Source organism: Clostridium simiarum, from assembly GCF_018919175.1.
GTDB classification, from domain to species: domain Bacteria; phylum Bacillota; class Clostridia; order Clostridiales; family Clostridiaceae; genus Clostridium_L; species Clostridium_L simiarum.
Window position 1 is genome coordinate 1 of record NZ_JAHLQL010000006.1, and the last position, 164,142, is coordinate 164,142.

152 protein-coding genes, 7 pseudogenes and 1 riboswitch are annotated in these 164,142 nt (G+C 30.5%); of the genes and pseudogenes, 124 read left to right on the forward strand and 35 right to left on the reverse strand.

Going from position 1 to position 164,142, the window contains the following annotated elements; genetic code table 11:
* On the forward strand, positions 1-187 hold a 187-nt coding region (locus KQI89_RS14455; protein WP_425514092.1), incomplete at its 5' end, for an NADPH-dependent FMN reductase family protein.
* A 240-nt stretch (positions 188-427) separates the two neighbouring features.
* Here KQI89_RS14455 and KQI89_RS18180 read toward each other — a convergent pair.
* A pseudogene (locus tag KQI89_RS18180) lies at positions 428-618 on the reverse strand (IS256 family transposase); the annotation flags it as partial.
* Between the two features lie 1,455 nt (positions 619-2,073).
* Here KQI89_RS18180 and KQI89_RS18070 point away from each other — a divergent pair.
* The 10 genes from KQI89_RS18070 to KQI89_RS14510 all read left to right on the forward strand — a co-directional run bounded on the left by KQI89_RS18070 (position 2,074) and on the right by KQI89_RS14510 (position 13,944).
* Entirely contained in the window at positions 2,074-3,987 is a 1,914-nt protein-coding gene (locus KQI89_RS18070; protein ID WP_216457652.1) for a BglG family transcription antiterminator, read from the forward strand.
* Between the two features lie 282 nt (positions 3,988-4,269).
* A complete protein-coding gene (locus KQI89_RS14470) occupies positions 4,270-4,578 on the forward strand; it encodes a hypothetical protein (protein ID WP_216457653.1) in 309 nt (102 codons plus the stop codon).
* 204 nt (positions 4,579-4,782) lie between these two features.
* Complete coding sequence (locus tag KQI89_RS14475; RefSeq protein WP_343216381.1) at positions 4,783-5,097, forward strand: PTS sugar transporter subunit IIB; 315 nt, start codon at positions 4,783-4,785, stop codon at positions 5,095-5,097.
* Between the two features lie 40 nt (positions 5,098-5,137).
* Complete coding sequence (locus KQI89_RS14480) at positions 5,138-5,458, forward strand: PTS sugar transporter subunit IIA (protein WP_216457655.1); 321 nt, start codon at positions 5,138-5,140, stop codon at positions 5,456-5,458.
* A gap of 160 nt (positions 5,459-5,618) precedes the next feature.
* Positions 5,619-6,989, forward strand: coding sequence for a PTS sugar transporter subunit IIC (locus tag KQI89_RS14485; RefSeq protein ID WP_216457656.1), 1,371 nt, complete (start codon positions 5,619-5,621; stop codon positions 6,987-6,989).
* 21 nt (positions 6,990-7,010) lie between these two features.
* Complete coding sequence (locus KQI89_RS14490; protein ID WP_216457657.1) at positions 7,011-8,363, forward strand: GH1 family beta-glucosidase; 1,353 nt, start codon at positions 7,011-7,013, stop codon at positions 8,361-8,363.
* Positions 8,364-8,559: 196 nt separating this feature from the next.
* Positions 8,560-10,056, forward strand: a complete 1,497-nt coding sequence (locus tag KQI89_RS14495; protein ID WP_216457658.1) for a rhamnulokinase — start codon at positions 8,560-8,562, stop codon at positions 10,054-10,056.
* 14 nt (positions 10,057-10,070) lie between these two features.
* Positions 10,071-11,852: an L-fucose isomerase gene (locus tag KQI89_RS14500; RefSeq protein WP_216457659.1), complete on the forward strand. Its 1,782-nt coding sequence runs from the start codon at positions 10,071-10,073 to the stop codon at positions 11,850-11,852.
* A 12-nt stretch (positions 11,853-11,864) separates the two neighbouring features.
* Positions 11,865-13,235: an alpha-L-fucosidase gene (locus KQI89_RS14505; protein ID WP_216457660.1), complete on the forward strand. Its 1,371-nt coding sequence runs from the start codon at positions 11,865-11,867 to the stop codon at positions 13,233-13,235.
* Between the two features lie 67 nt (positions 13,236-13,302).
* Complete coding sequence (locus tag KQI89_RS14510) at positions 13,303-13,944, forward strand: L-fuculose-phosphate aldolase (RefSeq protein ID WP_216457661.1); 642 nt, start codon at positions 13,303-13,305, stop codon at positions 13,942-13,944.
* Positions 13,945-14,462: 518 nt separating this feature from the next.
* On the opposite strand, the pseudogene KQI89_RS18185 reads toward KQI89_RS14510, so the two are convergent.
* A pseudogene (locus KQI89_RS18185) lies at positions 14,463-14,594 on the reverse strand (IS3-like element ISBce13 family transposase); the annotation flags it as partial.
* Between the two features lie 19 nt (positions 14,595-14,613).
* The gene (locus tag KQI89_RS18190) at positions 14,614-14,748 is read right to left on the reverse strand and encodes an IS3 family transposase (protein WP_216457662.1); all 135 of its coding nucleotides are present in this window, start codon (positions 14,746-14,748) and stop codon (positions 14,614-14,616) included.
* A 53-nt stretch (positions 14,749-14,801) separates the two neighbouring features.
* Here KQI89_RS18190 and KQI89_RS18195 point away from each other — a divergent pair, with 53 nt between their 5' ends.
* The 6 genes and pseudogenes from KQI89_RS18195 to KQI89_RS18075 form a co-directional block, all read left to right on the forward strand.
* Positions 14,802-14,942, forward strand: a complete 141-nt coding sequence (locus KQI89_RS18195; RefSeq protein ID WP_216457784.1) for an IS3 family transposase — start codon at positions 14,802-14,804, stop codon at positions 14,940-14,942.
* A 198-nt stretch (positions 14,943-15,140) separates the two neighbouring features.
* On the forward strand, positions 15,141-15,704 hold the full coding sequence (locus KQI89_RS14525; protein WP_216457663.1) for a DUF4352 domain-containing protein: 564 nt from the start codon (positions 15,141-15,143) through the stop codon (positions 15,702-15,704).
* A gap of 119 nt (positions 15,705-15,823) precedes the next feature.
* Positions 15,824-15,952, forward strand: coding sequence for a LexA family protein (locus tag KQI89_RS14530; RefSeq protein WP_216457664.1), 129 nt, complete (start codon positions 15,824-15,826; stop codon positions 15,950-15,952).
* 190 nt (positions 15,953-16,142) lie between these two features.
* Positions 16,143-16,379, forward strand: a complete 237-nt coding sequence (locus KQI89_RS14535; protein WP_216457665.1) for a hypothetical protein — start codon at positions 16,143-16,145, stop codon at positions 16,377-16,379.
* Between the two features lie 87 nt (positions 16,380-16,466).
* Positions 16,467-16,742: pseudogene (locus KQI89_RS14540) on the forward strand (DUF3990 domain-containing protein); the annotation flags it as partial.
* Positions 16,735-17,067, forward strand: a pseudogene (locus tag KQI89_RS18075) (hypothetical protein); the annotation flags it as partial. The pseudogenes KQI89_RS14540 and KQI89_RS18075, both read left to right, overlap by 8 nt.
* Before the next feature lie 112 nt (positions 17,068-17,179).
* Here KQI89_RS18075 and KQI89_RS18200 read toward each other — a convergent pair.
* Positions 17,180-17,428: an IS3 family transposase gene (locus tag KQI89_RS18200; protein ID WP_216457786.1), complete on the reverse strand. Its 249-nt coding sequence runs from the start codon at positions 17,426-17,428 to the stop codon at positions 17,180-17,182.
* A gap of 77 nt (positions 17,429-17,505) precedes the next feature.
* On the opposite strand from KQI89_RS18200, the gene KQI89_RS14550 reads away from it, so the two are divergent.
* A complete protein-coding gene (locus KQI89_RS14550; protein WP_216457666.1) occupies positions 17,506-18,174 on the forward strand; it encodes a flavodoxin family protein in 669 nt (222 codons plus the stop codon).
* Positions 18,175-18,323: 149 nt separating this feature from the next.
* Entirely contained in the window at positions 18,324-18,590 is a 267-nt protein-coding gene (locus KQI89_RS18205; RefSeq protein ID WP_216457787.1) for an IS66 family transposase, read from the forward strand.
* A 104-nt stretch (positions 18,591-18,694) separates the two neighbouring features.
* Here KQI89_RS18205 and KQI89_RS14560 read toward each other — a convergent pair whose 3' ends face one another.
* Positions 18,695-20,140: a pyridoxal phosphate-dependent decarboxylase family protein gene (locus KQI89_RS14560; protein WP_216457667.1), complete on the reverse strand. Its 1,446-nt coding sequence runs from the start codon at positions 20,138-20,140 to the stop codon at positions 18,695-18,697.
* 146 nt (positions 20,141-20,286) lie between these two features.
* On the opposite strand from KQI89_RS14560, the gene KQI89_RS14565 reads away from it, so the two are divergent.
* Positions 20,287-21,177, forward strand: a complete 891-nt coding sequence (locus tag KQI89_RS14565; protein ID WP_216457668.1) for a LysR family transcriptional regulator — start codon at positions 20,287-20,289, stop codon at positions 21,175-21,177.
* 321 nt (positions 21,178-21,498) lie between these two features.
* Here KQI89_RS14565 and KQI89_RS14570 read toward each other — a convergent pair whose 3' ends face one another.
* Positions 21,499-22,890 (reverse strand): sensor histidine kinase, encoded by a 1,392-nt coding sequence (locus KQI89_RS14570; protein ID WP_216457669.1) that lies wholly within the window; start codon positions 22,888-22,890, stop codon positions 21,499-21,501.
* A 1-nt stretch (position 22,891) separates the two neighbouring features.
* Positions 22,892-23,596: a response regulator transcription factor gene (locus KQI89_RS14575; RefSeq protein ID WP_216457670.1), complete on the reverse strand. Its 705-nt coding sequence runs from the start codon at positions 23,594-23,596 to the stop codon at positions 22,892-22,894.
* 150 nt (positions 23,597-23,746) lie between these two features.
* Here KQI89_RS14575 and KQI89_RS14580 point away from each other — a divergent pair, with 150 nt between their 5' ends.
* The 9 genes from KQI89_RS14580 to KQI89_RS14620 all read left to right on the forward strand — a co-directional run bounded on the left by KQI89_RS14580 (position 23,747) and on the right by KQI89_RS14620 (position 30,421).
* Complete coding sequence (locus KQI89_RS14580; RefSeq protein ID WP_216457671.1) at positions 23,747-24,502, forward strand: ABC transporter ATP-binding protein; 756 nt, start codon at positions 23,747-23,749, stop codon at positions 24,500-24,502.
* Positions 24,499-25,218, forward strand: a complete 720-nt coding sequence (locus KQI89_RS14585) for an ABC transporter permease (protein WP_216457672.1) — start codon at positions 24,499-24,501, stop codon at positions 25,216-25,218. Before KQI89_RS14580 ends, KQI89_RS14585 begins: the two co-directional genes overlap by 4 nt.
* Positions 25,215-25,985, forward strand: a complete 771-nt coding sequence (locus KQI89_RS14590; RefSeq protein WP_216457673.1) for an ABC transporter permease — start codon at positions 25,215-25,217, stop codon at positions 25,983-25,985. Before KQI89_RS14585 ends, KQI89_RS14590 begins: the two co-directional genes overlap by 4 nt.
* Before the next feature lie 19 nt (positions 25,986-26,004).
* Complete coding sequence (locus tag KQI89_RS14595) at positions 26,005-26,295, forward strand: hypothetical protein (RefSeq protein WP_216457674.1); 291 nt, start codon at positions 26,005-26,007, stop codon at positions 26,293-26,295.
* Positions 26,296-26,605: 310 nt separating this feature from the next.
* A complete protein-coding gene (locus KQI89_RS14600) occupies positions 26,606-27,493 on the forward strand; it encodes an AraC family transcriptional regulator (RefSeq protein WP_216457675.1) in 888 nt (295 codons plus the stop codon).
* Positions 27,494-27,774: 281 nt separating this feature from the next.
* Positions 27,775-28,533: a class I SAM-dependent methyltransferase gene (locus KQI89_RS14605; RefSeq protein ID WP_216457676.1), complete on the forward strand. Its 759-nt coding sequence runs from the start codon at positions 27,775-27,777 to the stop codon at positions 28,531-28,533.
* Between the two features lie 163 nt (positions 28,534-28,696).
* Positions 28,697-29,257 carry a TetR/AcrR family transcriptional regulator gene (locus KQI89_RS14610; RefSeq protein ID WP_216457677.1) on the forward strand — a complete coding sequence of 187 codons (561 nt, stop codon included), beginning with the start codon at positions 28,697-28,699 and terminating at the stop codon, positions 29,255-29,257.
* A gap of 79 nt (positions 29,258-29,336) precedes the next feature.
* Positions 29,337-29,999, forward strand: a complete 663-nt coding sequence (locus KQI89_RS14615) for a hypothetical protein (RefSeq protein ID WP_216457678.1) — start codon at positions 29,337-29,339, stop codon at positions 29,997-29,999.
* A gap of 2 nt (positions 30,000-30,001) precedes the next feature.
* A complete protein-coding gene (locus KQI89_RS14620) occupies positions 30,002-30,421 on the forward strand; it encodes a DUF2871 domain-containing protein (protein WP_216457679.1) in 420 nt (139 codons plus the stop codon).
* A gap of 229 nt (positions 30,422-30,650) precedes the next feature.
* On the opposite strand, the gene KQI89_RS14625 is transcribed toward KQI89_RS14620, so the two are convergent.
* Both KQI89_RS14625 and KQI89_RS14630 read right to left on the reverse strand, forming a co-directional pair.
* Complete coding sequence (locus tag KQI89_RS14625; protein ID WP_216457680.1) at positions 30,651-31,265, reverse strand: YitT family protein; 615 nt, start codon at positions 31,263-31,265, stop codon at positions 30,651-30,653.
* Between the two features lie 40 nt (positions 31,266-31,305).
* Positions 31,306-32,022, reverse strand: a complete 717-nt coding sequence (locus KQI89_RS14630; protein WP_032120964.1) for a ribulose-phosphate 3-epimerase — start codon at positions 32,020-32,022, stop codon at positions 31,306-31,308.
* A 267-nt stretch (positions 32,023-32,289) separates the two neighbouring features.
* Between KQI89_RS14630 and KQI89_RS14635 the strand changes: the two genes are divergently transcribed.
* Positions 32,290-32,775 (forward strand): PTS sugar transporter subunit IIA, encoded by a 486-nt coding sequence (locus KQI89_RS14635; protein ID WP_216457681.1) that lies wholly within the window; start codon positions 32,290-32,292, stop codon positions 32,773-32,775.
* Between the two features lie 253 nt (positions 32,776-33,028).
* On the opposite strand, the gene KQI89_RS14640 is transcribed toward KQI89_RS14635, so the two are convergent.
* Positions 33,029-34,573, reverse strand: coding sequence for a BglG family transcription antiterminator (locus KQI89_RS14640; protein ID WP_216457682.1), 1,545 nt, complete (start codon positions 34,571-34,573; stop codon positions 33,029-33,031).
* Positions 34,574-34,666: 93 nt separating this feature from the next.
* On the opposite strand from KQI89_RS14640, the gene KQI89_RS14645 reads away from it, so the two are divergent.
* From KQI89_RS14645 to KQI89_RS14675, 7 genes are all read left to right on the forward strand, one after another.
* Positions 34,667-36,046: a Sapep family Mn(2+)-dependent dipeptidase gene (locus KQI89_RS14645; RefSeq protein WP_216457683.1), complete on the forward strand. Its 1,380-nt coding sequence runs from the start codon at positions 34,667-34,669 to the stop codon at positions 36,044-36,046.
* A gap of 133 nt (positions 36,047-36,179) precedes the next feature.
* Positions 36,180-37,787, forward strand: a complete 1,608-nt coding sequence (locus tag KQI89_RS14650) for a PTS transporter subunit EIIC (protein ID WP_216457684.1) — start codon at positions 36,180-36,182, stop codon at positions 37,785-37,787.
* Positions 37,788-37,793: 6 nt separating this feature from the next.
* Positions 37,794-38,309 carry a hypothetical protein gene (locus KQI89_RS14655; protein ID WP_216457685.1) on the forward strand — a complete coding sequence of 172 codons (516 nt, stop codon included), beginning with the start codon at positions 37,794-37,796 and terminating at the stop codon, positions 38,307-38,309.
* Between the two features lie 167 nt (positions 38,310-38,476).
* The gene (gene pdxA, locus KQI89_RS14660) at positions 38,477-39,484 is read left to right on the forward strand and encodes a 4-hydroxythreonine-4-phosphate dehydrogenase PdxA (RefSeq protein ID WP_216457686.1); all 1,008 of its coding nucleotides are present in this window, start codon (positions 38,477-38,479) and stop codon (positions 39,482-39,484) included.
* A 19-nt stretch (positions 39,485-39,503) separates the two neighbouring features.
* On the forward strand, positions 39,504-40,745 hold the full coding sequence (locus KQI89_RS14665; protein ID WP_216457687.1) for a 6-phosphofructokinase: 1,242 nt from the start codon (positions 39,504-39,506) through the stop codon (positions 40,743-40,745).
* 197 nt (positions 40,746-40,942) lie between these two features.
* Positions 40,943-42,334: an RNA-dependent RNA polymerase family protein gene (locus tag KQI89_RS14670; protein ID WP_216457688.1), complete on the forward strand. Its 1,392-nt coding sequence runs from the start codon at positions 40,943-40,945 to the stop codon at positions 42,332-42,334.
* A gap of 177 nt (positions 42,335-42,511) precedes the next feature.
* Positions 42,512-44,515: a reverse transcriptase domain-containing protein gene (locus KQI89_RS14675; RefSeq protein ID WP_216457689.1), complete on the forward strand. Its 2,004-nt coding sequence runs from the start codon at positions 42,512-42,514 to the stop codon at positions 44,513-44,515.
* A gap of 71 nt (positions 44,516-44,586) precedes the next feature.
* On the opposite strand, the gene KQI89_RS14680 is transcribed toward KQI89_RS14675, so the two are convergent.
* Entirely contained in the window at positions 44,587-45,699 is a 1,113-nt protein-coding gene (locus tag KQI89_RS14680; RefSeq protein WP_216457690.1) for a DUF6076 domain-containing protein, read from the reverse strand.
* 289 nt (positions 45,700-45,988) lie between these two features.
* Between KQI89_RS14680 and KQI89_RS14685 the strand changes: the two genes are divergently transcribed.
* The 5 genes from KQI89_RS14685 to KQI89_RS14705 all read left to right on the forward strand — a co-directional run bounded on the left by KQI89_RS14685 (position 45,989) and on the right by KQI89_RS14705 (position 50,676).
* Entirely contained in the window at positions 45,989-47,089 is a 1,101-nt protein-coding gene (locus KQI89_RS14685) for an AAA family ATPase (RefSeq protein WP_216457691.1), read from the forward strand.
* Positions 47,090-47,308: 219 nt separating this feature from the next.
* Positions 47,309-47,638, forward strand: coding sequence for a plasmid mobilization protein (locus KQI89_RS14690; protein WP_216457692.1), 330 nt, complete (start codon positions 47,309-47,311; stop codon positions 47,636-47,638).
* Complete coding sequence (locus tag KQI89_RS14695) at positions 47,638-48,651, forward strand: relaxase/mobilization nuclease domain-containing protein (protein ID WP_216457693.1); 1,014 nt, start codon at positions 47,638-47,640, stop codon at positions 48,649-48,651. The genes KQI89_RS14690 and KQI89_RS14695 overlap by 1 nt, the downstream gene beginning before the upstream one ends.
* Before the next feature lie 13 nt (positions 48,652-48,664).
* Positions 48,665-48,925: a hypothetical protein gene (locus tag KQI89_RS14700; protein ID WP_216457694.1), complete on the forward strand. Its 261-nt coding sequence runs from the start codon at positions 48,665-48,667 to the stop codon at positions 48,923-48,925.
* 104 nt (positions 48,926-49,029) lie between these two features.
* Positions 49,030-50,676 (forward strand): recombinase family protein, encoded by a 1,647-nt coding sequence (locus tag KQI89_RS14705; protein WP_216457695.1) that lies wholly within the window; start codon positions 49,030-49,032, stop codon positions 50,674-50,676.
* A gap of 183 nt (positions 50,677-50,859) precedes the next feature.
* On the opposite strand, the gene KQI89_RS14710 is transcribed toward KQI89_RS14705, so the two are convergent.
* Positions 50,860-51,513, reverse strand: a complete 654-nt coding sequence (locus KQI89_RS14710; protein WP_216457696.1) for a transaldolase family protein — start codon at positions 51,511-51,513, stop codon at positions 50,860-50,862.
* A 265-nt stretch (positions 51,514-51,778) separates the two neighbouring features.
* Here KQI89_RS14710 and KQI89_RS14715 point away from each other — a divergent pair, with 265 nt between their 5' ends.
* The 29 genes and pseudogenes from KQI89_RS14715 to KQI89_RS17780 all read left to right on the forward strand — a co-directional run bounded on the left by KQI89_RS14715 (position 51,779) and on the right by KQI89_RS17780 (position 85,176).
* Entirely contained in the window at positions 51,779-52,918 is a 1,140-nt protein-coding gene (locus tag KQI89_RS14715; RefSeq protein ID WP_216457697.1) for an iron-containing alcohol dehydrogenase, read from the forward strand.
* Positions 52,918-53,721, forward strand: a complete 804-nt coding sequence (locus tag KQI89_RS14720; RefSeq protein ID WP_216457698.1) for an HAD family hydrolase — start codon at positions 52,918-52,920, stop codon at positions 53,719-53,721. The genes KQI89_RS14715 and KQI89_RS14720 overlap by 1 nt, the downstream gene beginning before the upstream one ends.
* 393 nt (positions 53,722-54,114) lie before the next feature.
* Positions 54,115-54,251: pseudogene (locus KQI89_RS17775) on the forward strand (C45 family autoproteolytic acyltransferase/hydrolase); the annotation flags it as partial.
* Between the two features lie 108 nt (positions 54,252-54,359).
* Entirely contained in the window at positions 54,360-55,214 is an 855-nt protein-coding gene (locus KQI89_RS14725; RefSeq protein ID WP_216457699.1) for an AAA family ATPase, read from the forward strand.
* Between the two features lie 261 nt (positions 55,215-55,475).
* Positions 55,476-55,604: a hypothetical protein gene (locus tag KQI89_RS17945; protein WP_281418328.1), complete on the forward strand. Its 129-nt coding sequence runs from the start codon at positions 55,476-55,478 to the stop codon at positions 55,602-55,604.
* A complete protein-coding gene (locus tag KQI89_RS14730; protein ID WP_216457700.1) occupies positions 55,579-56,133 on the forward strand; it encodes a GNAT family N-acetyltransferase in 555 nt (184 codons plus the stop codon). Before KQI89_RS17945 ends, KQI89_RS14730 begins: the two co-directional genes overlap by 26 nt.
* A 254-nt stretch (positions 56,134-56,387) precedes the next feature.
* On the forward strand, positions 56,388-57,866 hold the full coding sequence (locus KQI89_RS14735; RefSeq protein WP_216457701.1) for a spore germination protein: 1,479 nt from the start codon (positions 56,388-56,390) through the stop codon (positions 57,864-57,866).
* Complete coding sequence (locus KQI89_RS14740) at positions 57,863-59,029, forward strand: Ger(x)C family spore germination protein (RefSeq protein WP_216457702.1); 1,167 nt, start codon at positions 57,863-57,865, stop codon at positions 59,027-59,029. Before KQI89_RS14735 ends, KQI89_RS14740 begins: the two co-directional genes overlap by 4 nt.
* Before the next feature lie 4 nt (positions 59,030-59,033).
* The gene (locus KQI89_RS14745; RefSeq protein WP_216457703.1) at positions 59,034-59,228 is read left to right on the forward strand and encodes a hypothetical protein; all 195 of its coding nucleotides are present in this window, start codon (positions 59,034-59,036) and stop codon (positions 59,226-59,228) included.
* A 17-nt stretch (positions 59,229-59,245) separates the two neighbouring features.
* Positions 59,246-60,340 (forward strand): GerAB/ArcD/ProY family transporter, encoded by a 1,095-nt coding sequence (locus KQI89_RS14750; RefSeq protein ID WP_216457704.1) that lies wholly within the window; start codon positions 59,246-59,248, stop codon positions 60,338-60,340.
* A 548-nt stretch (positions 60,341-60,888) separates the two neighbouring features.
* Complete coding sequence (locus tag KQI89_RS14755; RefSeq protein ID WP_216457705.1) at positions 60,889-61,212, forward strand: ArsR/SmtB family transcription factor; 324 nt, start codon at positions 60,889-60,891, stop codon at positions 61,210-61,212.
* 16 nt (positions 61,213-61,228) lie between these two features.
* A complete protein-coding gene (gene arsD, locus KQI89_RS14760; RefSeq protein ID WP_216457706.1) occupies positions 61,229-61,600 on the forward strand; it encodes an arsenite efflux transporter metallochaperone ArsD in 372 nt (123 codons plus the stop codon).
* A gap of 20 nt (positions 61,601-61,620) precedes the next feature.
* Positions 61,621-63,366 carry an arsenical pump-driving ATPase gene (gene arsA / locus KQI89_RS14765; protein ID WP_216457707.1) on the forward strand — a complete coding sequence of 582 codons (1,746 nt, stop codon included), beginning with the start codon at positions 61,621-61,623 and terminating at the stop codon, positions 63,364-63,366.
* A 95-nt stretch (positions 63,367-63,461) separates the two neighbouring features.
* Positions 63,462-63,878, forward strand: coding sequence for an arsenate reductase ArsC (locus tag KQI89_RS14770; protein ID WP_216457708.1), 417 nt, complete (start codon positions 63,462-63,464; stop codon positions 63,876-63,878).
* A 42-nt stretch (positions 63,879-63,920) separates the two neighbouring features.
* A complete protein-coding gene (arsB, locus tag KQI89_RS14775) occupies positions 63,921-64,976 on the forward strand; it encodes an ACR3 family arsenite efflux transporter (RefSeq protein WP_216457709.1) in 1,056 nt (351 codons plus the stop codon).
* Between the two features lie 454 nt (positions 64,977-65,430).
* A complete protein-coding gene (locus KQI89_RS14780) occupies positions 65,431-67,095 on the forward strand; it encodes a ribonuclease J (RefSeq protein ID WP_246583133.1) in 1,665 nt (554 codons plus the stop codon).
* An 874-nt stretch (positions 67,096-67,969) separates the two neighbouring features.
* Entirely contained in the window at positions 67,970-69,676 is a 1,707-nt protein-coding gene (locus tag KQI89_RS14785) for a methyl-accepting chemotaxis protein (protein ID WP_216457711.1), read from the forward strand.
* Positions 69,677-70,156: 480 nt separating this feature from the next.
* A riboswitch (cobalamin riboswitch) is annotated at positions 70,157-70,348 on the forward strand.
* Between the two features lie 545 nt (positions 70,349-70,893).
* On the forward strand, positions 70,894-72,057 hold the full coding sequence (locus tag KQI89_RS14790) for an ABC transporter substrate-binding protein (RefSeq protein ID WP_216457712.1): 1,164 nt from the start codon (positions 70,894-70,896) through the stop codon (positions 72,055-72,057).
* A 58-nt stretch (positions 72,058-72,115) separates the two neighbouring features.
* Positions 72,116-73,144 (forward strand): FecCD family ABC transporter permease, encoded by a 1,029-nt coding sequence (locus tag KQI89_RS14795; RefSeq protein ID WP_216457713.1) that lies wholly within the window; start codon positions 72,116-72,118, stop codon positions 73,142-73,144.
* Entirely contained in the window at positions 73,141-74,334 is a 1,194-nt protein-coding gene (locus KQI89_RS14800; protein ID WP_216457714.1) for an ABC transporter ATP-binding protein, read from the forward strand. Before KQI89_RS14795 ends, KQI89_RS14800 begins: the two co-directional genes overlap by 4 nt.
* A gap of 162 nt (positions 74,335-74,496) precedes the next feature.
* Positions 74,497-75,093, forward strand: a complete 597-nt coding sequence (locus KQI89_RS14805; RefSeq protein ID WP_216457715.1) for an MptD family putative ECF transporter S component — start codon at positions 74,497-74,499, stop codon at positions 75,091-75,093.
* Positions 75,093-75,815 (forward strand): energy-coupling factor transporter transmembrane component T, encoded by a 723-nt coding sequence (locus KQI89_RS14810; RefSeq protein WP_216457716.1) that lies wholly within the window; start codon positions 75,093-75,095, stop codon positions 75,813-75,815. Before KQI89_RS14805 ends, KQI89_RS14810 begins: the two co-directional genes overlap by 1 nt.
* 9 nt (positions 75,816-75,824) lie before the next feature.
* Positions 75,825-77,279, forward strand: a complete 1,455-nt coding sequence (locus KQI89_RS14815) for an ABC transporter ATP-binding protein (RefSeq protein WP_216457717.1) — start codon at positions 75,825-75,827, stop codon at positions 77,277-77,279.
* A gap of 33 nt (positions 77,280-77,312) precedes the next feature.
* A complete protein-coding gene (locus tag KQI89_RS14820; protein WP_216457718.1) occupies positions 77,313-78,272 on the forward strand; it encodes a helix-turn-helix transcriptional regulator in 960 nt (319 codons plus the stop codon).
* Between the two features lie 158 nt (positions 78,273-78,430).
* On the forward strand, positions 78,431-80,197 hold the full coding sequence (locus KQI89_RS14825) for an ABC transporter ATP-binding protein (RefSeq protein WP_032120988.1): 1,767 nt from the start codon (positions 78,431-78,433) through the stop codon (positions 80,195-80,197).
* On the forward strand, positions 80,187-81,920 hold the full coding sequence (locus KQI89_RS14830) for an ABC transporter ATP-binding protein (RefSeq protein WP_042439190.1): 1,734 nt from the start codon (positions 80,187-80,189) through the stop codon (positions 81,918-81,920). The genes KQI89_RS14825 and KQI89_RS14830 overlap by 11 nt, the downstream gene beginning before the upstream one ends.
* 306 nt (positions 81,921-82,226) lie before the next feature.
* Complete coding sequence (locus KQI89_RS14835; protein ID WP_216457719.1) at positions 82,227-83,054, forward strand: TraX family protein; 828 nt, start codon at positions 82,227-82,229, stop codon at positions 83,052-83,054.
* 14 nt (positions 83,055-83,068) lie between these two features.
* A complete protein-coding gene (locus KQI89_RS14840; RefSeq protein WP_216457720.1) occupies positions 83,069-83,755 on the forward strand; it encodes a response regulator transcription factor in 687 nt (228 codons plus the stop codon).
* On the forward strand, positions 83,737-85,176 hold the full coding sequence (locus KQI89_RS17780) for a HAMP domain-containing sensor histidine kinase (RefSeq protein ID WP_216457721.1): 1,440 nt from the start codon (positions 83,737-83,739) through the stop codon (positions 85,174-85,176). Before KQI89_RS14840 ends, KQI89_RS17780 begins: the two co-directional genes overlap by 19 nt.
* Before the next feature lie 381 nt (positions 85,177-85,557).
* Here the strand turns inward: KQI89_RS17780 and KQI89_RS18080 are convergent, their stop codons facing one another.
* On the reverse strand, positions 85,558-87,612 hold the full coding sequence (locus KQI89_RS18080; RefSeq protein WP_216457722.1) for a methyl-accepting chemotaxis protein: 2,055 nt from the start codon (positions 87,610-87,612) through the stop codon (positions 85,558-85,560).
* Between the two features lie 734 nt (positions 87,613-88,346).
* Between KQI89_RS18080 and KQI89_RS14855 the strand changes: the two genes are divergently transcribed.
* The 4 genes from KQI89_RS14855 to KQI89_RS14870 all read left to right on the forward strand — a co-directional run bounded on the left by KQI89_RS14855 (position 88,347) and on the right by KQI89_RS14870 (position 91,403).
* Positions 88,347-88,919: a GNAT family N-acetyltransferase gene (locus tag KQI89_RS14855; protein WP_216457723.1), complete on the forward strand. Its 573-nt coding sequence runs from the start codon at positions 88,347-88,349 to the stop codon at positions 88,917-88,919.
* Between the two features lie 106 nt (positions 88,920-89,025).
* Complete coding sequence (locus tag KQI89_RS14860) at positions 89,026-90,081, forward strand: serine hydrolase domain-containing protein (protein ID WP_216457724.1); 1,056 nt, start codon at positions 89,026-89,028, stop codon at positions 90,079-90,081.
* Positions 90,082-90,097: 16 nt separating this feature from the next.
* Complete coding sequence (locus KQI89_RS14865) at positions 90,098-90,547, forward strand: GNAT family N-acetyltransferase (protein ID WP_216457725.1); 450 nt, start codon at positions 90,098-90,100, stop codon at positions 90,545-90,547.
* A gap of 244 nt (positions 90,548-90,791) precedes the next feature.
* The gene (locus KQI89_RS14870) at positions 90,792-91,403 is read left to right on the forward strand and encodes a histidine phosphatase family protein (RefSeq protein WP_216457726.1); all 612 of its coding nucleotides are present in this window, start codon (positions 90,792-90,794) and stop codon (positions 91,401-91,403) included.
* Between the two features lie 161 nt (positions 91,404-91,564).
* On the opposite strand, the gene KQI89_RS14875 is transcribed toward KQI89_RS14870, so the two are convergent.
* The 3 genes from KQI89_RS14875 to KQI89_RS14885 all read right to left on the reverse strand — a co-directional run bounded on the left by KQI89_RS14875 (position 91,565) and on the right by KQI89_RS14885 (position 94,862).
* The gene (locus tag KQI89_RS14875) at positions 91,565-92,644 is read right to left on the reverse strand and encodes a PLL family lectin (RefSeq protein ID WP_216457727.1); all 1,080 of its coding nucleotides are present in this window, start codon (positions 92,642-92,644) and stop codon (positions 91,565-91,567) included.
* A 596-nt stretch (positions 92,645-93,240) separates the two neighbouring features.
* On the reverse strand, positions 93,241-94,218 hold the full coding sequence (locus tag KQI89_RS14880; RefSeq protein WP_216457728.1) for a hypothetical protein: 978 nt from the start codon (positions 94,216-94,218) through the stop codon (positions 93,241-93,243).
* A gap of 107 nt (positions 94,219-94,325) precedes the next feature.
* A complete protein-coding gene (locus KQI89_RS14885; protein WP_216457729.1) occupies positions 94,326-94,862 on the reverse strand; it encodes a hypothetical protein in 537 nt (178 codons plus the stop codon).
* A gap of 302 nt (positions 94,863-95,164) precedes the next feature.
* On the opposite strand from KQI89_RS14885, the pseudogene KQI89_RS14890 reads away from it, so the two are divergent.
* The 4 genes and pseudogenes from KQI89_RS14890 to KQI89_RS14905 form a co-directional block, all read left to right on the forward strand.
* Positions 95,165-95,314: pseudogene (locus KQI89_RS14890) on the forward strand (helix-turn-helix domain-containing protein); the annotation flags it as partial.
* A gap of 1,027 nt (positions 95,315-96,341) precedes the next feature.
* Positions 96,342-97,619 (forward strand): radical SAM/SPASM domain-containing protein, encoded by a 1,278-nt coding sequence (locus KQI89_RS14895; protein WP_216457730.1) that lies wholly within the window; start codon positions 96,342-96,344, stop codon positions 97,617-97,619.
* Between the two features lie 563 nt (positions 97,620-98,182).
* Positions 98,183-100,006 (forward strand): ABC transporter ATP-binding protein, encoded by a 1,824-nt coding sequence (locus KQI89_RS14900; RefSeq protein ID WP_246583134.1) that lies wholly within the window; start codon positions 98,183-98,185, stop codon positions 100,004-100,006.
* Positions 100,007-101,803 carry an ABC transporter ATP-binding protein gene (locus KQI89_RS14905; protein ID WP_216457731.1) on the forward strand — a complete coding sequence of 599 codons (1,797 nt, stop codon included), beginning with the start codon at positions 100,007-100,009 and terminating at the stop codon, positions 101,801-101,803.
* A gap of 355 nt (positions 101,804-102,158) precedes the next feature.
* Here the strand turns inward: KQI89_RS14905 and KQI89_RS14910 are convergent, their stop codons facing one another.
* Positions 102,159-102,425, reverse strand: coding sequence for a hypothetical protein (locus KQI89_RS14910; protein WP_216457732.1), 267 nt, complete (start codon positions 102,423-102,425; stop codon positions 102,159-102,161).
* A gap of 586 nt (positions 102,426-103,011) precedes the next feature.
* On the opposite strand from KQI89_RS14910, the gene KQI89_RS14915 reads away from it, so the two are divergent.
* Positions 103,012-103,644 carry a HutD/Ves family protein gene (locus KQI89_RS14915; RefSeq protein WP_216457733.1) on the forward strand — a complete coding sequence of 211 codons (633 nt, stop codon included), beginning with the start codon at positions 103,012-103,014 and terminating at the stop codon, positions 103,642-103,644.
* Between the two features lie 460 nt (positions 103,645-104,104).
* Here the strand turns inward: KQI89_RS14915 and KQI89_RS14920 are convergent, their stop codons facing one another.
* A complete protein-coding gene (locus KQI89_RS14920) occupies positions 104,105-104,476 on the reverse strand; it encodes a phage holin family protein (protein WP_216457734.1) in 372 nt (123 codons plus the stop codon).
* A gap of 322 nt (positions 104,477-104,798) precedes the next feature.
* Here KQI89_RS14920 and KQI89_RS14925 point away from each other — a divergent pair, with 322 nt between their 5' ends.
* The 4 genes from KQI89_RS14925 to KQI89_RS14940 all read left to right on the forward strand — a co-directional run bounded on the left by KQI89_RS14925 (position 104,799) and on the right by KQI89_RS14940 (position 107,804).
* Positions 104,799-105,239, forward strand: coding sequence for a hypothetical protein (locus KQI89_RS14925; protein WP_216457735.1), 441 nt, complete (start codon positions 104,799-104,801; stop codon positions 105,237-105,239).
* Positions 105,240-105,532: 293 nt separating this feature from the next.
* Positions 105,533-105,808 carry a CD3324 family protein gene (locus KQI89_RS14930; RefSeq protein ID WP_216457736.1) on the forward strand — a complete coding sequence of 92 codons (276 nt, stop codon included), beginning with the start codon at positions 105,533-105,535 and terminating at the stop codon, positions 105,806-105,808.
* Between the two features lie 515 nt (positions 105,809-106,323).
* Complete coding sequence (locus KQI89_RS14935) at positions 106,324-107,052, forward strand: MBL fold metallo-hydrolase (protein ID WP_216457737.1); 729 nt, start codon at positions 106,324-106,326, stop codon at positions 107,050-107,052.
* Between the two features lie 317 nt (positions 107,053-107,369).
* Positions 107,370-107,804 (forward strand): N-acetyltransferase, encoded by a 435-nt coding sequence (locus KQI89_RS14940; protein WP_216457738.1) that lies wholly within the window; start codon positions 107,370-107,372, stop codon positions 107,802-107,804.
* A gap of 66 nt (positions 107,805-107,870) precedes the next feature.
* On the opposite strand, the gene KQI89_RS14945 is transcribed toward KQI89_RS14940, so the two are convergent.
* The gene (locus tag KQI89_RS14945) at positions 107,871-108,329 is read right to left on the reverse strand and encodes an Lrp/AsnC family transcriptional regulator (protein ID WP_032121009.1); all 459 of its coding nucleotides are present in this window, start codon (positions 108,327-108,329) and stop codon (positions 107,871-107,873) included.
* 260 nt (positions 108,330-108,589) lie between these two features.
* On the opposite strand from KQI89_RS14945, the gene KQI89_RS14950 reads away from it, so the two are divergent.
* Both KQI89_RS14950 and KQI89_RS14955 read left to right on the forward strand, forming a co-directional pair.
* A complete protein-coding gene (locus KQI89_RS14950) occupies positions 108,590-109,915 on the forward strand; it encodes an MATE family efflux transporter (RefSeq protein WP_216457739.1) in 1,326 nt (441 codons plus the stop codon).
* 200 nt (positions 109,916-110,115) lie between these two features.
* A complete protein-coding gene (locus tag KQI89_RS14955; RefSeq protein WP_216457740.1) occupies positions 110,116-110,871 on the forward strand; it encodes a GNAT family N-acetyltransferase in 756 nt (251 codons plus the stop codon).
* Positions 110,872-111,145: 274 nt separating this feature from the next.
* Here KQI89_RS14955 and KQI89_RS14960 read toward each other — a convergent pair whose 3' ends face one another.
* Entirely contained in the window at positions 111,146-112,558 is a 1,413-nt protein-coding gene (locus tag KQI89_RS14960; protein ID WP_216457741.1) for a LysM peptidoglycan-binding domain-containing protein, read from the reverse strand.
* Positions 112,559-113,083: 525 nt separating this feature from the next.
* On the opposite strand from KQI89_RS14960, the gene KQI89_RS14965 reads away from it, so the two are divergent.
* The 9 genes from KQI89_RS14965 (at position 113,084) to hypE (ending at position 121,665) form a co-directional block, all read left to right on the forward strand.
* Entirely contained in the window at positions 113,084-113,530 is a 447-nt protein-coding gene (locus tag KQI89_RS14965) for a cytochrome b5 domain-containing protein (RefSeq protein ID WP_216457742.1), read from the forward strand.
* A 15-nt stretch (positions 113,531-113,545) separates the two neighbouring features.
* Complete coding sequence (locus KQI89_RS14970; protein WP_343216384.1) at positions 113,546-114,430, forward strand: hydrogenase small subunit; 885 nt, start codon at positions 113,546-113,548, stop codon at positions 114,428-114,430.
* Positions 114,431-114,445: 15 nt separating this feature from the next.
* Positions 114,446-115,852: a nickel-dependent hydrogenase large subunit gene (locus KQI89_RS14975; protein WP_216457743.1), complete on the forward strand. Its 1,407-nt coding sequence runs from the start codon at positions 114,446-114,448 to the stop codon at positions 115,850-115,852.
* A gap of 1 nt (position 115,853) precedes the next feature.
* Positions 115,854-116,309 (forward strand): hydrogenase maturation protease, encoded by a 456-nt coding sequence (locus tag KQI89_RS14980; RefSeq protein ID WP_216457744.1) that lies wholly within the window; start codon positions 115,854-115,856, stop codon positions 116,307-116,309.
* A 65-nt stretch (positions 116,310-116,374) separates the two neighbouring features.
* Entirely contained in the window at positions 116,375-116,629 is a 255-nt protein-coding gene (locus tag KQI89_RS14985) for a hypothetical protein (protein WP_216457745.1), read from the forward strand.
* A gap of 7 nt (positions 116,630-116,636) precedes the next feature.
* Positions 116,637-118,922, forward strand: a complete 2,286-nt coding sequence (gene hypF / locus KQI89_RS14990) for a carbamoyltransferase HypF (protein ID WP_216457746.1) — start codon at positions 116,637-116,639, stop codon at positions 118,920-118,922.
* Position 118,923: 1 nt separating this feature from the next.
* Positions 118,924-119,151, forward strand: a complete 228-nt coding sequence (locus tag KQI89_RS14995) for a HypC/HybG/HupF family hydrogenase formation chaperone (RefSeq protein ID WP_216457747.1) — start codon at positions 118,924-118,926, stop codon at positions 119,149-119,151.
* Positions 119,138-120,265 (forward strand): hydrogenase formation protein HypD, encoded by a 1,128-nt coding sequence (gene hypD, locus KQI89_RS15000; protein WP_246583135.1) that lies wholly within the window; start codon positions 119,138-119,140, stop codon positions 120,263-120,265. The genes KQI89_RS14995 and hypD overlap by 14 nt, the downstream gene beginning before the upstream one ends.
* A gap of 410 nt (positions 120,266-120,675) precedes the next feature.
* Positions 120,676-121,665 (forward strand): hydrogenase expression/formation protein HypE, encoded by a 990-nt coding sequence (gene hypE, locus KQI89_RS15005; protein ID WP_425514094.1) that lies wholly within the window; start codon positions 120,676-120,678, stop codon positions 121,663-121,665.
* Between the two features lie 195 nt (positions 121,666-121,860).
* On the opposite strand, the gene KQI89_RS15010 is transcribed toward hypE, so the two are convergent.
* Positions 121,861-122,826: an anti-sigma-I factor RsgI family protein gene (locus KQI89_RS15010; protein WP_216457749.1), complete on the reverse strand. Its 966-nt coding sequence runs from the start codon at positions 122,824-122,826 to the stop codon at positions 121,861-121,863.
* Positions 122,819-123,505 carry an RNA polymerase sigma-I factor gene (sigI, locus tag KQI89_RS15015; protein ID WP_216457750.1) on the reverse strand — a complete coding sequence of 229 codons (687 nt, stop codon included), beginning with the start codon at positions 123,503-123,505 and terminating at the stop codon, positions 122,819-122,821. Before sigI ends, KQI89_RS15010 begins: the two co-directional genes overlap by 8 nt.
* 226 nt (positions 123,506-123,731) lie before the next feature.
* Between sigI and KQI89_RS15020 the strand changes: the two genes are divergently transcribed.
* From KQI89_RS15020 to KQI89_RS17790, 4 genes and pseudogenes are all read left to right on the forward strand, one after another.
* Positions 123,732-124,826 carry a DUF5667 domain-containing protein gene (locus KQI89_RS15020; RefSeq protein ID WP_216457751.1) on the forward strand — a complete coding sequence of 365 codons (1,095 nt, stop codon included), beginning with the start codon at positions 123,732-123,734 and terminating at the stop codon, positions 124,824-124,826.
* A 445-nt stretch (positions 124,827-125,271) separates the two neighbouring features.
* Complete coding sequence (locus KQI89_RS15025) at positions 125,272-125,901, forward strand: HAD family hydrolase (RefSeq protein WP_216457752.1); 630 nt, start codon at positions 125,272-125,274, stop codon at positions 125,899-125,901.
* Between the two features lie 183 nt (positions 125,902-126,084).
* Entirely contained in the window at positions 126,085-126,684 is a 600-nt protein-coding gene (locus KQI89_RS15030) for a nitroreductase family protein (RefSeq protein ID WP_216457753.1), read from the forward strand.
* Positions 126,685-126,823: 139 nt separating this feature from the next.
* Positions 126,824-126,919: pseudogene (locus tag KQI89_RS17790) on the forward strand (IS1/IS1595 family N-terminal zinc-binding domain-containing protein); the annotation flags it as partial.
* A gap of 128 nt (positions 126,920-127,047) precedes the next feature.
* On the opposite strand, the gene KQI89_RS15040 reads toward KQI89_RS17790, so the two are convergent.
* On the reverse strand, positions 127,048-127,848 hold the full coding sequence (locus KQI89_RS15040; RefSeq protein ID WP_216457754.1) for a YhfC family intramembrane metalloprotease: 801 nt from the start codon (positions 127,846-127,848) through the stop codon (positions 127,048-127,050).
* 755 nt (positions 127,849-128,603) lie between these two features.
* On the opposite strand from KQI89_RS15040, the gene KQI89_RS15045 reads away from it, so the two are divergent.
* The gene (locus tag KQI89_RS15045) at positions 128,604-128,840 is read left to right on the forward strand and encodes a hypothetical protein (protein ID WP_216457755.1); all 237 of its coding nucleotides are present in this window, start codon (positions 128,604-128,606) and stop codon (positions 128,838-128,840) included.
* Positions 128,841-128,890: 50 nt separating this feature from the next.
* Positions 128,891-130,108: an NAD(P)/FAD-dependent oxidoreductase gene (locus KQI89_RS15050; RefSeq protein ID WP_216457756.1), complete on the forward strand. Its 1,218-nt coding sequence runs from the start codon at positions 128,891-128,893 to the stop codon at positions 130,106-130,108.
* Between the two features lie 155 nt (positions 130,109-130,263).
* Here the strand turns inward: KQI89_RS15050 and KQI89_RS15055 are convergent, their stop codons facing one another.
* From KQI89_RS15055 to KQI89_RS15070, 4 genes are all read right to left on the reverse strand, one after another.
* A complete protein-coding gene (locus KQI89_RS15055) occupies positions 130,264-130,887 on the reverse strand; it encodes a hypothetical protein (protein WP_216457757.1) in 624 nt (207 codons plus the stop codon).
* A 988-nt stretch (positions 130,888-131,875) separates the two neighbouring features.
* Positions 131,876-132,910 (reverse strand): YeiH family protein, encoded by a 1,035-nt coding sequence (locus tag KQI89_RS15060; protein ID WP_216457758.1) that lies wholly within the window; start codon positions 132,908-132,910, stop codon positions 131,876-131,878.
* A gap of 360 nt (positions 132,911-133,270) precedes the next feature.
* Entirely contained in the window at positions 133,271-134,224 is a 954-nt protein-coding gene (locus KQI89_RS15065; RefSeq protein ID WP_216457759.1) for a 4Fe-4S dicluster domain-containing protein, read from the reverse strand.
* Between the two features lie 35 nt (positions 134,225-134,259).
* Positions 134,260-135,885, reverse strand: coding sequence for an FAD-dependent oxidoreductase (locus KQI89_RS15070; protein ID WP_216457760.1), 1,626 nt, complete (start codon positions 135,883-135,885; stop codon positions 134,260-134,262).
* A 165-nt stretch (positions 135,886-136,050) separates the two neighbouring features.
* On the opposite strand from KQI89_RS15070, the gene KQI89_RS15075 reads away from it, so the two are divergent.
* The 4 genes from KQI89_RS15075 to cobA all read left to right on the forward strand — a co-directional run bounded on the left by KQI89_RS15075 (position 136,051) and on the right by cobA (position 140,734).
* Complete coding sequence (locus KQI89_RS15075) at positions 136,051-136,974, forward strand: LysR family transcriptional regulator (protein WP_216457761.1); 924 nt, start codon at positions 136,051-136,053, stop codon at positions 136,972-136,974.
* Between the two features lie 112 nt (positions 136,975-137,086).
* Positions 137,087-138,304 (forward strand): glutamyl-tRNA reductase, encoded by a 1,218-nt coding sequence (hemA, locus tag KQI89_RS15080; RefSeq protein WP_216457762.1) that lies wholly within the window; start codon positions 137,087-137,089, stop codon positions 138,302-138,304.
* 55 nt (positions 138,305-138,359) lie between these two features.
* The gene (gene hemC, locus KQI89_RS15085) at positions 138,360-139,247 is read left to right on the forward strand and encodes a hydroxymethylbilane synthase (protein WP_216457763.1); all 888 of its coding nucleotides are present in this window, start codon (positions 138,360-138,362) and stop codon (positions 139,245-139,247) included.
* Complete coding sequence (cobA, locus tag KQI89_RS15090; protein WP_343216385.1) at positions 139,244-140,734, forward strand: uroporphyrinogen-III C-methyltransferase; 1,491 nt, start codon at positions 139,244-139,246, stop codon at positions 140,732-140,734. Before hemC ends, cobA begins: the two co-directional genes overlap by 4 nt.
* 548 nt (positions 140,735-141,282) lie before the next feature.
* Here cobA and KQI89_RS15095 read toward each other — a convergent pair.
* From KQI89_RS15095 to KQI89_RS15110, 4 genes are all read right to left on the reverse strand, one after another.
* The gene (locus KQI89_RS15095; RefSeq protein ID WP_216457764.1) at positions 141,283-141,594 is read right to left on the reverse strand and encodes a hypothetical protein; all 312 of its coding nucleotides are present in this window, start codon (positions 141,592-141,594) and stop codon (positions 141,283-141,285) included.
* A gap of 58 nt (positions 141,595-141,652) precedes the next feature.
* Entirely contained in the window at positions 141,653-142,054 is a 402-nt protein-coding gene (locus KQI89_RS15100) for a hypothetical protein (RefSeq protein ID WP_216457765.1), read from the reverse strand.
* 62 nt (positions 142,055-142,116) lie between these two features.
* Positions 142,117-143,421, reverse strand: a complete 1,305-nt coding sequence (dnaB, locus tag KQI89_RS15105) for a replicative DNA helicase (protein ID WP_216457766.1) — start codon at positions 143,419-143,421, stop codon at positions 142,117-142,119.
* Between the two features lie 3 nt (positions 143,422-143,424).
* On the reverse strand, positions 143,425-144,321 hold the full coding sequence (locus KQI89_RS15110; protein WP_216457767.1) for a DnaD domain-containing protein: 897 nt from the start codon (positions 144,319-144,321) through the stop codon (positions 143,425-143,427).
* 300 nt (positions 144,322-144,621) lie between these two features.
* On the opposite strand from KQI89_RS15110, the gene KQI89_RS15115 reads away from it, so the two are divergent.
* From KQI89_RS15115 to KQI89_RS15145, 7 genes are all read left to right on the forward strand, one after another.
* The gene (locus KQI89_RS15115; RefSeq protein WP_216457768.1) at positions 144,622-145,044 is read left to right on the forward strand and encodes a GNAT family N-acetyltransferase; all 423 of its coding nucleotides are present in this window, start codon (positions 144,622-144,624) and stop codon (positions 145,042-145,044) included.
* 854 nt (positions 145,045-145,898) lie between these two features.
* Positions 145,899-147,050, forward strand: a complete 1,152-nt coding sequence (locus KQI89_RS15120) for a hypothetical protein (RefSeq protein ID WP_216457792.1) — start codon at positions 145,899-145,901, stop codon at positions 147,048-147,050.
* 105 nt (positions 147,051-147,155) lie between these two features.
* Positions 147,156-148,073: a restriction endonuclease gene (locus KQI89_RS15125; RefSeq protein ID WP_216457769.1), complete on the forward strand. Its 918-nt coding sequence runs from the start codon at positions 147,156-147,158 to the stop codon at positions 148,071-148,073.
* 17 nt (positions 148,074-148,090) lie between these two features.
* The gene (locus KQI89_RS15130) at positions 148,091-149,134 is read left to right on the forward strand and encodes a DUF4365 domain-containing protein (protein WP_216457770.1); all 1,044 of its coding nucleotides are present in this window, start codon (positions 148,091-148,093) and stop codon (positions 149,132-149,134) included.
* 210 nt (positions 149,135-149,344) lie between these two features.
* Positions 149,345-149,950, forward strand: coding sequence for an SMI1/KNR4 family protein (locus KQI89_RS15135; protein WP_216457771.1), 606 nt, complete (start codon positions 149,345-149,347; stop codon positions 149,948-149,950).
* A 137-nt stretch (positions 149,951-150,087) separates the two neighbouring features.
* Positions 150,088-150,756, forward strand: a complete 669-nt coding sequence (locus tag KQI89_RS15140; RefSeq protein ID WP_216457772.1) for an exonuclease/endonuclease/phosphatase family protein — start codon at positions 150,088-150,090, stop codon at positions 150,754-150,756.
* Between the two features lie 472 nt (positions 150,757-151,228).
* The gene (locus tag KQI89_RS15145) at positions 151,229-152,341 is read left to right on the forward strand and encodes a DNA cytosine methyltransferase (protein WP_216457773.1); all 1,113 of its coding nucleotides are present in this window, start codon (positions 151,229-151,231) and stop codon (positions 152,339-152,341) included.
* A gap of 29 nt (positions 152,342-152,370) precedes the next feature.
* Here the strand turns inward: KQI89_RS15145 and KQI89_RS15150 are convergent, their stop codons facing one another.
* A complete protein-coding gene (locus KQI89_RS15150) occupies positions 152,371-153,030 on the reverse strand; it encodes an HNH endonuclease (protein WP_216457774.1) in 660 nt (219 codons plus the stop codon).
* 148 nt (positions 153,031-153,178) lie between these two features.
* Entirely contained in the window at positions 153,179-154,219 is a 1,041-nt protein-coding gene (locus tag KQI89_RS15155; protein WP_216457775.1) for a hypothetical protein, read from the reverse strand.
* A gap of 235 nt (positions 154,220-154,454) precedes the next feature.
* On the opposite strand from KQI89_RS15155, the gene KQI89_RS15160 reads away from it, so the two are divergent.
* The 5 genes from KQI89_RS15160 to splB all read left to right on the forward strand — a co-directional run bounded on the left by KQI89_RS15160 (position 154,455) and on the right by splB (position 157,607).
* Positions 154,455-154,904 carry an NUDIX domain-containing protein gene (locus tag KQI89_RS15160; protein ID WP_216457776.1) on the forward strand — a complete coding sequence of 150 codons (450 nt, stop codon included), beginning with the start codon at positions 154,455-154,457 and terminating at the stop codon, positions 154,902-154,904.
* Positions 154,905-154,957: 53 nt separating this feature from the next.
* The gene (locus KQI89_RS15165) at positions 154,958-155,179 is read left to right on the forward strand and encodes a hypothetical protein (RefSeq protein WP_425514093.1); all 222 of its coding nucleotides are present in this window, start codon (positions 154,958-154,960) and stop codon (positions 155,177-155,179) included.
* A 426-nt stretch (positions 155,180-155,605) separates the two neighbouring features.
* Complete coding sequence (locus KQI89_RS17950; RefSeq protein ID WP_281418331.1) at positions 155,606-155,734, forward strand: hypothetical protein; 129 nt, start codon at positions 155,606-155,608, stop codon at positions 155,732-155,734.
* An 81-nt stretch (positions 155,735-155,815) separates the two neighbouring features.
* Positions 155,816-156,412, forward strand: a complete 597-nt coding sequence (locus KQI89_RS15170) for a DUF6512 family protein (protein WP_216457777.1) — start codon at positions 155,816-155,818, stop codon at positions 156,410-156,412.
* A gap of 172 nt (positions 156,413-156,584) precedes the next feature.
* Positions 156,585-157,607, forward strand: coding sequence for a spore photoproduct lyase (splB, locus tag KQI89_RS15175; RefSeq protein WP_216457778.1), 1,023 nt, complete (start codon positions 156,585-156,587; stop codon positions 157,605-157,607).
* Between the two features lie 285 nt (positions 157,608-157,892).
* On the opposite strand, the gene KQI89_RS15180 is transcribed toward splB, so the two are convergent.
* Positions 157,893-158,054 (reverse strand): hypothetical protein, encoded by a 162-nt coding sequence (locus KQI89_RS15180; protein WP_216457793.1) that lies wholly within the window; start codon positions 158,052-158,054, stop codon positions 157,893-157,895.
* Positions 158,055-158,708: 654 nt separating this feature from the next.
* On the opposite strand from KQI89_RS15180, the gene KQI89_RS15185 reads away from it, so the two are divergent.
* The 7 genes from KQI89_RS15185 to KQI89_RS15215 all read left to right on the forward strand — a co-directional run bounded on the left by KQI89_RS15185 (position 158,709) and on the right by KQI89_RS15215 (position 163,576).
* Positions 158,709-159,152: a GNAT family N-acetyltransferase gene (locus tag KQI89_RS15185; protein WP_246583136.1), complete on the forward strand. Its 444-nt coding sequence runs from the start codon at positions 158,709-158,711 to the stop codon at positions 159,150-159,152.
* A gap of 228 nt (positions 159,153-159,380) precedes the next feature.
* Positions 159,381-159,554, forward strand: coding sequence for a MerR family transcriptional regulator (locus KQI89_RS17795; protein WP_246583137.1), 174 nt, complete (start codon positions 159,381-159,383; stop codon positions 159,552-159,554).
* A gap of 217 nt (positions 159,555-159,771) precedes the next feature.
* Positions 159,772-160,239: a tRNA (N6-threonylcarbamoyladenosine(37)-N6)-methyltransferase TrmO gene (gene tsaA, locus KQI89_RS15195; RefSeq protein WP_216457779.1), complete on the forward strand. Its 468-nt coding sequence runs from the start codon at positions 159,772-159,774 to the stop codon at positions 160,237-160,239.
* A 746-nt stretch (positions 160,240-160,985) separates the two neighbouring features.
* On the forward strand, positions 160,986-161,225 hold the full coding sequence (locus KQI89_RS15200) for a hypothetical protein (protein ID WP_216457780.1): 240 nt from the start codon (positions 160,986-160,988) through the stop codon (positions 161,223-161,225).
* 69 nt (positions 161,226-161,294) lie between these two features.
* Positions 161,295-162,353 (forward strand): alpha/beta hydrolase, encoded by a 1,059-nt coding sequence (locus KQI89_RS15205; protein ID WP_216457781.1) that lies wholly within the window; start codon positions 161,295-161,297, stop codon positions 162,351-162,353.
* Positions 162,343-162,606 (forward strand): hypothetical protein, encoded by a 264-nt coding sequence (locus tag KQI89_RS15210; protein WP_216457782.1) that lies wholly within the window; start codon positions 162,343-162,345, stop codon positions 162,604-162,606. The genes KQI89_RS15205 and KQI89_RS15210 overlap by 11 nt, the downstream gene beginning before the upstream one ends.
* A gap of 622 nt (positions 162,607-163,228) precedes the next feature.
* On the forward strand, positions 163,229-163,576 hold the full coding sequence (locus KQI89_RS15215) for a TIGR04076 family protein (protein WP_216457783.1): 348 nt from the start codon (positions 163,229-163,231) through the stop codon (positions 163,574-163,576).
* 336 nt (positions 163,577-163,912) lie between these two features.
* Here KQI89_RS15215 and KQI89_RS15220 read toward each other — a convergent pair whose 3' ends face one another.
* Positions 163,913-164,074 (reverse strand): hypothetical protein, encoded by a 162-nt coding sequence (locus KQI89_RS15220; RefSeq protein ID WP_167403014.1) that lies wholly within the window; start codon positions 164,072-164,074, stop codon positions 163,913-163,915.
* Positions 164,075-164,142: the final 68 nt, after the last annotated feature.

Sequence of the window (164,142 nt, forward strand, 5' to 3'; positions counted from 1 at the left end):
TGTAAATGCTGATATTTCAACGCACTATGTAAGGACAGTTCTTTCATTTATGGGAATAACAGAATTACATGTTATAAAAGCTCAGGGGTTAGATATTAAAGGAAACCATAGAGCTAAAATAATTGAGGATGCAAAAGAAAACCTAAATAAATTTAGATCTTCTTGTATTAAATCTAATTTAAAGTAATATAAAGTAAATTAATCTAACATAAGTATAATTTTATTAAATACAGTTTTCACCATAAAAGAGAGAATAGATAGATTTGTGTAATTATCATTTTTGTCATTTAAATATTACTGGAAATTTTCATTTCCAGTAATATTTTTTTCTATTTAAGAAATACTAATAATGTTTTTTATTGTCATTTTTAATATCTCAATTAAATCGAATAGTATGCATAAAAATTATAAAAAGTACAGGCTTTTTTTAAGCTAATTCATCTTTTAGCTGATCTTCAAATATTATTGATAGCTCCCCAGTTATGAGTAGGTTGACTCCACTATTATCTCCATAGTAGCTAAATAAACACACTTATTTAAAGATTCATCAGTTGACGCCTTATAAACCTCCTTTAAATCCTTCATAAATGCTTTCTTATCCTTTGAAGCTATATATTTTTTAGCAATGATTATTTTATCTTTAATTGAGGGTTCGCTTTTTTTAACAAGTCCTTAAGAATTGCTATTTCTAAATCCTTTTCTCCCAGTATCTTTTTAAGAGTACCATTTTTTTGTGTAATTTCTGTTATCTCTTGTTTAAAGCCATTTTTCCATCAATTAAAGCTTTTCTTTCTGGTTTTACTTTTATGGTGTCTTTCTCTTTTGAATCCCTAATCCATGTAGTTATTGTCGATTTTGAAATTCTATCTTTTAGTTTACCATTAATAAAGGTGTTTTCTTATACGTTTTTTAGAATATTGAATAGTTACTCCAAAATAAAAAATGTAGTATATTGTTATAAAAGCAAGAATATTAGCATGTTTTTAAGAATTAAGAAGGAAAAATTATTATTGTGTAGAATGTAAATGTTAATATGATAGCATTTAATAAATAGTAATTCATAAAATCTAGTTAATAAATGTCAATAAAAAATAATTATTATTTCTATGAGTTTAAAAAAGGGTAACTCTAATAAATATTTTGACTAACTGTCAAAATATAAAGTTATTTTTATAGAATTATACTACGCAGCTAGGTCGCATTCCGTTTTGTGATAATTCTTTTGGTGTTCTCCTAGTGTGATGATTTCAAGCTCTTTTTCATCACGAAGGATAGCAAATACAATATTATAAACTTTATGAATAACAGTTTCAAGAGTCACCACTTTAGGCTTGTTCTGACCTTTCAAAAGATAGCAATCTGGAAGTACAGGTTGACATGCTAATTTTTCTACCATTAAACTTACTAGATTGTTTTGCCTATGGATCAAAATCAAAATAAACAAAAAGTTGTTTGGGTAATGGTATTATACTTGTTATTGGTATATGTAAGTACAAATGGAGTAGTCAGCTTGATAGAATCAATTATTTACTTTTTGGATGGATTTAAAAACACATCTGGAGAAGTAGATTTTTCCAATAAAGTTAATGCTGTATTTGTAGTGATTTTCGAAAAAATTTTCAAATATTGAAGAAATATCATTGGGAGTTCACCTTGAAGTTTATTTATATAAGCAGAATGGTTGTCCATCAGATCATAATATTCCCTTGAAAGAGTTCTTAAATTAAGGGCAAGGTACGATGGCATAAGGGAAATTTTCAAATCAATCTTTAAGCCTATTAAGATAGCTTTTTTTATTTTAGAAACAGCTAAGTTTAAGGAATTTAAATTAGAATGTAGGATTTTAAAGGGTTTTCCTACAAATGTTTGGTTGGAAAGTGCAATAGACATCTATCTTTGAAGGTTATACTTTATGAAAAGTCTAGAGTCTATCAGGAGCCATCAGATATATTAAATTGTAGGAGTAACATCTGATGAAGGAAGAGATCCCTCATCAGATGTTACTTATTTTAAAAATTTATTAAGAAAAGAATAGCACTTAGCGGCTATATCTTTATACTAGGAGGTATAAGGGTGTTTTCAAAGCGTCAAAAGCAAATTATATTATATTTAATTAAAGCAAATGAAGTAGTAACATCCAAATGGATTGCAAAGGAATTAGGTTTAAGTGATAGAACTATTAGAAATGAGATAAAACTTATGAAAGATGGTTGTTCTTTAATAGGGATATCCATTACATCAATACCAGGGAATGGTTACAAAATCAATATTGAAGATGAACAGTTATTCAAAAGTAAATTTGAAAAGTCTATAGGTAAAGAAGAGTATAATAGTACTATTGATTTTTCCTATAAAAAGAACCGAGTGGAATACTTAGTGAAGCGATTTTTATTGCAAAATAAAGGTGTAAAAATAGACGAACTGGTAGATGAACTTTTTGTGTCCAGATCTACCATACAGAAAGATTTAAAAGTGGTAAAGCAAATATTAAAGAAATATAAATTAAAATTAGTAAACCAACCTTATCGTGGCACATATGTTGAGGGAAATGAATATATGAAAAGGATTTGTTTATCCAATTATATATCTAATGATAGTGGTGTATTAAATGTTGATAACGAAACATTTAAATTATTTGAAAAAATTAAGGAGGTTATTATAGAAAAAGTAAATAAATATGAGGTGGAAATTTCAGATATAGCTCTTCATAATTTAACGACTCATATTATGGTAGCGTGTAAAAGAATTGAAGAAGATTCAATTGTAGAAAATTTAAACGATTATTTAGTAGAGAAGTATCCTTTGGAAAAGGGTGTAGCTCATGAAATTGTGCAGGAAGTTCAGGAGTATACTGGGTTAGTATTTTCTAGTTCGGAGATAGATTATATTATTCTTCATTTATTAGGTACTAAATTATTGTACAAAGATAATTTCATTGAAAATAAGGAATTCGATGATGCAAGAAGCATTGTTCAATGTATGTTAAAAAAATTAGAGACAGAATTTAATTGGCAATTAAAAGATGATAGAGAATTTATTCAAGCATTAACTTTACATATTCGTTCTGCTATAAATAGATTGAAATGTAGTATGAACATAAGAAATCCATTATTAAATGATATTAAAGTGAAATATCCTATTGCACTAGATGGGGCTATTATTGCTAGTAAATGTATAGAAGAATATCTGTCTTTAAATGTGGGGGAGAATGAGATTGCTTATATTGCTGTACATATTGCTGCTGCGTTAGAGCGAATTGAGATGACGCAAAATAAAATAAAAAAAGTTATAATTGTATGTGCTTCTGGAGTTGGGAGTGCAAAATTGTTGTTTTATCATTTAAAAAAAATATTTGCACATGAATTAGAAATTGTAGATTCAATTAATTATTACGAATTAAGAGAATACAATTTATCCTCAATTGATTTTATAATTAGTACTATTCCAATCAAAGAACCTATAGGAATACCTGTGCAAGTAGTTAAAACTTTTTTAGAAGAAGAAGATATAGATAACATTAAAAGTAAAATATATTTAGGACCAGAACATAAAACATCACTTTTTTTGCATCATTCCAGGGTTTTTATTCATAAAGAATTTGATAATAAGGAAAGTGTTTTGCGATTTATGTGTGAAGAATTATATAAACAGGGATTGGTACCAAAAAATTATATAAATTTAGTATTAGAAAGAGAAGCAGTAGCATCTACTGGTTTTGGGAATTTAGTAGCTATTCCGCATCCAATAAAACCAGTAACAGAAGAAGCATTTTGGACTATATGTACGTTAAAACAGCCAATCTTATGGGAGAATGATCAGATGGTGCAATTTATATGTTTATTGAATACTCCTAAAGAGGTAAAAGAAAATCTTAATAATATGTATGAGAAGTTGATTTTTGTTATAGAAGATAAAATGTTTGTTGAAAAAATAATTAAAAGTGATTCTGTGGATGAAATTATTAATATTTTAGATACTGGTATATAGGATAGCTATTTTTATAATGTATCAAGCGTGTTGCTATACAAAAAATGAAATTTAAAACATATAAAATGAGGTCATCTATGTTAAAATGATTTGTCACAACACAAATCAGAATAAGGAGAATAACCTCATGAAAAAGAGCAACACGATAATAGACATAATGTAAGTACTTTTAACTAAAGAAGAAGTTAAGGAAGTTTGTGATGCCTTAGAATACAAAGATACTTCTGAAAAATTAACTATATATTATTTAATTAAATTTTTGTAGCGGCAGCTATTGGTGAATTGAAAAGCTTTAGGTATGGTGCTGAAAATAGCCATAAATATGGATTAGAAACAGTAGATTATCCTACTATTTCTAAAAAATCTAACAATGTAGATTACATAATTACTAAAAAGCTTCTTGATATTTTAGTAAAAAAGTGCAATCGTGATACTCAAGGAATTTTAAAATTACCTAAAGATTTGTTGGCTATTGATTCAACAACAATTACTGTTGGAGAAACTCGTTTAAAATGGACAAAATATAGGGTACAACGTTCTGGAGTAAAACTACATGTAGCATTTAATGTTAATCAAATGATGTCTGTCTAAATAGAAGAAACAATAGTAAGGATAATAATGTGTTGAAAGTATTGGATAATCAATACGCTTGATAATATATGTATTAAATTTTTTATTTCATTAAGGTAAACGTTTCCGCAACTCAACGGAAAAACATTGAGTTCAAAGTAGAATATTTATAAGTTATACTAAGACCATAAGATAAACTAATATAAGATGATAAGGAGAATGTATATGAAAACTATTATGTTGGTATGTGCAGGTGGGATGAGTACAAGTTTATTAGTAAACAAAATGAAAAAGACTGCTGAAGAACGAAATATAGATGTAGATATTTTTGCAGTTTCAGCTCCGGAAGTTGATAATGCAATAGAAAAGAAAAATGTTGATGTAGTATTGTTAGCTCCACAAGTAAAATATATGAAAAATCAATTTGAAAGTAAGTTAAAAGAAAAAAATATTTGTATGGATGTGATTAATATGCAATATTATGGAATGATGAATGGAGAGAGAATACTAGAACAAGCTTTGGAATTAATTGATATGTAAGAGTTACTAATTAAAACTTTCGTAAGTGGGTGAATATACAATGGTAGACGAAAATATGGATATGATTGCTTTTTCAATTATAAGTAATGTAGGTAATGCAAAAAGCTTAGTCATGGAGGCTTTTTATGCTGCAAAAGAAGGGGATTTTAATTTAGCAGAAGAGAAATTGGAGGAGTCAAAACAATATTTTTTAGAAGGTCATAAAGTTCATGCATCATTAATACAAAAGGAGGCAAATGGAGAAAAAGTACAAGTATCACTTATATTAATGCATGCTGAAGATCAATTGATGAGTACTGAAACCATTGCAGAATTAGTTAAAGAGATGATAGAAATGTATAAAAGGTTTGACACTAAGTAAATTACAAAGTAGTAGGGGGTGTAGAGGAAAAGACGAAATTATAATTTACAGAATATTCAAAATATATAAATGAAAAATATTATAAGTTCATCAGGGACTTTTCCCTCATTTTAATAAATATATGAATATCGTAATTATAAAGAATTGGAGGTATGTACAAATGAGTCAAAAAAGTACTATTATGTCTAAATTTACAAAGTACTTAGAAGAGAAATTAGTGCCAATAGGGGAGAAAATATCATCCCAAAGACATCTTAGAGCAATAAGGGATGGAATGGTGGCAGCAACACCACTAACATTACTTGGAGGAGCAATTTTAATTATAAGTTCTCCACCAGTAAATCTTGAGGTAATAAAGCCAACAAATTTTTTCTATAAGTTTTTAATTACTTGGAAGAAATTCGCAATGGAAAATGGGATGAATTTAGAGTTGCCCTTTAGAATGTCTATGGGGATAATGGCACTTTTCATAGCTATTGCTATTTCGTATAGTTTGGCGAAATCCTATAATATAGATCCCCTTGGCTCTCTTATCGTTTCAGCTGTTACATTTTTAGTAGTAGCTGCGCCATCTAATTTGGGAGTAATGTCTAAAACTATTGGTAAGGACATGGTTGGAGCTAAAATTTTAGAAAATCAATCCATACTGATTCCATCGCATTTTCTTGGCGCAGAAGGAATTTTTACCGCTATTATTATTGCTATTATAACAACTGAGATAACACGTATATTGAAACAAAAAGGATTTGTTATTAAAATGCCAGATTCTGTACCGCCAGCAATAATGGCGTCTTTTGAATCTATTATTCCCTTAGCCGTATCTGTTATTCTTTTTTTCCTTGTTAGTTTAGGTATTGAATCAATATCAGGTATGCTTATCCCTGAATTAATCATGAAGGCAATACATCCATTAGTAGGTGCTGTAGATTCACCTGGTGGAATTATTGTAATATCTATACTTACTCAATTATTATGGGTAGTAGGATTACATGGATCTAGTATTGTAACTGGTGCTGTTGGTGTGTTTGAATTAGGAAATTTAGCCAATAATGCTAATCTAGTATCATTAGGTAAAGAGGCTGCGTTTATTTATACAGAACCTTTCCGAGCATTTTTTATGATAATAGGTGGGGCAGGAGCAACCATGGGATTAGTTATATTATTATTAAGAAGTAAATCAGCTCAATTAAAGAATTTGGGGAAATTAGCCATTATACCTTCTATTTTCAATATTAATGAACCAATTATATTTGGAGTACCGCTAGTTTTAAATCCTATTCTTGCTATACCATTTGTTATAGTTCAAATAGTAAATGGTTTAATAGCATATGGAGTTATGAAGATGGGTATTTTAGGAAAGACGTACTTAGCAGTACCATGGACTACTCCATCACCAATAGGCGGGTTTTTAGCAACTATGGATTATAAGGCACCTATTATTATTATATTACTTATAGTGTTGGATATTATAATATGGTACCCGTTTTTTAAAGCGTATGAAAAACAGTTGCTTGAAGTAGAGAGTAAATAATATTAAAAAGGAGATAGTGAAATGAAATTAGAATTTCCAAAGGATTTTCTATGGGGATCGGCAACAGCTTCTTATCAAGTTGAAGGGGCTGTTCACCAGGATGGAAAGGGAATAACATCATGGGATGAATACTACCATATGCCAAATAGGGAGTACAATGGTGATATTTCTACTGATCACTATAATAGATTTAAGGAAGATATTAAATTAATGAAACAAATTAATCAAAAGACTTATCGTTTCTCCGTTTCCTGGGCACGAATATTACCAAATGGTAAGGGGGAAATCAATAAAAAAGGATTGCAATTTTATGATGATTTAGTAGAAGAATTACTAGAAAATAATATTGAACCGAACTTAACACTGTATCATTGGGATATGCCCCAGACGCTTATGGAAACTGGTGGTTGGTTAAATAGAGAAAATATTAGTCATTTTGAAAATTATGCAAAGATTTTATTTTCACATTTTAGAGGTCGTGTAAAACTGTGGTCAACAATAAATGAACCTGCGTCTGAGGTTATTGAAGGTTATATTCAAGGGACACATCCTCCATTAAGAAAAAATTATTCAGAAGCTTTACAGGTTGCTCATCATTTTAATTTGGCACACGCTAAAGTTGTTAAGCTTTTTAAAGAAATGAATATGGAGGGGAAAATAGGTATAGCATTAAATCCATTACCTATTCATCCGGCATCTGATAAAGAAGAAGATAAAGTTGCAGCAGAAAAAGCCTATGCATTTCATTCTGATTGGTATATTGCTCCAATTATGGCAGGTAAGTATCCTGAAAAAATGTTTAAAGAATGTCAAAGAAAATATAAATCACCGCGTATTCAACCGGGAGATATGGAGCTTTTAAGAGATGCTAAAGTAGATTATTTAGGAATTAATTATTATATGAGAAAGGTTGTTGCTCATAATCCTGATTCTACTGGCAATATTGATGATACATTTAAATATGTTCGAGTAAAAGATGGGAACTATACTGACTGGGGATGGGAAATATACCCAGAAGGATTATATGAACTTTTAAGTAAGATTCAAGATGATTATGGTGAAATTGACTTTTATATCACTGAAAACGGTATGGGCTTTTATGATAAAGAACAAGAGAATGGTGAAATTATTGATAATGATAGATTAGATTACATAAAACAACATATTATTCAAGTGCATCGTTGCTTGAAAGATGGTATTTCTGTAAAAGGTTATTATGTTTGGTCCGCCATAGATCTATTATCTTGGACTAGTGGTTTTGAAAAAAGATATGGATTAATCAAAGTGGATTTTAAAACATTAGAAAGAAGTATCAAAAAAAGTGGTGTCTGGTATGCTAAATTTATAGCTGATAATTTTATGGAATGCAATTAATCAATAAAAATAGATACTCTTTTATTATTGAATCTTAAACTTATACATTAAAATATAGCTAATCTAGAATTGCAAAATTGGATTTTTAACTAGATTAGCTTATTCTTTTTATATTTAATAGGAGCATACTATAAATTTGTTATATAGATTATTTTTTAGAGGACAGAATAAATTAAATATGAAAAAAGGTGATTTTATGAAAAAGGTCTTAGCTATTGATATGGGTGCTACTTCTATAAGAGGTGTAATAGGCTATATAAATGAAAAGAAAATAGTATTAGAAGAAGTGATGAGATTTAGACATAGTATTATAGAAGTTGATGGAAGATTGCGTTGGGATTGGAACAAGATAAAATCTAATATTATTGATATTTTGTTGAATTCACAATGTCAGAATTTAAGCAGTGTTTCTGTAGATACATGGGGAGTGGATTTTGGATTACTTGATAAAGAGGGAGAGCTTTTAGAGTGTCCCTTATCTTATAGAGATCCTAGAAATACAGAATTTTTAAAAAAAACATTAAAAAAAATATCACCTATGTGCTTATATAAAATCACAGGTAATCAAATAATGGCCATTAATACTTTATTTCAGTTAGAGGCTATTCGTAATAATAATATAGAGCTTTTTCATAAAATTTATAAAGTAGTGTTATTGCCTGATTTGATAAATTACTATTTCACAGGAAAAATATATGCTGAAAAAACTATAGCTTCTACAACGCAACTGTTTGATCAAAACAATAAGACATGGAATTATGAATTAATTAAGAATTTAGGATACAACGAAAATATATTTCCTAAAGTTATGGAAAACTGTGAAATAATAGGGAATACAAAAGAGTCACCTATAGAAGTTCTTAATAATATGGATCTTCAGGTTGTTTCTATAGCCTCTCATGATACTGCAAGCGCTGTGGCAACTACAAGAGCTTTTTATGATGAAAAGTGTATGTTTTTATCTTGTGGAACTTGGTCGTTGCTTGGAGTATGCACTGATAAGCCTGTTATAAATAAATATACGTTTGATAATCAATTAACGAACGAAATTGGGTTAAATAATAAGAATTTATTTTTTAAGAATATAACGGGATTATACTTTCTTGAAAGAACTATAGAAGAGTTAGAAAGTATAAAAGAATACACATATGCTGAAATTAGTGAAATTGTAGATAAAAGTTCTGAATTTAAATCTATTATATATATGGAGGCAGATTCAGTTGGGGTAAATGATAAAGTAAGTGATTATATAAGAGAATATGCACAAAAAACTAATCAATATATACCAAAAACTGATGGTGAAATATTTAGAATCATTTATGAAAGTTTGGCTTTTAGATATTATGATGCAATTCAAGATATAGAAGAATGTCAAAACACTATATATGATTCAATTCAAATTATAGGAGGCGGCTCTAAGTCTAATGTGCTTTGTCAAATGACTGCTGATATTACAAATAAAACTGTTGTGGCAGGACCTGTTGAGGCTACTGCATTAGGTAATGTAGTAACTCAATTGATTAAATTAGGTGAGATATCTGATGTTAGACAAGCACATGATTTAATAATAAACTCTTTTGAATATAAGATTTATAAACCTAAAAATCACCATAGATGGATGAGAGCGTATGAAAAATATAAAACTTTAAAGAAAGAATTTTTTATGTTAAATAGTAATAATATTTCGAATTAATTGAGGAGGGTATTATGAATAATCCAAAGATAGGAATTAGACCAACAATTGATGGTAGATGGGGCGGTGTTAGAGAAAGCTTAGAAGAACAAACAATGGGAATGGCAAGGGCGGCTAAAGAACTAATAGAAAGTAATTTGAGATATGCTAATGGAGAAAAGGTAGAGTGTATTATTTCAGAGACAACTATAGGAGGTGGTGCAGAAGCAGCAAAATCTGAAGCATTATTTAGGGCTAACAATGTTGTTGCTACTCTTACTGTAACTCCTTGTTGGTGCTATGGTACGGAAACAATGGATTTAGACCCAAGCACTATTAAAGCCGTTTGGGGGTTTAATGGTACAGAAAGACCTGGTGCAGTATATTTGGCAGCAGTAATGGCTGCTTATGCACAAAGAGGGATACCTGCTTTTTCAATCTATGGGGCACAAGTACAAGATAATGGAGATAAAGATATTCCAGAAGATGTGAAGGAAAAAATCTTAAGGTTTGCAAAAGGTGCTATAGCTGTTGGAACTATGCGAGGTAAGTCTTATATAAATCTTGGAGCTGTTGCTATGGGCATTGAGGGGTCTAATATAGACGCTGCTTTTTTTCAAAAGTACTTAGGTATGAGATGCGAATGGGTTGATATGACAGAGATATTAAGAAGAATTACTCTTGAAATTTATGATCATGAAGAATATGAAAAAGCTCTAGCGTGGATAAAAGAAAATTGTAAAGAAGGATATGATGTTAACTCTGGCAAGGTATTTCCTGAAATAATTAAAAAATCAAAGGTTATAGCTCCAGAGAAGGATTGGGAGTTTATAGCAAAACATGCTATTATCGTGAGAGATATTTTAGAAGGTAACTCAAAGTTAGCTAAAATGGGATGGCATGAAGAGGCCTTGGGAAGAAATGGACTTGCAGGGGGATTCCAAGGTCAAAGAATGTGGACTGATTGGCTTCCAAATGGAGATTTTACTGAAGCGATATTATGTTCAAGTTTTGATTGGAACGGAGCAAGAAAACCAATACCTTTTGCAACGGAAAATGATACCTTAAACGGTGTAGCTATGATGCTGGGATTTTTAGTAACAAATAAAGCACCACTATTTTCAGATGTTAGAACATATTGGTCACCAGAATCTGTAGAACGAGTTGCTGATAAAAAACTTACAGGACTTGCAAAGAATGGTATAATTCACTTGATTAACTCTGGAGCCACAGCTTTAGATGGAACAGGAGCAGCTAAAGATGAGAATGGAAATGGAGTTATTAAGGAATGGTGGAATTTAACTGGTGAAGATATAAAAGATTGTTTAGATAAAACTGATTGGTGCAGGGCAAATTATGAATACTTTAGAGGTGGTGGATTTTCTTCACATTTCAAAACAGAGTCTGAAATGCCAATAACTATGATAAGGGTTAATATTGTTGAAGGAGTTGGACCAACCTTACAAATAGCAGAAGGACATACTGTGATTCTTGATGATGATATACATAAAATATTAGATCATAGAACAGATAGGACTTGGCCAACTACTTGGTTTGCACCAAGAATAGGTGCCAAAGGTTTTGAAACAGTATATGATGTTATGGCTAAATGGGGAGCTAATCATGGGGCATCAGTATATGGACATGTAGGAAGAGATTTGATAACTCTTGCCAGTATGTTAAGAATTCCAGTCTCTCTGCATAATATTGAAGATGTTGACATATTTAGACCACATTCATTTGGTGGATTTGGAACGAAAGATTTAGAAAGTGCAGATTATAGGGCTTGTGCAAGTTATGGCCCATTATATAAATAGCGGAGGTATAAGATGGAAGAGAAGAAATATTTACCTAACTGGGAATCATTAGATGGTAGGGAGATGCCTCAATGGTTTAATAATGCTAAATTTGGTATTTTTGTTCATTGGGGAGTTTATTCAGTTCCTGCATGGAGAAAATTAAATGATGAAAGATTTGGATCATATGCTGAATGGTATTATGCAAGCGTATATAGCGATTATAAGAATAATAATGATGATTTTCATGAAAGAATATATGGAAAACACTTTGAATATAGAGAGTTTGCTAAAAATTTCAATGCAGAATTATTTGATCCAGAATTATGGGCAGATATGTTTTATAACGCAGGAGCGAAATATGTGGTGTTAACATCAAAACACCATGAAGGATATTGTTTATGGCCAACTTCAAACAAGCATAAGGTTAATTGGAGAGTAACTGATGTTGGCCCAAATAGGGATATTCTTGGTGATTTATCTCAGGCAGTAAGAAATAAAGGAATGGAAATGGGTGTTTATTATTCTATAATAGATTGGGAAACTAATAAAAGCCATAGACCTGATAGTGGATATTTTGTACCAGAAAAGGATAGAAAGAAATATGGTATAGAGGAATCAAAATATGTTGATGAAATATTAATACCTCAATTAAAAGAATTAGTTAATATTTATAAACCATCTTTGATTTTTACAGATGGTGGAGAATGGGACTTAACAGAAGAAGAAAGTAAAGTTAAAGAATTTATGGCGTGGCTTTATAACAACGCTTCTAATAAAGATGAGGTTGTTATGAATGATAGATTTTGTGTTGGTATGCCTGGAAATCATGGAGATTATTATAGCACAGAATATAGAGATATAGACGGATTTGAAAATATTCATCCATGGGAAGAGAGTAGGGGCATAGGCAAATCATATGGATTTAATAGGGCAGAGAATCTAGAAAGTTATAATACTTCCGAAGAACTAATACATGAATTGGTGGATATTGTATCAAGAGGTGGTAATCTTCTATTAAACGTAGGACCTACAGCTGACGGTAGAATTCCAGTAATACAACAACAAAGGTTACATGATATAGGTCAGTGGCTAAAAGTTAATGGAGAATCAATTTATTCAACAAGACCCTCAAAAGTGTTAAAATCTGAGGAAACAAATATTTATTTTACAAAGAATGAGGATAATAAATGTATATATTGTATTTTAAGTAAATGGTACGATGAAAATGTAACTATTTATTCTAATGAAAAAGTTAGCGTTAAGAGTATAAAGCTTTTAAGTTATGAAGGAGACATATCATTTGATCAAAATGAGAACAAAATTATTATTAAAACTCCTATAATAACTCCTAATACATATAATAACAAATATGCACATGTGTATAAAATAGAATTAGATTAATTATGTAAAACTAATCTATAAAAGACGGTATAGAATCTTTTCAGTAATTAAGGAAGGAAGAAAAACTATGTTAATGGAGAAGGAAAGACTAGAGCTTATAGAATTTGGAAAAAAGATGGTAAATTGCAATTTAACAAAAGGAACTGGTGGAAACTTAAGTGTTTATAATAGGGAAAAGGGTATGGTAGCCATAACACCATCAGGAATTGATTTTTTTGAAATTAAACCTGAAGATATTGTAATTTTGGATATTGACGGAAATATACTAGAAGGTAATAAGAAACCATCAAGTGAATTAGACATGCATATGATATTTTATAGAAATAGAGAAGATATAAATTCAGTGATTCATGCACATACAACTTATACTACGGTTCTAGCATGTTTAAGATGGGATTTGCCAGCAACTCATTATATGATTGCTGTTGCAGGTAAAGATGTGAGATGTGCTGATTATGCAACATTTGGTAGTAAGGAATTAGCGGAAAATGCATATGAAGGAATGAAGGATAGGAAGGCTGTAATCTTAGCTAATCACGGAATATTAGCGGGGAGCACAGATTTAGCTAATGCTTTTAATATAGTTGAAGAGATTGAATATTGTTCAGAAATTTATTATAGAGCAAAAAGCATAGGTAACCCTACTATATTAGATAATAATGAAATGAAATTGATGGATGAGAAATTCAAGTCTTATGGACAAAAATAAATATATTAGGGTAAAATTAAAAAGGTAAGGTCAATAAAGGACATTTTCAAACATATATAGATCACTTAATATAATAGTAATTGTAGATACTTGAAAAATATAGCCAATTAAGTAGGTGTATTCTGCTTAGTTGGCTATTTTATTTTTATATGAGGAAAAGAAATTAGTAAAATTACGAATTGTTTATGTAAAAAAGTGCAATGATTAAGTCGCGCCTCAAAGTTAAGGAAGGGATTAGGTGTTGATTAAAAGTTTCTTTGTATATTTTTTACAATAAATATATTATAATGTGAGCATAGTGAATGTAAAAAGTTAGGGAAATTTGAGAGTAATAAATGCCTCAATAAAAATCATGAATGTGTAGCAAAGCATACTATAAGAGGTATTGGATCTATGTCAACATCTTAGACAGGATTTTCCGAACGAAGTTAAGAAACTTTCTTAAATCTATCTTCACATCACTCAGAGGTTATATAGCTAATGCTGCTATGGATTCTTTTTCTGTTATATAAAGATTATATGTACTCAAAGATTGCTAAGTGGGCAACATTAAAGTCATAATATGTTACTAGGTTTACCTCCTCTTTTTTAGTGAGGTATTAAAAGACTCAATACAGGCTATCATAAGGACAATCTTTAGCACTAAATGAATGAGTGAAAATTTTAGACTCAGATATATATTAATCTATATGTTCTTTTTACACTTATTTTTATAGCTTCTGCATCTAGCGCTTGTTGTATCTTTGGTGCTCCGTAACGTCCCTTACTAACGTTGTATATGTCAAGGATTTTTTCTTTAAGCATCTTATTTTCTTTTGATCTATTGTTATCCTTGTGCTTAAGATGTATATGGATCTATAAAAATTACTAAAGCTATAAATAAAGAAAGTAAGAAACATATTAATCATAAAAGAATAGAACGTATCATGCAGGAAAATGGCATAAAATCAAAGGTTTCAAAGAAATTTAAAGTTACTATTAACAATGAAATAATATGATAATCTACGAAAAAGCTAGAAATAACGAGTTTAAGGTGGCTAGTTTATTGGGGAAAGGGCAGATGTATTAAAAATAAGTAGTAGAGGGTAGTTCTTAGGGTTTCTTAAGAGCTATCTTCTTTTTAACACAATTATGGACAAATTGTAAAATTATTGTTACAATGTAAGTGAATTTGAATTTATGGGAGGGATTTGGGTATGAAGAAACCAATATATAAGAAATGGTGGTTTTGGGTTATTGTTGTTATAGTTATAGCTGGAATAGGAGGTTCTGCCGGAAATAAGAAAGATGAACCTAAAAAAGTAGATGAAGCTACTTCAGCAAAAACAGAGGATAAAAAGAAAGATGATAAGAAGAAAAAAGAACCACAAGTATTCAATGTAGGTGATGTGGTAGAATTAAAAGATTTTAAAGTTACTGTAAATAAAGTATATACAGTAGAAGGAAATGAATTTTCTAAACCTAAAGAGGGAAATGAATTCTTAGCTGTAGATTGTACAGTGGAAAATATATCAGATAGTGAAAAAACAATCTCTTCCATTATTATGTTTAAAGTTGTTGATAAAGACGGAAGAGCTGTAGAATATTCTATTATGGGTCAAACTGCGGCTAAAGCTGGGCAAATGGATGGGACAGTAGGCGCAGGGAGAAAGCTAACAGGAGCTTACGTAGTAGAAGTGCCAAAAGGAACTACAGGATTAGAATTAGAATTTGATAGTTCTTTCTTATCTAGTGGACAAATAGTGATTAAATTAAATTAAATTAAATTAAATTAAAACAAAAATAACCTCGGTTAATCCGGGGTTGTTTTTTATACTTTATATGCGAATATATATTCGATATAATGGGTATAGGAAATATAAATAGTGAGGTGAGATTTATGGAACTAACTAAAAAAGAGCAAAATATTTTAAACACAATAAATAACTACATAAAGCAAAATGAAATACCGCCTACAATAAGGAAATTAGGAGATATAACTGGATTGAAATGTACATGGCTAAGATAAAAGATAAAGGGCAGAGGGAGCATTATAAGAGCTTTATGAAATACATGCTGCTATAAGTAATGATGAGGAAGATAAGTTAAAAGAAATAGAAGAAATATTACTAAATGGTGGAGATGTTAGTAAAGTATTGTAATATATTCCTAATGTACTGTATAATGATATTATATATTGCATTTGAGAGGGAATTATAATGAAATGTCTTAAATGTGGAAGTGAAAATGTTAATGTGCAAGCAGTAACACATGTTAAAAATAAAAAGCATGGTGTTATTTATTGGTTATTTATTGGATGGTGGTTAGAATTAATAATGTGGCTATTCTTAACATTACCATGGTTAATTATTAAAATATTTAAACCTAAAAAAATAAGAAGTAAAATACATAGTCAAGCGGTTTGTCAGACATGTGGCAAAACTTGGAGAGTTTAAGCACCTATGTTAGGTGCTTTTATTATGTATAAAAATAATATAATAAAAAAGAAGCTAGTAAATAATCATATGTAATATGTAATTAAAGTTAAAATATTAAAATTTGAGAATATGACTGATGAATGGTTAGATTTTATTGCAGCTTGTAGAAGTGGATTTGTACATGATTATGATATAGTAGAAGGCCCAATGGCAGATGATATTGTTTGGAATTATGTAAATGATTTTTTAGATGGAGACATTACTAGAAAAGTTTTTTGGGAGTTAGCAAAGTTTAAATATCCTACTCATCAAATAAGCCTTCATACTTTAAAAGCGTTAGACTGTCTTAAATTTGAAAGGATTGAAATTATAAATGAATGATACTGAAAAAATAAATTATTTTATGTTTGTTCAATCATAGAATTTATAGGAAGAAAGACGAAAAATAGAAGATCAACTATTGTAAAAATACTTGGAAAGAAGGAACTAAATAGGCAACTAGAACTTGCTGATGTTAATCATTGTTTATCATTTGAGCAAGTAGCAGATGAGATAATAGAGTATTTTAATATCCAAGAAGGTGATTTTGATTCAGTAGGGTTGCTTATGCAAATATAAGGTACCAAGCTTCCAAGCAATAGGCAAAGAATATCAAAGATTAATAATAGATGTAAGTTCAGAACAATATAATATAGTAGATGTGCTATTAGCGTTCACTTCATAGCATGCCCTATTATTTTTCTAATATAAAGATCCATAACTGAAGCTAAATATTACCAGCCATCTTTAATTGTGTGGATGTAGATTATGGCAGTAACTCATTTCTCAGTAATAGTGTTAGTAGAGAAATCTCCTTTTAAAACGTTTTCTTTACCCTCTGTTTTGCTTTTACTTGTTGCAGATTTAAACCTTTTTACAACTATAGATTTTATGACTAACTTATTCATAAAGCGCTGAGTTCTATTTAGACTTATAACTATACCTTTACCCCTAAGTGTCTTATTTATCCTTGGTGCTCCGTAAGCTTTATCGCTTTCTTCAATGATGATTACAAGTATAAAAGGAATTTACAAATAATTGAATGGAATCATAAAGGATAAGTAATTAAGCAAGAATAATAGTGTGAGATAAGGAGATGGGAAAAATGGGTGTTGTCTGTATGTCTGCTTCAAATATAAAGCACTCAAAAAATAATGGTACTTCAATAAAAGCATGCAAACTAGTGAAAAAAATAATAAATAAAAGAGGAGCAAATAGTATAGATGTTGAGATAATTTCACTTGTTGATTATGATCTTAAGCCTTGTATTGGATGCGGAGAATGTTTTTATAGTGATAATTGTGTCTATGATAATGATTTTAATCATATTTATAGTACAATAGTAAAAGCAGATGCCTTATTCATTGTTTCTGCTCATTATGCTCCGATACCAGCAAAACTATCAATTTTTCTTGAAAAAGTAGAGCAACTTGCATTTTTGAAGAGATTTAATGATGAAAATTATCGTTCTCCATTATTTGATAAACCAGTGGGGCTCATATGCCATGGTGGAGGCACTGAGGAATTAATAAAATATTATAAAAGCCTTGTTTTAGATCCAATTTATAATGCCTTATCATATCCAGTAGAGATGAAGATTATTGGAGTTAGCAAAGAGCAGCACAATGGAGTTGCTTTTCCTGTAAAAAGTATAAAAAAAATTGAAGAGTCAATATTCCCGGTACAAGAGTATGATTGGAATGATATAGAAAATAGATTAGAACCATTAGTAGATAATGTAATTAAACAAATAAAAGTTGGGAAGAGATCTTGAATAAATTTTCCTCCTATGAGGGAAAGGTAGTGAATTTTTGTAAGGAAAATTAGATAAAAAGGCATCAGTTTTATAACCAAAGACGAAGATAAAGAACCTATCATCATATATGACTACCAAAAGACAGGATTTAGCTCTTGACCTAAGGTATTCTTAAGTGGTTTTCTAGATTTCTTCAAACGGATGGATATAATGGGTATAACAAGGTAGGAAATGTAAAAAGACTATACCTTTTAGCCCATATAAGAAGAAAATATCATGAGGTAATAGTAAATTTAGATAAAGAAGCCCTAAAGAAATCTATAGCAATCATAGGGTTTAATTTTTGCGAAAAACTTTATTCTATAGAAAAGAACTTAAAATATAGATATAGCAAAGATAAAGACTACTATGAAAAACGCTATAAAACTATATAATAGAAAAGTCTGACCTTAAAAGAGAGTAGCCTCTCTTCCGGGTCAGACCTTTGTAGCATCTTCATTAGTTAATCCAATTTATAAAACAGAAGTTATTAAAAGTCTTAACTGCTAATTTTCATTGCTGTCATTGATTGATAAAGCTCTTTGGCATATTCGTTTAGCAAATTGACTGTGTTTCGCATATCACTCTCCGTAGCATCTGGATTAAGTGCACAAATCCTCAAAACCTTTTTACCGTTTAATTCCGTAGTAAAGACACCTGCATAGCCATCATCAATGATTGCTTTAGAGATGTTCTGATTAAGTTCATCTATTTGCTTTTCCGTTAAATCGGAGGGAGCAAAACGGAAATTCACTATGGCAAGCTGTGCATGAGAAAGGATTTCCCAATCTTTTTTCTTTTTTAATTCATCCTCTGCCCACTCTGCAAGCTGAAACCCATGTTCTATTGCGTAACCAATGGCATCTGATCCCATTACCTGTAGAGTAAACCATAATTTTAGGCCACGGGCTGGTCGTGTAAGTTCCATTCCCATATCCCCATAGTTTACTTGACCTTCCTTTGCTTCCAGATCCTTTAGGTATTCTGGATGGGCATTGAAGCTGTTGAACAGATTTGATCTGTCTTTTACTAGAACCATACCGCAGCTATAGGTTTGAAACAGCCACTTGTGGGCATCCCAACTGATGCTGTCTGCAGCTTCGATTCCTTTGAGTAGATGTTTGTATTTCTTTGTTAACAAAACAGAAGCTCCGTATGCACCGTCCACATGCATCCATATGTCATAGCTATGGCATATAGAGGCAATTTCTTGAAGTGGGTCAATACTTCCGGTATTGGTAGTTCCAGCACTTGCAACCACAACAAATGGAATAAGTCCATCTGCTATATCCGCTTCAATAGCTGCTTTTAATTGATTTATATCCATTCGAAACCAAGGATCGGTAGGTATTTTCCTAATTCTAGTATTTGGAATTCCGATAATGCGTAAACCCTTTGCTACAGAACTGTGAGTCTGCTCTGAAACGTAGGCAACCCCTAAGTGTTGTTTTTCCTCTTTCAATATCTTATCACGAGCGGCAGTAAGTGCCGTCATATTAGCCATGGAGCCACCAGACACAAAGAGCCCTCCGGATTTCTTTGTATAGCCGGCCTTTGTACAGAGCCAGTGGATCAAATTCTGTTCTATACAGCTTGCTGCAGAGCTTGTGGACCAGGTTGCAGCATGAATGTTGTAAGCAGCTGTCATAATATCACCTAACCAGGATAGCATGGAGGCAGGTCCTGGAACGAAGCCAAAAAATCTAGGATGATTTGAAAGGGCTCTATATTTATAAACTTCTTCCATCATTTCCGTTACCACCGTATCTATGGGGCATCCCTTAGCGGGTATTTCAATTTTCTTCAGCTTTGAAATTTGGCTTTCATCGGCTTTTTCAATGATTCTGTTAGTAGCTAATTCCCGATTGTCAGCACAAAATCTCTGAACAAAATCTTCAACTGCACGTTGTACTTGATTATTTAATGTCATTTCCTGTTTATTCATTCTATCTTCACCTTACATATCTAATATATTGGATATGTCAAACTAAAACCTTGACATTCCTCATTACCTATAGTAGCATGTAAGCATATATTTGTAAAATTAATAGATTTCATAATATATATTAAAAATATTAATAGGTGGTGCACATGGAGTTTAGAAATATTGCAACCTTTTTAAGGGTAGCAGCAACAAGAAATTTTTCAAAGGCGGCAGAACAACTGGGTTACTCTCAGTCCACCGTCACAATTCAGATACAGCAATTGGAGAAGGAGCTTGGGACACAACTTTTTGAAAGAATCGGCAAACAAGTTAACCTGACACATAAAGGAGAGGCCTTTATTCTTCATGCAAATGAAATCATGAGGGTCACCAACGCAGCCATGACCTTTGCATCTAATGCTGATGTTCCAACAGGGGCTCTTCGCATCGGAGGAGTGGAATCCCTATGTACGGCTATACTTCCGGAACTATTACTACAATTTCATCATCTTTGTCCACAGGTGGAGACGGTTATAAAAACCGCTACCACAGAAGAGCTGATAGATATGATCAAATGCAATGACATTGACCTGCTCTTTACATTGGATCAAAAGGTATACGGTTCAGAATGGGTACGAGCTCTGCAGCAGAAAGAGGACATTGTTTTTGTAACCTCTAGCCGCCATTCCTTTATAGATGGGGAAAAGATTGACCTGAAGCATATTATAAAAGAGCCTTTCATATTGACTGAAAAGGGTGGAAGCTACCGCTATGAACTGGAAAGGATGCTTGCTGCACAGGAGATGGAGATCAGACCAGTGCTTGAAATCGGCAACACTGAAACCATAATCCATATGCTGGAAGAAGGCGTAGGAGTTTCCTTTCTGCCACTGTTTTCTGTAAAAAAAGCAATAAAGCAGGGCACCTTATCACGGATTGAAACTGATATCCCAACAATTCAGATGTGTAGTCAGCTCCTTTATCATAAGAATAAATGGGTGACTCCACAAATGGAGGCATTCATAGAAATAGTTCAAGATTTTTATAAAAGAGAATAGAATAATAGAGTTGCGCACTAAATAATTAGTGTGCAGTTTCTTATGCAAAAAAATAAATTCTAAACTCCAAGGATTAAGCAGTTTATGGCAAAATATTTGAAAGATAAAATTTTATAAAAACATATTTTGTATATTTATTTTTATCTTAATATTAAAATATTATTACGAAATTTTTAAATTGGTTAAACCTTTTTTAATACAAAAGTATTTTGATTAATTTAGTAATGCCACAAGAGGGAAAGGCTACTATAAAACAATTGAAGAAGGGATTTTGAATGCCGCTCTTGTCACAAATAGACAGGCGGCATTCTTTATACATAATCATTCTGATAATGGCAATGTAATAACAGTAGAAAAACCTCCAAAAGAACTATGATTAAATTCTACACTACCATTATGAGAAGATACAATTTGTTTTACAATTAATAACCCTAATCCGTGCTGTTGATGGGTTACATTGTTATCACAAACCATATAATGGGGGGTATTCTTGATTTTTTTAAGTTTCTCATCATCAATGCCTATTCCGTTATCATCAATGCTTATAATACATTGATTATTTACTTGCTTGACTTCAACAAATATCTCACAACCTTTGAGGTTATGGTTTTGTGAATTCTGTATTAAGTTGGTTACAGCTCTTTTTATAAGGGAAGCATCACAATTAATGTTACAGCATATTAAATTTTCCTCTGTATTCCACTCAATAGGATATTTGTCTTGAATATCGGAATTGATAAAATCAACTACTACTTGACGAATAAGGGCAATTGCATTAACTTTTTCAAAATTTACAGGTTGCATATTATATTCCAGTTTAGAAGCAAGATTCAGGTCGTTGATTAAGTTTTTCATACGCTGACTTTGCTTACGGATAAGGGATGCTTTTTGCCTTTCATCTTCACATAGATGTTCAGCCTCTTCCAACTGACCGGCATATCCCATTACCATTGATAGAGGTGTGCGGATATCGTGTGATACTCCTGCAATCCAATTAGCTCGTGCAGTTTCTTTTTTCTTTAACTGGGAATTCTTTGTTTGAAGAATATCCGATGTACTGTTGATGTATGTTGCAATTTCTGACAGTACACCTTTTTCTTTTATATGGACATCCTTTTCATTTGGTAACTCTTCGATAGCTTTTAAAATTGGGTTCACTGATTTAAGCAGCTTTGTGTTTGCAACCATATAAATCAAGAAAATCACAAGGATATTACCAAGGATTACCCCCAAAGCAATTTTAGGAAAATTTGCAATGAGATTATAATCCCAACTGTTATACATATGCTTCCAATAGCTTGTTTTAGGGAAGCCCAGCACTATTAAATTATCGTTGTAATCGCTGGTAAATGTGGGATAAGCTTTTACATAACCACGAGTAAGTGTTGCAATATCCGATATGCTGTACTCCAATGGTATTTCTTCTGGTAGATTGTCAGTATGCCAAATAACTTTTCCCGTATCATTATCAATTAAAATTGCCCAGATACCAATGTCTTTTAAATTAAGATTAACCTCTTCGGATAAAGTGTAACCATTGTCCCTTTGACTTAGACCCTTTGAGGTTTCTTCTGCTATTGTCCAAGGAGAACCGATGCTTGTCTGATTATAACCTATCACAGCCACTGCAATAAAATTAAAAAACAAGATTAAAAAACTGCTTAAAAGTAAGATACCCACAAAGCGTTTGATAAGTTTCGGTACACTTTTCATATTACTTTCCCTCCACTATCAATTTATATCCAAGTCCCTTTATGGTCACCAATGATACAGGTTTTGATGGGCTATCCTCAATCTTTTCACGAATGCGACGAATATGAGCCATCAATGAGTTTTCATAACCAAATGGATTATCTCCCCAGGCTGCTTGGCACAAAGCGTCAATTGTTACGATGCGCCCTGCATTTTTATATAAAGTTAGAAGTAAATCATGTTCCTTTGCAGTTAAAGGAATTACTGTTCCCTTTTTAGTTACTTCTGCTCTTTCAAAATCAATAACACTTGCTTGCAAATTTACAAGGGGATTTTCATTTTTATAGCTTCTTCTAAGTATTGCTCCAATCCTCAAGGTCAATTCCTTTGGCAAGAAGGGCTTAACTATGTAATCATCTGCACCAAGTCCAAGCCCCTTGAATTTATCTTCCTCTTCACCTCGCGCAGTTAAAAACACTATAGGAAAATCTCCAATTTGTTTCAAGTGTTCCATAAGGGAAAAGCCACTACCATCAGGAAGCATAACATCAAGTACAGCTATTTCTGGATTGATACTTGTGGCTAGGGTCATAGCTTCATTTACAGTTTTTGCAGTATATATGTTTTGATAGCCCTCTTTATTAAGAATGTACACTAGCATGTCTAATAACGCCTGTTCGTCATCCACCAACATAATGCGTTTTTGTTTTAAAAAATCATATTCCATAAATTCACCTTCTTTATTTTCGATATTATACCATAGATTTATGTGTTTTTTTCACCCTAGGAAAAATGTAAGGTAGATGTAAGGTAGAGAGAATGTTATCACAAGGTTGGTATCGTAAACTATACTCGTAAACAGAAAGGAGCAAATCAAATGAATATTATTGAAACAAAACAATTAACTAAATCATATGGGACTTTTACGGCGGTGTCAAATGTAGATATGCATATTCGTAAGGGGACTGTTTATGGATTTCTAGGTCCAAATGGGGCAGGAAAATCCACCACAATGAAAATGTTCCTGGGACTTACACAACCCACAAGCGGAACTTTTACCATTGATGGTAAATCACATCCTGCTGATCGTGTTAAGATTCTTAGTGAGGTAGGCTCCTTTATTGAAGCACCTGCTTTTTACGGAAACCTAAGCGGAGAAGAAAATTTAGATATTATACGCAAGATTTTAAAACTACCAAAATCCTCCGTTTCTGAAGCCCTTGAATTGGTAGGGCTTACCCAACACAGAAAGCGACTGGCAAAAAAATATTCTCTTGGTATGAAACAGAGATTGGGACTTGCCAGTGCATTGATGGGCAGACCTCCTATTTTGATTTTAGATGAACCTACAAACGGACTTGATCCTGTGGGTATCCATGAGATTCGTTCTCTTATCCGTTCTTTACCACAACAATTTGACTGTACGGTATTGGTATCATCTCACTTATTGTCGGAAATTGAGCTGATGGCAGATGATATAGGCATCCTAAATCACGGAGAGTTATTGTTCCAGGGAACTTTGGAGGAGTTAAAACAAAATTCAGCCGCAAAGGGCTATCCAACTGATAATTTGGAGGATACATTCCTTGCTATAGTAGAAAATGACAATAGGAAGAGAGGTGTTCGTAGATGAATTTTGTATTGGAATGTAAGAAATTAAAACGAACTGCTTTGTTTCCTGCACTATTTTTAGGAGGTATTTTATCTGCGGCATTTCCCATTATAAATTTGTTTGCAAGAGGGACCTCTTTTGTAAGTTTACCACATCCACCCCTTGAGATATTAGTAAATTCCAATTGGGCAATGATGGTTATGCTAAACAGCTTTTTGATGGTTTTAGGTGCTTGTATCATATATCACATTGAATTTGCTGACAACGCAATTCAGCGTATGGATTCTTTGCCCATAAGACCAAGTAGCTTGTTCCTTAGTAAATTTATTTTGCTATCTGTTGTATTGGTAGTTGTTTTTATCATTGAGGGAATGGCCTTCTTATTTTGTACTTGGAAGTGGTTTGGGGTAATGGAGGACATTATAATAGATTTGGTAAAGTTTGAAATCTATTCTTATCTGTTATCTTTACCTGTACTATCCATAATGCTTACTGTATCTTCCTTCTTCCAAAATATGTGGACAACAGTCGGTATTGGTGTTATCGGAATTTTTGCATCGCAAATCTTGAACAATGTGGATATACTCAGATACTTCCCTTTCTTAATGCCTTATCAATCATCCTTGGGAGAAAGCATTGCCCTGGATACAACACTTTGCATTATTGCTGTTGCGGAAACAATTATGTTTCTCACCTTTGGAATTATATTATCCAAAATTAGGAGGAATGCTCAATGAGTTTTTTGTCACTTTTCAGTGTGGAATTTAAAAAGCTACGACGTTCAAAAATATTCTTAATTTTATTAGTACCCGTTCTTCTTATTTGGATTATGGCTGTTATTAACGCAGATATAAATTTCAGTATGCAAAGGGAGGGTATTTCCCCTGAAAACAGCTTTTTCATTCAGTCTTTTTTAGGGTACGCGGGGTTTATGTTGCCATCAAGCCTTGTTATTATGACTGTCTTGATTTCTCAAACCGAACGAAGCAATAATGGCATCTTAAAAATGCTTTCATTACCAATCAGTGGTGTAAAGTTATGTCTTGCAAAATTCTGCATCTTACTTTCTCTAATGGCAGCAGAAATTCTAATCATGTTTGTGGCATACTTCCCCTCTGTAATGCTTTCTTCTAAAAAATTCAACTATGAATTTATGATTGATCCACTTTATGTGCTAAAAATATGTGGTTTGTTATTTGTGATCTCCATTCCAATGGCGTCAATATATTGGTTAATCAGCGTGCTTCTTAAAAATCCTGTGGCATCTGTGGGCATTGGTTTGGCATCTGTGGTACCTATTGTGCTTGCCATCAATACAGAGTTTTGGTTTGCATATCCCATGTGTTATCCCATGATGACTATTACATCCCAAATGCACAGCTTGGCTATAAATTTAGGTACATTTCCAATTGATTTAATTCCTTGGTTACCTGTGGCAATGGCATTTACTTTCATAGCCCTTGGAATTGCCTGTGCAATATTTGGAAAAGCCGAAAGAAAATAAAATATTGGAGGTATTTACAATGAACAAAAAAATTACACCCTTATCTGTTATTAGCTTTATACTTATTTTTATTCCCTGGACAATTGTTTTCATAAGACAAAATAGTTGGGCGCTAGAATCCCCTGTAGCAGAAATCACAATAGCGATTTATTCCATATTTATTATTGCTGCATTTATTTTTTCACTGGTGCTCTATGCTAAGAAAAAACAGCGTGATATATTGGCAAGTATTGCCGTTATTGTAAATGGTATTTATGCCGCAGGTGCCTCCCTATTTATTTGTATCAGTATTCCTAATTGGATTAAGTAAAAATTTTAAAGAAACTAGGTAAACAAAATGAAGTCTACTAAGATATTATGATAGAAGTCGTAGAGTAAAATCTACGGCTTTTTATTTTGATTTTAAATACTTCTATGTTTTTTAATATTTTAATTAATATTTGGTCTACATATTATGCCGTGAGAATTTTTGGTTTTGAAAGTACCAAATGGGTAGGCTTTATTTTTAAACATGATTTTTTCTATACTTATCAATATTTAGCAATACAGGCACAGTTTATTTTGAAAGTTGCTGTTATAATAAAATTAGTGTATGGAGAAAAGGTAGGTGGAGGTGGACATTGAATTATAGGAAAGATATTGAGAAGTGTATTAAATTCATTGAAGACAATATAAAAGAAAATATTACAATTGAAGAAGTTGCTAATCAATCTGGATACTCTCTCTATCATTTTTGTAGAGTTTTTAGCCTATGCAAGGGTGTGTCTGTTATGGAATATATTCGAAGTCGTAGGTTGTCTTTAGCGGCCACAGAATTATTCAAAGGTAGAAAAATTATTGATATTGCTTTGGAATATAGATTTGAAACACCTAGTGGTTTTGCAAAGGCCTTTCGTAAAGCCTTTGGTTATAGTCCCACACAGTATATGGCACGAATGGCTGGATATGCTGATACAAAAACAATACTTAAAATTGGAGGTTATATTATGAACCCTGTTATTGTAAAAAGACCTGCATTTAAGGTTGCGGGTTATGGAATTAAAACCAATATTACTGGGACCACATATACAAAGGATATGGCATCCTTCTGGAGCAATTATAATGGTGAAAACTTAGAAACAAAAATGTACGAAATTTTAAATCCACCCAAACATGGTGAAGTGGGATTGTGTGTTCCATTATCTGAAGATGGAAATGCAATATATCTTTTAGGGGTAATTGTTGAAGATTTTTCAAAGATAGAGGAAAATATGCTAACAGTAGAAGTTCCAGAAGCTGAGTATGCCGTTTTTACAACCACTCCTGTTGATAGTACAAATGACAAAGAACAAAAGGAATTTGCAAAGATTATTAGAAGCACATGGAAATATATTTTTGAAGATTGGTTTAAAGATAGTGGGTATGTTTATGATGAAAATAAACTTGATTTTGAATTCTACGATGAACGCTGTCATCACAGACAGGACACTGTCATGGAGATTTATGTTCCAGTTAAAAAAGTAAAATAAAGGTAAGTAATCCCTTTATATTTATAATATCTGCTTTCATGGTTATGTTTCTTGCTTATAAAGAAAATTAATTTAAGAAAATTTAAAAAGGATTTTTAAGAAGAATTTTTTTAAGAAAGTGTTTAAAAGAAATTTTTAGAAAAAGAACAGGGTTATTTAATGAATGCAAAATAATAGTTTTAAATATATAGAAAGTAGTTTGTAATTAATGGAAAAGCTTAATATATGATATAGCTTTAAATAAGTATTTAGAATAAATCAAGGAAGAAAGGTGATAAAAGATGTTAAGTTATTATGGTAGATTGTCTTCAGAAGTATATGATATGGATAAGCCTATAGGTCATTCTTTTGGAGATGTGGAATTTTACATGAATAGACTAGAGTCCTGCAAGGGTCCTATTCTTGAACCTGCAACAGGAACTGGTCGCATATTAATTCCTTTTTTAGAGAAAGGACTAAATGTTGATGGATTTGATAGTTCAAAAGATATGCTAAAGATATGTGAGAATAATTGTAAAAAAAGAGGCTTGAATCCTAAACTTTTTCAGGCAAAGATGGAGTCCTTTTCACAAGATACAAAGTATGATGCTATTATAGTGCCAACGGGAACGTTTCTTCTACTACATAAAAGAGAAGATTCAATAAAGGCATTACAAAACTTTTATAAGCATTTATCTAATGGTGGTAGATTAATTGTTGATATATTTTTGCAAACTGACATTTTAGTAGGTAAAGTTTCCACAAAAACTTTGGAATGTTCTAATGGAGATATAATTACATTAGAAAATAAAATTGTAGAGGTTGACTATATAAATCAATATACTATTTCCCATGGCCGATATGAAAAGTGGCGTGAAGGGGTACTTCTACAAACTGAATTAGAGTATTTCCCATTAAGGTGGTATGGAGTAGAGGAATTTAGACTAATACTTGAAAGCATAGGCTTTAAAAATATTGTGATTTCTTCAGATTATAAATTTGGGAAGTATCCAACAAATTGTGAAGAGATAATTACCTTTGAGGCTGTTGCTATTAAATAGAAATAGTGTTACTACTTAGATATTTCCATATAGTTATACCTATGCTGGCACATATCAGAGCTGCTTACCTAGCACTTTTTTCATGAGGCTATCATGAACTTATTTTCTTGACACAGACAAGGTAATGAGATATAATGAACAATGTTCAGTATAGGAGGTGAGGATGATAAATAAGATTGTTACATCCAAGGAAGCAATTCTCGCAGTGTGCAGGGAGCTTGCGGCAGAACATGGTTTACAATCCTTGAACATGCGCAAGGTAGCAGAAAAGTGCAATGTTTCGGTGGGATCGGTCTACAATTATTTCCCCTCCAAGGCGGATTTGATTGCCGCCACTATACAAGATGTATGGCAGAGCATTTTTAATATGGAGAAAATTTGTAAGCAGTCAGTTACTTTTCCGGAATATGTGACATGGATTTTTGAAAGTGTCCAGGTTGGAGTGGCAGAATATCCTAATTTCTTTACCGCTCATTCCGTGAGCTTTGCAAGTTCTGATAAAGGAAAAGCCCGCCAGGTGATGATGGAGTATTTCGGTCACATAAAAGCTGGGATGCTTGACGCATTGCAGAATGACCACAAGGTAAAGCCAGTAGCTTTTTCTGAGGCGTTTACACAGATTGCCTTTGTGGACTTTGTCTTTTCTAGTCTGCTAGCTTTGCTCATGAAGAAGGAAAGTTCCTGTACGATGTTGACAGAAATCATCAAACGCTCTATTTATTAAGTAGTGATTACCCGCCAAAACGGCGGGTTTTCATAAAAACAAAATTGAACATAGTTCAATTACGAAAAGGAGATATTTTATGCAAGCAATTATGGAAACTATATTCGATGTCTTATATCTAACCACCGTGATCACCATTGGAATCATGATGATGAAAAAGAGTAATGGAAATCCCCAATATCGTCTGTTTGGTAGCATGGCTATTACCCTTGGATTAGGCGATTCCTTCCATTTGGTGCCCAGAGCACTTGCGCTTTGTACCACGGGTCTGGAAAACTATACTGCTATGCTGGGGATTGGCAAATTCATTACCTCAATCACAATGACTGTCTTTTACATCCTGTTGTATTATGTGTGGCGTTTGCGTTACAAGGTAGAGGGTAAACAGGGGCTAACCATATTCGTATACGCATTGGCGATTCTTCGAATCGCACTCTGCTTCATGCCGCAAAACGCTTGGACAAGTCCCACTCCGCCTTTATCTTGGGGAATCTATAGAAATATTCCCTTTGCCGCTATGGGCATCATTGTGATCATGCTGTTTTATAAAAGTGCAAAAAAAGCCTCCGATAAGTCCTTTAGGTATATGTGGCTGACAATCGTTTTAAGCTTCGCCTTCTACATCCCTGTGGTACTGTTTGCGGATGCTATTCCTGTTATAGGTGTATTGATGATCCCTAAAACCTGCGCCTATGTCTGGACGGTTCTGATTGGCTATAATGAAATGAAAGGATTGAAATAATTATGAAAAAGCTTATAAACACTGCCTTTATTTATGCCATTGCAGCGATGTTTTGTGGAGTGTTCTACCGGGAGCTCACTAAATTTATGGCCTTTGAGGGGCGCACTACCTTGGCCTTTACCCATCTGCATCTATTGGTGCTTGGCACAGTTATCTTCTTAGTTTTGGCATTGTTCAGTATCCAAACCGATTTGCTGGAGCAAAAGAGGTTCAAAACATTTTTTACTGTTTACAACATTGGCTTGCCTATGATGGTGGGGATGTTTTTTGTACGCGGCATTTTGCAGGTTATGGGAACCACTTTATCCTCAGGTATGAACGCTGCAATTTCCGGTATTGCAGGGGTCACACATATTATTTTGGCCTCTGCAATTGTCCTGCTCTTTCTTTGCCTAAGAAAATCATCTGTTAAAAGCGCATAAATTGATGGTAAAAACCATTGAATAGTGAAATTACTTTTATATATTTTTAAGTTACTTCTCCTACTTATTTTACTATACAAAAAGTACCTACAGACTAAACACTTTTTTATCGGTGTCTAGGCTGTAGGTATAAAGTTATATATTCAACTCTTTTTAGAAAATTTTTTATTATATAGAAGTAGTTTTATATATAAAGACGTTTCAAGATTTAGATATATATTTTATAAATTTAATTTTCTTTTGAGGTTGTTAAATACTTAATGGTTTGAATAATCACCATTAAAGATATAAAACTAAAGATAGCAATCATTATATTTTTTGAAATAATGCCTGAAGCTATTACTACAAAGCCATCTAGGACTAATAGTATTATAGGAACTTTAAAAATTTTAATAAAATGTTGTATAAGTAGGGCTATTAAATCTGTTCCACCAGTTGCACAGTCATGTCTTAAGGCTATTCCAATTGCAATACCTACAAGTAATCCACCGATAATAGCAGCCACTATTAATTCTAAAATGCTATTAATATTACCTAGTCCTTTTGTAATATGTAAAGTTGGAACTATATGCATACAAATAGGAGTTACTAAAGTTATGTATAATGTTTTAATACCAAAACTCTTTCCAAGAAAAATTACTGCAAGTATTAAAAGTGGAACAGAAATACCTAAGGTCATATACTCTATAGGAATTCCAGTAATTGTAGAGAATATAATTGATAGTCCTGTTATTCCACCTGGTGCTAAACCTGTTGATTTAAAGATTAAGTTTACAGCCATTGCAGTTAAAAAAGCTGAAAGAGTGATCCATAAATAATCTTTTATTAGTGATTTATTTTTCATTTGTCCTCCCTATTAAAAAAACTCTCAAGAGAGAGTTTTTTTATTCTAATCCAAATTTTTCTGCTGCTTTATCTATAGCTTCTCTACATTTTTTATAACCATTAACAATTCCATCTGGATCTTTGAATAAAGCAGAAGATAGGACTATAACATCAGGATTACATTCTATTAATTTCTCCATGTTGTCAGCTCTAAGACCACCATCTATAGCTAATTCACAATTTGGATTCTTTTCGTCTATCATTTTTCTCGCTCTTTTAACTAAATCGATGGCACTCTTTCTCCATCCCCAGTTATCTTTTCCATCTGTTTCATCTACTCCGTGAGTAACTATATGAAGACGATCAATATCATAAATTGATTCTTCTACAAAACATAATGGTGTATAACATCCAAGAGTTAAACCAACCTTTATATTTCTTTCACGGCACCAGTTAATTATATAAGCAAGTTGTGCTCCTATAAAGTGTTCAGCAGGTATAATAAGCATGTTTGCACCTGCATCGTATATTTGTTCAATGAACATTTTGTCCATGCTTACTGTATATATGTGACATTCTATTGGGCATTCAGTTTCAGGACGAATACCTGCAATAATTTGATGTCCACCCATTAATTTCATATTTTGAAGATCATGCATATCTGCTGCATCTGAATGAATATAATCAACGCCTGCATCACTAACTTCTTTAACTACATCAGCTATTCTTCCATAATTTACATGAGCTAAACCAGCTGCAATTTTAATATGTTTCATTATATGTACCTCCTTGAAGTTCTTATTTTTTACATCTTAATTTTAAGATAAGGAAAAAATATAATCAATAGCTAGGTTAACTGATAGATAGCCATATTAATAGGGTAATTTATAAACATTAAATAATAGTTTAATTTTTACCACAAATAAAAGGAGGAATACTAAAATATAGGATTGTTGTAATAATAAAACCTTTACAGTATGATAAATAAATAATAATAGGTTATATAAAATATATGAATAAAACTAATAAGGAGATGTAAGCTAATGTTTGATTTTTTAAAGAAGAAAAAGGAAGGTAAGGCCTTAATCGCTTGTACAGATGGGGTTTTAATTGAATTAGAAAAGGTTAATGATCCTGTTTTTTCTGAAAAGATGATGGGGGATGGCTTTGCCATTAAATCAAAAGGAAGTGTATTTTATAGTCCTTCGGATGGAGTAATTTCAATGCTTTTCCCTAGCAATCATGCTTATGCATTAACTTTAGAGGATGGTATGGAAATCTTAGTTCATATTGGAATTAATACAGTGGCAGAAGAAGGGAAAGGTTTTAAATGTAATTTAAGTGTAGGAGATAAGGTGAAAGCAGGAGATGAAATAGTATCTATAGATCGTCCTTATTTAGAAGATAAAGGATACGATTTAACAACAATGATTATTTTTACTAATAAAGAAGCTTATGAATATTTTTCCTGTGAATTTGGTAGAGAAGTTAAGGGGGGAAAAGATATTAGTGCATGTTATAAAGCTTAGAAGGGGCTGTATAAAAAGAGAAAATAATATTTTAACATGCTATAATAAATATTTTAAATAAGCTTATGACTTAAAAAAGAATTACTAGGATCAGAATACCTACTAGCCCAAGGGTTTTGGTTAACTTGCTAAATTTAGAAAGATCAACAATTCTAAGGGATAGTAGCTATTCTTTCACCAATAATTTTGGTTCATTCCATATTCTAATTAGATATGTATTGGTTATGGATCATAACTTACATATTAATTTAATTTATTTTTCAACAGCACCTTCTATATTGTTTAAGGGATCATTTTTCTTGTTGTAGTATGATTTAATAATATCTTTTATTCGAGTAATATCGTAGTCAAATAATAGATTATTTATTATTAAAATAGGTATGTTTTTATTTAAATTAAATTCTATTGTAGATATAATTAATTCAATTTCGTTTAAATTAGCTTCATGTATGGATAAGAAGGTCTCTTGAGAAATAATTTGAATTTCTGGTATTTGAACGGTTAACTTTCTTACCAAAAGATTACTAGCACCAATTCCACCATGACATACAACAATTGTTTTTAGTGGTTTTTTCATACTTTCTAAAGAATTGGCTAAATGTAATGCTAAGTATCCAATTTCATCATCACTAACCTTACAATTATAACGTTGTTCAATTATATCAGATGTTTTTTTCATTATATTAAAAGTATTTTTGTATAATGTTTTAATTTCAGTCATTAAAGGATTTTCAATTTTTATACCATGACGAAATCTTGTTATAGCTGAGTAAAAGTGAGTGTAAAGAGAAGTTTTAAATGTTTCATCTTCATCAAAAGGAAGATGAAATTCATCTTTAAGAGAACTTATTATTTCTTTTGTAAGAGCTTTTGCTTCTTTCTCATCTTCTGGGTTTAAAGTACGATTGTTTTGTAGAGAAATAAAGTAAACCTGTAAATAACGAATGTCCATTTCGCTAAATGTAATATTATACTTATTAGATAATAAATTAGTTAGTTCCATTGTTTCGTTATAGAAAGGCTCATATTTAAGCTCGCTTATAAATTCTTCTGATAAATTTACACTATGATGATCTTGTGCACGAATAAAAGCTACAAAAAGGTGAAGTAAAACCATAATTAGCGGTTGAAATAAAAGAGAGCTTATGTACTTGTTTCCAGAACGTAGTATTAAGTTAATGAATTCTTTATATTCATCGTCTATGTAGTCTATACCAGAAAAAACAAAGGAGCCATCACATTGATAAGTATCGTTTTTTACAATATTTACAAATGTTTCATAGCCATTATCATTTAGCATTAATTCAATTAATAAATTACGAAGGTTTCTTTCTTTACCAGTAATACTAATGCCGTTATTATTTTTCCTATTTAATTTAATTTTATGTTTATCTAAAATAGGAGATAAGGATAGAAGATCTTTGTGAATTGTAGCTCTACTTACATAGAGTTCATTTGCTAGTTCATATACCCTGCAATTTTCTGTACTTGTTATTAAACGCATTGCTAAATATAATTTTCGTGCTTCTGGGGAGAAGTCAATAAGCTTTTTGTTTTTTGATTGAACTAGGTTAAGAGTACGGAGTTTTGAGGTACGTTCACCTTCAATAGTAACGCCAACTCCTGTTTTCTTAATTAGCTTTAAATCATTTTCTTTTAACCATTCTTCTGCTAACTTTAGATCGTTACGTATAGTTTTATTTGATACATTGAGTTCTTTTGAAATAGTATCAATAGTAATGTAATTGTCTGATTGTAGCAATAGATTAACTATATTAAGGATTCTATTATTCGACAAAATAATCACCTCCATAAATCAAACTATAGAGTTTAGTATAAATTTTGTCAAGGTAGATAATTTTCAACTTTATTATAAAAAGGAGAGTTTTATATGAGTAAGTACACAAAAAAAATACAAGAATATAAACAAGAAATGTTAAATAATATTGCCTATTTGGTTGAAGTTCCTTCAATTAGAGATTTATACACTAAAGGGGTAGGTTCACCTTTTGGTGAAAATATTAAAAGAGCTTTTGATCGTTTTCTAGAAATCGCAAATAAACTTGGATTTGCTTGTGAAAATGATGAAGGATATGCTGCCCATGCAGAAATAGGCAAGGGAGAAGAGTATGTAGGAGTTCTGGCTCATCTTGATGTTGTAGATGTTCAAAATATAGAAGAATGGGAAACAGAACCTTTTTCTATGATAATAAAAAACAACAAAATCTTCGGTAGGGGTGTTAATGATGATAAAGGACCTCTAATTTCTGCATTATATGCAGCTAAGATTTTAAATGATATGAATGTTGAATGGAAAAGAAAGGTTAGGATAATAGTAGGGGGCGCAGAAGAAACTACCTGGGAATGTATGGAACACTATTTCAAAACTCATAGCCAACCAACTTTAGGATTTTCTCCCGATGGAAACTTTCCAATAGTAAATGGAGAAAAAGGTATATTGGGTATGAAGGTTTCTTTTAAGGGGGAATATATGGAAGAAGAAATATGTAATATAGAAAGTAGAAATAAAGTAAACTATGTTTGTGATGATCTTAAAGTAGTATTTAAAAGAAAAAATGTAGATAATATACTTTCTTATTCGAAAAATGCAACTGAAATTTCATTAGGAGATAATGAAGTTACTTTAATATATAAAGGAAAGGTTTCTTTATCAAGGAATCCTCAGCGTGGTAAAAATGCTATGTTTTTATTTGTAGGGGACTTTTATGATTTTGATTTCAAAGAAAAGGGAATCGTAAATATGATGAACTTTATAAAAGACTGTTTATTAGATGATTTTTATGGAGAAAAGATGGGCTTATATAGGGAAGATAAGGAAATGGGAAAGAGTTCAATATGTCCAATGACTATAAAGTGGAAAAATGGAAAGGGAGAAATGTCTTTAGATTATCGTTATCCTAAAAACATAGAGCCTTCAAAAATAAAAAATAGGATTTATGAATTAGCTAAGGAATATAAGTTTGATGTAGAAATTGAAAGAGAGAAAAAGCTATTATATGTCCCTAGTGATAGTGAACTTATAATGGCTTTAAAAGAAGCATATAAAAAAGTTATGAATGAAGAAGCAGACACTATTACTAAAGGAGGAGCATCTTATGCTAGGGTTTTAAAAAATGGTGTTGCTTTTGGAGCAACCTTTGATGGAGAGGAACCAAATCCACATATGCCTAATGAAAATATGAGTATTGATTCATTAATGAAAGCTACAGAAATATACTGTGAAGCCTTATATAGATTAGCTTGCAAATAATACATGATAACGATGTCAAAAAGTTGCCATAATATTAGTGAATTATACCTATAGGGTGCTTTATAGAATATAAAAAAATCCTATGATAGAATGAAGTTGTAAAAAATAGATATTAAGAGAGGAGTTAAATAATATGAAAAATATTCAAGCAAAATTACAAACTTTTGCAGGAGCAATGATGGTACCAATAATTCTTTTAGTACTTGTTGGTTTCTTTGTTGGTATAGGTAGTGCCTTTACAAATTATATTTTATCAGAAGGAACAATATTATATAAACTATTTAGTATGATAACTAATCTTGGCTTTATGTTTATGAATAACCTTCAATTATGGTTTGCAGTAGGTATAGCTTTTACACTTGCCAAAAAAGAAAAAGGTTGGGCAGCCTTTGCTGGACTAATATTATTCTTTTGTTTTATATCAAGTATCCAACGTTTTGCATCTTTAAATGGATGGAATGTAGAAACAACATCAGTAAAAGCCTTAATGGCAAATGGTTATAGTGAGCAAGCTGCTTTAAACTTTAACTCATTATGGTCACAATCTTTAGGAATCTTTACTTATAATATGGGTATATTCTCTGGTATTATAACAGGTATTGTAGCAGCTTTCTTACATAATAAATTTGTAGACAAACAACTTCCAGCTATGTTTGCTTTCTTTGCTGGAACAAAATTTGTAATTATTATGGCTGCATTAGCATCAATTCCATTAGCTATTATTTTCTATTATATATGGCCTTACATTGCAAGTGCCCTACAAGGAATAACAGGCTTTATATCATCAAGTGGATTATTTGGAACCTTTGTATTTGGAACATTAGACAAGATGTTACTTCCATTTGGAATACATCACTTAATAGCATTCCCAATTGAATACTCTAAAGTTGGGGGAACAATGGTAGTGGATGGTGTGTTATACGAAGGGGTTAGAAATATAATAAACGGACAAGCAGCAAGTGCAACAGCAACGGGGTATATCACTCGTAACTTTACAAATGGACGTTTATTATTCCAATTAGCTGGATTACCAGCAGCAGCATTAGCTATGTATCATTCAGCTGTTCCAGAAAAAAGAAAGAAAGTTGCAGCTGTTCTTGTGCCAGCAGTATTTACTCTTGCATTAGTTGGTATTTCAGAACCTATTGAATATACATTCTTATTTATAGCTCCATTACTTTACTTCCTAGTGTATGCTCCTTTATGTGGATTATGTTACGTATTAGCAGAAATAACAAAGATATCAATTAATGGTACTGCATTATTCTTCATGATTCCAAACATATTCCAACCACAAAAAGTACATGCTATGTCATTAATATGGTTATTACCATTAATATTCGCAGTATATTACTTTATATTTAAGTTTGCTATTGTAAAATTCAACTTAAAGACACCAGGTAGAGATACTGATTCGGAAGTAAAATTAATGAGTAAAAAAGAATACAACAATATTAAAAAAGGTGAAGAAAAAACTGAAAGTAGAGGTTCAAAAGAAGCTCTAGAAGTACTTATTATTGAAGCTCTTGGGGGAGCAGATAATATTGAAACAGTAACTTGTTGTGCAACTAGATTACGTGTAACAGTAAAAGATGATTCTCTAATAATTGCAGATCAAGATTGGAAAAACAATCTTGAAGCACTAGGAGTTGTACGTGGTAAAAATTCTATACAAGTAATTTATGGCGTTAGAGTAGGTAATATTACTACTGCTGTTAAAGATATATTACAAATTGATTAATAAGTTATGAAAAAGAATAATGAAATTAGGATAAGGTCTAATAGGTTAAAAGAATTTAAGGATTTTAGATTAATAGTGTATGCAAAAAATATGTCTGTGTTTATTACAGTAATTTTCTTGATATATATAGGTTTGCGAATTGGTAACTATAAAGGTGATGTCCATAGACTTTTTACAGAAGTACCAACTAATGTAATTGGTTTCATAGCTAGTGTAGCAAACTTGTACATATGGTTTGAATTAAATAATATAATTCAAGATATAAAATTATCAAAAAATATAGAGACTATCCGTTTAAAGCTTATGATAATGATTGTTGGAGAAGTTATTTTATTTAACTTTGTAACAGTAGGATTATTAGTCTTATCATTAATAAAATATTTTAAATGGAAAGATGTAAAGATAACAGACTTAATTAAAGATATAAAAAGAGAAGGACAAAAATCTTCTATAATATCGTTAACCTTAACATTATTAATCTGTATATTACTAACTTATACTATTATAACAGCAATTAGATAATTGTTAACGATTTAAATAAATTACAACATAACTAGACTGTTAAACTAAAAGTTAGCAGTCTAATTTTTTGAAAGCCATAAAGAATTATAAATTACCATATAAAAAATTAGGATTCTAAATGAATACAATTTTATTATAAAATAATCAATATTAATGGAGATATAAATATGAAGAAGAAAAGCAATCCTATTATTGGAATAACAATTGGAGATCCTGCAGGAATAGGACCAGAAATATGTGTTGAAGCTTTAATGAAAGAAGAAGTATATAAAAAATGCAGACCAGTGCTTATAGGATGTAGTGGAACTGTTAAAAGAGCTATGGATATAAAAAAGTGTAATTTCAAATTAAATGTAATATCAAAGCTTAATGAAGGAAAGTTTGAAATAGGAACTATAGATCTAATAGAAACTGGAGAATATGATTTCCAAAGCATAGAGTATGGAAAAGTTCAAGCTTTAGCTGGACAAATGGCTTATGATGCTATAGCTAAGGGAACTTTGTTAGCTAAGAATAAAGAAATAGACATATTAGATACAGCTCCAATAAATAAGGAAGCTATAAAGCTTATAGGAGTTAAAGAAGCAGGACATACAGAAATAATTAAAGAACTTACAGAATCTAAATACGCCTTAACTATGTTTAATTGTCACAAACTAAGAGTTTTCTTTTTAAGTAGACATTTATCCTTAAGAGATGCTTGTGATTATATAACTAAAGAAAGAGTTCTAGAAAATATAAAACTAATTAATAAAGAGATTAGAGATATAGGAATTGAAAAACCTAAAATTGCAATAGCAGCCCTTAACCCTCATGGTTCTGATAATGGATTATTTGGAAATGAGGAAAAAGAAGCTTTAATTCCAGCTATATTAGCAGCGAAGGAATCAGGAATAAATGTAGTAGGACCTGTGCCGGCAGACTCTGTTTTTCATTTGGGAAAGAGTGGAATATATGATGCTATATTATCTCTTTATCATGACCAAGGACATATAGCTTGTAAAACTTTTGACTTCGATAGAACTATATCATTAACATTAGGATTACCATTTTTAAGGTCATCAGTAGATCATGGAACTGCCTTTGATATAGCTGGTAAAAATTTAGCCCAAGCTATAAGTATGGTGGAATCAGTTATAGTTTCATGTGACTATTGGCGTTTAATGGATAAGTAACCTAAGAGGAGGAATTAAATTGAGAAAGAACTGTTTAGTAGCTCAATCGGGAGGCCCAACAACTGTTATAAATTCGTCTCTTTATGGAGTAATAAGTGAATTTTTATTAAAGCAGCCATCAGGAAAGGTTTATGGAGGATTATATGGAATAGAAGGTATTATAAAAGATAAAGTGATTGATCTATCTTATTATAATGAAGAAACTTTTAAAGAACTTAGAAATATGCCTTCATCAGCTTTAGGCTCTTGTAGATATAAACTTCCTAACATTGAAGTTAATAGTAGTGATTATGAAAGACTAATAGAGATATTTAACAAATATGAAATAGGGTATTTTTTCTATATAGGTGGAAATGATTCTATGGATGCAGTAAGTAAAATTAATGATTATGTTAAAAAAATAGGGTTAGACATAAAGGTAGTTGGAGTACCTAAGACAATAGATAATGACCTTATAAACACAGATCATACCCCTGGTTTTGCAAGTACTGCAAAATATCTTTGTAATACAGCTTTAGAATTATGGTTTGATATAAATTGTTACGATAAAGAATCTGTAATGATAATGGAGGTAATGGGAAGAGATACAGGATGGATTGCAGGATCTACTGGAATACTAAAAGAATTAGTACCAGGTATAAATCAACTTATCTATCTACCTGAACTAGCCTTTGAAAAAGAAAGATTTATAAAAGACGTGAAAGAAAGTCTAAAGAAAAATAATAAACTTTTAATAGTAACTTCTGAGGGTCTTAAAGGAAGTAATGGTGAATACATTAATGTAGACGATAATTGCTATGAAGTTGACTCTTTTGGTCATAAGCAACTAGGTGGAGTAGGAAAATATCTACAAAATATTATTAAAGAATATGTAACTAAAAATGTAAAATTACAAGAAGCTGGAGTAGTACAAAGATGTGCAATGCACTGTTCATCTAAAACAGATCTAGATGAGGCTGAAATGGTAGGAAGGTATGGAGTTATAAGTGCACTAAAAGGTAAGAGTGGATTTATGGTATCTATAGAAAGAAACAGTGATAATAATGAAGATTATAAATCTTTAGCAACTCTTGTAGAGGTTAGTGAAGTTTGTAATAAAGTAAAATATGTTCCTTTAGATTGGATTGATAAGGAAAATAGTAATGTTACTGAAAAGATGAGAGACTATATAAGACCGCTTATTTTAGAAAATGAAGAAGTATTATCAGAAGATGGATTATTAAAGTGTAAAAATGTATATAGATTTAGAATAGAAAATTAACATTTTTATAAATGAAAAGATAGGTATTCTTAAAGCGATTGTTTCACAAGGGACAACTAAAGAAAGCAAACTGAATACGGAAAAACAGTTACCAAATGTAAATGTATGGTAGCTGTTTTGTTGTATTATATAAAAAATAATGTTATAATATTTGGGGTTATTATGTAGAAAAACAACAAAAATGGTGGTGAAGTCTAATGAAGTTAGTTTCTGAAATTACAAGAGCACTAAATCATATTAATGCTCAAATAAAGATTAATGATATGGAACATAAAAAAGATGAAGGCGAAATAAAAATCATCGCTGAACGTGTTTTAACTGACCTCAAAAGTAACTCTTTTAATTTTTCGCAAGCTTCACCTATTATTTTAAAACAAGGAACCAAGAAAAGATTAGCCAAGCGATTTGTTGATGATTTTTCAACAGAGAACATTCTTTGTCAGTGTATCAAGCAAATTCTCGACAAAGAGTTTAAAATCAAGTATCCAAACCGAAATAAAATATCAAAATCTCTATTTAATGCTATTGGTACTATTAAGCATATGTCGGATTTTACGATTGTTAAGTTTGATTTCAAAGATTATTTCAACTCTATATCATCAGTCTATGTTTATGACAAAATTATAAAATCAAATTTAAGTGATCGTTTTAAAAACGATTTAATAAATAAATTTGTTACCGATACCAAATATGCTTTCGCTGGATTACAGACTTCAAATGTAATAGCTGAAATTATAGGGAATTTGTTTGATGAGGAAGTCCTAAAGGATTTTTCATCATTTGGGTTAATTTTCTATGAAAGATATATAGATGATGGGATAATAGTATTAAATGAATATTTGCCTGAAAGCAAATGTAAAGAAATGCTTTTAAACGCCATAGCGGAAGTGTTTCATGACAAATTGATACATAGCACTCCTAACTGCACTACCAAAATGAATGCACAAAAATTTAAATACATAGCCAAAAGAAATATCATTAACAATCAAAAATATACTGTTGATTTTTTGGGTTATGAATTTGTTTTGGAGAAGAAAAGCAATAGTATTGAGGTGAAATACGGAATCACAGATGCAAAGAAAGATAAGTACAAGAAAAGAATAGAGACACTAATCACACTTTTTAGCGATGTTAACTCACCAGATTATAAAAAATTAGAATTGCTTAGACATAGGCTTTTAGCGTTTTCTTGTAGAGAAGTTTATATAACTAAAAAATTTAAATCGGATATATGGAAGGTCAAGGGGTTTATTTCTAACTATGGTGAACTACGCTATTTATTGAACACAGGATTAGTAGAATCCGATACAGAAACCTTCCTAAAAGACGTCATATATGATAGTTTTAGTCGTCTGGGACTTGCGCATCCTTACTTTCTAAAGGGCGATAGTAGAAATGCGTACTCTCTATACCATAATATGTTGCAAAATAAAACTCTTTTATTTGAGCCACACATCGGATATAGTGAGATAGCTTTGTCTAATCTCTGTAAAAAAATTGATATCTCTCTTGTTGACTCATTGGGTCATAGACGAGGCTATGGTACACTTGTGCGAGATTATTTGATAAAAACAAAAGTTGGATATTAAATGACGAAAAGGTAGAGTTTCCCCTACCTTTTCGCAACATTTGCCGTAGCTATGTTCATAAACATATTGTAGCCTAAGGCGTTAATCAATATGCCGATGATGTGTGTACTGCTTACGCAACACTGCAAACTAATTAGGTTTGCTCAATTATTATAACATGCAAGGAGGTATATCGCAATGGGATGGAACGGATTAGAGCGAAATAAATTAGACTTTATTCTTACTGATTTATTACCGGTTGAATTATCTGAACTTTTTTCATTCAAGGAGTTCTATGATTTTTTGAATCAAAAAGAAAACCAGAAAATCTTAACTAAAATTGTTGAAGAAACAAAAAAGAATAAAGCTGTTAATAATAAGAAAATATTTGAAGGTGGCTGGGATACTCAACCGCTAAAATATTCAATCTTAAAAGGCTCTAACTCTCTTAGAAGAATGAGTATTGTGCAGCCCTTGTCGGCAGTAAATTTATATATATTTATTGAAACATATCAAAAAGACGTGTTAAGCTATTTTGAAAAAGAACATTGTTTTTCTTTGAGATATCATAAAAAAAGCAGTGATTTATATTATAAAGGAAAATCAGATCGAGCTGTAAATTATTTTCACCATCAAGCAAAGCGAGCCGGGAAATTGGGAATACAGCAAATGGGAACTTTTTTTAAAACGGTTCCTTTTGAATCTATTAATTCTTTTACTGGATCCCTAAAATGGAGAATGAGCAATTTTCATTACTCATATTACGCTAAAATAGACTACAAGTCTTGTTTTGATAGTATTTATACTCACGCATTTAAATGGATCATTGAAAGAAATGTAATAGACTCTAAAAAGGCCGATCATTCATCTTTATTTATAACAATTGATAGAATATTGCAGAATATTAACGGTAAGTCGTCCAATGGTTTGATAGTTGGACCAGAATTTTCACGAATGATAGCTGAGATTCTCTTACAACATATAGATAAAAAAGTTAAATTGTCCTTAGCAAAAGAAAATATTATTCAAAATAGAGACTTTGCAGCTTACAGATATGTAGATGATATTTTTATTTTTGGAAAATCACAAGACATAGTTGACAAAATAATAGATACCTTTGCTTGTGTGGGACAAGAATACTTGCTTCAATTAAATGAATTAAAAATATTCAAAGGTGAAACCCCTTGCTTGCCTAAGGAGTGGTTGGCAAAAACAAGAAATGTATCAGACGTTTTAAATAATTGGTTTTACAGTAAGCAAGAATATATAAAACAGTCAGATGATGAAAAGCATGTAGTTAAAAAAGATTTTGTATTTATAGACAGAATAAAAGATGATATCACAGTTGTGATTAAAACGCATGAGTCAGATAAAAGAACTATTGTCTCATATTTGCTTTCTACTATTTTCAATAATGTTAGCAGAAAAAAAGAGGGTTGTACTCTTTTTGGATCCAGTGGTCACGGCCGTCCTTTAATGCTACTTGATATGGCTTTTTTTATATATGCATTTTGTCCTTCGTATGAACAGACAAGAAAACTCATATCCATAATCGTATACATTAATAATGAGTTAAATTTTAAAAAAGATGCTGTTGCGAAGAAAAAATTAAAAAATCTGATCAACAGGTATAGCTTTGTTTTTACTAACGGCAATGTTTTTGATTTAATAGATTGGTTTGCATTTTTGTTTGAATATGGAATTACATTAGACATCAAGATTGAGGAAGTAATAATACAAAAGGCTTGTCAGCTAAATGATCCAATCGTTTGGGCTAACCTGTTATTATATTCAAAGTATAATGATACATTTTTCAATGAAATGAAAACAAAGATAGAAATTACTATCCAATCTGAGTTGGAAAAAATTACGGACAAGTCAAAAATGTTAAACAAAGAATTTTGGTTTGTTTTAATATTTCATAATTGCCCCTATATTTCCCCTCCAGTTATAGCAAAAATTGATAGTATAATACAAGGAATAAAACCCGCAATAACAAGTGTTAAACCATCAGATAGAGCAATTAATCTGGTTTATAGCTTTTTACAGAAAAAAGAGGTAGATGGAACTAAACCAGGAAATAGTTTCTTTAACTGGTCAGGAGAAAAAGGTATGGGCGATAAGATTACATACAGAACATATCAGCGAACTATTTTCAAAAAATACAATAAAAAGAATGGATTCTATACCAGTTTAGATTAGAATAGAAAGGGCTGTCCAAACTGGATAGCCCTTGTCGTTGTTGATAACTTAAATGGAGGATCGTAAATATCTTAAAACTTTTCCATCAATTCCTTATACTCAAAATCAGAAAGCTCACCTCTTTGATTTTGCTCCATATAGGAGATGGCCTCAGCTACTTGATTGTTCCATTCATCAACAGATAGCTTGCCACGGTTCTTTCGTGTTTTAAGTCTGTTATAGACCTTGTCGTACTCCTGCTGTGTAGGGGTACGCTTTTCTTTTTTCTGCGTTTCCTTAATGTGAGCACCAATATCACGGCAGGTTTTTGTATCACCAACTTTCTTTTGGTTAGGTGCCATATTGGAACAATAGCAAGTGTTATGTCCCGACAACAGCAAAAAGTATTTGCCACAGTTGTGACATCTGCGTGGACAATGACCATTCATAAGTGCTCTAAAGAAATCCAAGTGTAAAAATGCACCCATGCTTTTAAATACAATGCGTTCAGCAATCAAATACTCTTTTTCATTTTCGGGGTTTCTCATAGGTGCGTATTCTATTCCCACTTCTCTTGTCTGTGTAAAATCAAAAGATAGTATAGGTGGCATAGTCACACGAATTTCATTCAAAAGCTTTGTGTCAGTGAAAAAGCTGTAAACCCCAACAGCGTAATGCTCTTCGTTACGTTTATTTAGCTTTTCAAAATACAAATCAAGCATCACTGAAATATACTTTTTGAAAGCTATGGTTTCATCAATGAAAGAAATTAACATAAATATAAAATGATAAAATACCTCTCCTTGATGTGTGTTTCTGTCTGTCAATGCAGCGAACCCTTGTGGCTTAGTATTAAAGATATCCGCAAGCATGGAGTGCCCAAACTCCTTATCAATTAAATAATGAAATGGCGGTAAAGCAATCTCCAAGTCTAAAACCTTGTTTAACTTGTTCTGTATTTCAGAAACGGTTGCAAGGTCTTTTTTTATGTTTGGATTAAATAAGGTCTTCATTGCAACTACAAGGGCATTGCGACTGTCGTTCATTTCAACTAAATAGTCATCATTTAAATTTAAAATGTCGGTTGTACACTGCCCTAAAGGAATTTTGTTGTCGTTAATTAATATTTGGTTTTTCCAAAACATCAAGGTGAATTCCTGCAATGTATTCACTTTTTCGTTTGTTCCTTTTGTTCCCTCAATCATAAAATTACCTCTTCTGTATCAGATGAATTTTTGAGATGTACCTGACTTTGCGATACACCCCCAAAAGCTATTGAAAAGTTTTTTTAATGTGTTACCATTATTGTATCAGATATATTTGAGAATATCAATCAGTAACTTTGAATCTTGAAAATTAAATGATCGTCTAAAGGTGATACGGTTGCCACGACCTCGAAAGAGCGAGCGACGAAAACGACGGAGAGAACCTCGGTTAGGAACTGCTTTAGGTAGAACGACAACAACAGAATTAATTATCACAGGAGGATTTTATATGACAAATAAACTTGAAACCATGGATGCAGAAACTTTGATGACCACACCACTTGAACAACTCAAATTCATTGTAGATGGGCTGATACCACAGGGTCTTCACATCTTAGCAGGCTCACCGAAAATCGGCAAGAGTTGGCTGTCGCTGTGGATTTGCTTGCAGGTTGCTAAAGGCGAAAAGGTATGGGAATTTAAAACGCTGAAAAGCGATGTGCTTTATCTTTGCCTTGAAGATAGCTTTGCGAGAATACAAAACAGATTGTTTGAAATTACAGATGATGCACCGCCAAATCTTCACTTTGCAATTATGAGCGACACCATTGGAAACGGTTTAGAGATTCAGATTGAAAACTTCATCAAGGAACATTCTGAAACTGGATTAATCGTGATTGATACTTTGCAGAAAGTTAGCAGCAATACATCAGCAAATATAAATCCCTATGCCGCCGACTATGATGACATCAACGCCCTGAAACAAATTGCTGATAAATATAAAATTGCGATTGTTTTGGTTCATCACCTTAGAAAAACTGGTGACAGCGACCCACTCAATATGATTTCTGGCACCAGTGGCATCGCTGGCGAAGCTGATACAAACTTTGTGTTACAGAAAGAAAAAAGAATTGAGAACCGAGCAATGCTTATCTGCACAGGGCGTGACATTGAACAGCGAGAATTGTTTTTGGAATTTAACAAAACCACTTTTCTTTGGGAACTGCGAGAACCAATTGATGTAGAGCAGAAAAAGATTGATGAGGTGATTATTCTTCTCTCTGATTTTATTAAATCGGTTGGCAGTTTTACTGGAACAGCAACGGAGCTTGGAGAAAGTTTAAAACTGGAGTGCAACCCATCTGCACTGAAAAAGAAAATCATTAAGCATATGAGTTATTTAACTGAAAACAACATTACCTATTCTGAAAACCGAACCTTTGAAAGGCGAGAGTTTTCTCTCAGTTATATTCCCAATGACACGATGACGGATGAAAATTCCCCTCAAAATCTCCCGTCTACGTGTCAGCTCCCGTCAGCACAGAGTAATCTCGCCACCGTTGCCCCCTGTTCGCCAACGTGTGAGCCTTTGACGGATATGGTGGGATAGTAACACGAAAACGATACAAAACCGCAAATTAAGCCACCGTTGCGGACAGCTTTGGATTTATACCGATTTTAGATTAGCGGAGGAGCTTTCGGTTACGAATTCCTACCCTTTGGGTAGGGCGAGCATAGCGTCCGCCTATACGGCGGCCACTGCTCGGCGGGAGACCCGCGCCACTTGTTTACGAAAGAAGCATAGTTTAAAGCGAAAGCGAGGAATTAAATGAAACAAGTAAAAGACAGGAATTACGCATTTAGGATAACTGAAAAAGACCTAAATACCATAAAACGAAAAGCCAATAGAGCAAAAATGTCGGTTACAGACTACATCACAGAATCAGCCTTAGAAAAGAAAATTATTATAATTGATGCACTGCCCGAGATAGTAAGTCAGTTAAAAAAGATTGGAAATAATCTTAATCAGCTCACAATGCTCAGCCACCAAGGTGTGATTAACACAGTAAACCTTGATGAAACTGAAGAATCATTAACAGAAATCTATTGGAAAATTAACGAACTTACAAAGGTGGTGGACAGCGATGGCGGTGTTTAGTGCGGTCAAAAATAAGAAACAAACCAAGGGTGCAATGGCTGGGGTGCTCAATTATATCTCTGACAGCAACAAGGTTTACTACAATGACATTCCGCTTCGCACAGGGATTAACTGTAACTATTACAGTGGCTTTGCAGAAATGTGACTCACCAAACAGCAGTACGTACAAGAAAGATGATGGCAGACAGTTTTATCAATTTGTGCAGTCATTTTCTGAAAAAGACGAGGTTACTCCTTTAGAGGTTCATCAAATTGGTTTGGAGTTTGCGCAGAAGCTTTTCCCTGATTTTGAAGTTATGGTTGCTACTCACTGCAACACCAAGTACCCACACAATCACATTGTGGTAAACTCTGTAAGCTTCAAAACAGGCAAAAAGTTACATCAAAACCATGATATTTTAATGGAGCAGCGAATGGTCAATGACCAAATTTGCTTGGCTCATGGGCTTAATGTTTTGGAACCATACCAAAAATTGAAACGAGGACAAGCTATAAAGCAAAAAGAATATCGTGCAGCCGAGCGAAGCCAAAGTTGGAAGTTACAACTTATTGCCGCCATTGAAGATGCTCTTTTATACTCCACCGACAGGGAAAGTTTCATTCACAATATGGAATACGAGGGTTATCAAGTCAACTGGAGTGACACAAGAAAATACATTACCTACACCACTCCCGAGGGTTATAAATGCAGAGATAATAAGCTTCACGATGACGCTTATCTCAAGGAAAATTTACAAAAACTGTTTGATTTCAGACAAGAAACAGGATTTAAACCTATAACCTATGAGCCACCGGAGGGATGGTTGGGTGAAATGCAAAACTATTATGGACTTACCAAAGATGTCATTTCACTGGGCAAAAACCTTGAAAGTATGGGCGATGTTCCGCTACCACTTACCCAAAAGGGTTGGACGGACAGAAAGCAAAAACAGCGTGAAAATCTCAAAAAACTTGCGGCAGGTCACAAAATTCAAAGCGAGCAAGAACAAGATTTTGATATGAGAATGTATTAATGAGATTGATGATATGAAGAATACAGAAAATTTGAATACAGGTTTTTATGGAGAAACAATGCCACTCTTAGCTGAAAAAGACGGTAAAGTCCTGCCGATTTATCGTGATGCAGGAGTGTACATTACAGACGATGAAATCAGAACAGAACGACAAATGAAAATTAATGGCAGACCTTATTATGTGACTTCCATATTCCCAACTTTTTCAGAAAGTACACCTACTGAAAAAATTATCGAGCTTATGGAACTGGAGCTAAATAATAAAGTGGGTTAAAAAGTGATATTGCAATAGACTTAGGCAAACCTTTAGAGTATGATGTTGTTGCGAAAATCGCACACATCGTATTCGGTTTGCCATGAAAGAAAGGAGTCGTAGCAATGGCAAACAATAAATACACAATTTTATATGCAAGACTAAGTCAAGACGATGGCAGCCAAGGAGAGTCCAACAGCATTAGCAATCAACGACTAATCTTGGAAAAGTACGCAAAGGAAAATGGTTTTGAAAATCTAAAATTCCTAAATGATGATGGATATTCGGGAACCAATTTCAACCGACCTGCCTTCAAGAAGCTGATGGAGCTTGTAGAAAACGATGCGGTAGCAACCATTATCGTCAAGGATATGAGTCGATTTGGCAGAGAGTATTTAGAGGTAGGAAGATACACTGAAATTGTATTTCCAAACTATGATGTTCGGTTCATCGCCATCGGCGATGGCATAGACAGCCTCTACGGAAACGATGATTTCACCCCGTTCAAAAATATAATAAACGAGCTTTATGCAAAAGATTGCAGACGTAAAATTCGTGCTGCCAAACGAGCGAAAGCTGAAACAGGTGCTTGGATGGGTGGAAAACCGCCATATGGATATATGCGTGACCCAAAAGATCCGAAAAGGCACCTCGTACCCGATCCTGAATCTGCTGAGATTGTAAAACTAATATTTGCACTTTGTGTCGGAGGTAAAGGTCCTAACCAAATTGCAAAAGAGCTTACAAAAAGAGAAATATTAACCCCTGCCCACTATGAGTATCAAAGGCAAGGTATTAAAAATGGCAATCTTAATCTTGATAAACCATACAAGTGGCACTTAGAGAACATCGTCAGAATTTTAGAAAATGAGGTTTATGTTGGTCACACCATTAGCCTTGTGAATACCACAAAATCCTATAAAAACAAAAAACGAGTGGTACGCCCAAAAGAAGAACAGGTGAAATTTGAGAATACGCACGAGTCATTGGTTGAAAAGAAAATATGGGATATTGTGCAAAAATTGAGAGAAAGCAAGGTGAAACCTGCGCCAATAGATGAACCCAATATCCTTGCAGGAATGGTATACTGTGCGGACTGTGGTAGCAAAATGGACTTGTTTCGTACACGCACCAAGGGTAACAATTACAATAATTTCAAGTGCAGAAGCTATAATAAGAATGGCAAAGAAGCTTGCTCCGCTCAATATATCACTGAAGCAACCATCAAGACAATGGTGCTTGATGACCTTCGTAGAGTGCTACACATTGCAAGAAACCACAGTGATCTATTCGGCAGATACCTCAGAAATAAGAGTAATTCGGAGGTGCAAAAGGAAATCGGTAAGTTGACAAAGCACATTGATATTCTAAAAAAGCGTGATGCCGAATTGCGTTCACTCTTCAAAAGATTATATGAGGACAACGTTCTTGGCAAGATTCCAAATGAGGTATTCAGAAGTCTTAGCGACGATTACCTTGACGAGCAAAAAGAACTACAAGCTACCATTCCCATAAAAGAAAAAGAGCTTGAAAAACTCAAAAGTAGTGTTACCAACATCGATGCTTTTATTGAGAGAGCCAAACAATATCCTGAAATACCGGAGCTAACAGCAGAAATTTTACATCTGTTCATTAGCAAAATCATTGTCTCTGAGAAAGAAGAAAAATACTCACGTACCGCACCACAGAAAGTTAAAATTGTTTATCGTGAGATTGGGCTGATGGATTTGGCAGATACAACAGCGTTAGCCGAGAAACTAAAAATAGCCTAAGAACAGCAAAAGGCAGACAGTTCACTAAAACTGTCTGCCACAATGCAAGAAATCATTAAATTTTAAGTTGTACCACACGACACAGTCGCTAATAGAGTACTTGTCTTTTTATTTTATATTAATTAAATATAAAATAAAAAACTATGGAAACCAAATTTAAATAAGTTTTCCATAGATTTGAAACTATAAATTATTAAGATTTTTTAGGGATTTCCAGTCTTCTTTAAATGTTTTAATACCTGATTCAGTTAAAGGGTGATAAAGAGATTTTATATATAAGTTATAAGGGATGGCTGCAAAATCTATGCCCATTGTAGATAATTTTTCTAATTGATATAAATTTTTTATAGAGGCAGCTACCACCTTTGTTTTGTAATTTTTATCTTTAACAATAGATTGTATTGACTCAATTATTGAAAGTCCATCATGTCCATTATCATCATTTCTACCAATGAACACAAATAGATAATCAGCACCAGCATTAATAGATGCTAAAGCTTGAGCAACATTAAAAATTAATGTCATTGCACTTTTAATACCTTTTTCTTTAAGGTATTTACAAAGTTTTAAGCCTTCTTTTGAAAAGTTTATCTTAATTACAATATTCTTATTTATTTCTTGAATCTTATTAACTTCTTCAACCATATCTTCAAAGGTAGCACTCATAACCTCACCACTTAAGAAATCAAGATTTGTTGAAGAGTACTTCTTTAAGAAGCTATAAAAATTTTCATTGTTTTTTAAATACATTGAAGAATTTGCGGTAATTCCATTAATTCCAAGGGATAAAGAGTCTTTAATTTCTTCATTGTTAGCTGTATCTATAATATAAATCATTAAATAACCTCCCTTACTTTCCACTATATTATATCCTTCTGAAAATGGCATTGTATACAGGTTAGAGCGTATGATTGTTACCACAATGATATGTGAAGATATAACGTTTATTTATAATAGAAAAATAATAAATAAAATGTAAAATTATAGACATATGTTTATAGATTGCCGTATGGATATGGATTTGAATTTATACTTTGGTAAGTAGAGGATAAGAGAATTTATCATTATACTTAAAATATAAATATTAAAGGGAGGATTTATTATGTTTAATTATTATCAACCAACCAAAATACATTTTGGTGCAAGTAGATTAAATGAACTAGGTGAGATTTGCAAGAAATATGGTAAAAGGTGTCTTTTGGTTACAACAGCGGATGCTCCACTACAAAGCCTATATAACAGAACAAAGAAGATTCTAGAAAGTGCTAATATTGAAGTTTTTCATTTTGATAAAGTAGAACCAAATCCAAAAGTAGAAATAGTACAAGAAGGATTCCATATGTTAAAAAAGAATCCAGTAGACTTTGTTCTAGCAGTTGGAGGTGGTAGCAGTATTGATACAGCAAAGGCTATTGCCTTTACAAATGGATTGGAAAAAATAGATTGGGAGGATATATTTAATAAATTTAGCTCTCCATTTGAAGATTATCCTTCTTACAGTAATACAATATTACCTTTAATTAGTGTTCCCACCACATCAGGAACAGGTTCACAAGTAACACAAGCTGCAGTAATAACAAAAGGGGATGAAAAAATAACATTTTTTCACCAGGACTTATTTTCAAAGGAATGTATTATAGATTCAGAATTAACTTTAACATTACCACCAAGAATCACTGCTTCAACAGGCTTCGATGCGTTTACTCATGCCTTTGAAAGCTTTATAAATAAGAGGGCTTCTTTATTTAGTTCAATGGATTCATTAAAAGCAATGGAATTAGTTATCGAAAACTTACCTAAAGTAATGAAGGATCCAAGTAACATAGAATACCGTGAAAAAATGTCTATGGCAGACACTTTAGCAGGAAGAGCTTTAGCAAATTCAGGTGCAGCTGTACCTCATCCATTATCAGAAATAATAGGAGGAATTTCTCATGTTTCTCATGGTGAAGCTTTAGCAGTGGTTTTTCCTCCTTATATAAAACAATCCTTTAAAGAAAATAAAGAAAAATTTAATAGGATAGCTCAGTTATTTAATCCAAATATAGAATTAGATAATGAGGATAATGTTCTTTATAACTACATATGTGAGTTGTTGGAAATTATTGGAATAAGAAAGAAGTTATCTGATCTAGGTGTTAAAGAAGAAGAATTTGAAAAGATATTAAAATCCCCCATTCTTAATCACTTACCATTTGGTTCAAGAGAATATTTAGAAGGAATATTAAAGGAAACATTTTAATGAAAGCTTTTTGTATTGATCTTGATGGAACATTATTAAGAAGTGATAAAACGGTAAGTGATGTTAACAAAGAATCCATTAGAAAAGCAATTAATAAAGGAAATAAAGTTTTTATAGTTACTGGAAGGCCCTATTGTTTTTCAAAATATTTAGCTAAAGAAATTCATAAAGATATAGAAGTTATATCCTTTAACGGAGCTTTCTATGATAAAGGAAAAGATATAATTATAAATTATATAAGTAACGAGGCGCTTATTGAAGCTATTGATATACTAAAGCATTCTAATTGTAAGAGCTTTTTCAAAGGGAAAAACTTATTTTATACAATAGAAGATTATGATGATAGATTTTTATATGACAATATTAATGATAAGGTTTCAGATGAACTAAAAGTAAAGTCATATACTAATTTATCCTGGGATGAAATAGCACATAATGCTAAAGATATTATTAAAATTTTAGTATATTCCTATGATAAAAAAGAAGTTGATAAGATTAGTATAAAACTACAAAACATAAAAGGATTAACTATTAGTAGTTATATGGATATAAGTATAGATATAACTAGTGAAGATATCCATAAAGGACGGGCTGTTAAAGATGTTATGAATTATTATGGAATAAATAAATCGGAAATAGTAGCCATAGGTGATTCTGAAAATGATATTCCTATGCTAAAAGAAGCTGGATATAGTATAGCTATGGGGAATGCAAAAGAAGAAATAAAAGAAATTTGTAATATGATAACATTGTCAAACGATGAAGATGGAGTATCCTATGCCATAGAAAGTATAATAAATTAAAAAGAATTGAAAGATCTACTTATAAATATAAAAGTAGGTCTTTCAAGTCTTTTCAAATTAAGAGAAAACATAAGACTAGTTATATAAAATACTATAAATTTTAAATAAATAGTAATTTTTTTCATATAAAAAGCAGTAAACTCCATTAAGAATTTACTGTTTGATAGTTTAATCGCATTAAAATTAAGAATGTGTAAATTATTTTATGTAAATCTTAAAAATTATATTAGCTAATCCGTTAAGTTGAGGAAATTCATATTATTTTTGTTGTATTAAGGAGATGACAGAAAATTCATATAATTCTTGACATAAAAATTTTATTAAAGTAGCCTTATATTATGAGTTAACCTTAGCTCTCAAATTTAAAATAGGAGAGTGAAATTATGTAACATTCAACATGACCGTAAACAAGGACTTGATACTGTTTGGTCATCATCTATGATTTAACAGATGGTACAATTTTTAGAGTAGAAGGAAATCCTTCACGAAAAGCATTCAAACAAGATAAAAGGTTTAGCCACGCAAAATGAGCATATTCTTTATTTGAAAATTTGAAATAAGAAGATCCAAATGAAGTATTATATAAGCTATAGATGATTATATAATTATTTTAAAGACAAAAGGTAAGGAAGATGATAATGGTTTATTTAAATGTTTTTACATTTCCAAATGATGATATGGAATTTGACTTTTTAATAGAGGAAAAAAGAACGTGCTATGACTCTTTTTATCCATTTAAGATATTATCGAGACATGGTTTTGAAAGAGTTGACTTTGAGCCAATTACGATTTTATATGGTGGAAATGGTTCGGGAAAATCAACGGCATTAAATGTGATAGCAGAAAAGGCAGGAATCAATCCAGATTCTATCTATAATAAATCTAATTTTTATTCAGATTATGTGAACATGTGTGAGATGCAGCTTGAAGATGGCATCCCTAAAAATAGCAGAATTATAACAAGTGATGATGTATTTGATTATATGTTGAATATCCGTAACCTTAACGAAGGAATTGACCAAAAGAGGGAAAAGCTTTTTGAAGAATATTTGGAGGCTAAATATTCCCATTTCCAAATGAAGTCTATAGCAGATTACGAGCAACTAAAAAAAGTAAATACTGCTAGAAGTAAAACGCAGTCACGGTTTATAAGAAATGAATTGATGGATAATGTGAGAGAATATTCAAATGGGGAAAGTGCATTCAAATATTTTATTGAAAAAATTAATGAAAACGGGCTATATATATTGGATGAACCTGAAAACAGTCTTTCTCCAAAACGTCAGATGGAATTAATGAAGTTTATTGAGGATTCGGCACGTTTTTTAGGCTGTCAGTTTATTATATCAACACATTCGCCATTTCTGCTTGCCATGGATGGAGCAAAAATATATGATCTTGATGAAGATCCAGTGGATGTTAAAAAGTGGACAGAATTAGAAAATGTACGCACATATTATGAATTTTTCAGAAGATATGAAAGTAAGTTTTGATGTTGTTCTTTTTTTGTACTTATGATTAGTAGGCGAGGTTAGAAAAAAAATTCCTGATATTACAAATGACCATAGGGAGCGAGAGAAACTAGTATAATCAAATATAATTATGATAACCGAATTTTTAAATAAAAAAATTGATTACTTATTATTATAAGAGGGATGTGTAAATATGAAGTCAGCTTTTTTAATTATTGACATACAAAAGGGAGGTTGTGAATGGAGTGTCACTACTTCAAAATGGTATTGCAGGTGTTGAATATGAAGAAGCAAAAAATGCAGATTATAAGACTAGTAGTTAGTATTGATGCATTGGAATATTTTTTAGAAAGTGCTGGTAAAAATTTGAGAAGGAGTAGAGATTTTGAGGGAACTTTTATTAAGGGGTAAAAGAATTTATTTAGAAACTCTTACAACTAAAGTTGATGCAAAAATGCTTCAAGAAAACATAAATGATATTGAACAAACAAAATATATGTATACAGTTCCATATCCATATACTTTGGAAGATGCAGAAAGTTATTTGAAATATTTAAATTCTATAAGTGATGATTCTTCAATTGAACTTGGAATCTTTGATAATTTTACAGAAGAATTTATAGGAGTTGTATCTTTAGAGAATATCAATCATAATTATGGAAATGGCGAAATTGGGTATTGGATAAGAAAAAGATTTTGGAAGAAGGGTTATGCTAAAGAAGCGACACAAATGCTTATTAAATATGCATTTCAAGAATTAAAGTTAATTAGAATATATGCAACTTTACAAAAGGAGAATACAGGATCTTTAGCTTTATTAACTAATTTAGGGTTTCAAGTAGAAGGGTTAATGCGAAAAAGTGTTAAAAATAAGGGAACCCTAGTTGATAGATATATTTGTTCATTGCTAATAGAAGATTATAAACCTCATTTGAAGTAGTTATGGAGAACCCTACCATAAATAAATGAGCTTTGTAGCCTTAAGAGTTGAAATAACATACTTAAGGCTATTTTTTCACGTAAAAATACCCTATCATAAGTAATAAAATATAATAAGTTTAGCAGTGGAGGATTCCAGAATAATTATATTAGTTAAAGTATAGAACTTGTATAGTTTAAATTAATTTGCGTAATACTATATAAAACACTCCATACATGTAAAAAAATATAAATGATATCAGGGATGGATATATTATGTTTAATTTAAACTCAGAGTTAGAAACAAATTTAAATCAGCTAAAAGCATTATTCCAAAAGGATGATATTGTTAAATTTAGAACTTTTAATAGTAAAGATTCTAAAATACGATGTGGTATTGTTTTTATAGATGGATTGACTGATAAAACCATTATAAATGAAAATGTAATAAAACCTATAGTAAATTCTAAAAATCATAATTCTCTAAAAAGTTGTGAATTATGTAGTTATATTGAGGAGAGCGTTGTTTTATGTGATGAAGTTGAAAAAACTAAAGATGTAAATGTAATAATTACTTCTATTATGTACGGTAAAACAGCTCTTTTTATAGATGGTGTTTTTGGAGCACTTATTTTAAACACTAAAGGAGCACCAACAAGAGCTATTAGTACTCCGCCATCTGAAAATGTAGTAAGAGGTTCCCGAGAAGGCTTTACAGAAAGTATTCTAGTAAATATAAATCTTATAAGAAAAAGGATTCAAGATCCAAATTTAAAGATTGAGTTTAATGAAATAGGGAGAAGAACTAAAACTAAAATTTGTATTGTTTATATTAAAGATATTGCACAGGATGAAATTGTTAATGAAGTAAAAAAGAGATTAGATAATATTGATATAGATGGAATTTTAGAATCAGGGTATATTGAAGAATTTATTAAAGATGAACCTCTATCTCCTTTTAAGACTATAGCCAATACCGAAAGACCTGATGTTGCAGCGGGTAAGCTCTTAGAAGGGCGAGTTGTAATTATCTGTGATGGTACTCCCTTTGTTTTATCCCTTCCATGTTTATTTATTGAATTATTTCAAGCAAGTGAAGACTACTATAATAATTATCTATTTTCTTCGTTTAATAGACTTTTAAGGATCATTTGCTTTTTTTTAACTACTAGTACACCTGCAATTTATGTTTCTGTTGTTGCATACCATCAAGAAATGATACCCACCAGCCTTTTTATGAGTATTGCCTCTTCAAGAGAAGGATTACCTTTTCCAACAATAGTTGAGGCTATTTTTATGCTTTTAACATTTGAAATATTGAGAGAAGCAGGAGTTAGACTTCCACAGCAAATAGGTCAGGCAATAAGCATAGTAGGTGCACTTGTACTTGGAGAAGCGGCTGTGTCAGCAAAATTTATAAGTGCACCAATGGTAATTGTAGTTGCATTAACAGGTGTATCAGGTTTTGCTGTTCCATCTATGTTGGAATCTGTAATAGTTTTGAGACTTCTTTTTTTAATTGCCTCCTTTATATTAGGATTATATGGTTATATTTTTGCTATAATTGGACTTTTTACTTACTTGATGTCAATGAAATCCTTCGGAGTAAACTATATGGAATATACGGATATAATAAGTAAAGAAAATATAAGAGATACAGCTATTAGAGTTCCACATTGGCTTATGAAATATAGACCTAAGTTTATTGTGAAAAACAGAATACGAATGCATCAGAAAAGAAGGGACTTACAATGAAGAAACATAAAAAAATATGCTTTTTTATATTGCTAACACTTCTTTTAAATATTACTGGATGTACTGTTTACACTGAAATAAATAATCTTCCATTAATATTAGGAGTCTCTATTGATAAAAAAAATAATGATAAATATATTTTAACCGTTGAGGTTTTTAAACCAGCAGTATCTTCAAAGGAAAAAAATACTGAAATAAATACTGAAATATTACAAGCAGAAGGACTAACTATTTTGGATGCAATTAGAAATTTAGTTATTAAACTTGGTAAAAGAGCATATTGGACTCATCTTAAAGTTTTTATTATTAGTAAAAATATTGCTGATGAAGGCATTTCTCCTATACTAGATATGTTCAATAGGAATGCTCATATAAGAAAGGAGTTTCCAGTACTTATAGCAAACGATGAAAATGCATACGATATATTTTATAAGGGAAAGGAAAAACTTAAAGAACCTGTATCAATTTTTCTTAATGATACCGTTAAAAGTGTTGATAAGGTTTCAAAATATGATTATGTTAAATTTTATGAACTTATAGATGATATAAGTAGTGAAGGACAAAATCTAGTTTTACCTTTAATTAATATGGACTCTATGGAAGATGAGAAAATTCCATTAGTTTACGGCCTTGCAGTATTTAAAAAAGATAAAATGGTGGGAATATTAGATTCAAATGAAAGTAAAACTTTAAGACTTATTAAAAATAAAGAAAAAGGCGGAGCATTGATTGTACAATGGTCTGAAAATAATGAACAGCAAAATGTAACTCTAGGAATTATAAAAAGTAAAACAAAGCTTCAATTATTATATGATGAAAAGAACCTTAACATAAATATTAAGACAACTAGTATAACAGAAATTGTAGAAATAATGAATTATAAAATAGATGTTTTAGAGGAGAATGGAAGAGAAAATCTCAAAAAGGAAGCTGAAAATAAAATTAAAAAAGATATTGAAACTCTCCTGTTTAAACTTCAACATGAGCTTGAATGTGATGCTATTGGTATTGGAAAAAATATTAAAGAAAAACATCCAAATGTATGGAAGAAATATGAAAATAATTGGTCTAATGCTTTTGTATCTATCCAATTCAACATAAGTGTTGATGTTGAGATTAAGGGAACTGCATCAATATCAGAACAACTTAAGGTGGAGGATTAAAGATATGCTATTTTTAGTGATTGTATTCTGTGTATTGTTAATAATTACTGAAATAATAACCTTGTATAAAACTCAAAAAAAACAAGAACTAAAGGTATACATTATACTAAGTATAATTTTATTAACGGTTTCTTTTTTAGAATATCTTCAGTTGGTTCCAAGACATCTTATAAAAGCTATATCAAAATTTTTTATATAAAATAAGTAAGGTGAGATATGAATGAAAAAATAACAGACAAACAAGGGATAAGTATTATATTTCTAGCGACACTGGGATCCACACTTGTTTTAGGAACAGCAAGGCCTGCGAGCAGAGATGCATGGATTTCTATTATTTTTGCAGTAATAATATCTTTAATTATGGGATTATGTTATGCAAGATTGTTTAGCAATTTTCATGGTAAAAATCTCTTTGAAATATGCCAAATTGTTTTTGGAAAAATATTAGGGAAGATATTTATTATACTATTTATTTGGTATTCTTTACTTATTAATGCTTTTATAATAAGAGATATTGGGGAGTTTATATACATAATTGGAGTAGTACGTATACGAGAAATATCTCAAGTTTTTACAATGACCATAACAATATTATTGTGTATATATATGACAAAGAAAAGTGTCTCTGTTTTGGGAAGATTCTGTGCTTTTTTTCTTCCTTTGGTAGTTTTTATGATAGTATTGGGCTATATTCTATCCTTAAATAATATGTCCCCTAAAAATTTACTTCCCGTTATGTATGATGGTATAAGGCCTATAATTGAGGGAACGTTATCTTCCATAAGCTTTCCTTTTACAGAAAGTATTGTTTTTATAATGATATTTGATTCACTAGAAAATAAATCTTCAATTGGGAAAGTTTTAACTAAAGGTGTGTTATTTGCAGGTATATTGCTTTTTATTATGGCTATATGTGATATTATGATTTTAGGAACTAATACTCTAATTACTTCTTATTTTCCTTCATATACAGCTTTAAAAAGAATTGAAGTAGGAAATTTTTTAGAAAGAATAGAAGTAACTATAATCTTAAGTTTTATATTCGGGGTTTTTGTTAAATCTACCTGTTATTTAATAGCCACCTGTAAAGGAATTGCTACTCTTTTTAATTTAAAAGACTATATTCTTATCTCTACTCCAGTAGGTTTATTAGTGGTTAGCATTTCATATCTCCTTTATGATAATATTAAAGAATTATTAGAAATGACACAATTTGATACTTATAATGGTATATTTTTTCAAATCATACTTTTCTTTATCTTATTTATAGGTGCAGAAATAAAAATTAGGAAGAGGAAAAGTATAAATTAGCTTAGCAATGCTTCTTCATTTATTGGTAATGCAACCACATGGGGAGAAGTGAAAATTAAGTTTGATGAATCACCTGGTAGGGTATCTGCATCTAAAAAGAGCGCCTTTCTGATTGGTAAAACAGTCAGCTAATTTAACCAGTGAGATTATGATCATAGGCTTTGTTAAAGTTAAAATAAATTTAATAAGAAAATTCAAGGATACTAAGATGAAAAAAATCTTGGTATCCTCTTTTATATGGCTCTGTTAGACTTAATTATTCATTTACATTATAAAAAAATGATTTGAAAAATCTTTACTACTATATGCATCCCTGGATGATGGATTTTCTGTGGCTACAATATTATATTAACAAGAAAATGAGGTAAATATAAAATATATTCACATTTAATATTTTACCTGCATAATATAGGGCTATATAGATAAGTATATATATTGCTTTATATATAAGTACTAAATTAATGTTAAAAAACATAGAAAGTATTGACATTATATAGCTGATTAACTATACTGAATATATAGATGATTATCTATATAGGAGGGATTAAATGAATTTAAATTATGATGATAATGCAAAAATTATTAAGGCACTATCAGATAGTAATAGATTAAAAATAATTGATATATTGTCCTGTGGAGAAAGGTGCGCTTGTGATATATTAGAACACTTTGAATTTACTCAGCCAACACTTTCCCACCATATGAAGGTTTTAATGGACTGTGGACTTGTAGAATCTAGAAAGGAAGGATTATGGAGTTATTATTCCCTTAATAATTCTAACTGCAACAAGCTTATTTTATTTCTTATGAATCTTATGACAGATACAGATGATTGTATCTGTAAAGATAAACATAAATGTGAATGTAAATAAAAAGGAGTGAATGAATATGAAAAAAATGATAATTTTTGATCCAGCTATGTGTTGTTCAACAGGAGTTTGTGGACCCTCTGTGGACCGTGAACTGTTAAGAGTTTCTACAGTAATAAATAATCTAAAGAATAATGGGATACTAGTTGAAAGACATAACTTAACTAGTAACCCACAAATATTTGTTGACAACAAGGAAATAAACAAGATATTAAATGAAGGGGGAGTAGAGGTACTTCCAGTTACAATGGTTGATGGGGTTATTGTAAAAACAAAAGCCTATCCAACTAATAAAGAGTTTTGTGAAATTTTAGGTATAGCAGAAGAAGATTTAAAAGCTAATATAAAAAAACCATCTAGTAGTTGTGGATGTAAAGGTGGATGTTGTTAAAACAGAAAAGAGGGATATTAATGTTTAAAAAATTCATTTTAGAAGATTTAAACTTAACAAAATACTTATTTTTCACTGGAAAAGGTGGAGTTGGTAAGACTTCAACAGCCTGTGCTGTAGCAGTAACTCTAGCTGATATGGGTAAAAAGATTATGCTTATTAGCACAGATCCAGCTTCAAATCTTCAGGATGTTTTTAATACAGAATTAAATAATAAGGGAGTTTCTATAAAAGAAGTTCCTAATTTAGTGGTGGCAAACTTTGAGCCAGAAAAAGCTGCTGCTGAATATAGGGAAAGTGTAATAGCTCCTTACCGTGGAAAACTACCAGAAGTAGTTCTGAAAAACATGGAGGAACAGCTTTCAGGGTCATGCACTGTGGAAATTGCTGCATTTAATGAATTCTCCACATTTATAACTGATAAAAAAGCAGCAGAGGAGTATGATCATATTATATTTGATACAGCACCAACAGGACATACGCTACGAATGTTACAGCTCCCATCAGCCTGGAGTAATTTTATTAGTGAAAGTACACATGGGGCTTCATGTTTAGGACAGCTTTCAGGACTTGAAAGCAAAAAAGAAATTTATAAAAGTGCAGTAAGTACTTTAGCTGATAAAGAAAAAACTACGCTTATACTAGTATCACGCCCAGAAGTATCACCTTTAAAAGAAGCTGAAAGAGCTTCTAAGGAACTTCAAGATATAGGAGTAAATAATCAAGTTTTAGTTATTAACGGTGTACTCCAAGAACATGAAGATGATCTTTCTAAGGCTATTTATATTAAGCAACAAAAAGCATTAAAGGATATACCAGAATCACTCAAAACTTTTGAGACTTTTGAAATTCCATTAAGACCTTATAATGTAACAGGCATTGAAAATGTAAGAGCACTTTTAAGGGATAACAATATTAAATATAACAATGAAACATTAAATATTAATAGTATACCTAAACTAAATAATGTAATAGAAGATTTATATAATACTGATAAAAAAGTAATATTTACAATGGGTAAAGGTGGGGTAGGTAAAACTACAATAGCTGCTGCAATAGCAGTAGCATTGGCTAAAAAAGGGAAGAAAGTCCATTTAACAACTACTGACCCAGCAGCCCATTTAAAGTTTGTATTAGATGAAGATTATGGAATTACTTTAAGCCATATAGATGAAAAAGAAGAACTTGAAAAATACAAAGAAGAGGTATTAAGTAAAGCAAGGAAAACAATGAGTGAAGATGATATTGCTTATGTTGAAGAAGATTTAAGATCACCTTGTACTCAAGAAATTGCAGTATTCAGAGCCTTTGCGGAAATAGTTGAAAGATCAGAGCATGAGGTTGTAGTCATTGATACAGCGCCAACAGGCCATACCTTACTGCTTTTAGATTCCACTCAAAGTTATCATAAAGAAATTCAGCGTTCACAAGGAGATATTCCAGAATCAGTTAAGAAGCTTTTACCTAAGCTTAGGAATGAAGAGGACACAGAAGTCATTATTGTAACATTAGCTGAAACAACTCCAGTTTATGAGGCTATGAGGCTTCAGGAAGATTTGAATAGAGCTGATATTCACAGTAAATGGTGGGTTATCAATTCAAGTTTTTATGCAGCAAATACAACTAATGATATTTTAAAAGTAAAAGCAAGCAATGAAGTACAGTGGATTAATAAGGTAAATGAAATATCCAAAGGTAATTTTGCAGTTATAGAGTGGATGGCTGAAGAAGTTAAGGGTGAAAACCTTGGCCATTTAATAAACTAGGTATAATTCCACTACAAAGTCACAACATAAATTTTGTAGTGGAATTTTATAGATACACTTACTTATATAAAAGTAATTATAGGGAGGATAGTTTTATGAAACCAAAGGTAGCATTTATATGTGTTCATAATTCTTGTAGATCTCAAATGGCAGAAGCATTAGGAAGATTATTTGCATCTGATGTTTTTGATTCATATTCCGCTGGAACAGAAACTAAACCACAAATAAATCAAGATGCAGTAAGAATTATAAAAGATATGTATGAAGTGGACATGAATGAAGAGCATACATCTAAATTATTAACGGATATACCAGAAGTTGATATTGTTGTAAAAATGGGGTGTAATGTTGTTTGCCCTTTTTTACCTGCTAAGCATACAGAAGATTGGGGATTAGAAGATCCTACTGGTAAAGGTTATGAAGAGTTTATTAAAATAGCAAAGACTATTGAAGAAAAAATTAAGGACTTATCAAAAAGAATTAAAAACAATGAAATTAATTTAAAGGAATAATTTATATTATAAACTATGAATTTTTATAAAGGAGGATTAATTATGCCTTTAAAAAGTAAAAAAGAAAAGAAAGGCCTTGGAATATTTGAAAGGTATCTTACTATATGGGTAGCACTTTGTATTGTAGTAGGAATACTTATAGGCCAATTTATGCCTATTATACCTGAAACCTTGAATAAATTTGAATACTATAATGTTTCAATACCAGTTGCTATCTTAATTTGGCTTATGATATATCCAATGATGTTAAAAATTGATTTTAATAGCATAGTAGGCGTAACTAAAAAACCTAAAGGGTTAATAGTTACCTGTGTTACTAATTGGCTTATAAAACCATTTACAATGTATCTTATAGCAGCATTTTTCTTAAAAGTTGTATTTAAAGGATTTATTCCAGCAAACCTTGCTACGGAATATTTAGCAGGTGCAGTACTATTAGGGGCAGCACCATGTACAGCAATGGTATTTGTATGGAGCTATCTTACTAAAGGAGATCCAGCATATACCTTAGTTCAAGTAGCGGTAAATGACCTGATTATATTAATAGCTTTTACACCTATTGTGGCATTTTTACTAGGGGTAAGTGATGTTGCAGTTCCTTACGGAACATTAATTTTATCAACTATATTATTTGTAGTCATACCTCTTACAGCAGGGTATTTAACAAGAAAATCTGTTATAAAAAATAAAGGCATAGAATATTTTAATGATGTGTTTTTAAAGAAATTTGATAATGTAACTATTATAGGATTACTTTTAACTTTAGTTATTATTTTTTCATTCCAAGGAGAAATCATATTAAATAATCCACTTCATATTTTATTAATTGCAGTACCACTCACAATTCAAACCTTTTTAATATTCAGTATTGCTTATGGATGGTCAAAACTATGGAAATTACCTCATAATATTGCTGCACCAGCAGGTATGATTGGAGCCAGTAATTTCTTTGAACTAGCAGTTGCAGTTGCAATATCCTTATTTGGATTAAAGTCAGGAGCAGCACTTGCTACTGTAGTTGGTGTTTTGACAGAAGTACCTATAATGCTAACCCTTGTTAAGATTGCAAATAATACAAGAGGCTGGTTTAAAGAGTAATATTATCATAATGAGGTATTTGTCATAGAAAAACTTAAATAATTTCGCACCATCCTAATTTTAGGTGGTGCATTTTTCTTTTAAGGTTGTAGTTAAGAATATATGTAGCATTATAATTTATATACTAAAGTTATTTATAATTATTAATAATATAATGCAATTTATTAGTTTATACTTTATCATGTATATATAGAAGGGATTCAAAAATAGATGAATTAATATAATGTAGAGATTTTTGTATGTGTTTATAAAGTTAGTTTCTGGGAAGACTTATGAAAAGGGCATATTAAGTGGATTTGGTTAAATGCATACTCTCTTACTTTAGCTGATATGGACCACTTAAACTTAGTAAATGATTTAAAAGGTCACATTAAAGGAAATTAAAATAAGGGTATTCAAAAATATTTTGGATTTAGTAGCATATAGAAATAATAAATAATAAGGAGTGAATTTATTGAAAAGTAAAAGCAAAGTAAGGGTTATATCACTAGGAGGTCTTGGTGAAGTTGGAAAGAATATGACCGCCATTGAATGTGATGATGAAATTATTGTAATTGACTGTGGTTTAGCATTTCCCGATGAAGAAATGTATGGTATAGATATTGTAATACCGGATGCAACCTATTTAATAAATAATAGTGATAAGGTAAAAGGATTTTTTATAACTCATGGACATGAAGATCATATTGGAGGACTACCATATATTCTAAAACAAGTGAATGTTCCTATATATGGAACAAAATTAACGCTTGGATTAGTGGAAAGTAAACTGAAAGAACATAATATACTATCAGATTGCAAGTTAAATGTTGTAAAACCAGAGGATGTTATAAAATTAGAAAAGATGTCCGTAGAATTCATAAGAACAAATCATAGTATAGCAGATAGTTGCTCATTAGCAATTCGGACTCCTTTAGGATTAATTGTTCATACAGGAGATTTTAAAGTAGATTATACCCCAATTGATGGAGAAATCATAAATTTAGAAAGATACGCTACACTGGGTAAGCAAGGCGTAATGTTACTTATGGCAGATAGTACAAATTCAGAACGCCCAGGATATACTATGTCAGAAAAGACTGTAGGTGAAAAATTAGACAATATATTTTGGGGAGCAAAAGGTAGAGTCATAGTTGCTACCTTTGCATCAAATATACACAGAGTTCAGCAGATTGCAAATTCATCAATAAAGCAAGGAAGAAAAATTGCCTTTAGTGGTAGAAGTATGGAAAAAATATCACAAGTTGCATTAGAACTAGGATATTTAAATATACCTAGTGAAGTATTAATAGGAATAGAGGAGATTGATAAATACCCTAATAATAAGATTACTATTATAACAACTGGAAGCCAGGGAGAACCTATGTCTGCCCTTACTAGAATTGCCACAGCTACTCACAGAAAAATTAAGATTGAAAAAGGAGATTTATTCATTATTTCAGCATCTCCTATACCAGGAAATGAAAAGTCAATTTCTAATGTAATAAATGAATTATATAGAAAAGGAGCAGAAGTAATTTATCATTCATTAGAAGATGTGCATGTGTCAGGTCATGCTTGTGAAGAGGAGATAAAGCTTATACACAGACTTTTAAAACCTAAATATTTTATACCTATACATGGAGAATATAGGCATTTAAAAAGACACGCTATGATTGCTGAAAACTTAGGCTTAAATAAATCTAATATTTTTATTTTAGATATAGGTGAAGTATTTGAAATTACATCTAAAAGTGTACAGGTTGTTGGTAAAGTTCCTTCAGGAAGAATAATGGTAGATGGATTGGGAGTTGGAGATGTAGGAAATATAGTTTTAAGAGATAGAAAACACTTATCTCAAGATGGAATTATAACGGTAGTAGTGACAATTGACAAGCAAACAGTAAGTGTTATGGCAGGTCCAGACATTGTTTCAAGAGGCTTTGTATATATAAAAGAGTCCGAGGATTTACTAAGAGAAGCACGAAGTTTGATTCAAGTATCATTAGATAAATGTCTTAGCAATAATGTTATTGAATGGTCAGTAATAAAGACCACCATTAGAAATGATTTAGGGGAATTTTTATACAAGAAAACAAAAAGGAAACCATTAATATTGCCTGTTATAATGGAAATATAAGCCTATAAAAATAACTTATTAATAAGGCAAAGTGTTGTGGAGAATATATATTAAAGGAAAAATCACTGTGTCTAAAGGCAAGAACTCTTTTTATAGAGCCAATTGGAGTAGTTTTGAATTACTCCAATTGGCTTTTTTATATTTTTAATATAAAGATAAATACAAATATAAATATAAAAAAACTTTAATTATTTAGGAAAATATTTAATTATATAAAAAATCAACGTAAATTTTAATATTTTATCGAATTATGTTATAATGTACAATTGAATGAGGAATAAGTATTTAAATTGAAATTATAGAATTAAAAACTAACTAAAGAATTCTTTTCATGTAGTGGATAAGAAAACAACAAAAGGATTTTTAATTGATATTTCTAATGAAAAAATAAAAGCGTGGAATGAATTAATAGAAGAAGGTTTTAATATAGCCTAGAGATTAGTTTGCTACAGCTTGTTCTTATTTAAGTTATTTGATTAATACTCCTTTGGATTTAGTAAAGATAGACAAGGTCTTTGTAGATAACATTAAAAATCATAAAACCAAAATTTTAACAAAAGGCGTAGTAAATCTGTCATAAAAAAGTTTTTTACTTTAGAGAAAGTTTCTACCGCGGCTGAACTTTAGAAGGCTTTATCCAAAGATGTCACCGCTTTTTGATGAAATTTTAAATAAGATTTGAGTACTACAGAAAAGTTATAGGATAAACTTTTAGTTATAAGATAACTACTAAAGGAGTAAAAAACTAAAGAGAAGATGAATGTAGCTCTTAATTTAGCTTGTAATGTAGTACAAAATTAATATTATAGGGAACCGCTTTCTATTAAGGATTTTAAAGAATATATTATGTAAAAGGAAGGGAAGAAAATATACAATGTTAAAAAATGTAAAAGTTAAAACAAAATTAATAAGTGCCTTTTTAATAGTATCTATGTTTATAGGTATAGTAGGAGTGGTAGGAGGACTTTCGCTTAAAGATGTAGATAAAGATGCTGAAGAAATGTATAATAACAATCTTCAAAGCATAGATAATTTATTGTCAATAAAGTCTAATTTAGGAGAAATGAAAGGCGAAATTTTAACTATGATGTATGATGAGGATCCATCTGATGTTATAGAAGCAGAAAAAAACATTAAAAATAAGATAGAAGAGTGTTATAGATATTTAGAAGAATATGAAAAACTACCTATGACATCTGAATCAAAAGAAATATTAGAACGATTTAAAATTGATGTTAAAAAAAGTGGAGCTTTAAGAAAAGGTGTAATGGTTGAAGTAAAAGCTAATAATTCTTATGAGGCAAAAAGGCTGTATGACGATATGCAAGCTGTTGAAAAAAATATGATAAATAATCTTGATGAATTTATAGAAATTGATAGAAATGAAGCTAAGTTAGCAAAAGATAATATTAATTCCATATATACTAGATCTAACATGGTTATGATTAGTTTAAGTGTACTTGGTGTTTTAATGGGAATTTTAATAGGCATACTTACAGCAAAAGATATAGAAAAGCCATTAAATAAGATAAAAGATTTAGCAGAGAGGTTGTCATCCTATGATTTATCAACTCCAATTAATCTAACAAGAAAAGATGAATTTGCACAAACAGGTATGGCTTTAAATAATGCACAAGAAAATGTTAAGGCTTTAGTGAAGGTTATTATGGAAAATTCACAGGACATAAGTGCATCCTCTGAAGAACTTTCAGCAACAGCGGAAGAATTATTCTCAAAGGCAGAAAACATCGATCAGGCAATAGTTTCTATTACCTCTGGTACTCAAGAGACAAGCGCTACCACAGAAGAAATCAGTGCATCAACTGAGGAAGTTGATGCTAGTATAAGTGAACTTTCTCAAAAGGCTATGGAAGGAAGTAATAATGCAAATGAATTTAAAGAAAGAGCTACAGTGGTTAAGATCAACAGTGAAAAAGCTATAGAAGAAACAAGAAAATTATATGATGAAAAAGAAAAAATGATGAAAAAAGCTATAGAAGATGGAAAAGTAGTAGATAGTATAAAAGTTATGGCAGATACTATAGCAGGTATAGCGGAGCAAACTAATTTACTTTCACTTAATGCAGCTATAGAGGCAGCAAAAGCTGGAGAACAAGGAAGAGGTTTTGCAGTGGTTGCAGAGGAAGTTAGGAAACTTGCAGAACAATCTGGACAGGCAGTAACAAATATTAAAGAAACTATTGTAAAAGTACAAGAAGCATTTAAAAGCAGTATTGATACAGGAAGTGATATATTAGAGTTCATAAATACAAATGTTCATGAACAATTTAATGCTTATGGAAAAACAGGTAATCAGTATTATGATGATTCGGACTTTGTAAGTAACATGTCAGAGGAAATAGCTGCTATGTCTGAAGAAATTACAGCAACAGTTGGACAGGTAAGTGAAGCAATTCAAAATATGGCTGTTTCTGCACAAAAGTCCAGTGAAGAAGCATTTACAATAAAAGAAGGTATAGATGAAACTACAAAAGCTATAGAGCAAGTGGCATTAACCGCACAAAGCCAAGCAGAACTTGCTGAGAAATTAAATGAAATGATTCAGAAGTTTAAGATTTAAGATATACTTTTACTTTAAAAAGAATTAGGGTGATTTTTTAAGCTACATAGAACTTAAAAGAGGGCCTAGATAATTTTACGTAGTTGATAATTTTATTTTGAAATAAGAAAATCCAAAGGTACTAAGGTTGTAAAATCTCAGTACCTTTGTTTTATGAGCAGTAACTCTTTGATCCTTACAGAGCCTATAAATCCTTTTATGATTAACTATGAGGTTATAATACTTTCTTAAATAAAGTTTTAGAATTATTATAAAAACCTAATCTTTAGTATCTTTCATTACCTCTAAGGAGCAAATAATATTTATACATTCTTAATTAAACCTTGTAATGGTTTGAATTTATAAGTAATTTAGCTATATATGCCTTCCATAAAAACCTATCTTTTAGCATAATAGGTTAATTTATAACATAATAATACATTGACTAAAATTTTGTTAAAAAGTATAATTGTATGGAATACATAGTATTATTTTACAATAGAATAAAATAGAGATATAGGTTCTTCTGTGATAACACAGAAGATTAATAGGGAAACCGGTTAGAATCCGGTGCAAACCCATTGCTGTATTCAGTTACGAATCTCAAATATGCCACTGTGAAAACATTCATGGGAAGGCTTGAGAAGAGGATGATCTGTAAGCCAGAATACCTGCCTATATCTTATGAAGCGGTTAATAGGGTGTCAATGTTAACTGTTAATTTTGTGCGTTGAAATGGGGAACCGCTTAGTAATTTACTAAACGGTTTTTTTATTTATATATTTACTTGTATTAATACAATCTCAAAAGAAAAAGAAAGGCATATGGATGATTTTATGGCATTAATAAAAAATCATGATAAATCCTTTAAACATTTTGTATGATTTAGGTGAAAAATATGTCTGTATTTCAGGAGTTTTAAAAAATGTGAAATTAATACCTGAATCTAAGGAAGAAATAAGGACTCTTCCTATTGACTAGGTTAAAAATATATCTAAAAAACATTACTATGTATCAACCATGGGACAGACTTTTATTAATATTATGACCTGAGGAAAGGAGAGAGTAGGGGAGAACGTAAGGAACATAACCATACTACACAAAAGATAAAGCACTTAAAAAGATGATATAAAGGGGCTGAAACTATGGATGAAGAAGTAAAGGCTTTAGATAAATATTTTAAAGAAGAATTTAATATGACAGCAAAAGAAGCTGTAATCAAATAAGGAGGAATTTTTATGAATATGCTAAAAATAAGAAAAGTTGTAGCAACAGTTGTGTTAGCAGTGGGAACCTTTTCCTTTGTAGGTTGTGCTGCAAAAACTAATACTACTCCAGGGTCTGATTCCAAAGGAGTTAAAAAAGAAAGTCAAGTAAAAAGTAAAGATAATTCAATTAAACATGCAACTAAATTTAATGTGGAGTATTTAGATAATGGAGTTAAGTTAGTAACAGATGGCGCTGACAGGAAGTTACTGTTAGTACCAAAGGAAGGAAAAAAGCCAGAAGGTTATGATGATATTCCAGTTATTAAGACTCCAATAGATAACGCTTTATTATGTTCAAGTATACATACTTCTCTAATAAGACCACTGGATGTATTTGATAGCGTAGGTGGTGTTACAACATACGATGTGGACAAGGGTCATATTGATGAAATAAATGAGAGAATGAAAAAGGGCTCAATTACTTATGTAGGAAAAAATACTGCTTTAGACTATGAATTAATTAAAGCTAAAAAACCAGAAGTAGCATTTATTATATCCACAGATGTAGCAAAATTAGGAGCTAAGTTTGAAGAATTAGGAATACCTTATGTTGTTGAATCTTCATCCTTAGAAAGCCATCCTTTAGGAAGAATGGAATGGATAAAATTCATGTCTCTTTTTTATAATAAAGAAGCTGAAGCTGATAAGTATTTACAAAAGGCAGAAGATACTGTTAAAAGAGTAAGTGAAAAAACTAAAGGAAAAGATAAACCTGTGGTTACAGCTGGAGTTATACACGATGGAAAGTTCTCTATAAGGCTTGGGGGATCATATCAATCAAAGATGTATGATATAGCTGGTGGAGATTATACTTTCAAAGATTTTGAAAGCGATAAGACAGGAGCAAGTTCAATAACTTTTGAGGAATTCTATGCAAAGAGTACTAATGCAGATATATATGTTTTTGAAGGTATGGGAAAATCAAGACCTGAGACTATAAAGGAGTTTGTTAACCAAGCACCTATAATAGAAAATATGAAATCCATCCAAAATGGAGAATTGTGGTCATCACAACCATGGTGGTCTCAATCTGTAGACAAGCTAGATGAAATTATTGAGGATTTAGCAGCAATTTTTTACCCAGAAGAATTCAAAGGGCATGAAGTAAGACACTATTATAAGGTAGCAAAGTAATAAATATAAATTAACAGGAGGGTAAAGTTTTGCCCTCTTTTAAAGTGGAGGAAGAAAAATGGAGAGTAAGGATAGGGCAAGATTTAAACAGGTATTTCTTTTAATAGCTCTTTTAATTATTACGTTTTTTGTATTTGCATTTTGCATTGGATTTGGATCTGTAAAAATAGATTTAAAAGAAGTTATACATATTATTTTTAAAGGGGAAGCCTTTAATACTACAAATAGAGATATTGTTATGAATATAAGATTTCCAAGAGCTTTAGCAACATTAATAGGTGGAGCGGCTTTAGCACTTTCAGGTTTATTACTTCAAATATTTTTTAAAAACCCTATAGTAGAACCCTATGTATTAGGGATTTCCTCAGGATCTACTTTGTTTGTGGCTTTAATAATGCTTGGGGGAATTACTTTAGGGTTTAAAAATCCATCCCCTTATGTATTGGCTTTAGGAGCTTTTTTAGGTGCCTTATTAGTAATGATGCTAGTGGTAGTCTTTGCTGTAAAGGTAAGGGATGTAGTAACCCTTTTAGTTATTGGAATAATGGTTGGATATATTTGTAGTGCTGTTACAAACCTTTTGATAGCTTTTGCAGATAGTGAGAGATTATATGGCTTTGTTATGTGGACAAAAGGAAGCTTCTCAGGTTTTACATGGAAAAATGCAAAGGTGCTTACCACCGTAGGAGTTCCCATGATTATTGCTTCATTTTTCGTAGTAAAACCCCTTAATGCATTTTTAATGGGGGAAGAATATGCTAAAAGCATGGGAGTTGATATAAAAAAGTTTAGATTGATAATTATATTACTTGCTAGTATATTAACAGCTACTGTAACTGCCTTTACAGGGCCTATAGCTTTTATTGGTCTTGCTGTTCCTCATATTTCAAGGATGATTTTTAGAACTTCTGACAATAGAATATTAATTCCAGGTACTGTTATTCTAGGTGCTGTAGTTACCTCATTATGTGATTTGATCTGTAGAACAATTTTTGCACCTATAGAACTACCAATTAGCTCCATAACATCCTTTATTGGAGCTCCTATTGTAATATATCTGATACTTAAAAGGAGGGCCTCACTATGATAACTCTAAATACTGAAGATCTTTATGTAGGTTATGAAAAAAAGGTTGTTGTTAAAGATGTAAATATAAAATTAATAAAGGGAGAAAATTTATGTCTTTTAGGACCAAATGGTGCAGGAAAAACTACTATTTTAAGAACCATAGCTAAACTTTTAAATCCTATAAAAGGAACAGTTTATATAGAGGGAGAGAATATTAAAGATATATCAAATAAAGGGCTTTCAAAGAAAATGTCCGTAGTTTTAACTAATAAGTTTAATGGAGGATTAATGACGGTTTTTGACGTGGTAGCTATGGGTAGATACCCCTATACAGGTTTTTTTGGATACCTAGATAAAAAGGATAGAGAAAAGATTTCTGAAGCTTTAAAAACTGTAAATGCAGAAGATATAGAAAAGTGTGCTTTTGATGAACTAAGTGATGGTCAAAAACAAAAGGTTTTAGTAGCAAGGGCTCTTGTACAGGAACCGGAGGTTATTGTTTTAGATGAACCTACAACACATTTAGATATAAAACATAGATTAGAGCTTATTGAAATACTAAGAAATCTTACAAAAGAAAAGGGAATTACAGTAATATTATCCCTGCATGAAATAGATATGGCATTAAAAAGTTGTGATAAGGTAGCCCTTGTAAATAAGGGGAAAATAATTGCTTATGGAACTCCAGAAGACGTGGTAGATGAGAAAATTATTGAAGAGCTTTATGACATAAAAGAGGCTAATTTTAATAATTTACTTGGATCTATAGAGCTTTCAAATAAGAATGAACCTAAGGCTTTTGTCATAGGTGGTAGTGGCTATGGAGCTTCTATATATAGAATACTTACAAAGTATAATATAGGTTTTTATACAGGGGTTTTACATGAAAATGATATAGATTATGAAATAGCTAGAACTATAGGATTACCTATATTAAAAGAAAATGCCTTTGAAGAAATAAAAGATGAAAATATTAAAAGAGCAAAACACATCATAGATCAGGTGCCTTTTATAATAGATTCAGCTTGTCCAATAGGTCATATGAACAAAAAGAATTTACAATTAATTTCCTATGCTCTAAGTAAAGATAAAAAAGTTTTTAGTTTTAGGACAAAAGAGGAGTGTGTGAAATTATACGGTGAAGCTTATAAAGAAATTGAATGTATAGAATGTATGAATACATTATCAGAAAAACTTATTACTACATAAATTGAAGAGTTGTAGAAGAACTCAGAAATCCTCTTGTAATAATGAGAATTATTATCATAAAGATTATGAAACAGGCTATTTCTTTATGAATAGAGCAGAAAAACTTTTGTATAGATAATATACTACATACAGATGATATTTTTATACAAGGGGGAAGGTTTGATGGCTAGTTCAAGTGAGAAAATGGATTCAAAGGATTTAATCACTACTGGGGTGTTTTGTGTATTGTTTTTTATAGCTACTATGGTTGGAGGTGTGATGTTTGCACCTAATCCTGTGCTGACTTTTTTTACCCCTGTGGCTGTAGCTATTTTTACAGGACCTATTTATATGCTACTAATTCAGAAGGTACCAAAAAGAGGACCAATGATTATTCTTGGCGTCATTATGGGAAGTATGCTTTTTCTCACAGGTATGTTTTGGATATGGGCTATTGCGTGCGTTGTGCTGGGTTTTGTGTCCGGTGAGATTGCAAGGGTAGGAAATTTCAAGAGTTTAAAGCTGAATACTGTAGCATTTATGGTATATTCTCTTAATCCCATTTCATCTTATGTGATGTTGTGGTTAGATAAACAGTCATATGTGGATTATTTGGTAGGTAAGGGAACTGAGGCTCAGTATATGGAAGTTATGGTGCAACATGCTTATGGATGGGTGCTTCCAGCTATGATTATAGGTACCTTATTGGCTTCTTACATAAGTGCTAGTTTAGGTAAGAAGTTAGTGAAAAAACAATTTGCAAAAGCAGGTGTTGTATAATGAATGTGATTTCAATAATGGATGGAGACTCTAAGAGCCGCCTTATAGAGTTAGACCCAAGAACCAAAATATTTGTTTTGGTTCTTTGTAATGTAATCATTTTTTTAGCTCCAAGTATGGAATATGAGATGATATTGATCTTTTCTGCTTTAATATTTGCTGTTTTGTGTGGTGTATATAAGTTTGCACTAAAGATGGGGATTGTCTACGTGGTTTTGATTGGGATACAGTATTTATCGGCTCTTTATTTACCTATAGGTGGGAAGATTTTAATAGTGACTTTTACATCTTTTGCACGGAAACTGTTTCCCTCTGCTGTATTGGGTAAGGCTTTAATTTCTACTACAAAAGTCAATGAGTTTATGGCTGCTATGAATAAATTTAAGGTGCCTAAAAGTATTTTGATACCTATGGCAGTTACTTTGAGGTATTTTCCTATGGCTATGGATGATATAGGAAATATTAAAAATGCTATGAAGGTTAGAGGGATTTTTCCATCCATTGGTGGGTTTCTGAGAAGACCAGAGGAAACTATAGAGCATGTTTATGTGCCTATGATTGTATCAGCATCTAAGATTGCTGATGAGATGTCACAATCTGCTATTGCTCGTGGCATCGATAGCCCTACGAATCGAACTTCTCTAGAGAAAATAGGTTTTGGTACACTAGATATAGTGTGCGGTGTTTACTTTTTAGGACTTTTGATAAAAGTTTTGATGTAGGTGATGAATATGATAAAGATAGAAGATGTGACATATACATACAGTGGTAATAAAGGTGGAGGAGTGAAACATATAAACCTAGACATAGCTAAGGGAGAGTGTGTACTTTTTTGTGGAAAGAGCGGCTGTGGTAAGACCACTATTACTAGGTTAATTAATGGTTTGATTCCCCATTTTTATAGTGGAGAGCTAAAGGGTAATGTATATTTGGATGGAACCCCTATTAAAGATATTAAGATGCATGACATTGCTAGTAGGGTAGGATCTGTGTTTCAAAATCCAAAGACTCAGTTTTTTAATGTAGATGCTAGTAGTGAGATAGCTTTTGTAATGGAAAATTTGTCTTATGCTAGGGAAAAAATAGTGGATAGAGTAAGTGGCGCAGTGACTGATTTGGGACTGGAGGAGTTTTATGACAGGAGTATCTTTAAGATGTCCGGCGGGGAGAGGCAAAAGATAGCTTTTGCTTCTATATATGCTCTTTCACCTGATATATATGTACTAGATGAGCCTTCTTCAAATTTAGATATACAAACCATTGAAGAGATTAGGCGAATACTTATGATGTTGAAAGGTCAAGGGAAGACTATAATTATTGCAGAACATAGACTATATTTTTTAAAAGATGTAGTAGATAGAGTGGTGTATATGGAAGATGGGGTTATTAAGGATGAGTACAGTGGTAATGAATTTTTTAGTCTAAGCCAGAAGGAAAGAGAGCAACGTGGACTTAGGCATTTGGATTTAGAAAAGGTAGAGCTAGACTATAATTTGAAGCCTTGTGGAGAGACTTTTTTAGAAGTGAAGGGATTAGAGCTTTATTATGGAAAGACAAATATTATGAAGGACATCAATTTTCAGGTATCAAGTGGTGAAGTGGTAGGAATTATAGGTAACAATGGACAGGAAAAATCCACTTTGGCAAGAGTTCTTTGTGGTATAGATAAAAAGTATAAGGGTAGTATATGTTATGATGGAGCTAATACTAAACCTAAAGATAGGTTGAAGTTTTTTTATATGGTGCTACAAGATGTGAATCATCAGCTATTTTCAGATAGTGTGGAGGGTGAGTGTGCTCTTGGATATCAGGATGAATGTAATTGTAGTATTGAGGATATGTTAAAAGAGTTAGATTTGTACAAGCATAGAGAAAAACATCCTATGGCTTTATCAGGTGGGGAAAAGCAAAGATTGGTGGTGGCTACCAGTATACTTTGCAACAAAGATGTAATTATTTTTGATGAACCTACCAGTGGACTAGATTTTAACAATATGAAAAGGGTGTCCAAACTTATCCATAAGCTGTCAAAGGCAGGGAAGATAGTTTTTGTGATTACCCATGATTATGAGCTGGTTACTAGTACTTGCCACAAGGTGATAGAGTTTAGGAATAGAAAAATAAGTGATATATATGAGGTTAGTCCTAGCAATCATAAAAAACTTAAGAAGTTTTTTATTGTTTAAGTGGAGGTTACTAATATTAAAAGGAGTTGTTCAATGAGAAGGATGGATGCTGATGAGCAGTTTTTTAAAAGTATACTAGGAAGCATAGTTGATAAAGGAGATGCAGTGGTATACAACATAGCTCCAAATAGAGGATCTGGTAATATGATTAGCTATAATCCTATGGAGGGTATAGAGATTATTTATAATGACTTTACTATGTATGGTTCTATGAAAAAAGGCTTTGAGTTAGATAAGAAATGTATAGAGATTAATTACTGCCTTGAAGGTCATATGGAAGCAGAGTTAGTTAATAATAAATACATATATATGACTAGTGGAGATATTGGCATATTTGGATACAATGTGGATATATTAAATTTTAGTTTTAGTGATAAACATTGCAAAGGTATTACAGTAATGCTCTATTTGCCAGAGGCTATTAATAGTTTAAACTCCTTTTTAGACACTGACGAGTTCAGGGAAGAGGATTTTTTCGATTTTATTTTTCGATCAAATACATGTCTAGTAAGTCATGGCAATGAAAAGCTAGACAATATATTCAAGGCTTTTTACTTGATACCAGTAGAGTATAGAAAACATTTTTTAAAGATAAAGGTGGCAGAGTTAATTCTTAGTTTAATGTCAGATGCTGAGGATACTACTACAGAGGCTGTGTATTTTCAAAAGAATTATGTAGATAAAATCAAGAAAGCTCGTAGGATACTTGTAGATAATTTGGATAGAAAGATAACATTGCCTGAATTAGCGGATATGGTAGGAACCAATGTAACTGACTTAGAAAAGGGATTTAAGGGTATATACGGGAATACTGTGTTTAACTATATGAAAAAATATCGTATGCAAAAGGCTATGGAATTGCTTACTGAAAGTCAATATACAGTGCTTGAAATTTCTCTTTTGTGTGGATATGCCAATAGTAGTAAATTTGCTAAGAATTTCAAAGAGACCTATGGCATGACTCCACTAAAGTATAGAAATTCTAGGAAATAAACCGAAACTGAATATCAATATCAATATGATTTTGAAATGGGCTATTTTTGTTTGTGAGGAGCTGAAAACTTAATACTGATTAAATATACTAAAGGTATCACTAGTGTTTATTAACAATAAGGTACCATGAAAAAGGTATTAAGAAAGAAGGTAAGGACATGAAAAAAAATAAGCAAAAGCCTTTGAAACTTTTGTTTACTTGGTCTGGTAAGGAGAAGTATAAGCTATATGCCGCTATGGCATTGGGTCTTGTAAGTGGAGCATCTATGATGGTGCCTTACATGGGCATATATAAAATATTAGAGAGTTTATATTTAGGTCATTTTACTAGAGAGATAATGATTAAATACAGTGTTACTATACTTTTAGGTGTGTTGATACGAAATATATTTTTATCTATGGGGATTAAATTGTCACATAAAGGAGCTTATAATGCCTTGTATCAGGTTCGTTGCATGGTAATAGAGCATATATCAAAGGTAGGTTTAGGAAATTTAAATGAAAAAGAGTCTGGAGATATTAAAAGAGTCATAAATGATGATATTGAAAAGTTAGAACTATTTTTAGCTCACCACTTGCCAGAGCTTGTGATGTATGCCACAGGTCCTATTGCAGTGTTTATATATTTATTTACAGTGAATTGGGTACTAGCATTGGTATCTTTGATGCCTATACCTATTATCCTATTAATACAGATATATATTTTTAAAAAAATGAGTAATGAAACAGAAAATATAAGTAAGGTCATGGGTAATCTAAATTCTACTATGATAGATTATATTGGTGGTATGAGACTTATTAAAGCCTATAACTTAGGTGAAGATTCTTATACTAAGTTTGCAAATACCATAGATGAACATAGTAGTTTATGGAAAAAAGTATCCTATACTGTAGGTCCTCCATTTGCCACATTTATAGTTATATTGGAAAGTGCTGTTGCATTTTTGATACCAATAGGTGGGTATAAACTTATTCAAGGCACTTTACAGGGTGGAGAGTTTATATTATTTGTTTTTGTAGGCTCCATGTATTTAGTTGAGTTAAGAGCGTTAATGGAATTGGGTTCTAGTTTGTCTCAGGTCCTTAAAGGTATTCATAATGTTATAGAAATATTAAATATACCAAAGCTAGAAGATACAAAAAGGCCATTTCCTAAAAAGCATGATATTGAATTTAAAAATGTAAGTTTTTCTTATGATAAAAAAGTAAATGTATTGAAAAATGTAAACTTTCATATTGAAGGTGGAGAAAAAATAGCAATAGTAGGTAAGTCAGGTGCAGGGAAAAGCACAATTATTCAGTTACTGGCTAGATTTTATGATATTGAAACTGGAGAGATACTTATAGGTAATGAAAATATAAAGGATATAGGATATGGAAACTTACTAGATAATATTTCTATAGTTTTTCAAAAACCTTTTTTAACTAGACAAAGTATACTTGAGAATATCAAAATGGGTACAGAAGCTACTTTTGAAGAGGTAAAGGAAGCTGCTAAGAAAGCTCAAATACACGATTTTATAGAGAGTCTACCTGATGGATATAATACTTTAGTGGGGAACTACGGTTCTAGATTAAGTGGGGGAGAAAAGCAAAGGATAGCTATAGCAAGGGCCATTTTGAAAGATACTCCTATACTTATATTAGATGAAGCAACAGCAGCAGCTGACCCTGAAAATCAGTATGATATAGATATGGCTATTGATAATTTATGTAAAGGCAAAACTGTCCTTATAGTAGCACATAGGCTAAATATTGTTAACAAATGTCATGGTGTAATGGTAGTAGAGGACAATACAGTAAAAGCACTAGGTACTCATAAAGAAGTATTTAGTACAAACAGCTACTATCAAAAAGCTTGGACTGATTACAATAAAGCACGTAATATATCCTATGGATTGAAAGTAGGTGAGCATGTTGGTTAGTAACAATTATATGAAAAAAGGAAGAAAATTTTATACAGCTATGGCTTTAAACTTACTAGAAGGTATATTATCGGGCTCTAGTATTGGGATTATATTTATAGCAATACAGTCCTTGTTTGAAAACAATCTAGATTTGGATAGATTGGTGAGATTAAGTATTTCTATAGGATGTATTTACCTGGTTAGAATTGTTATATATAGCTTTGGATATACTCAAGGTCATGTAGGTGGAGCTGATATGACTAAAGATATTAGACTTTTTTTAGGACAAAAGATGAAACGAATTCCACTTTCTAATTTTTCCAAAAGAAAGAGTGGAGATTATATAAATATTGTAACAAATGATGTAAATAACTATGAGACTATTTTAACTCATAAAGCAGGAGATATACTTAAAAATTCTATTTTGATAGCTTTAATGATAGTTTATTTAATGATGAATAATTTCCTTATTGGAATAATATGTTTAGTAGTAGCTTTAAGTATTATTCCGGTGATGCATTTTTCTATTAAAGTAGTATCTAAATATGGTAAGCTTAAAAATGAAATATTAGCAGAAAACGTTAGTGATGTAGTGGAATATATTACTGGATTGCAGACATTTAAGGCATACAATATGGCAGGGGTAAAAAATCAAAAGACTAGGGAATCTTTAAGAGATATTAGTGATATAAACTACACTTATGAGGCTAAAGTTATACCAGTAGGCACTACATTTAATATGCTTGGAGGACTTATGATGTCAATATCCATCATATTAGCAGGAAGAGCTGTGTTAGATGGAAACTTAGCACCTAGCCAATTGGTAGTACTAGTAGTTATTCCCATGTATTTAGCTAAACTTTTAGGCGTGGTATTTATAGATTTGACATCTTACAAAAATTTAGTTATATCTAAAAAAGCAATTGTAAGTTTAGCAGAGGAAAAAGAGATATTGGATAGCGGTGAAGATTTTGCTCCAAAAGGATATGATATAGATTTTCATGGAGTAAATTTTGAATATGAAAAAGGAGAACAAGTACTTAAAAACATTAGCTTCAAGGCGAAAGAAGGGAAGCTTACAGCTATAGTAGGGGACTCAGGTTCAGGTAAATCTACTATTTTAAATCTTATATCCAAGTTCTATGATCCTAAGTCAGGGGATATATCTATTGGAAAAGTTACAATCAAAAATAAGAGTCCAGAGAAGGTTTTAGAAGTTATATCTATGGTGGATCAAGATGTATTTTTATTTCATGAGACTATTAAAAATAATATTAGATTTGCTCGACCAGAAGCCACAGATAAAGAAATCATAGAAGCTGCTAAAAAAGCAAATTGCCATGATTTTATACAAAAGTTAGAAAAGGGATATGATACAATCATAGGTGAAAATGGAAATCAATTGTCAGGTGGAGAGCGCCAACGTATATCAATTGCAAGAGCTATACTTAAAGATAGCCCAATACTTTTGTTAGATGAGGCCACTGCATCTTTGGATATAGAAAATGAGTTAGCAGTTAAAAAGGCTATACAAAATCTTTTAAGCAAAGACAGAACAGTGATTATGATAGCTCATAGCTTATCGGTAATACAAAATGCTCATAATATATTAGTATTATCTGATGGGCGTATAGTAGAGAGAGGAACTCATGAAGAGCTTATTGAAAACAAAGGCAAATATTACAATATGCTGATGAGTGAGGAAAAGCTTAAGCATGGAGATATGAAATTTTGTATATAGAAAATAAAAGTATATTCTCTCTATATTTATGTTAAGGCAAGGGATATTTCCTTTGTCTTTTTTTATTGGAAATTAAAAAAGCACTATGTTTTTAGGTTCTATAATCCCCATACATTTGGTAATTTTATATAAAAATAAGGGAATAAAGGTATATACCCTATGAAAAACAGTGGTTACATAGGGTAAAAATCAATAAGAACCATTATCTAACTGAAACTTATTAATTTTTATTTTTTTATATAAACTTTATAAATTTTTTATAATTGGGTGCTAGATTGTATGTAGAACTTAAAAGGAGGAATTGAAATGACATTAGAAAAAAGCAAGAAAGGACTTACAGGGTTTCAAATTAAATTTTTAGCCCTTATATTTATGTTTATTGATCATATTAATTATTTTTTTGAATTTACAGGTAAAGTGCCTGTTGTTTTTTCCTGGATTGGTAGATTAGCTGGAGGATTATTTCTATTTACCATGGTAGAAGGCTATACTCACACTTCTAATAAGAAAAAGTATTTTACAAGAATTTATTTAATGTCTGCATTTATGGGAGTTGTAAAATATTTAATTCAAATTATACCGCAGCTTCAAAGAGGAGATGGATTCTATCCTGAAAATAGTATATTCTCAACTTTTGTAATTTTAATTATTATATTTAGGGGAATAGACTATATAAGAGAGAAAAAAATATTTAAAGGTGTTGCGCTTATCTTAGCACCATTTATAATAGCCTATAGCTTTAACTTCTTACCAAGAGCCATGATACCATACGCTTATATGTTAATATCTACTTTAGTGCCTTCTCCATTTTTAGCTGAGGGTGGATTATATGTAATTGCAACTGGGATTATATTATATCTATTTCATAAAAATAGAAAAGTACAAGCCATATCCTATGGAATCTTTGTATTGCTTTGGATGGTAGGTTTACCTTTAATTTATATTAGACCTATTAGTTTAACCCTTATGTTTACACAGTATTATGAGTGGATGGCTGCTTTTGCTTTAATTTTTATGTTCTTATATAATGGAGAAAAAGGTAAGTCTATGAAGAGTTTATTTTATATATTTTATCCTGCACACATATATATACTATATATTCTATCTTTCTTATTATATAGGCTTAAATATTAAAATTTGGAGGGACCATGGAAACTATTCTTATTATCGATGATGAAGCCGATCTTGTTATGATAATAAAAGATGTATTAGAAAATAACGGATACAATGTATTAACTGCATACAATGGTTTGGATGGAATTGAATTGTCTAAGAAAAAACCGGATTTAATAATATTAGATATTATGATGCCTGATATAGATGGTTTTAATGTATGTAACTCCATTCGTGATAATATAAATTGTCCTATTTTATTTTTATCTGCAAGAAATTCAGAAGCTGATAAAATAAAAGGGTTAGCTATTGGTGGAGATGATTATATAACTAAGCCTTTTAGTGTAAAAGAGTTAGTTATGAGAGTTAAAGCTCATTTAAGAAGAGAAAAAAGAGCTTTAAATAGAGAAGATGAGGATTTTTTACAATTTAAAAATTTAAAAATAAACCTTAAGGGAATGACTGTTACAGTTAAGGGTGAAGATTTAAATCTTACTAAAAAGGAATTTGAAATAGTAGAACTTCTGGCTCTTTATCCTGGACAAGTTTTTTCAAAAGAGCAAATATATGAAAAAATATGGGGATTTGATGGCATGGGATGTACCTCAACTGTTACAGAGCATATTAAAAAGATTAGATTTAAAATTTCAGAAATTGAAGAAAGTACTCAATATATAGCTACAGTTTGGGGAGTTGGTTATAAGTGGGACTTAAGACAGTGAAAGACAAGAGTTTAAAACATCAGTTTATATGGGCTTTTATAAAGATAATTGTTATAAGTCTTACTCTATCTATACTAAGTTTTATAATCTGGTTTGAAACTTTTGAATACATTAAATATCCAGCTAACCATTACGAAAGTCAATTACCTAACATCATACAAGAGATTAATGGGAAATATGAGGTTGTTTTGGATAAAAGCTTTGAAGAGGAAATGAATAAAATAGTACCAAAGGAAGGGATCTTATATCAGGTTCTAGATAGTAAGGGTAACTTAATATATGGAAATATTAAGAATCCTTTAATTAAAAATGAAAGAGAATTATATGAAAATCTAAATTCTAATCTAAATTTACAAAATAATAGATTTGCTAGAGTTATACCTGTTTTTAATAAGGAAAATAATATTAAAGGGGCAATCCTATTAGAGTATCAACTTAAAAGTACTCAGAGAACAAAGAATTCCTTAGTATTTAAATTATTTAATTTAGTAATCTTTATACCTTTTGTATACATAGTAACCTTTACGATAATATATTCTAAAAAACTCACTAAGAATATAACAAAGCCTATTAATTTATTAATGGAAGGATCAGAAAAAATTAAGAATAAGGATTTGGATTTTTCTATAAATTATAAGGAAAATAATGAAATAGGAAAACTTTGTGATGCTTTTGAAGATATGAGAGCTAATCTTAAAGAATCTTTAATAAAACAATGGGATATGGAGGAGAAAAGACAAGAAAATATGGCAAGTATTGCCCATGATTTAAAAACTCCTTTAACTATTGTAAATGCTTATTCTGAAGCCCTAATAGATGGTTCAGTTAAGAAGGATAAGTTTAAAGATTATATAGAAGTAATTAAAAGAAATAATGAAAGAGCCTTAATATTATTAGATGATATGAATAAGATATCTAATATTGAAAATCCTAATTTTATTTTAGAGCCTAGAGAGATTAATATTATAGAGTTTTTAAAGGTAAAAGAAAAAGATTATAATCTCTTATGTAAAGAAAAAGGAATTGGTTTTAAAATAGATATTATAGATTTAAGAGAGAAAAATTTTATAGATAGATTTGATATTAAATCTCTAGAGCAAGTATTAGATAATATTATATCCAACAGCATTAGATATACAGAAAAAGGTGAGTATGTAAAATTAGATATACTATGTAGAGATGATGAGATAGAATTTTCTATTGAGGATAATGGAAAGGGATTTACTAATGAGGATTTAAAAAATCTATTTAATAAATTTTATAAGGGAGACAAATCCCGTTCCTTTAAAACAGGACATTCTGGTCTAGGTATGTACATAGCTAAGACTATTGTTGAAAAGCATGGGGGATGTATTAAAGCTGAAAACAATAATCCAAAGGGGGCTATTATTAAATTTAATATAAAGCCAATAAAGAGCTAATATAAAGTAAATAAAAGGATAAGCTTATATATACCAAACATTGAGGGCACTACATTTAACTTAGAATAATTGCACATAAAATTGTAGTTGAAATATAAATCTACAATTTATGTGCAATTAATTTTTCAGGGAAATTCTATTATAGCTAGGTTTTTAAAGGAAGCTCATCTTCATGGCTTCAGATGAGTAAGTGACCACTATCAAGCCATAGGCCTTTGGTACCTGCTTAAGTGATTCACACAAGATCGTAGATCTTGGTTCTCTGCTTAAGCGACTATCACCAAATCATAGATTTGGGATATCTGCTTAGGAAGCTCATCTTCATGGCTTAAGATGATACTCGAAGAGTAAACCACTACCATCAAGCCATAGGCTTAAGTATTATTCGAAGATAAACTTAGAGATTCCCTCATTCATTTTTTCTGCTAATTTTGATAAGGATTCACTAGCATTTGATATTTCTTCTATGGTAGCACTTTGTTCCTGTACTGCTGCACAGGTTTCTTCCGAGCTAGCAGCATTTTCCTCTGATATTGATGACAAATGAAGAACCATCTCTACTAATTCATCTTTTTTACCTATCATTTTTTCGCTAGATTTATTTAAACTTTCCACAATTGACTTCATTTGATCTATGTTACTTGAAATTATTTCAAAGCTTTTATTGGTGCTATATACCCCCTCAGTTTGTGATGATGTCCTATCCTTTACTATACCCATATTTTTCACGGCTTCCTCTGTTTTTGCTGAGAGTTCTTCAATTATTTTTGAAATTTCACTAGTAAAATTATTAGATTGTTCTGCTAGTTTACGTATTTCATCTGCTACCACTGAAAAACCACGTCCCGCTTCTCCAGCACGTGCTGCTTCAATGGCTGCATTCAATGCTAAGAGGTTTGTTTGTTCTGCAATGCTTTTAATCATTTCACTGGCAGTTTCAATTTTTTCTGCACCCTCATTTGTTTCTAAAATAACATGTTGTATTTTTTCTATAGCAGTGCTGTTCTCCTTTGTCTTTTCAATTAAGTCTTTTAGTGTTTCAACTCCTTCAATGGTTTTAAGGTTCACGTCTTCTAAAGCCTGATTTAAATTACCCATCATGTTCTGATTTTCTGTTATAAATTCCCCTAGTGCATTGGCATTTACCGTTCCCTCTTCTGTCTTCTTAGCTTGGTCACTAGCACCTTGTGCAATTTCATCCACAGCTTTTGTTATTTCATTAGACACAAGTTCAGATTGTTGGCTACTTGCAGTTAATTCTTCTGAAGAAGCTGCTAATTGCTCAGAGGTATTGGCTATGTTTTTAATTATTCCTTTAATAGAATCTTTCATTACTTCCACAGCACTTGCCATTTCCCCAAACTCATCTTTTTTATCCAATAATTCTTTAGGGACCTCTTTTGTAAAATCACCTTTAGATAGAGCTCCTAAAATCATCTTAAACTTATCAATTGACTTTATAGAATACTTTGAGGTATTAAATAAAATTATTGCTAAAACACAGAAAACCACAAGTCCAGATACCGCAATGATTATAATATTTTTATATATGCTTGAGTACAGGTTTTCCATAGAAAAGCCTATATCAATTGCACCAATAGTTTCCCCATCTAATACAATAGGAAATGCAACTTCTTGTACAGTAATACCATTAGGGTTGTCATCATCTTTATAATCATATTGTGCTACATAAGTTTTTCCATCTATTACAGCGGTTTTGCTACCAACATCACTACATTCTATTCCTATTCTATCCTTATTTCCATGAGCAGTTGCTTTTAGATTCTTATCTATAAAGAGAGCATAAACCACATTTTCTTCTTTTACTAATTCTTCAACTAAAGTTTGATAACTAAATTTTTTAGTTAAGTTATCAACTTCATTTGCTCGTATACTTATTTGAATAAAACTACCATCAATATTTCTTAAGTAACCATACTTATTATAGTTTTCTGATTCTGTATCTTTTCTTATTTCCTCCATTAGTTCAGGCTTTCCAGTTGTTCTGAATTTTTCTACGGGATGATCTTTTGTTGTCTTCCAGCCTAGATAGGAGTCCACAGTAGAATAAATAATCTCACCCTCTGGGGAATACCAAAATACTTCATTTATCCCTAAAATTTTAACGAAATTTTTTAAAAAATCATTAGTTAAATTTTGTTGGTTTTCCATTATAATTTTTCCAGAAGTTCTAATTTTTTCTTCTAACATTAAATTTATATTTCTTAAAGATTGATTATTGTTTTCCGCCTTTGATGCTATTTGTTTTGCAAGAAGTATTCCGTCATTTTCCATCTGATTTAAAAGACTTTTTTTAATAAACAAAGATGAGACTATACCGATGATTGAAATGGATATAAATATAACTATTAAAGGAATTACAATGAGATTGGTCTTGATTGATGTTTTTTTGGACTTTTTCTCTGATGTTTTCACGATTTTCCACCCCTTTTTAATAGTGCAGGTATTAAAATTTTCCATATTTAATTTTTGACTTTATTTTCACATTACTACAATATTCGATAAAAATTTTATTTTTCCTTTGTTTTTTCTACTATTTATTAAAAATAATAAAGCTTAGTATTGTATCTATATTTTCATGCAAGATTTCAATTAATAATCTTTTTTGTTTTATAAGTTTTATCTAACTTTTAACCTATCTTCATGTATTAAATAGTTTAATTACTTCTTAATTTATACACTTTCGGATTAACAAATTTTCAAAGAGCAAGATCTCTAGTAGAACTTAGTTGGATACTTGGTAGGTATTAGAAATTAAAAAACTTGACAGTATTTTCAGAATAAACTAAAATATAATAGTAGGTAAAATTTATCACACTAGGAGGATTAATGTAATGATTATAATGTTCTACTTTAACATCTAATAAAAAATAGAGTCATAATATCATAGGGATTTTGTAAGTTTTTATGCTTATAAGGTTTATTTATGATGGGCTTAATTATTATTTTATTAGTTAGTAGAACAACATTAATTACAATCCTTTAATTTAATTTCATTTAAAGATTTTAAAGGCTACCATAAGTGTAGCTATCTTAGTCATTGAAATTTTAAGGTTGCAAATGAATGTATGTTCATTTGCAACCTTTTATTATTTTTGGAAGTATATAAAAGAAATAAATTAGTAAAAATTTCTTTGGAGGAAATAATGATGAATAAAAAATGTTTTGATATTTTTCCAGTGTTGGAAACTGAAAGACTTATACTAAGGCAAATAAATTCAAAGGATAGACAAGTAATATTTGAAATATATGGTGATGCTAAGGTGGCGGAGTATGATTGGTTTAGTCCAATTGACAGAGAGGAGAAGGCTATAACATTCATTGAACACTTTAACAAGGAGTTTGAAGCTCAAGAAGAAATAACCTTTGGCATAGTTAGAAAGGAGGATGGAGCTTTTATTGGTTGTTGCTGTTTAGGAGATTTTGATGATGATACTAGTAGAAGTGAGATTGGGTACGTATTAAAGAGAAGAGAGTGGAATAAAGGCTATGCTACAGAATCCGTAAAAGCATTAGTTACCTTTGGCTTTGAAACTATGGATTTAAATAGAATAGAGGCTTTTATAACACCAGGAAATGATGCTTCTATAGCTGTGCTAAAAAAAGCAGGCTTTATTCAAGAAGGAATTGTTAGAGAAAGAGATTTAATTAAAGGAAAATTAGAGGATGGTGTGATTTTAGCTATACTAAAAAGAGATTATTTATCAAATCACATTTTATAAAATACCAGTGTAGATAAGTTCTTTTAACTGTAGGATTAAGAGAGGTGCCATTATAAATAAACTGAACTTTAGCATAAAAAATATTTCATGAGGGGAGAAATTAATTATGAGAGAAAAATTAATAAATATTATAGAAGGTTTAGCAAAGGAAGAGAAGTTTTCAGGAGTAGTATTAATAAATAAAGATAATAAGGAATTTTTTAAAGGTGCTTATGGCTACGCACATAGGGGGTGGAAGATACCTAATGCCTTAGATATAAGATATGGGACAGCTTCTGTTACTAAGGTATTTACAGCAGTAGCGGTGCTCCAATTAATAGAAAAGGGATTATTAAATTTTGATACAAAGATAAGAGAATTATTAGATCTTAGTGAAAGTAAAATACCAACAAATGTGACAATAAAGCATTTACTCATGCATACTTCAGGAATAGGAGACTATTTTGATGAAGATAGTGAGGAAGCAAAAGAATGTATTTTAGGACAGGTTCCGAATTATTTTATAAAAGAAGTATCAGATTTATTACCTTTATTACTTCATAAGGAGCCAGTATTTGAGGCAGGGACAAAATTTAGCTATTGCAATGGAGGATATGTATTACTAGGACTAGCTATAGAAAAAGTAAGTGGCAAAAGCTATTTTGATTATGTTAAAGAAAATGTATTTTTAAAGGCTGGTATGAAGTATTCGGATTTTATTCCACTGAATAAGGTTTCTGATAAAGTAGCGGAAAGTTATATACCTGTAGAAAATAATCAGGGTGAAGTTACTCAATGGAAAACCAATGTGTATAGCATTCCTACTTATGGAGCTCCAGATGGAGGAGCCTTTGTAACTGCAGAGGATTTAATGATATTTATGAGAGCACTTAGAGAAGGAAAACTTTTATCAGAAGAAATGAGTAAAGCAATATTAACACCTCAAGTTACTGAATCTGAAAAGGATGGTAAGTACTTTCAATATAGTTATGGAATATGGTTCTTATCAAAGGAAGATGGTGTAATTCGTATGGAACTTAGTGGAGATGATCCAGGCCTTGAAGCAATGGCTTTTTATTATCCTAAACATAATATTGAGTTAGTGATCTTATCAAACATGGATAATTCTGCCTATGCTTTAACAAGGATTATAAATGAAATGGTTATAAATTCAGAAATATAGAAGGGAGAATATAATTATGGAAATTATATTTAAAGAAGTGAATGTTCATAATTGGGAAAAATGCGTTGACTTGAAGGTTTCAGAGGATCAGAAAAATTTTGTAGCAGCAAATTGGTATTCATTATTACAAGCAAAATTTTATGAGGAGGAAGAGTTATACCCAATAGCTATCTATGATGGAGATACAATGGTTGGATTTTTAATGTATTGTCTAGACATAGAGGAAGGCAGAAATAGATGGGAAATGTGTAGGCTTATGATTGATAAAAAATATCAAGGTAAGGGATATGGAAAGAAAACATTAGATAAACTATTAAATCATATAAGAGAAAAATACGGAAATATAGAATTTTACACAAGTATAGAACCAGATAATATTGTTGCACAAAAGTTATATGAAAGTATGGGCTTTAAAAAAACAGGAGAAATTCTTTGGGGTGAAGAGGTTATGATGGTTCAATTATAAACAGAGTTCTTGGCTTTTAGAGGGAGGTTTCATTCCTAAACTGTTAATTTATATAGAAAAATTCATCTCGGAGGAAGAGTTTGAAGATTATTTTAGCTTGGTTGCTAATGAAAAAGTAATGGAAATGGTTACGGAAAGAGCAATCTAGAGAAATTATTTTGAGGTAACCAAAGCTAAATTTATAAAGGAAGAAGTGGTTATAGAATAGAATTATGAGAATCTAAAAAAGAAGGTGAAGATTTTTATGCTTGAAATTTTAGTTGTAAGACATGGACAATCTATTGCCGACTTAGAGTATAGGCACGAAGGAAGAGCTAATTTTCCTTTAACGGATTTAGGTGTTAATCAAGCTAAGGCAGCAGCAACTTGGATAAAAAATAATTTTCAACCAGAAATAATAATAAGTAGTACTTTACAAAGAGCATATAAAACTGCAGAAATCATTGGGGATGCAACTGGAGCTAAGATTATAAAAGAAGAAAATATTATGGAGTGGAATAATGGACTTCTTGCTGGGCTTTTAAGAGATGAAGCTGAAAAGATTTACCCTATGCCAGATGGAGGGAGAAAGCCACATCATGAATTTGCAGAAAGTGAATCTTATATAAACTTTAGAGCAAGAGCAGAAATGTTTTGGTCAAAATTTATTGAGGAGTACTATAGTTATGACGAAGATAAAAGAATATGCATGGTTTCTCATGGTGGGATGATAAATATGCTATTTGCATCTTTTTTAAATCTACCTATTAACAATAATAGTATTTTAGTTACTGGTGATACAGGAATGCATCTTTGGAGAATAAAAGATAATAGGAAGATTATAGTTTTTTCTAATAGTCTAAAGCATTTGAAATAAATAGTTGAAAACTAAATACTTAAAAAGTAATAAGAGCTTTAGATTCTGATAGAAGACTTATAAAGTTGAATATTACGAAGCAAATTAAAGTAGGCTTAACTTATAAAGTTGCTGACAAATATATTTGCCAGCAACTTTATCTATACAGCTATAGGTTTTTTCTAATTTCTCCAGATATGCCACATTGCATTATCGCGTCCTCTAGCAAATACATCAGTTCTATTTGGACCCCAGGATACTGCAGCAGGCTCAGAGGTTATGTTTCCTCTAAGGTTACGCCAGTTACTCCATCTAGATCCATTCCAGGCCATGGTAATTAGTTGATTGTTTGCGCCTCTTGCAAATACTTCAAGTCTGTTATTTCCCCTAGAAGATACTGCAGGACCTGAAGTTATTCTTCCACCAAGGTTTTGCCAATTACTCCAACGGGAACCATTCCACCAGATTTGCCAAAGGTTATTATTTGTACCTCTTGCAAATACATTAATTCTATTGTTGGCAAAGGAAACTGCAGCAGGAGAGGAGGTAAGTCTTCCACCAAGGCTTTCCCAATCACTCCAACGAGAACCATTCCACCATTTATGCCAAAGAGCATTATCGGTGCCACGTACAAAGGTATCAAGTCTATTAGGTGCCCATGAAGAAACAGCTGGTGAGGAGGTTAATTCTCCACCAAGACTTTCCCAGTTGCTCCAACGAGAACCGTCCCACCATATGTGCCACATTGCATTATCTGTACCCCTTGCAAATACATCAATTCTATTATTTCCCCAGGAAACTGCAGCAGGGGATGAAGTAAGTCTTCCACCGAGGCTTTCCCAGTCACTCCAACGAGAGCCATTCCACCATTTATGCCAAAGAGCATTATCAGTGCCGCGTACAAAGGTGTCAAGTCTGTTACGTGCCCATGAAGAAGCAGCAGGACCGGAAGTTAAAATTCCACCAAGGCTTTCCCAATTACTCCAATTGCCCAAATTTGGAGGAGAAACCATTGGGTTTACAACATTAGATCTTTCCCAAGGGGTCTCATAGCTTCTAGCGTTACTTAAGTAAGAATCAGTTTCTTCTTCATCATTAAAACTATTAAAGTCTTCGAACTCCTCAAACTGATTAACAGCATCAAGATCATCATAGTCATTAAACTCATTAAAGTTATCAAAACTTCTTAGGTAGTCATTTCTAAACCAACAATTATTTTGATTTGTGCAGTAAAGGCAATAAAAAAATGGATTATTATACATGAAAATCTCCTTGTAAATTTCTTAAGGTTTCAAACCTATATCCATATATTTTATGGGTAAAAATTAAAAAGTGTTACACTTTAAAATAAGTTGACGTAATTGCTAATCATTAAGTGTTAAAAGACCTGCTAGTACTAGCTTTCATAGATAAATCCTGTTGTTAACTTCATGGCAATACTAAAGGGAATGGTGGCAATAAATGAAAGGAATTGTTTTTTAAAGGTCTTTGAATTTAAATAAATATAAAGTTAAAAGAATTATAACAATTATAAATGTTAACTGATATAATGTGAAATTAGTTATTATATATGGCTGTGGTATTTTAATATTTAATGCGTGTCCAGTGGAAATTATTGAAGAAACTTGAATATCTTTTATAGGTGATAAATTTACTAAAACTCTTCTTAGATTCTCAGATAAATTTATGGGTATATTAACTAATGGGATTATTGAATAGGTATGTATATTAAATAAAACTAAGATTACAAGTCCAATTAAAGCACCCAAATATCCTTTCCAATAAAATAGAAAATAATGAGGTTATAGTAATTAATACAGTCACATATATGCTTTATAAACATTTTTCAACTCTAAACTCATAGCCCAAACTCCTCAATTATTTTTTTACCATCAATATCTCCATTAAAGTTTTTAGTGGATAAAGAAGGAGTACTAATTAGGTTTTGATCTCCTATTAAGTCATATTCTTTTCCATTTATTCTAAAAGTTAGTTTAGGATTAAATACATATATTTTGTTTTCTTTTATTTTATTTTGGGGAATTGTAAATGGAATCAATAGTGTGACTATATCACTATTCTTAAAATTAATCTTTGTGCTTGGAATAGATTTTGTCACTTCTTCTACAGGTTTTGGATATTTAACATGCTGAGTTATTTCATCAATGTTAATATCTGATATATGTTTATTTATAATTTTTATATTATCACCATCTATTCCGAAGTCCTCAATACCTAAATCTATGTTTATAAGTTCAATATTATTTTCATTAGCATTATCAGTAACATTTCCTAAAGTAATTAATATACCAGAAAAATTTGAATAAGTATTATCTGAGCACATTATTAGTTCCTGAGAAGAATTGTATATAATAGATTCTTTTGTATATTCATTATCTATTACTATATTTAGCGAACCAACACTAAATTCTTCAGTAACATTATCCATATATTTAATAACAAGTTTTTTAAAAATAAAAGTATCTAATTCATTGAAAAGCATTTTGGTATGGATATTTCTAATTTCATAATCAACAAAGGAAGTACTATTTATTTGCCAAGTATGAGCAGGAATGATTCTTTCTTTATGATCTATGATGTACATTTCTTTAATATTATTTTCTTGAGCCATTTCACTGAAGGTATTTTCGTCAAGAAAATTAAATGAAAGTTGAAACTCCTTATTAATTGTTCCGTAAACTGTTCCTAAATATTCCATAGGTGCTTGTTTAAAATGAGGAAATTTAACTTTATCTTTATTAGATTTAAATAGTAAAAATAAGGGTGTGGAAATAATTAAAAGTATTAAAACTAAAAAAGGCATTAGTTTTTTCATTGTTAAGATCCTTTCTAAGCATAATAAAAATTCTAATTAGTAAAATAGAGAATAAATTATAATAATTAAAATTTATTCTCTATATTTATTAGGGGTTATTATATTAATTATAGTTTTACTTTATTGCTAAATGACATATATGACCAGTTTCCATTTACATATTTGGAAGATTGTAATTTACCAATACTCCAATAATTTTCTGTACCATTAGTATAGACATACTTACTTCCATATTGGCATTCATATCTGCCGTAAGGGATTGAAAATGTTGTAGTAGTGGACCAAGTTGCACTAGCACCAATTGATACTTCAAAACCTACATTGGCTTGAGCAATCATACCATTAACTGTGGCAGATTGGCTAGAACTAAGAGAAGTGGATACAGTTCTAGATACGGAACGCTGAATATTGTCTGTAGTTCCTGAAACCCAATTGCTAGCTTCATGTCTCCAGTTAACGTTATCAGCAAAGCTTTTTCTACTTGGTACATATTCATATCCTGATAAACCGGGATCATAGAAAAGCATTTCGGTAGAGCAATTCTCCTCTGGGGTATTTGTTTCAGCATGTACAGTAAGTACATTAAGGCTAGAAATAGTTAAGGCTGTTAATGCTAAAGCAAGTAATTTTTTGATTTTTTTCATTTCTTTTATCCCCCCCTAAATATCTATAAGCAAAATTTACTATATAATAAAACAAATGTAAATAAAATAAGTGAATGAAAATTATACTTTATAATGTGTAAAAAGACAATTATTTTGTGAAAAATGGTATGAAACCTATTAATATAAGCTAAAGCAAACTCCACCTAGAACCAAGAATCACTTACTTAACTATAAGTTAAGTTTTCTGTAGCATATTCAACTATTAATCCATTAGTGTCTAGGATAAAGAACTATATACTAAAGCTATAGGATTCTATACTAGATTTATGGAGTGATAATAGATGGAAAAGTTATTAATAGGTGATGTTATTTATAGATTAAGAAAAGAAAAGGGAATTACTCAAGAACAATTAACAAACTTCATTGGGGTATCAGCAGTAGCAGTATCAAAATGGGAAAGTGGAATTTCATATCCAAATATAACTTTGATATATTATGGAGGTTATTTCTGCATGAATCCTGTACGTATAATTAATACACACCACCCTAATAGACTAATTAATAGATTCCAAAAATTGTGAATAAAATGTTAATTTGAATATTCTGACAAATATATTAAAGGGAAAAGAAATGATTTGAAGAATTATACAATTATGCAAATAATTATTTAATAATGCATAAAAAGGAGGTGTTGTATGATGGATTTAAATTTACAAAAAATATTTGAAGAATTAGAAGTAAATTTTTCAGATGTTGAGGTTGCTGGTCATAATTGTGCTTGCAAAGGCGCAGAGGAAGCACAATAATCACTATACTAAAGTCATATTTTGCATAAATCATTTTAGTATAATTAGTACACATAACTCTAATAGACTGATTAATATATTTTAAAAATGCGAATAAAATGTTAATTCAAATATTCAAGCGAATACATTAAAGGAAAAGAATCCTTTTAAAAAAGTTATACAATTATGCAAATAATTATTTAATAATGCATAAAAAGGAGGTGCTGTATGATGGATTTAAATTTACAAAAAATATTTGAAGAATTAGAAGTAAATTTTTCAGATGTTGAGGTTGCTGGTCATAATTGTGCTTGCAAAGGCGCAGAGGAAGCACAATAATCACTATACTAAAGTCATATTTTGCATAAATCATTTTAGTATAATTAGTACACATAACTCTAATAGACTGATTAATATATTTTAAAAATGCGAATAAGATATTAATTCAAATATTCCAGCAAATACACTGAAGGAAAATGAACATTTTGAATTATTAGATAATTATGTAAGTAATTATCTAATAATTCATAAAAAGGAGGTGTTGTAGGATGGATTTAAGTTTACAAAAAATATTTGAAGAATTAGAAGTAAATTTTTCAGATGTTGAGGTTGCTGGTAATAATTGTGCCTGCAAAGGCACAGAGATGCAATAATAACTATATTAAAGTTATATTTTAAAAAATATTATATATATAATAATTATGATATATATAATAATGTGGAGGTTTAGTTTATGAAACAATCTAAATATAATACTTTTTTTGAATTAGATGATTTAGATCAAGATAAGCATGTTTTATATAATACGTTACATAGAAAATATTTAATTTTAAATAATGAAGATAAATACTTGGTCGATAGTTTATTAACTAATTTAGAAAGGGAAACTTTTAATTTGGAGGAAACTGACTATTTAAAAAAACTAGCAACTATAGGTTCAATAATACCTAATGAATATATTGAATTAAATCAATTGAAATTTCTATATAATCAATATAAATTTAATAATAATGTATTTCATATAATTTTAAATCCAACACTTAACTGTAATTTTAGATGCAGTTATTGCTATGAAGAGCATAAAACTGAAAGTTTTAACGAAGAAATAATGAATCGCATAATTAAATTAGTTGAAAGAAAGAGCAGTGAAGAAAATAAAATTCAAGTTGCTTGGTTTGGTGGTGAACCATTGTTAGAATTTGATAAAATAAAGCATCTTACAGATATGTTTAAAAATATATGTAGTAACAATAATTGCTTATATGAAGCTAAAATTATAACTAATGGATATTTACTTAATGATAAAAATATAAAAAAATTAAAGGACTTAAATATTACTAATGCACAAATTACTTTAGATGGTACGAAGGAATATCATGATAAAAAAAGACATCTACAAAATGGTGAAGGAACTTATGAAAAAGTAAAAGAGAGTTGTATAAATATTCTGAAAAATGATATTAAATTAACATTAAGAGTAAATATAGATGAGGAAAATTATGAAGATATTTCAAATTTATTTAATGTAATACCTGATATTTATAAAAAAAATGTAAATTTTCAAGCAAGCAATTTATTTCAACAAAAAGAAAATCTAAACTTTTATTTATTATATAAAAAGATTATAGATAATGGATTTTCTTTTAATGATAGTTCAAATAGATTAATTAAATGTGAAGCAGCAACCCCCAATGCAGTAACAATATATCCTGATGGAAAATTAACTTTTTGCTCACTCGCTGCAGAAGAGGGTAATTTTTTTGGGAACTTAGATTCCGATGGGCGTATTAAAATAACTAACAAAGAATTATATTATAATTTTTATAGTGTGGACCCTTTTGATACTGAAATATGTAATGATTGCATTGAACTACCTATGTGTATGGGAACCTGTGTGTTTACCAGGTTTAAAAATAAAGGTAAGTGTACTAAAACCGCAGGATTATCATTACAAGATAGAATGAAACTTCATGTTTATAATGATAAACATTTTAAACATGTATTAAAGTAAAAACAAAGATTTAAATAACAGAAAAAGCAAATAGATTTAATTTCAAGTAGACTCATAAGATTTGGTTTATAAAAACAAATCTTATTTTACAACAAAAGGAAAAAAATTATTTTTATATACACTAAAGATAATCGGTACAGCAATAAGATTTGCTTCAGTTTTAGCTACATCTCTTATATCTAACTTAGTTATCCACTTATAATTGATAGATCAAATCAAAAATATCATAGTATTTATAGATTTTATTTGAAGTATATTCATATGTGCATTTTCTGTTTTATTTTATGTAAATGAGAGCATGATATTAATTCAAGTATATATTAACTATACTGCCACAATTATCATCTATATTCTATAGACCTGTTCAGAAAACTATGATACCTAATATTGCTTATAAAATATAGTTAGTGATGACACATTAATTCTTTATAAGTCATCGCCAGCTATATTTTTCAATGTTCAGATTAAATAATTGGTATTCTAAAACACCTACTGTGTACATGCTAGGGTTAGCTACTGTCACTTTACTTTTTAAAGTAAACAAAGAATTGAGGGGGATTATTTTGGGAAGAATTAAAGAAAAAGATAAAAGAAGTCTTATGACGAATATTACCTTTTTAGTTAAAAAAGCATGGATCTTTGACAAAGGATTGTTTGTATATTTTGGATTATATACAATTTTAACAGCAGTGTCACCTTTTATAGGTATACTTGCGCCTAAATTTTTGCTAGATGAATTAATGGGTTCAAAAAGAATAGAGGTTTTGCTAATAATTTTATCTACATTCTTTATTTTATCAGTGATTATAAAGTATTCAGTAGCTTATTTAGGTGGAGCATATTATCCTAAAATGGTTAAAATAAGATTTGAATTTATATCTATAATGCAAAAAAAAAGCATGACAATGGATTTTAAACATACTGAAAATCCTAAAACTTTAAATGATCTGGAAAGTGCATGGAGAGCAGTTAATAACAATGATGATGGAATAGAAGGTGTATTTCACAAACTTTTTTCTTTGATAGGAAGCGGTATTGCTTTTATAGGATATGTTGCCATCGTTGCCACACTAAATCCTTTAATACTTATATACCTTATTGCTAATGTTATAATTACATACTTTTTGACGTTGAGAGTTAAAAAATATGAACACAGCAAAAAAGATGAAATATCTGAATCTAACAGGAAATCAGATTACATTTATAATATAATGTATGATTTTTCCTATGGCAAAGACATAAGAATATATGGCTTTAGCCATTGGCTTTCAAAGAAGTTTCAAAAATTTAAGGATGATAGGGTTAAAATAAATACAAAAATAAAATATAAATATTTTACTGTTTCAGTGATTGATGTAGTTCTTCTTTTACTAAGAGAAGGTTTAATTTATGGTTATCTAATTTTTAGAGTAGTAGATAAAGGTATGGGAATTGGAGATTTCACCATGTATTTTGCAACAATAGGAGGCTTTGCAGCCTGGATGAAGAAAATCATGATTGACCTAGCACACATTCGAGCTCAGAACTTGTATATAAATGATTATCGTGATTATTTAGAGCTTGATGATGAAAATATAAGTCAAAATACAAAACCTATTCCAAATAAGACACCTTATGAAATTGAACTTAAAAATATTTCTTTCAAATATCCAAATAGCAAAAATTATATTTATAAGAATTTATCATTAAAAATAAAAGCTGGTCAGCGGCTTGCCATAGTTGGAGTAAATGGGGCAGGTAAAACTACCTTTGTAAAGCTTTTGACAAGACTTTATGACCCTACAGGGGGAGAAATATTATTAAATGGTGTAAATATTGCTGACTTTGATAAAGAGGAATATTATAATAAGTTTTCAATTGTATTTCAGGAGATAAAAATGCTTGCATTTTCAGTGGCTGAAAATATTGCACTGTCAGAGGAGGATAATATTCACCGTGAAAAGGTTATTAAATGTATTGATAAAGTAGGAATGAGTGAGAAAATTAATTCCCTTGAAAAAGGTATTGATACAAGTGTTTTAAAGATACTTGATGAAACTGGAATAGAATTCTCAGGAGGAGAAAATCAAAGACTGGCCCTAGCACGTGCATTGTATAAAGAAGGGGATATTATTGTACTTGATGAACCTACTGCAGCACTTGATCCAATTGCAGAATACAATATTTACAAGGGTTTTGATGAAATGATAGGTGACAAAACTGCAATCTATATTTCTCATAGACTTGCAAGTACACGATTTTGTGATGTTATAGCATTTTTTGAGGATGGAGAAATTAAAGAATACGGAACTCATGATGAACTTTTAAAGAAAAATGGTAGATATGCAAAAATGTTTAATGTACAAGCAAATTATTATAAAGAAGAAGTTTTAGAGGAGGTTTTATAGATGAAAGTTGACGGAATAAAGGGATTTAAAAAGGACTTTGGAGTTATGATGCATTTTTTAAAGTTATCTTCTAAAATATCTAAAAAGTATATTCCTATTTTATTTATGTCATCCATATTTAAAGCGATAACTCCTTTTATTAACATCATTATGCCTAAATTTATTATAGATGAACTTCTTGATAAGAAAAGAATAGAAGTATTTATTATGTTAGTTGCCATAATTGTAATAGCAAATGCTATACTGAATCTTACTAATAGGTGGCTAGATACCTTAGTAGATATAAAAAATATGGAAGTACTAAATGGCTTTGATTTGCTTGTAGGTAAAAATATAATGAATATGGATTTTGAAAAAATTGAAGATCCAGAGGTTTTAAACTTAAAAGATAAGGCTATATTTCCTTTGCGTAATCAACAAGTTTTAGAACGTATGATAAGGTGTATAGTGGATTCCATTTCTGGATTTATTACTATAATAGCACTTTTGGCAGTAATATCCACCTTGAATTTACTTATAGTTTTTATAATTATATTAATAGTTTTACTAAATTCTTTTTTGTACAAGAAATCTCAGGCAGCCCAGTATAAATTTTATGGGAGTTTAATACCTCTTAATAGGAAATTTGCATATTATTCAAAGATAACTTCGGATTTTTCTATGGGTAAAGATGTGAGATTATATAATATGCACCCACTTATTATGGGGAAAATTAAAGATTATAATAAAGAAAGTATTGATGGATTTGAAAAAATATTTAAATTAATGGGTAAATATAATGGATTAAATGAAGTTAATATGCAAATTCAAATGATAGTTGTTTATGCTTATATGACTTATAAAGTGTTAAAGGATAGTATTGGTATAGGTAATTTCACAATGTATATAAGCGCTACTAACAAATTCAGTAATTCCATATCTGATTTTTTTAAAACCTTTATAGAATTTAGACAGATGTGCAGATATTTAGATTTATATCTTGAATTTGAACAGATAGAGTCTTGTAGAAGTATAGGGGGAAAAAAGATTGAGAATATTGATTCTTGCATAATTGAATTTAAAAATGTATCCTTTAAATACCCTAGAAGTGCAAACTATACATTGAAGAATGTATCTATTACCATAAGTAATGGTGAAAAGCTGTCTGTTGTAGGTCTAAACGGTGCGGGTAAAACTACATTTATAAAGCTTTTAACAAGACTATATGAGCCTACAGAGGGTGAAATACTCCTTAATGGAGTAAATATAAAGGAATATCTCTATGAGGATTATATGAAGCTTTTATCAGTAGTTTTTCAGGATTACAAGCTTATGGCATTTTCTATTAAGGAAAATATCGCTCTAGACCAGCATGAAACTGCTAAAGATGAGGAAATACTTCAGGTTCTTGAAAAATGCGGATTGGGAAAAGCTGTTTCAAAGCTAGACAAAGGAATATATACCTCTATATATAAATCCTTTGATAAGGATGGTATTGAGTTCTCAGGAGGGCAATCGCAAAAACTTGCAATGGCTAGGGCAATATATAAAAATGCTCCTATAGTAGTACTTGATGAACCTACTGCGGCATTAGATCCAATCTCAGAATTTGAAATTTATAGCAGTTTTAATAAACTAATTGGTGATAAAACTACCATATATATTTCTCATAGACTATCAAGCTGTAAATTCTGCCATAGAATAGCTGTGTTTGATAAGGGTGAGATTGTTCAGTGTGGAACTCATAATGAATTAATTAAAAAAACAGGAAGTCAATATGAGGTTATGTATAGTGCACAGGCACAATATTATATATAAGTGAAATTATGGTGAAAAGCTTATAAGATGGGTTACTAATGACGTTAACCAATAAAGTTAAGGTTTTGAAATATTAAATGGATGTAATGAATCTCATTCTTACCTCATAAAGTATACGGCAACCATTGGTGTACAGATTGTACATATATGCACTCATCTAATGGTAAAATGATGTACAAACATGATAGAAGTATTATGGCAAGTAAGTCATCTACAAATATAACAGTCGATTTAGCTATAGAAACACTTACAGAAGCAATGCAAACTCATAAATCTACTGTTGGATTAATTGTAGAATAGAAATAACCCCGATTAACTCGGGGCTATTTCTTTATATATAAAGGAAGGAATAGTCTTATAACCTTGTTGGAGTTTCTAGGAAGTAACCACAATTAGTGCATTGATATACATAGATAGTTACCTTTCCTAAATTAACGTCGTTAGCAACATAGGAGTACTTATAAACGTATTTATGACCAGTACATAACCTATTTACTTCACTCATGCAGGTATGCTTATCTTTTGATGCATTAGGAAGTGTACTAGCAAATGTTATAGTAGAAGTAGAAGCAACTAAAGCACACACCAAAACAGAAAATAAAAGTTTTTTAAATTTTTTCATTTGAAAACCTCCTAAATTTTTACTTCTACATCAGTTTACCATATTTTGTAATTTAATGCAACTAGGTTTTTATACTTTATAGAGAAATATATATGAGATATAGTTAATATATTCTATTTCACAGGATAATGAAAAAGAAAATGGAGTTTAAGATGGTTTTTTATAGGTATGTAAGAAGTTATTAATTAAGGTAGATCTTAAAAATTAGAGTAAGATACCTCTAATCATTGCATTAGATATTAATATAAAAAAACAGTGGAAAGTATAGATATGTGTAGGATTAAAAGGTAAAGCTATAGATACTTGTTGATACAAAAATTAAACATGGATATAATTAATATAAGATGAATCTAAATAATAAGTCAATGTACGGGGCATTTTTGGCTTGTTATTTATTTTACTATAAGTAATCTGTAAAGTGGGCATTAATAAGTGAATAAAATATACTTTAAGGAAGAAATAATAGAGAAATAGATGTGTTATCATGAAAGAGGAAAAATTAATAAAAATAACAAAAGAATAGAAATAAATATTTAGTTGGATATTAATATTCATGAAATAAGGAATCAAGTGGGGGTTAATTTATATGTCTTATAGTATTGAAATAGTTAGGAAAGATAATCAGAAAATAAGTAAGTGGTCTGGGGGTACTACTAGGGAGCTTTTTATATATCCAAAGGATGCAATATATAGTGAAGGTAATTTTAAATGGAGATTAAGCTCAGCGGTGGTGGATGTTGAAGAATCAGTATTTACATCTTTGCCAAGGGTAGAGAGAATTATTATGGTTATTCAGGGAGAATTATTACTCAAGCATGAAGGACATCATACAGTTAACTTGAAGCAATATGAACAGGATAGCTTTAGTGGACATTGGATAACTAGAAGCTTTGGCAAGGTTAGAGATTTTAATTTAATGATGGAAAAGGGCAATTGTGGGAAACTAGAAGTTATCTTTATTAATGAAAATGAAAATATAGACATTGTATGGGAAAAGCATCTAGATAACTCCCAAATAGTTTCTTCAAAGGCTGTAGCATTTTATATGGTAAAGGGAAAGGTTGAAGTGAATTTTCTAAATGGCAAAAAGGAGATTCTATATGAAGAGGATTTATTATTGATTTATGGAGACTTGGGAGATGATTTGACCTTGACGAAGATTAAAAATTCTAGTGAAAAAGCAGAAATAATTAAGGCAGAAGTGTATTATTTGGAATGATTTTAAAGGTAATCGCAGGTTTCTAAACTCTATGAAGAGCTAACACAAAAGCATGAAAAAAATTTAGATAGATATGTTTATCCGATGATTACCCGCTCTTAATACTACCATTTTCTTTAAAGTGGGAATAAAGAGGGGCTACGTCCTTGGATAAAGATTTTTAAGCTTTATAGGGAGTAAAAATTCCCTATAAATACAAGAATTCTGTTTGTAGAGGGAAAAAACAGGATATAATCCAAAAACTATTGATATAGATGGAAGAAATTTTAAAGAAAGGTTATAAAACAAAGGAATTATATAGAAGAAAGAGTGAAGTTAAATAGGGATTAAGGAAATGTTACCTTAATCCCTAAAAATATTATTTTTAATAGAATTTAAATTTTCACATATATAGTTATTATGTTTCTTTAGATAAAAATTTGAACATAGTATTATGAAAGTATTTGATAAAATAGTCAAGCTACATTACTCTTCCAGGTAATATTGCATCTAAGACTCCAATAACTACAGCTGCTAATAATGCACCTATTATAGATACTCTCATATTTGGTACCAAAAATTGTGTTAAATATATTATTATAGCAGCAATAACAAATCCTTTGATGCCCTTTCCTAGAGGGGATGCATCCACTCCCATAAAGGATTCTACTAAAGAATCTAATACAGTTATTACAATTGCAGCTAACAAAAATGACCATAATCCGTTAATAGTAAAACCAGGTGTGAAAAAGGATGTTATCCCTAAAACAACTGCAACTAATATTAATCTTATTATCCAACCTAAAAAACCATTATTTGAACGTTCTTTTTCATGTTCTTTCTCGTTTCCCATGAAGATTCCTCCTTTATAAAATTTTCTTACACATATATTGGCACATATATAGTATGCTCATATAATTTAAAAATATAATAGTTAATAAAAAATATTTACAATTTACAATAGTTTTGGTAATATATTACCAAAGCTAATTACTAATGGTAAGTATTATGAACAGATATACTGTAAACAACCTGAGATATTATCCATAAAAGCACACTTATAGATAATAAAGGATAAGTAAGAAATTTCTTTAAAACCATTAATGATTTATATTGAAACATGATTTAGAGGGAATATGTTATGAATAATGAAATATGAATTAAATGGAGGGTTTATGAAGAGAGGTATAAATATATTATTAGGTGCTTTACTTTTTTGGTTTACCTTAGACATTACAGGGTTTTCTTTAGGAAGCTTTTGCTTAGTTGAAAGTCCTGGTATACTAAGTGGTGATACTGTTTGGTGGATAATTTTTGTATGTTGCTTTATATTATTTTTCTTAAAAGAAAAACAAGGGAAATATGTGTTATCAGTATTTCTTACAGCTTGGATTATAATTCAATATTTTTCACATTGGAATTACACAATCTTTGGGGTAACTGAAAGAAAATTGACAGGGTATAATAAATATTTTGCTAATACATTTCATATTATTCCACCCTCTGATAGTGTACTGATACCGGATTTATATCATATAATACTGCATATATTGATAATCTCGTTATTTGTTTTAATAATAGTAGATATATTTCAAAAAAGAAAAACTGACTTTTAGTTAAGAGTGATATAACATATAATATACTGTAAATCATATTTTACTAAACAATAATATAGTAGGATATTAATAGCTTATTATATATGGACTTACTAAAGATATAATAAGGAGGGAAAATAAATGGGTTATACAACAAAATTTATTCTCGTTTTAGCTCTGGGCAAAGATTACATGGAACAAATAGAACAAGAATTTGTTCAGAGCCTAATTTATTAGATTAATTTAGTGAAAATTGTTTTGTGTGATCTTTGCTTTATTATTTACAAATAATAAAGTGGATAGGAGCAAAGACCATGAAATATGAAAATGCTGAAGAGATACTACCAGAATATATTCTTCAATTGATTCAAGAATATATAGAAGGTGGATATTTATATATACCAATAAAATATGAGAATAAAAAGCTTTGGGGAGAAAATAGCGGTGCAAAAGATGCCTTAAAAAAAAGAAATACAGAGATTTTCAATAAATATAACAAAGGTATATCTGTAAAAAAACTTGCTGAGAGCTATTATCTTACAGAGCATAGTATTAGAAGGATAATTAGAAAAGAAAAAGAAAATATATGATATAACTCGGTATTTACTATTATTAAATTAGTAAATACCGAGTTTTTATATCTATAAATTCTACTATTAAATTAGTAAATACTAAGTTTTATATCTATAAATTCTACTATTAAATTAATAAATACTAAGTTTTATATCTATAATTTTTATTATTAAATCAGCAAATATTAAGTTTCATATTTATAATTTATACTATTAAAATAGAAGACTTTTAGCTTGGGATTTAGTGGTGAAATATGAACAAACTTAATATAGAATCATTTAGGAACTTGAGAAGTCACAGGTAATGGGGTTAATATATTTATGAGAAGGCTATAGGATGGTTAGAAAGAGATTTAAAGTAAATAATATTAATGTATTATAAAAAATAATTATGAAAGTAAATAATATTTATATATAGATTTAATAAAATTTCTTTATTTAGAATAATAGCTATTCATATGTTACCATAATATGGATGTAGCTTTATTAATGAATATATATATTATAAAAATAAATTATATAGGAGTAAACTAATGAATAAGTTAACAGTTTTAGAAATAAAGTTTGATTTTAATGGGGAGACAAATGTGATTTTTCCAGTTATATTAAGTGATGAAAGTGAAGTTGTTTTAATTGATTGCGGATACCCTAATTTTTTACCTTTAATAAAGGCTGCTGCAAAAAAACAGGGAATTGATATTAGTAAATTAACAAAAATAATTATAACACATCATGATTTTGACCATATGGGATCTTTGGCAGAATTTAAAAGAGAGTATCCACATATTAAGGTTCTTGCATCAAGTGAGGATGAAAAATATATTAGTGGTAAGGAAAAGTCTTTAAGATTGCAGCAAGCAGAAGCTATATTTCATGAGCTTCCTGAGGAGGAAAAACAGGGGGCAAAGAAATTTCAAAGGTTTATTGAGTCAATAGAAAGTGTTCCAGTGGATATATGCTTAAAGGATAAGGATTTATTGCCTTTATGTGAAGGTGTAGAAATAATTGCTACTCCAGGACATATGCCAGGGCATATTTCAATTTATATAAAAAATAGTAAAACGTTGATTTCAGGAGATGCCTTAGTAATAGAAAATGAGGAATTAGTCATTGCAAATCCACAGTATACTTTAGATATTGTTGAAGCAAAAAATTCTATAAGAAAGTTATTAAATTATGAAATAGATAAAATTATATGTTACCATGGTGGCATATATACTAAAAATATTAAAGAATCATTAGAAAAGATTATCTCAGACTAATTTAATTATTAGGTAAAACTTAGAAAAAGATTATCTCAGACTAATTTAATTATTAGGTAAAACTTAGAAAAAGATCATCTCAACTAATTTAATCATTAAGTGAAAGCTAATCTGAGGTAGAGCTTGTAGCTCCATATAAGGATTAGTTAAGCGTATTTAGGTACTAGCAGTGCTTATGCTATAAATGGGGATGACTTAATTAAAGGAGAGAACTTTGTGTATTAATCTGATTTAACTAAGTAATTTATGGGGATGGGGTATGAAAATAAATATGATTAAGGACTTAGAGAGTTTAGAGGTGGGAGAGAAAAATAAATATGATTAAGCAATTAGAAAATTTTGAAATGGAACAGGTTATGAATATCTGGTTAAAGACTAATATTACAGCTCATAATTTTATACCAAAGGAGTATTGGATTAAAAATTATGATGTTGTTAAAGATGAGTACATGCCGATTTCCACAACTTTTGTTTACAAAGAAGATGATACAATTAAAGCATTTATAAGCATTATAGAGAATTCATTTATTGGTGCCTTATTTGTTTTAGAAGATTATCAGGGGCAAGGTATAGGTAAAAAGCTTTTAGATCATTGTAAATCTTTATATTCAAATTTAGAATTAGGAGTTTATGAAAAAAACACAGCCGCAGTTAATTTCTATAAGCATTGTGGTTTTATAGTGAAAAAAGAGCAACTAAATGAGGATTCAGGTATTACGGAATATATAATGGCATGGACAAAAGAAGACTAATGAAAGAGCAATCAAAAGGTTGCTCTTTTTTAGAGGAAAAATTAAAGTAAATAGTATAGATTTTTTCTATAACCTTAAGCCTTTAATGTCTTTTATTCTTGATAGAATAATGTTGCAACTTAACGATAAGACCCCTGGTAATTTATGGATTACTTCCTTTAAAAATGATTCCATGGCTTCACTGTCTTCAGAAATGGCATGGACGTGAAGTTTATTTTTACCAGATACATGATAAATCTGTGTTACTGTATCGTTGGCATTTAAAATATCCACAACTTTTTGAAAGCTTACTGGTTCAACTTCAATTTCATAATAAGAGGATACAGCACTACCAATTTTTTGTGGATTGATTATGGTGGTGTATTCTTCAATTATACCTTTTTCCTCTAAGGAACTGATTCTGGATTTTACAGCTACCCTAGAGAGACCAACAGCCTCGCCAATATCTACATAACTCATGCGAGCATTTTGTGTTAGTAATTTAATGATGGCTTTATCTATTTCATCTAAACCTTTTAAGTACAAATACATCACCTCTATTTTTCTATGTTGTATTTATAATAAAGCTTTTGTTTATGAAAATCAAGGGTGGGTTGCCTTTTGTTAAGCTTGTATTGACAAATAGTAAGTGCGATGCTAAACTAAATGAAATTACAAAAGTAAAGTTTGAAATTACGTTATGAAACAATGGGAGGGTGTTACAATGAAAGCAATTAATAAAAGTGTACTTAGAAAACTTAAAATCAGTCTAGTATTTACTATAGGAGTAGGAGATAGATTTAGCAATGATTAAAGATTTGACTTCTGGTAATGAGACAAAGGTAATGCTTCGTTTCGCTATTCCAATGATTATTGGAAACTTATTTCAACAGCTATATAATGTAGCTGATACTATTATTGTAGGACAGTTTATTGGTGCTGGTGCCCTTGCAGCAGTTGGCAGCTCTTATACGTTGATGGTTTTTTTGACCTCTATTATACTAGGGCTTTGCATGGGTAGTGGGGTAGTGGTGTCTATGTTTTTTGGTGCAGGAAAGAAGGACAAACTAAAAAGTAGTGTTTTTACTTCCTTTTGGTTTATTGCACTGATTACCATTATAATAAATGTATTTGCATTAGTCTTTATTGATGAGATTCTTCACTTCATTCAGATTCCTGCAGAGGTTTTATATGATACAAAGAAATATTTACAGATTATTTTTTATGGAATACCGGCTACATTTATTTATAACTATTTTGCTACTATGCTACGTAGCATTGGTAATTCGGTTATGCCTCTTATATTTCTTATTATTTCCGCGGTAATAAATATTGTGCTAGATATTATTTTTGTGGTACCACTAAGTATGGGAATTAGTGGGGCAGCTCTTGCAACTATTATTGCTCAAGGGTTTTCTGCTGTAAGTATTGCTATTTATAGTTTTAGAAAGGTACCTGAGATACGCCTAGAACGTAAACATTTGCACTTTGAAAGTAGCATTGTAAAACTCATTGCAAACTATTCCCTTCTCTCTAGCATTCAACAATCCATTATGAACTTTGGTATTTTGATGATACAGGGTCTTGTTAATAGCTTTGGTGTATCTACAATGGCAGCTTTTGCAGCAGCAGTTAAAATTGATAGCTTTGCCTATATGCCAGTGCAGGATTTCGGTAACGCATTTTCCACCTTTATAGCTCAGAATAAGGGGGCAGAAAAGCAACAACGGATACGGAATGGGATTCATTCTGCTATAAAAATTATTACTATCTCCTGTATAACAATTTCTATCCTGGTGGTGGTATTTGCAAAACCTCTTATGAGTATTTTTATTAAAGGGAATGAAACAGAAATTATTGGAATTGGGGTGCAGTACCTATACATTGAGGCAAGTTTTTATTGTTTAATTGGATACTTATTTATGTTCTATGGTTTATATCGAGGCTTTGGTAAGGGAAGTATGTCCATCGTCCTCACTATTGCCAGCCTTGGAACTCGAGTGGCTCTGGCTTATGTGCTTTCTTCCGTACCTTCTATTGGGGTTCTAGGTATTTGGTGGTCTATTCCTATTGGCTGGGCTCTAGCAGATATCATAGGCTATTATAAAATAAAAAAAGATAAAATTATTTAATATTCACCATAATCATTTAGTAATATGACAGGCTATTGTCATATTAATCTAGTTATAATTAAAGTATGATTTAAATCTAAATGAGCATTGGTAAGAAGGAAGAAATTGTGGAAAATAAAAGGGATTATACAATAATCCTTTAGCCTATTGAGAGAATATAAGGATTTATTGATATTTTTAATATTGAGAGGAGTAGTAAAATGAGCTTTATTACTTTAGATAAAGAAAATATAGAAAGTGAACATATATGCTGTGCTATTTCAGATAAAAAATGTAAACAAGGATATGAAAATAAAAAGGAGTGGCTTAAAGAGCAGATAGATAAGGGATATGTATTTACAAAATTAGATGAGAGGGCTAAGGTATTTATAGAATATTGTCCTTCAGAAATAGCTTATCTTCCAATAGATGCTCCAAATTACATGGTGGTGAATTGCTTTTGGGTATCTGGTAAATATTCAGGAAAAGGCTATGGAAAGCAATTACTACATCAATGTATAGATGCTGCAAAAAAAGATCATAGGGAGGGCATAGTTGTTTTATGTAGTGATAAGAAAAGACCTTATATAAGTGATAAAAAATTCTTTATAAAACATGGTTTTTCAGTGATAGATAAGGCTTATCCATACTTTGAACTTCTATATCTAAAGCTTAAGGATAGTCCTCATGATCCTAGATTTTTACCTTCTGTAAAAGAGGGTCTTTGTGAGGATAATGGAGGATTTAAAATTTACTATTCTGATGCCTGTCCATTTACAGATTATTATGTAAATGTTATTCAAAAGAGCATAGCTAAGGATAATAATTGTGTATATGAATCTATTAAATTAGTTAATAGAGAAGAGGCTAGGCTTAGTCACTGCCCTTATACCAATTATTCTCTTTTTTATAAAGGAAAGTTTATCACCCATGAGTTAAATCCTAAGAAGTTTGCAAATATAATTAATGAATTATAAAGCGGAGATGGAGAGAGATTATTCAAAAGTAAACTCCATCTAAACCCAGAATTACTTGACGCCAGGAATCATAATATTCAAATGTAAAAAGTGTAAAATTAGGTTTTTTAAAAATATTTATATAGTAGTATAGTTTAAAGCTTTGTTAATTAAAGGAGGAAAATATACCTCCTTTAATTATTTACTTAATTTCAACCCTATATTAAACATAGTTTTAAATGACAATTTACAAATGAAGAAATAGATTATAACAAATCCTTAAGCTCCCTTTGATTTAAATAATCTTTTTAATATTAAAATTATCTTTAAGTAAAACCCAATTTTGTGGGAATGGGAACCCTAATGCCCAATAACTAATACCTTTTAACTTGTAATCTTTAACTGTATCAAATTTAGCTTGAGCACTTCTAGCATCTTCAAACCATACTTCGTGGCGCTTTCCTTGATTATCTGTATAGCGATAAAAAGGTGTTTGACTAATTGGATCAAAATGTATAATTGCTCCATGTTTCACTGCTCTTGCTATGGCTTCCTGCATACTGAAAGTTTCAGCCTCCATGCCTTGAACATGAGGAATAACCCAATCTCTAGCATATAATTGAAAACCAAAGAAAATCTTATCCCTTGGAATAACAGTAACCGCATAATCAAGAACCTTTTTTATTTGATTTAAAGGTGAAACAGCCTGAGGAGGTCCTAGTCTATATCCCCATTCATAGGTCATAAGTATAACGAAATCAACAATCCTTCCATGTGCCTTGTAATCATGGGCTTCATATAATAATCCTTGTTGAGTTTCTCCTGTCTTTGGAGCTAAAGCAGTAGACACAAAGTAATTTTCTGCATGTAGCTTTTCTACTGTAAGTTCTAGAAATCTATTATAATTTTCTCTGTCTTCTGGTAGTACATTTTCAAAATCAATATTTACCCCTAAATATCCTTTCTCTTTCATTACATTTAGAATGTTATTAATTAGCTTCTCTCTAATTTCAGCACTAGATAAAACTGTATGTGCAAGATTATTACCTAATTCAGTAGAAGTGAAGTTCGTTACAGCCATCATAGGAGCAATCTTTTCAGCATAGGCAGCACTAATTACTTGAGAATCATTTAAAGGTTCTAGACTACCATCTTCTTTAATTTTATATGCAAAAGGACTTAAATATGTTAAATAAGGGCCGCTTTCCCTAACTACAGGAACAGACTCTTCAGTAATATCATAGATATATCCATTTACATAGGTAACTGGTCTTCTCAGTGGAATGATGAGTATAGTACCTGGATACACAAGACTTGGATTTTTAATATTATTAGCATCCATTAAACTTTCTAGAGGAACTCCGTATCTTTCAGCAATTTCTTGTAAAGACTCCTCATACTTTACTTGATATCTAGTTGCTGGAATATATAGCTGAAGCCCAGGATAAATATTATTAATGTTTATCCTTGGGTTTGCCCTAGCAATTGTTTGCACAGAAGTTCCAAGAGTTCGTGCAATTTGCCATAGTGATTCTCCAGCCTTTACAGTATAAAGTATATCTTCTGTAGGGATTAATAAGGATTGACCAATAAGAAGATTATTAGGATATTCAAGTCCATTTACAATAATTATTTTAGAAGGTGGAACATTAAAATAATTAGAGATTTTCCAAAGGGAATCCCCAGATTTAACTACATATATGAGCATCAGTGACCTCCATATTTTTACTTTATACATTTTATGTATATTAATGGTAAAAGGTTCCTAAGCAGAGAACCAAGATCTATGATCTTGTGTGAATCACTTAAGCAGATACCAAAAGCCTATGGCTTTATGGTAGTCGCTTACTCTTCGAGTACTCATCTGAAGTTATGAAGATGAGTTTCCTAAGCAGATATCCCAAATCTGTGATTTGGTGATAGTCGGTTAAGCAGAGAACCAAGATTTAAAATCTTGTGTGAATCGCTTACTCTTCGAGTACCATCTGAAGACATGAAGATGAGTTTCCTAAGCAGATATCCCAAATCTGTGATTTGGTGATAGTCGCTTACTCATCTGAACTTGTGAAGATGAGTTTCCTAAGCAGATATCCCAAATCTGTGATTTGGTGATAGTCGCTTACTCATCTGAACTTGTGAAGATGAGTTTCCTATAAAAACATAGGAATTTTAGTATTTTAAAATAAAATTAATCATAGTATTAAATGTAGGATTTCATTAGGAGAATAATCACATGGATTTAAAGAATTGTAGAGAGTTAATAAATAGAATGGAGCATAACCTATATCATCTTGAAAGTATTAGGGTTATGAGCTTTAATATGTATGAAAAAATATTTTATGATAACTTAATAAGAATGGAGAAACAGAAAATTAACGTTTTAAAAAAATTTCTATGCAATATGGAAGAAGTAGAAAAAATGGATATAGATTATAAAAATATGAGACAACAAAGTTTTACCTTAGAGGAACTTAAAAAATATGATAGCAAAAATGGCAATAAGGCTTATATAGCTATTGATGGTATAGTCTATGATGTAACTTATAATGCAGCTTGGGCCGCAGGAACTCATTTTGGGCTTAAGGCAGGTAATGATTTAAGTAATGAAATTAGCTCTTGTCATAATAAGGAGCTAATTTTGAAAGGATTAGAACAAGTCGGAATACTTAAAAGTAATTAATGGAGGCGAGGAGCAGTGACATATGATGGGTGTCCTGTAGTAAAGTCTAAATATTCTACGGCTAAGGGTCTAGTGGAAGCAGCAGTTTCTGAAATAAGGATGGAAAATAAGAAAAAAATGAATTTAATATGGATTGAAGCAGCAGGCTGTTCAGGGAATATAATTTCTTTGCTAAATGGATGTGCACCTAATGTAGGTTATTTTTTGACGGATATGGTGAATTTAAAATATAACAACAGCATTATGAAAGCTCAAGGAGAAGAGGCTCAGGAACAGCTATTAGCTGCTCTTCATACGGAGTTTATTCTTATAGTTGATGGAGCTATATCAACTAAAGATAATGGAATTTACAACATTGTAGGTAATTATAAAGGGAAATTAATAACAGGAATGGAGGAGGTGAAAAGAGCTGCTCTTAAAGCCAAATATATACTTACCGTTGGTACTTGTGCTTGTTATGGAGGAATTTCAGCTGCAAAGCCAAATCCTACTGGATGTATAAGTGCCGCTGAATATATAAAAAAAGAGATTAATCGTGAGGTTATAAGGATACCTGGGTGTCCTGCACATCCTGATTGGGTTATGGGAACTATAGCTCATTTAATATTGTTTGGAGATATGGAACTGGATGAAGATAGGAGGCCTGTTGTTTTTTACGGAGTAACTATACATGATATATGTCCTAGAAGATCCTATTTTGAAAAAAGGATATTTGCCAAATCCGTTGGAGAGGAAGGCTGTATGTTTAAATTAGGTTGTAGAGGACCTGTTACAAAGACAGACTGTCCTACTAGAAAGTGGAATGATTATGTAAATTGGCCTATTGGAGATAACACACCATGTATAGGTTGTGCTCAAAAAGGTTTTCCAGATGCTATGGAACCATTTATAAATCTATAATTTGGAGGGGATCGTGTGGCGGATAAGGTGGTTATTAATCCTGTAACTAGGATAAGCGGATTTTTGCAGATAACAGCCTATATAGAAAATAATAAGATTATAAAGGCAGAAAGTCAGGGAATGCTTTTTAGGGGCTTTGAAAAGATGTTAAAGGGAAGACAACCTCTTGATGCTATTTATTTTACTGAAAGGATTTGTGGAATATGCTCTACAGCCCATTCTGTAGCTTCTGCAAGAGCTCTTGAAAAAGCTTTTAATATAGAGGTTGATAAAAATGAAGAAATGATTAGAGATGTGCTCCATGGAAGTGAGTTTTTGCAAAATCACCTGAGGCATTTTTATCAGTATGTGCTTCCAGATTACGTTAGAGGCTTTGATATAAATCCAATATATTCAGTTACACATGAGGATTTTAGAATACCAAAAATAGAAAGCGAAAAGCTTGTAGAGCATTATTTTCAGTCTTTAACCTACAGTAGAAAAGCCCATGAAATATTAGCTGTTTTAGGGGGAAAAGCACCTCATAATCACGGGGTTTTTGCTGGAGGCGTTACTGTTAATATAACAGCTCAAAAAATTGTTCAAATAAAAGCTCTTGTTACAGAAATTAAAGACTTTATTATAAATAAGATGTTAGAAGATGTTTCAATAATATCAAAATATTATAAGGATTATTTTAGCCTAGGCCAAGGACCTAAGAATTTAATGACCTATGGGGTATTTGATAGCTACGGCAAAGAAATTTATTATGTATCTCCTGGAGTTATTATAGAGGGAAAGAAAGAAGACTTAGATATTACAAAAATAAATGAAAATATATATAGAGCATGGTACAAGGCTGAAGATACTACCCTTAATATAGAAAACAATAATTGGGAGGTAGATCCTTTTAAAGAGGAAGGGTATAGCTATATAAAAGCTCCAAGATATAAGGGACATGCAATGCAAGTAGGACCTCTTGCAAGAATGTATATAAGTGGAGAGTATAGAGAGGGAATTTCAACTATGAATAGAATTGTAGCCAGAGCATTAGAAGCTAATAAAATAGCAAACATTATGCTACAGCTTTTAGATAGAATAGTTCCTAAAAACAGTACTAATAAAGCTTATAACTTATCTCCAAACGCTGTAGGATATGGATTTATAGATACTACAAGGGGGTCACTTGGTCATTATGTAAATATTGAAGAAAAAGAAATAAAAAATTATACAATAATAACACCTAGCACTTGGAACCTGTCTCCAAAAGATTCTAATGGAATTTCAGGTGCTTTAGAGGAAGCCTTGGTGGGCACATATGTTGATAACCCTAAGAATCCTACTGAGATAGGAAGAATAGTTAGGTCCTTTGATCCTTGTGTTTCCTGTGCAACCCATGTTTTAAGTAAGGATTTTTCTACTATGGACATAAGGGTGGTTTAAAATGAGAAAAAAGGTTTTAGCTATAGGAAATAGGATAATGAGAGATGATGCTATTGGAGTATTAATCGCAGAAGAATTAAAAAATAATTTAGAAGAATTAGGATTTCAGGTTATATTAGGAGAAACAGATGTTGACTACTGTTTAAGTTTTGTGGAAGAAGGAGATTTTATATTTATTTTAGACTGCACTTTTTACGGTGTTGAGCCAGGTAAAATTTCTCTTTTAGATATTAAAGAGAAGGAAGGTTTTTTTGAAAAGGGGTATTCACAACATCAATTAAGTTTAATAAAACTTTTAAATAGCTATAATGTTAAAGATGTTACAGGCTATATTATAGGCATAGAAGGTGCAGATATCGACTATGGCGCAGAACTTAGCAGGGAACTTTTAGATAAATTTAATGACATAAAAAATAAAGTTTATAATACTATAATTTTAAGAAGCAAATCAGATTAAGTATACTTAAAAATCAAATTATATCAGCTAATTTTAAAAAATTTATTAAAATAGGAGGATTAAAAATGCATGATTCTTTCTTAATGCAAAATATTTCAAAGGAAATCAAAGAAATTTGTAGTAAAAATAATTTAAAGGCTGTAAGTATGATAGAAATTTCAGTTGCTCCCAGCAGTCATTTAACGGAGGAAAATCTTTTAGACCATCTTAAGGATTTAAATGGGGATTTTGTAGATGAAAATACAAAGATAAAGGTAAACTATGAAGCTATAGATGATCTTACCGCTGTTATTAAAAGGGTTGAAGGAGAGAAAATATAATATAACTATGAGAGAGGATAGAGTAGGTTATATAGTAAAAATATATGGAATTGTTCAGGGAGTAGGTTTTAGACCTTATATTTATAAGAAAGCAAAAGAATTAGATATTAAAGGATGGGTTAATAATTGTGATTCTTCTGTAATTATTAATGCTGAAGCTGTGAAGAGTAAAATGGAACAATTCCTTATAGATGTGGTGAAAAAACCTCCTGCCCTTGCAAAAATTGAAAAAATAGAAGTGATTAAAAGAGAGATAGAAGGATATGAAAACTTCATTATAAAAGAAAGTAGAGTTTCAAATACAAAATTAAAGTTTATTCTTCCTGATGTTGCAACCTGTGATAAATGTGTTGAAGATATATTTAATGAAAACTCCAAAAGATATAGATATGCTTTTACCAATTGTACTTTGTGTGGTCCAAGATATTCCATAATAAAATCCCTTCCTTATGACAGATTTAACACTACCATGAAGGATTTCAAAATGTGTGATTTTTGCAATGAAGAGTATAGAAATCCTGAAATAAGAAGGTTTCACGCTGAACCTACATGCTGCATAGATTGTGGACCACAGCTTTTTTTAACAGATAGTAAAGGAAAAAGAATACAGTGTTTAGATGAAATAAAGGAATGTGCTAGGCTTTTGAAAAATGGAAAAATTTTAGGGATTAAAGGTATAGGTGGATTTCACATAGTATGTAGTGCTTTAAATAATGAGGCAGTTTTAGAGATTAGAAAGAGGAAGAAGAGAATAGATAAGCCTTTAGCCTTAATGATGAAGGATATTAAAGAGGTTAAAAAGTATTGTAAAGTTAGTAAAAGTGAAGAAGAAGTTCTCATTAGTAATAAAAGACCTATAGTACTTTTAAGGAAGAACAATGAAAAGTATATATCAGAAGCTGCTACTAAAGGTATAAAAAAGTATGGTGTAATGCTTCCCTATACCCCTATACATCACTTACTATTTAAAGAAAATCTACCTCCTCTTGTTATGACTAGCGGTAATGTAAGTGGGAGTCCAATAGAATATACCAATGAAGGAGCCTTAAAAAATATCTCTAATTTGGTGGATTATTTTTTACTTAATAATAGAGATATAAATACACCAGTGGATGATTCTGTAGTTAAAGTAGTAGAAGAAAAAGTAATGGTAAGTAGACCTGGGAGAGGGTATTGTCCTTATTATTTTCATGGAAAAATAAAAAATAACATATTAGCATGTGGTGCAGAGGATAAAAGTACTTTTTCTTTTGCATTAGATGGAATTGTATATATGAGCCAGTATCTTGGAGATTTAAAAGAATTAAATGCTTATGGTGAATATATAAAGTCTATAAATAATATAAAAAGTATTTTTGATTTTGAACCTAGAGTTATAGCTTTTGATATGCATCCTAGTTATATGTCCACTATTTATGGAAAGAGTTTAAACAGTATTAAAGTGCCTGTTCAACATCATCATGCTCATATGGTAAGTTGTATGTTAGAACATGATATATGGAATTATGCTATAGGAATAATATATGATGGGACAGGCTTTGGTAGGGACGGAAATATGTGGGGAGGAGAATTTTTAATTGGCAATAGAAGAGAATTTAAAAGGATAGGACATTTTAAATATACAAAAGTTCAAGGAGGAGATTCTGCTCAAAAGCATATATGGAAGATAGGGGTAAGTTATTTAAAAGGCCTTAAAGATAAAGATAGGATAAACCTTGGATTAAAGAGAATTGAAAGTTTTTCAAAAGAGGATATAGTAAATCTATGCTGTGCCCTAGACTATGATTTAAACTGTTATAAAACATCAAGTGTAGGCAGGTTATATGATGCTGTTTGTTCTATTTTAGGAGTAAGAGAGACAATAAGTTATGATGGACAAGGTGCCATAGAACTTGAAAATATTTTAGAGGAGAATGTTAAGGAAAGCTATAGTTATTTAATAGAGAAAACAGGAGATATGAACATAGTAGATTACTCTTTTATGCTGATGGATATATTAGATGACATTGAAAAGGGAGTAAGTATTTCAAAGATAAGTGCTAAATTTCATAACACCATTGTAAATATAACAGTTGAAATGGCTTCTAGGATAAGAGAAGAGTTTAAAATAAATATCGCTATTTTAAGTGGTGGAGTTTTTGAAAATGAGTACCTTCTAAAAAATATTTATACATCTCTAGTAAGGAAAGGTTTTGAAGTGTTTTTTAATGAAAGCGTACCCACTAATGATAGTGGAATTTCTGTAGGACAAGTTGCTGTAGCAGATGAAATATTAAAGGAAAAGGAGATATAATATGTGCCTTTCAGTTTGTGGAAGGGTAAAAACTGTGGATTTGCCCTTTGCTTCAATAGATATTAAAGGAATAGAAACCTTAGTTAATGTGGAACTTGTAGAGGAGCCAGTAAAAGGAGATTATGTACTTGTCCACGCTGGATTTGCTATTGAGAAGATAGATGAAGAGTATTTTAATTATTTAGATAGTGTTTTAGAGGAAATGCTAAAAGAAGATGATGAATATTAAAGATAATAAATCCAGAAGATTAATAAATAAAATAAATGAATATGCAGAGTATATAGGAAAAGAAAATATAAATATCATGGAAGTGTGTGGCACTCACACAAACTCAATAGCAAAATATGGAATAAGCAATGTTATTTCTAATAAGATAAATTTGTTAGCAGGGCCAGGCTGTCCGGTATGTGTTACTAATGAAGAGTATATAGATGCTGCTGTATATTTAGCTTCAAAATACATAACTATAATTACTTTTGGAGATTTAATAAAGGTAAGGGGAAGTAATTCTAGCCTATCTATTGAAAAATCAAAAGGACGGGATATAAAAATAATCTATTCTATTAGTGAAGTTATTAATATAGCTGAAGAAATATATCCTAAAAACGCTGTGTTCTTGGGTGTAGGATTTGAAACTACAGCTCCTTTGATTGCATCTGTTATAAAAGAAACTTACAGAAGAAAAATTAAAAACTTATATTTTTTCACCTCTATAAAAACAATGCCACCTATACTTGAAGAGATTTTTAATAATAAAAATAGAAATATCCACGGAATAATATGTCCAGGAAATGTTGCGGTAATAGAAGGAGAAAAAAGTTTTAAATTTATTTATGAAAAATATAAAATACCCTCAGTAATATGTGGTTTTAATCCAGAGGAAATATTAGGAGGTATATGTTTTTTACTTAAAGATATTTATCGAAAAAATAAAGATAAAAGTCAGGTTGGATTTGAAAATCTATATAGAAAATGGGTAAGTGATGAGGGAAACAAGATCGCTAAAGATTTAATTAAAGATGTATTTGTAGTAGAAGATGTAGTATGGAGAGGTATTGGAAATGTTAGAGATTCAGCATTAATTATTAATGACAAATATGCTTTTGTTGATGCAGTAAAAAAGTTTAACTTACAGAAATTTTTTAGTAAAGACACTTATAGTAGTAAAGATAAAGGTAGCTGTAGATGTGGGGATGTTTTACTTGGAAATATCCATCCTTTTCAGTGTAAGCTTTTTAAAAATGTATGCAATCCTGAAAATCCCTGTGGTCCATGCATGGTATCAGCAGAAGGAACCTGTGCTACACACTATAAATACAGTATATATGAACTGAAGTCATGAAGATGAGTTTCCTAAGCAGGTATCCCAAACCTATGGTTTGGTGATAGTCGCTTAAGCAGAGAACCAAGATCTACGATCTTGTGTGAATCGCTTACTCTTCGAGTACCATCTGAAGTTATGAAGATGAGTTTCCTAAGCAGATATCCCAAATCTATGATTTGGTGATAGTCGCTTAAGCAGAGAACCAAGATCTACGATCTTGTGTGAATCGCTTACTCTTCGAGTACCATCTGAAGTTATGAAGATGAGTTTCCTAAGCAGATATCCCAAATCTATGATTTGGTGATAGTCGCTTAAGCAGAGAACCAAGATCTACGATCTTGTGTGAATCGCTTACTCTTCGAGTACCATCTGAAGTTATGAAGATGAGTTTCCTTTAAATACACAGTAATGGGGGGATATAGGTGGATATAGATACTATTGAGCTTATTCATGGTGAAGGAGGGAAGCATACACAACAATTAATAGAAGATGTGTTCTATAAAAACTTCAACAATGATATTTTATTAAAAAATACAGACTCTGCATTAATAACCCTTCCTTCAAAAAACATTGCATTTACAACGGATTCCTTTGTTGTAAATCCTATATTTTTTAGAGGAGGGGATATAGGGAAATTAGCTATTTGTGGAACTATAAATGATTTGACAGCCTGCGGCGCAGAGCCTTTATATTTAAGTGCTGGTTTTATTATAGAAGAAGGATTCCTTGTAGAAGATTTAATTAAAATTGTAAGTTCTATGAAGGAAGCCTCTAAAATATCTAAGGTAAATATAGTTACAGGGGATACCAAGGTGGTTCCAAAGGGTAAGGTTGATAAGATATTTATAAATACAACAGGCATTGGAGTTGTTAATGGGTATAAACCTAAAAATATAGTATGTGGTGATAAGGTAATAATAACGGGAACCATTGGTGAGCATGGTACAGCAATAGCTGTAGATAGATATAACTTAAAGGTTAAAGGACACATAGAAAGTGATTGTGAGCCTTTGAATTATATTTTAAAGTGTTTAAAGGACTATTATGATCATATAAAGTTTATGAGAGATCCAACTAGAGGTGGTGTAGGTCAGGTATTAAATGAAATATCTAAACAATGTGGTTTAGGTATACATATTTTTGAAGGTAAGATTCCAATAAGGCAGGAAGTAGAAGCTATAAATGATATGTTAGGAATTAATCCTCTTTATCTGGCTTCGGAAGGCAGAATGATAATTGTAGTAGATAAAGAAGTTTCTATGAAGGTATTAGAGGATTTAATAATAAAGTGTAACTTAAAGGCTAGTATTATAGGCGAATTTACAGAGGAAAATCAATTTGTATATATTGAAAATGATTTTGGAGGTAAAAGAATATTGACACCGCTAGAGGCTCAAATATTACCTAGAATATGCTAAATCTTTGAATATGTTAAAACTTTAAATATGTTAAATCTATGTTGTAACTTATAATATTTTGATTTTAACCTTCCAAAAGAGGATTTAAGTTTTAATCTGGCACCTTTTTATGAAGGTACCAGATTTTTTTAGTTTTAAGGTTATTAAAAAAGCTCTGTAAAAAATTTTGTGCAAACTGAATAAAAATAATTAAGGTTAAGGCTTTTTCTTTTCTTTGTTACTACCATTACTATTGCCACTTATATTGTTATTACTATTTCTACTATTTCCATTATTATGCTTATTGTCTTCCTTAGTTTCTTCAGTGGAGTTACCTTTATTTTCAGATTTAGAAGGGGTATCTTGGTTATTGTTCTTTTTCATATTTTCACTAGGTTTATTATTAATATTTTCATTAGTTTTATCATTACCCCTAGTATTTTCATTAGGTTTATTACCTGAATTAGTAGATTTATCTATATTTTCTTTGTGATTTTCATTATCTTCCTTAGAGGGGTTTTTCTTAGGATCACTTAAATTTTCAGGCTTATCCTTACTATTAATTTGAGAATTAGGCTGTTCTTTGGATTCAGTAGACTTATTATCTTCTACATTTGTTTGTATTTCTTTTCCGTTTTTTATCATGTATTTTAAGCCATTTTTATCTAAGGTATCTTTTAAATTATCTATGTTAAAGTTTTTTATGTTACCCTCTGTTTCTATTGAAATTACTTTTGAATTTTCTATATAATCTTCATTTATAAAATTTTCTTTTTTGGCTTCTTCCACTATTATATTTAAGCCTTTTTCTATATCTAAGTTCTTAAGATTTAAATTGCTTAGGATTTTTTTACCGTCTTCATTGATAAAATCTATAGAAATGATTCTATTCCATCTATTGACTTCAAGCTTCACAGCAGGATTTATGCTTATTGTAACCGCAGAAACAGGCTTATTATATATAAATACTCCGCTACCTAAAAATATTAACAGTAAAGAGGCTACTAAAAGAGAAAGCCTTTTTATAATACTTTTATTATTATTTTCTATTAAAGAGCCTTCAATACATTGACCTAAGGTTGTGGGATTAGAAGACAATTTTATATATACAAATTCACCACTGGAAGTTAATATTCCAGCTTTATCCTTTTTAAGTTCCATAACAATTCCTTTTTTATTCATTGTTTTCACCTACTTTTTTTAGATTAAGATAGGATTTCAAATAAGGATACTCTCCACTAGATAATAATATTATCAAAGCGATTATGTATTTTCTCCAGTTTTCAATTAATTTTCTATTACTATTTGTAAGTAAACAAATATCCTTAATTGGCAGTTGTTTTTTTGTTTTTACCTTATTTAATATAAGATCATTCCGTGCACAGGCTAGAGCTATGTTAAGAAGGTTGTCCCTAGTGTCCTTATGATTAGGAGAAGCATTTACTAAATCTCCAAAATTTAATTTGTAGAGGCTTAGCTCCTTGGTAAATAATTTTATTTCTTCAGCTCTTATAGAATTTTCATAGGAAGAATTGAAGTTATCCATAGATATTTTATGGTCTAGGTAATCAAAATTATCCTCTTCCTCACTAAAAGTTACATAGGGTACTTTAGCAGATTTTCTGAAAAAGTCTATTAGTGAATTTTTTATAATAATAGAAGCATAGGATAGAAAATTTCCTTTTTCATTATTATAGCTGTCACAAGCTTTGTTAAAGGCTATCATGGCTATGCTAAGCTCCTCATCATTTTCAATGCTAACACTTCTTTTACATACATGATTAGTTATTTTATATATAAATTTAATATTTTCACTTATGAAATTATCTCTATTCTCTTTTTTTAGGAAATTTAAGTCCATTTATTCACCTCGCAATATAAAAGTATGCACTTTTATATATTTATATAATTATATACGAAAAAAGATATTTTTTTTAAGGGATATTAAAAAATTAATATTTCTATAGGTACCCCTCTAAAAATTTTTTGCTACCCGTATATTATAATAAATAAAATAATTTATCCCATGGTTGCCACTATTAATAATTTTTATAAGAATAATTTGATACATAGGGAGGAAAAAGATTATGAAAAAAATATTTATATTAACGATTTCAGCTATTATAGCCTTAGGAGTAACTGTTAGAGCGGAGGAGGTTACTACATTTAAGTCAGAAGCAGGCATAGTTCCGGGTAGCGTATTTTACAAGGTGGATAAAACACTAGAAGCATTAAAATTAAAGCTGTGCTCTAATGAAAAGCAGGCTGAAGTATTATTAGATATGGCACAAGAAAGATTAGGGGAAAGTGAGGTTATGGTAGAAAAAGAAGAAATTGAAAAGGCGGATAAATTAATTGAAGAGTACAATGAAACCTTAGAACAAGCTCAAGATAAATTAGCTGAGATAGCTGAAGAAAATAAGGATTCAGAGGATAGTGTTAAATTAGATAAGATAAAAAATATAGAAGATAAAGTTTTAAATAATACAGAAAAATCTATAAAAGTGTTAGAGAATGTAAAAGAGAAGTTACCAGAAAAGGCTCAAGAAAAATTAGCACAGGTTATAGAAATGCAAAAGGCTAAAAAAGAAGCTGTTAGAGAAATGGTAACAAAAAGGCATGAATTAAATGATGTGAAAAAAGTTTATAATGAGGCTAAATCAAATCTTAAAAAAGCAGAAGCTTCTGGAGATGAAGCAGCTATAAAAGTAGCACAAGAAGCTTTAAAGGTTTCTGAGGATGCATTAAATTTAAAAAAACAGGAGTATAAAGAAGCCTTTGAAAATAAAAAGCAGATAGTTAAAAAGAAGGCAGAAGAGGCAAAGAAAGAACATAAAAAAGATAAGGAAGAAAGTACAGATAAAGTAAAAACTGAAGACAAGTCATTAGAAGAGAATAAAGAACAGGGTAAAGTAGAAGAAAACCTAGAAGAAAAAGCAGAAGAAACTAAAGAAGTTAAAGAGATTAAAGAAACTCTACCAAAAGAAGCAAATAAAGGACAAGTAAAATCAGAGGCAGTAAAGCAAAACAATCCATCACAAGCTTCAGTAAAAAAAGAAGAAAATGCTGAGAGAAAAGAAGAGAAATCTAAGGAAAATAAGGGTAATGAAAAAAAGGAAAATCCTAGTGAAGGAAAAGATAATGTAAGCAAGGGTGGAAACAAAGACAAAGGTAGAAAATAGTATTTTTAATTAGATTTTAATATAGTGAAAATATGATAAAAATTATACATGGCATAATGGGAGATTTTAAGTTTTTAGCATAGAAAATTCCTCTAAGGTGCTTAAAGATATTACAAAACATATATAGTACAGAAAATTTCTCTAAAGGAGTTAAAAATACTTCAAAACATAATGGAGAACAGTTAATTTTTATAATTTTTCAGATGAAGGGTAATAATATTGATTTTTAATATGTTTTGAAGGATAATAAAACTATAGCTTTTGTGAGGTTCAGGTGGAGTTTTTATATAAAAGCTCTATCTGAGCCTTATAAGAATTTATAAAGATTTAGAGAAATTTTATCTTTTAATTTCATAGAAGGTGAAAGTATTAGAAGTGGGGATAAATACAAAATTTTAGGCAGTATAATTAAATTATATAAATACAAAGACTTGGAGGAAGAGTAGTGAATTTAGACAGTATTATATTTGATTTAGATGGTACTTTGTGGGATTCCACACAGGGAGTTATGGAATCTTTTAATAAAACAATAAGTAAGTACAATGAAGTGAAAGACAAGCTAACAATAGAGGATATAAAAGGTATTATGGGCCTTTGTATAGAGGATATTGCTCTAAGGTTTTTCCCTTATTTAGATAAGGAAAAAGGGCTTGAAATAATTAAATGCTGTTGTGAGGAAGAGTGTGGCCATTTAGAAAACAAAGGTGGAATTTTATATGATGGTTTAGAGGAAACTCTAAAAAAATTAGCTAGTACACATAAACTATTTATTGTTAGTAATTGTCAATGTGGTTATATAGAGGCATTTTTTAAGGCACATGGGTTAAGTAAATATTTCAAGGATTATGAAAATCCAGGTAGAACAGGACTTACTAAAGGTGAAAATATAAAACTAATAATAGAGAGAAACAATTTAAAAAGTCCAATATATGTTGGAGATACTGATGGGGATTTAAAGGCAGCAAGATTTGCCTCAATACCTTTTATTTATGCAAGATACGGTTTTGGAGAAGTTACAGGATATGATTATGCAATTGATAGCTTTAAGGAACTTTATAAAATAATAATGCCTTAAAATCCATATAGTTAAAAGGGAATAAGTTTAGATACTAGAAAAGATATATTAAGGAGAATATTTTATATGGACTAAAGCTTTTATAAATATAAATATTAATTAAGAGCAATACTAATAAGGAAAGTAATTATGTAATATAAAAAATCTATGGGACTCTATAAAGATAATAAGGAGGACGATTATATGACAAAAGATTTTTGTACTGCTGTAAAAGAAAGAAGAACTATATATGGAATTAGTAAAGAGGTAACTGTTTCTGATGAAAGAATTCAAGAAGTAATAGAATATGCTGTAAAGCATACTCCTTCATCATTTAACTCTCAAAGTGCAAGGGTTGTTGTTTTATTTGGTGAAAGTCATGATAAATTATGGGATATAACTAAAGAGGCCCTAAGAAAGATTGTTCCAGCAGATCAATTTAGTTCTACTGAAGCAAAGATTAATTCATTCAAAAGTGGTCATGGTACAGTTTTGTATTTTGAAGATACTGATGTTATTAAATCATTACAAGAAAAATTTGCACTTTATAAAGATAACTTCCCAATTTGGTCACAGCAATCTTCAGGTATGCTTCAATATGTAGTTTGGACATCTCTTGAAATTGAGGGACTTGGAGCATCTTTGCAACACTATAATGAACTTATTGAAGATGAGATAAAGAAGCAATGGAACATACAAAATAGTTGGAAGTTAATTGCACAAATGCCCTTTGGAAATCCAACAGCAGCTCCAGATGAAAAGAGCTTTATGCCATTAGAAGAGAGAGTAAAGATATTTAAATAGGATATTAAAAATACACCTACTTATTAGAGTAGGTGCTATTTTTATGGGATAAATAGTTTTAATTCTAAATTAAAGTTTACTTTTTAAATTTTTTTTATGCTCTTCAAGAATAGTATTCATTTCTTGATAGAGTGAATAACATTGTAAAAGTGAACATATTATGGGACATGGTAAATACCGTAGTAGGCAACGCTATAAATGTAAGGATTGTGGCAAAACCTTTAATGATATTACTGTAGTCCAATGGCAGGAACACATCATCCTCAAAAATGGGGATAGTATCTTCAATTTATAGCTGAGGGAACAACACTACCTAAAATAGCAAAGGCTTTAACAGAAGTATTTCTACAGCATTTTTCTTGTTTAGCCATTCAATGTTATATTACAAAATTCTTTACTAAAAATTTTCTTTGTTTTAGACAAAAATATTATTGCTATTATAAAATATACAACTATGAAACTTTCTGCAACGAATATGTTTGTTATTATTTTCGTTTGGTATAGACTCGCAGGAATATCCATTAATGCGTGTAATAGTATTGCAATAAATAGGTATATATTCTTTCTGTATCTTACTGCATATAGAACTACCATTGTTAATGCTACTTGAATACCAAAAGCAAATATTCTTTCTGCCAAACCAATTATAATAATGTGTGAATTTGATTGAATTAGTAATTCTTTTAGTTGATTAAGTTGTATAATTTGAGAGGAAGGAACTTTTGAAGCTAATACAGTATCAAATGAACCACTATTTATTAAACTACTGTAAATTATATATTGTATATTTGCAATAGTACCAATGAGGAAAGCCTCTATACCACCATGTCCTATTCCGTAAGCGAGACCATCTTTCCATTCATGCTTATTTTTTAAAATCGTTTTAAAAGCAATAAATCTACCAGTTTCCTCAAATAAACCTGCCATCAATGCTCCGTATATAGAAAGCACTATGGGATTGGAAATTAAATTATTTCCTATTACCACCAGATGAAGAAGTTTTTCAAGTATTTGTGTAAACACAAAGAAAACTATCATACCTATAAAAAAAGGTTTTAAATTTAACTTTTCTTTCCTCTTGAAATACAAAAATATAATTAGCGGAAATAGTAAACATATGATTGCTGATATTGCCATAGACAATATAAAGGTATTACTTACCATAAAATTTCCCCTTTCGTTATTAAATATATTTTTATTAGATTCCTTTTTTTAGTATATTTCTATATTATATACAGGTTCAATTTAGAAATCAATTATTTTACCAACAATATTTACGAAAAGAGTAAAACCAATGGCAAAGCACTGTTTACTATGGATACTGAAGTGGAGAGTTATATAGTTTAAATGAAAAAATGAGGCATCTAAATTACTAGATACATCAATAAAGCCAAAGAATGTAAAATATAAAGAAAAGTCTAAGGAGTATATAATATTAGATGAAAAAGATAACTTATTTTCAATAAATGAAAAGGGTGAAAAAAGGGATATATCTTCTGATATTTTAACTTATAATATTAGTAATGATGAAGATAAAGCGATTTATTATATAGGTAAAGATAGTAATTTATATAAAAATAAGGAAGAAAACTTAAAAATAGATAGTGATACAGTGAAATTTTATTGCATTGGTAACACAGTTATTTATAGGAAAGATAAGGATGAAAAACCTATATGTAAAAACTGATGATGAGGAAAGCAGGACAGGTAAAAAACTTCTTAATAAAGGAAGACTTGTTAGCCTATGTAACACAAGATAATAAAGTATTTTTAATAAAAAATAATAAAAAGCCAGAACTAGTAATAGAAAACGCAAAAGATTATAATAAGATTTGCTTTAATAATGAAAAATTATTTAAAAATATTTTTGAGCAGTCTGATATAATTGAAGTTAGCAACAAGAAGATAATGAAAAAGTTATGTTCAATTTTGAAAAGAAAACCATAAGTATGCTTACAGAATATAGTAATCCAGAGGTTAAGTATGAAGTTGTAAGTGATCATGCAGGAAATATAAGCAACATAGGGAAAAAAGAATTATTTATAAAAATAGATATGGAAGATGAAGAAGTAGAAAATGATTTTATAAATTTAGATGTTAAGTGTAGCAAAATAATGTTTTATAATGGAAAAAAGTATATTTTCAGGATGACTTAGAAGTATATATAATGAATTGATACTAATTATAGATAAGTGGGGTAGAAGGTATGAAGAAAAATTATGTTATTATAGGAAGCGGAATTGCGGCAATAAGCGCTGCTAAGGCAATTAGAGATAGAGATAAACATGGACATATACTTATATATGGAGATGAAAAAAATCTTCCTTATTTAAGGATAAAGCTATCTAAGGATTTACTTAAGGGTTTAAATGATGATAAAATTCTTTTGAAGAAACAGCAGTGGTATGAAGAAAATAATATAAAGTTTTTTAGAGACACAAGAGTTTCAAAAATAGATGCAGAAAATAAGCTTATAATGACCTCAAAAGGAGAAGAAATCTCCTATGATAAGTTACTCATTGCAACAGGTTCGCATAATAGAAAACTTCCTGTTATAGGTTCTGATAAAGAGGGGGCATTTACCCTTAGAAGCATATTAGATGCAAAGAATATTAAAGATTATCTTAAAGATAAAAACAATGTGGTTCATATAGGTGGAGGGGTTCAAGGTATTGAAACTGCTTGGACACTACATTCTAAGGGTAAAGAAGTATTTATTGTTGAATCCGGTAAAAGACTTATGTCAAGATTACTAGATGAAAGAGCATTCCTTATATTGAAAGAAAAAATAGAAGAGTCAGGAGTAAAGTTTATTTGTGATGCTAAGGTAGATGAAATTCTTGGATCACATAAGGTTGAGGCAATTAGCATAAATAATAATAAGATTCTTCCTTGTGATAGTGTAATATATTCTATAGGCATGATTCCAAATACTGAAATAGTAAAGGGGACTTCTATTAAAATTAATAAAGGAATTATAGTTAATGAAAATATGGAAACCTCCATTAAAGGGATTTATGCGGCAGGAGATGTGGCAGAGTTTAAAGATAATATAGAAGGGCTATGGATTAAGGCTACGGAGCAAGGGGGAGTTGCTGGAGCAAATATGGCAGGAGAGGATGTAAGCTATAAGACTTCAGTTCCTGTGACTGTATTTAATGGCTTTAATATTTCCTTATTTTCTATGGGAGATGTAAATGAAGGAAGTTATGATAATAGTATAAAAGAAGAAATAGATAAGAAGTACATTAGAGTATTTATTAAAGATTCTAAGATAGTGGGAGCTATTTCAATTGCTGATATTACTATATCAAAGGCATTTAAATTATTTATAGAAAAGGAAGTGTCTTTAGAAGGAATTGACCTAAATACTATAACTATAAAGGAATTAATATTAGAACTTGAAAAGAGGCTTAGATTTTAAGAGAAAAAAACAGTAGATAGTTTTGTTTTTACACAAAACTATCTACTTTCCCACTTATGTAATAATTATAACAAAAGCTTGCATCAAATAAAATGTGCAAGCTTTTTATAGTATTTATTCTATTATAGTAAACCTATCTTCTTTATTTCTTAATGCTATTTTAATTTTTCAATTGTTACTTCTATATCTTCTTTTATTTGATCGATTGTCATATCTTTAAACATTGGAAAAATATTAGGATCTTGTTTAGCTTCCTTATATATAGAGCTATTAAAACTTCTATTTTCATTATTATTAATTTCTATTTTATCTTGATATGGACTTATTGAATAAAAGTTATCCTTATCTTTTTTTAAAAATAATATCACATTCTCACCTTTTCTATAAGGTGATATACTATCTTCTATAAATCTATCATCATTTATTTTATCACCAATTCTTTGATTTACTATTATATTTCTATTATCTTCAATGTTTCCTTTAAAGATTTTATTAATTTTTATTTGGCTCCTTGAAAAAATTATATGCTTTGTCTTACTTCCGCTACTAGTCACCGGTTTTAAATATTCAGGCTCTAAATCCTCAACTATTCCTTCAACTATTGCATCTGAATTTTTTACTAGCTCTTCAGTTGTATTATACATTACTGGTAAACTGTGAATCTTCATTGGGATCTTACTTTCTGTTTTATTATTTACAAATCTAGACTTTACAAAAGGAGCTGCTAAAATAATAGCTGATAAACCTAAAACTAAAGTTATCTTTAAACTATTTTTCATAATAACGTTCCTCCTAAGCACTAATTATAAAATTATCTAACCCTGTACAATTTTCAAAGGGCAAGGATTTATAGCAAATATTAAGCTATTTTTTCATAACTACCTAATATAACCTTATATTTTATTAATTAAGTGCACTTAACTTAAATATTAAACAGTCTAAAATTATTTATTTAGATCTGAACTTTTGAACAATAAAAATATAATCTAATTAATATACAAGACTTCATTGTTTTTATAAATTTCCAATTAACAGCTTTAAAGATATAATATTCCAAATATTTCATTTTGTAAACATTTCCATATGTTTTATGATTGCATTAATTTAATTTAACTAATATTACCTTTATATTACTTTGAAAATCTATACCTTTTCTCTTATCTCAAATATACTTACCATAGTACTCTAGAGGACAATGGAGTAGAAGGAAAATAAAATAATTATTTTCTTCCTACTCCATTAATATTAGCTTATATATGCTAATAGACTTCTAGAAGTTTCAAAATAGAGTTTAAATATTAATAACTTATAGAATATTAACTTATACATCTTAAACCAGGTTAGGCATAGATGTTTTCAATTCTTCTTTTATAATAAAATATCAACTTATGCATCCTAAATTTAGCTTAGGGTTCGTATATTATAAAGCTAAATTAGGTTTAATATTTCTTCTTTTCTATCTAAAATGTCATTGGATAATAATTGTGCTGAAGAAAGTGGACAATTGTATTTATTTTTCCCAATCAGAAGATTATAACTATGTGAACATAATTATAATTTGATTAATTTATAATCTTATTAAAAGATAATCAAGGGAACTCTAAAAAAGAGTTCCCTTGAAAAATATAACCTTACATTATAACATTTCCATAAATTTAATCTCATTTGGATATACATCTGTTTTGATCTACATCAAAGACATTTAAACTATTTATAGAAAAGGAAATATCCTTAGAAAAACTTGATAACTATGCAGGATATATTATTTTAACCTACATATCCAGCAAATATTTTAATAAATAGTAAAGATGAGGCAGCAACAGCAGCCCAAGTACATCCACCAAGTATAATAGGCTTAATTCCTTTTGTAAATAAATCTTTTAGCTGAATTTTAAATCCAACACCAGCTAGAGCCACAGTGATTAAGAATTTATAGCCCTTTTTAAAGAAGGCTGATGCACCTTTAATGTTGCTAAATACACCTACAGTATTAAGGATAGCCATTACTAGGAAAATAAGGATAAACCATGGGAAAACCTTCATAACAGTTTTTCCTACAGAGGTTTTTTGTGCTGCATTAGCATTTCCTTTAGCTTCCTTTCTTACAGTTATAATAGTGAAAATAATAGCAAGAAGAATTAACATAGTAGTTCTTGTAAGTTTAACTGTAATTGCTAAGTTTAAATCAAGGTTATTTAAAACATTGTAAGTAGCTTCAGCTGCAGCAACACTAGAAGTATCATTGATAGCAGAGCCGGCTAAAAAACCAAATTGGTTGGCGGTTAAACCAAGAGCTCCTGCCAAATAAGGGTAGATTAAAGCTGCAAAAATATCAAATAAAAAGATAGCTGTCATGGCATAAGCAATTTCAGTTTCTTTTGCTTTAATAATGGATGCCAAGGTTGCAATTGCAGTACCGCCGCAGATACAAGTACCTCCACCTACTAATGTGCAAGTATTAGTGGATAGTTCCAGTTTTTTACCTACAAGGTAAGCTACTGTAAAGGATAAACAAATATTAAAAATAATTAATGGCAAAGCTTTTGCTCCATAACCTAAGATTTCATTAAAGTTAAGAGTTGCACCAGCTAAAATAATTCCAAGACTTAAAAACTTTTTACCTGCGAAAGTAGTTCCAGATTTAAAATCTTTATCCACAGTTGGCATAAAGTTTACAATAAGCATACTTATAAATAAACCAATCATAGGAGCACCAACTAATTTTTGTAATCCCCCTAAAAAAGTTGCTATAATACCGATTACAATACAAAGACCAATGGCAAAGAATTTTTTAGTATTCAAGATTTATATCCCCTTTCTTTATAGGCTAATATGCTACCAGAAATCTTTCATTTCTGTAGAAGCTTATTTATCACCTTTAGCTAAGTGAGTTACCCCTTTAATTCATATTGATGTTTTACATTTCCTCAAACTTTTAATAAATTAACATCACTTGTTAAAAAAAAGACAAAATAACTAAAAAAAATAATTGTTCCTAGAAGGAAGTATTAAAATTAATCCTTCTTCTGGATCCAGTGATTCATAGAATTAGGAGGAGTTTCTTTAAGAGAAACTCCTTTCTTAATCTAAATATTATAGGAATTTATCCAAGGCTATGAGACCTTTTAAAAGGTCTCATAGTTATGGACTAAATTTTAAGGATTAGCAAGTAGCTCCACCAACTAAGTGAAGGTTAGAATCTATGATTTCTTGTTTTCTATCTAAAAGCTCATTGGATAATAATTGTGCTTCAACATTTTCAAAACCAATTCTTTCGATAGTTTGAGATAAACGTTCCCCAGTTTTACCTTGTTCTCTGTATAAAAGAATAGTCTTTTCAATTACATTCATAGCTTCTTCTTTATCTGTGAATACTTTGTTAAGAGCAATACCATGAGCAACACGTTTTCCCCATCTACCGCCAATGTAGATTTTGTATCCTACTTTACCATCTTCTATAGCATCAAAGTGACACTTTCCAACGCAACGTCCGCAGTTGTTACATTCATCTTCGCTGATTTGTAACATTCCATCAACAACTTTAGCTGCGTTTACTGGACAGGCATCTTCTACGGAACATTTTTTACATCCATTACAGGCATCTTCGTCAAAGTTAGGTATCATTTGACCTATGATTCCTAAATCATTTAAGTCAGGCTTAACGCAGTTGTTAGGACATCCACCTACAGCGATTTTGAATTTGTGTGGTAACTTAACATTTGCGTATCCATTAAAGAATCTTTCATGAATTTCTTCTGATAATCCAAAAGTATCAATTAAACCATATTGACAGGTTGTACCCTTACAAGAAACTACTGGACGTACCTTAGAACCAGTACCACCTGTTACAAGGCCTTCTTTAGCTATGTATGTTCTAAAATCTTCAATTTTATCATATGGAACACCTTGGACTTCAAATGTTAATCTAGTTGTAAGAGTCACAATACCATTTCCATAAAGTTCAGCTGCTTCTGATATGCATTTGTTTTGAGCTGCTGTAATTTTACCATTTACAGTAATGATTCTTGCTGAGAAGTTGTCAGTTCCCTTATTGCTAAGGAAGCCTAAGGCTTTTACTTTTTTTTCATCTGCAGCACTAATAGTTAAAGTTGCCATAATTTAAAACCCTCCATTAAACTAAAATTATTATTTTATAATTCTACCTCATTAAAAGTAGAACCACCTTCAAGAACTAATGTATTAGTGTATCCAAAATATTTTAAACGGTTTTGTAGCATATATGCTCTCTTACCTTTTGCACATACTAAGAGTAATTTTTCATCCTTAGAAAGGTCAGGTAATTCGCCATTAACCTTTGTAAGATCTACAAAAGGAGCACCATCTATGCTTGGAGTAATAGATGCATCTATTACTGTATATCCTTTAGCTTCATAAGATTTATACTCACTAGGTGTTATAGTATTAAATGCCCCACTGATTTTATTTAATAAAATATTTACAGTGTGTGAGAAAGGATGGATTGCAGTTGAAAATGGTGGAGCATATGCTAAGTCCATGTTTTCAACATCTTCTAAAGTAGCACCCATAACAATTGCAGTTACAGCGATATCTACCATTTTATCTACAGCACCCTTGCCAAGCACTTGCAATCCTAATAATTTTTTAGTGTTCCTATCTGCTAACATTTTAACTATGAAAAGTGAGGAGTCAGGATAATAGTGAGCTTTGTCATCTACAACTGTTACAACACTTACCACATCAAAACCAGCCTCTTTTGCAGCAGTTTCTGTTAAACCTGTTCTACCAACATTAAGTTCAGGTAATTTTGCCACCCCTGTTCCAAGAACACCACGGTAGCTGATTTTATCACCATTAATGTTTTTAGCTGCAATACGACCTTCAATATTAGCTGAGGATCCCATTGGAGACCATTGAGGTGCTTTTGTAATTGAATTTGTTATACAAGCACAGTCACCAACTGCGTAAATATCCTCATGGTTAGTTTGTAAGAATTCGTTTACCTTAACGGTTCTATTTGGCATTAATTCGATACCAGTATCAGCTAAGAAGGAGGTATTAGCACGTATACCTACTGAAAGGATAACTGCATCTGCCTTCATAGTACGTTTATCTGTTTTAATTTTTTCAACTTTTCCTTCACCAAGAATAGCCTCTAGCTTTGTTCCTGTAAATGTCATGATACCATGATCGGCTAAATGATTTTCAGCATATTCTGCAAATTCAGCATCGAAGCCAGGTAATACATGGTCTGCCATATCGATTACAGAAACTTTAACCCCCTGAACTGCTAAGTTTTCAGCCACTTCAAGCCCAATAAAACCACCGCCAACTACAACAGCCCTCTTAATTTCACCAGCTTCAAGGGAAGATCTTAAGGAAATAGCATCATCTGGAGTTCTCATAAAGAATACGCCTTTTAAATCTACACCATCTACTGGAGGTTTAATGGGCTCCGCACCAGATGCAACAACTAGCTTGTCATATTTATAATTAGAAGTTTCATTTGTTTTTAAATCTAGGGATTCTACAGTTTTTTCTTTAGGATTAACTTTTGTTACTTCAACTTCTGTTAATACTTCTACACCAGTTAATTTAGAAAAGCTATCTGGAGTATTAACGATTAGTTGATCACGTTCTGGAATTACCTTGCCTACATAATATGGTAGACCACATCCAGCATAAGAAATATCTTTGCTTTTTGTTAGTATTTTAACTTCTATACCACGGTTTTCACGTTTTAGCTTTGCAGCTACTTTGGTACCAGCAGCTACACCACCGATAATAAGAACTTTCACCTATTCACACCCCTTGTCTTTTTTTTAACACTTTCCTTACACCACTAATATATCACTTGTTTAGTTATTAATAAAGTGATAATATCTTATCATAATCATAGGTAAAACCTATGGATAATTTAAAAGTGAATTTAATGCTACAGCTTAAATAAAGGGGGGGAAACTATGACAATAAGACATTTGAGGATATTTATTGAGGTAGCAGATAGTGGGAAGATGAGTATAGCAGCATCCAAGTTTTTTATATCTCAACCCACAGTAAGTCAAACCATTAAAGAGTTAGAAGAACATTATGGGGTTCTTTTATTTGAACGTCTTTCAAAAAAACTTTACATAACAGAAGAGGGTAGGCAGTTACTTTCTTATGCAAGGCAAGTAGTAAGTCAATTCGATAATTTGGAAGAAAAGATGCTTGAGACAAATCACAGAGAGAAGATTAGAATTGGGGCAACAATTACAGTAGGGAACTGTATTCTTGCTGATATCATAAATAGCTTTAAAGAAAGTAATCCAGAGGTTGAAGTCTGTGCTTATGTGAGTAATACAAAGATTATACAAGAAAAACTATTAAAGTCTGAGCTTGACATTGCTATTGTAGAAGGAAAAATTAAAAGTCCAGATTTAATCTGCCTTCCAGCGGTGGATGATTATCTTGTTCTTGCCTGTAGTAAGAACCATCCCTTTGCTAAGAAGAAAAAGATTAAATTAACAGAGCTTTCTAATGTGAGTTTTGCTATGCGTGAGCAAGGAAGTGGGACAAGAGAGCTATTTGAAAATTATATATCAGATCATGGGGTGGACATCAAAACTGTATGGGAAGGTAATTGTCCTGGAGCTATTAAGAATGCAGTGATGCAAAATCAATATTTAGCGGTTATTTCTGTTCGCTTAGTGGAAGAGGAAATTAAAAATGGTGAAATCTATGTAATTCAAAACTCAGAATGCGAATGGGACAGGCATTTCAGTATGGTATATCATAAAAATAAATTTATAAGTGAAGCAATGAAAAATCTAATGGGAGTTGTGAAAAATTATAAAGATACAGATGTTCTCCAAGGAATTTCTACAGGGAAGCTTATAAAGGGCTGACATAGGTAAATTTAATGAAAGTCTTTATAGATTTGTATTTGTCAACAATATAGCATTATGATAAAATTTTAAAGGCTGTAATATACTACGGATGAAAGAGGAGATGGAGGAAATGGATATTTCCATGGTTGGCATAGATTATAGTAAAGCAACAATAGAATATAGAGAAAAGTTTGCCCTGACTACATGCCATGGAGCAGAATTGGCAAAGAAGATAATTGAAGATTACAATGCAAAAGGCTGCATTATTTTATCTACCTGTAATCGTACGGAGCTTTGGTTTAGTGGACTAAAGGGATCTCCTATGGAAGTGTTTTTAAAGGAAAAGGGAATGGAACCTGGAGAGTATAATAAGTTTTTCACAGAAAGATTTGGAGAAGAGGCTACTGATTATCTACTGGAATTAAGCTGTGGTATGCACTCTCAAATTTTTGGGGAAGACCAGATTTTAACCCAAGTAAAAACAGCCCTTGAAAATGGAAGAGAAAATAGACATGTAGATTCTGTGCTTGAAACTTTATTTCGTATGAGCATTACAGCAGCAAAAAAGGTTAAAACTGAGGTAAAGTTAACAGCTAAAAATATGTCAGTGCCAGAAGGAGCTGTAACCTTATTAGAAAAGAGTATGGGCTCTTTAGAAGGTAAGAAATGTATGGTAGTTGGCAACGGTGAGATGGGTAGATTAATGGCAGAAATTTTAGTTAATAGGGGATGTGAGGTTTCTATGACCTTAAGGCAATATAAAAGACAAGATGCCATTATTCCAAAGGGTTGTGAAGTTATATTATATGAAAAAAGATATGATAATGTGGCAGATAAGGATTTAATATTTAGTGCAACTTTAAGTCCTCATTTTACTATAAGAAAAGAAGAATTAGAAGGTAAATTACTTCATAAAGAGTATATTTTTGTAGACTTAGCTGTGCCAAGAGATATAGATCCAACCATTAGTGAACTAGAAAATGTTGTAGTTTATGATATGGATCAATTGGGTGTTGATGGAAACTTTAATACAGAAAAAATTAATATGGCTAAGGTAATTTTAAATAAATATAAAGAGGAATTTGTGGATTGGTATTATTTTAGAGAGTGGATACCAAGGGTTCAAGATATTAGTGAAATAACTGGTGAGTTAACAGATGCCAAATTAACAAAGGCTTATAGATCCATTGATATAACAAAAGAAGAACAAATGAAGCTACAGAAAAATATTCAAACAGCTACAAAAAAAGCAGTATCAAAATTAATATTGGATTTAAGAGAACATTTAGAAAAAGAAAAATGGTGTGAATGTATTACAGCATTAGAAGCAGCAGCTAGAAGAATGTAATTAGCGCTGCTAATAATGAATAAAAATAAATAGTTATTAAAATAGGAGAGAGCTTATGCTTAAGAAAAAAATTGTTGTAGGAAGTAGAGATAGCAAGCTTGCAGTAATGCAAACAGAGCTTGTAATGAAGGAAATAAAAAAAGCAAATCCAGAAATTGAGTTAGAACTAGTAACATTAAAAACCACTGGGGATTTAATACTTGATAAAACTTTAGATAAAATTGGTGGTAAGGGATTGTTTGTGAAGGAATTAGACCAAGCTTTAATTGATGGAAGAATTGATATTGCGGTTCATAGCTTGAAGGATATGCCTATGGAAGAAAATGAAGATCTTCCCATTGTGGCTCTTCCAAAACGTGGAGACCCAAGAGATGCTCTGATTTTACCAAATAATAATTTAAATCAACACTTTTTAAGTAATGTAGGATCTTCTAGTTACAGAAGACAATTGCAATTAAAAGATTTGTATGAAAACATTAATACTAGCAGTGTAAGAGGAAATATTATTACTCGTTTAGCAAAATTAGATAGAGGAGAATATTCTGCTTTAATTCTGGCAGCTGCTGGTCTTTTGCGTGTTGGATTAGAAGATAGAATAAGCAAATATTTCTCTGTGGAAGAGATAATTCCATCAGCAGGTCAAGGGGTTCTTTCTGTACAAGCAAGGAGAGATCTAGACTGTAGCTTTTTAAAAACTATAAATGATGAAGTTACAACCTATGCAGCAACGGCAGAACGTAGCTTTGTAAGAACTCTTAATGGAGGATGCTCATCACCTATTGCAGCTTATGCTACCGTAAGTGGCAATGAATTAAAGCTTATGGGATTATATTTTGATGAAGAAACAAAGGAGCATGCTGTTGATTCTATTATTGGTGATGTAAAAAAAGCAGAGAGCTTAGGATATGAATTAGCTTTAAGAATGAAAGGAAATTTAGAATGATGAATAAAGGAAAGGTTTGGTTAGTAGGAGCAGGACCTTCAGACCCAGGATTATTTACTTTAAAAGGAAAGTCAGTGTTAGAAGGAGCAGATGTAGTTGTATATGACCAACTAGTTGGACAGGGAATACTGAGCATGATCCCTAAAGAGGCTAAGAAAATCGATGTTGGTAAAAAAGCAGGCAATCATAAAGTGGACCAAGAAGACATTAATAAAATTTTATTAGAAGAGGCTTTAAAAGGAAACAAAGTTGTTCGCTTAAAAGGGGGAGATCCATTTCTCTTTGGGCGAGGGGGAGAAGAGCTAGAGTTACTATGTGAGGCAAAGATTCCCTTTGAAATAGTTCCAGGAATTACTTCTGCTATTTCTGTACCAGCCTATGCAGGTATACCTGTGACTCATAGAGACTTTTCACCATCTCTTCATATAATTACAGCACATAGAAAAAGAGGAAATTATGAACCTATTGATTATGATAAATTAGTTGCCTTAGGAGAAGTTACCTTAGTGTTTTTAATGGGAGTTAGTTCCCTTGAGACTATATCTAATGGGCTAATCAAAGCAGGAATGAATAAAGATACCCCAGCAGCTATTTTGGAAAAAGGAACAACTTCAAGTCAGAGAAGGGTGGTTGCAACCATAGAAACTCTTCCTTTGGAAGCTACTAAGGCAAGTATAGGAACACCAGGCATTATTGTAGTTGGCAGAGTTTGTTCCCTTGCAGAAAAATTTCATTGGGCAGAGGACAGAGTACTTGGTGGAGCAAGGATTATTGTAGCAAAAGAAAAGGAAAGAGCATCAAAATTAATAGAAGAATTACATACCTTAGGAGCAGAAGTAGTAGAGCTACCCTTTGTTGAAACTCTAGCTATTGAAGATAATAAAAACCTTCATGATAAACTACATAACTATAAGTGGATTGTGTTTACAAGTAAAACCTCTGTTGAAATTTTCTTTGATTATTTAAAAGAGCATAGAATTGATATTAGAACGTTGATGGATGTATCCTTTTTAGCTCTAGGTTCTGCTACTAAAGAATCACTAGAAGATCGAGGCTTATTAGTTGATTATATGGCAGAAGAATATAAGGGTGAGAATTTAGGAAAAGCACTGACACATCTTGCAGGTAAAGATGAAAACATCCTTGTGTTTACTAAATCAGATAGGGAAGAACCTTCTGTGAAAGCATTGAAGGAAGAAAATCTTTCTTGTGATGTTATACCCCTTTATACTACAGTTTATGAGGAAAATGATTTTCTTAAATTAGAGCAGGAGGACATTGCACTATTTACAAGCCCATCTAGGGTTAAGGGTTTTGTAAATACAATAAAAGATATGAGTTGTAAAAATATAAAAGCAGTTTGTATGGATGAGGAAACAGCAAAAGAAGCAAGAAAACATGAAATGGATGTAGTGCTTTCAGATGCAGCATCTATTGAGAGTTTAATAGATAAAACTGTGGAAGTTTATAATAGTATTAAAGAATAAAGAGATTTAAAGATTCAGAGGGAGTTTGCTTTTAAGAAATACATAAGAGCCAAATCATGAAGAATAAGGGAAAAAGTGTACAAGAGCCAATTGTAATACATAAATACATAAGAGCAAAATCATGTACTTAAAGAGATTTAAAGAAGGATAAGGGGATTTAGAGATTCAGATGGAGTTTGCTTTTGAGAAATACATAAATACATAAGAGCCAAATCATGTACTTAAAGAGATTAATAACAGTAACATCTAGTAGATACATAAGTACATTTGAGCCATCATTTATGCATGGATTAAATGAAATACACACTTATATTTAATAGATACATAAGTACATTTGAGTCTTAGAAATGCTTATTCTATGGATAGAAATTTAACTTTAATGTGCTAAATTATTCCGCACTACACAAGGGGAATAATTTAGCACTTATCCATAGATAATAAAGAAACAAACTAGCACTTGTTTATAAAGAACAAAGAAATAATTTATTACTTATCTATAGGCAATAAAGGAACAACCTATGTTGAAAATGGTTATATAAAAATATAGTCTAGTTTATTTTTATTAATGATATTTTATGTGTAACACTTATACCTATACCTAATAAAATTCCACTTAATGCAAAGTATATAGTTGAAGGAATATCAATAACATATATACCAAGTATGCCTATAATTAACATACTTATCATAAAACAGCAAATACAAAGTAATTCTTTTTGATCTTGTTTTACTGGAAGTTTTGCACTTATCTTATTTGTTAGCCCATATCTTTTATCCATTTTAAGATAAATAATTTGGCTTAATGTTAAGGTTAAAAGCATTGGAAATATAGGTAATATCTTGTTTAATAAATCTTGCATAGTCTTCTTTAAACCTCCTATTTATAAAATTTAGTTTAATTTTACAATAATTATAACATCAACCTTCTTTAATTTCCATTGATGTATTATTACAGAGCAGATTATCTATAAATATTCCCATGGCTTGAAGGGCTTTAATATCTATAAAAGCAGCACGTACAACTTGACTTTCCTTAGAGCTTGTCTCTTTTTTAAACCAAGCGGGAGCATTGTAGCATAGACAATAGGGCTTACTTTTTAATGTAAATTTAAAAGCCTTTATATCTAAATTTGGGTAATTTATATGATGGACTCTAGAGTAATCTAATATCTTATCATAGCACTTATTATAATTTATTCTAAGGACATAGGTTCCATCTTCATTGATGTAAGTGTCATAATGAACCTTCCAAATCAATATTTCTAGAAAGGCCATAAGGTTCATAATCTGAAAGATCTTTTCAAAGCCTTTGTCTTTCATGGTAAATTTTCTCCTTTCCTTATGTTTATTTATAGAAAATCTTTAAAAATTCCTTAAAGATTTTAATAAGTCTTTACTAAAGGCCCTACGCTTTGATATTCACCGCTCCATCTCATTTTCACGGTGCCTACAGTACCGTTTCTATGCTTTCCAACTATAAATTCTATTAAATTTTTATCCTTGGTATCTGAATCATAATATTCATCTCTGTATAAGAAAATCACAAGATCTGCATCCTGTTCTATGGAGCCTGACTCTCTAAGGTCTGACAGCATAGGTCTATGATTTGATCTAGCTTCAGGAGCACGAGAGAGCTGTGATAATACAACTATGGTTATATCAAGCTCCTTTGCTAGAAGTTTTAACTTTCTAGATATAAAGGATATATCTAAGTTTCTGTTTTCTTTAGATTTACCTATTTCTATAAGCTGAAGATAATCTATAAATACTACATCTAGACCCTTTTGAAATTTTAATCTCTTACATTCAGCAGTTATGCCTATTAGGGTATAGATATTATTAAACATATGAAAATTTGATTTAGAAATCTTATCACAGGACCTAAGTATTCTACTCCACTCATCATCCTTTAACTTGCCAGTTTTTAAAGTCTTCATGGATATGGTGGCTGTATTTGATAAAATCCTTTCAATAGTAGGTATTTCGCCCATTTCTAAGTGGAAAAATGCTACATTAAGGTTGCTTTTAACAGCCATATTAATAGCCATGGTAAGGCTTACTAAGGATTTACCCATAGAAGGCCTGGCAGCTAATATATTTAAGTTATGTCTTTCAAAACCTCCTATAAAATTATCCAAAGAACTAAGACCAGTTTTTAAAAGCATACCTTGGTCTTCCCCTTTAAGTCTTTTTTCTAGAAGAGATAAATAGTTTTGCAGTATAGTGTCCATAGTGTCAGTGTTTTTTTTATTTGAGTTAAAACCCATAAAACAGTCTTGAAGAGAATTTAAGGTATCTATATACTTTCCATCACCTTTTTCTAGGTTTTGTAGAGCTTTTTTAAGTTCCACTATAAGCTTTCTATTATTAGACTTTTCTTTTACTATGTCTGCATAGGGTTTTATAAGCAAGGAGCTTGTACCACTAGCTATAAGCTGAGACATATAAGTTACACCACCTATTTCCTCAGAACGTGAACCTAAGTTTTCAAATAAGGTTATAGCAGTTATATTCTCGTTCTTGCTATAAAGATCTAGCATGGCTTTATATATGATTTTATGGCTTACCATATAAAAATCATCATATTCTAAAAAATCTACTATATTAGCTAAAGATTTATTATCTAAAAGTATGGAAGATAGTACCTCAACCTCAGCTTCTTTATTAAAGATTTTTTCCATGTTCATAGCCTATACCTCCTCTGTTACCACTTCATAGGCAGCGGCATTTTGAGGTTTAAAGTCGCTATATTTAGAAGCTTTAAAGTTTTTCGTGTAATTAGACACATCAGATAAAGTTTTTAATCCATTGTTTTTCCAGTTTAGCAATATGCCATTTATATATTTAATATTTCTTACATTGTTTTTAACAGCTTCACTTATGGCTAAAACCATAAGCTCCCCACCCATTTCCTCATACCAACTCTTAAGACTTTCAATCTCCATAAAAGTAGCTAAGTGGATATTATTATCAAAAGCATTTATTACTTCCTTTATGCCTTTCTTCTGCTCTTTATTGTCACTAGGTTTTTCTAAGGATTCTTGAAGTTCTTGGGGTTCTTGGGATTCTTGGAAGCCTTGTGATTCTTTGTCTTCCAGCGGTTCTTGGGATTCTTGGAAGCCTTGTGATTCTTTGTCTTCCAGCGGTTTTTCTATTAAAGACTCCTTTATTATTTCTATGTCATCAAACATAATGTCCAAACAAAATTTCATGGATTTACAAAGTTCATAGAACTTAGATACAAAGCTTTTAGTCTTTACCATTTTAAGTTCCTTGTTTATGCAAATATGAGTATTTCTACTGGAATTTATGTTATACTTGTACCAGTTTAATACCATTATTTCTTCAGTAGCCTCATCATAAAGAATCTTTCCATGATCTACGAATCTTTGAAGTAACTCTTTAATTTTTTCCTTACTTAAACCAAATTCTAAGGATGCAAAAGGAAGAGAAAAAACATATATACCACACTGGTTAGTCCTTGGATTAGTGATTAAATAATGATAAAAGTTTCTCTCCTCAAAAGGTAAGCTCACCACAAAATTATCCTGCCAAAAATTTAATTGAAAACTTCTATATTTAGCCATGTTAAAAACCTCCTCAATTTGTAAAGTTCTTAACTATTAGGTATGCGCCTTTTAAAAAAGTTTCACATAAAAATATAAAAAATAAAAAATGTCATAAAAAATATATTAGTTAGTACTGTTGCTTTTATAATCATCATTGCTTTTATAAAAATTATTTTAGGAAAAAGTTAAAAATAAGATCAGCTAATAGTTATTAAATAAGTGATAATGTTGAGAGTGAAATATATGATATAATTACCATATAAAACAGTTATTAGGCTAAATTAAGCTTACTTGTGAATAATATAAGGAGTGAATATTATGACTCAAATATTAAATTTAACACCCTCTGAAGAAGATATACTAAAAATTCGAAGAAAATTGCAAGATTATAATTCCAAGTTTTTTGAAATAAAAGATGAACCAAATTTTACGATTTCAGAAATTGATGAAGATAAGGAATTAGTTGGAGGAATTGTATGTACAATTGTTGGACAATGGTTAGAAATTGATTTTTTATGGATTAAGGATGAACAGCGTGGAAAAGGTTTAGGTAAAAAACTATTACATGAAGCTGAAAAGATAGGACTAGAAAATAAATGTAACATGGCATTTTTAACTACCATGAACTTTCAGGCAAAACCATTTTATTCAAAACATGGATACAAAACAGTATATGTGCAAAGGGGCTATCCCATAACAAATGAAAAGTACTTTATGGAAAAGGAACTAAAATTAAATTAAATTAAATCTATAAATCCATAATGTTAATAAGGATATTTTTTTTCTTCTTCTTCTTCTTCTTATTGTTATTATTATTATTATTATTATTATTATTATTATTATTATTGTGAAAGCCCTTGTAAGGGGCTTATAAGGGGCTTATATGTAAATTTGAATTTAGGTGAGAGTCCAAATTTTATATTTGGTCAGTCGAACTTACACCTACGTAATGAAATGGAGTAGGTGTTTCATTTATAAATAATGATAAAAAACTTGATATATAGGCATTTATAGTATCATAAACTAAAGGAAACTCCTACTTCGCTACTCTACGTAGGAGTAAGTTCCGCTAGATAAATCGAAGATTTAGAGCGTCACTTAAATTCCAGTTTTGCGAATAGACTTAAATTATTAAGTATTAAAGTTTTAGTACCACAATAAATATAGATGCATCTAGGTACGCAAACAATTAATGTTATTAAAAGAGTTAATTAAAAGTGTTTTAGAAAACTTTATTAAGGTATTAAGTGAAAGTTCAACAAGAGAGCAATAAAATAAGTTACTACATATAATAATTTCTGAAATAACAGTTAATGAGCTAAGAGAAATTGATTCAATTAAGATTAAATTAGATGATAACTTAATAAACTATTTAAGCAATGAAGAGGGAGTATCTGTGAAAGATACTCCTTCTTCATTTATGTTAAGAAATATTGGAATAAAAACATTAAATTTAAATGTAGTAATTTAGAAAATTATGTAAAGATGATATGATTAAGATAGGAATAGAGAGTTGTAATGGGGAATGGGAAGATGGTAATTATTATAGTTTAAAAATTAATTGGGATAAATATTTTTAAAGGTGGTAGATGATGATGACTATAGTTTTGGAAAGAGAAAAATTATATGAGGAAGTATGGAGTATTAAAATGAAAGAATTGGCTATTAAATATGGACTATCAGAGGCTACACTTAGGAAACATTGCAGAAGTTTAAATGTCCCAATTCCTCAAAGTGGATTTTGGATGAAAGTTAGAAATGGCTCTAATCCTAAAAAAATTCCATTACCCAAATTTGATGGTAGGGGTAAAGTGATTATACAAAAAAATGAACTTAGAAAAAATTCAAGTTATAAAATTGAAGATAGATTGAAACATATGATAGATAAAGATAAAAATAATGTGTTGAGTGTATGTGAAAAAATAGAAGTGCGAGAAAGATTATATAAGCCACATTATCTTATAAAAGAGTGCAAAATTTATAGAAATGATAGGGATATGCTTAGTGATGGTAGAGCAAATAATGTCAATATAAAAGTATCAAAAGAGAATCAAAATAGAGCATTAAGGATTTTTGATGTAATACTAAAAACTGTTGAAGGGTTAAGATATAAAATTAAAAGTGGACATAAGTATACTAAAGTTTGTATAAATGGGGAGGAAGTAAAGATAGGATTAAAGGAAAAGCTTATTAGAACGAATCATATAAAATCTAATAATGAGTCCTATTGGAGTCCAACGTATGATTATAAATACTCAGGAGAGCTATCATTATTTATAGATGAGTATAGAGCACCAAAAAAGAATTGGAGAGATTTAGAGAATAAAAAAATAGAGGAAATGATAGGTGACTTTATAATTACAATTATAGATACAGCTGAAATTTACAGAGTAATTAGCGAGAGAAGAAAATTAGAAGCGGAAGAACAAAGCAAAAAAGAAATTGAGAGAATGAAAAGAAAAAAGAGAGAGGAATATGAGTTGGAGAAATTAAATGAGTTAAAAGAATGTGCAGAAAATTATAGAGCTTCAAAGCTAATAGATGAATATATATTAGGACTAGAAGAAGTAGTGATAAATATTGAAGATAATAATAAGAAGGATAGAGTTTTAAAATATATAGACTGGGCAAAGAAAAAATCAGATTGGTTAAATCCAATTAAACAAAAAAATGATGAAATTCTTGAAGAAAAGTATAGTGAGAATTTATATGATATTGATTTTAAAGATGATGATAATTATTGGTAGGTAAATTAATTAAACACCCTAAATGTATAATCTAAAATGGTATAATTATAGTAATAGTTAAGAGTCAAGTAAATATATATGAAAGTTGATAAAAGGAGAATGAATATGGCAATACCCACTTATGAAAAATTAATGTTACCTTTGTTGGAGTTATTAAGAGATGAAAATACTTATACAAATAGAGAATGTATAGATAGATTAGCTGAGAGGTTAAATGTTACAGAAGAAGAATTAAGGGAGCTTCTACCAAGTGGTAAAAAGAAAATATTTTATGATAGAGTAAACTGGGCTAAAACTTATATGAAAAAAGCTGGATTAGTGGAAGCACCTAGAAGAGGGACAATAAAGATTACTCAATTAGGATTAGATTTATTACAGGAAAGTCCTTTAGAGTTAAAGTCAAAAGATTTATTAAGATATAATAGCTTCAATGATTTTATTAACGCTAGTAATAGAAATGAGAGTAATAGCGAAAATAATGAAGGTCTATTAAACGAAAGAACACCATCAGAAGAGATGGCAGTTGCATTTGAAAGTTTGAGGGCTTCATTAGCTGACGAAATACTTGAAAAAATAAAATCATGTTCATTTGAGTTTTTTGAAAAAGTAGTAATAGAATTATTAATAAAAATGGGATATGGTGGTTCAAGAGAAGAAGCAGGAAGAGCAACTAGAAGAACAGGTGATGAGGGGATAGATGGAATAATAAATGAAGATAGATTAGGTCTAGATAACATATACATTCAAGCAAAAAGATGGAGAGATATTGTTGTTGGGAGACCAGAGATTCAAAAGTTTTCTGGAGCTTTAGATACTCCTGGTGCAAACAAAGGAGTTTTTATAACAACTTCAAATTTTACAAGAGAAGCTAGAGAGTATGTTAAGACTATAAATACAAAAAATATAGTTTTGATTGATGGAATGCAGTTAGCACAATACATGATTGAATTTAATGTTGGAGTATCAACAGAAATGATATATGAAGTTAAAAAGATAGACAGTGATTACTTTATTGAGAATTAATAGTGGATGGGGATTTAATGATAAAATACAATGATAAAATTAAGAAAGGAAAATTAGGAGTTAATTATGTAACAGATATCGTTGATAGATGTGATTGCTATTTTAACAAAATAGAGCAAGAGAATGATATGGGAATTGATGCAATAATCGAGTTTACAGAGAATAGGATACCTATAGGGAAATGTATAGCAGTACAAATTAAAACAGGAGAAAGTTATGTAAATAGAAGAAAAAATGAGTGTATTATTCCTATTGAAAATCATTATGAATATTGGAAAAATTATTGCATGCCTGTTTATGGTATAGTATATATTTTAAATGATAATGTAGCATATTGGGTAGATATAAAACAATATTTAAATGAGAATAGAATTAATATAGAATCTGGAAAGTTAAATATAATAAAATTTAAAATAAAATCTATTAATAAGTTTGATATGGAATCCTTTAATAAATATTTTAAATGTGATGTCAAAAATACATTGCCTGAAATAAGTTATGAGGAAGCCAGTAATCTTTTAGAAACTGAAAATATTGATGAAATATATATTGGAGTTAACTCATTGGCTAAAAGGTATGCTTATAAAAAGGAAACTTGGGATAAGTTAATTGATGTGTTTAGAAAAACTACTGATTATGATTTAATAAGTGAAATTATATTTTATCTTTCATATATACCGGGGCATGGTGATTTATGGGGACAGTTGAATTTTTCAAAGGAAACAAGGGAGTATGCTAGAGATATAATTAATAAATTAAATATTAATGAAGTAATAAAAATATTAAATGTAATCGATGAAAATGGTATTGAACGTGGAACAATAGGACAATGTGTAGAAGCTATAATAGCAAGTATAGATAATAGCGATAAATTATTAAAAGAAATAATTAAAAATGAAGATTTAGAAGAAGAAACTATAAATAGTGCAATTACTATTTTTGCATATAATTACCCAGAAGAATTTAATTTAGCTATTAGTAAGAATGAGATTAAGAGAAATTGGTATGTTGAATTAATCATGGAGTCATTTGAAGAATATGGGGGATTTGACTTATATTAAAAAAACCTAACTTGCAACTGATAAGGTGAAGCGTACCATAAGTAAATGAGGTTTATAGCCTTAGGCATTGAAATCCAAAATATGTTATAATTAAAAGACTCAAATAAATGATAATTAAACTTTTAATTATAAGGTAAATAGTAATTTGTTGGTTTGAAAAATAAATTTTTTTAACAAGTATCAATTAATATGTGATTGGAGAAAAATACAATGAAAATTATTGAAGAATATGTAAATAGATTAAAAAAAGCATACTATGATAATGATGGAAAAAAGAGTTGGGATTATTTTGAAAGAGTTATGCATGGTGCGAGCAAAGAAGATATTAACAAATTGAAAGAGGAGTATCCTAATGTTCCAGATTCCTTAGTAAAACTTCTTGAATATGTGGATGGAACGTATTGGAGGGAATATGAAGGAGAAAAAATTACTTTTTATATTCTTGGTTCTGATGTTAATGAGTATCCATATTATCTGCTTTCAGTAAATCAAATTTTGGAGAGCAAGAATGAGGCAGTCGACTTCTATGCTGACTACGTTAATCGTGAATATAGTGATGATGTTGAAGGAGATGAAAGAATTACAGATTGTGCAAATAACATGAAATGGTTACATTTTTCAGATTGTATGAATAATGGTGGCACATCACAGCTGTTTATTGATTTTTCACCTTCTGTAAAAGGAATTAAGGGGCAAGTTGTAAGATTTTTGCATGATCCCGATGAAATTCAAGTGATAGCAGATAGTTTTGATGATTATTTACAAATGCTAATTGACAATAGGATGGATTTTATTAACGAAGATACGGTTGAGTAAGTAAACTAACTTTTGTTTTTAGAACAGAAAATTCTAATTTATTGAGTTGCTTATTATTAAATTATGAAGAAAATTTATAAACAATGCAATGTACAAATCAGAATTTGTGAGGCGAGTCAATGGAAAAAATATATATCATGACGTGGAATACAGAACTTTATGTTGAAAAGACCTTAATGCCAATATGTAAGAAATACAGGTCAGTAATTAATGTAGTTAAGGGATTTTTGGAAAAAAGGAATGCAATTTGTTTTTTACAAGAGATACCATATTTGAGTAATGAAAATTGGAAGGAACATACTCTTTATTCTGAATTAAATAAGGATTTTCCAAATGCTGAATATGATGTCATATATAACGAAGGTAAACAAATAATGATGACAATCGCAATAGCAAAAAAAGGTTTAATAACCAAGTCGTATTGTGACTGCTTTAATAGCAATCGCACAGTCACTGTACGATATAAAGATAAAAACATAGTAATAACGGGCATTCATGCATTCAATGGCAAAGACAACAAAAATTATCTGGAATCATTAAATAGTTGTCATTCAAATATTATTTTAGGTGATTTCAACGCCGGTGATTATGAAGAATCTGAGAATAGGGATGTGTTCAACGGTATACTGAAAGAATATACATGCATTTGTAACAAAAATACTAGGCGTTGTAAGTATCGGGTTACTCCTATTGATCACATATTTGTGAATATGAAAGGTGTGTCTAAATATACAGGGTGTACTGTACATGAGGAAATAGAGTGTTCAGACCATTATCCGATAACCTTTGATATTGAGTATGAGTAAAGTTGAAACGCTTAATTAAACAAATTCCAATTTGTGCAGGTGAATATATTGAAAGCGATAGGATAGAAATGATGATGGCATAAAAACTATTATATGTATAGGGAGTTAAGAGATACAAATAACAGGATAGTTTTAAAAGCCTATCTTATTTTTAAAGAAAAATATAATCAAAATTTGAAATGGAAATTAAAATATTTACACTGTAAGAGGGGAAGTGTTTGACTTACGGTGCGGAGAACCGTATCGTAAATAAATGAGGTTTTGGATAAGATAGGATTAAGAAATATTAATAAAAAATGATATAATAGAGTAAAGTTTTAAAGGTACTGGCATTGGGTTGGTATCTTTATTTAATTAGTATATAATAAAGAATGTCGAAAAATAAATATTAAATAAAATAATATTTACTATAGAACTAATGTTTGATAAACTTATTATTAATGTAAAAAGATGCAAGAAAGGAAGATGTAAAGTGAGAGTTATATCATTTTTCTCTGGAGCAGGAGGAATGGATTTAGGATTTACATTAGCAGGACATGAGGTTGTTTGGTCTAATGATTTTGATAGAGATGCAGTTAATACTTATAATGAAAATATAGGTAGACACTTAGGGCATGAAAGTACTTTGGGAGATATAACACAAATATTGAATATACGTGATGAAGAGATAAATCAACTTATACCTGATGGAGATATAGTTATTGGAGGATTTCCTTGTCAAGGTTTCTCAATAGCTAATGTGAATAGAAATATGAATGATGATGAAAGAAACTTTTTATATTTAGAGCTGTTAAGAATTATAACAATAAAAAGACCTAGTTTTTTCGTTTTAGAAAATGTTAAAGGACTAGAAAATATTGAGGGTGGAGAAGTTTTAGATATGATTATTGAGGACTTAGAAGGAGCTGGATATACTGTATGTTATGATGTATTAAATGCTTATAATTTTGGTGTTCCTCAAAATCGAGAAAGGGTTATAATTGTTGGAGTAAGAAATGACTTAACGGATATATATATAATACCACAACAAGTTGCACCAGCAAGAAAATCTAAGAAAACATTATATGTAGCTCCAACACACTCAAAAGATAGTAATATTGAAGAGAATGTAACATCATGGCAAAAAGTCAATCGCTTATATAATCTATGGCTTAATAATGATTTGGATAGAAATAGGCATTACTTAAGAAATGATGATAATATTTTATACAGGATACAAACATTAAGAGATGCTATAAGTGATTTACCACAAGATTTTGAACCTGATAATCAAGAAGTATTAAATCATACTGGAAGTTTATGTAGAGTAAATATTAATAATAGAGTAGGTAATAGAGCAACTGATTGGGATAGATATGCACCAACAATAATGGGAAGAGGTAGTGGTACAGGTGGACCATTAATAATTCCACATCCATTACAACATAGAAGATTATCAGTAAGGGAAGTTGCAAGAATACAGACTTTCCCAGATAACTTTCATTTTCTAGGTTCAAATTCAGCATGTTACAGACAAATAGGTAATGCAGTACCTGTACTTATGGCATATAACATAGCTAAAATATTACCACTAGAATTAATATAAATAGAGACGCAGTTTTGTGTCTCTATTTTTTAATTAAGAGAATTCTTCAAGAAATCATAGATAGCTTGTTTCTCGTTTACGGAAGACGCTTTAACTCTATCTAATAAAGTAATAGTAGGTATATCACTATTCTTAGCACCTTCATTACATACATTGCACATTGTAATAAAATCATCAGCTGTTAATTCTTTATTATCTCCGTTGTGGTTACTCTTATGTGCTATAATATGACCAACGTGCAAAGTTACTTTATGACCTGGTTTAAATGGGTCGTCATCTTGAGGTGTTCTACCACATGTTTGACAAGTAAAATGGTCTCTAGAAAACACTTCAAAAGCAATTCGTTTATTTACCCCTCTACTACGAATATTTTCTTCAATTGGCTCAAGAGATAAAAGAACCCATTCATCTACTTTAAGATTTAGATTAGTTCTTTCGTTATCTTTCCAATTTACTATATCATATCCTTGTTCGTCTCTAAGTTCAAATATCCTTCTCATATTATGAGAAATAGGATTTCCACCTTTACCTGGTATTTGAGCTAATTCACTAGATGTTACTTTTTTATTTAAATTAACTTTAAACCATAAAAGAGCTCGTTTAGAATATGACATCCCATCTGTTTTTTCAATAAAGTGATTAAGTGAAAGACCGATTAGGTCATTTAATTTAATTGAATTTTTAGCCATAATATTTCCTCCCTTAACACTTGTTTCAATAAATAGTATACGATACTTGTCCTATTAAGTTTAGAAATATTATTTCAATATTAGAATAATCTAATAATAATGTAGAGTTATTATGCTAAAATAGTGTTATATATAACCAATATTTTAATTATAAATTTCTAACTATTTGATAAGATTTTCCATGTTTTTTTTGCTTCATTTCAATAATTGATAATTTATTCGAAGTATACATATCTATGATATTTGTATGAAAATCTGTAGTTAATGCATTTGTATTAATAGGTGCTGACTTTATAGATAATAACTCTAAAATAGTTTTTCTATATGATAAATCAAACAGAGAAATTAAATTATCATAGTTATCTATTGATGCATCAGTGGATGATACAAAATTTAATGTTGAATCTTTAAGATTCTGGAAGTCTGTATCAATTTTATTTAAAATGTGTTCATTTGTTTTATTGAAATTCAAGCCAATATGAGTACTAATTTCAGGTGATAAAAATATATCACGTTCAATTCTTAGAGAATTCCCTTCATATCTATTTAAGACAGAAACTGCATATTTAGGACCTGCTGAAACTGCTGAAATTAAAGTATTTTTAAAATTAGAGCTATCAACTAGATAAACATCTACACTATTTCCACCTTTTATAAATATTAACAAATCATCTTTAAATATGTTTTCGGTCATATAAGTAAAACGTTTAGTAAAGTCATTCCATTTTCCATCATTTTCGATTTGTTCAAATAGAGATAAAAATTGACCTTTAGAGCCTAAACCATTTTTTCTTTCACCTCCATAATTTGTAACTATGTCTTTAAATAAAGCTTCTCTAGCAAAAGAACCACAATTAATTTCTTTAGTATCTATCACAAAACTTTTTATTGATAATTTATAAGAATTATCAAATTCAATATCACATTTTTCTCTATAGTTACTTGCAACATATGAGTTTACAAATTCCATTGCAGAAGAATTTTCATTAATTGGATATGTAGGGAAATTTCGCCTAACTTCTTCATCCGTAACAGTACCAGAAAAAAGGTCAGCTATAAAATCTTCAATGTCTCTAGCTGTTACTTTACGTTTGGCTTTAGCTTCATCAGTTAAATTGTTGTGCATATAGTTTATTATAGAAAGAGAAGTAAAATCATTTTCTATAGCTCTGCTAAATAACCTTTCCAAAACTAACAATATGTCCGATATTGAATTAGGTATTCTATTTAAATCAGGATTTAGGTGAAAAAAATATTCAACGGAATTTGACAGTTTTGATATATAATATTGGTGACTTGATTGAATAATCTCTTTTTCAAATAATGTATTTATAGTAATCCCCCCTAATTTTAAGTATACTTAGATTATATTTAAAATAATAGTGCTTGTACATATTTAAAGTTGAGAGATTAAGGAGAAAATAATGATAATAAATAGAACAATAACATCATCAGTTTATGTAATTTATGAGGATAAAGTTTTATTACATAAACATAAAAACTACAACACATTATTTCCTTTAGGTGGAAAGATGAATGAAAATGAAGTTCCTCATGAAACTGCACTTAGAGAAGTATATGAAGAATCAGGGCTTAGAGTTGAATTGTATAATAGGGATACTGAATTAAGCTTAGGAAGAGTAGTACAATTACACACTCCTATGCATACACTTCTTGAGAATGTAGGGCATGAAATTGAAAATATAGATTTTATATATTTTTCAAAATCATTAACTAATGAAGTTAAGCCACAGAAAGGCGAAAGTAAAGAACTATATTGGTTTACTAAAGAAGAAATAGAGAGCAATGATAATATAAAACCTCATGTTAAGGCAATGGCATTGGATGCATTGCGTATCTTAAGCAGTATATAAATATATATTATAATATTGAATGAGATATATTATGATGGAGGTTATGTAGATCTATGAATAAAAATAAAGGACGTATTGCTATAACTAAATTTCTTCAATGGAATAATAGAAATGGTTCTTACACAGATGAAAATTGTGATTTAGAAGAAACTTCAAGGATGACATATGAGGATGCTGTAAAATATTTCTTTGGTGTTATGAAAGATGATTTTTATTATAAAATAGCAGATAATATTTTTGAAATCACATATGAAGAAGCAATAAAATCAATTTGAAAAACTACAGTGATACACTATGATGTAATGTAATAATTAAAATGGATGATACAAATGCATATTATGTAATTTGATAAACTTCAATTTATATATTAGTCATATAGAAATTTTTTAATACAATAATTATATATGTTTATTTTTTATAAAAATTTGATATAATATAAATAAGAAAAGCTTAGTGCGTCAACACTAAGCAAAGTCTTAGAATATTTATTTTGTTTTAGGGCTATTGGATGAATTAAATAAAGATTTAATTAAGAGTGAAGCACTATTCTTTGTCGGATGGGTGCTTTTTCTCTTTGCCATTAAGTTCTATATGAATACCAAGAAATTTAATCTTGATAATTAACTTAGAAATAAAAAGATTATGTTTCAAAACTAATCTAATAATATAAATAGTATTGACATCCAAAAGGAGTGGGGTTAATGGAGCTTATTAAATGTACTCTTGATAATGTAAAGTTACTTGCAAAATTAAACAAAGAGTTATATGAGGATAGTTATGAATTTGCTCATAATGTTATAGATTTTAAAATTATAGAGGATATATGTTAAAGTTAAAGTGAAAATTTATTAGTTGTACTATTATAAAATCTTATGAATATTATATAATATAAATTCATAAGGAGGCAAAATATGAAGTATAGAGATTTATCCTCTCCAGAAAAATATATTTTAAAAGGTATACCTATATTATTTATTATAGGATCAATGATGCACTTTGCGTATGATTTATCTAAAAATAATCCTATAGTAGGTCTATTTACTCCTGTAAATGAAAGCATATGGGAACATTCGAAAATGGTGTTAATACCTGTAATTTTGTGGTGGGTACTTTATTACTGCTTTAAAGGTAGGCAGCATTGTATTAACAAAAACAAATGGTTTCAAAGTGCATTTGTAGCTCTTATTACTTCATTATTAACAATTCCTATGCTTTACTATTTTTACACTGAAGCATTTGGAATAGAACTTTTGGTAATAGATATTATAATTTTATTTCTTGCAATTATATTTGGTCAATTACTTGCTCTACACTTTTATAAGTATGGCAAAGGTATTAACTCAAGCATTGTTATAGTATTTTTCGTTGTATTAATATTTATGTTTATGATATTTACTTTTTATCCCCCACATATACCATTATTTCAAGATAATACTTCAGGTGAGTATGGTATCAATAAAATGAATTATATCAATGCTTATATTAATATGAGTAATTATTATTTTTGAATCATTAATAATTATTTTTTCATAATTATCATCTCTTATAAGTAGTCTATCATTTCATCCATTTTAACCTTTATTTTTAAACAATATTTTTTTGTTTAATCATGTATTTTTATTCAAGATTTGCAAAACCTAAAAATAAATTGATTAAAAATATAAAATTATGAGGTGAAAAATGTTTATTCCTAAAAGAGTTATCTTTGAAAAAGGATCATTAGATACTGAAATTGGTAAAAATATTTATAATAGATTAAAAGATAATAAAAATGTTGAAATTATAAATACAAGTTCTAATAAAATTAAAACTCATATACCTGGAGATAATTTATTTGAACAGTATAGATCTGGAAAACAAACACTAGTTGTAGGTGAGCGTAAAAGTTTGAAATTTCAAACTTGTAAACCATCTGCTAATTATCAATTACCATTAGTTAGTGGATGTATGGGAAGTTGTGAATATTGCTATTTAAATACACAATTAGGAGATAAACCTTTTGTAAGGGTCTTTACTAACATTGATGATATTTTGGATAAAGCAAAACAATATATAGATGAAAGGTTACCTCAAATAACTATTTTTGAAGGCGCCGCTACATCAGATCCTATTCCACTTGAACCGTATACTAATGCTTTAAAAAAGACAATAGAATTTATAGGAAAAGAAGAAAAAGGAAGATTCAGATTTGTAACTAAATATAATGATGTAGATACTTTATTAGATGCAAATCATAATAATCAAACTGAGATAAGGTTTAGTATAAATACACCTAGAATTATAAATACTTATGAACACCATACTGCCTCTAGTGATACAAGAATTGAAGCTGCTGTAAAGGTAGCTAAGGCTGGGTACAAAATAGGATTTATAATTGCTCCTGTTTTTCTTTATAATAATTGGCAAAAGGAATATAAGGATTTAATTGAAAGCATAAAATATAAATTACCTAATGAATTTAATGAACAAGTTATATTTGAGGTTATTTCTCATAGATATACAACTAAGGCTAAAAATCGAATACTTGAAATATTTCCCGAAACTACTTTGCCAATGAAGGATGAAGATAGAAAGTTTAAATATGGACAATTTGGGTATGGTAAATATATATATTCTAAGGAGCAGTTATCTGAAATGAAGGAGTTTTTTCATTTGCATATAAAAGATTACTTTCCAAATAGTATAATAAAATATGTGATTTAGTAATTAATCATTATATTTAAAGGAAACTCACTACTCACATTCTTTCGTAGGAGTAAGTTCCGCTGACTAAATCAAAGATTTAGAGCGTCACTTAAATTCCAATTTATGTTATTGAAATTAAAATTTTTTAAATAAAAAATTTTATAGGTTTATTTTTTATAAGAATTTGATATAATATAAATAAGAAAAGCTTAGTGCGTCAACACTAAGCAAAGTCTTAGAACATTTATTTTGTTTTAGGGCTATTGGATGAATTAAATAGATATTTAATTAAGAGTTAAAGCACTAATCATTGGAGGATGGGTGCTTTTTCTCTTTGCCATTAAGTTCTATATGAATACCAAGAAATTTAATCTTGATAATTAACTTAGAAATAAAAAGATTATGTTTTAAAACTAATTTAATAATATAAATAGTAACAAAGCTTTTTATAGTTAATTCTAGCATATCCAATACCACCTCCTAAGCTACAGTGAAGTAATTCACCAATAGCCCATAAGGAGGATAAAACGTTCAAAACCCCCGTAGCCATCCACTACGGAATTCTTAATTTGTACTTTAGAATTATACCATAATTATGTAGAATAAATATAGGGGTATAAAATGGAAAAATCCCACTTATAGTAGTTACGGTGAACTGTACCATAAGTAAGCCTCCAAATTTTATATTTGGGTAGACGAACTTACTCCTTTGAACAAATGTAAGAAGGAGTTTGCTATAAGTAAATGAGATTTTTACTAAAATTGGATAATTGAAAATAAGAGATAATACGTAGAATATAAAGTTCCTCTGCCATAAGTTATAATGTGGTTGAGGAATTTTTGAATTTGAATGATTTACCAAATGATTTATGTAAGATATAATTATATATAACAATACTACGCCTGCAAGGATAGCCATGAGCTTTGGGAAGGATACACTAAATTGGGCGGTTCATATAGCATTTTGTGGTTTTGTGTTTGAATGAAAGCCAGACTAAAATAAAACCATAAACATAACGGAGGGAAAAGATTTTTATGAGTACTACTTTGTTAATTGTATTGTTTACAAATAAATAGCAGTGTCTAGTATCTAATCTGCATCTGCAGGGAGGTCTTGTATTGGAAATTAAAAAGATAGATAGAAATCAAAGAGATACCGCCATTCAATTAGTTTCGGCTGTATTTATGCAGTTTGAAGCCCCTGATTATTCCGTGGAAGGTGTGGAGACCTTCAAGCGCACGGCAATCTATAATAACGATTTTTTAGATAGCTTGAATATGTATGGTGCTTATGATAGTGAAACCCTTTTAGGAGTAATTGCAACGAGAAATAAGGGGAACCATATCGCTCTATTCTTTGTGGATGGAAAGCACCATAGACAGGGAATAGGAAAAAAGCTGTTTCAGATTGTATTAGAAAACAGCACCGCAAAAGAAATCACAGTGAATTCGTCGCCTTATGCAGTTGAGGTGTATCACCGATTAGGTTTTGTGGACATTGCTCCTGAAGAAACCACAAACGAGATACGATATATCCCTATGGTATACAGCAAAGTACAGTAACAAAAATGAGGAGTGAATTAATGCAAGTGATATGGCGAGATATATTAAAAACATAATTCCGCCAAATATACCCGTAGAGAATAAGCACTTTCTAACTCGATAGCCCAAAAACACTACTACTTTATTATCAATATTTTTCAACTTAGTTTTCTGAAACCCAACATTAAGCAGTTTATTGTTGGGTTTTTGGCGTATTTGCAAGGCGTTTAGAAAAGTTTAGTCTATTGCTTGACACAAGCCTATGATGAAATTGGATTATTAAAACCTGTAAAGGTCGATTTATTTACAGGATATAGAATGTATTCTGCAGAACAGATACCAGTGCTTCAAAAAATTGTTTTATTAAGAGATACTAAATTCACTACATTAGAAATAAAAGATATAATACAAAGATGTAATTAGGTAGACATATTAGAGGAATTGGAAAAAAAGAAAATACAGATTAATAAAGAAATAGCTATAGAAAAACAGTGAATAGATAAGATAGATAGTGCAATAAAAGAATTTGAAGAAAAAAATTTTAAATACATTGTAATAATTCCATTAAAATAATTATATTGACTCTCACATTATGTGAGGGCTTATTATCTATTTATAAGATAAATAGGAGGTATTAATTATGGAATTAAAAGAAATTGGTAAGATTAAAATTGAAGGAGAAAATATGTTTCTTCAAATTAACAAGGAGTATATAAAAGGATTGCAGGGATTAGAATCTTTTAGTCACATTGATGTATTGTGGTGGTTTGATAAATGTGATAACAGTAGTAGCAGAAGCATTTTAGAAGTGAATAAACCTTATAAAAAGGCACCTGAAAAGTTGGGGGTTTTTTCAACTAGATCACCTGAAAGACCTAATCCGATAGCGTTGTCTATTACTCAAGTAACACATATAGATTATGAAAAAGGGATAGTTTATATTACTTACATTGATGCGATGAATGATAGTAGTATTTTAGATTTGAAACCTTATACTCCAAGCGTGGACAGAGTAGAAAAGCCTAGTGTTCCAGAATGGTGCAGCCATTGGCCATTATGTTGTGAAGAATCTGGAGATTTTGATTGGGAAAATGAGTTTCTATTTTAAAATATAATATATAAATTTATTTTTGTAGGATATTAATTAAGAATGAAGCACTAATTTTTAATGAGGTGCTTCTTTTCTTTTGTATTAACTTCCTGACCATAGCCACCCATTAAGAATTTACTAAATAATACTTTAGAATTATACCATAAGTGAAATTCTAAACCTATGATTTAGTTAATTGAACTTACTCCTTTGAACCTATGTAAATAGTGAGTTTCCTTTTATGTAGAATATATACACAAGAATAAAATGGAAAAATTCCACTTATAGTAGTTACGGAGAAGCGTATCTGTGGAGAACTAAAATAAATAGGTTATAATTATAAAACTAGGAAGTAAGCCAATGAGGTTATAAGAATCATTGGCTTATATTATAATTTTTTGAGAAAATAGTAATATATCTAGTAGCATGAAGTAAGGTACGTTCCTATATCAATTTAAAGTATATGAACATGCCTTTTTGTAAAAAAGGATCATAGAGAGAAGATTGCTTGAAAAAGATTGAAATGCGGGACAAACTGTAAATGTCAATTTCACTTTCATATTAACGTTATGAAGAAAAAACGAAAGAGTATTCTGCTCTGTATTATTTTGGATATAATATAAAAATCAATAAAAATATGTTATAATTTACATATTAATTTAAATTGTTAGGGTGTAACTACTATTTCTAAATAGAAAGAAATATATTTAGCATTTATGAAATAAATAGAATTTTTAAATAGTGAGTTTAGTGAATTTACTAAGATGAAGGAATTTCTTTATCCTGATGAATATATTAAATATTCTGAGAGATTCAATAATATTCTAAAGAAGTATTGTGATTCAACAGGAATTCCAATAGAGAAGATTGAATTGTATGAACTTGATTATTACTCAACTAGAAAGATTATTAAAGATACTGCATTGATGAGATATAAGAAAAAATTAAATAGTATTATAGAATTACCTTTTTCAGATGTACATTATAAACAATATAGCAGATGATACAATGCTATTTCAGGCTGAAAATATGGGAATATTTATTTGACGTTGCATTCAGAAAAGGAGGATTATATGGAACTTCTTAATGTAAAGAAAGTATCATGGAACAATATAAAGAATAACGTGATTTGTGGAATTATTATGACTGACTGTGCGATACTTATAAGTTATCTGGGAAGTGAGAGGGCACAAAACATTGCATTTGGAATTTTAATCATATCAATTGTGGTAGCGGCAATATATTTCCTTAGCCTCAATATGATAAAACACAAAGGAAAGAAAGTCAAAATTAGTGTCAGTATCCTACTAGCAGTAGTCAGTGGGATTATGTTTGGCGGTGCCAGCATTTATACACTAGCACCCACTCAGTTGTTTTACCCTCATTTTGATAAAGAATCATATGATAAATTGCAGAAATATGAACAGGTAGAAGAGCTGAAAATTCAAAAAGAAAGTTATGAGTTAGGTGGTTGGTTTCTACATAATGGTTCTGGTAAAGCACCACTTGTCATTTATTATGGTGGAAATGGAGAAAATGCATCAACAAGAATGCTTACGATTTTGGAAAAGGAGAATTTACAAGAGCTGTTTTCAGAATATAATATTGCAATAATTGATTATCCAGGTTATGGAAAGAGCAAAGGTACTCCTCCTTCAGAAAGTTCATTAAAAGAAATGGGAATTGCAGCTTTTGAAGCCCTTTCAGAGAGAGAGGATGTAGATGCTGATAACATTGTGCTTATGGGTTATAGCATTGGAACTGGTGTAGCAAATTATGTGGCATCTGAGCGAAATAGTAGGGGGCTTTTATTAATAGCACCCTATGCAGATGGATATGATCTTTATAATCAATTTGCAGGTGTTTTTTATGGGCCAATGCGGCTTTTGGTTGCATTTCCTATGGAGTCAGTTCAGTTTGCAGAACAGATAACTGTGCAGCCCATGTTACTTGCTTCTAAAAGTGATGAGATGGTAAGGTATGAAAGTTCAGTACGGTTGTCAAAAGCTTATCAATGCGGTGTCAGATTTGAAACCATTGAAGACATCAAACATAATGAATTCTGGGGTTCTAATATAGTACAACAGTATATAAAAGAATATCTGGAGGAGGTACATTCAAATGCGGAATAAAGTTAATGAAAAAATATATAAAACTGCTATATTAGCTGCTGGTATCGGTTGTTTTATTTCCCTGCTTGTAATAGCTTATTTTACTAGTGGATCAGTGATTTACAAATTGTTTCCGATTTGGCTTGCCCTTGGGTTTTTAGTATTGTGCTTTGTTGTGGAAAAACTTCCAGTGATACAGAAAAATAAATGGTTAAAGGGATTAGTGAAAATGGTCTGTGTACTCACCGTCGGAATTGTCCTTGCTGTAATATAAGAGAAATATTATAATGCATTAAGGTTAATAATAAAAGCATTAATGGAATATACTAGAGTTATCTATATTACCGCCCATAATAGGTGATACAGGAACAGCTATGATGATTGTGTTTTATGGTATCACCTCCTTATATTGTAATGGCATTATTGAAATAAAGAAAATAAGCATAATACAAAGTAGATAGATTCCAATTTATTAAATTATAAAATAGTTAGTAAAAGATATGAGGTATTACTAGCTTTTGTAAGAAAATATAATGAAAATTTGCAATGGAGAATAATCTGGTTATAGTACATATTGGAGGGGTGTCGATTTTTACTTACGGGAAGGTGAACTATACCATAAGTAAGCCTCCAAATTTTATATTTGGCTAGGCGAACTTACTCCTTTGAACAAGTGTAAGAAGGAGTTTACTTATAAATGCAAAAATTAGTCTTAACCATTCATTTTACTTGGTTAAGGCTATTTTTATTTGCAAAAACTGTATTACAAGTAATCTTATTTTTACAAAATATGTTATAATAAAAATAATTAATTTTTAAGTGCAAGACAAATGCGAATTTGTATCGGAGATTACTTATAAACAATGAGAAAACAAATTTGAGGTTGGAGGTTTATTATGAAAAAATGGTATGATGAGGAGTATGAATGGGAAATCGAGGTAATAGGGTTTCTGTGTAGCGACCACACAGAGCATTATTGCCGAAATGGCGAGGAAATTGGAGATAAGTATACTTGCACCTATGGTTGTCCTGTTAATGCTGATGGACAGGGTATTTGCTCCAAAGTCATGATGATTATGTTTCCAATAATGGAGGCTGTCAGAAGTGGTGGAGATTTAGAGAATATCGGCGGAACTAGTAAATATAGCAAAGATATTGTATGTCCAGATGGTTGTGTCATGTTCAGGCTTACGGCAAAGAAACTTGAAAATGAGAATTTTTATAAGGGAAAGTTTTTTGAGTAGTTTTGATTTTTATTGTATTCAGATAAAGAAAGTATTATTATACCTTATTTATACAAGGGTACTACTTATATTTAAAGGAAACTCACTACTCACATTCCTTCGTAGGAGTAAGTTCCGCTGACTAAATCAAAGATTTAGAGCGTCACCTAAATTCCAATTTATGTTATTGAAATTAAAATTTTTTAAATAAAAAATTTTATAGGTTTATTTTTTATAAGAATTTGATATAATATAAATAAGAAAAGCTTAGTGCGTCAACACTAAGCAAAGTCTTAGAACATTTATTTTGTTTTAGGGCTATTGGATGAAATTAATAAGTTTAATTAAGAAAAGGTGCTAATCTTGTGAGGATGGAGCACTTTTTTCTTTGCTTTTAACTTCTATATCAAGACCAAGAAATTTAATCTTAATTTTTAAATGATGTATAAAAAGATTATGTTTTAGAATTAATCTAATTATATAAACAACTGATATACACTTTATAAAAGTATCAAACATATCCAATACCACCTCCTAAGCTACAGTGAAGTAATTCACCAATAGCCCATAAGGAGGATAAAACGTTC

Excerpts from the sequence above, each read along its gene's own strand:
- KQI89_RS14625 (WP_216457680.1), bottom strand. The coding sequence starts at position 31,265 with ATGAAAAATAAATCACTAATAAAAGATTATTTATGGATCACTCTTTCA.
- KQI89_RS15160 (WP_216457776.1), top strand. The coding sequence starts at position 154,455 with ATGATAATAAATAGAACAATAACATCATCAGTTTATGTAATTTATGAG.
- KQI89_RS14735 (WP_216457701.1), top strand. The coding sequence starts at position 56,388 with ATGTTTAATTTAAACTCAGAGTTAGAAACAAATTTAAATCAGCTAAAA.
- pdxA (WP_216457686.1), top strand. The coding sequence starts at position 38,477 with ATGAAGAAGAAAAGCAATCCTATTATTGGAATAACAATTGGAGATCCT.
- KQI89_RS14835 (WP_216457719.1), top strand. The coding sequence starts at position 82,227 with ATGACATTAGAAAAAAGCAAGAAAGGACTTACAGGGTTTCAAATTAAA.
- KQI89_RS14805 (WP_216457715.1), top strand. The coding sequence starts at position 74,497 with ATGGCTAGTTCAAGTGAGAAAATGGATTCAAAGGATTTAATCACTACT.
- KQI89_RS15180 (WP_216457793.1), bottom strand. The coding sequence starts at position 158,054 with ATGCTAGAATTAACTATAAAAAGCTTTGTTACTATTTATATTATTAAA.
- KQI89_RS15095 (WP_216457764.1), bottom strand. The coding sequence starts at position 141,594 with ATGCAAGATTTATTAAACAAGATATTACCTATATTTCCAATGCTTTTA.
- KQI89_RS15135 (WP_216457771.1), top strand. The coding sequence starts at position 149,345 with ATGAAAATTATTGAAGAATATGTAAATAGATTAAAAAAAGCATACTAT.
- KQI89_RS14705 (WP_216457695.1), top strand. The coding sequence starts at position 49,030 with ATGGCAAACAATAAATACACAATTTTATATGCAAGACTAAGTCAAGAC.
- KQI89_RS14710 (WP_216457696.1), bottom strand. The coding sequence starts at position 51,513 with ATGATTTATATTATAGATACAGCTAACAATGAAGAAATTAAAGACTCT.
- KQI89_RS14915 (WP_216457733.1), top strand. The coding sequence starts at position 103,012 with ATGTCTTATAGTATTGAAATAGTTAGGAAAGATAATCAGAAAATAAGT.
- KQI89_RS14635 (WP_216457681.1), top strand. The coding sequence starts at position 32,290 with ATGTTTGATTTTTTAAAGAAGAAAAAGGAAGGTAAGGCCTTAATCGCT.
- arsB (WP_216457709.1), top strand. The coding sequence starts at position 63,921 with ATGCCTTTAAAAAGTAAAAAAGAAAAGAAAGGCCTTGGAATATTTGAA.
- KQI89_RS14535 (WP_216457665.1), top strand. The coding sequence starts at position 16,143 with ATGAAATGTCTTAAATGTGGAAGTGAAAATGTTAATGTGCAAGCAGTA.
- cobA (WP_343216385.1), top strand. The coding sequence starts at position 139,244 with ATGATGAATAAAGGAAAGGTTTGGTTAGTAGGAGCAGGACCTTCAGAC.
- KQI89_RS15140 (WP_216457772.1), top strand. The coding sequence starts at position 150,088 with ATGACGTGGAATACAGAACTTTATGTTGAAAAGACCTTAATGCCAATA.
- KQI89_RS14525 (WP_216457663.1), top strand. The coding sequence starts at position 15,141 with ATGAAGAAACCAATATATAAGAAATGGTGGTTTTGGGTTATTGTTGTT.
- KQI89_RS15205 (WP_216457781.1), top strand. The coding sequence starts at position 161,295 with ATGGAACTTCTTAATGTAAAGAAAGTATCATGGAACAATATAAAGAAT.
- tsaA (WP_216457779.1), top strand. The coding sequence starts at position 159,772 with ATGGAATTAAAAGAAATTGGTAAGATTAAAATTGAAGGAGAAAATATG.
- KQI89_RS14920 (WP_216457734.1), bottom strand. The coding sequence starts at position 104,476 with ATGGGAAACGAGAAAGAACATGAAAAAGAACGTTCAAATAATGGTTTT.
- KQI89_RS14940 (WP_216457738.1), top strand. The coding sequence starts at position 107,370 with ATGATTAAGCAATTAGAAAATTTTGAAATGGAACAGGTTATGAATATC.
- KQI89_RS18190 (WP_216457662.1), bottom strand. The coding sequence starts at position 14,748 with ATGCTTAAAGAAAAAATCCTTGACATATACAACGTTAGTAAGGGACGT.
- KQI89_RS14895 (WP_216457730.1), top strand. The coding sequence starts at position 96,342 with ATGAAACAATCTAAATATAATACTTTTTTTGAATTAGATGATTTAGAT.
- KQI89_RS14840 (WP_216457720.1), top strand. The coding sequence starts at position 83,069 with ATGGAAACTATTCTTATTATCGATGATGAAGCCGATCTTGTTATGATA.
- KQI89_RS14960 (WP_216457741.1), bottom strand. The coding sequence starts at position 112,558 with ATGCTCATATATGTAGTTAAATCTGGGGATTCCCTTTGGAAAATCTCT.
- KQI89_RS14700 (WP_216457694.1), top strand. The coding sequence starts at position 48,665 with ATGAAGAATACAGAAAATTTGAATACAGGTTTTTATGGAGAAACAATG.
- KQI89_RS15110 (WP_216457767.1), bottom strand. The coding sequence starts at position 144,321 with ATGGCTAAATATAGAAGTTTTCAATTAAATTTTTGGCAGGATAATTTT.
- KQI89_RS14770 (WP_216457708.1), top strand. The coding sequence starts at position 63,462 with ATGAAACCAAAGGTAGCATTTATATGTGTTCATAATTCTTGTAGATCT.
- KQI89_RS14650 (WP_216457684.1), top strand. The coding sequence starts at position 36,180 with ATGAAAAATATTCAAGCAAAATTACAAACTTTTGCAGGAGCAATGATG.
- KQI89_RS14980 (WP_216457744.1), top strand. The coding sequence starts at position 115,854 with ATGAGAAAAAAGGTTTTAGCTATAGGAAATAGGATAATGAGAGATGAT.
- hypD (WP_246583135.1), top strand. The coding sequence starts at position 119,138 with ATGATGAATATTAAAGATAATAAATCCAGAAGATTAATAAATAAAATA.
- KQI89_RS14510 (WP_216457661.1), top strand. The coding sequence starts at position 13,303 with ATGTTAATGGAGAAGGAAAGACTAGAGCTTATAGAATTTGGAAAAAAG.
- KQI89_RS15115 (WP_216457768.1), top strand. The coding sequence starts at position 144,622 with ATGACTCAAATATTAAATTTAACACCCTCTGAAGAAGATATACTAAAA.
- KQI89_RS14740 (WP_216457702.1), top strand. The coding sequence starts at position 57,863 with ATGAAGAAACATAAAAAAATATGCTTTTTTATATTGCTAACACTTCTT.
- KQI89_RS14820 (WP_216457718.1), top strand. The coding sequence starts at position 77,313 with ATGAGAAGGATGGATGCTGATGAGCAGTTTTTTAAAAGTATACTAGGA.
- KQI89_RS14580 (WP_216457671.1), top strand. The coding sequence starts at position 23,747 with ATGAATATTATTGAAACAAAACAATTAACTAAATCATATGGGACTTTT.
- KQI89_RS14605 (WP_216457676.1), top strand. The coding sequence starts at position 27,775 with ATGTTAAGTTATTATGGTAGATTGTCTTCAGAAGTATATGATATGGAT.
- KQI89_RS14810 (WP_216457716.1), top strand. The coding sequence starts at position 75,093 with ATGAATGTGATTTCAATAATGGATGGAGACTCTAAGAGCCGCCTTATA.
- KQI89_RS17945 (WP_281418328.1), top strand. The coding sequence starts at position 55,476 with ATGAAGAAGCAAAAAATGCAGATTATAAGACTAGTAGTTAGTATTGAT.
- KQI89_RS15010 (WP_216457749.1), bottom strand. The coding sequence starts at position 122,826 with ATGAATAAAAAAGGAATTGTTATGGAACTTAAAAAGGATAAAGCTGGA.
- KQI89_RS14655 (WP_216457685.1), top strand. The coding sequence starts at position 37,794 with ATGAAAAAGAATAATGAAATTAGGATAAGGTCTAATAGGTTAAAAGAA.
- KQI89_RS14790 (WP_216457712.1), top strand. The coding sequence starts at position 70,894 with ATGAATATGCTAAAAATAAGAAAAGTTGTAGCAACAGTTGTGTTAGCA.
- KQI89_RS14565 (WP_216457668.1), top strand. The coding sequence starts at position 20,287 with ATGGAGTTTAGAAATATTGCAACCTTTTTAAGGGTAGCAGCAACAAGA.
- KQI89_RS14595 (WP_216457674.1), top strand. The coding sequence starts at position 26,005 with ATGAACAAAAAAATTACACCCTTATCTGTTATTAGCTTTATACTTATT.
- KQI89_RS14590 (WP_216457673.1), top strand. The coding sequence starts at position 25,215 with ATGAGTTTTTTGTCACTTTTCAGTGTGGAATTTAAAAAGCTACGACGT.
- KQI89_RS14630 (WP_032120964.1), bottom strand. The coding sequence starts at position 32,022 with ATGAAACATATTAAAATTGCAGCTGGTTTAGCTCATGTAAATTATGGA.
- KQI89_RS14675 (WP_216457689.1), top strand. The coding sequence starts at position 42,512 with ATGGGATGGAACGGATTAGAGCGAAATAAATTAGACTTTATTCTTACT.
- KQI89_RS14480 (WP_216457655.1), top strand. The coding sequence starts at position 5,138 with ATGGTAGACGAAAATATGGATATGATTGCTTTTTCAATTATAAGTAAT.
- KQI89_RS14690 (WP_216457692.1), top strand. The coding sequence starts at position 47,309 with ATGAAACAAGTAAAAGACAGGAATTACGCATTTAGGATAACTGAAAAA.
- KQI89_RS15030 (WP_216457753.1), top strand. The coding sequence starts at position 126,085 with ATGACAAAAGATTTTTGTACTGCTGTAAAAGAAAGAAGAACTATATAT.
- KQI89_RS14720 (WP_216457698.1), top strand. The coding sequence starts at position 52,918 with ATGAAAGCTTTTTGTATTGATCTTGATGGAACATTATTAAGAAGTGAT.
- KQI89_RS15200 (WP_216457780.1), top strand. The coding sequence starts at position 160,986 with ATGAAGGAATTTCTTTATCCTGATGAATATATTAAATATTCTGAGAGA.
- KQI89_RS14955 (WP_216457740.1), top strand. The coding sequence starts at position 110,116 with ATGAGCTTTATTACTTTAGATAAAGAAAATATAGAAAGTGAACATATA.
- arsA (WP_216457707.1), top strand. The coding sequence starts at position 61,621 with ATGTTTAAAAAATTCATTTTAGAAGATTTAAACTTAACAAAATACTTA.
- KQI89_RS14855 (WP_216457723.1), top strand. The coding sequence starts at position 88,347 with ATGAATAAAAAATGTTTTGATATTTTTCCAGTGTTGGAAACTGAAAGA.
- KQI89_RS15065 (WP_216457759.1), bottom strand. The coding sequence starts at position 134,224 with ATGGCAACTTTAACTATTAGTGCTGCAGATGAAAAAAAAGTAAAAGCC.
- KQI89_RS14785 (WP_216457711.1), top strand. The coding sequence starts at position 67,970 with ATGTTAAAAAATGTAAAAGTTAAAACAAAATTAATAAGTGCCTTTTTA.
- KQI89_RS14825 (WP_032120988.1), top strand. The coding sequence starts at position 78,431 with ATGAAAAAAAATAAGCAAAAGCCTTTGAAACTTTTGTTTACTTGGTCT.
- KQI89_RS14795 (WP_216457713.1), top strand. The coding sequence starts at position 72,116 with ATGGAGAGTAAGGATAGGGCAAGATTTAAACAGGTATTTCTTTTAATA.
- KQI89_RS15165 (WP_425514093.1), top strand. The coding sequence starts at position 154,958 with ATGAATAAAAATAAAGGACGTATTGCTATAACTAAATTTCTTCAATGG.
- KQI89_RS15075 (WP_216457761.1), top strand. The coding sequence starts at position 136,051 with ATGACAATAAGACATTTGAGGATATTTATTGAGGTAGCAGATAGTGGG.
- KQI89_RS14530 (WP_216457664.1), top strand. The coding sequence starts at position 15,824 with ATGGAACTAACTAAAAAAGAGCAAAATATTTTAAACACAATAAATAAC.
- KQI89_RS15215 (WP_216457783.1), top strand. The coding sequence starts at position 163,229 with ATGAAAAAATGGTATGATGAGGAGTATGAATGGGAAATCGAGGTAATA.
- KQI89_RS14645 (WP_216457683.1), top strand. The coding sequence starts at position 34,667 with ATGAGTAAGTACACAAAAAAAATACAAGAATATAAACAAGAAATGTTA.
- KQI89_RS14925 (WP_216457735.1), top strand. The coding sequence starts at position 104,799 with ATGAAGAGAGGTATAAATATATTATTAGGTGCTTTACTTTTTTGGTTT.
- splB (WP_216457778.1), top strand. The coding sequence starts at position 156,585 with ATGTTTATTCCTAAAAGAGTTATCTTTGAAAAAGGATCATTAGATACT.
- KQI89_RS14670 (WP_216457688.1), top strand. The coding sequence starts at position 40,943 with ATGAAGTTAGTTTCTGAAATTACAAGAGCACTAAATCATATTAATGCT.
- KQI89_RS14550 (WP_216457666.1), top strand. The coding sequence starts at position 17,506 with ATGGGTGTTGTCTGTATGTCTGCTTCAAATATAAAGCACTCAAAAAAT.
- KQI89_RS17950 (WP_281418331.1), top strand. The coding sequence starts at position 155,606 with ATGGAGCTTATTAAATGTACTCTTGATAATGTAAAGTTACTTGCAAAA.
- KQI89_RS14620 (WP_216457679.1), top strand. The coding sequence starts at position 30,002 with ATGAAAAAGCTTATAAACACTGCCTTTATTTATGCCATTGCAGCGATG.
- KQI89_RS14755 (WP_216457705.1), top strand. The coding sequence starts at position 60,889 with ATGAATTTAAATTATGATGATAATGCAAAAATTATTAAGGCACTATCA.
- KQI89_RS14610 (WP_216457677.1), top strand. The coding sequence starts at position 28,697 with ATGATAAATAAGATTGTTACATCCAAGGAAGCAATTCTCGCAGTGTGC.
- KQI89_RS14995 (WP_216457747.1), top strand. The coding sequence starts at position 118,924 with ATGTGCCTTTCAGTTTGTGGAAGGGTAAAAACTGTGGATTTGCCCTTT.
- KQI89_RS15040 (WP_216457754.1), bottom strand. The coding sequence starts at position 127,848 with ATGGTAAGTAATACCTTTATATTGTCTATGGCAATATCAGCAATCATA.
- KQI89_RS15220 (WP_167403014.1), bottom strand. The coding sequence starts at position 164,074 with ATGTTTGATACTTTTATAAAGTGTATATCAGTTGTTTATATAATTAGA.
- KQI89_RS15170 (WP_216457777.1), top strand. The coding sequence starts at position 155,816 with ATGAAGTATAGAGATTTATCCTCTCCAGAAAAATATATTTTAAAAGGT.
- KQI89_RS15210 (WP_216457782.1), top strand. The coding sequence starts at position 162,343 with ATGCGGAATAAAGTTAATGAAAAAATATATAAAACTGCTATATTAGCT.
- KQI89_RS14745 (WP_216457703.1), top strand. The coding sequence starts at position 59,034 with ATGCTATTTTTAGTGATTGTATTCTGTGTATTGTTAATAATTACTGAA.
- KQI89_RS14680 (WP_216457690.1), bottom strand. The coding sequence starts at position 45,699 with ATGATTGAGGGAACAAAAGGAACAAACGAAAAAGTGAATACATTGCAG.
- KQI89_RS14860 (WP_216457724.1), top strand. The coding sequence starts at position 89,026 with ATGAGAGAAAAATTAATAAATATTATAGAAGGTTTAGCAAAGGAAGAG.
- KQI89_RS15125 (WP_216457769.1), top strand. The coding sequence starts at position 147,156 with ATGGCAATACCCACTTATGAAAAATTAATGTTACCTTTGTTGGAGTTA.
- KQI89_RS15130 (WP_216457770.1), top strand. The coding sequence starts at position 148,091 with ATGATAAAATACAATGATAAAATTAAGAAAGGAAAATTAGGAGTTAAT.
- KQI89_RS14615 (WP_216457678.1), top strand. The coding sequence starts at position 29,337 with ATGCAAGCAATTATGGAAACTATATTCGATGTCTTATATCTAACCACC.
- KQI89_RS14865 (WP_216457725.1), top strand. The coding sequence starts at position 90,098 with ATGGAAATTATATTTAAAGAAGTGAATGTTCATAATTGGGAAAAATGC.
- KQI89_RS14875 (WP_216457727.1), bottom strand. The coding sequence starts at position 92,644 with ATGTATAATAATCCATTTTTTTATTGCCTTTACTGCACAAATCAAAAT.
- KQI89_RS14495 (WP_216457658.1), top strand. The coding sequence starts at position 8,560 with ATGAAAAAGGTCTTAGCTATTGATATGGGTGCTACTTCTATAAGAGGT.
- KQI89_RS14490 (WP_216457657.1), top strand. The coding sequence starts at position 7,011 with ATGAAATTAGAATTTCCAAAGGATTTTCTATGGGGATCGGCAACAGCT.
- hemC (WP_216457763.1), top strand. The coding sequence starts at position 138,360 with ATGCTTAAGAAAAAAATTGTTGTAGGAAGTAGAGATAGCAAGCTTGCA.
- arsD (WP_216457706.1), top strand. The coding sequence starts at position 61,229 with ATGAAAAAAATGATAATTTTTGATCCAGCTATGTGTTGTTCAACAGGA.
- KQI89_RS15050 (WP_216457756.1), top strand. The coding sequence starts at position 128,891 with ATGAAGAAAAATTATGTTATTATAGGAAGCGGAATTGCGGCAATAAGC.
- KQI89_RS15055 (WP_216457757.1), bottom strand. The coding sequence starts at position 130,887 with ATGAAAAATAGTTTAAAGATAACTTTAGTTTTAGGTTTATCAGCTATT.
- KQI89_RS14475 (WP_343216381.1), top strand. The coding sequence starts at position 4,783 with ATGAAAACTATTATGTTGGTATGTGCAGGTGGGATGAGTACAAGTTTA.
- hemA (WP_216457762.1), top strand. The coding sequence starts at position 137,087 with ATGGATATTTCCATGGTTGGCATAGATTATAGTAAAGCAACAATAGAA.
- KQI89_RS14905 (WP_216457731.1), top strand. The coding sequence starts at position 100,007 with ATGAAAGTTGACGGAATAAAGGGATTTAAAAAGGACTTTGGAGTTATG.
- KQI89_RS14880 (WP_216457728.1), bottom strand. The coding sequence starts at position 94,218 with ATGAAAAAACTAATGCCTTTTTTAGTTTTAATACTTTTAATTATTTCC.
- KQI89_RS15020 (WP_216457751.1), top strand. The coding sequence starts at position 123,732 with ATGAAAAAAATATTTATATTAACGATTTCAGCTATTATAGCCTTAGGA.
- KQI89_RS14725 (WP_216457699.1), top strand. The coding sequence starts at position 54,360 with ATGGTTTATTTAAATGTTTTTACATTTCCAAATGATGATATGGAATTT.
- KQI89_RS14800 (WP_216457714.1), top strand. The coding sequence starts at position 73,141 with ATGATAACTCTAAATACTGAAGATCTTTATGTAGGTTATGAAAAAAAG.
- KQI89_RS14715 (WP_216457697.1), top strand. The coding sequence starts at position 51,779 with ATGTTTAATTATTATCAACCAACCAAAATACATTTTGGTGCAAGTAGA.
- KQI89_RS14750 (WP_216457704.1), top strand. The coding sequence starts at position 59,246 with ATGAATGAAAAAATAACAGACAAACAAGGGATAAGTATTATATTTCTA.
- KQI89_RS14485 (WP_216457656.1), top strand. The coding sequence starts at position 5,619 with ATGAGTCAAAAAAGTACTATTATGTCTAAATTTACAAAGTACTTAGAA.
- KQI89_RS14560 (WP_216457667.1), bottom strand. The coding sequence starts at position 20,140 with ATGAATAAACAGGAAATGACATTAAATAATCAAGTACAACGTGCAGTT.
- KQI89_RS15100 (WP_216457765.1), bottom strand. The coding sequence starts at position 142,054 with ATGAAAGACAAAGGCTTTGAAAAGATCTTTCAGATTATGAACCTTATG.
- KQI89_RS14910 (WP_216457732.1), bottom strand. The coding sequence starts at position 102,425 with ATGAAAAAATTTAAAAAACTTTTATTTTCTGTTTTGGTGTGTGCTTTA.
- KQI89_RS14500 (WP_216457659.1), top strand. The coding sequence starts at position 10,071 with ATGAATAATCCAAAGATAGGAATTAGACCAACAATTGATGGTAGATGG.
- dnaB (WP_216457766.1), bottom strand. The coding sequence starts at position 143,421 with ATGAACATGGAAAAAATCTTTAATAAAGAAGCTGAGGTTGAGGTACTA.
- KQI89_RS14965 (WP_216457742.1), top strand. The coding sequence starts at position 113,084 with ATGGATTTAAAGAATTGTAGAGAGTTAATAAATAGAATGGAGCATAAC.
- KQI89_RS14575 (WP_216457670.1), bottom strand. The coding sequence starts at position 23,596 with ATGGAATATGATTTTTTAAAACAAAAACGCATTATGTTGGTGGATGAC.
- KQI89_RS14585 (WP_216457672.1), top strand. The coding sequence starts at position 24,499 with ATGAATTTTGTATTGGAATGTAAGAAATTAAAACGAACTGCTTTGTTT.
- KQI89_RS15120 (WP_216457792.1), top strand. The coding sequence starts at position 145,899 with ATGACTATAGTTTTGGAAAGAGAAAAATTATATGAGGAAGTATGGAGT.
- KQI89_RS14815 (WP_216457717.1), top strand. The coding sequence starts at position 75,825 with ATGATAAAGATAGAAGATGTGACATATACATACAGTGGTAATAAAGGT.
- KQI89_RS14985 (WP_216457745.1), top strand. The coding sequence starts at position 116,375 with ATGCATGATTCTTTCTTAATGCAAAATATTTCAAAGGAAATCAAAGAA.
- KQI89_RS15045 (WP_216457755.1), top strand. The coding sequence starts at position 128,604 with ATGTTCAATTTTGAAAAGAAAACCATAAGTATGCTTACAGAATATAGT.
- KQI89_RS14570 (WP_216457669.1), bottom strand. The coding sequence starts at position 22,890 with ATGAAAAGTGTACCGAAACTTATCAAACGCTTTGTGGGTATCTTACTT.
- KQI89_RS14930 (WP_216457736.1), top strand. The coding sequence starts at position 105,533 with ATGAAATATGAAAATGCTGAAGAGATACTACCAGAATATATTCTTCAA.
- KQI89_RS15150 (WP_216457774.1), bottom strand. The coding sequence starts at position 153,030 with ATGGCTAAAAATTCAATTAAATTAAATGACCTAATCGGTCTTTCACTT.
- hypF (WP_216457746.1), top strand. The coding sequence starts at position 116,637 with ATGAGAGAGGATAGAGTAGGTTATATAGTAAAAATATATGGAATTGTT.
- KQI89_RS14505 (WP_216457660.1), top strand. The coding sequence starts at position 11,865 with ATGGAAGAGAAGAAATATTTACCTAACTGGGAATCATTAGATGGTAGG.
- KQI89_RS14935 (WP_216457737.1), top strand. The coding sequence starts at position 106,324 with ATGAATAAGTTAACAGTTTTAGAAATAAAGTTTGATTTTAATGGGGAG.
- KQI89_RS14950 (WP_216457739.1), top strand. The coding sequence starts at position 108,590 with ATGATTAAAGATTTGACTTCTGGTAATGAGACAAAGGTAATGCTTCGT.
- sigI (WP_216457750.1), bottom strand. The coding sequence starts at position 123,505 with ATGGACTTAAATTTCCTAAAAAAAGAGAATAGAGATAATTTCATAAGT.
- KQI89_RS14685 (WP_216457691.1), top strand. The coding sequence starts at position 45,989 with ATGACAAATAAACTTGAAACCATGGATGCAGAAACTTTGATGACCACA.
- KQI89_RS14885 (WP_216457729.1), bottom strand. The coding sequence starts at position 94,862 with ATGAAAAAAATCAAAAAATTACTTGCTTTAGCATTAACAGCCTTAACT.
- KQI89_RS14870 (WP_216457726.1), top strand. The coding sequence starts at position 90,792 with ATGCTTGAAATTTTAGTTGTAAGACATGGACAATCTATTGCCGACTTA.
- KQI89_RS14830 (WP_042439190.1), top strand. The coding sequence starts at position 80,187 with ATGTTGGTTAGTAACAATTATATGAAAAAAGGAAGAAAATTTTATACA.